Here is a 227,326-nt window from a genome sequence, read left to right as displayed (position 1 = left end):
CTGTCGAAGTAAGTTCACCTGCCAGCCCGCTTCACTTCAACTTGAGGCGGGCATTAGGCTCCCAAAGAATTCCGATGTCATCTTCTATCACAGCAACTTTCCCTCAGGGCAGGGCAGTCTCGGCTTTACTCGCCGGTTCGGTTTTGTGGGGCCTATTCTGGTGGCCGCTCAAGGCGTTCGAGATGGCAGGGATTCATGTCAGCTTTGTGCAGATATTTGCCTATGGCTCTGCCACTCTGGTATTGCTGCCCTTCGCGTGGCGGAGCTTGCCACAATGGCGCAGTCAATTCGGGCTGCTATTGCTCATCTGTCTGTTGGGGGGCTGGGCGAATGCTTCGTTCGCTACCGCGTTGGCCGAAGGCAATGTGGTGCGAGTGCTGCTGCTGTTCTATTTGGCACCTGTGTGGACGATTTTGGCGGCGCGAGTTTTTCTGGCAGAGCCGTTCACTCCATTACGGCTGGGTGCGCTGGCTTTAGCATTGGTAGGCTTGGTTTCGACATTGGGCGGTGCTGCGCTATTTGCTACGCCCTTATCGTTGATCGATTTGCTGGCGCTCTCGTCGGGCCTTGCCTTCGCCTTGAATAATATCGCGATTCGAGTCGGGCATAAGCTACCAGAGCTGACCCGCGCAGCCGCCGTCTTTATGGGGTGTGCCGTGATCTCCCTCGGATGGGGGCTCTGGAGTGGGCGTTCGTTGCCCGCGCTTGAATCGATGCACATCTTGGCATTGTTAGGTTTGGGCTTGCTTTGGGTGATTCCTGGCACGCTTGCGACTTTTTATGGAGTGGCACGGCTGGATGCAGGTAAAGCAGCTATCTTGTTGCTGGCTGAGTTGGTCGTGGGGGTGTTTTCCGCAGTGCTGATCGGCAATGAGCACTTGTCGATGCAAGAGATTATCGGTGGCGCACTCATTCTATCCGCTGCATTGATTGAAGCGGTAACCGAGCAAAGGGGTGATCAAGCCTGATCGGGTTTCCCTAGGCTTGGCTCAAAGTTCGGCGTGGTATCATCCGCCCTATGAAAACCTCTTCTGACTCCCTTCAGCGTTTCCTGTTCGATGCCGCGCCGATACGCGGCGAGTTTGTTCATCTCGATGAGAGCTGGCGCAGCGTGCTGGCGCGACATGACTATCCGCTGCCTTTGCGCAATCTGCTGGGCGAGCTGATGGCGTCGGCGGTGTTGTTGGCGGCGATGCTCAAGCTGCAACAGGGTTCACTGATCTTGCAAATCCAGGGGCAAGGGCCGGTGAGTTTGTTGGTAGTGGAGTGCTCCGGTGATTTACAGGTGCGCGCCACGGCTAAGTGGGAGGGAGAGTTGGTGTCCAGCAAAGTGGCTGAGCTGATTGGTGATGGCCGCTTTGTCATTACGCTCGACCAGAAGAACGGCGGGCAGATGTATCAGGGCATCGTCGCGCTGGAAGGCGAGACGGTCGCTGAAATCTTGCAGAACTACATGTTGCGCTCCGAGCAGCTGGAAACTCGCTTGTGGCTGGCCGCCGACGGTCAGCAGGCAGCAGGCATGCTGTTACAGAAACTGCCCGAGCAACCGGATGGCGACACAGATGCATGGAATCGCGCTGTCGTATTGGCTGAGACCGTTAGGCACGATGAGTTGCTCTCGCTATCGGTGCCGGAATTGCTGCATCGTCTGTACCACGAAGAGGATATTCGGCTGTTCGACGCGCAGCCAGTAGTGTTCGGCTGCTCCTGTTCAAGGGAAAACGTGGTCGAGATGCTGAAGATGATCGGCGTCGACGAGGTGGATTCGGTGCTGGAAGAGCAAGGCTCGATCCAAGTGTGCTGCGAGTTTTGCAATCAATGTTATGTTTTTGAGGAAGAGGACATCGACGAGGTCTTCGCTTTGCCGACCTCTGAATTCGCTATGGAAATTCAACACTGACAGCCTACCCGCGCCGCACCTGCGGCGTGATAAAATGCGCGCCTTTCTCTTTACAGTCTTTGGAAGGTTGCCATGTTCTCTCGCAAAAACACCCTCGCCGTCGTTGATCCCGATCTGTGGGCTGCCATGCAGCAGGAAGTTACCCGTCAGGAAGATCACATCGAACTGATCGCCTCGGAAAACTACACCAGCCCAGCGGTGATGGAAGCTCAGGGCAGCCAGCTCACCAATAAGTATGCTGAAGGCTATCCCGCCAAGCGCTACTACGGTGGTTGCGAGTATGTGGACATTGCCGAGCAACTGGCGATCGATCGTGCGAAATCGCTATTCGGCGCGGAATACGCCAACGTGCAGCCGCATTCCGGCTCGCAAGCCAACCAAGCTGTGTACGTTTCTGTGCTGAAGCCGGGCGACACGATTCTGGGCATGAGCTTGGCGCACGGCGGCCACTTGACCCACGGCGCATCGGTGAATATTAGCGGCAAGCTGTACAACGCCATCCAGTACGGACTGAACGATAAGGAAGAGATCGACTACGACGAAGTGCAGCGTTTGGCTACTGAGCACAAGCCTAAGATGATCGTGGCTGGGGCCTCCGCCTATGCGTTGGTCATTGACTGGAAGCGTTTCCGTGCTATCGCTGACAGCGTCGGAGCATACCTCTTCGTGGACATGGCGCACTATGCTGGCCTGATCGCGGCAGGCTACTATCCGAGCCCAGTTGGCATCGCTGACTTTGTCACCACCACCACTCACAAAACCTTGCGCGGCCCGCGCGGCGGCTTGATCTTGGCTAAGGCGGAGCACGAGAAGGCGCTGAACTCGGCCATCTTCCCGCAGTTGCAAGGCGGCCCGCTGATGCATGTGATCGCGGCCAAGGCAGTGGCATTCAAGGAGGCGGCTGGCAAGGAATTCAAGGAATATCAGAAGCAGGTGATCGACAACGCGCGCGTGATGGCCAAGGTATTGACCGAGCGCGGTGTGCGCATCGTCTCCGGCCGTACCGATAGCCACGTGTTCTTAGTCGATCTGCAAGCCAAGCATCTGACCGGCAAGGACGCCGAAGCTGCACTGGGCAAGGCGCACATCACTGTGAACAAGAACGCTATCCCCAATGACCCGCAGAAACCTTTCGTCACCTCCGGCATCCGCATCGGCTCGCCCGCGATGACCACCCGTGGCTTCAAGGAGATCGAAGCCGAGAAGCTGGCTCACTTGATCGCCGACGTGCTGGATGCCCCGAACGATGACGCAGTCATCGCCCGCGTCGCGGGTGAAGTGAAGAAACTGACTACGGCGTTCCCGGTGTACGGCGCTTAACAGCATGGGCAGGGGGAGGGGTAAAGAGGGAAGGGTGATTGCGGAGTTCCGTAGCCCCAGTTTTTTCCTTCACTCTTCTTCCTTCCCCTATCCTCGATGAAATGTCCCTTCTGCAAACACTCTGATACTCAGGTTATCGACTCCCGCGAGAGCGAGGAGGGCGATAGCATCCGCCGTCGTCGCCGCTGTTTGTCGTGTGAAAAGCGCTTTACCACTTATGAAACGGTGGAGTTGCGTATGCCGCAGGTGGTGAAGCAGAACGGCAATCGTGCCGAGTTCGACCCCGATAAGCTGCGTAAGAGTTTTCGTTTGGCGCTGCACAAACGCCCTGTGGCTACCGAGCAGGTAGAGGCTGCGATCGACCAAGTGACTCAGCAAGTGTTCGCACAGGGCGAGCGCGAGATCGAGTCGAGTGAGATCGGCGGGATGGTGATGGAGGAGTTGCGCAAGCTGGATAAGGTGGCCTTCATTCGTTTCGCCTCAGTCTATGAAGGCTTCGAAGATGTCGGTGATTTCGCAGACGCTATCAAAGCATTAAGTAAGTCGCCGCGCCGCAATCGTCCAGTTGCCCACTGATGGCTAGCGCTGCCGACAGCCATTGGATGGCGCATGCGTTGCGGTTGGCGGAGCGCGGCCTTAACACCACTAGCCCCAACCCTCGTGTTGGCTGCGTGTTGGTGAAGGATGGTATCGTCATCGGCGAAGGTTGGCACGAGCGTGCTGGCGAGTTGCATGCCGAACCTATCGCCTTACATGCAGCGGGTGAGCGCGCACGCGGTGCTACGGCATACGTCACTCTGGAGCCGTGCAGCCATTTCGGTCGCACGCCACCTTGCGCCGACGCGCTCATCGCGGCGGGTGTGGCTCGTGTGGTGATCGCTATGCAAGACCCTAATCCGTTAGTGTCTGGCAGGGGCGTTGCCAAGTTGCGCGACTCTGGAATTGTGGTTGAAACTGGACTAATGGAAGCGTCGGCGCGCGAACTCAATCTTGGCTTTGTTTCGCGTATGACGCGTGGCATGCCTTGGGTGCGCAGCAAGATCGCCGCCAGTCTGGATGGGCGTACCGCGCTCGCCAATGGTGTCAGCCAGTGGATCACCGGCCCAGCAGCGCGGCAGGACGTGCAACGTTTGCGCGCTCGTTCTTGCGCTGTGCTCACGGGAATCGGAACAGTGCTAGCCGATGATCCGCAGCTCAATGTGCGAGACTCGGAAGTTGTGCGTCAGCCACTGCGTGTGGTGTTGGACAGTCATCTGCAAATATCAAGCTCATCTCGCATCCTGCAAGGTGGTCCCGTGCTGATCTACGCCGCGATTCCTGACTCGGCCAAAATCACTCTACTCGAACAACTCGGCGCCCAGGTCGTGGTTTTGCCCAATCCCGATGAGCAGGTGGATTTGCCCGCCATGTTGGGCGATCTGGCGCGGCGCGGTATCAACGAGGTGTTGGTCGAGGCGGGGGCGAAGCTCAATGGAGGGTTGCTACAAGCTGGGCTGGTGGATGAGTTGCTGCTTTATTTGGCGCCTCAACTGTTGGGTGATGAGGCGCGTGGGATGGCTGCATTGGGTAATCTGATGGCGCTAGATCAGCGGATCGAGTTGCAATGGCAGGATGTGCGTCACGTAGGCAGTGATCTGCGCCTCACTGCGCGCATCAATCGTCCGTAGTAATCGAGACTTTGCATTTACGCTCCCCTTTGCCGCTGTTAGAATGCGCGCCGGAAAATTGTTCAAGTGCGGCCTTGCCGCACTTTGTTTTTAAGGAAGAATATGCCAGTCATTACCCTGCCGGACGGTTCACAGCGTAGTTTCGATCAGGCGATCACCGTTGCCGGAGTTGCAGCCAGTATCGGCGCAGGTTTGGCTCGCGCAGCGCTGGCGGGCAAGGTGGATGGAACGCTGGTCGATACTTCGCACTTGATCGAGAGTGATGTGCAACTCGCCATCGTCACCGATAAGGATGCGGACGGGCTGGAGCTGATCCGTCACTCCACCGCGCACTTGTTGGCCTATGCGGTGAAGGAATTGTTCCCTGAGGCGCAAGTGACTATCGGTCCGGTGATCGAGAACGGCTTCTACTACGATTTCTCGTTTGCGCGCCCGTTCACCCCGGAAGATCTGGCTGCGATCGAAAAGCGCATGACTGAGATAGCCAAGCTCGACTTGCCGATCACGCGCCGCGTGTTGCCACGTGACGAAGCGGTAGCTTATTTCAAGCACATCGGCGAGCACTACAAGGCCGAGATCATTGCTTCGATCCCCGCAGATCAGGATGTTTCGCTGTATGCCGAAGGCGAGTTCACCGACCTGTGTCGCGGTCCCCACGTGCCGTCCACTGGCAAGATGAAGGCCTTTAAGCTGATGAAGGTGGCAGGAGCCTACTGGCGTGGAGACTCTAAGAACGAGATGCTGCAACGCATCTATGGAACGGCATGGGCGAAGAAGGAGGATCTCGACGCTTATCTACATAGGCTGGAAGAAGCGGAGAAGCGCGACCACCGTCGCCTAGCCAAGCAGCTCGACCTGTTCCACATGCAGGACGAAGCCCCGGGCATGGTGTTTTGGCACCCGAACGGCTGGACGATCTGGCAGGAAGTTGAGCAGTACATGCGCCGCAAGTTCGTCGAGTACGGCTATCAGGAAGTGCGCACGCCGACCATGATGGATCGCGCGCTGTGGGAGAAATCCGGCCACTGGGAAAACTACCGCGACAACATGTTCACCACCTCGTCGGAGAATCGCGACTACGCGGTGAAGCCGATGAATTGCCCTGGTCATGTACAAATCTTCAATAGTGCGTTGCACAGTTACCGTGACCTACCACTGCGTCTGGCGGAGTTTGGTTCCTGTCACCGCAACGAGCCTTCAGGCTCCTTGCACGGCCTGATGCGCGTGCGCGGTTTCACACAGGACGATGCGCATATCTTCTGTATGGAAGAGCAGGTCGAGGCGGAAGTTGCTGACTTCATTGTCATGTTGCAAAAGGTGTACGCCGATTTCGGTTTTAGCGATGTGCTGGTCAAGTTGTCCACTCGCCCCGTTAAGCGCGTGGGGTCGGATGAGACGTGGGATAAGGCTGAAGCGGCTTTGGCAGCGGCGCTTAAGCAGAACAATCTGGAGTTCGACTTGCAGCCGGGCGAAGGCGCGTTCTATGGCCCGAAGATTGAATTTACGTTGAAAGATAGCATTGGCCGTCTGTGGCAGTGTGGCACCATCCAGCTCGATTTCAATCTGCCGGTGCGCCTAGGGGCGGAATTCGTCGCAGAAGATAATACTCGCAAAGCCCCAGTGATGCTGCATCGTGCCATCGTTGGCTCAATGGAGCGTTTTATCGGTATTTTGATCGAGCACTACGCCGGTTCCTTCCCGCTGTGGTTGGCTCCAGTGCAGATGGTGGTGATGAATATTTCGCAGGCTCAAGAGGAATATGCGTCAAAACTGACCGAAACTCTGAAGGCATCGGGCATGCGTGTGCGATCAGATTTGCGTAATGAGAAGATTACCTATAAAATCCGAGAACATAGCTTACAGAGGCTGCCTTATCAGCTTATTGTGGGTGATAAGGAAGTGGCCGCTGGCCTTGTTGCCGTGCGATCCCGTACAGGTGAAGACCTGGGGCAGATGACTGTGGATGCGTTGTTACAGCGCTTGAAACAGGAGCTGACGGGAAGCGCGGTTTAATTTTTGTTGGAGAACTGCAATAGCTCAGGATAAGTCACAACGCCTCAATGAACAGATTAATGCACCCCGTGTGCGTTTAGTGGGAGTAGAAGGCGAGCAACTTGGTATCGTGTCATCAGCAGAAGCCTTGCGTATCGCCGATGAAGCGGAATTAGATTTGGTAGAGATCGCGCCGATGGCCGAGCCGCCGGTGTGTCGCATCATGGATTACGGCAAATTCAAATATGCCGAGAGCAAGAAGCAGCACGAAGCCAAGCTCAAGCAGAAGCAGATTCAAATCAAGGAAATCAAGTTCCGTCCGGGTACGGATGAGGGTGATTACCAGATTAAGCTGCGTAATCTGATTAAATTCCTGAATGAAGGCGACAAAACTAAGATCACATTGCGTTTCCGTGGACGCGAGATTGCACACCAGCAGATCGGGATGCAGTTGCTGGAACGAGTCAAGGCGGATCTGGCAGAGCATGGCAACGTGGAGCAGTTCCCTAAGATGGAAGGTCGCCAGATGATTATGGTGCTGGCACCAAAGCAGAAGAAGTAATCACCGATTTACACTGGCGCGCTCGACAGGCGGGGCGCGTTGGTCAAGTAGCACACAGCCTATATAAGTGGCGAGCGGGTTATCAAGTGTTCCTGTCAGGAATCACCTGGCGTCATAACTTAAGGAGTAGTTATGCCTAAGATGAAGACCAAAAGCGGTGCGAAGAAGCGTTTTATCGTTCGCGCCGGTGGCAGCATCAAGCGCTCACAAGCGTTCAAGCGCCACATTCTTACCAAGAAGACCACCAAAAATAAGCGTCAGTTGCGCGGTACTACTGGGGTTCACGCAACCAACACGGCGTCCGTACGCGCCATGATGCCCTACGCATAAGGAGTTAGAACATGGCAAGAGTTAAACGTGGTGTAACGGCGCGCGCGCGTCATAAGAAGGTTCTGGATCTGGCCAAGGGTTACCGTGGCCGTCGCAAGAACGTATATCGCATCGCCAAAGAAGCGGTGATGAAGGCGGGTCAATATGCTTATCGCGACCGTCGTCAGCGTAAGCGTCAGTTCCGCACTCTGTGGATCGCTCGTATCAATGCGGCTGCTCGTGAGCAGGGCATGGCATACAGCGTGTTCATGAATGGTCTGAAAAAGGCAATGATCGACATCGACCGCAAGGTTCTGTCCGATCTGGCGATCTTCGACAAGGCTGCGTTCGCGCAACTGGTCGCACAAGCCAAGGCCAGCCTCGCAGCGTAAGTTTGCTGTGATGTGAAAAAGGAGGCTGAACGCCTCCTTTTTTCGTTTCAACCTCCCGGTTGCCCATCCTCGGCGACAAGCTGGAGCAGAAGATGCAAGAACTACAAACTATTCTCGACGACGCGCTTGCGGTATTCGCGGCGACGAACGATGCAACTATGCTGGAGCAGGCCAAGGCCCGCTATCTCGGTAAAGAAGGCAGCCTCACCGCTCTGCTAAAGGGCTTGGGTAAATTGTCTGCAGAAGAGCGTCCCGCTGCGGGCGCGCGCATCAATGTCATCAAACAGCAGATCGAAGCTGCGCTGAATGCGCGCCGTGACGGCATTCAGCAACAGGCGCTGCAACTCAAGCTGGCTGCCGAATCGCTGGATGTGACCCTGCCAGGACGCGGCCTTGCCGCTGGCGGTCTGCATCCGGTGACGCGCACGCTGGAACGCATCGAGACGCTGTTCCAATCCATCGGCTTCGACGTGGCTGACGGCCCCGAGATCGAGACTGACTTCTACAACTTCACTGCGCTGAACATCCCGGAGAACCACCCGGCACGCGCAATGCACGATACCTTCTATATCGACGCTAAGCACGTGCTTCGTACTCACACTTCGCCGATCCAGGTGCGCTACATGCAAGCGCATATGGAAAAGTTCGGCGCTGACGCGACGATGCCGGACATACGCATCATCGCGCCGGGGCGCGTGTATCGAGTGGATTCCGATGCAACGCACTCGCCGATGTTCCATCAGGTCGAGGGTCTGTGGATCGGCGAGCAGGTCAGTTTTGCCAACCTCAAGGGCGTTGTGCAGGATTTCCTGCAGCGCTACTTCGAGCGCGACGACCTTACTGTACGTTTTCGCCCGTCCTTCTTTCCGTTCACTGAGCCGTCCGCTGAGATGGATATGAGTTGGGGCGACGGCTGGCTGGAGATCGGTGGTTGCGGCATGGTGCATCCCAATGTGCTGAAGCACGTGAACATCGACAGCGAGAAGTACCTCGGCTTCGCCTTCGGGCTGGGTGTCGAGCGGCTGGCGATGCTGCGCTACGGCGTGAACGACCTACGCCAGTTCTACGAGGGAGACCTGCGCTTCCTCAAGCAATTCAACTGAGTACACGAATATGAAATTCTCTGAGAACTGGCTGCGTAGCTGGGTCAACCCAGCTCTCGACACCGATGGTCTGGGGCATCAGCTCACCATGGCTGGATTGGAAGTCGAGGCGCAGGTAGCGGCCGCGCCCGCCTTCAATAACGTGGTGGTGGCCGAGGTGCTGGAAGTGGTCAAGCATCCCAATGCCGACCGCCTCAACGTGTGTCAAGTCAATGTCGGCGAAGCTGCGCCCATCACCATCGTGTGTGGCGCGTCCAACGTCGCCGTTGGCGTGAAAGTTCCGTGTGCGCGCATCGGCGCGGTGTTGCCGGGTGACTTCAAGATCAAGCAGGCCAAGGTGCGCAACGTAGAATCCTTTGGCATGTTGTGTTCGGCCAAAGAACTGGGGCTGGCCGAGGAAAGCAATGGCCTGTGGCTGCTGCCTGCCGACGCGCCGGTCGGCACGACCATCCGCGACTATCTCGATCTCGACGACACCCTATTCACCCTCAAGCTGACACCCAACCGCAGCGACTGTCTCGGCATCGCCGGACTAGCGCGTGAAGTGGCGGCTATCACCGGCTGCGCGATCACGCCGATGGTCGTTGCGCCAGTGGCCGACAGCATCCCTGATACGCTGCCGGTGACGATCAGCGCCGACACTTGCGGCCTGTATTGCGGGCGGGTGGTGCGCGGCGTGAATGCCGCTGCTGCCACGCCGGATTGGATGGTGCGCCGTCTGGAGCGCTCTGGTATCCGCAGCATCAATGCGGTTGTTGACATTACCAACTACGTGCTGCTCGAACTCGGTCAGCCCATGCACGCCTTCGACTTGGCGCAGCTTACTGGTGGTATCTCGGTGCGTCCGGCGGCTACGGGCGAGAAGCTGGCGTTGCTCAATGGCCAGGCTGTGGAGTTGAATCCCGACTACCTGCTGATCGCTGACGACAGCCGCGCGCTGGCGCTGGCGGGCATCATGGGCGGTGCGGGCAGTGGCGTGGAAACCACGACTACGGACGTGTTCCTCGAAGCTGCTTGGTTCGCTCCCGACGCCATCGCGGGCAAGGCGCGCAACTTCGGCCTCAACACCGACTCCTCGTTCCGCTTTGAGCGCGGTGTAGATTTCTTCGCCACCCGCGCGGCGATGGAGCGTGCCACGCAATTGTTGCTGGACATCTGCGGTGGCAAGGCTGGCCCTGTTAGTGAAGTGCGAGGCGAACTGCCGCAGCGCGCACCCATCCTGCTGCGTACCAGCCGTGTTCGTCGTGTGTTGGGCATCGCGCTGTCGGCACAACAAATCGAAGCCATCCTGGATCGCCTGCGCTTCAGGTTCGTCGCGCAGGGAGAAGACTTTCAGGTTACGCCGCCCAGCTATCGTTTTGACCTTGGAATTGAAGCTGATTTGATCGAAGAATTGGCTCGTATTCACGGCTACGACAACATTCCGGCACTACCGCCGCAAGGCCAGCTGTCGATGTTGCCCGCAAGCGAAGGCTTGCGTCCGCTACGTCGTTTGCGCCAGTTGCTGGTGTCGCGCGACTACCAAGAGACGGTCAGTTACGCCTTCCTTGAAGCCGAGGTCGAGCGTGATCTGTGCGGTAATAACGCCCCAGTCAGCTTGCAGAATCCGATCGCCAGCCAATACTCGGTGATGCGTAGCAGTTTGCTGGGCGGCCTGATCGGTGCGTTGCGCGTCAATCTGTCGCGTCGTCAGTCGCGCGTGCGCTTGTTCGAGGCAGGTGCATGCTTCGCTGCGGTTAATGGGGGTTATACGCAAACCGAGAGACTGGCCGGACTGTGCTACGGCAGTGTTCAGCCAGAGCAATGGGGTGCGCCCGCGCGCAGTGTGGACTTTTACGATGCTAAGGGCGATGTCGAAGCGCTGTTTGCGCCGCGCAGTCTGAGTTTTGTCGCAGCGACTCACCCGGCTTCGCACCCAGGGCGTTCGGCGCAAATCTTCCTCGGCGAGCAAGCCATCGGTTGGATCGGCGAACTTCATCCGCAGTGGCAGCAACAGTACGACTTGCCGCAAGCGACAGTATGGTTCGAGGTGGATAGCGCGGTGTTGCAGGCCAGTGCTGCGCCCGAAGCCTGTGATGTATCACGCTTCCCGCCAGTGCGTCGTGATTTGGCGGTTGTCGTGGACGAGGGGGTGTCGGCAGCTACTTTGCTGAGTGCCTTACAGGCAACGGTTGCAGAGCATGTTATTGAGGTTGGATTGTTCGATGTGTATCGTGGAAAAGGCTTAGAGGAAGGCAAAAAAAGCCTTGCATTCCGAGTGTTGTTACAAGATACTCAAAAAACTCTGACTGAGTCGGAGATTGAGCAAAATATGATGCAGTTGGTTGCGGCACTACAAAGATGCGGCGCACAGTTGCGAGGATAGGGGGAGCAATGACGACGTTGACCAAGGCGGAACTCGCCGATCTGTTGTTTGAACAAGTAGGGCTGAATAAGCGCGAAGCCAAGGAGATGGTGGAAACCTTCTTTGAGGAAATTCGTTTGCAACTGGAACAAGGCGAAACAGTGAAACTGTCAGGTTTTGGTAACTTCCAATTACGAGATAAACCTCAACGTCCTGGGCGTAATCCCAAGACTGGTGAAGAAATTCCTATCGAGGCACGCCGCGTCGTGACTTTCCACCCCAGCCAAAAGCTGAAGAGCATGGTCGAGCAGAATTACAGTGGAACAACTCCAGCCTAGTTCAGAATTGCCGCCGATCCCGGCTAAACGCTACTTCACTATTGGTGAAGTGAGCGAGCTGTGCGGCGTGAAGGCGCACGTGCTGCGCTATTGGGAACAGGAGTTCTCCCAACTCAAGCCCGTTAAGCGGCGCGGCAATCGTCGATATTATCAGCATCATGAGGTGCTGCTGATTCGTCGTATCCGTGAGTTGCTGTACGAGGAAGGCTTTACCATCAGCGGTGCTCGCAGTAAGTTGGAGCGCGGCGAGGTTGAGGTGATTGAGCCGGCAAGGGGAGGGGCTACTTTGATCGCAGAGCCTGCCGATCAGGTTGAAATATTGGCTCTTGATGTGGTTCGGTTGCGTAATGAAATCAAGAGTATTCTGGCTGATCTTCGAGCTTAAGGTCACTCAGACCGAGCTCCATCCACTAATCCACAACTGTCCTTGATTGCTGGCGGGTCTTTATTTTAGCTAGATCCGTTCCTTCAATTTGAACTAGGAGACGCTATGTTTAGCGGAATCATCGCTGATGTTGGCATCATTAAGCGAGCACAAGACCGTAACGGCGGCCTGCGCCTGTCGGTATCCACTCTAGAGTTGGGTATGGATGACGTGAAATTGGGCGATAGCATCGCGGTCAATGGTATCTGTTTAACAGTGGTTGAGAGGCTTGGTTACGATTTCACTGTTGATGTCTCGCGCGAGACGCTCAACTGTACGGTTGGGCTGGACAGGCAGGGTGCGCGAGTGAATCTGGAGAAAGCGTTGCGCTTGTCCGATCGCATTGGTGGTCATTTGGTAAGTGGTCACGTCGATGGTGTGGGCGAGGTGGTTCAATTCAACGATCTCGGTGAAAGCTGGTTGTTAGCAGTGCGCGCACCGCACGCATTGGCCAAATACATCGCGGTCAAAGGCTCGATAACGATTAACGGTGTTAGTCTCACAGTCAATCATGTTGCGGGTTGCGAGTTTGCCGTCAATCTCATTCCTCATACCTTGGCGGTCACTACGCTCAATGAGTTAAAGGTCGGCGCCATGCTAAATCTGGAGATTGACCTTATCGCCCGCTACGTGGAACGTATGCAAACCTCGATTTGATTTTTGTCTAGTTCTGCTCAGTCTCTTAAATCCGATGTAAATGGTCGGATACTTGATATTCTTTACCTCTATACTAAGCGCCTGCTGTCTTTGAGGAAAAAAGATGATCGGACGCATTTTCGGGATGGGGGTACTGAACCTTGCGTTGTTCGCTACTACACCTGCTTACGCAGCATTGCCCGACGAGATCCAAGTCTATGACGACGAGATCGGTTTGGCGGGTGAACGTACACTCGAATTTCACGCTAACACCACTCTCTCAGGTAGCACTACTCCTTCTTACCCTGGTGAGCGTGTCGCTGCCCATGCACTCAGGCTGACACCTGAATTTGCTTGGGGATTGGGTAATGATCTGGAGGCTGGCATATATGTGCCAACGGTATGGGATTCTCATCATCTTGCAGACCTGGCCGGGCTGCGTGGGCGACTGAAATGGATACCGGTTCACGCGCGAGACGGTGGTACTGGCGGATACGCTGGCTTGAATGTCGAACTCTCGCGCGTGGCTTATCGCTACGAATCGGTACGCGCATTTTCTGAAGTCCGTCTGATTTCTGGTTGGCGTGGCGAGCGCTGGATCGTGGCGATCAATCCTGTGTTCGGCTGGGGATTTACTCATGGCAATGGTGGCGCTCCCGATCTTGGTTTAGCGCTGAAAGCTATGCACGATATTGCTGGGTCGCTTAGGGCAGGGGTTGAGTACTATGCAGATTATGGGCGAATTGGCCAATTCCTACCTTTTTCTGAGCGTTCGCGTACTGGCTATGCCGTCGCAGAATTCGAGCTGCCGCAGGGGGCGTCACTCAGTTTGGGTGTGGGGCGTGGTTGGGGCGTGGCGGATCGCTGGACGGTAAAATCGTTATTGAGCACAACCTTCTGAATCTCCCCGCTTTGGTCGAGTGGAGAGCATTCATGCTGCAACTCCCCATTCTTTATAGGATATTCGTGGTAAATTTGCCACTAGGCGACGCGTACAGAAAATCATAATCAAGAGGGCGCCTATTTAAGGGAGTCTTGCCATGAATACTATAATCTCCAAGCTGATGACGGCTAATGTAGTTTCCGTCACTCCATCAACAACACTGGATCAATGCGCAGCTCTTATGGATGAGCGGCGAATCAGTTCTTTAGTAGTAACAGACCAAGGTCTTCCGATTGGTATTCTGACGGAGCGGGACATGCTAAGCGCACTCAGTTGCCAGCTCAGTCGCTCTACTGCCGTGGAGCGGGTAATGGGGAAGCCGCTGGTTACGGTGCGAGATGATGTGAGCTACCGTGAAGCAGTACGTTTATTCGGAAAACACAGTATCCGTCATCTGGTGGTGGTCGATCTGGACGGCAAGCTCATTGGTATCATCAGTGAGACTGATCTATGCCGAAAAGGTGGCATCGCCGAGATGCTTGGGCAGCGCAGCATCGCTAGTGCTATGGACCAGAATCCGGTGTTGCTGCCGCATGATACCGACATTTCTGCCGCCGCGATGTGGATGGGACGTGGGCGACAAAGTAGTGTGTTTGTCGTGACTGGGGCTCGTCCAGTCGGCATCCTTACCGAGCGGGACATGGTAAAACAATACCGCCAAGGCGGCGTGCACGATGGATTGGCTGAGGGAATCATGTCTTCCCCAGTCGCTACGATCAGTTCAGAACAAACACTCATTGAAGCAGCTCAGCAGATGACGTCCATGAGTATCCGGCATCTCGCTGTCGTGGATGGCAAGGGTGACATCATTGGTCAGCTTTCAGAGAATGACCTTCTTAAAGGTGTCGATGTCGTTTAGTCCCAGATAGCAAGACGGCGTGCAAATTGCACGCCGTCTTGGTTATGCGTCAGCCAGAAACTAGCGTCCCATTTCCAGCATCAACTGATTCACCCGCTTGACGAAGCCAGCGGGGTCGTCGAGTTGACCGCCTTCGGCGAGCAAGGCTTGGTCGAACAACACTGCCGCCCAGTCGTCGAATTTCACGGTTTCATCCTTCAGGCGTTGTACCACCGGATGGCGCGGGTTGATCTCCAGAATCGGTTGCGAGGTCGGCGCTTTTTGACCGGCGGCTTTCAAGATGCGGGCGAGGTTGCCGCCGATATCGTGTTCGTCGGCCACTAGGCAAGCAGGCGAGTCGGTCAGGCGATGGGTGACGCGCACTTCCTTGACTCGGTCCGTCAGGCTGCCTGCGATTTTGTCTGTCAACTCCTTCAGATCGCCTGCTTCCTTTTCCTGCTCTTGCTTCTCAGCTTCATCTTCCAGCTTGCCTAAGTCCAGCCCGCCCTTGGCGACCGAGACCAATTGCTTGCCGTCGAATTCGGTCAAGCTGCCGACTACCCATTCGTCCACGCGTTCGGTGAGCAATAGCACTTCGATGCCCTTTTTGCGGAACACTTCCAGATGCGGGCTGTTCTTGGCGGCATTGAATGTTTCGGCGGTGACGTAGTAGATCTTCTCTTGGCCTTCCTTCATGCGGCTGAGGTAATCCTTCAGCGACACGATCTCGTCGGTGGTATCGGCCTGTGTCGAGGCGAAGCGCAGCAATCCGGCGATCTTGTCCTTGTTGGCAAAGTCTTCGCCTACGCCTTCCTTCAGCACGCGCCCGAATTCGCCCCAGAACTTGGCGTACTTCTCCGGCTCATTCGTCGCCAAGTCTTCCAGCAAGCCCAGCACTTTCTTCGAGCAACCAGCGCGGATAGCATCGATATCCTTGGATTCTTGCAAGATTTCGCGCGAGACGTTGAGCGGCAGGTCGTTGGAATCGACCACCCCGCGCACAAAGCGCAGGTATTGCGGCATCAGTTGCTCGGCATCGTCCATGATGAACACGCGGCGCACGTACAGCTTTACGCCGTGTCGCGAGCTGCGGTCGTATAGATCGAACGGCGCGCGTGCTGGGATGTACAGCAACTGTGTGTATTCCTGACGGCCTTCGACGCGGGCGTGTGTCCAAGCCAGCGGGGCATCGTAATCATGGCCGACGTGCTTGTAGAATTCCTTGTACTCGTCCTCGGTGATTTCGTTCTTGCTGCGCGCCCACAGCGCCGAGGCCTGATTCACTGTCTCGTCTTCGTCGCTGATGACGTTGCTGCCGTCCTTCCACTCTTCCTTTTTCATTACGATGGGCTGGACGATGTGGTTGGAATATTTGCGGATGATGCCGCGTAGGCGGAAGCCTTCCAGCAGGTCGTCCTGACCTTCGCGCAGATGCAGCGTGATCTCGGTGCCGCGCGTGGTCTTGTCCACCATCTCGATGGAGAACTCGCCACCGCCATCGGACTCCCAACGCACGCCTTGGTCGGTGTTCTCGCCAGCGCGACGGGTTAGTACCGACACTTTGTCGGCGACAATGAAGGCGGAATAGAAGCCCACGCCGAACTGGCCGATCAGGCTGGCATCCTTCTGCTGGTCACCAGACAGGCGTGAGAAGAACTCGCGCGTGCCGGACTTGGCAATGGTACCCAAGTTGTTGATGACTTCGTCGCGGCTCATGCCGATGCCGTTGTCGGCGATGGTCAGCGTGCGAGCTTCTTTGTTGAAGCTGATGCGAATGGCCAGATCAGAATCGTTCTCGAACAGCGCCGCATTGTGCAGCCCCTCGAAACGCAGCTTGTCACAGGCGTCGGAAGCGTTGGAAACCAGTTCGCGCAGGAAAATCTCGCGGTTGGAATACAGCGAATGGATCATCAGTTGCAGCAGTTGCTTGACTTCGGTCTGAAAGCCTAGCGTTTCGCGGCTGGTGGTGCTTGTGTTGGTCATGCTTGATCTCCGTTATTGAAACAAAAGGACGGGCGCTAATTGAGGGCGGGGTGTCAGATTTCAAGAGCAGAGTGCAGTTTCACCGTAAAATACGCGCATGCTCGCTTACCTCATCCGCCGTCTGCTTTACGCCTTGCCGATTCTGATCGGAGTGAATCTGCTCACCTTTGCGCTGTTCTTTGTGGTCAACACGCCGGACGATATGGCGCGGATGCAGCTCGGCATTAAGCGCGTCACGCCGGAGGCGATTGAGAAGTGGAAGGTGCAGCATGGATATGATAAACCGCTGCTGTTCAATGCCAAGGCGGCGGGCGCAGATCAATTCACTGAAACTATCTTCGTCCAAAAATCCGTTCGCATGTTCGCCTTCGATTTCGGCTATTCCGACGACGGGCGCAGTATCAGCCGCGAGATCGGTACGCGCATGTGGCCGAGTTTGGCCATCGCCTTGCCCAATTTCTTCGTGGGGCTGGCGCTTTACATCACCTTTGCGCTACTGATGACTTTGTTCCGGGGCACGGTGCTTGATGTGGTAGGTGTGGCGATGTGTGTGGTATTTATGTCCATTTCCAGCTTGTTCTACATCATCGGCGGGCAGTTCTTGGTGAGCAAGCTGTGGCACTGGGTACCGATCTCGGGCTATGCACCGGGGCTGGATGGCTTCAAGTTTTTGGTGCTGCCGGTCATCATCGGCGTGATCGGCGGCATTGGCGGCAACGCGCGCTGGTATCGAACTATATTTCTTGAAGAGATCAACAAGGACTACGTGCGTACCGCCCGCGCCAAAGGTTTGTCTGAGATCAAAGTGCTGTTCCGCCACGTCCTCAAGAATGCGATGATTCCCATTCTTACCGGCGTGGTGGTGGTCATCCCGCTGCTGTTTATGGGCAGTCTGTTGACGGAATCGTTCTTCGGTGTCCCCGGACTCGGTAGTTACACCATCGATGCCATCAATATGCAGGATTTCAGTATCGTGCGTGCGATGGTGTTTCTCGGTTCGGTGCTGTACATCGTCGGCCTGATTTTGACCGATATTTCATACACATTGGTCGATCCTAGAGTTCGCTTGCAATGATTGCGACGTTTACCATCCGGCCTCTCTTGCGTATAATGCGCGCTTTGCCGAGAAAGTAAGCTATGCGTATCACCCAAAAGGCGCTGACCTTTGACGACGTTCTCCTAGTTCCGGCCTATTCAAATGTGTTGCCGCGCGATGTCACGCTGCGCACTCAGTTGACCCGCAACATCACCCTGAACATTCCCGTGCTGTCCGCCGCGATGGATACTGTGACCGAATCCCGTCTGGCCATTGCGCTGGCGCAGGAAGGCGGCATCGGCATCATCCACAAGAATATGTCGTCGCAACTGCAAGCTGCCGAAGTGGCGCGCGTCAAGCGTTTCGAGAGTGGTGTGGTGAAAGATCCAATCACTATCGCGCCCAACATGACCGTTCGCGACGTGTTGGGCATCACTCGCCAGCATCGCATCTCCGGCTTGCCGGTGGTCGATGGTAATCAGGTGGTCGGCATCGTGACTAATCGCGATCTGCGTTTCGAGACCAATCTCGATCAGCCTATCGGAAACATCATGACGCCGAAGGAACGGCTCATCACCGTGCGTGAAAATTCGACACTGGATGAGGCGCGGGTGCTGATGCACCGTCATCGCATTGAGCGCGTGCTGGTAGTGAACGATACCTTCGAGCTGCGCGGCCTGATGACGGTGAAAGATATCCTGAAGTCCACCGAACATCCGCTGGCCTGTAAGGATAGTCAAGGTCGCTTGCGCGCCGGTGCTGCGGTGGGCGTGGGTGAAGGTACCGAAGAGCGCGTCGAGCTGCTGGCCGAGGCTGGCGTGGACGTGATCGTGGTGGACACCGCGCACGGCCATTCGCAAGGCGTGCTGTCGCGTGTGCAGTGGGTGAAGAAAAACTTCCCGCAGATCGAAGTGATCGGCGGCAACATCGCCACGGCTGCAGCTGCGCGTGCGCTGGTCGATCATGGCGCGGACGGCGTTAAGGTCGGTATCGGCCCCGGCTCTATTTGTACTACCCGTATCGTGGCTGGCGTGGGCGTGCCGCAGATATCTGCGATCAATAACGTGGCGGAAGCGCTGCAAGGCAGCGGCGTACCGCTAGTTGCAGATGGCGGTATTCGTTTTTCTGGCGACATCTCCAAGGCTATTGCCGCAGGTGCAAATACGGTGATGTTGGGCGGACTGTTCGCCGGTACCGAAGAGGCGCCGGGCGAGATCGAGCTGTTCCAAGGTCGCTCTTACAAGAGCTATCGTGGCATGGGTAGCTTGGGTGCGATGCAGCAAGGCTCCAAGGATAGATACTTCCAAGACAACGAAGGCAACAACGATAAGCTGGTGCCGGAAGGCGTGGAAGGTCGCGTGCCTTACAAGGGCAGCGTGCTCGCCGTGATCCATCAGCTGCTCGGTGGCCTGCGTGCGAGTATGGGTTACCTCGGCTGCGCTGATATCGCTACCATGCATGCCAATGCAGAATTCGTCCAGATCACCGCTGCCGGTATACGCGAGTCGCACGTGCATGATGTGCAGATCACCAAGGAAGCGCCGAACTACCACGTTGATTAAAAACTGCGGAGAGGGAGATGGGGAGGAGGGAAGGGTAAATCCGACGCTTTTCCTCTTGAGCGCCGCAGGCGCGTTCCCTTCTCCCTTCACCCTTCCTAGGCTTTAACCATGCACAAGAAAATCCTCATCCTCGACTTTGGTTCCCAGTTCACTCAGCTCATCGCGCGTCGCGTGCGTGAGGCTAATGTCTATTGCGAGTTGCATGCATGGGACATGAGCGAGGCCGACATCCGCGCGTTCGCGCCGGCGGGCATCATTTTGTCCGGCGGGCCTAACTCGGTGTATGAGGACGAGACACCGAAAGCGCCGCAAGTGGTGTTCGATCTGGGCGTGCCGGTGTTCGGCATCTGTTACGGGATGCAGACCATGGCTGCGCAACTGGGCGGGGCGGTCGAGTCGGGCAAGGTACGCGAGTTCGGTTATGCCGAGATCCGCGCCCACGGCCATTCCAAACTGTTCGACGGCATTCAGGACAAGACCAACGCGGCAGGCCATGGCTTGCTTGACGTGTGGATGAGCCACGGCGACAAGGTCACGGCGCTGCCAGCTGGATTTAGCGCCATCGCGTCCAATGAGGCTACGCCGTTCGCCGCGATGGCGGACGAAATGCGCCGTTTCTACGCCGTGCAGTTTCACCCCGAAGTCACTCACACCCATCAGGGCCGCGCCATCATCGCGCGTTTCGTGCATGATATCTGCGGCTGCGGCAAGGATTGGAATATGCCGGACTACATCACTGAGGCGGTGGAAAAAATCCGCGCGCAAGTGGGTGATGAGGAGGTTATCCTCGGGCTTTCCGGCGGGGTGGATTCCTCGGTGGCGGCGGCGCTGATCCATCGCGCCATCGGCGATCAGCTCATCTGCGTGTTCGTGGACAACGGCTTGTTGCGCTTGAACGAAGGTGCGCAGGTGATGGAGACGTTCGGCCAGAATATGCGCATGAAGATCGTGCATGTGGATGCTGGCGACGAGTTCTTGAAGCATCTGACTGGCGTCTCCGATCCCGAGCAGAAGCGCAAGATCATCGGGCGCGAATTCGTCGAAGTGTTTCAGCGTGAATCGGCTAAGTTGAAGAGTGCCAAATGGCTGGCGCAGGGCACTATCTACCCGGACGTGATCGAGTCCGCAGGGGCTAAGACCAAGAAGGCGCACACCATCAAGTCGCACCACAACGTCGGCGGCCTGCCGGATACCATGCACCTCAAGCTACTGGAGCCGCTGCGCGAGCTGTTCAAGGACGAAGTCCGCGAACTCGGCGTGGCGCTCGGCCTACCGTCCGACATGGTTTATCGCCATCCCTTCCCCGGCCCCGGCTTAGGCGTGCGCATCTTGGGTGAGGTGAAGAGGGAATATGCCGAGCTGCTGCGCCGTGCCGATGCCATCTTTATCGAAGAGCTACGCAATACCCGTGATGTCAGCGGCAAGACTTGGTACGAGCTGACTTCGCAGGCCTTTACCGTGTTTCTGCCAGTCAAGAGTGTTGGTGTGATGGGCGATGGTCGCACCTACGAGTGGGTGGTGTCGCTGCGAGCGGTGGTGACCAGTGATTTTATGACCGCACACTGGGCGCATCTGCCCTATGAGTTGCTAGGCAAGGTTTCCAATCGCATCATTAACGAAGTGCGCGGAATCAATCGCGTGGTTTATGACATCTCCGGTAAGCCGCCTGCCACCATAGAGTGGGAGTGATTTAAGCCTTTTGGCGGTGCATCAAAGGCTTCAGCGATATATGTGACATGTAGTATCGACGAGCATTTGTTAATTTTGAGATGATTCGGAAAAATAGAGTTGACAAGAAGTTTTGAGTCCCTATAATGCGCACCTCTTCGCTGCTGAGGCAGTGGATGCGAAGCGAAAGCGGAGCAGGAAAGTTCCTTAAAAGATAGAAGAAACAACTGATGAGTGTAGGTGCTTGGGTTGAGTGGTGTTGATAGTTTAGGCTATTGGCACATACTATAAAAAAACTGAAGTACCTCGCTTATATATGAAAAGACGCAAGTCGATTTATTTTGAGTGAGACCGATTGGCGAAAGCTGATCAAAAGTAGGATTGAACTGAAGAGTTTGATCCTGGCTCAGATTGAACGCTGGCGGCATGCTTTACACATGCAAGTCGAACGGATTTTGGAGCTTGCTCCAGAGTTAGTGGCGAACGGGTGAGTAATATATCGGAACGTACCCGGCAATGGGGGATAACGTAGCGAAAGTTACGCTAATACCGCATATGCCCTGAGGGGGAAAGCAGGGGACCAGTAATGGCCTTGCGTTGTCGGAGCGGCCGATATCGGATTAGCTAGTTGGTGAGGTAAAGGCTCACCAAGGCGACGATCCGTAGCAGGTCTGAGAGGATGATCTGCCACACTGGGACTGAGACACGGCCCAGACTCCTACGGGAGGCAGCAGTGGGGAATTTTGGACAATGGGCGAAAGCCTGATCCAGCCATGCCGCGTGAGTGAAGAAGGCCTTCGGGTTGTAAAGCTCTTTCAGGTGGAAAGAAAAGGTTACGGATAATACCTGTGACTGATGACGGTACCATCAGAAGAAGCACCGGCTAACTACGTGCCAGCAGCCGCGGTAATACGTAGGGTGCGAGCGTTAATCGGAATTACTGGGCGTAAAGCGTGCGCAGGCGGTTTTGTAAGACAGACGTGAAAGCCCCGGGCTTAACCTGGGAACGGCGTTTGTGACTGCAAGACTAGAGTATGGCAGAGGGGGGTAGAATTCCACGTGTAGCAGTGAAATGCGTAGAGATGTGGAGGAATACCGATGGCGAAGGCAGCCCCCTGGGTCAATACTGACGCTCATGCACGAAAGCGTGGGGAGCAAACAGGATTAGATACCCTGGTAGTCCACGCCCTAAACGATGTCAACTAGGTGTTGGGGGAGGAGACTTCCTTAGTACCGCAGCTAACGCGTGAAGTTGACCGCCTGGGGAGTACGGCCGCAAGGTTAAAACTCAAAGGAATTGACGGGGACCCGCACAAGCGGTGGATTATGTGGATTAATTCGATGCAACGCGAAAAACCTTACCTACCCTTGACATGCCAAGAAGATTCCAGAGATGGGATTGTGCTCGAAAGAGAACTTGGACACAGGTGCTGCATGGCTGTCGTCAGCTCGTGTCGTGAGATGTTGGGTTAAGTCCCGCAACGAGCGCAACCCTTGTCATTAATTGCCATCATTTAGTTGGGCACTTTAATGAGACTGCCGGTGATAAACCGGAGGAAGGTGGGGATGACGTCAAGTCCTCATGGCCCTTATGGGTAGGGCTTCACACGTAATACAATGGTCGGTACAGAGGGTTGCCAAGCCGCGAGGTGGAGCCAATCCCAGAAAGCCGATCGTAGTCCGGATTGGAGTCTGCAACTCGACTCCATGAAGTCGGAATCGCTAGTAATCGCGGATCAGCATGTCGCGGTGAATACGTTCCCGGGTCTTGTACACACCGCCCGTCACACCATGGGAGTGGAATCTGGCAGAAGTAGGTAGCCTAACCGTAAGGAGGGCGCTTACCACGCTGGGTTTCATGACTGGGGTGAAGTCGTAACAAGGTAGCCGTATCGGAAGGTGCGGCTGGATCACCTCCTTTCTAGAGTATCTTGATCCGAGTGCCTACACTCATCGGTTGTTTAAGAAGTTGTTAGTTATGAGTCGTTAGCCGTTAGTTAAAACAGTGAATGCTTTAACTGACAGCGAATGAGTTGTTGCTAACGGCTGCGTTTGGGTCTGTAGCTCAGCTGGTTAGAGCACCGTGTTGATAACGCGGGGGTCGTTGGTTCGAGTCCAACTAGACCCACCAAGTAAAGAGGGGGTTTAGCTCAGCTGGGAGAGCACCTGCTTTGCAAGCAGGGGGTCGTCGGTTCGATCCCGTCAACCTCCACCATTACCTGGTACGAGTCACAAGACATAAATGATTATCGAGATGATGATTTATGTCTTGAGTCTTAATGGCGCAAGTAGTTCTTTAAAAATCTGGAAGAAGTAAAGAAAGTGATTCTCACTGACGTGGGTGCGGGAAACCGTGCGCATGTGAGTGGAAAAACTAAATGGGTTTTGATTGTATCAAGCCGTATTGATGCTAGTCGTATCGATGCGGTCACAAACGCGAGACAAACAACACTTGTAATGTTGACCTCTTCGGAGGGCTTAACGTTATAGGGTCAAGCGAATAAGTGCATATGATGGATGCCTTGGCGATTACAGGCGATGAAAGACGTGTAAGCCTGCGAAAAGCTACGGGGAGCTGGCAATAAAGCTTTGATCCGTAGATATCTGAATGGGGAAACCCGGCCCTTTGGGTCATTCCTGACTGAATACATAGGTCAGGTAAAGCGAACTCAGCGAACTGAAACATCTAAGTAGCTGAAGGAAAAGAAATCAACCGAGATTCCGTAAGTAGTGGCGAGCGAACGCGGAGCAGCCTGCAACCTTTAGCCATTCAATTAAGAGAACAGCTTGGAAAAGCTGGCCATAGTGGGTGATAGCCCCGTATTTGAAAATTCAGTGGTGGAAATAGGGTTGGAACAAGTAGGGCGGGACACGAGAAATCCTGTCTGAACATGGGGGGACCATCCTCCAAGGCTAAATACTCGTAATCGACCGATAGTGAACCAGTACCGTGAGGGAAAGGCGAAAAGAACCCCGGAAGGGGAGTGAAATAGATCCTGAAATCGTATGCATACAAACAGTGGGAGCGGACTTGTTCCGTGACTGCGTACCTTTTGTATAATGGGTCAGCGACTTACATTCAGTAGCGAGCTTAACCGAATAGGGGAGGCGTAGGGAAACCGAGTCTGATAAGGGCGATAGTTGCTGGGTGTAGACCCGAAACCAAGTGATCTATCCATGGCCAGGATGAAGGTTGGGTAAAACCAACTGGAGGTCCGAACCCACTAACGTTGAAAAGTTAGGGGATGAGCTGTGGATAGGGGTGAAAGGCTAAACAAACTTGGAAATAGCTGGTTCTCTCCGAAAACTATTTAGGTAGTGCCTCACGTATCACTCTCGGGGGTAGAGCACTGTTATGGCTAGGGGTCTATTGCTGATTACCAAACCATTGCAAACTCCGAATACCGAGAAGTGCGAGCGTGGGAGACAGACATCGGGTGCTAACGTCCGGTGTCGAAAGGGAAACAACCCAGACCGCCGATTAAGGTCCCCAAGACATAGTTAAGTGGAAAACGAAGTGGGAAGGCTAAAACAGTCAGGATGTTGGCTTAGAAGCAGCCATCATTTAAAGAAAGCGTAATAGCTCACTGATCGAGTCGTCCTGCGCGGAAGATGTAACGGGGCTCAAACTATGCACCGAAATCGCGGATATGTACTTGTACATATGGTAGGAGAGCGTTCTGTAGGCCTGCGAAGGTGTTCTGTGAAGAATGCTGGAGGTATCAGAAGTGCGAATGCTGACATGAGTAGCGATAAAGGGAGTGAAAGGCTCCCTCGCCGAAAACCCAAGGTTTCCTGTTCAACGTTCATCGGAGCAGGGTGAGTCGGCCCCTAAGGCGAGGCTGAAAAGCGTAGTCGATGGGAAACAGGTTAATATTCCTGTACCTCAATGTAATGCGATGTGGGGACGGAGAAGGTTAAGCAAGCTGTCTGTTGGAATAGGCAGTTTAAGCGTGTAGGGAGATTTCTTAGGCAAATCCGGGAGATCAATTCTGAGGCGTGATGACGATGCACTTAGGTGCAGAAGTTGCTGATACCAAGCTTCCAAGAAAAGCCACTAAGCTTCAGTTATATTGAGACCGTACCGCAAACCGACACAGGTGGGTAGGATGAGAATTCTAAGGCGCTTGAGAGAACTCGGGTGAAGGAACTCGGCAAATTAGCACCGTAACTTCGGGATAAGGTGCGCCCCGGTAGATTGTAGAGACTTGCTCTCGAAGGTCGATGGGGTTGCAGTGAAATGGTGGCTGCGACTGTTTAATAAAAACACAGCACTCTGCAAACACGAAAGTGGACGTATAGAGTGTGACGCCTGCCCGGTGCTGGAAGGTTAAGTGATGGGGTGCAAGCTCTTGATCGAAGCCCCAGTAAACGGCGGCCGTAACTATAACGGTCCTAAGGTAGCGAAATTCCTTGTCGGGTAAGTTCCGACCTGCACGAATGGCGTAACGATGGCCACACTGTCTCCACCCGGGACTCAGCGAAGTTGAAATGTTTGTGAAGATGCAATCTCCCCGCGGCTAGACGGAAAGACCCCATGAACCTTTACTGTAGCTTTGCATTGGACTTTGAACAGATCTGTGTAGGATAGGTGGGAGGCATTGAAGTAGGGACGCCAGTCCTTATGGAGCCATCCTTGAAATACCACCCTGATGTGTTTGAGGTTCTAACCTAGGTCCGTAATCCGGATCGGGGACCGTGCATGGTAGGCAGTTTGACTGGGGCGGTCTCCTCCCAAATTGTAACGGAGGAGTACGAAGGTTCTCTAGGTACGGTCGGACATCGTACTGATAGTGCAATGGCAAAAGAGAGCTTAACTGCGAGACTGACAAGTCGAGCAGGTGCGAAAGCAGGTCATAGTGATCCGGTGGTTCTGTATGGAAGGGCCATCGCTCAACGGATAAAAGGTACTCTGGGGATAACAGGCTGATTCCTCCCAAGAGTTCATATCGACGGGGGAGTTTGGCACCTCGATGTCGGCTCATCACATCCTGGGGCTGTAGCCGGTCCCAAGGGTATGGCTGTTCGCCATTTAAAGTGGTACGTGAGCTGGGTTTAAAACGTCGTGAGACAGTTTGGTCCCTATCTGCCGTGGGCGTTGGAAGTTTGAGGGGACCTGCTCCTAGTACGAGAGGACCGGAGTGGACGAATCTCTGGTGTACCGGTTGTCATGCCAATGGCATTGCCGGGTAGCTAAATTCGGAAGAGATAACCGCTGAAAGCATCTAAGCGGGAAACTCGCCTCAAGATGAGACTTCCCTGGGCACTAGATGCCCCTAAAGAGTCGTTCGAGACCAGGACGTTGATAGGTCAGGTGTGGAAGCGCAGTAATGCGTTAAGCTAACTGATACTAATTGCTCGTGAGGCTTGATCCTATAACATTAAGTAACAAAACAGGTGTTGCTCGCAACAATCAAAACCTCTTTACTTCATCCAGAATATGGCCGACTGGCCTCTCAACTGAGACACCAGTCAGCCGACAGTTATGTCTGACGACCATAGCAAGTTGGTCCCACTCCTTCCCATCCCGAACAGGACAGTGAAACGACTTCGCGCCAATGATAGTGTGGATTGCCCATGTGAAAGTAGGTCATCGTCAGACTCCTTACAAACAAAAAGCCCAGTTCATTCTGGGCTTTTTGCTTTTATGGCTACCAATCGAAAATGTTCGTAGCTATCTGATAGTTAAGACCAAAAATATAGTTGTGGAATCTGGGTTGGTTTGTTAGAATCGCGCCCTCAATTTTTTACCCAATCAAAGGTAGTTTGTTCATGACAACAGTACGTGTTAAGGAAAACGAGCCGTTTGAAGTCGCAATGCGTCGCTTCAAGCGTTCTGTGGAAAAGACTGGTCTGCTGACCGAACTGCGCGCACGCGAGTTCTACGAGAAGCCAACCACCGAGCGCAAGCGCAAGCTCGCCGCTGCTGTCAAGCGCCACTACAAGCGTCTGCGTAGTCAGATGTTGCCGCCTAAGCTGTACTAAGACGGTACGCGCCACCGCAAGGTGGCGTGATTCATTTATGAGCATGAAAATACAAATCAGCGACGATATGAAGTCGGCCATGCGCGCCAAGGATATGGCCCGCTTGGGAACCATTCGTCTCTTGCTTGCTGCCATTAAGCAACGCGAAGTGGACGAGCGTATTGAGCTGGATGATGTCGCTGTGGTTGCTGTTATTGAGAAGATGCTCAAGCAGCGCCGCGATTCTATTTCCCAATACCAGGCAGCGAGTCGCCAAGATCTAGTCGATATCGAGCAAGCTGAAGTGTTGGTATTGCAAGCCTATATGCCGCAGCAACTTGGTGAGTCTGAGATTGCCGGTGTTGTGGCTGAATGTATCGCTGCCGTTGGCGCTGCAGGCCCACAAGATATGGGCAAGGTCATGGCTGTGCTCAAGCCTAAGTTGGCAGGTCGTGCTGACATGGGCAAGGTGTCGGTTCTACTTAAGGCGCAACTCGCCAAATAACCACGTTAATGTACGCCCGTCAGTATCGGCAGGCGTATGTCCAGGAGCTGATTTGAGATGATTCCCCAGAGTTTCATTCAAGAGCTGCTGAATCGGCTGGACATTGTGGACGTGGTCGAGCGTTATGTGCCCCTCAAAAAGGCGGGGGCAAACTACGTCGCCTGCTGCCCCTTCCATAACGAAAAATCCCCTTCCTTCTCGGTTAGTCCGACCAAGCAGTTCTATCACTGTTTTGGATGTGGTGCGCATGGCACGGCGGTTGGCTTTGTCATGGAACATGTCGGTATGGGCTTCGTGGAAGCGGTAGAGGATCTCGCTAAGAGTATCGGTCTCGAAGTGCCCCGCGAGGAGCGGGCGGATACGGCGCAACGCCCAAAGGCGGCATCTGATCTGTTCGAGGTGATGCAGGCGGCCACTCGCTACTATATTGACCAGCTCAAGCAAACGCCACGCGCGGTCGAATACCTCAAGCGACGCGGCATGTCCGGTGAGATCGCCAAGCGCTTCGGCGTTGGGTACGCACCGGATGGCTGGCAAAATCTGGCGGCTGTGTTTCCTGACTACCCGAATAAGTCCTTGGCTGAAGTCGGCCTGATCATCGAGTCGGACGGTGGCAAGAAGTATGACCGCTTCCGTGATCGAATCATGTTTCCCATCATTGGCGGACGAGGTCAAGTCATCGGTTTTGGTGGGCGTGTGCTGGACAAAGGTGAGCCGAAATACCTGAATTCGCCCGAGACACCATTGTTTGAAAAGGGGCGTGAGCTATATGGCTTGTTTCAGGCGCAGAAAGCTATACGCGCCGAAGGCATGGCTTTGGTGGTGGAAGGCTACATGGACGTGGTGGCGCTGGCTCAGCATGGTGTTGAGTATGCGGTAGCTACACTGGGTACGGCGACTACGCCGTACCACATCCAGAAGCTGTTGCGCATGACCGATCAAGTGGTGTTTTGTTTCGATGGCGATGCGGCAGGGCGGCGCGCCGCTTGGCGAGCGCTGGAGAACGCGCTGCCGCATTTGCAGGATGGCAAGCAGTTGCGTTTCCTGTTCCTGCCTCCTGAACATGATCCTGATAGTTATGTGCGCGAACATGGCAAAGAAGCATTCGAGCATCTGTTGGGGGATGAATCGCTGCCGCTGTCGGGCTATCTACTACGCGAGTTGTCATCTCAAGTGGATATGGCTACGCAGGAAGGACGCAGTGCTTTGTTGGAGCACGCCAAGCCCTTGCTGCTAGCGATTGCTGCGCCAACCACGGCTTTGTTGTTGCGCAAGGAGGTGGCGGCGCTGGCGGGTATCGCTCAGAGTGAGCTGGAGGCGTTGTATGGTGTCAAGTCGTTAGGTGCACCTAAACGTCCAGCTCAACAGAAGGCGGCTAGAAAAGCTCCGTCTGGCGGCTTGCGCGCCTTGTTGCGCTGCTTGCTCTCCAAGCCGGAGTTGGCGCTAGAGCTGCCTGAAAGCTGGGAAGTCGATGGAGAAGGTGCGGATGCAATCATGGCGCTGGTGGCATGTCAGGGTGAGCACGACTTCCAGATGGGAACGGCGGCGTTGATCCAGTACTTTCAGGGCACGCCTCATGAAGCGGCTTTGACTTCGGCCGAAGCGGACATCCTCAACTGGGGTGAAGGTTTTGATGTGGAGGCGGAGTTTCACGGTGTGCTGGAAAAATTGCGTCAGGATGCACGCAAGCAACAACTAAATGACTTTCATGCGCGGATGCAGCAGACCGGACCGGTGGGCTTGACCGACGCTGAGCGCAGACTGTATCTGCAACTGCTGCAGCGAGGATAGGCTGTGGCGAATTCTGCTATAATTCGCCGCTTTTTACGCGGCACTCTTACCACGGAACTCGGATATGGCGGCTAAACAAGACAAGAAACAGGCGGTCAGCGCCAAACAAGCAGCAGCACTTGCCAAGCAGCAAGCGCTTCAGGCTGGCGCAGGCGGCACGGATGCTGTGCAGAATGTCGAAGAGCGGCGCACCCGCCTCAAAGCGCTAATTGCGCTGGGTAAGGAGCGCGGTTATCTGACATATGCCGAGATCAATGACCACTTGCCAGAGATGCTCGAGGCTGAGCAGATCGAAGGTGTGGTCAGCATGATCAATGATATGGGCATCACCGTGTGCGATGAAGCACCGGATGCCGAAGCGCTGATCATGTCTGAAGCTACGGCTCCCGTGGCCGATGAAGATGCAGTGGAAGAGGCTGAAGCAGCACTGTCTTCGACCGTCGATTCTGAGTTCGGTCGCACCACCGACCCCGTGCGTATGTACATGCGTGAGATGGGCACGGTCGAGTTACTGACCCGCGAAGACGAAATCGAGATTGCACGTCGTATTGAAGATGGCTTGAAGCACATGATTCAAGCCATTTCAGCCTGTCCTGCCACGATCATTGAAATTTTGGCGCTGGTTGAGAAGGTTACAAAGGATGAGTTGCGCATTGACGAGGTAATCGATGGTTTTATCGACACTGACGTCGAAGAGGAAGTGGTCGCAGAAGTAGAGCCTGAAGAGGCCGAAGATGAAGCTGACGATCTGGAAGAGGAAGAAGAGGATGGTGAGGCGGTCTCCGCTGCCAATCTCGCACAGCTCAAGGTTGATGCACTAGAGCGTTTTGCCATCATTTCTGACCTGTTCGCAAAGCTCAACAAAGCTACCGAAAAGCACGGTTACCGTAGTAAGCAATACAATCAGTTCCAAGAGCAGATTTCTACCGAACTGATGCAGTTCCGTTTCTCTGCCAAGCAAGTGGATGCGCTGTGCGACACCATGCGCAACCTCGTGGACGAGGTGCGCGGCCATGAGCGAGGCATTCAGGATTATTGCGTGACTAAGTCGAAGATGCCGCGCCCGCACTTTATCAAGCTGTTTGTTGGCAATGAAGATAATCTGGAATGGATCCCGAGTGAAATCGCTGCGAACAAGGCCTATAGCTCGACGCTGGATCGTTTCAAGTACGACATCATGGAGCGCCAGCAGAAACTGCTGGACTTGCAAAAGCGCATTGGCCTGCCGATCAAAGATTTGAAAGAGATCAACAAGCAGATGACCAACGGCGAAGCCAAAGCACGCCGTGCCAAACGCGACATGATTGAGGCCAATCTGCGTCTGGTCATCTCCATCGCCAAGAAATACACCAACCGTGGCCTGCAATTTCTCGACCTCATCCAGGAAGGCAACATTGGCCTGATGAAGGCCGTAGACAAATTCGAATACCGTCGCGGTTACAAATTCTCGACTTACGCCACGTGGTGGATCCGTCAGGCCATCACTCGCTCCATCGCCGACCAAGCGCGCACCATCCGCATCCCAGTGCACATGATCGAGACCATCAACAAGATGAACCGCATCTCGCGCCAGATCCTGCAAGAGACCGGTGGCGAGCCGGATGCGGCGACTTTGGCCGAAAAGATGGAGATGCCGGAAGACAAGATTCGCAAGATCCTCAAGATCGCTAAAGAACCGATTTCGATGGAAACTCCGGTAGGTGACGACGACGACTCTCATCTGGGTGACTTCATCGAAGATCACAACACTACCGTGCCGGTAGATGCTGCCGTATATGAAAGTCTGCGCACCGTTACCAAGGACATTCTCGATTCACTGACACCGCGCGAAGCCAAAGTACTGCGCATGCGTTTCGGTATCGAAATGAATACCGACCACACGTTGGAAGAGGTCGGAAAGCAGTTCGACGTGACCCGCGAGCGTATCCGTCAGATCGAAGCCAAAGCGCTGCGTAAGCTGCGTCACCCATCCCGTTCCGAGAAGCTGAAGAGCTTCCTCGACGGCGAAGGCTAAAGCGTTTGGGCCGTTAGCTCAGTTGGTTAGAGCAGAGGACTCATAATCCTTTGGTCGCTGGTTCAAGTCCAGCACGGCCCACCAACTCAAGGACTTAGAATATCTCTAAGTCCTTTTTCATTTGCTTGTGCCATATTTGTGCCATTGAGCAGGTTGGCAGTCCTTTTCAATCATAGATCGATTGAGTCGCTCCGCCACATAGACCGGACTATGGCCGCTGCCTGAGTGAAGTACTGCGAATCCATCAAAGCATAGCGCTCTGGGCTTCATGTCTTGCTGGGTGGCACGTAGAACGGGTGGCTTGCCGTCTGCAAAGAACTGCGGGCACTGATCGAAGCTGGTGGAACCGGCATGGACACTTACAGACGACAGCAGATTCAGATCTTACCCACTAGCAGAGTCACTCTTGCCGTAAGGCCGTCTGAGTATTTCTTTCTGCGAGTTTGCCTCCCATCCAATTCCAAAGACTTGCTGAACTTTTTTCCTTGAAGCTATCTATAATGTACATATTAGCTAGTTAAGAGGGAGTCATTATGCGCACTATCACATCTGTCGAAGCCCAAAATAAGTTTGGAGCATTGCTGGATAACGCTCAGCGAGAGCCGGTTACCATTACCCGTCGTGGTCGCCCTGTGGCATTCTTATTGTCGCCTGCTGACATGCAGGAACTGATGAATGTACGACAGTCTCGGGAAAAAATGCTCGCCGATTTCCAAGCGCTCTTTGCCGCTTCGGACAAGCGCCTTGATCCTGCTGCGAATGAATTAACTGATGCTGACGTGACGCGCTTGGTTGATGAACTTCGGTAAGCGTATTGTGCTGGACACCAGCACACTGATTGGTGCAGTACTTCGACAGCATTCGATTTCACGGCAGGTGGTAATAAAGGCGCTTTCCGAGGGAGATACTATGCGCATCTCCATCTACGATTGCGGAACTTGTAGAGGTGATCCGTAGAGACAAGTTTGATCGTTACCTCGATTTATCAGTCCGTCTTGAATTTGTTGCGATGTATCGTGACAGGATTAGGATGTTCCAAGTGTCACTTGATGATGAGGTAGCCCTTGATCCGCCTTGTCGTGATCCGCGTGACAATAAGTTTTTGGCATTGGCTATAGTGAGCAATGCCGACGTGATTGTTTCGAGCGATGATGATTTGTTGTCGCTCAATCCCTACGGCAATATTTTAGTGCTCACACCGAATGCGTATTTGGTAAGCGGAAGTGGCGGGCAATAATCCAGAGGACTCTCTTGTCCGATGTGTACCCAGAGTGGTATTCCCCACTCGCATGGAGATAAACCGCTTAGTCATCGGTACGACTGTCAGTTCGGTTTCTCGATTGGAGTCTTCGCTCATCAATCAGAAGCACTCTCCAAGTTTCGCTACTTTGAAGACGTACGCACATGCCTGTGGTAACCCAACCGATATCTAGCTCTAATTCCTTTTGCATATTTGACTGGTGAGCGTACGTTCTCTAGCGTGTCATCGACGTTCATTCGTTACGTTGCCCACTCAAGGGGCTTTTCATTTACCCAACGATTAGGAATTGGAATGGCAAACAAGCACTGAATTTATATGTTCCGGCAGGGTTATGGCGAGCCATTATATAGAGCATGTACATATCTGAGATCCAGGGGGGCGATGCTGCCAAATTTTTGTAGTAAACATTTTCTCATGGAGAATGATGATTGTATAAACAATGTTGACACATCGTTAGCAACTTCCTAAACTATGAACTATTGCAACTTTGGGAGAAGCCATTATGGAAGTCATCGTAAAGAAGTGGGGTAACAGCGCTGCGGTTCGCATACCGGCGGCTATCATGCTGGCAGCACATGTTGACTTAGATCAGTCGGTCGATGTCCGTGAAGAGCAGGGGCGTATCGTCATCGAGCCAGTGCGACGCAAAGTATTCAAATTGGAGGAGCTGCTGGGTGGCATTACAGAGAAAAACCTTCATCACCTAGTTGATGCGGGAGTTCCAGTGGGCAAGGAGGTCTGGTAATGGTCTCTAGGTTTGTGCCAGAAGCTGGCGACATAGTCTGGCTTGAGTTCTCGCCACAGGCAGGGCACGAGCAGGCTGGACATCGCCCCGCATTGGTATTGAGTTCTGCATCCTATAACGGAAAAACCGGCACCATGTTGTGCTGTCCAATGACTACTCAGATCAAAGGCTACCCGTTTGAGGTTATCATTCATGCAAAGGGTGTCAGCGGCGCGGTGCTGTCTGACCAAGTGAAGAATCTTGACTGGCGTGCACGTAAAGCAACACCGAAAGGAAAAGCCACTGTCGAAGAGTTAGACGAGGTACGCGCGAAAATCTCTGCGCTGCTCGGTTTATAACTGCTGGTAAGGTAATTCCAGTGTCACCGATTTGTCACGTAGCAGTATATTTCCAAGGCTAATCAAGGCATCTGACGCTAGTTATCGATGTTGTTGGCATCGTAAGTGGCTGATTAATAAAGATAGATAGTTTGTATCCCATCCTGCGAACCAAGGGGTAAGGAGTTCGAATCTCTTCCGGCTCGCGTAACCAAGCATCTAGACTGGCTGCAAAGATTACTTCCGTTCAGTTGGACTAGGGGCTGTTTTTTGCCACCAGCTCGCTTATCAGCATAGATTCGCTGGTACACCGTTTCCGGGCTGATGGCGGCATGGCCGCTGATTTGCTCAGGACCCCATTGCTCAAGCAATCGCTCTTGAGCAAACGTCCCCGTTGCCTCATCAATCCTGCGTGCGTTCAGCGCCCATCTGGCCTCGGATAATGTCTGCGCCTGTTTGGGTCGATAGCTGCGCTTACTGTCAGTTCGGTTTCTCGATTGGAGTCTTCGCTCATCAATCAGAAGCACTCTCCAAGTTTCGCTACTTTGAAGAAGTATGCACATGCCTGTGGTAACCCTACCGATACCCAGCTCTAATTCCTCTTGCATACTTGACTGGCGAACGTACGTTCTCTAGTATGCCGTCGACGTTAATTCGTTACGTTGGCCATGAATCCTCTGACTCAGTTTCCCTCTATCCAGCTTCCCGCACTCGGTGTGCCACCGATCTTCGCGCCCTTGTTCAGCCATAAAGTTCCGGCTGGATTTCCATCGCCAGCCGATGACTATGTGGAAGGGCGCTTGAGCTTGGATCAGCATCTGGTGCCGCATAAGGACTCCACCTTCTTTGTACGCGCCAAGGGCAGCAGCATGATTGATGCAGGGATCTTCGATGGTGACCTGCTGGTGGTGGACAAGTCCATCGAGCCAGTCAGCGGCCATATCGTCATTGCCGTGATTGATAGCGAACTGACCGTGAAGCGTTTGCACCGTCAAGGTGATCAGGTCACGCTCAAGCCCGAGAATCCTCGATTCAAAGACATCATCCTCAAAGAAGGCCAAGAGCTACAGGTCTGGGGTGTCGTCACCTCCACCGTCAAGAAATTCATCTGAGGCGGCCATGCCCATCGCCTTGGTCGATTGCAACAACTTCTACGTTTCTTGTGAGCGGGCATTCAATCCCAAGCTCGAAGGCAAGCCCGTGGTCGTGCTCTCCAACAACGATGGCTGTGCCGTGGCGCGTTCCAATGAGGTGAAGGCGCTCGGCATCAAGATGGGCGAACCGTGGTTCAAGATGGAGAAGTTCGCCAAGCAGCACGGCATCATCGCACTGTCCAGCAACTACGCTCTGTATGGCGATATGTCTGCACGAGTCATGTCCATCCTATCCAACTTCTCACCCCGGCAGGAGATGTACTCCATCGATGAATGTTTCCTTGACCTAGCGGGCTTCCCAGAAGAGAGCCTGATTGCCTACGGACTGACCATTCGGCAAACCATCAAACGTCATACCGGCTTGCCCGTGTGTGTCGGCATTGCCTCCACCAAGACCTTGGCCAAGCTGGCCAACCACTGTGCCAAAAAGGGACTGGCAGGCGAGGAGGGCGTATGTGACTTCGGGAGACTGAGTGACGATGAGCTCGGCACTGTGTTCTCTAGCCTACCCGTCAATGAGGTATGGGGCGTGGGTCGGCGCATCACCGAAAAGTTACAAAGCATGGGCATCCATACCGTTCAGGCATTGCGCACCAGCAGCCCTGAACTCATCCGACAACGCTTCTCCATCGTGCTTGAGCGCACCGTCCTCGAACTTAACGGCGTGTCATGTATCGAGCTGGATCAGGTGGGAGTCCCACAGCAACAGATACTGGTATCACGTTCATTCGGCCAGACCGTCACCGCACTGGATGACCTGATGGAGTCCATCTCCTTCTTCACTACCCGTGCAGCAGAGAAACTGCGCCGGGATGGTTCAGTAGCAGGTAATGTTTGCGTCTATGTCCGTACCAACCCGTTCAAAGAATCCGACCCTCAGTACGACCGCTCCATCGTCGTACCCATCATCGCTACCGATGACACCTCCAAGCTGACCCATGCTGCCATGACCGGACTGAAGGCGATCTACCGGATTGGTTATCAGTACAAAAAGTCAGGCGTGATGCTGATGGCGCTTGAACCCAAAGGCCAGCAGCAAGGAAGTCTGTTCGATGATGTCGCTGAGGATGGCCGAGCAGACCAACGCATGAAAGTGATGGATGCGATCAATCAGCGCATGGGGAAGGGGAGTATCACGCTTGCCTCATCTGGCATCAAGCAGCGATGGGCGATGCGTCGAGAAAACAAGTCGCCGAACTATACGACGGAGTGGGGGGAGTTGCCGGTGGTGATGTAGAAGTAGGTTGGCGAAAGTTGCTTGGTGGTAGAAACTACTTGCGTGGCATCTGGCGGTTGATTCACAACAAATCACGCGCTATTATCGCAGCATGAGTCACGTTTGTTGGCTCATTCAAGGCCAGTCCGATTGTGTCGGCTGGTACCCGTGATGGTCATGTGGCAGCCGGGGTTCATTGTTAACAACAAGGAGCCATTATGCCTACCACAAGACTGACCAAAAATCGAAACTCTGCATTTGTACGCCAATCAGGCCTTTGTCACTATTGTAATTTTCCAATGTGGCAAGGAGACAGTTCCAAGCAATATGCACAGGCTTACGGACTTAGTTTAACAGCGGCACAAAAATTCCAGTGTACTGCCGAACATCTGCTTGCTCGCCAAGATGGTGGGACTGACTATGCAGATAACATCGTTGCAGCCTGTCGATACTGTAATCAAAAAAGACATAAGAGGAAGATGCCAGCGGAGCCGAGTAGCTTCCGGCAGTTAGTACAAAACAGAGTACGTAGAGGAAAATGGTTTTGTGGTTATGTGCTAGATCAATTTCGCAGAAACGGCCTGCTTAGTCATGCGTGAGTGACAGTATCCCGAGGCGAGTCAAACTGCACCCGCCCCGGAATCCGTCACTACTATGCTGCTTGCTGCACCTCGATCATTTCCTGCGCAGTGGACTCTATCGCCGGAGCTTCAACTGCCAGAACAGGCTTGGCCCGCATGATCCTGAGACTGGCGGAGTTGGCTGCATCCTGTAGCGTCTTGCTACTCAGGTGTGCGTAGCGTTCCGTTACGATGCTCTGTGAATGACCGAGTATCTGTTGGACCTCGTACAGCGTCCGGCCACTGTTCACAAGGAACGAAGCGAAGCTATGTCTAAGATCGTGGACTCGAAGGTGTGGCAGTCCTGCCTTGTTGCGCAGCCTTTCCCAAACCTTCTTGATCGACACATAGGGCTTGCCGGTCTGGTGGTTGATGAACAGGTAGTCGTAACCCTGCGTATCCTCCATCTGCTTCAGGATAATGTCGATGGAGGCATCATTCAGCGGCACCGACCGGACACGCTTGCTCTTGCTGGTGCTTGCGGCAATCTTCAGCACACGGTTCTGGATGTCGATGTCTGACTTCTTGGCCGACAGGATTTCGTTCAGACGGCAGCCAGTACCCAGCAGGAGGATGGCTATGTTGCAGACAGTTCGATTTGCATCCGCCCGCAGCACTTCCATGAGCCGGACTAGCTGCTCATCGGTCAGGTAGTTCTCAACTTTGTTGTCGTGGTTGAACAGCTTGAACCGTGACATCGGGTTGGAGTCGATCAACTCGTACTCCATAGCCATCGAGAGCATACGGCGCAAGAGCTTCGGGTGATGATCAGCGCTGGCGGCTGACAGGCCTTCCTCGCTCATCAGCCCGGCATGAAATACCGCCACCTTTTGCTTCTGCACTTGATCCAGTCTTAGTTGACCGAATTCCTTGTCGATGCGCACGAACAGCTGAACATCGCGCTGCCAGCTCCGCTTGTGTACCTTGGCGTAAGGCAAATAGGTTTCGTGGAAAAACGCATTCAGCGTCGGAATGGCCCGCTTGGATTTAATTTCACCGCGCGGGTCAGCCCCAAGTGCGATCTCGGCCTTGAGTGCCTTGGCCTGTTTCCGGGCCTCGACAAGCGGCATGTCGGCAGTGCGACCGATACGCTGATGGCAGGTTTTGTTGGTGCTGTCCTTATAGCGAACATAGTAAGAGCCCTGGCCGTTGCTGGTTGATCGCACCTCTATATACATGCCGCGCACTTCTTCATCGCACAGCTCGACTCTTGACTTGCCCGGTGGAGTGAACAGCCCCTTGTTTATGATTTGTTGGGTCAGCTTGTTGAATTGCACCCAAAACTGACCCACCTAGCGCAGTAAATTGCATCCAAATTTGACCCACGTATAGATACTGTCCTGCTCAATATTTGAGCGGGAACAAACAGGAGTGATCAACGTGGCGATATTAAGCAGCATCAGGCGCTGGCATTTGCGCGACAACATGCCCATCAGAGAGATCGTTCGAAGGACCGGACTCTCCCGCAACACCATCAGGAAGTATTTGACCAACAAAGTCGTTGAGCCCAAGTACCCCAAGCGTAAGACCCCCAGCAAGCTCGACGACTATGCCGTCAAGCTAACTGCATGGCTAAAGACCGAAGCTGGCAAAGGACGCAAACAGAAGCGTAGTCTCAAGCAACTGCACAGCGACTTGGTGCAGCTAGGCTTCACAGGCTCCTACGACCGAGTGGTTGCCTTCGCTAAACGATGGCGACAGCAACAACAAGAACAGGCGCAGACGGCGGGACGCGGCACCTTCATTCCGCTCATCTTTGCACCTGGTGAAGCCTTCCAGTTCGATTGGAGCGAAGACTGGGCCGTCATCGCGGGAGAACGCACCAAACTTCAGATTGCTCACTTCAAACTCAGTCACAGTCGAGCCTTCTATCTGCGTGCCTATCCGTTGCAGACACACGAGATGCTGTTCGACGCACACAACCATGCCTTCGCTGTCTTCGACGGCGTGCCTGCGCGTGGCATCTACGACAACATGCGCACCGCAGTAGACAAGGTCCGACGCGGCAAACAACGCGACGTCAATATCCGCTTCTCTGCCATGGTGAGCCACTACCTGTTCGATGCTGAATTCTGCAATCCAGCTTCCGGTTGGGAGAAAGGACAGATTGAGAAAAACGTACAAGATGCAAGGCATCGCATCTGGAACAAACTCCCCGCGTTTGGGAGTCTGCATGAACTCAATGACTGGCTACATCAACGCTGCCTGTCGCTCTGGAAAGAACTCCCTCATCCCCTACAATCGGAACGTCGTATCGCAGATGTCTATGCGGACGAACATCCTTGCCTGATGGCGCTGTCCTGCCCATTTGATGGATTTGTTGAACACGTCAAACGCGTGTCGCCGACTTGCTTGGTCATGTTCGAGCGTAACCGCTACAGTGTTCCGGCCTCCTATGCCAACCGCCCCATCAGCCTGAGGGTGTATGCCGACAAGCTGTTGTTCGTAGCTGAATCTCAAATCATTGCCGAGCATGTGCGGATGATTTCGAATAAGCATGCTCATGGTCAGACGATCTACGACTGGCGTCATTACCTGAGCGTGCTTCAACGCAAGCCAGGTGCATTGCGCAACGGTGCACCGTTCGCTGAACTACCCGAAGGCTTCAAGCATTTGCAGAACATCTTGCTCAAGCGACTGGGTGGAGATCGGGAGATGGTAGAAATCTTAGCCCTCGTCTTACAGCACGATGAAGCTGCCGTGCTCACAGCAGTCGAGTTGGCCCTAGAGAGCGGTGTGCCATCCAAGCAGCATGTGCTCAATCTGCTGACGCGACTGATTGAGCCTGCACCACCAGCCCCTGTTGATACGCCGGCCCATCTGACGCTCGTGGTCGAGCCGCAGTCTAACGTTAGCCGCTATGACCAATTGAGGGAGGTGCGCCATGCAGCATGAAGCCATGATCACCACGCTCAAGAGCATCAAGTTATACGGCATGGCGCAGGCGGTGGATGAACTGGCTAGCCAAGGTTCACCTGCCTATCAGAGTGCACAAGTGATGTTGAGTACCTTGCTCAAGGCCGAGATGGCGGAACGCGAGGTACGCTCTATCGCCTACCAGATGAAGGCATCCCGTTTCCCAGTCTACCGTGACTTGGCGAGTTTCGACTTCAGCCAGAGCGTGGTGAACGAGGCACTCATCCGGCAGTTGCATCGATGCGAGTTCTTGGATCAGGCACACAATGTGGTGCTGGTCGGAGGCCCTGGCACGGGCAAGACGCATCTGGCGACGGCACTCGGTGTGCAGGCGGTGCAACATCAGCATCGTCGAGTCAGGTTCTTCTCGACCATTGAGTTGGTGAATGCGTTGGAGTTGGAGAAGGCTGCGGGCAAACAGGGGCAGATTGCTAACCGGATGATGTATGCCGATCTGGTGATTCTGGATGAGTTGGGCTATCTGCCGTTCAGCCAAGCGGGAGGTGCATTACTGTTCCACTTCATTGGCAAACTCTATGAGCGCACGAGTCTTGTGATCACGACCAACTTAAGCTTCGCTGAATGGGGCTGTGTGTTCGGGGATGCAAAGATGACAACGGCGTTGCTCGACAGGTTGACGCACCACTGCCACATCGTGGAGTCCGGCAACGACAGTTACCGCTTCAGAAACAGTTCAACTCAATCGGGAAAGGAGGGCAAAAACAGAAAACTATCCACAACTTGAAACGTTCAGAGATAATTCAAGGGTGGGTCAAAGTTCAATGCAATTGGTGGGTCAGTTTTACACGCAATTCAACACTGTGGACACAGAAAGTCCACCCCGAAGCCCTTGGGGTGAGCCTTGAGCGCGAAGTACAGCGCCCAAGAGTGATCGTTGTCGGGGTGCTGATGTCGTTTGCACCAGCCTAGGAAGTCCTTGCGCGTGAGTACCTTTTCCAGCTCCTCCACGCGCAGCCAGGAATCAATGAACACAGGAAAACCAAGGATCTGCCGCACCTGTTCCATTCCTGCTGCTGAGACATAGATGCCCGCCAGTTGGGAAGCGTCAGGAGTGTTATTTATCCCAAGACGTTGGCCGGTACTGGAACGAGTCACTTCTTCCAGCGTGAAATGCGGAGTGATATTCATCACGCGCATCCTTTCCATAGGTTGATGCGACAAATGACGCGCGCGGCCAGATACTGCGATGCAGACTGATGGCGACAGAGGCCGTAGCCTTCCATGCGCGTATCAGAAGACGCAGTCCAGTCGGCGCAAGTGCCGCAGGTTTTTAGGGGTGTTTTCGGTGAATGCATGCGCGCAGGTTACGCGCGCGCGGGAGGGGAATTAAGGCGGAAGGGGTTCCGCTGAGCAGTCGTGTTAGGCTAGGCGAATGGGATTGCTAATGAAAGAATGGCCCCGAAGGGAGTGCTCCGGAATAATATAACAGCATCCAAGTCGTCACTGTCAGAGCAATTGCAACTAAAGCATCAACAGTGGTGATCAATCCTTTTTGGTGATTGTGTCTATCATTGATGTCTTTATATATGCCAGAGAATCGATTTGCGACAGCGCTATATTTGCTCGTTATTTGCTGACGCTGCTGATCAATTTCCTGTTTGACTGCATTTAGCGTATGTAGTTGGTTACGAATTAATAAATCCATCAGGATTGCGAAAATTAAAGCACCTAACCAGATTAGTATGTTTTTTCCGGTCCATGAAGCTTTGTCTTCCATTTGCCCGCCGACTAGCACCAGCGCAACTGGAACTGCTAACAGCTGACTTTGCACATCAGAAAACACCTTGTTTAGCTTGATCATGGCATCAAGCTTCTCTTTCTCTACCTCAGCCTTCACCTTCTGAAAGGAGAACTCTGCAACATACAACTGATAGCTAGACTGCACTTTATCGAAGATCTCATCAAATCTTGCCAGAACGTCAGAAAACGCTATTTTTCCAGTCCCTTGAAAGAGTTCAAACAGCGCAGTCTTGATAATGGTTCGTTTTTGCTCTTGGTGAGTGTCGCTATTTATGTATTCTGACTCAAACTCAGAAAGGTGACTTATATCTCGCAAATCTTTATCGAAGTATTTCGAGGAGATTTCAACTTTTGTCTTTTGCAAAAAGACCAACGACTTATCTCCCGCAATACCGCCAATGTGATCAGCAGATTTTTCTAGGGATGAAAATAACTGAATGGCAGCAATATATTGACGCACAATTTGTGGTGCAGAGTTCCTGTCACCCGAATATTGATAGTCTATGTCCTTCAGATAAAATCGCTCCGGATAGGAGAGTCTCCGTAAAGGCGCTTTTAGTATATCTTCCATTGAACAGAAGAAATTACTTGGCAAACGCATTTCGATATCGCGACTGTGAGTATTGTGAGTAACATCAAGACGCACTTTTTCAAGAGCATTGGCGACATCATCAATGCTCAGTGATGTATCAAGAGTCCCATATAAATGGCCATCTTCAATCCTGCTATTCCGCAGATGCTTGAATATCAGGATAGCAAGATCGAGATCGTCATGCGGTAGTTGTTGCATCACTGGACTTATGTTTATTGATTTCGTCTATCAATTCACTTGGCAAATCTCTGATTACCAAACATCTGTTGTCGGGGTCGTACGCAACCTTGCCGTTATCAATGTCCTGCACTTCAAAGCTGACCTTGACTGACCCAAACGATTTTGAAATTCTATTAAGCTTGGAAAAGGTCGCCCGATCAGGCTTAAATGTATCATTGACCTGATAGTCATTATCTCGCACAAATTCAGAGAATGATGTCGGATTTTGATCGTCCAGTATCGCAGACAAAGCTGCGAGATTGACCGGCTCTCCAGATTTATCCTTGGCATCGCAATGTTCATAGAACTGCTGGCGACCCGTGCGTTTCTTTTCACTGCTCCACGAATTTGCTTCGCAATAATCCTCAAAAGCTTTTTTTATCTGGATAGTCTGATGCTTTGAGTCAGTATATTCCGTGCATCCCAACGCCTCACGGAAGTATTTTGAAACCTCCGAGGTTGTTTGACGTTTCTTGACAAATGACAAGTAGGGTTGAGTATTTGACTGCCATTTTGCTAGATCAACTCTCGCAGCCTCATGCAAATGATCAATATCGAAGCTCAATGTGTCACTTAGATCCATCGTCTGTTCATTAATTCCAGTTCCATGCTTCAGCTTAAGCATGGCTACCATCAGCCAATCCTGCCCTAGATTTGTATAACGAAGAATTAGTACATATCCGCCAGTTGAGAAAGCCTCACCGGCCATTTTTAATGAAATCAGATCGGTCGTATCTATAGTGAATTGAATGAAATCAGTAGACTGTAGAACGTAGTCTTTAAGCTTTACTGGAAATTGATATAAGGTCTGATTGGCGTTGAATGTCCCATAGCCATTCGTTGACTTCCCATATATTTTGAGTATTTCCTCGGTCATTTTTTCAAGACGACCATCAATGGGAAGTTGACTGGTTCGGGTAACTGGAATCGCGGAACCAGTTCCACTGGTGTTCTTCTCTTTTTCAATTCGATGCAGAATTGCCTGTTGAATTTGCATATCAGTACCTAACTTTCAGATTAAGATTTCTGGCGATTAGAACACATGATTAGGCATCAAAATATATGCCATTCAGCCTATATCCTTTTTCTCAAGACATAGGCCATTTATTACTTTGCCTCAGTTAAATCATATCCAAGACTGAAGCATGTCCGCTGCAATAAGCCAGGCATCTCTGGATCTTCAAGGTCAAGAAGCACATCAGGGCCTATTTCCATCCTAACGTAACAGCAAACACCACGAACTCGCTGACCGCGATCATGTCGCGGATGCCTCATTGACACCCATCAAGCCGGTATCTATAGCAGGACTGGTTCGGAGCAGGGTAATCTTGGCTTCTATTGGTGGAGTATGCCTATACCTTTGAGTATGAAATGAAAAGCCCTGCTAAGCAGGGCTTTTCAAATGTCATTTAACCGCACGGAGATGAAACCGAGATCGCGGAACCGGAGCCCCTATCTCGGGTTTATCAGTACTCAAAGGTTCATCCTCAGTTGTTGGTGATGGGCTCGGCAGTTTGTGCTGGCTTAGAATGGTAGAGATTTTTCCCATTAGCAACTGTGATTTTGCAATAGTCTCATCCATTTTGACCTTATCAAAGGTTATATCAATATCGTAGTCTGCATCCGTCCTAAGCGTCTTAAGTTGCCGTGTTGCGAAGATTCCCACTTGCCTAATTTCTGTCTGCATGCTTGAGTGTCTAGGCTTACACTCTTCAAGTGAGCGGAAGAGCTTGGCATGAACCCCACCAGCACCCTGCGAATCCGGAAGATTAACTAAATTCTTTATATTTTTTGCATTGTGGTATACAGAATAATAGGCTCTATTCGCCGCTGTTCGCATACCAATTTCGTTTGTGGCGCTTACCTGCATCTCGCAGGCAAGGGTAAGGAAATCTTGAGCGCAATTAGCCATGAGCGTTTGCACTCGTAAAGCCAATATTGAACGAAGAGTATGGAACCTCAGGATACTGTTCCATTACCTTGCCAATACACTCCCACTCCATTTCTGCGATTTCGCTCGCAGAAAGTGAAACTGGCAAACTGATAGAAAGATACCGTTCTATGGAATTAGTATGAATGTACAAATCATGCGCAAGGAAAGTATTCCTGCTACGTAGTACATCACCGGCAATATCAAGCATCGACAGCGCCTGTGAATCACTTATCCCAAGGTCAGAGAGGATTTCTCGCATCTCCAAAATTCGATCAACATCATACGAAAACCTATCTCGAACCCTGTCATCTGACAGTACATCCCTGTCCAAGGATATTGTATCCTGAAGAATCGAGGTAATTCGCACACCATCATCTTCCGTTAAACTAAGCGAAGCAAGGTCGTACTCACTCACTTTATCCAAAGTAGCTCTAGCCTTTGAAAAATAACCGGAAATAGATAGTGTTACAGATTGGTTATAAACGAGATAAGGATCTTGGGTCATATTCAGCGCCTTTTCCCCTAGCGTGACTACCTGTCCGAAATCGGCAGTTAAACAACGTAGCGAAGCGAGAATGACATAGTAGGATGCAACCTCCTGCGACGAGGCGGGCTGACAGTTCTTGCCCGCCTTAATAGCTTCAATTGACCTCTCGTATTTAGAGATTACAGATTGATCGGTCAAGAGTCGCCCCTCAATTCGAAACCTGTTGAGGTCATAAAACAATGAAGCAGTGTCTAGTTGGGGAGCAGGCATTAACTATGATTATTCTATGAGCGTGAATTTACAGTTTCACTGACTTTTTCGCAGTTTACATCAGCATGAGTGGCCTAGAATACTAGCCGTGCAAAAATAACACAGCACATCCTCATACCTTCAGCCGCCTAAGGCTACAGCGTAGGCGGCCACCAAGACGACCAACACCTCGACATAATCACACAACAGCAATCTATGCTCAATATGCCATTCGGCCTATATCCATTTCTCTTCGGCTAAGCTATTGGCCATATTGACTCATTGTGATGTTTAAGCCTAGAGTGGGCTGGGGTTAGATAAGCTTGTCACATGCACTCATTTAGAAAGGATTCTATGCCCTCTTCAGCGCTTAGCAAATTTGAAAACTCGATGCTTGATGATGTTGATCGAATCATCGAAAGTCACAATGCTCTTAACCACGATGGGCTTGGGCGTAGAGGTCTGGGTCATATTACTCGAAGTGGTGTGGTAATGCTGTGCGCAGCATGGGAGCTGTATGTTGAGGAACTGCTTGTTGAAACTGCTAGAGTCCTTTGCACAAGAGCTACAAGCCCTGATCAACTGCCTGAGCATGTCCAACGGGAAATTTCAAAAGTTGTACGAGAGTCCAAACATGAACTAAAGCCACTTGAACTTGCTGGGGACGGATGGAAAATGGTGTATGAAAACCACTGCATCCAAACAACACAGTCTATCAATACCCCCAAGAGCACTATTTTAGTCCCATTATTCAAACGGCTATCTGGAGTTGAAGACATCTCCGAATCATGGACTCTGGGGGCGACTGCTTTGAATGAGTTCGTGACTGTCAGGGGGGATATAGCTCATCGAGGAAGAGATGCAGGCTATATTCAAATCAATACGCTCACTACCTATCGTGATCAGATTCTCAGGTTTGTTATCGACACAGATAATGGGATGGCTGACTTCATTCAAGGAAACTCCACTGGGAACAGTCCTTGGAGAAGAAGGACGATTTAGAACAACCCAATCTGCCTATCTTCCACTATATCCTTCTCTATATCTCTCACTCGGCGCACGGTTAGGCCAAACTGACCGGCCACGTCTGACTGTGAGGCCTCGCGGCGTTTTTCGCGGATGAGCTGATTGCGCAGGGCTTGAGCGGCACGGTCGCACTTGGCGACATCGAGGCGCTCTCCGCCGTATTCCGTCACCAGTGCTGCAAAGGCCTGTGCCCCGATCAGGTGACACAAGGGGTGATCCTGGCTGACGTGCTTGGGGACATAGACAAACCTCCCACCATGCGCCTTGGCCAACTTGATCGTGGCGGGCAGGCCGATGACCCGTGCTACCCATTGCATATTGGGCGGGAGCAAGTGCAGATCGGCGTGCGTAAGGCCGGTCATTGTGCGGCCTTGGTTTGACGCGATTTAATGGTGCGCTCTAGGGCGCTGGCTACCTTGCCGAGCTGCTCGGCAGTTAAAAACTCAAACCGCGCAACGTCAGGAAACTGCCGTTTAGACACGGCGTAGGCATACGGCCAGCCTGCGTCCAGCGCCTTGAGCTGCGCGCCGATCTTGCGTTCGATGGCGGCTTTGTCGGCGGCGAGTGACTTGTGGGTTTGGCCGGGCTGCTGGGCGCGCTGTACCTTGAAACCGCAACTCAAGAAGTGGTCGAGCACCAGTTTGCGACCACGCCAATCCAGATCGGCACTGGAATTCACCCGCGCCACACTCCACAACAGCGCCCGGTATTCATCATCAGACAGACAAAGATCACGCTTGGCCAAATGAATCAAGGCCAGCTCACGGTTGCGAAGATCAGTTGCTTTTGGATAGTGTCGTCCCATGATGTCCTCTATTAAATCCCTTGGTTTGCCGCACCTAGCCTTGCTGCGCGATGCCTGGCCATGCATGGCCGCGCAATGCCTCATTGACGATTGACTGCTCATCAGTGCGGAGCCGTCACACTCCGCAGACCCGGCTTGCGCCGGGTTTCGCTACCCTTGGTTTGCTTTTCCTTGCAAGGCTATACCGCACCTCGCATTGCATTGCGACACTTCGCATCGCTTTGCTGTTTTGGCGCTCGGGTGCTCTAGACACTCAGGCGCTCAACTCTTAAATCTTTTTCCAAGAATCCACCCGGAACCGTCCGAATGGCCCGCGCCGAGCCGGGCGGAAGTCACCCAGCCCGATGCGCTGTCCGGCTAAGTCCACCAGTTGACGGGCAACACCTTCGTCAAACATGTCGGTATCGACATCTAGCGTGAGCGAGAGGCGCCATTCATCGAAGCGCGGGCGGTGCGCCATCACGCGCCCACCCGTGGCGGGAATGACCACGGAGCGGCTATCCACCTCCCACTTGCTCGGCGTAATGGGTAGCTCTGGCTCCACAATGGAGATGCCTGCCGGAACCAGACTAGTGCGCTGGGTGGAAAGTTTTGATTTGCCCGATTTGATGAACGTGCCCGCGTCAACGATGGCGCGCATCAGGTTCGGGCTGGGAATGCAGGGTTTGCTGTTCGCATCCAGATACAGCTTGGGTTCGGCCTGCTCGCGCGGCATGCCTTGCGCACCGCGAATGGCTACCGTAGTTCCGGCAGAAACCTTCTGTTGAGCGGCCTCGGTGAATCGGTTGCAGATCAGTGGAGAAACGCCACTCAGGGTGATTTTGATTAGCATGGTTGATCTCCTTGAATTGAATGTTCGATGTCGAAATGCAGACGACTTACCGCCTCGACGGCGATCTCGCGGTTTTCAGTGAGGATGAGGCCGAAGAACTCAAACACGGCGGAAGCCTGCGAGCGCAGCGCCATGTTGAGCTGCTCGTCGGCGCGGGTGTGCTCGGGTTCTAGCAAACTGCCCAGACCGGAAAGCGCACTGGCGGCCAGTCGAATTCGATTTAACGCTTCGTCGATGTCATCAAAAGCGCCGTGTTTATGTAGGGGTGGAATGCCCGGTTTTGTGGGCGTGATGGTGTACAGAATCATGGCGAATCTCCTATGTCGGTTAATAGATTCCGACTCGCCACTGCGAAATGGGGAGGCGGAACTGTGCGGGTTCGCAGACCGGGACATAGGAACCGGCAGGGCTTGCGCCCTCCCACACAGCCCGCCAAAACTTGAACGTGCTGAGGTGACGAACGTAAAAATACCGCCGTGGTGGCGGTTCGTCCGCCTACGTCTCCGAGCTGCGACACTCGGCTGCCCATGTGGGGCAGCGGGAGCAGAATAATCCCGGACAATGGCGCATGTCAAATTCATTGCGCATTCACCTCGAATGGCACGATGAAGAAATCCTCGACACCAGTCACAACGGCGATGCCCGCCACACCTTTGACGGCCTCTTGCTCGTTGAGGATGAGGTCTTTCGCCACTTCGTTTTTGACGCGCACGAAGCGCCCCAGCCTTAGCCGAAACAGCGTTTCGATGACGGCCTCCGCCCCGGTGATGCGTACACTGGGCGGGCGTTGCCGCCAGCCGACCTCGCCGGTAATGAAGTTGCTGCTTTTGCCTTTTCCACACAGCTCTTCGCGGTGCGCTTCGCAGTAGGCTTGCACACCCTTTTGCAGATCCTCGATCTGCTTGCCAGCCTCTTCCAGCCTGGGCTGGTATTGCTTGGTGATCTCGGCGATGGCATCGTTCATCGCGGTGGTCTCACGCAGCATCTGGCGCTGGAGGTCGCCGATCTGCTTGATGTCGGTAGCGGCTTCGGCGGTGGTTTGTGGCACGTCGATTTGTGCTTTAGCTTTCAGTCGAGTTTTTGGGGGCATGTCATTTCTCCTTTCGTTGGTGATGCCAAAATTCCTTAAAGGCCAAGTAGCCCGCTGTGGCCTTGGCGGTGGGAAGTTCGGGCGTGGTCGGTGGCAGTGCTTGGCGCGCCCGCGCCTCGGCCTCGGCGCGCGTCAGCCCGCCGTAAAATTCCATGATGGCCGCGCGTTCCTCGAACATTTCTTGCTCGGCATCTGATCTCATTCATCACGGCTCTCCGCAAACACAACCTTGCTGCCTTGGCACTGGGCGGCCTTGATCTTCAGCGTCTGGTTTTCCGTCTCCAGTTCGGCGACGTAGTCCATCTTGGCGAAGAAGGCCAGCACAGCAACAAAGGCCACGATTCCCAGTAAAGTTTTGAAGTTCTCACTCATGACTCACTCCTTTGTTTGAACAGTTCTGACATGCCATCCAGTGTTCTTCCATCGCGCTTCCACTTTGATGGGGGCGTGGCCGTGCGGCGCGTCGGGCGCAGTCGTCCGCCATGATTTCAATCTCTAGATACGGGCACATCCGGCTGCTCATATGGCGACGCAACTCCAGCTCGATGCCCTTGGGGTCAGCGGGATACTTGTCGCTCAGATAGAGCGACAGGGAGGTGCGCTTGTAGCCCACCAGATCCGCAAGCTTCTGGATGCTGTGCTGGTCGGCGTAGCGCTTGGCCCAAGCCAAAACCTCTGCATCAGCCATTGCGCACCTCCGTATCCATCGGGTAGAGAGTTTGGGTATCAGGCGCATACACCGCGTTTTGGCTGACGCGATATACCGGCGCTGAGCTGCCACAGTCGATTTGAAGCAGGTAGCGAATATGGCCGTTGCTGGTGGGATCGTTTCCAGGCACACGTTTGGCCGCACGGCTGACGATGCCCGCGCGCTCCAGTGCCCGTAGGTATTTACCCAGATTGCTGGTGGCATCTTTCTCTTGGCCATCGGCCAGCGTACTGAGCAACTGCGGCAGGGTGGTCTCCTTGCGATTGCGCAGGATCCACCAGGCACGTTGGCGCAGGCCAGCGGTTACCGTCCGTGGGGCAGTTTGTCCCTTGGTCATTTACGCACCTCAGTCTGCTTCATTACGTCTTGGCACAGCTTCACGCCCTTCACATCCGCCCCGCTCAAGGCCGACTTTCCTTTCTGCGCGGCGATGGCTTCCAGACTCTTGATGGCGTTGTTAATGAGGCGGTAGCGCCCTTCGCTCTGCGCTCTAACCTGCTCGGCGATGACGTCATCCACTGACACTTCGCACAAGTCCTGCAGGTAGTGCGCCACGTCGGCCGCATTGGCCAGTTGAAACTTCGGCTGCGAGGTGATGCGGGTATTGATGTGCGCCATGCGGTTGTCGTTGAACAGGTGGCGCTCGGAGGTATGGCACACCAGCACCAGCAGCACGTTGGCTTGTTCGGCCACGCGGCGCAGGTATTCCAGTGGCTTGGCCTTGCCGATGGCGGCGTGCTGCGCCTCATCCAGAATGATCGGCGACTGCGATTCGTGCAGGCTCTTGATGATCGCGTTATATTTTGCGAAAGCACGCGCTTCTTTTACGCACAGCCTGTCGGCCAGATAATCGGTGGTGAAGCTCACCGTCATGTCCGGCATCCCTTGCAGATACACGCCGTTGCGATCCGAGCCAAAGCGATCCACCGCGCGAGATTTACCCGTGCCCGGCTCACCGTGCAGCAGGATGATCGAGGCTTCTTTCGATCCCCGGTTATCCAGCGTGGTCACGGCGGTGGCGAAGGTCTGCCAATTGCTGTTTTTTACAAATTGCGTCTTCATGCTAAACTCCCTTTGCGTTTCATAGTTGCACTCAGGCCGTTCGATAGTTGGCGCTATCGGGCGGCCACTTTATTTGGGGTGTCATCCCCAGATTCTTCAGGCGGTGGGGTTCCCCACAGCATCTTGCAGGTGTCGTCCCAGCTCATTTCACGCACTGGCTCGATAGGCGCGAACTCCACCGGAATCAGCTCGGGCTCGCGCTCAATCTCGGGGAACTGCACAGGTTTCAGGTCTTGATGCTCGATGACCTTCACCCCAGCACGCTCCAGCACCTGGTCACGCTTTTTATCCAGGCGACGCAGGGTGGCCAACATGCGTTTTTCCTCACCCATGTTCTTGGCGGTGTCAGTTCGGTAGCCGGTGGATTCGACGAACTTGGCCTCGCAGATCAGCGTGCCGTCCATGCCCTTGACCCACACTTGGCTGTAGTCCGCGATGTCGTAAGCGACGATCACCTGCTTTCCGTTCCAGTGCCCAAGCACCTCAGTATTGCGATAGCGCATCCCGCCGTAGGGAGAAACGGTTTCGCGGGTGACCTTCACGATCACATGCGGCCTGAAGGCATCAATCAGCTCAGCCTCGCTCAGTTCAATGGGAGACCATCCATTGGCGCGGTGCTCATTGAGTGATTCGCGCGGGGTCTGGTGGCGCATCTTTCCGGTGCCGGTATCACGTACACGAGGCAGGGCGCGGTGGGGGCGGTCGTTGTATTCATCGTGGATCAGCAGGATCCAGTCCACGGCTTGGTCATAGCTCTCAAACACCAGCCCTTTACCCATGCGGGTGGCTTCTTTTTTCTTGGCCAGCCACAGGGCTGAATCACCTTCTTTCGCGGCCTTCACCATTTCGCCGGTGAGCTTCTTCACGCGCTTGAAGGTCAAGTCGTCCATGCTGTTTTTGTTCTGATAGGTCGCCAGCTCGCGGCTGCGCTTGTCCAGATACGAGGTGTTGAAGTTTTCCGGGATACCGTTGGCTTGAGAGTTACCCACCTCTTGTGGGTGTACCCAGGTGAAACCCAGCCGCTCTTCCAGCGAATTCATCGCCTTGGTGAATCGCTCCGATCCGCGTACCACCTTGGTAGAGTCGGTTTGCAGATGCACCGGAATTCCTAGCTCGCGGATGACGTTTTCCAACCCTTTGGCAATGACTTCAGCGTTCTCGGTCAGGCCAATGCCCGGCGTGGTGACATAGCGCGTGGCTACATCATGGAAGTGCCATATTTCGTAAGTGACAAACTCCCCGGTGACAGGGTGTGGGGCAGTAAAGTGACTGTTCCATCCGTCCGCATGTACCTCATCCGCTGGGGCAAGTCCTTCAGCCGTCCGGTGCTGATAAAACAGGTGTGAGCGCAACTTGCTGCCGGTGTAGCGGCCTTTTAATTGGTCTTTTTGGCTGAATTTCTCAGTCAGAAAGCGGCGCAGTGCATCGTAGCTGGGCGCGTTTTCGCCAAACTGCTCATTGAGCTGCGCGCTGATCCAGCTCAACTGGCTACCCTGTGGGCGCTGGCGCAAGACGATGGCTGCTGCGTGCCACGGCTTGATGCTGAAGTCTTTTTCTCGCTGCATCGGTGCGTAATGGCCACGCACTTTGAAGTTGGCCAACCACTTGTGATAGGTGCTGCGCGTCAACGAGCTGCCTGGGCGCGGCTTAAACCAGCAGTGCTCATAAGACCAGCGCAAGCCAGCGCTGAGCGTGCCCAAGGCATACCCAGTATTAAGCGTGGCGATGGCCGCATCCAGTGAGCCGCAATATTCATTCACGAATCGCACGATCTGGTCGATTGCGCCGTGCACATCACGCTGCTTTTGCGTCAGCTCGGCTAAGCGATCTGGGCGAACTTCAGCCACTTCGGTGCTAGCAATCGGCGCAGGCGCAGCCACCACCGCAGCGTGTACCACTGTGCCGATCTTGAATCGCTGCACCACCTCGCGCACCTTCACCACCTTGCCCTTGATCGTCAACGTTGCGGGCAGCTCGGCAATCGCCCAGCGCTTCTCGCCGCCGCGACCGGTGCGCGCTTGGGCGGCGGGCCATTCGGGGCGGGTGGTGAAGCGCTGGAACTGCTGCGCGCTCCAGCCCAGCGCGGCGCGCAGCTCGCTGGAGGTGACGGTGGCGAGGGTTTGCATGGTTCAGCCTTGCTGCGAGACGGACAGCAGCACTTCTTCGGCCGTGTGCTCGGTGCAGTCGTTGGTCAGGCCGTGTGTGGCGCTATAGGCGGCAGGATACGCAGCTAGAATGGGGTCGGTCATGAAGTCAAAATGAAGGCCGGTGCCGCTGCGCCACGTGTATTCGGCACGTTGTGCCGCCTCACATATCGCGTTTAGTGCCTTTAAGCTGGGGTCGCACTGAGCGGAAAGTTCAACCCAGTTCATGAATGCTTTGAGCGGAGCTTCGAGTGCGCACTCATCGAGATCGTCGATGTATTGATACTCAAGTCCGGCGATCACCTCGCACATCAAGGTGGCGGCGCAGCCGTCAATTGATTCAAGCAGACCGGTTTTATCCCACTCGTTTTCTGCCAGTGCCCACGATTTGAAAGTCTTGAAATATTCCTTGAGTGTCCCATCGGTGTAGTGATGAAGACTGCTCAGAATTTTTACATAGTCCTCATAACGGGTGATGTGGTCATGGTTATCTTCGAGTGCACGCAGTGCCATTACCACCGCGACCGAGCGGCAATAGGCGGCTGGATTAGGCACCAAGGCGAAGCGCACCAAGCTCAGCACAGCCTTGATATGGGTATGACACACGAGCTCATACACGCTCATCTGGTTGTGTCCGTTAAAGCTTTGCATATCGAGAGTTTCTTTAAGGCTGGCATCAGCATTCTCAGCGGCGTAATTCCGGGCGGCGTTGAGGTCGATTTGAACGTATGTCGGGTTTTTCATGATTAAGCTCCCTGATGGTTGGCTGTATTGGCCGCACGGCGCGGCGGGGTGGGCAGATCGACGATCTCGCCTTCTTTCATGCCGAGCAGGACAGCGGCTTTGTGGCCATCTCCGCGCAACATCTGGTGGTGGCCGCGCAATACATCGCGCACAGCCCAAATTTTTAATCCATGCGCCCGCGCCCACACGGTGATGGCAATGCCTTTGCGCTTTAGGTCGGCGTTCGCTTCGGCAGCAGTCTTGAGCTGCGCTGTGCTATGCTTTTCCATGTTGGTTTTCCTTTTGGTTGTGATTTGATGGTTGGATTATGAGATATAAGATTCTCATGGTCAAGGGGGTTATATGAAAAATTTATCTCTTGTTTCGGCCAGGATTAAAACAGAGCGTACTAGGCTTGGCTTATCTCAGCAGGCGGTTGCTGATATATGCTTAGTTAGTAGAGAAGTTTGGGGTAAGTACGAGCTTGGAAAAGTAGAACCTGGTGCGTTTGTTATAGAGAGATTTATTTCTCATGGCGCAGATCCGCTCTACCTATATAAAGGTCGCCGAGAGGATTCCGGAGGCCTCACGCCGGAGCTGATTTCCGTGGTGGTGGCGGAGTTGCAACGCTGGCAGATCGCACAGAAAAAAACGTTGCCACCCGAGGCGGCGGCCAAGGCCGTGCTAGCCCTGCTCGACCTGGTGGAAGGGGATGCGGAGCGCGTCAAAATCGTCGCCCCGACGGTGCTGAAACTGGTGGCTTAACGGCACCGGCAACCGATAAAGTTTAATTTTTCCGAACTTTATCGGTTGTGTCGTTTTTATGTTTTAATTCATTCGGTTGATTAACTTCATCGGTTGAATTTTGCGATTTCGCCAACCGATAAAGTTTCGCGCCGAACTTTATCGGTTCATCGACGCTGAAATTGGTAGCTTGAAGGGGTATGCAACTGCAAAAGTTCGATTTTTCCGAACTTTTGCAGTTGTGCGTTTTATTTATTTAGATTTAGTTAGTTATGAAACTCTTGCAGTTGCTTTTTGCAGTTACCTCAAGTGCAAAAGTTTAATGTCGAACTTTTGCACTTCATCGGTGCTGAAACTGGTGGCTTGAAGGGGTTTCAACCGCCAAAGTTTAATTTTTCCGAACTTTGGCGGTTGCTTCGTTTTTGTGTATTAATTCAGTCTGTTGCTTAACTTTGGCGGTTGTGTTTTGCGGATGCACCAACCGCCAAAGTTCGGAATTAAACTTTGGCGCTTCGTTTACTCAAAAAAAAGGAGAGATTTGATGTCTGATCGTGATGAAAAGATTGTCCGCCTACAAGCCGCCCTGAATGAAGCTACGTCCGCTGAAATCGCTGCCCCAGTCAAACCGAAGCGCGCGCCACGCAAGAAGCCCGCCCCACCTACGGGCAATGTGATCTACGTCAACGGCGACGGCGTGGCCGCAGGTCAAATCGCTGGCGGCGACATCCATAACCATCAATACACGCAGCCACCACGCAGCCCGCGCGTGACCGTTACGCCCGGCGATGGGGTGATTTCAAATGAGCAGAAGATCGCGCTGACTGCGCTGCGTGACGAGTGGATAACGCTCCATAATTCCATTAAAAAGCAGCCTCTTGGCTTTGGTGCAGCATGGTCTAGGATCAACAAGGCCGCAGGTGTTACGTCATATCATTTGATTCAGGCGGATAGGTATGATGCTGCGGTGGCCTATGTTCGCAAGCAGATTGCCATTCTGCGCGGCAAGGCTTCAGCGCCTGCGAAAGATAAGCAGTGGCGGTCTGCGCGTATTGGGGCAATTAAAGCACGCTGCAATAACCAGCTTGGTGACCCTGAGGCGTATAAAGCCTACATCCGCAAGAATTTCAGCGCTGAATCGCTTGCCGATCTGGCAACTGATGAGCTACAGCGCACCTATGCGTATATCATGGCTAAGAAGCCCGGCCAGTAGATTTTATCCCGTTCAAATTTGGCCAGTTTAATGTTTAGACTGTTCCAAATCAAATGCAAAAAAGCGCGGATTACGCGCTTTTCTGTTTAATTTGTTCCAAATCCGCTTTGCTCGTGAATTTTCCCTGAACCTAGTGTTTATGCGGCTTTCCGGGCTTTTTTTGTTTTTCCTTGGTATTCCAAATCAATCACTCCCCCACACAATGCCCCCACCCACGGATTATTTAATGCCGACCCTCGGACTTTTCGGCATTGGATCACTCGGAATGAAAAAAAGCACCTAGTCATTTCTGACTAAGTGCTTGATTTGTTTGGCTCCCCGACCTGGACTCGAACCAGGGACCTGCGGATTAACAGTCGGGAGTCCGTTCTGGGCTGAATTCCGCGCCATATCTACGTTTCAGCATCGAACCTGTCTAAGATAAATCGCCGTTTTATGGTAAGTTCGGGCTCGTTTTTATTGGGTTTTTGGTCGATCTTAGACAGATTTATCAGGCCATCATCACCCGATTGGGCTGAGCCGTTTCACGCCATCGTTGCTTGATGTACTTCTCGGTGGTGGTCTTGTCTTCGTGGCCGCACAGGAGCTGGATCTCTTCGATGGGTATGCCGGAGATCCACATGTCGGTCGCGCCTTTTCCCTTGAGGTCGCGGAAACCAAAAGGCGGCATCTGGTGTTGGCCGTTCTTCACTCGCTCAGCGTTGACCTTGGCGATCGCGCGCTTGAGCATGGAGCTGATGCCATCGTAGGTGTAGCGCTGGCCAGCGTACTTTCCGCGACTTCCGCAGATCAGCGGCTTTCCGATGCGCGGGATGTCGCCGACCAGTTTTTGCAGCAACGCATGTAGGTCTTCGGGCAGGGCGATGTCAACGATCTTGCCTGTCTTGCCTTGGTTGACACGCAGGATGCGCTTGCCGTCTTTCATAGTTAGGTTGGCCACGGTCCAGTCGAGGATGTCGCTCTCGGGTCGCTGTAGCGTGCGGTAGGTCAATTCCATCATAGCCTGCACTTGAGGCGGTGCGGCGGCATAGACATCGCGGTATTCGTCGTTGGTGACGTAGCGCTCGCGCTTCTTTTCGGCGTTGCGCTTGATGCCGCTGGAGCGCATGCAGGGGTTGACGATTAGGCCGTCCACCTTGCCGGTTCGGATCAGCCAGCTGATGCAGGATGATAGGCAGGCTTTCTCACGATTGGCGCGTACCGGTCGGCCTGATGTCGCGCCTATCTCCAGATAGTTCTGGATGTGGTTTGGTTCGATATCGGTCGGTAGCATCGGCGCGGCGAAGTAGATCTTGAGCGGCTCGATGTCGGCTCGGTAATCTTGCAGCGTGCGCTGGGCTAGGCTTTTTGATTTGACGCGAACCTCGCAATCGACGATGAACATGTCGAGCCAGTAGGCCATGGTGCCGTACTCGCCCTGGCTGTCGTTGTAGAGTCTGGCGCGCTTATTGGCCTGCTCAATGTCAGTGCCGAGACGTTCCCACCGATTGTCTCGGTGGACGTAATAAAACGCCCCACGCTTTGGATAGACGCGAGGCTCAAGACCGAGGGGATTATTTTTTCGGCGACCGACCATGCGAACCATACTACCCCTTCGCGTAGGCTAGGCGCAATCCAGCGCTGTTAGGCTGGCATTTGGTGTGTTTTGATTTCTTCGCCGGAGTCATTACCTCCTCGAAGTGGGCGCGCATCAGCAATGGAGCACCGTTTGGCTTGGTGCGCACCGTTAGCCCCAGCCCGCGAATGAAGCGCAGCTGAGCCGCGTACTGCGTCAGCGGAGCACATAGATCGTCAATTTCTGCCTGTGATAGCCAGGGCGGCATAGGATCCACTCAATGCACCACCGCGAATCTGACCCCGCTGGAATGCACCAGGCGCAGCACCGATTCCCGTCCCATCACCATCGGAGAGATGTGATCCATGTCGCAGTCCGCTGGGTCAATGCCCACCTGAGCCAACATCTGCACCCGCTTGAACAACTCGCCGCGCACCTCGCCCATTTGTGGACGCACTGGATACTCCAGCACCGCATACACCTCTTCCCACGGCACCGGGCAGCCATCTACAACGGTGTCGATGCGTCCAGACACAAGGTGCATCGGTACCAGCAACAGCGCCCCCATGCGCGCCACGATCAACGAGTGGAACGCGCGATACACCTGACCATCTGCGCTGAACTGGCGCAGGTGGTCGATGTGGATGGATAGGGGTCTCATTTCCCGACCCCTAGATAAATCTCGCCGCCCAGATCCTCGCGGCTGCGGTAGCTGACCATCATGCTGACGTAGAGGGCATTGGCCGCCACCACGAACCAGCCGCCGTAGTAGCTGAGCGGCTGGTGCAGCGAGGGGTAGTAGTAGAGGTTCCACAGCCCCCACAGGGTGAAGAACAGCACGCTGGCCAGCGACACGCCGCGCGCTTGCTTGTGGGCGTGCAGTACCCGGCAGTGGTTGAGCACGAAGAAGCCGGCTAGCAGCTCGAAGCCGCCGTTGATGAAGTCCGGCGTGATGGACGACAGCAGTATGGACAGTGTGACGTGCAGTGAGGTGATGGAGTCGAGGGGGATCATGCTGACACCTCTGAAGCTTTCATCTTGTCGTACTGCTGGATGCCCCATGCCAGCGCATAGCAACACCAGAGGAAGTGGTGGGTGTACTTTGTGAAGTCGTGATCCCAAAGGTCATCAAAACAAAAGTTGTGGCCACCTACCCACTCGCTGAAGGAGTATGCCGAACGCAGCATTTCTTCGGCGTTATCGCTGGCAAGCACGTGGCTTTCTACATCCTCCCACAACCAGCGACGATTATCCTTGTCTAGCTTATGGCGGTAGCTCCGCACCCAACTCAGTCGGTATTCATTGATGACTTGCCTGATGCGATCTTCGTCCAACTCAGTAACACCGGCATTTGAACGGTTTCCATCCACGGCGCGTAGCTTCTCGCTCCAGTATCCGAGGTTGATGCTCAGGCCGTTGGAGTTGTAGTTAAAGTCACACCGGTCAGTGCGGAAGAACTGGAACATATCGTCCAGCCGAGAAAAGACGTAACAGCCCATATCGCCCGAGTACACCAGATAGCCAGGGTAAGTGATTAGGTCGAAGTGGTAGCAGCCTGTGTCTGGTTGCTTGAACCGGATGTGCCGGTACACACCGTTATCCATCAGGACGTGCATCTGGTGATCGGCAACGTCCTTGAGAAAGGATTGCTCAGTAAGTTGGTAGCTCATGGTTTCCCTCCTTTACCATCCGCACGCTCACTCATTGCCTCTTCGTATCCGCGCTCGCGATATTCTTTTGCGCTGTGATTCATTATCGAAATAATGTGCTCCCGCTCAAGCGAGTTTTCTATGTGCTTTGTGGCATCCAGCAGCCAATCAGTGTTTTCCTTTATCAGACGCTCATAAACGTGCGGAAATAAGTTTGTGCTCATGCTGCACCTCCTGTCTTGGCGATGGTGGCGCGGGCTTTTTCAACCAGATGTGGCGGCAGGTAGGAATCTGCGCTGAATGGTTTATTCGGGCCATCGATCTCTCCGACGATGGATTTCAGCACCTCCAGCAGCTCGTCGCGCTGCTGGCGCTTTGGATGGTGATCAATGCTGTCGGATTCTGGGTCAACCAGCTCATTGGTCGGATCGAGCATCACAGCACAGCCGAATGTGACGCGCAGCAGTGAAGCCTTGTCAGCAAGGTCAAGGAGGTATCCAAGCACGCGCTGGCACTGCTCCGCATCATCGCGGTCGAAATGTTCACTTTCTTCAAGATCGCCGACCTGTTCGATGGCTAGTGGGACGATTGGCCACCATCCGGTAAGCACATCAAGGGAGCTGGTCAGCTCCATCGCCATTTCCAAGTCGGCTTGGTTTGCTTTGGCCATCTTCACAGCACACCTCCCAACTCTTCATAGCGCTCCATGAACCGGACGAAGGCGACCTGCGGGATCCACGGGTCGATGGAGTCGGGGAGCGGTTCGATGCCTCTCAGGCATTCCCATGCTTCGTCGTGCTCGGGCATCAGGTCGCGGCGCTCGGTGGCGAGCAGGCGCAGGTCGGCATGTTTGACGGCGGCGGGCAGCGGGTAGAGCATGCCAAAGACGGGGAAGATGGCTTGCTCGACGCGCTGTTCGATCTGCTGGTAATCCGGCAGCAGACGTTTGAGCGGCGCGGGGATGTCGCCGATGAAGGCCTCGGCGGCATCGTGCAGCAAGCCGGACAGGCATAATCCTCTTCTAGTTACCCCCCCTGTATCCTCGAATGTATTTTTCTCAAGTGACATTTGATACAGATGCTTGCTGACCAGCACGCTGTGCTGCGCCACGCTGTAGAACTTGCGCGTGTGGCCACCGAAGCGGCAAGTGTGCGCCAGCGCGTGGGCGATGTCCTCGATCTCGATGTCGCAGCGACGCGGGTTGATCAGGTCGAAGTAGTTGCCTGACTGGAGCAGCAGGGAGAGTTCGGTATTGGGGGTCATGCTGCACCTCCTTCTTGATGCTCACAGTGACCTAATGGAAGCGAGCATTCTTTGAGCCCGACAATGACGCGGCCACAGACCATTCCACTTCCCGGAATACCATTCACGGCGCAGGATGGCCGTCTGGGTGATGGCTGCGCGCATTTCTCCTGTGGCAGCAGGTCTTTGAGACGGGTGTTGCCGTAGTAGCCAAACGGTACACATTCGCCATCCCAGTCAGGATCGAGCGTGGCGAACTGATCCAGGCTCTCGACCAACACCACGCGATCGATGTTCGCGTCGGAAGTCATCATGATTTCATTGGTCAAGGACTCCGCCTCAACAACAGCCGAGAATCTGTCTTCGGCCATCACTACAGCTGTTATCTTCATCTCGACGAAATACGCTTTCAGATTTGTGTTCATGCTTTATCTCCCTGACTCTTCCCGCAGTACGGGCAGAACGAATGCACCATCGGGAAGGTCTCTTTCTTCTTCTGCCCCTCCAACTCAACCTCTACCTGAGAGCATGTCCTGGTGACGAACTTGTTATCTTGTAAAAGCATGGTTATCCCCGAGAGCTCCAATCTCTTCACGGGCTTCTTGAAATATTTTGGACGAGTAACATACTCAAGCAGCTTCGCTTTTATTTCGGTTAGGCAATCGCAGTTCATGCTGTCGCTCCTTCATGGTGGTTGATGCCGTTGTCCGCTGGCATGGTTTTGAACTTCTGTAACGAGGTGTAGAGGTCCATCACGTTCATCTTGGGCAGGTGCTCTTCGGCTTTGTGGATGCCGGCGAGGACGGTGGCTTGTTCCAGCTCGCGCATCTGCCACACGCCGGTGGAATCGCCTCGGCGACCGACATCGTTCATGGCGCGCATGGCGGATTCGATGACGCGCATCACGGAGTCATCCTTGGGCGGGCGCAGGTAGAGCGCGCCCCACAGGGTGTTGAACGCCTGGGCGATGATATGTCGGACAGCCCGCCCGGCTGCGCTGATGATGGTGATGGTGTAGCGTCTCATGGTGGTCTCCTTTGGTGGGTGGTTCATTTCTTGGGGCTCGGGTTCTCAAAGACCCAGCACTTGACGGTGGCTGGCTTCTCATCACCGCCTTCGTTGCGTCGGCGTGCATTCCAGGCGGAATTGATGGCGCTGTTCACCGTCTTGATGCCGACGAACTTGTGCGTGCGGCTGGTCTTAAGCATCTTTTTCAGCTCGCCAAGCTCTGGTATTTGCTGACGAAAATCGGAGGCTACAGCGACGAAATGATTGAGGTTGATTGCGATTTGCAGCTCTTCTTTTCGAGCATGGTTTAGGCGCGGTGTTTCGTCGTTCCCATTGAGGAATTCGTAGGTCTCCCAGAATTCCTGGACAATACGGTGATCTTCTTCCAGCGCCTGCTGACGCTCAACGGCTATGTATTCGATGAATGAATGAGTTTCCTCAAGCTCGCGCTTCCCGATCGGTAGGATGCAGGCCAAGCAGTCGACAAATGCGCTGAGTTGCGAGTGATTCAGGATCACGCGGCCATTACGTACACCCTTGAGAGAGCGGATATGCTGGTAGTAATGCTTTTGGCGCTCGATGTAGGTTTCCATGATGCTCTTCTCTGCCATGGTCGCCTTGAGAACGAACCCAGAAACATCATCCATTGAGACATCGCGCAGTGCATCGGCCAGATCCTTGGTTTCATTCGTATGCGACGATTTGTCGAACTCGATATGGACGATGCGCTCCATCATTGCCGGAGACGCCTTCACCTCTGCGTTCTGACTGATAATCAGCGCGCCGTCGAACGTCGGCTCATAGGTTTCATTTCCGCTGTTCTTGATGCCACGGCTGTACACGCTTCGTCCATCGAATAATGGCTTGAGCTCATCCCAGTCGAATCCTCTCTGCTTGAAGCGATCTTCCTCGGTGCGGTCACCCTCCATCAGCACAATGGGAAGATTGGACACCTGCGAGAAGTTGCGCGCCCGCGCCGCGTTCGAAGATTTCACGGGGTCGAATCCCTCGTAGTCAGAGCGCCCGCACAGACTCCACAGGAACTCGATCAGCGTCGACTTTCCGGAACCCGGCTCGCCGACGCACTCCAGGAAAGGGAAAGACTTGTGCTTCTTGCGGATCTGTTTTGCGAATAGGCTTCCAAGCCAGAATGCCAATACTGCAATTCCCTTATAGCGATAGCACTGCCACAACAGTTCTATCCAGTCTCGAGATAATTGATTCAGATCCGAGTTGATATTCAATTCCACCGCTCTTGCCTTGAGCTTGATAGACATCTTCCCTATCTCGAAGTACTCCTCTTCATTTAGCGTGTATAACTTCCCGTTCTTAACGGCTAGATCACCAAATACATAGCACTGCGTGGTGCTGCTGTATCCGACTGAGTCGAGCACCTCAACCACCTTGATGCCTTCCGTCCAGCGCTTCATCATGAAGTCGTGCTGAGTTGCGTTCGCCGTGTAGTACGCACCTGGCGCGCAGAAAATATTGGATTTGAACTCAACCGACTTTGATGCCTGCTGTGGAGTGAGCGCTTTCTTGACCGATTCCCCGCTGTGTGGGAAGTCAACTCTGAAGAAGTACCACTGCTCATCTGTTAGCTTATTTTCCTGAAAGTACAGTGCAGTCGGCAGGAAGTTCGCGATCTCACGCAGGGTGTGCGACTCCATCATTGCGCGCTCGCGCCGCTCGTCGTCTGTCAGATCTTTGAACGAATCGACCAGTACTTCCATAGCCTTGCCGTATTTTTCTAGGTTTACCTCAAACCAGTACAACCTGCTCTCGAAGCCGAAATAAATTGTGTTCCAGGCTGTTTTGTTGAACATCAGCAGGGCTTTTTCGTGAGCGCTTATGGCGGTGAGCAGGGAGCCACGATAGAGCGATTCCTCGATCATTTTGCTATCGAGCTTATTGCGCTGGTGTAGCTCGTTCCAATCAAGCTTCAGCTTGCCGGTTGGCGGCTGGGCGGCAACGGATTCCCAGCCATCTTCGCGGCTGCGGCTGACGAATTTGCGGGTGTAGTCTTCACCGGCCTTGCCGGTATCCATCGCCCACACGAGTTTGGGTAGCTTGCGTCCGAGCGCCTGTCTCGCTTGAGCCAGTGCGAGCAGTGACTTTGCTGGGTAGTTGTTGCAGGTCAGCGCGCTCACGCTGGTGATGCCGTGGTGGAGCAGGGCGATGCAGTCGAAGATGCCTTCGACGATCCATAGCTCGGTGACATCGTCGGCTTCCAGATCGAGGCCGGGGGCTGACCACCAGCATCCCTTGTAGTCGCCACGGAAGGTGGCCTTGCGTTTGCCGAAGCGCTCGGGCTTGTCGATGATGCGTTCCCAGTAGCCGATGCCGGGCAGTGGAAAGCGCACGGTGGCCGACCCCAGCTTCAGCTCGGGGCTGTAGTAGCTCTCCTGCGTGTACCAGCCGCTGACCTTAGCCAAATCGAATCCGCGCCCATCGCGCATATAGGCATCGGCGGCGGCATGTGGCTCTTCGGTGGTTACCGGATGGCGCTCGCTCCAGTTGGTGAAAATCTCAGGGTAGAGCTCTTTAACGTGATACTCGGCACCGCACTTGTTCAACCGACCGCAGCGGATCACCCACGGCTCGTCAGCGCTGGTGTACATCTCGCGCTTATGGCATGAGGGGCACTCGCCTTTGCGGAGGTATTCGCCATCGGGCTTGAATCCGTAGTCGTTTTCAAGCCTGTGGGTGATGTCGTTGAGCAGCCTTGGGTTCATGGTTTTGTGTTTTTTGGCAAAAAAAATCCCAGCACACCGATTTATGGTGTGACTTGCAGGGTGTATTTGGTTAAGCGCCCCCGATCAGGGGGGAGGGTGAGTGGATAACTCGATGTGGATCTGCATCATGGCTCCTAACCGTTATTCAGCAGATCTAGCTGCCCATCATGGTTGAGCGGATATTTGCGAGGACTGAGTGGCACGAAGACCCGTGGATTCGGGTTCATGCTGCTTTGCAGCACGCGCAGGTGGCTCTGAATCACCACGGCACAATATAGGCACTCAGGGTTCTCGCACTGCATGGTGATCTCGCGAGATAGCTCGGAAAGCTGGCGGCTAAGGCGAGTCTTTAATGGATTGCCACAGTGCGGGCAGGGGCTATAGGGGGCGTGGTACGTCTTCTTAGCCATGACAGGCCTCACCCAGAATAAAAAAGCGACCGACAGCCGAGTGCTGGCAGAGGAGAGAGAGTGGCGTGACGCATCGTGGGAAGCGATGCGCGCCGGTCGCAAAAAACAGTGAGGACTTCATGGGGCTGTCCTCAGCATGATAGGTGAGCGGTGGACGACGTCGGCGACGGCTTGCAGTGACTGGATCGCTTCGGCGATCTGAGCCTGGCACTCGGCACGTTCGGCCTCAGTGAGCTTGCCATCGGAGATCGCAGACATCACCGAGCGGGCGACATCACCATGCTCAACATCGGAATGCAGCACCGCATCGACGATGCCACGCGCACCGGGGAAGCGATTCGGCTGAACGGTGCAATCAAGCTCACGCGCTAGGCATTCGAGGATGCGGGTATCGTGAGTGAGTAGCATCATCGCCAATGCCTCACGCAGGTTGAGCTTGTGGGTGTCGGAGGTGGGGCAGACCTTGTTGCGTAATACCTGCTCACCCACGCCCATCTGCCGCGCCAGTGCCGGCAGGCCACCGTTGGCCTCATGCGCGGTGCCGTGTATCGCTAGATCCAGTGCGTCCATAGTTGTTCCCCTCAAATTCAAACGTAGTGACTTGATGTCTGGAAGGTTAGGATGGTTCTACCAGATCAGCCTGAAAGGGGATTCCGATGTGTTTAGCCAGTACACCTTGCATCGACTCAATGCTTTTCCGATCAACCAATGACGCGGTGCGGTGCTTCGCAGCGATTAGGCGGAGTGATGTGTTGATTCGAGCCAACTCAAGCTGGGCAGAACTGTGATTGTTCTTTTTGACGGCAATTCCAAGCTCTTCATAATCGTGCAGGGCATCGGCCCACTCGTTGAGCTTGGCTTCCAGATAGTTCGCGCCGGACTCATTTCCATTCGCCCGAACGCGCTCAGGGCTGATAGTCATCAAATAGGCCGCGACACGGGAGACAAGAATGCAAGTTTGCTCACGATTCTGCCCATCTGCGCCCCCCATAAGGGGGGTACAGATACCAAAATATTTAGAGAAAAATTGGTTGTGAGTCACCTTTACTCGCTGGTTTTCCCACTTCAAACCGAACAGATCGCTGATTGGTTTGAGGGGGGTGACATCCTCACCCGTGTCGTTCTTGGTCACCAGCAGCGACAGGCCGGCGTATTGAATGACTACACTCACTTTACTCATGTTGGTCTCCTAGATGATTTCAGGCTGGTGGCCGTGGTCAGCCCACGGGTTAAAAGCGGCATTAGCCATTTCTGCGCAATACACGATATAGCTGGCTGGGACGATGCAAGCATCAGCCAAAGCCAGTGCCTCCGCCCGGCGCGCATCCTCTGCCCCATCTGTCGAGAACGCTTCGATGAATTGCTTCTTGCGTGGGTAGCTTTCAAGATCAGCCAAGCTGATGAGCCTATTACAGAACAGAAGCCGGATTTCTTCGTCAGCTTGGTTCCCGTTGGTGAATATCGAAAGTGCATCTGCACTTTGAAAATATCTATCACTCATGGCTGTCTCCTGAATCGGTTGATGGAATGTCTGACTTCATTCCACGCAAAATGAACATGCGCGCCATGGAGGAGAAGGTGCGCTGCTCTAGCGCTGCTTGACGGATCAGCGCTTCACGTTCTTCTGGTTTCAGCGAGATCAAGATGCGCGCATTGCTTCCACCGTAGTTTGGTACGCGGCTGAGCGTGGCTGAGGAGGTGCGCTGTTTTTTCATGTTAGGATGTGAATCACAGTGAGAGTGTGGGCATTATGGTATTCGTTTGAATACCTGTCAATAGGAATTTATATCAATTGAATACCATTGGCGAACGACTGCGCCTAGAGCGCGAGAGAGTTGGAAAAAATCAAACTGAATTTGGTGCGATAGGTGGCGTGCTTAAGGGCGCGCAGATTAATTATGAGCAGGATAAACGACAACCAGATGCGGCTTACCTATCGGCCATTGCTGAATCAGGTGCTGATGTTCTGTACATACTCACAGGGGTTAGAAGCACTTCGGTCGTGTCGGATCTGAGTTACGACGAGCAAGCCTTGGTCGGCACCTATCGGATGATGGCGGAGGAAACGCGCGCTACCTATAAGACGATTGGGTCTGCGCTTGCTCAATCGCGCAGCGATGAAAAAGTAGGGTAAGGATTACCAAACATGAAATTTATAACCGTTTTACTTGTTGCTGTCGGTCAGTTCATCACCTTGTCAAGCGCTGTAGCATCACCCAGCATGGATAAACTTATCGAGAAGTTCGATGACCCAGATATTGAATTCCAGTATCTGATGTCGCCCAAGAATTACGGTGCCGCACCCTATGTCTGCGAGGGCGCGCGCTTTGCTATTTTGTCGCTAGGAGACGATGCTGGTGGGAGGATTTTTTTTTGCAAAAAGATGGCGGATAGAAATCGTCTAGCAAACTATTACCGAGAACTTGGAAAATCCAGCGCGCTATTCTTTTCATGGGTTTTCGTCAAAGGCAATGTGGTGCTTCAACTAAATGGCGACCTTAGCGAACAAAGGGCAAAAGATCTGGCATCCAGCATTCCTGATGCTCGGGATATTGAGTCTAAATAGTCATGGCATCAACCATCAGCAATAGCGGAACTGTATTGCTTTTAGCATCAGTCCTTTTAATACCGCCATTTGCATGGTGGGTAGTCAGTCAAAAAATTAGATACGGTGCGGGCAAGCATTGGGTTATCGCTCATGCTGCTGGATTTGTTTCTGGTCTTATAGCGATAATTTTTGCATTTGTCCCCGCTGCTATTTATGAAGCATCGCCAATTGTGGGTATCGGGGTATTAGTTGCCATCGGTTATTGGATGGTCAAGCTGTACCGATCAGTTTGCGATCTCCGAGTAAAGAGTGAACCGCCGCAAGAGCCGAGTACTCCCAATGAGAAAATCCCATCACCGCATAAACAAAAAGCAGACCTTGAGAGCGAGATCAATAGCCTCAGGCGAATAGCCAGCAGCAAGACACACTGCCTCGCCAATATCGAATTCGATTACCTCGATGGCAAAGGAAACCACAGCCACCGCAGGGTTGAAGTGCAGTCTATCGATGATGAATATTTCGAGGGCTTTTGCCATAAGGCGAAGGACGAGCGCACGTTTGTGATTGGGCGGGTGCGCGGGGACATACTGGATTGTGAAACGGGCGAGCTGCTATCGCCAAGGCAATGGGCTAGGGCCGCGAGAAAGAATCCACAAAACGGCGGCGTAGTGATTAACCGTGGGTGGAAGTCATCAGATGATGAGATCGAGGACAAGCCTGAGAGCATTGAGATTCTGTTTACAGGGTTTAGCAAGGAACGCCGCGCGGAGCTAGAGGAGCAGGCTGAACTGTTCGATATGGTTGTGCGAAAAAACGTCACAAAAAACCTGACTCATTTATGCGCAGGTACAAATGCTGGCCCCGCAAAAGTAGCTCAAGCGCAGGCGAATGGCGTGACGATCATTGATGAGAGTGAGTTTGTGAAGCTGCTGGGAAAGTAGGGAAGTAATGATACAAGCACAACCAAAAACTAACGATCTGTTGGAGCAGATGAATGCCATTCGTAAACGCGGGATGGTTGTTCCTCTTGATTTCAGCATGATGCGGATCAAGAGAGAGATCGAATCCATCAAACATGCGGATGAGGTTGATTACCATCAGTTGATGTCGGCGTTTTATGCGCTCACTGGCAAGCATGATGAGATGAATCGGTTTTGCCTGATTTGTATGAATAAATATCAGGATGAGGAGTCAATTTTATTTGCGGCTGCCTCGTATAGTACAGCGGGTTTTTATACTGAGGCCGTGCAGGCGTTATCTAGACTCGATTTCAAATGTCCAAGTTCGGTTGATAGTAAGTCTGAGTTAGCTGAGGGGCTATTTCAGGTTAAAATGTTCGAGATGTTTACCCATACTTTATCCGTGGCCAATGTATTAACAGAGCATATCAATAGAACATTTGCTGTTTTTCATACGGCAGGTGAGATTTTATCCAGAAGAAATATCTCCCAAGCATCTGTTGATGCCATGCTTGATTTGGCTTGGAAAGTGATGCGTGATCATCATATTCTGGTAGTTAGGAACACCTCTGTTTTGCCTGCTGAATCCGATGATACATTGACGATCATGATCCCTATTGCGCTACCCGCAGCGACCGTGGCAAAGATGGATTGGGAATATACCGAGCGCTTGTTTGCTGAGTTGCCAGATGCTCCTACACAGAGCGTATTTATCGGATTTATGACCAATGATCCAGCCCACTGATTTTCTTAATGCGGCTGATTCGATTCGGCAACAAGGTAGCACTGAGATGGACTTCAGGACTGGGGTGAATCGCGCTTATTACGCGGCCTATCACGCTGCGCTTGATGCTGTGACGAGGTTGGGATTACCTGCTGCCAGAGAGGGAATTAAGGGAAGCCATGAGCAGGTTTACTCTCGTCTCATCGATTGCACACAAAGTTTCGCCGGAACACCTGATCGTATGCGCAAGGCGCAGTCCATTGGCTATGTTGCTAGAAAAGTGCTCAAGCCGAATCGTGTGCATGCCGACTACAACTTGAATGATCCAGTGGAAAAAACCGTGCTGGAAGATACCTACGCGAAGGCTGCGCTGATTGTAGGTAACGCCAAAGCGTTGTAAGCATCATGATAACTATCACACTCATTTCGCTTATTGCTGCTGTAGTTGTAGTGGTGGCGTATTTCAGATACCGGGAGAAAAAGATCGCGCTGGATCAAAGGTTGGCGATGTCAGTCCAGGAAACGGAAAGATTGAAAGTTCTGGTAGGACACTTCAGCCGATAAACAGTACAAATTCAAAGCAGCCCGCCATCGTTATGATGCGCGGGCTTTTTTGTGACTTTTGCACAGAGTTACCACGCGATTCTGTGGATAACATCAAGCGACCAGCTCGGTCGCTTTGATCTCTAGTTCGAGGGCGGTGGTTAGCCCGCTGTTGCTGAGGTTGTGGGTGGCCTTGATGACGATCCAGTCGGTATTGTCGATCTGGGGTTTGTAGCCCTGCACGGTGGCGGGGGTCTCGGGGATGATCTCCGGGCGACCGAGCGCTAGGGTGATGTTGAACGATGCCATGCCGCGCTTGAGTTTGCTCCAGTTGGCGCGGGCAGCGCGTTTGGCTGACTTCTGCGATTCGTACACATGGCGCAGGGTCTTGAGGCTGTCTGCACTCGGTTCGATGGCGACGCTGGGCTCAGTTGTTTGGGTCTGTTCGGTCAGTTTGGCTTGGTCTTTTTGCGATAGTTTGAGCGCTTTGTTTTGGGCTTGCTCGACATCGGCTTTGCCATAGCTGACCGTACCGCTGGCCTTGAGGTGGCGGTCGTCATACTTGGCATGGACGCCGACGTAGCGGCTGCGCGTGGGCTCTTTAGCCGAGAGCGCAGTCCATTCCTTGCGGGCGGCGGTTAGGGCGCGATCACGGGTTTTATAGGTCGTGCTCAGGTTCTTCCATTCGCCCACGGGGACGGGTGGCGGCGCAGGTGGGCGCTTGCCGTTCTCAATGTCCTCTTCCTCTTGACTCCAGGTCACTTCTCCAGTGGTTCCGGTACCGTAATCGTGCCAGGTGGCGCGGACGTGGGTGTAGTTGCCGCGTTCGGCCAGGCTGAAGTGGTGACGGTCGCCCACCTTTCGCTCGATGTTGACGGCTGGTAGCGGCTTGCCGCTGGCGGTGACCCCGCCACCAGCCACGATGAAGAGCAGTGCGCCTTGCTTGACGGTAGCGACGGCATCGAACTGGTTGGCCAGACGGGTGAGCAGGTTGGCGGATGATTCGCTGGTCTGGTCTAGGTGCTCGATGAGCTGGCTGCTGAGTGACGCGCTGACCTTGGGCTTGAGGTCATTCTCGGCGGCGATGGTGGCGACGATCTCGCCGAGGGTCTTGCCGTGAAACGAGCGGGTTTGGGCGGTGGTGAGTCCGCTGCGCAGATCCGCGCTGCGGGCGCGTAGGGTGATCTGATCGGGTGTGCCTTCGTGGCTGACTTCGTCCACGGTGTAGCTGCCTTTATCCACCAGCCCGTCACCCTGCCAGCCGAGCTTGAGTGCGATGGAGGCACCCAGCGGTGGGATGGCGAGCTGGCCGTCGCTATCATCCAGCGTGATGTCGAGCTGGTCGGCTTCGAAGCCACGGTTATCGGTGAGCGTGAGCGATACCAGCCGACCTTGCAGCTTGCCGGTGATGTCCGTGCCATCGGCGCTCAGGGTGTAGGCCGGTGCTGGATGCTTCATGGCTGGAAGATGAACGATTTAAGCGTTTCGGTGAGTGTGCCGAGACGGTGTAGGTCGTCATCACCGACACGGATCAGCGAGAGGGTGAAGTCGTAGCGCCGCGCGGAACCGTCCGCAAAGAATAGCTCTTTATTGATCTCCAGCCCTTCGATGGCGTAGTAGCCATAGACCTGCCCCGTGCCCTCGATGAGCGGCCACGCTTCGCCTTGGTCAGCCATGTAGCGCATCATGTCGAGCGATAGACGGCCACCGGTCAGCTCAGGTAGGAGCACGCCGGAGAGGGTGATGGTCTCATCCTCGGGGCCGGTGTACTGATGCGCCGGCCGCATGCCGACCCGTGCCGTGGCTGGATGCCGCCAGCCCAGCTTTTGCTTGAACGATTGATAGGGCAGGGTTTCCATCTGAAACACGAAGAAGCCGAGGGCGAGCATCATGGCGGCATCACTCCGTGTCGCTCAGGCGGCTGCGGGTGCGGGCGGCCTGTTGGCGCTGGAGTTTTTCCAGTTCACGCGCCACCGCTTGTGCGAGCTGTTGCTCGTTCATGCCGGGGGTAGCATAGACCTGAATCACTGGTGCAAAGGTTTGCTGCACCGAGCTGCCCGATGCGGATGCGCTGAGCGGTGGGCGGGTATCCCACGTGATCGGCTGCGCGGCGGCTGCGCCACTGAGACCGATGCCTAAGCCTATTCCGGCGAGTTCCTTGGATACTTTAGCAACAGCACCGAGGGGGCCATCCTTCCCGCCCATGATGCCTTGCTCAAGGCCAAGCATGGTGAAGTTGCCCAGCTCAGCGAAGACACGGGATGGGGAGTGGATGCGGAGCTTATTTTTAAAGGCGCTGGGAAGTAAATCGGCAACACGCGATATGATTCCCTCGACCCACCCGAAGGCGCTTAGTATGCCGTTTCCAATACCGTGCATGATCGCCGCACCTATCTCCAAACACTTTGTTGGAATGGCAATTAAATTAGCCAGAATGTTGCCGATCACCATTCCGAAAGACTCCCCCATATTCCTCGCAGCGTTCTCTGTATCGCTAATGGGTTGAATTAGTTTTATTAGCCATCCGAATAGCACTGAAATAAGGTTAATCACGAAATTGAAGATCGGACGGACAAATACAAACAGCCCCTCCATTGAGGCGATAAATCCTTTGAATGCGGCCCACCATTGTTTTAATGCTGGGCCAACAGCACTTGAAAATCCATCCCAGAAACCAGCGAAAAATGCCTTGATCGGCTCCCAGTATTTATAAATAAGCAGTGCAGATGTAGCCAGTGCAGCAATTCCGGCTAGCAGCCAGCCTATTGGTGTAAACATGATGGCCGCGCCGAGAGTCCACACGGCTGAGCTGACCATTGGCAAAATCGTAAGAGCGATCCTTGAGAGCATTGCGGTCAGCCCAAATCCGTTGAGGCTCAGAACAGACATGGATAATTTAAGCAGAGCGAGCGGCCCCAGCACGGCGGCGGCGGCCAGAGTGAGCGCGCCCAAGACGGTGACGATGGTGGCGATGATCGCAGCACCTTTGATTAGATTCGCGGTCAGCGCTGGGTGTTCTTTGGTCCAGGCGCGCACACTACTCAGCACATCGGCGATGCTCTGCATGATGTCCACTAGCGCTGGCTTGAGTGACTCACCCAACGCGGAGCTGACGTTGAAAATGGTGCTCTTCAGCATTTCATAGCGGGCAGACAATGCCTGATTGCGCGAGTCGGCCTCGCGCTGCATGGAGCCTTTAGCCTGTGCTGCGTTGGTTAGCTCAAGCTGGCGGCGGTACTCGCCTAGATTGGCGGCCAGCTTGGCAGCATCGTCGCCGAACTCTTTGCCGAATAGTCGGGTGGTGGCTTCGAGTTGTTTGGCCTGCGGTAGCTTCTTGATTGCGTCCATCACTTTGAGAATCGTTCCGGTCGCATCCTTGCTCATGTCTTGCTGCACACCCTTGCCACTCATGCCGATCATGCCTAGGCCTTCTTGAAAGCGCTTGGGTTGCATGGTGGCGATCGAGAGGTTGGTCATGATCGCATTGGAGGCCGTTGCGGATACCTCGGACGTGGCGCCTAGGCTGAGGAAGGTGCTGGCCAGCGCGGCGGCATCTTTGTATTTCATGCCTACTGTGTCGGCAGTACCGGCGATTCGCTTCATGACATCGATGATGTCACCGCTCTTAGAGCGCGCATTGTCATCCAGCCAGTTGATGGTGTCGCCCAACTCGCTAATGCTCTTGATTGGAATCTTGTACAGTCCGGCGATCTTTCCAACATCTTCACCAATCTGATCGACGGGGAGATCGAATGCGGAGGCCATGATGGCGGTCGTTTCGGCGTAGGTGAGCAGGTTGTCCTTGCCCTGAATTCCAGCACGTGCACCGGCCTCGACGATGGCTGCAATCTCGGTGGTAGCGAGCGGGATGCGCTCGGACATGGCTTTGATCGCATCACCCATCTCGTAGTAGGTCTGGGTGTAGCGACCATTAGCATCTTTGGCACCGTCCACCTGACGCGCTACGCCCAGCATGGCATCTTCAAAGCTGGCGTAATCCTTCACGACTTTGACAATGGGAAGCCCCATCGCTACTCCCGCAGCGGAGGTTGTCGCGCCTGCTCCGGCGATCTTGTCGCGGAATTGGGTTGATTTCTCGTAGGCATACTTGGTGGCACGGATGCGATTCATCTTCTCGTTGAGTTGATCCAGTGCCTTCTTCTGCTTATCGACTTCTGCCGTGGATGAAGATAGTTGAGTCTTTAATTCTCGCTGATAGCTGGCGAGCTTATGGGTATCTGCACCTGAGGCAGACAGTTCACGGCGCAGCAACTCTTGCTTCTCGGTCAGCCGAGTGATATTGCCCTTGAGGTGGTTGGCTTCGGTGGTGGCCTCTTTGAAGGCTTGCTGCATTGCCTTCGTTGGGTATTGAGCAGCCTCCATCGCTTGCTTGATGGTGCGTATTCTTTCCTCTGCCTTGGTGAGTTCCTGCCGATGAATGGCAATGCCCTTGGCAGCAGAGCGGAATCCGTCGATGTTCTTCTGCTGGTCGTTCAGTTCTTTGAGCTTATCCTTGGCGGCTTTGAGTGCCTTGGCGGTCTCGTTGCTGCCGCCCTGAATAGCCTTCAGTGGCTTGAGTATCTTTTCAACCAGGCCGAGTTGAACGGTGAGTTGTAGGCGGTCAAGCATCGTCTCCTCCATTGCGCTGACGTGCTTGTTTGCGCCAGTCCATCAGTTCGCTTAGGCTCATCGGGTACATGTCGGCGGGTGTCCAGTGGAAGACGATGGCGAGGTCGGCCATCGCGCTCTCTACACGGGCTGGGATACCGTTTGCAGCACGGCTTTCGGCAGCAAAAAACCAGCCACCACGGATCCGCATTGCATCAGGTCGGCAGGGTCCATCTGGGCGACGTCGTGCTCGGTGAGTGCCGGGCTGGTGATGCGCGGCAGGACGCGTTGCAGGGCAGCCACATCCATCTGGAGTAGGTCGGTGAGGTTGAGGCCGCGCAGTTCGCCAGCGTTGGGTTTGCGCAAGTCGAGGGTGGTGATCGGGGTGTCGCCGCGTGCGATGGGTTGTTCTAGGATGATGGTTTTCATGTCAGTCTCCGGTGGTGATGGTTTCTACCCTTTCTCTAGCCCTCTCCCTGCACGGGAGAGGGGATGTTGAGGGTGGAGTAGTTACAGGCCGATGGCTTTGCGCTGGGCGGCGAGGATGTCCACGCCGTTGACGATCTCGACGAAGTTGATGAGGTCGATCTCGATCAGCACGGTGCCGTTGATGCTGAGCTTGTAGTAGCTCAGGCCAGACTTGACCTTGAGTTCGGTGTTGTCGCCGCCCTTGGCTTTGCCTGCATCGATCTCTTGATGACGTCCACGCACGACCACTTCAACAGCATCGACTGCGCCGGTGTCATCGCGTTGGTAGGCACCGTTGAATCGGAGCATCACGCCGTCCACTTTGGTGACACCGAACTGTTCGAACACCTGACGCATGAAGCCGCCGCAGGTCATTTCGGATTCCAGCTTCTCGATGCCTAGATCGACGGGCACGGGGCCATTCATGCCGCCGCCGCGCCAGTCCTCGAACTTGCGGGAGAGTTTCGGCAGGGCGAATTCGGCCACCTGACCCATGTAGCTGTTGCCAGCGTTGAAGACGTTGAAGTTTTTCAGTTTGTTGGGCAGTGCCATGATGCTCTCCTATCAAGCGCCGATGCGGGCGGCGAAGTCGGCCAAGTAACGGTCGGTGATGCGCTGGCGGAACATGAGGTTTTCCAGCGGCGGTACCGGGGTGTAGTCGTAGTCGATGTACAGCTTGCCCGCCTTGAGGGTGACTTGATCGTTGACCGATTCGTCGTACCAGGCGCTGCCGTCGATGATGTAGCCGAGCCCCTTGAGTTCGCGGAACTTGGCGTTGATGCCTTCGATGATGTCGCGGGCCAGCGAGGGATTCATCGGCAGATCGACTGCCCACAGGTGCGCTTCGGCGATGGTGTCGGCCAGCACTTGGGCGGTGCGGACGTAGTTCTCGAAGGCGAACAGCGGGTCGGTGGAGCAGGTGCGCGAGCCCCAGAAGCGGAAGCCTTCTTTGTGAATCAGGCAGGTGACGTTCGCCTCGTTGAGGTAGCCCGCGTCGGTCGCTGGATCTTGCAGATCCCAGAAGATGTCTTTGGTCAGGCCGGATACGCCGTTGACGGGGATGTTGGAGAGGGTTTTGTGCCAGCCGATGTCGTTGTCCAGCTTGGCACGTAGTCCACAGGCACGGGCGGTGGCATAGGTCGCAGCGGCGGCATTGAGTGTGGTATCCCAGGTGACGAAGTCAGGCCAGATCACCATCACTTCGCGCTGGCCAAAGTTGTTTTGGTAGGCGACGGCTTCTTCCTTGGTGGCGCAACCGTGAGCGGCGATGTAAGCGAAGGCGCGCAGCTTCTGGGCAATGCCGACCAGTTCGGTGGCCACGGCGAGGGTGTCGTGACCCGGTACCGCGAGGATGCGCGGCTTGACGCCGACCTTGGCCTGAGCACCGAGTAGCGCTTTCATGCCGGTGTACTGGCCATCGACGGTGGTGGTGCCGATGATGTTGCTGTTGGTCTCGGCTTCGTTCGCGCCTTCAGCCACGCGCACCACGACGGTGATGGCATTGGTTTGGTCAGCGATGGCATCGAGGGACTTGGCCAGCGTGCCCGCGACGCCCGCTTTGCCAATGGCAGTTTGCACATTGGTGAGCAGCACTGGGGTGTTGAGCGGGAAGGCGGTGGCATCCGCATCAGCGGCGGTGCAGACGAGGCCGATGATGGCCGTCGCTACGGTACGGATCGGGCGTGCGCCATCGTTGAGTTCAACGACTCGGGCACCGTGGTGGTAATCGGCTGGCATCTTGATTCTCCTGAGTGGGTGGCAGTGACGTTAGCTTGCCTGCGCGCGCGTGAGTTGGCTTGCGGTGCTTGCTGTGAGCGCGCTACTCACAGCAAGAGCATGATTTACAGCGTTGGATAGGTGACGTTTTGTGGGAATCCTGGCTGCGCAGGCACATCGCGGAGCGCCTGTCGGTAGGCGCGTAGAGCAGAGGTATCGCTACCGGCATCCTCGGCCTTTAGGATGGCAATGTCAGCTTCAGCCAGCAAGCGGTTGCGCTCCTGACGCACCACATGTGCTGGCCAGCCTGGAGGATATTGCTCGCCAATCACGTCGGCCAGATCTTCCTCAGATTGGATCCGCGTCGGCGGAATACCGCTATTCAGCCACTGCTTATACAATTCATCATCGGCAGGCACATATTTCGCCCGAGCAGACGAGTACAGCCTCGATTCGTCTCCACCCACAATCCAGTAATGATTTGATGCGTTGTACATTCGGTATCTCCTTAAACGTATTGACCGCCAGTAGCCACAGTGCCAGGAATTGATCCGGGGAACAGGTTTGCACCGCTGCCATTTGTATTTATTACCCCGTTCATCGTTGCGTAATACCTCTGTCCGGTCGTTCCAGCAACGCCAGCGCCGGTTGCAGACCATCCGGCAGCTAGTACCTCGCCTTGCCCGTTATGACTCGCTACGAAATAAGTGAATGCTCTTGCCGCAGCAATGGTCGCCGTGGCAGATGTCATCTGAATGGTTCCTCCGTATTGCGCAATGACATGGTATGTTGCATTCCCAGTGATGGCGTAAGCGATAGGTAGGGTGATATACCCACCTAGGGACGCCGTAATGTGCGCAACGGTACAAGCCCCGAAATCCATTGCGGAAGTGTAAATAACTCCAAAAGTGGTAGCTATGATTCCGTATGAATTAGCACCAGAAGTAGATACCTTAAATCCGCTAATGGTTAAGGTTGCACCATTTGTAGCCATGAAACAGCTGGTGGTTGTAGAAACAATTGAGCAACTAGCTGGTGTGGCCACGTTACCTGTGACGGATACACTCTGTGCTCCAAAAACCGGCCTAGTAGCGATAATTCCGGCGGCGTAGGTGCCGTTTGCCACGCTGATTATTGGCACAAACCCATTTGCATCAATATTGTTCGAAATCCAGTCATAGGCATGCTGCATAGTGGCCCACGGCGATCCAAAAGATCCATTTCCAGTCGCGTCGTTTCCAGTTGTCGCCACGTACCACGTGGTGTTGGCAGTGAGCCGTTTCCGAATTCCTCCAGACGATGTGATGGCTACATATTTCACTCCACCCGTATTTACTACCAGCAGTTGATCACCAGGTTCACAGGTATAGCTGATTCCACCAGGCAGATTGCAGTTCACAGCATGGTGAGTCAGTCTCCATGCTGCCGACGCTATCAGGCGCATCGCTTGGCCATCATTCATGGTGAAAGCAGACGTTTCTACGGTTCCAGTGACCTTTGCCATCGGGGCTACCACGGTGGATAGGTCTATCATGGCGGCCGAGGCTATGTCATTTGCTGATGACTCGATTTTATTTTTCAGCCAAATCGTGCGGTTTGCCAGCGCTTTTCCCTGTACGTTATCGATTCCGTCTGGACCGCCTTCGAGTAAGTCCGTGGTCTCCAACTGATAGACCGGATCCCATTGTGATACTTCGACTAAATTAGCCATTCTTTTCTCCTAAGCAATCAATCCGCGATGGTGTGTGCCATCACGATGGGCAATGCCATTGCGGCGAAGTCCGCCGATGTTTCCGTTGAGGCCGACGACATGGACGCACAGCCGCTTGGCATGCTGGATGCGGCGCAGTAGTTGTTCGGCGAGATCGAGGGTCATGCGCTGGTGCAGGACGATGCGCACCGTGGCCCACTGGCTCAATCCACCACGTCGGCGGAGTCCGTTTCTGTTCGCTGATCCGTCTCGGCGCACACAGTCAGCGCGCTCGATGATCTCGGCATCGGTATGTCCGTAGAAATCGAGCGTCTTGCGGATTGCCAGAACAGTGCCTTGGATGCGATGAAAGTCTAGCGAGGTGGCGATGGCTTCGCGCTTCATGGCTTCTGGCCACGTGTCATCCCATTCATCGACGCTCAGGGCGGCGGCGATCCAGGGCAGTAGCGCCAGTGGGCAGGTGGCGGCGTTCCAAAGGCTGGCATGGAGGATGGGCAGGCCGGTGATGCGATCACCCAGTTGGCTCAAGTTGCGTTCCAGCTTGCTGGCGTTATGGGCGAGCAGGTTCACAGTTTCACCCCGCCATAGGTGATGGTGATGCCGGTGCAGTAGGCTGCCTCGCCGACTCCACAGAGCACATCGGCGGCGGGCTGCGTGAGCACCACGTCAGAGATTCCGGCTACTTTGAGCGCGGCCTTGATGCCTGCCAGATAGACACCGTGGCGAATGCGATGGGTGGTGTCGGCATAGGCCTGCGCTTGTTGCTGAGCGGTGGCGAGCGCGAGCTCGATGCCGACGCCTTCGTAGCTGGTGAGGGTGGCCACGATGGTGTAGTCGAGGATGCTGGCTGGCTTGACGGTGACCTCTTCGCACAGGGGGCGCACGCTGGTGGTATTGAGCGCAGCCGTTACGGCATCGAGCACGGATTGTGCGGGTGCGCCATTGCCCGTCCTCGACAGGATATAGACATCGACCGAGCCGGGTATCGGTGAGACCGGATCGGCATGTTTGACTAGGCCTGAGGCGGACATCGCGTGGTACTCATAGGCACCGGATGGACCCGCCACCGAGTATCCGCTCGGGGCGAGGGTGCAGCGGTACCGGTAGTCGCTATCCGACTCCCAGACATCGGGTACCGGTGGGATAGCAGTCGGATCGCCGGGGGCTACGAGCAGGCGCTGAGTGCGGTGGTAGGTCGTGCCTAGGTGATCGAGATCGGCAGCGGTGGCGAAGGTGAGCATGAGCGCACGGGCGGATTCGTTGATGCGCTGGCGCAGCAGTAGCTCGCGGTAGGCCAGCACACGCAGTTGTTTGGTCAGCGGCTCAGATTCCAGCGCCAGCATGGCCGCGCATTCCGGTAGCAGCGCGATCAGGTCGGCCTTTTGCTGGGCGAAGAGGGTGTCGTAGTCCAGTGGCTCGATGATATTCGGCGCAGGCAGCAGTGACAGGTCGAGATCCACGCTCATCGCAGTCCTCCGATTGGGATGTTGAGTGAGAGCGCTTGACCTCTGGCGGCGCCTTCTCGGCGAGTGCCTTCGAGATCAATGGTCAATGCGCCGGGGGTGGAACCCAGCGTGATGGAGACCTTGCGGATGCTGAGGCGAGGTTCCCAGCGGCCAAGTGCCATGACGGTGGCACTCATCAGGCGTAACAGGTTGCCGCCGTGGCCGGGGTGATCGATCAGTTCGGGCAGAAGGGAGCCGTACTCGCGGTTCATCACACTGCTGCCGACCGAGGTGGTGAGGATGTCCTGAATGCTCTGGCGCAGATGCGCGAGTCCATCCAGACGGCGGCCATCCGTGCGACTCATGCCGGTGGCGATCATTGCGGTGCTCCTGTGGATCCGGCACCCGGCATCACGGCTCCGTGGGTGTGGTTGATCAGGCTGATACCGGAGGCGACCACGTCGCCATCACAGACGATGTTGCCGGTGTAGTGAGTCAGCGGGCAATCTACGGTGACCTGCGTGTCGGCCTGCACAGTGGCGGTCTGGATGCCGGTGGCACTCAGCGCGCCGGTGACGTGGTTGTATCGGATGACTGCGCCATCTGGGTAGGTAGTCTCATCTACGTCTGGGCTATGCGTGGCTGGTGCAATGGCGTTGGAATAAAGACCCAGCGGGATGACCACGCCCGCTTCGGCGGTGCCGGATGGGGAGAGGATGACGACCTGTTCGCCCACGGTGAGTGGTTCCCAGCGGCGGGTGGTGCCGGCGCGCTTCATCGACATCTGCATCCAGCCAGTGAGTGCGCCATCGACCAACACGCGGCAGCGCGGGCGAGGGGCGAGCGAAACCTCATCCACGGTGCCGATGCGGATGAGGTTTTTCAGTCGGCGGGCGAGTTCGGTATCCATGAGGGGATTTGAGCGTATCCCCGCGCGCGCGGGTAGCGGTTCTCGCTGTGAGCGCGCTACTTACAGCATCATCTGGCGAGATGAGCCAGCACTAGGTCGCCGACCAGCTCGACCTCTCGGTCGGCGATACCGAGCAGGCGGCGTTGTGGGTACTGGACTTCGAGGTTGCTGCGCCGGCGGTTGACCTTGTCGCGCAAGCCGTAGTGGTGGACGCGGGCGATGGCCTGTACGCGGCTGACGAAGCCGACCACGGCGCTGTCTGGGCTGGATTCCGCCTTGAGATTACGGGCAAGGCGCAGCTTGCTGAACATGGTGCGGCGCAGTGCGCCTTTCTGACCACGCAGGCGCTGCTGAGGTTTGCGCGGGGTGAATGGCGTGCCGTCTGGGTCGAGCTGGGCAGCGATGCGCTTGGCCTGCACCTCGCGCAGGCGCTTGGCGATCTCGCGGGCGAGTTGGCGGCGCTGGGTGGCGGTGAGGTTTTGGATCAGGCCGGACAGGGCTGCATCCAGTGGGGCGAGGTCGCTCATGCTGGGGCGACCAGCTCACCGTTGAGGTAGAGCTGCCACGGGTTGGGGCCGGTGAGGTTATCCAGCGGCGGTTCGTCCAGATGGGTGAGGGTCACCCTTCCATCGATGCCAAGCTCGACGCGGACACGCTCGGACAGGTCGAGCTCGATACGAATGTCGGAGGTGTCGTGGTTGAGAATCTCAGACTCGAATCTGATGCCGTCCTGCTTGGAGGGGTCGGCGAGTAGGTCGTACTGGTGTTCGCGCACCCAGACCAGCAGCGGCAACATGAGATGGTCGGCATCACCCGTGAAGTCGGTCAGCACTAGAGCAAGCTGGTAGCGATACTCGAAAGAGTTCGAGGATGCGAGGGTGCTGACCAGCGACCCCTTCTCGATGAAGACCAACAGCTTGTCTGGATCGCGCGCCAGCTGCGGGAGCTGGGCGGTGAGGAAGTCGCGCAGGAGTTTTGGTTTCAGCATGTCACCACCTATATTCTGCGCCCACGCCGACGAAGGCATCGGTGCGGGATGGGCCGGAGATCGACTGGTTGAGGTCGGCGACCAGACCGACATGCACGGCCTTGATGCTGATGATGCCTTGACGGGCATTGATCCGCACGGTCTGCTGGCCATTGCGCAGGCCGGCTTGGATGCCGATCGCACCGTGATCGTCCCAGGCTAACCAGGGCAGCGGGTCGGTACGCATAAAGGTATGGCTTTCGCCGGTCTGGCTATTCACCACGGTGGTGACGGTATGCGGGCCATCCCCATCTACCGTGCTGCTGGCGATGACGTGCTGGCGGTCATCGTTGACCACCTCAGCAGGGAGCGCGATCTTCTGCTTGAGCTTGGCTCCCCCCTGATAGACCTTGAGCGGCGCTTGGATCTGCACGGCTACTTGGGGGACGTTCTTCACTTCCTCTGACGCTGTGGCCAGTACGGTGGTGGGTGGTGCTGGCTGGCGCAGGTGCATCACCCAAGCGGTGACGAAGATGGCTAGTAGCGCGAGGCCGAGCCAGCGCCAATTCTCACGAAGCCAGCTCATGATAGTGCTCCCGAGTGATGTGTCAGTAGCGCCCAGATCAGGCGAATGAGGCTCGATGCGAAGATCATGGCTCCGACGATCAACAGAACGACGCCCTTGAATACACTACGACCCTCAGGATCGAGGCATAAAAAGAAACCTAGGGCAGCCATCAGCCCGCCGATGATGAGGAATAAGAGGGGGTAGTTCATGCGGCGGCTCCTTCGGTGGTGGCGTAACGGTCATAGGCACGGGCGAGCTTCACGTCGTAGAGGTTGTCCTTGTAGGCTGGGCCGTTGTAGAGGCGGGCGAAGTCGGCCCACTTGCGGGCACGCAGCGCCTTGAGCAGGGGTGGCTCGGACAGGATGAAGCGCACGAAGGCATCGAGATGGCCGGATTCGCTCAAACGCATGGCGGTGGTGAATTCGTCCAGAGTGGCGTACCCAAGCGCCTGCCAGTGGTAACCCATGATCTGGAACAGTCCCCACGAGCAGGATTCCAGTGCGCAGTCGCGGTCGATCTGGCTGGCTGCGGCCAGACGCATGTGTTCTGCGGAGCCTCCCATATAGCCGCCGCGCGCGGTGTGGATCAGATTTGGGAAGCGTCTGGAGATGGGTTCGACCTCTATGCCCTTGGCGGCCAAGCGCTGGTACATCACATGGCGCTCGAACAGGATGACCGGGCGGCCATCATCGAGGAATCCGTGGCCACGGCTCTCGACTTCATTCACCGCGCAGATGGAGGCGACGGGCACGGCGAGTCTGGCGGCGGCACGCTCAAGATCGAAGTGGCTGATAAATCCGGGATCCGCTTTGCCGGATAGCAGGGCGAGAGTCTTGGGGCCAGCGATGCCATCGACCACGATGCTCTTGCGGCGCTGGAAGTCCTTGACGGCTTCCTCGGTTGATTCGCCATACCAGCCATCGACGACCAGCGGGAAGCCGTAGCCCGTGCTCAGGAGTTGTTGCTGAAGGACGCGGACAGCGTCTCCGGTGTCGCCTTGTTTCATGATCCACTCCGTTTCATCCAGCGGTAAAAGGTGTGCTGCCACACGAAGAATGCCAGCGCGCTGGCCAGCACTAGGTGCATCCAGTCGATCTCATCGAGGTGAGTGAGTAGCAGCAGGCCGATGACACCGGTGAGAAAGTATTTGGTGATGCGCGAGATGCGTTGTGCGGCATCGAGCAGGGCGGCAGCGGCAAATGACTCAATCAGCAGGTAGGCTCCGATCACGAAGCCCAGCAGGGTATTCATTTGTTGATCCATGATTTCACCTTCTCGATGAGCCATTCGCGGCTGGGTTGATGACATGCAAAGAAGCCAAGAATGGCGGCGGCAGGGCGCTGCGGTAGCTCGCCGAGGAATACCAGGGCGAACGGGGTGAGGTAGCCTGAGCTGACTGTTCCGCCAATGATCCACGAGGCGGCGCGGCTCACGGTCATGGATTCTGAGATCGCTACGCCCATCCAGCTTCCGGCGAAGGCTGCGATGAGGACAGCGACATCGATGTCGAACACATAGGAGACGACCCCGGCAATGGCGGGGCCGATGGCGGTTTTTAATCCGATGCTTTCGTTGAGCATGATCCTAGTCCCAGAGGTTTAAATGAGTGTTGTTGGTATGGGTCTGCACTTGGTCGGGCAGGGTGACGGTGAGCCCCATGGGCAGGATGGGGCCATGGGCAGCCAGACCGGGGTTGAGTTCCAGCGCCTGTTCGGTGACGCCTGCGGTAGTACCCAAGTGCCGCCAGCACAGGGCATCGAGCGTGTCCCCTTGGAGTGCGATGACCTGCATCAGATCAGCTCCACCGTGCTGCGACCGATGCAGAGGATGTCGCTGATCGCCCAGCGAGCATCCCGGCGCAGATCATCAATCGTTGGATCCAGCACGTCGGCCTTCTTGTTGCCGGCAGCCGTGGTGTCTAAGTCGCGGTAGCGCTCAGTCAGCATGGCTTTGGCAAGACAGCCTACTGCGCGCTGGTAGCGGTGGACTAGAACGGAGGTGTCATCCACCTGTTTAGCGGGTACTTCGTCCAGCGTGCTGTATCCAGCGAGCATTTTGGCGCTACGCCAGGCTTCGAGTTCATCATTGACGGTGGCGATGGCTTCGATGGCCACGGTGCGTAGACGTGGATCGGTGACGGTGCCATCAATACGATGATCTGTACGGAGGGTGGCGAGCTCTATCTCTGGCCAGAAATCTCCGTTTGAGATCACCTGAGTATCAGCTGGAGTAGGTTGTTGTCCTGGAAAGATCATTTCGGCGCTCCTAACCAGCCAATTACCGCAATTAAAAAAATGATTGTCGCCACGTAATGCCACGTCCTGACACGCTCGTCGGAACCCATCAGAATCAATACCGACAAAATCACACCTGCGCAGAAGAACCCAAACAGCCAAATAATGTCGTTGTGCCACCACGCGCTACCTAGACCCCCGGCAACAAATGCCGAGAGTAGGCACAGGATGTAAGCCAAGCGGCTCACGGCGCAGCCACCGGATCAGGAGCCAGCACATCCACCACTGGCGCGGACACGGTCTGCTGCGCAGCCTCCAGCGCCCGTTGCTCGGCCAGTGCTACCACGTCGATGCGCGCCTGAGCAGCCTCTGCGCGGACGGCCTCAACGAATGCGTTGTACTCAGCGAATCGTGCCTGTGCATCAGCGTCGTTCGGGTAGGCCAGCGCCATGCGCAGTACCTTCATCTCCTGCGACTCGGAATACTTGGAGCGGATCGCGTCGATCACGCGCTGGCTGATGGCCACGTCATCGGGCAGGTCGTCGATCTTGATTACCATAGCTTGTTCTCCCTCACGCACATCACTTGCACCCAATCGTTGAGCGCAGCAGCAGCCACCAGATTCACCGTCCAGCAGAATCCGTCGAATGACAATATATAACTAGTAGTAGCTCTTAGACTTGTGCCGTTCTTCATCACCTCACCGATGGGCTTTATACCCATAGGCAACTTGAATGCGGTCTGACCTGCGGTAGCGGTGAAATCGACGGGCTGTGGCTTGAGTCCGAGGATGGCTGCTTGCTCGGCTGCGCGTTGTAGTTCGTCTCGCACTTGCTTGGCTGGCACCGACACCTTAGAGCCAGTTGCACCTGCTTGGATTAGTTGGTTGTCGTACACGGAGTAGGATTTGGCAGCGCCATTGGTCGTGGCTTCAGACTCGACTCGCACCAAATCCTTGAAGGTGCTGCGACCCCAAGAAGTACCGACATGCAGCAGGCCAGTCACCTCGTCGGCAGCCACGGCGGTGACACCACTGGATGTGCCATCAATCAGGCACTGAGCGCCGGGTTCAAACAGTTTGCGCTCCGTTTCGTAGCGGAACTGGCCTTGCTCAGTGCTGGCTGGAGTTGCCGAGGAGCGAAGCAGCGCCAGAGACCCTTGGAATGGGTTGGCATGAGTATAGTCAACACCAACGGTGAATGCTGCTGTGGTATTGGTGTAGTTGTTGGTATCTTCAATCGTAGTAGCCTGCTGAACGCCATTCACGCGCAGTTGCATCACGCCAGACACACGAGCCAGATTCATCAGCGTCCACTGGCCGACAGGTAGCGTGTAGCCGAAGGTGGTGTTGGTGAACGCTGCACCCGCCAACGAGCGGCCAAGCTGCACTACGCCATTGACTAGATTGAGAGCGAAGGCATTGCCAGAAAGAGCCGCTGGGCTGCGCGTAAGGATAGTGGCATTCTGACTCGCTACGCTAGGATTGACCCAGAATGACACGCAGAAATCACCCGTGCCGAAATCCAGGTTGGCTGAATATGGCTGCTCAAGATAGTTGGCTGAGTTAAATCCGCTCCACGCCATCAACTGACTGCCAGTGGCTACGGCGGATTTGGTCAGGCTGCCGACGATGTTTAGACCGTTGTTTTTTACCGAACGGTCTGCGGCAACTTCTTTGACGGAGATGTTGTCAATAGTGAATGTATCACCGATGCCACAACTTGCGCTAAATTGCAGGCATAGTACTGCGGTAGTAGCCACGAATTTCACAGTATATCCGCTACCTAAAGAGGTAAAGTTCACCGAACCATACTGCGATTGCGCCAACCCATTGGTGCTACCTAGATAGGCAGTTAATGCGCTAACACCTGCCGACTTAGCAATCGCATCAAAGGTGAGATTGTAAGTTTTACCTACTACTGTAGGGATGCTGTATTGAACCGCATACGGGTTTGTGCCCGTAGAGGTGACAACCAACTGCCCAGCTACCGACGCAATCGAGGATTGAAAAGGTGCAGCCCAACCCGTAGTGTCAACCGTAAACGTCCCATTCGTCACCAACTCAGGCGCACTCACCGTCTCAGCCACAGTATCCGCCAGCCAAGCGCCACGGGAGTCCCCTACCTGCCAGCCTGAGTTGTAGGCGTTGGTGATGGCGGCGACCATGCCTTTCCTCATATCTGCTTGGTTGCAGCGATAGGGCATTAGACCGTTGTTGCTACCTATAAACGATACACCGATACCATTCTTGGAAAACTTAGTTGCCTTCATAAAAGCATCCGCCCCAATCATCAGGGAGGGTGCTGCACCGCTGCTAACCGACCCCAGATTTGAAATGAATCTCTCATAGGAATACGGAGTTGAAACGTTCACTGTTCCAGCGCTAAACGGTGCATCCTTGAAAAACACTTGCCTACGAATGCTTGTGCTTGCGTCCATTTGGAAAACGAGTCTGGCGCCTACAAACAGCACATCTGTGACAGTTTGATACGCACTTCCAGCGCCAGCCACTTCGGTAATATTCACCACCGTCCCATCGTGCTTAATCACACTCACGCCACCCGCAGTGCCCACGGCAATCGTCGGTATCGGCAGACCTGTCGCCATGTCAGTCGGCGCGTCAGGAAGGACGGTCATGGCGACGGAGTTGACGGAAGCGTTGACTATTGCTGCAGACCAGTAGCCAGTTTTCGGAGTTGATGTGACTCCATTGCGATTAACTAGGCCAGATACGTAATAGCCAATCGTGTCGTTTCTATGCCCAACTGCGTAATCTGCAATAAAATTTAGATGCTGGTAGCCAACTGTGGAAGATTGACCTGTAACAACATTACCGTTCAGAGCCGCAACTGACGTAATCGTCGCTCCTCCCCAATAGATGGCTGCTGTGGCAGCAAACACCATCCACATCGGCACAGTCGGATCGGTCATGTCATAGATTACGACCTTGCTAGTCTCAGCCACGATAGCTACGACCTCTGGGAACTCTCGGCGGTTACCTCGGAAGGTTTCGATGACTGCTGGAGAAGCTGCGCCCAGCGTATAGAACTTGCCGTCCGTGGTATTGTGGAAATACGCCCCTGTCACCGCACCAGCCAATGCCCAAGCAGCGGCAGCGGTCGCAGCTTCACCAAGCCACTTACCGCTGATCGCCTCCTTGTACCAGCTCGTGTGCTGGCAGCGTTTGCGCCACTGTCCACCGTCCGAATCCTGTCGGGTGTCATAGACGATCTGCTGCACGATGGATGTGGAGGTGTGGAAGGTCTTGGAGATGGCAGGCAGCGTCTCGGCGGGCTGCATGGCCGATACCCAAGCGGCTAGGGCGGCATCCTTGGCAACAATGGCTTGGTCTCGGGCAGAGACAGATTCGGCGGCTTTGGTGGTGGCTGTGGCGGCATTACCTGCTACGGCCACGGCGGTGCCGTCAACCGACGCTTTGTCTAATCCGGTCTGCACGCGGTCGGCAGCGGTCGCAGCCTTATCCAATCCTGTCTGGGCGCGGTCGGCACCCGTGGCAACACGATCAGCAGATGTGGCCAGTGCGTCGGCAGCGGTCGCAGCCTTATCCAATCCAGTCTGAGTGCGGTCAGCACCTGTGGCAGCACGATCAGCAGATGTGGCCAGTGCGTCGGCAGCGGTCGCAGCCTTATCCAATCCAGTCTGAGTGCGGTCAGCACCTGTGGCAGCACGATCAGCAGATGTGGCCAGTGCGTCGGCAGCGGTCGCAGTCTTATCCAGTCCAGTCTGGGCGCGGTCGGCACCCGTGGCAGCACGATCAGCAGATGTGGCCAGCTCAGAGTTGTGGGCTTCTATTGCACTATTTGCTGCTGCTGCCGCTGAGATTCCAGACTGGCCAGCGGCTGCGATCGCTGCCTCGATGGCGAGTTGTCCATCTGGCTTGCCTGGATAGGTGGGCATTGACAGGCAGATAGCCAGATCACAGTCCGCGTTAGGGATGACTGCTGTGTAGCGGTGTTTTTTACCCTTATGGGTAATCTGGATGCTGTAGTTGCTGGATTGAGACCCGATCTGATTGGGGAACAGGTCGAGTACTGCCAGTCCGGTAGAGTCTGTCGTCTCAGTGACCTTAGTGCTGATGATGAGACCGTTGTAGATCTCGTCACGATTGAGCTGAGCAGTAATAGTGGCTCCGACCAGAGGGGCTCCAGCATGATCTGTCAGTACGATGGATGCTTTTACGGTCGGTGTGCTCATGGTTCACCTTCATGGTGGCGGTGGGGGGAGCATCCAGCGGGAGGAGACCAGTCCTTGCTCTTTGCTCCCCGCCGCCAGGTCGCGGGGTACGCTCGTTAGGACGCGGCTGCGACTGCGTCCGTGTTCTTGATCTCGCGCTCTAGGCGCTCGATGTCTTTCTTGACGCCGACTTTGTCGTGCAGCTGGATAGCCCGATTGAGATAGGTCAATGCGGCGGGTTTGTCCAAGCTGCGCATGGCGTAGCCGATGGCCTTTTGCAGCTTGGCACGCACTTCGTCCGGCATATCCTCTGCGGCGGTCATTTCTTCCAACAAGATGAGCTGAGCAGCCAGCAGGTTGGCGTCCACCACGAGCGTGCCCGCTTCGGAAGCTGCCAGATCGCGCAGGGCGATGTCGGAGACTTCTTCGGCGATGAGGCAGGCCGTGGTGCGCTTGTACTGATCGGGCAGGGCGAGCTTGTGCTCGATGGCATACCGCGCGATCAGCAATGCGCCTGACAGATCGCCGGCATCAATGCGCCAGATCATGACGGTCATCAGCACATCGTCTTGCACACCCTGCTGGCCAGCCAGCACGCCTTCCACCCACGGCTGATACTCGGGGAGCAGCTCACGCTTGACCTCGGCCTTGCGCTCCATGGACTGGATGTCTTTTAGACGGCGCTTGTCCTCGGCCAGCTTGAGCAGCATGAGCTCGTAGCCAGTGGCATCACGGCTGTTGGCGGGAGCCTCGGCCGCCTGAGACTTGGCGGCCGTGGCACGTTCAAAGTGTCGGCGGGCGGGGCTGCTCATGATTACCAGCTCAGCGCGATGTTCTCGACGTAGCAGGCGGCGCGGTAGTCTTCCACCACGTAGGCCTCGTTCGAGGACTCGTAGTTCTCGATCTGGTCGCGCTTGGCGTTGTCGAGGATGGTGCGGCGACGGGCACCGATCTGCCAGTACAGGCTCAGGTTCTCCAGCGGGGTGATCATGAAGGCGTTAGCTGGGAAGAAGGGCACTTGTACGCCGGGCAGGCCGCCGATGCGCTTCTGGCTGATCAGCATGTCCATGACCAGTTGGTCTTCTGGGCGCTGGTTCTGATTGATGATGGGGAAGTACTTGTCCGCCATCAGCCCCTTGCCGCAGATCACGACCAGACGCGGGTCTTCTTGATAGGTGATGTGGATCAGGTTGTTGGCAGCATCGAACACCAGCGCGTCGAGGTTTTCGTAATCCTTGCCAGCGGCTGCGCCGACTTTGATCTTGTTGGATGCGGCTACGACTTCGCTCATGACGCGCTCGGCGGCGTTCTCGCGGATGTGTTTGACCCAGCCCTTGTTGACATCTTGCAGCAGCGGGTTGGCGGTGCGATCAGTATCGGCGGCGGCGGAGGTGCCGTTGAAGCCGATCATGATGCGATCCAGCGCCTGGCGCTTGACGATGACGTCGCGAAGCATGGTTTGGAAGTTGGGGAACTTAGCCCAGGCATCCAGCTTGGCGTACTTGATGGCGGTGTCGAAGTTAGTCTGCACGCATTCATAGCCGTTGGCGTCCAAGGCGGAGATGTCGCTGGGTACGCGGTCAGCGTTGGCGGTGTTGGTGCGGCCAGCGATGGTGTTGGCGGCGTCCATGCCTAGCTTTTCACCCTTTTGTTCATCTACGCCCACGATGTTGATGCGTTTCAGAAATTCGCTGGATTGCTGGATGCGTTCTTCCAGTTTCTGTTGGATAGTAGGCGCAATAACGAATTTTTCGGCGACGGATTCGATGCCGTTCAGTGAGGCAATGTTCTGTTTGTAGTCATTGAAGCTTTTACGTGTTTCGGTGCGCATCATGTTCTCCTGTGGATGAATGGGGTCAGCAGTCGGTTTTGTTCAGGCCATCGCCACCGCTGGCGGCTGGGCGGTTGCCGGTGCCGTTGGGTGTGATGTCCAGCTTTTCCTTGAATGCGGTGAATTCCGCGCGGTCTTTTTCGACCTGTTGCTGGAGGGCGGTGATGGTCTCGTTTGCGGTGGCCAGCTCGGCGCTTAAACCGGCCAGCTCGGTGTATTTGTCGAGCAGATCGCGCTGCGAGGTGGCGATGGCTTCAACGGCGGCACCGACATCGGCGAAGCGGTCTTCATCTTTCTTGCTCTTGAAGTTCAGCAGCTCCTTGACCTTGGCTAACAGGGATTCGCCCAGGATGGGTGCGGTGGCGTCGGCTTCGAATTCGATGTTGATCTCGTTGCTGAAGGAGTAGATGTTTTCCGGCTTGGCGCTGAACTTCATGCTCTCGGTGCCGATGCTGGCTGGGTTGTCGGTAAAGGCGAGCCCGGTCAGGTAGGCCATGCCTTTGTTGAGGAAGTTGTTGGCGATCTCGACCGAAGCGAACAGCTTCTTGCCCGCCTTTTGCAAGGAGACTACGTATTCGCTCGCATCCACCACAGCCATCAGCTGGAGCTTCTTTTCTCCCATCAGCTCGGTTTCCTGCGTGGACAGGGAGACGACTTTTCCATGGGCGCTGAAAACGCTGTCCGGCATCATCGATAGGTAGTGCTCAAGATTGGCGACGGCAGTGTAGGACTTGGGGTCGTAGTTCTTGGCCATCTGGCTGATCCAATCGCGGCTGATGTTGCGACCGTCAACGGTGGGACCTTCGGTGGCGATGGCAAATGGCTTGGAAATAGGCATGGCGTTTTCCTCATAGGGTTGGAGGTCAATCTGTGGGGTGCATGGTTGCCGAGCGGTGGCTATCTAATCAATGAGTGCTGGCACTAAGCGCGCAATACACAGCAAGCCGCCTTATTTCGCGCGCGTGCGGGGCGGTAATCTGAAGGCATGACTACCGACACCGACATCGATCCACGCCGCCAAGCCCGTGACCTGTACTGGTTCCACGGGTATCGCGTTTCACGCATCGCGGAGATGCTGGACGTGCCCGCTGCGACGATCCATAGCTGGAAACGGCGTGATGGCTGGGATCAGACTGAGCCGGTGGAGCGGGTGGATGCGGCGATCGAGGCGCGGCTGATGACGCTGGTGATGAAGGACGAGAAGGACGGGCGCGACTTCAAGGAGATCGATCTGCTCGGGCGGCAGATGGAGCGCACGGCGCGGGTGAGGAAGTTCTCTCGCGGTGGGAATGAGGCCGATCTGAATCCTAAGGTGGCGAACCGGAACAAGGGGCCGAAGAAAGCGGCGACGCGCAACGACTACAGCGAGGAGCAGCAGGAGAAGCTGCACGAGGCGTTCATCGACAGCCTGTTCACCTATCAGAAGCACTGGTACCGCGAGGGGTTCAAGAGCCGGACGCGGAACATCCTGAAGAGCCGTCAGATCGGGGCGACCTGGTATTTCGCGCGGGAGGCGCTGGACGATGCGATGGAGACGGGGAGGAATCAGATCTTCCTTTCGGCATCGAAGGCGCAGGCGCATGTGTTCAAGGGCTACATCAAGCAGTTCGCCAAGGATGCGGCAGACATCGAGTTGCAGGGCGACCCGATCGTGCTGCCGAACGGCGCGGAGTTGTACTTTCTCGGCACCAATGCGAACACGGCGCAGAGCTATCACGGCAATACTTACACCGACGAGTACTTCTGGATCCCCAAGTTCGAGAATTTCCGCAAGGTCACTTCCGGCATGTCGATGCACAAGCATTGGCGGAAGACGTATTTCTCGACGCCTTCCAGCCTGAGCCATGAGGCGTATCCGTTCTGGTCTGGCTCGTGGGCGAACAAGGGCAAGGCGAAGGCCGACCAGGTGATGATCGATATCAGCCACGAGGCGCTGAAGGGCGGTCGGGCGTGCGAGGACGGTCAGTGGCGGCAGGTGGTGACGGTGCTGGATGCGGTGGCGGGCGGTTGCGATCTGTTCGACGTGGATGAGCTGCGCCGTGAGTACAGCCCAGAAGAATTCCTGAATCTGCTGATGTGCCAGTTCATTGACGATGGACAGAGCGTGTTCCCGCTGGCGGTGATGCAGCGCTGCATGGTGGATTCGTGGGTGGTGTGGGAGGACTTCAAACCGTTCGCGCTGCGCCCGCTGGGAAATCGTGAGGTGTGGATCGGCTATGACCCGTCAAACAGCGGAGACAGCGCAGCGCTGGTGGTGATCGCGCCGCCGCTAGTGCAGGGCGGAAAGTTTCGCATCATCGACCGGGTTCAGTTCAAAGGCATGGACTACGAGGAGCAGGCTCGCCGGATCCATAAAGTGACCGAGTGCTACAACGTGACCTACATCGGCATCGACACTACCGGCATCGGCAGTGCCGTCTATCAACTGGTGATTCAGTGGTATCCCGGTGCACGCGCGTTCAATTACAGCCCGGAGGTGAAAGTTCGTCTGGTGCTGAAGGCGCTGGATGTGGTGAACAAGGGAAGGCTGGAGTTCGATGCCGGCTGGACAGATGTAGCGGCCAGCTTCATGGCGATCAAAAAAACGACGACGGCGAGCGGCAGGCAAGTGACCTTTGAGGCGGGACGCTCGAAGGACATCAGCCACGCCGATCTGGCTTGGGCGGCGATGCACGCCCTTTCTAATGAGCCGCTGGAAGGCGGTACACCTACTAATTCTTCAATTATGGAGATCAGCTGATGGATACAACTAAAACAACGACTGCCGAGGTGTTTACCTTCGGAGATACCGAGGCGGTGCTGGATAAGCGCGACCTGATGGATTATCTGGAGTGCGGCCGGGCAGGGAAGTGGTGGGAGCCGCCGATCTCGATGGAGGGGCTGGCGAAGTCGTCTCGATCATCGGTGCACCATGCGAGTGCGCTTCAGGTGAAGCGCAACATTTTAACGGCGTGCTTCGTGCCGCATCGCTTTCTGTCGCGGTCGGATTTCTCGCGGTACGCGATGGAGTACATCATCTTCGGCAATGCCTATCTGGAGCGCCGGGAGTCGATGACCAGCCGGGTGTTGAAACTGCAACCGTCGCTGGCGAAGTACACGCGGCGCGGGGTGGATGATCTGGATCAGTATTACTTCGTGAATGCTTGGCATGCCGAGCATGAGTTCGCGAAGGGGACGGTGTTCCACTTGATGGAGCCGGACATCAATCAGGAGATCTACGGGGTTCCTGAATATATTCCGGCGCTGAATTCGGCGTGGTTGAACGAGGCGGCGACATTGTTCAGGCGGAGGTATTACAAGAATGGCAGTCATGCCGGGTTCATCTTGTACATGACCGATGCGGCGCAGAAACAAGAGGATGTGGACGCGCTGCGCAAAGCGTTGAAGGAGGCGAAGGGGCCGGGCAATTTCCGCAATCTGTTCATGTATGCGCCCAACGGGAAGAAGGACGGCATTCAGCTGATTCCGGTGGCTGAGGTGGCCGCGAAGGATGAGTTCATCAACATCAAGAACGTGACGCGCGACGACCAGCTGGCCGCGCACCGCGTTCCGCCGCAGCTGATGGGGATCATCCCAGGGAATACGGGCGGGTTCGGCGATGCGGAGAAGGCGGCGGCGGTGTTCTCGGCCAATGAGATCGCGCCGCTGATGGCGCGTCTGGCTGAGCTGAATGACTGGATCGGCGAAGAGGTGATCCGGTTCAATCCTTACGAGTTGGCGAAAGGTAAGTGATGCGAGTTGATGATGTGTTGGCGGTGCTGAGTCGCGCAGAAACCAACGGTCATGCACTGGTGCTGACCGGACAACTTGACCGCAGGATGTATGAGCGGACGAATAAGGTGTTGGAGGCGGCAGGCGGGAAGTGGAACCGGAAGGCGAAGGCGCACCTGTTTGATAACGAGGCAGCGACGCGGGTTGATCAGATCATCCTGTCCGGCGAGGTTGACGTGCCAAAGGATGAATTCAATTTCTTCCCGTCTCCGCCCGCTGTGGTTGAGCGACTGATGGAGTTGGCCGACGTGAGTCATGGAATGCGTGTGCTGGAGCCGAGCGCCGGCAAGGGGGCGATTGCATTTGCCTGCGCCGATGCCGGGGCGAGGGTTGATTGCTATGAGTTGATGGAAGAAAACTTCGTGGCGCTGGCTGGCGACGTGCGGCTTGGTTCGGTGCGCCACATGGATTTCTTGGCTCAAGTGCCCGAGGCTAGCTATGACCGTGTGGTGATGAACCCACCGTTCGCTAAGCAAGCCGACATTCGGCATGTGCTTCACGCGCTGCGGTTCCTGAAGCTAGGAGGACTGCTGGTGTCGGTGATGGCAGCGAGCGTGGCATTTCGTGACAACAAACTGACTGCCGACTTCCGCGAGCTGATTCGTCAGCGCGGCGGAGACATCGAAGCGCTACCCGAAGGAGCGTTCAAGGCCTCAGGGACAATGGTGCGATCGGTGATCGTCACGATACCCAATGATGAGTAGCTGATATTCGAGGAGATCGCCAGAGGCTCTGCTCTGGCAAGAGGTCATCCCATTCAATGAGCCGCCAGCCGAGATCCGGTCTGGCGGTTTTTTTGTTCATCTCACCCTTCAGCGCGCGCTCGTGACCCCGCCACGCCTGCCCGCTTTAGAGGCCAAAAAATGTGCAGGTGCATGGCTCGGCGGAATTAGCCAGCACGGGCAATCGGCGGCAGATATAGGGAGCGAATATTTCGTGCATTTTGTTGCACACCACATGCACAACAGTTCAAGCGCATGCAAATAACTAGATTCAGTTTCGACCTTCGGAAAAAGGTAACCTTGGTAATTGGTGATTATTATATTGATTAACTGATTGATTAATATAGATGAATTCAGTTACCAATGAAAGGTAATTATTGGTAACTGAAAAGGTAATATTTTCACAACTAACTGAATAATATAGATAAATAAATTATAAAAAGTAACTGTTATCCATAGTAACTAGATTACCTTTAAATTACTCAGATGTTACCTTTTCAAAAACACATAAGAATGGCTTTGGATAGCCGTTCTATTGGTGTTTTTTATTTTATGTTACCAATGTTACCTTTTTCCGAAGGCCACAAATTTATTGTGCTTATTAATCGCTATGACGTACATGGATGCGCGTATATAGACCGATAATTGCATTGGTAATGCTTATTGTTTTGGTATTGATCTGATGTTGATCTTAGACGCGTCTAAGATCGTGTCTAATTTAGGCAAGAAAAAAGGAGCCAGATTTTCATCTAGCTCCTTGATTTGTTTGGCTCCCCGACCTGGACTCGAACCAGGGACCTGCGGATTAACAGTCCGTCGCTCTACCGACTGAGCTATCAGGGAATTGAAAGCGGGCGAATCATAGCAAAATCACGTAACATTCGTCAAACACTCTTGGTGATATTTGTTGATGAAGTTTTTGAAATATGTCCTTATTTGCCTGATTGCATTGCTATTTATTTTTTTGGCGGTGACGTATTTTATTCCGTTTGAGCGCTATATTCCCGAGGTTGAGCGGGTGATTAGCGCATTGGTTGAACGTCCAGTTAGGATTGAGCGCCTAAAAATTGAGCTGCTTCCTGCACCTCATTTGCATATCGAGGGAGTTACAGTCGGGCGTGTGGGGGAAGTCAAGCTAGGGACATTGGAGGTGGGGTTTGATGCCAACTCATTGTTTCATAGTCAATGTGTCGTAAGCTTGGTCGCCATAGAGCGCGGCGAGTTGGATGAAGGGGCTGTGACTGAGTTGTTCGAGTGGCTGATGAGTCCCGTGCCCACAGTTCAAGAGCCAGTCTATTGTCGAGTCGAGCGGCTGGACTTTAAGGGTTTTCGTTTGGAGGTGTCAGATATGCCGCTGGATGGGGTTGCAGGGACGGTACTCTTCACGGCGAATAATGACCCTGACTTAATTTCTCTGCATGTTCCCTTGTTTGATTTGACAGCGGAGGTGAAGCCCCGGCCGGATGGTACGTTTCATGTCGTGGCGACCACTCCTGGTTGGGCTGTGCCGGATATTCCTGATATGCAGTTGGAGGGAATTAAGGCGATAGGTGATATTTCTGACACGGATTTTGATATACAAGAGCTTAGTGGAAAGTTGATGGGCGTCACCTTGCGCGGTAAGGCTCGCTTGCACTGGGAGCCGGAGTGGGAGTTGAGTGGTGCGGTGAATATAGCTGGCTCGAATGTGAGTCACGCGATTAAGGCACTAGATGAGCGTGTCATTGGGTTTGGCAGTCTGCAAGGGCATGGGGTGTTTCACTCGCATGGTGCTACGCCCGATGCACTGGTTGAGCATTTGGTTATGGATGCGGATGTGAAATCTACGGACTTCTCTTTGCAGATCGAGCCGCGAGCCAAGCAGCCGCTCAAACTTGAGCAATTAAATACGCATATTGCCTACACTCCAGATGCTATTCGCTTGCAGCAGATGGATGCCAAGCTGGCAGGAGGGACGCTGAAGGGGGCGATGACCTTGCTTCCGGCAACTTCGATTTTTCGCTTTGATTTGTCACCTAAGGGGGTTCATCCCCAGCCTATCGTGAGGGCGGTGGATGATGGATTGCTACTTTCTGGGGTGTTGGATGCGAATGTCAAAGGTTCCATCAATTTGGATCATTTGAGGGACTTCCCGCGGGAGTCACGGATTGAGGGTAAGTTTACTATCAGGCATGGCGAGTTGGGCGAAAGTAAGTTGGTAGAAGCGGTCAATAGCAACATTCCCAAGACTCAGGAAAAGAAGATTCAGTTCGATCAGATTTCTAGCGATATATTGGTTGACAACGCTGGCTTCCAATTGAGCAAGCTGAAGATTGTTGCATCTGTATTTAATGCAGAGGGGAATTTGAGCATCAGCTCGCAGGAGCAGTTGGATGGGGTATTGGGAATGGATTTGAAAGGGATGGCGGGATTGGTCAGCTTCCCACTTCGGGTGTCAGGCTCATTGGACAGTCCGGTGGTTAGGCCGACAGGGGGGGTAATGGCCGGGGCGGCGATTGGAACAGCTTTGCTGGGTCCAGTGGGAGCTGCGATCGGTATTAGGGCGGGGCCATTGATTGATCGGGTGTGGGGAAAGAAAGCTAATACTCCGGCGAGTGGGGTTGTGCCGGACGGAAAGGGTGGCGCGACGCAAGGTGTCGTGCCCCCGGCACACTGAGCAAACAAACTGGTTGCAAAGGTGCTCGCTCGTCCTTATAATGCGCGCCTTTCGTAGCAACCCAAATTCAAGGAGTAACCATGGCAAATAGCGCACAAGCCAGAAAGCGTGCACGTCAAGCAGACAAACAACGTCAGCACAACACCAGCCTGCGTTCTGAGCTGCGTACCGCCGTTAAGAAAGTCATCAAGGCAATCGAAGCAGGTGACAAGGCTGCTGCTCAAGCCGTGTTCCAAGCTTCTACCAGCGTAGTCGATTCCATCGCTGATAAGAAGATCATCCACAAGAACAAGGCAGCTCGCCATAAGAGCCGCCTGTCCGCCGCGATTAAGGCAATGGCCTAATCTGCGCAAGTGGTTGCTAAAAAAGCCGACGCTTGCGTCGGCTTTTTGTTTTTGAAGTCTCACCAGACTTGCGCAAAGGCGCTCGTTTGGTCAATATACGACCTTTCCCTTATCACACGGCGGTCAGACCGCCGTCTGCATTTATGTCGCACTTGATGAACACTTATGCGCGCCTACCCATCGCTTTCGAGCGGGGTGAAGGTGCTTGGCTTTGGGATACGGATGGCAAGCGTTATTTGGATGCACTGTCCGGCATCGCAGTGAATACGCTGGGACATGCGCACCCGCGTTTGACTACAGCGCTTTCTACCCAGCTTAACAAGCTGATGCACGTATCTAACGTGTATCAGATTCCTGAGCAGGAGCAGTTGGCTAATCGGCTAGCTGCTCTTTCTGGTATGGACGAAGTGTTCATCTGCAACTCGGGTTGCGAAGCAAATGAAGCTGCGATCAAGTTGGCGCGCATGTACGGCCATAACAAAGGAGTTGAGACGCCGCACATCATCGTGATGGAAAAGGCATTTCATGGCCGTACTTTGGCAACGCTTTCTGCCACGGGAAATCGCAAGGTGCAAGCCGGTTTCGAGCCGCTGGTGAAGGGCTTCGTGCGGGTTCCATACGACGATCTGGATGCCATTCGTCAAGTAGCGCAACACAATCCAGAGGTGGTGGCGGTACTGGTTGAGCCGATTCAGGGCGAGGGTGGCATCCGCACTTTGGATATCCATTATCTGGAGCAACTTCGGCAGATATGTGACCAGAATGGCTGGTTGTTGATGCTAGACGAAGTGCAGTGCGGCATAGGACGTACTGGAAAATGGTTCGCTTTTCAGCATACAGGCATCCTGCCGGATGTGATGACGCTGGCCAAGGGTTTGGGTTCGGGTGTGCCGATTGGAGCCTGTCTCGCGGCGGGTAAGGCGACGGGTACTTTCAAGCCAGGCAATCATGGCTCTACCTTTGGTGGAAATCCGCTGGCGACTACGGCGGCACTGGCCACGCTGGACATCGTCGAGCACGACCAACTGATGGCACATGCGACAGCCATTGGGGATTTCCTGTTGGCAGGCTTCAAACAGCGCCTCGGTGGTAATCCGGGTTTAGTGGCGTTACGTGGCCAAGGCTTGATGTTAGGCATCGAACTATCCAAACCCTGTGGCGAACTGGTGAAGTTGGCACTGGCGCGTGGCTTGCTCATTAACGTCACAGCCGACAGCGTGGTGCGTTTGTTACCCCCGCTAATTTTCACTGAGGCTGAGGCGCAGCAGTTGTTGGACACCCTGTGCCCGTTGATTACGGAGTTCATGTCATGAGCATCAAACACTTCTTGCAGTTCAAGGATCTTTCGCTGGACGAGATGAACCATGTGTTCGAGCGTACGCGCATCATCAAAGAGCGTTTCAAGGCATACCAGCCCTACCATCCACTGTCCGATCGCACGCTGGTGATGATCTTCGAGAAGAATTCAACGCGCACTCGGTTATCCTTCGAAGCAGGGATGCAGCAGTTGGGCGGTTCGGCCATTTACCTGAATACGCGCGACACTCAGCTTGGTCGCGGTGAGCCGGTGGAAGACGCGGCGCAAGTGATCTCGCGCATGAGCGACATCGTGATGATCCGCACCTTCGAGCAAGAGATCATCGAGCGCTTTGCAAAGAATTCGCGCGTGCCGGTCATTAACGGCCTGACCAACGAATACCATCCCTGCCAGATCCTCGCCGACATCTACACCTACATCGAGCATCGCGGCTCGATCAAAGGCAAGACCGTGGCCTGGATCGGCGACTCCAACAATGTCTGCAACACTTGGCTGCAAGCGGCGGAACTGTTGGATTTCAACGTCCACGTTTCCACCCCGCCGGGCTATGAGGTCGAGCCGGAGCGCGCTGGGCTATATGGCACCGACCACTACGAAGAATTCGCCGATCCGATGGATGCCGCCCGCGACGCCGATTTGATCACTACCGATGTGTGGACCTCGATGGGCTTCGAACGTGAAAACGACGCACGCCGGAAAGCGTTCGCTGACTGGATCGTGGATGCCGAAATGATGTCCGTGGCCAAGCCTGATGCGCTGTTTATGCACTGCCTGCCCGCGCATCGCGGCGAGGAGGTGGATGCAGCGGTGATTGACGGCAAACAGTCGGTCGTGTGGGATGAAGCAGAAAACAGATTGCACGTGCAAAAAGCCCTTATGGAGTATTTGCTGCTGGGCAATGTGAATAATTAACCTGTAGGGTGCGTTTGTGCCCCAACGAATTTGAATGAATGGTGCGCGAGCGCACCCTAAGATGGAGATGTAACGAAGCATGAGCGAAATCAACAAAGTCGTCCTCGCCTATTCGGGCGGTCTGGATACCTCGGTCATCCTCAAGTGGCTGCAAGACACGTATCACTGCGAAGTGGTGACCTTCACCGCTGACTTGGGGCAAGGCGAAGAGCTGGAACCAGCGCGCCAGAAAGCGCTGAAGTTCGGCATCAAGCCGGAGCATATCTTCATCGACGACGTGCGCGAAGAGTTCGTGCGTGACTTCGTGTTCCCGATGTTCCGCGCCAACACCGTGTACGAGGGCGAATACCTGCTCGGTACGTCCATCGCGCGTCCGCTGATCGCCAAGCGTTTGGTCGAGATCGCCAACGCCACCGGCGCAGATGCCGTGTCGCACGGTGCGACCGGCAAGGGCAACGACCAAGTCCGTTTCGAGCTGGGTGCGTATGCGCTCAAGCCCGGCATCAAGATCATCGCCCCGTGGCGCGAATGGGACTTGCTGTCCCGCGAGAAGCTGCTGGCTTACGCCGAGAGCAACGGCATCCCCATCGACATGAAGCACCGCAACGGCGGCAGCCCGTATTCGATGGACGCCAATCTGTTGCACATCAGTTTCGAAGGCCGCCATCTGGAAGACCCGGCGGCGGAAGCGGAAGAGAGCATGTGGCGCTGGACGGTGTCGCCGGAGAACGCACCGGATGCCGCTGAATATCTGGACATCGAATTCAAGAGCGGCGACATCGTCGCCCTGAACGGCGTGGCCATGTCGCCCGCCACCGTGCTGGCGACCCTGAACCAACTGGGCGGCAAGCACGGCATCGGTCGCCTCGATCTGGTGGAGAACCGCTACGTCGGCATGAAGTCGCGCGGCTGCTACGAGACCCCCGGCGGCACCATCATGCTGAAGGCGCACCGCGCCATCGAGTCCATCACGCTGGACCGCGAAGTCGCCCACCTCAAGGACGACCTGATGCCGCGTTACGCATCGATGATCTACAACGGCTACTGGTGGAGCCCGGAACGCCTCGCGCTGCAAACGCTGATCGACCATACCCAGCAGACCGTCAACGGCTGGGTGCGCGTGAAGTTGTACAAGGGCAACGTCATCGTGGTGGGCCGCGATTCAAAGACCGATTCGCTGTTCGATCCGACCATCGCCACCTTTGAGGACGATAAGGGTGCATACGACCAGAAGGATGCGGGCGGCTTCATCAAGCTGAACGCCCTGCGGATGCGCATCGCGGCGAATCTGAAGAATCGTAAATAACAAGGAGTCAACATGACAGATAGAATCAACAACGTCAGCGTTGGCACTAAGTCCAACGTCTTCTTTGACGGCAAGTGCGTATCGCACTCGGTGTTTTTTCCTGACGGTAGCCGCAAGACCGTCGGTGTGGTTCTGCCTAACAGCCAGCTCACCTTCAACGTCGGCGTGCCGGAGTTGATGGAGATCACCGCTGGCGAGTGCCAGGTCAAGATCGCGGGCGAAGCCGTCTTTAAGACCTACGGAGCAGGCAGCAGCTTCAACGTCGCCGCCGACAGCAGCTTCGAGATCCACACCGGCGCAGGCGCGGTGGATTACGTTTGCTCGTTTGGCTAACATTTAGCTAGTTGCAAAATATCTCTTGGCTACAAGCTTATCGAGGAAAAATAATGCCATCTTTCGACATCGTTTCCGAAGTAGAAAAGACCGAAGTCAAAAATGCGGTCGAGCAGACCAATAAGGAAGTCGGTACGCGTTTCGATTTCAAGGGCTCCGGTGCCCATGTGGAGCAGGCTGAACTGGTGCTGACCATCCATGCTGACAACGAATTCCAGCTTGATCAGGTGCAAGACATCCTTAACGGAAAGCTGACCAAGCGCGGTGTGGACATCAAGTGTCTGGATATCAGCGACAAGATCGAGAAAGTCAGTGGTAATAAGGTCAAGCGTGCATGCACCGTGAAGGTGGGCGTGGAGATCGAACTGGCGAAAAAGATCGTTAAACTAATTAAAGACAGTAAGCAAAAGGTTCAGGCCAGCATTCAGGGTGATGAAGTACGTGTCACTGGCAAGAATCGTGATGACTTGCAAGCAGCCATTGCTTTCATCAAAAAGTCCATCACCGACTTTCCCTTGCAGTATCAGAACTTTCGCGACTGAGCCATGAGAGACTCCATCGTCGCGCGCGTCGAGTTCTCCTTCCGAGGAGTGAATTACGAGTTGGAGTCGCAGCTCGATCTGGAGCAGGTATTGGACAAGTTTCTGGATCTGCCTTCCTTGCATAACGTGATGGCGGTCGAACACGACATCGATACCTACTCGTATATTTTCGAAGTGATGGAGCTAGAGCCCATCATTTTTCGGGATGCGACTGGGCGTGCGGCTGATTTCCTGCATGACGGCGAGTTCGATCTAGAGGGCTATAAGGCATTGCTTGGAGAAAGTGAAAAGATGGATACCCTGCGGGTGATCGCTTCGATCGAAATGGGTATCGAAAACCTCGACAAGCATCCACAGCTGAAATCTGCGCTGATGCGTGCCTACCAACTGGGGTTGGAAGCATGAGCCGAGTGCTGGTGCCGCTGGCGGCGGGATTTGAAGATCTGGAGGCTGTCACCGTAACTGATTTGTTGCGCCGGGCCGGATTAACCGTGGTGATCGCCGGACTGGATGGCCAGATCCAGCGCGGCAGTCGAGGTGTGATGTTGCAGCCGGACACTACGCTGGAAGCTGCGCTGACTCACGAGTTCGACATGCTGGTGCTGCCCGGTGGACAGCCCGGTACCAACAATCTGAAGGCGGATGCCCGCATCATCGGGTTGGTGAAGAAGATGGTTGCCGAGGGTAAGTACGTGACGGCGATCTGTGCCGCACCTTCGGTACTTGCTGCGGCCGGAGTGTTAGACGGCAAGCGCGCTACCAGCTTCCCCGGTGCGTTGGATGCTTATCCAGAGGTGCAGCAACAGCGTGCCGCTATCGTCGAGGATGGCAAGCTCATTACCTCACGCGGCCCTGGCACGGCGATGGATTTTGCGCTGACGTTGATCGAGCGGCTGGTCAGCAAGGCAACGCGCGATGAAGTCGAGGCTGGCTTGCAGCGATAACGTGTCTTTGCCGCGCCGTTTGCCTCCCGCCGTCATTGCCCTGCTATTACAAGGCCTCGCCTTCTTTCTAGCCATTCTGTTGGCTCGCTTCACAACGATTCCCTTTACGCCGCTCTCCTTGGCTCTAGTGGTCGGGGCATTGGCGGCAACACTCTCGCATCTCGCTGGACAAGCACGTTGGTGGGTGCCGATCCAGTTCATCTTCGCCCCCGCGCAAGTGGCGATGCTGGCAGTGGATGTGGCGCCAACGCTCTATCTGGTGATCTTCCTCATCTTGTTGGCGGTGTACTGGAGCACCTTCCGCACCCAAGTGCCGCTCTATCTTTCTAGCCACAAAGTTTGGCGTGCATTGGAAGATTTGTTGCCGCCCATGGAAGGGCGCGATAAGTCCTTTTCCTTGATGGACATCGGCTCAGGCTTGGGGGGTGTATTGGCGCACTTGTCAGCGGTGCGTCCAGACGGGCATTACTTGGGGGTGGAGATCGCGCCGCTTCCCTTTGTATGGAGCTGGTTGCGGCTGCGGCTCAAGCCGAACTGCCATGTACGCTGGGGCAGTCTGTGGGATTGTGACTTATCGCAATACGACGTGGTGTTCGCCTACCTGTCGCCAGTGCCGATGGCCGAACTGTGGGAAAAAGCCCGCCGCGAGATGAAGTCCGGCAGTCTGTTCATCAGCAATACCTTCGCCGTACCGGAGTTCCCACCTCAGCAAACAGTGCAGGTGGATGACCTGCATCATTCCTCGCTGTATATCTGGCGGATGTAGGCGCAGGTTGGTTTCTCAATGCAGTAGTTGATATTGGACGAGATAAACACCTGCACCGGCAAAGTAACCGACCAGTGCCAATCCGCTGATGTTTTTGAAGTACCAGAAAAAGTGGATCTTCTCCAGACCCATAGCCGCAACGCCAGCGGCAGAGCCTATGATCAGTATCGATCCGCCGGTTCCTGAGCAATAGGCAAGGAACTCCCACAGGAAGTGGTTCGTGGGATATTCGGCCAAGCTATACATGCCCATTGAAGCGGCAACCAGAGGTACATTGTCCACCACGGCACTAGCGATTCCGATCAGCATCACAATCAGGTCTTGCCTGCCAAGACTGTGATCTAACCACTGTGCTAGTGAAGTAAGAATGTTGGTATGTTCTAAGGTCGCCACCGACAGCAAAATCCCAATAAAGAATACCAGCGATCCCATGTCGATTTTGCTGAGGGCATGAACCAGAGTTAGGTGAGTCTTTGAGTCATTGTCCCGATTTCGGTGCACCAGATCAGCCACTAGCCACAAGATGCCTAAGCCGAACAGGATGCCCATGAAAGGGGGGAGATGCGTTACCGTCTTGAAGGCCGGTACAGCCACCAGAATGCCCAAGCCTGTGAAAAACACTAAGTTGCGCGCGAACATGGAAGCGTGTGACTGGGTTTCACCGTGGACATGTCCGGGGGCAATTACTGGTCGCCCACGCAGAAGATAGGCGGTGATGGCCAAAGGTACTATCAGGCTGGCAAGCGAGGGCAGTAGCACGCCCTTAATGATGGCGATACTGGTGATCTGGCCGCCAATCCACAACATAGTGGTAGTGACATCACCGATGGGGGACCAAGCGCCACCAGAATTCGCCGCAATAACGATAATGCCGGCAAAGAACAGTCGGTCTTCATGTTTGCCCAGCAGTTTGCGCATGAGCGAAATCATCACAATGGTTGTAGTCAGATTGTCGAGTATCGCACTAAGGGAAAATGTCACAAACCCTACCAGCCACATCAGACTGGACAGTCGGGTCGTTGCGATGCGACGAGTAATGATATCGAAGCCATTATGAGCATCGACGACCTCGACAATGGTCATCGCACCCATCAGAAAAAACACGATTTGTGCGGTCGCCATGACTGACTCGCCTAGTTGCTCGCCAACCAGATGAGCATCGCTGACCGATAAGGCATAAATCGTCCACAACAATCCAGCACCGATCAGAGCTGGAGCGGCTTTGTTGATTTTTAGTGGGTGTTCAAGTGCGATGGCTACATAAGCGATGATAAATATGACAATCAGAGAAATAAGCATGTCATTGATCCATGGGTGAGCTAGAGGTTGAAGCGGAAAGGATATGCGTGAGTGAGGCGTGGATTGTTGGGCTGGACATCACTGTATCTAAACGAAACGTTGGTCGGTATGCTAACACAGGGAATTAGTCGCTCGCAGTCTGTGCAAAGGTGAGGAGCAAATAGTGTGCCTTGCGTAGCAAAAAGGGATTGCTTATCACTTCGGATACGCGGAAATTGGGCCAGGGAGCAGTGATGGAAGTGATGTCCAACTATGCAGCAACGTTACCCCTAGGCGATATGCTGACTGAGTGTGGTTTACCCGACATGAAGGTCGGGAGTGACTTTGACTCGCAATCCGTGGTGCGGCAGACTCAGGGGGCAACCAAATCTCAAAGCTGCCAGTGGCTGTGGCTGCCGCATGGGATAGGGGATACGCTGAAAATCTCCGAGAAGCGTTTTGAACAATGGGCATATTTCTAGGGTAGTGGACGCATTCCCGACAGACTCTAGCCGAGCAGAAAGATACACAGGCCAAATTGGTTGGAGTGGTGCGACGAGCTTTTCATTCGTCGTATTCAGGGCTGGCGCAATGCTAAGTTATAGACCTTTTGGACGGTAATTGGGGGCTCAGCCTTTTAATAATTGGGTACGCATCAACTTAAATAAAATGTCATCAAAGCAATAGTAGCCATTCCCTAGCTGTGATAGTTGTTCAAGTGCAAAGGCAGCTCCCGTGCCGAATGCCTCGCGTCGGATGGAGTCATGCGTGAGGCGTACCGTCTGATGAGGGAAACCAAAAATCACTTCGTGATGCCCGACGATGCCTCCTAGTCGCAACGAGGTGATGCATTCGCCATCGACTTCTAGCGTTTCGGCAATCTTGCGTGCTGTGCCTGAGACCTCTGGCTTTTCCCTGAAATGTTGCTCTACGATCTCTACATCGGCAAATGGGGCGATCTTGTGTAGAAGTTTTGCAGCCAGAATCAGGAAATTAATGCCCAGAGTGATATTGGGTGAGCACAATACACGTGTTCGCTGACCCAGTTCCCGAGCATAGGTCAAATCGTCTTCGGAGTAGGCGGAGATAGCGCTGACCAGCATGATGCCGCGCTTGCTTATCTCATCGCCGTACTTATGAATGCTTTGTGGTGAAGAGAAGTCAACCAGAGCATCCACAGGGGCTTGCTCGAACAGCTGCGGGTATGGAGTTTGCTCAATGCCGACAATAGGTACGGCTGTTCCGGGATGATGACTTTCATGGTCCATGGTTGAGCGACGTGCGATCCAGCGCAGGTCAAATCGGGGGTCTTGGCTCAGAACGTTAGCTACTGCTTGTCCTGCTTTGCCGTAACCGATGAGACCAATGGATATTTGTGGCGGCATAATATGTTTCTCCTTAATGTCGATGCTTGTCTATCTATCCTGTCGAACTATACGGAATGGGCTGGTGTTCCCTTGCTTGTCCGTGCCAGCGTAGAGGGTGAGGTGGGGATAAGGTATTTCGATGCCATGCACGTCGAAAGCAATCTTGAGGCACTTGAGAAACTCACGACGCACGCACCATTGCTCAAGAGCAACCGTCTTGAAGCGACAACGTAGCACAATGGCCGAATCCGCCCAGTCTTGTACCCCAGCAATCTCGATATCTTCCAGAATTTTCTCGCCTATCAACGAATCAACACGTAATCGCGCTGAAACCTCACGTATAACGTCATAGACCTCTTCAATGCTTTCGCGGTAAGCAACGCTGACATCAATAACAGCGTAAGCAAAGCCGCGTGACTTGTTAGTGACTGTAGTAATCAGACCGTTTGGAATGTAGTGGACGCTACCTTCGTAATCACGCAGACTGACGTAGCGGAGCGTAATGTCCTCCACAACGCCAGTTTTTCCTCCCACCTCGACAACATCACCCTGTCGGATTTGATTCTCAATCAGGATGAAAAAACCATTGAAATAGTCCTTGATCAGGCTTTGTGCACCAAAGCCGACAGCAATACCGACGACACCTGCTGCACCCAGAATGGGGGCAATCGAGATGCCAAGTTCACTGAGCGCGAGCATGCCTGCGACCAGAGTGATGATAACGGTGATGATGTGGTGGAAAACTCGGGCTAAGGTTTCGATTCGGCGCTTGTCTTCGGCGGAGTCTGCTCGTGTGTACATGTAACTACGAAATAACTGAACCAAGCGCAATCCCACTTGCATCAGCAACCAAGCCAGGAGCAGGATGATGCCAACATGTAGTAACTCTTTAGGAGTGTGGAGAAAGTTTGAGATCATGGTATTGCTCATTTTCGGTGCATTGGGGGAATTCTAACTCATCAAGCTGCAGAATCGGGAAGGTTCGCTCCTAGCGCGCTTTGTGCTAGTTCTAGTTATCCTAAACAGATTCAATAGGATATTGCTAATTGGTAGGATGGATTTAAAGAGTGGTGTCTAATTGTTGACACCTTTCAGGCGCCAAATCCTCCTCGGAATAGGCTGAGATGATCGCTGATCAGCATGATGTCGCGTTTGCCTATCATATTGCCTTTGTGGTGAAGAAGAGTATCCAAAGGAGTTTGATCGAAAAACTGCATGTATGAGATGTGCTCGGTGCCGAGGATGTGAATGGTAGTGCCGGGGTGCGCATGCGATTTGTCACTCACCGAACGGCGCGTGATTCAGCGCAACTCTAAACGAAGGGGCCCTACGTAGGGTGTTCCAAAGGTCTGGCGCAAAATTGCTGGCATGTATAATCCGACGAAGATAGAACAGGAGAAATCATGTCCACCACTATTCTGGTCATTGGCCTGATGGTCTTCTTTGCCCATTTCCTTTCATTGCAGTTTCGTCGGACAAACATACCAGATGTGCTGGTCTTGATGCTGATTGGCATCGTGATCGGACCTCTGATGGGTGTTGTTACGCCAGCAGATTTTGGCAAGATCGGTTCCCTCATCGCGACTATCGCGCTGGTGGTGATTCTGTTTGAGAGTGGAACCTCGCTGAATTTAGGCGTGCTAGGCAAGTCTCTTGCATCCACAGGGAAATTGAGCTTGGTATGCTTCGGGTTGACGACGCTCATCGTTATACTGATCGCCTACTTTACGCTGGGCCTATCCCTGCTTCCATCTACCATGTTGGGGGTTACGCTGGGAGGTACCTCTTCGGCAGTTGTCATCCCCATGGTAGCAGCACTGAGTATAGGGGAGAGGCCCGCGATTGTGCTGGTGCTGGAGTCAGCTCTGACTGACGTACTGTGCATCGTAGGGGTGTTCGCTCTGTTGCAAATATCTACGCAAGGTGGTGTAGAGCCAGGCCGTCTGATCGGCAGTGTGCTTTCCGCACTGATTTTCGCGGCAGTCATCGGTGTGCTTGGTGGGGTAGGCTGGTTGCTAGTGTTGGGGCGAGTGCGCGATTTTTCCAACACAATCTCGTCCACGCTGGCCTATGTTTTCATCGTTTATGGGTTGACCGAATTGCTGGGTTTCTCTGGGGCGATCGCGGCGCTGGCGCTGGGCATCACGCTGAATAATTTCGAGAAGCTTGGTCTGCACCGCATTCAGCGACTAGATCGGAAGATAGAGCCATTGAACGAGATGGACATTACTTTTTACCGCGAAGCGGTGTTCCTGTTGAAGACCTATTTTTTCGTGTATCTGGGCATTTCCATTCACTTCGGTGCGGTACATCTTGCAATTACTGCGGGGCTGATGGTGTTGCTGGTGTTCGCAATGAGACTGATTCTGACTCGCTATATATTTCGTGACCCGAACTATGACCTGAGGGATGCAGCAATTATCTCGATGATGGCTCCCAAAGGATTGGCTGCTGCCGTGCTGGCATCATTGCCCTTGCAATACGGAGTGGCTGGCGGGGAAACGATACGCGATGTCACTTACATGGTCGTACTGATCAGCATTACGTTCACTGCGCTGCTGGTGATGGCCTACCCCATCTCTACTGTGCGAAACTTCTACTCGCGCGTACTAGGTAAGCCACTGGGCGAAACCATGAAGGCACCTGATTTTGTTCCGCCGCCAGAGTCATGAACTGGCGGCGGATGTAGGGTGATACCATGAACTTATTTTCTAGAAAGCAAGCATGATTACTTCACTTCTGACGATAGCGACCATTCTTTTCCTAGCGTTGCAGTTGGAGGAAAAGCTACGCGTGCCTTCTCCGTTGGGATTGATTCTGCTTTCTTTTGTCGCTCACTATGTGTTCAGTCAGATACCGGTGCTTACTGGCGATGCTGAGCAATTCGCCACCTTAGTCATCTTCCTTCTGCCGGTGTTGCTGATTTCTGACTCGCTGGAGCTCAAGGTTGCCGACCTGAAGGAGCATGCGTGGAGCCTGCTGTATTTGGCGGTTGTCTCGATCATCCTGTCGGTGCTGACCGCGCTGGCTATCTCGGACTGGCTGTTCGGCGACTATCATCTGTCGACTGCCGCAGTGATCGTGTTGTTCGCCATGGTGCTGGCGACTGACCCAGTGTCGGTGGTGAGCATCTTCTCCAAATTCGAACTGCCGCATCGCCTGAAGATCCTAGCCGAGGGCGAGAGCCTGCTGAACGATGCCACGGCGCTGATCGCTTTTGTGTTCGTCGGCCTGTATGCGCTGGGCGGCAACGAGATCACCGCCGCTTATGTGCTGGGCATTAGCGCGGAAGTGATCCTGAGCTCGGTCGCGGTCGGCATGCTAGTCGGCTTCCTCGGGCTGGTGCTGATGAAATCCACGCACAACCGCTTTGCCGAGATGATGGTGTTGATCATCGCCGGTTACGGCGCATTCGAGATTGCCGAGCATTTCTATGTGTTCCTCAATCTGCTGGGCGGGCATTCGCATCTGCACCTGTCCGGCATCCTCGCCGTGATCTTCGCCGTGATCACGGTTAACCACGTGATGATGAAGGCGGTCGACGAGGAAGAGCGCCGCATCGAGCATGATGAAGCCGCTTTGCAGCGCGAGGCCATGAGCAAGAACTCTTCCTCCAACCTGATTGGCAAGACGCTGGACCGATTGCGCGCCACCCTCGCCGAACGTGATCGCCATCTTCGCACTAAGGAAGACATCCAGTTGCTGGCCCTAGTTGCCAATACCATCCTGTTCATTGCCATGGCGGAGATGATCGATCTCAAACTGCTCTGGCAGTACAGGACGGAGATATTAGTAATGTTCCTCGCCACCACGGTGATACGGGGTGTGATGATGGGATTATTCGCCGCCATCGCAAATCGCACCGTGAAGATGGTCGACATCAACCTGCTCTGGTGGAGCGTGCTGACTTTCGCGGGCATCAAGGGGGGGCTGTCCATCGTGATGATCACCATGATCCCCGCCAACTACCCGCATCTGGAAATGTTCAAAGCGGTGGTCATCGGCGTTATCATGCTGTCTACCTTTTCCTACTCTAGCGCGCTACTGCTCATCATTGGACGAAACAAGGAAATCTTTCGCGATGAGAAGCTGGCCGAGCATGGCCACCACTAATCACAGGCCGACTCAACCATGACCGAGATACTCCATGATCTGACTGCGCATCCTATGTTCGGCAAACTGCTGGGGCTGATGCTTAGTTTGCTCTTCATCCTGCTGCTGGTGAGGTTCGTACAGATGTTCGCCAACAACAACATCAAGAACAAGGAACTGCGGTACAAGACGCGCAAGGCGCTCAGTCTTGCTGGTTATGTGCTGGGCCTGCTAGCCGCCATTGCCATCTTCAGCAATCAGCTATCCAATCTGCCTGTGCTGATTGGCCTGCTCGGTGTCGGTGTCGGTTTCGCCCTGCGCGAGCTAATTCAGAGCCTATTCGGCTGGCTGGTGGTCACCTTCGGAAATCTGTACAAGCCGGGCGACCGCATCAAGCTTGGCGGCGTGATGGGCGACGTGATGGATATCAGCCCACTCACCACCACCGTGATGGAATGCGGCGACTGGGTGAAATCCGACCTGTACAACGGCCGAGTGGTGTACCTCCCCAACAACATCGTGCTGCGCGAACAGGTGCAGAACTACAGTGTAGATTTCCCCTTTCTATGGGACGAGATCGTGGTGCCGGTACGCACCGATTGCGACCACCGTCTGGCGCGAAGCATTGTGTACGAGGTTGGTGCAAGGGTGCAGTCCGATACAATGGCTACCGCGCGTGAATTGTGGGCTTCGTTTGTGCGTCATCACCGCGCAGAGGACTCCAGTCTCGATGTTGTGGTCACGCTGAGTTTCGATGCAAACTGGATAGAGCTTACGCTGCGATATGTCGTTGACTACCGCATGCGTTTGGCTACCAAGGATAAGTTGTTTTCTGCGATTCTGGTTGAGTTTGAGCAGAGCGAGGGCCGCGTAAAAATCGCCCAGCGCTCGTTGCTGGTATCCGAGTTCCCAGCGCGGGTGTGGCCTTAGGCTATAATTCCCGCCACGATTCATCCGTCCTTGTCTCTTCCGATGTAACTTCAAAGTTACTTAGTTGCCGGCCGCTCGGTGGCCGACAACATTCTCAGTATGAATTCGCATGCTCGCCACTCATCTGCGAGCAGGGCCGTTTTTTTTTGGGAGCACCTCAATGAGCATCCGCAATTTCTCCGAAACCAAAACGAATCTCCTTAGCGGCCTCACCGTCGCGCTCGCCCTCGTGCCCGAAGCCATCGCCTTCGCGTTGGTGGCGCAGGTGCATCCGCTGGTCGGTCTGTACGCTGCCTTTATGGTGGGTCTCATCACTTCGCTGATCGGCGGCCGCCCCGGCATGATCTCGGGCGCGACCGGCGCGCTTGCGGTGGTGATGGTGGCGCTGGTGGTGACGCACGGCGTGGAATATCTGTTCGCCACCGTGGTGCTGATGGGCGTGTTGCAGATCGGCTTCGGGCTGGGCAAGCTCGGCAAGTTCATCCGCATGGTGCCGCACCCGGTGATGCTGGGCTTCGTCAACGGACTGGCCATCGTGATCTTTCTGGCGCAGTTGAGCCACTTCAAAACGCCCGACGGCGACTGGATGCAAGGCGCGCCGCTCTACACCATGCTGGGCCTGATCGCGCTGACCATGGCGATCATCTACATCCTGCCGCGTTTCACCAAAGTATTGCCGTCCACGCTGGCCGCCATCGTCGCCACCTCGGCGCTGGTGATCTTCGCCGGCATCGACACCAAGACCGTGGGCGACATGGCCTCCATCGCGGGCGGCCTGCCGCAATTCCACCTCCCCGAGGTGCCGCTGAACTGGGAGACGCTCACGATCATCTTCCCCTACAGCGTGATCCTCGCCGCCATCGGCCTGATCGAATCGCTGCTGACGCTGAACCTGATCGACACCATGACCGACACGCGCGGCAAACCCAACCGTGCCAGCATCGGCCAGGGTGTGGCCAACGTGGTCACCGGCTTCTTCGGCGGCATGGGTGGCTGCGCGATGATCGGACAGAGCATGATCAACGTCACCAACGGCGCGGTGAAAAATTTGTCCGGCATCGCTGCCGCGCTGTTCCTGCTGAGCTTCATTTTGTTCGCATCGAGCTGGATCGAGATGATCCCGCTGGCCGCGCTGATCGGCCTGATGTTCGTGGTGTCGGAGAAGACCTTCGAGTGGGGCAGCTTCAACCTGTTCGGCAAGGTGCCGCGCACCGACATCGTGGTGGGCATCACCGTCGCCGTGGTCACTGTACTGACCGATCTCGCCATCGCGGTCATCGTCGGCATCATCATTTCGGCGCTGGCCTTCGCCTGGGAACACGCCAAGAGCATGGAGGTGCACGTGACCACCGAGGAGCACGGCTGGAAGGTGTACGATTTGCACGGTTCGCTATTCTTCGCCTCGTCGCAGAATTTCCTGAACCTGTTCACGCCGAAGGATGACCCGGAAGACGTGGTGATTGATTTCAGGCACGCGCGCGTTAAAGACCATTCCGGACTGGAAGCTATTGATCAATTGGCCGAGCGCTATACTCAACAAGGCAAGAAACTTCACCTGCGCCACCTAAGTCCAGATTGTTTGGAGCTACTCGGCAAAGCCCGTGGCATGGTGGAAGTGAACGTGCTGGAAGACCCGCACTACCATCCTGCGGATAACCGCTTGGGCTGATCGCCATCATTCTCTGGGAGTATCGCCATGGAGCTGCATCAATTCTTTCTCTTTCTTGCAATCATTTTAATCGCTGCGCGCCTGCTGTCCGAGACTGTTGCGCGCTTCGGTATTCCATCGGTGATCGGAGAGCTGCTAGCTGGCTTGCTAATCGGCCCTTCGCTGCTCGGTTGGGTGGCACCCGACACCACCATGAAATTACTGGCCGAGATCGGCATCATCCTGCTTTTATTCGAAGTGGGGATGGATACCGACCTATCACGATTGGCGCGATCTGGAAGCAAGCCGGTGGTGGTGGCGCTACTCGGATTTATACTGCCGTTTGTGCTGGGGTATGGGGTAAGCGCTTTACTGTTCGGACTGCCCGAGTTGACTGCGCTGTTCATTGGTGGAACGTTGACGGCCACCAGCATCGGTATCACGGTACGCGTGCTGGATGATCTCGGTAAGCGCCAGTCAGACGAGGCGCAGATCGTGATTGGCGCGGCAGTGCTGGATGATATTCTGGGCGTGCTTGCACTTGCAATGTTGTACCAGTTTGCAGTGGAAAAGCAGGTATCGATTCAGGCGATAGGTGAGGTTGGGCTCTACATTTTGCTGTTCATGCTGCTGGCACCGTTGGTGGCGAAGCTGGCCTCGATGGTGATTGACCACTTTGATCAGCGCGCCGCTACGCCAGGGTTGTTACTGACTATGGCGCTGTCACTGATTTTGCTATTTTCTTGGTTGGCGCATGCGGTTGGTGCGCCAGAAATCATGGGAGGATTTGCGGCTGGATTGGCATTCAGTCAGCATTTTGGCTTCAGGCTGTGGATGGGCAAAGGTCAGATGATTGAATTCAAGCCCAGCCCGAAATTGGCACATCGCCTTGAGGAACAGATGCGTCCTCTAATCCATACGTTTTCACCGTTATTTTTTGTGATGGTTGGTGTGTCGCTCAACCTGAGTACGGTGGATTGGGGGGAGGCATTCATCTGGCAATTGGCTGGGCTATTGTTGATGGTTGCCTTGCTTGGAAAGTTTGCTTCAGGTTTTTTCATTCGCGAATCTCGTCAGCACCAAATTGCCATCGGACTGTCGATGATCCCGAGAGGTGAAGTTGGGTTGATTTTTGCGCAACTAGGATTCAGTCAGGCTATTTTGAGCGGTGAGCTATATGCGGCATTACTCATCGTAATTGCACTCACCACTGTTTCCCCGCCCTTTATGCTCAAATGGTTCTACGGGCGAAGCCGCAATGCTTAAATACCGGAAGAATAGTGTTGAGTATGGCGCACCTATTATGACGAACAATGATTGGCACGCTCGCTCAGCTGCCGAGACAATTGCGTCGTTGTCCTCGACACACACCGGCCTGGAGCCGGACGAGGCTACGCGTCGATTAGAGCGTTTTGGCCACAACCGCTTGCCGGTAGCCTCGCGCGATGGCTGGCTACGGCGCTTCTCTCGGCAATTCCACAATGTGCTGATCTACCTGCTACTTGGGGCCGCAACGATCACCGCCTTGCTCGACCACTGGGTCGATTGTGGGGTGATCGTCAGCGTAGTGTTCATCAATGCCCTCATCGGGGTCATTCAGGAGGGGCGTGCCGAGCGAGCACTGGACGCGATCCGCAACATGTTGTCGCTGAATGCAACGGTGCTGCGCGGCGGGCGGCGTCAGGAGGTTCCGGCGCACCAGTTGGTGACGGGCGACATCGTGTTGCTGGCTTCCGGTGACAAGGTGCCTGCCGATCTGCGCTTGGTCGAGGTGCGTCAGTTGCGGATTGAGGAGGCTACACTCACCGGTGAGTCCGAACCGGTGGAGAAGGGAGTTGCCGCTGTGGATCCGCAGACGGTGCTGGGTGAACGGGCATGCATGGCGTATTCCGGCACACTAGTAGTGTATGGCCAAGCGCGCGGTGTAGTCGTCGCCATTGGTACTGCCACCGAGATTGGTCACATCAGCAGCCTGATCGCCGGGGTGGGTGTGCTGGAAACCCCGTTATTGCGGCAGATGACGCATTTCGGCAAACAACTCACGACCACCATCTTACTGCTGGCGGGATTGACGTTTGCTTTCGGCGTTTGGGTGCATGGCTACAACTGGTCCGATATGTTCTTTGCCGCGGTCGGTCTAGCGGTGGCCGCGATCCCAGAAGGACTTCCCGCCGTGCTGACCATCACGCTTGCGCTCGGCGTGCAGCGCATGGCAAAACGCAGTGCGATCGTCAGGCGTTTACCTGCGGTGGAATCCTTGGGTGCGGTGACGACCATCTGTAGCGACAAGACCGGTACGTTGACCAAGAACGAAATGACCGTGCAGCGCGTGATCACGGCTTCAAGCATATTTGAAGTGAGCGGTATCGGTTATGCACCACATGGTGGCTTTGCTATTGATGGAAAAGAGACCGATTTCACCGAACATCCCGATACGCTGGACCTATTCCGTGCAGGACTGCTCTGCAATGATGCCGCCCTGAACGAAGGTGAAGGGCATTGGCACATCGCGGGAGATCCGACCGAAGGTGCACTCATCCCGCTGGCTTTGAAAGCCGGATTGGATGCTGCTCTCGAACATGAAGAGCTTCCGCGTACCGACCACATCCCCTTCGAGTCAGAGCACCGCTTCATGGCTACCCTGCACCACGACCATAGCGGACACGCTTTTATTTTCGTGAAGGGGGCGGTGGAGCAAGTGCTGGCGATGTGCAACCAGCAGCGCGGCAGCGGCGAAGATGTGACACTGGACTTGCCCTACTGGCATGCGCAGATGGCCGAGACCGGCGCACGCGGACAGCGCGTGCTGGCCTTGGCGATGAAATCTGTAGAAGTTGACCAGCGTGAATTGCGGTTCGCTGATGTGGAAGGGGGATTCACGTTGTTGGGCATGGTTGGCATCAGTGACCCGCCGCGCGAGGAGGCGATCTCAGCCGTGCGCGACTGCAAGGCTGCGGGTATCCGCGTGAAGATGATCACCGGCGACCATGCCGACACTGCGCGCGCCATCGCCGCCCAACTAGGCATCGGCAACGGTCTGGCATTGACCGGTGTCGAACTCGATGCGATGGACGATGAGGCGTTGCGCCAAGCCGTACGCGATGTGGATGTGTTCGCACGGTCCAGCCCCGAACACAAGTTGCGTCTGGTGACAGCTATGCAGGCTAACGGCGAAGTGGTGGCGATGACCGGCGACGGCGTGAACGATGCTCCTGCGCTCAAGCGTGCCGATGTCGGGGTGGCGATGGGTGGGAAAGGCACCGAAGCAGCCAAGGAAGCTGCCGAAATGGTGCTGGCCGACGATAATTTCGCCTCCATTGCGGCGGCCGTGGAGGAGGGGCGCACTATTTATGACAACCTTAAGAAGTCCATCGTATTCATCTTGCCCACTAGCGGCGGAGAGGCGGCGGTCATTGTCGCGGCCATTCTCATGGGGTTGACCTTGCCGATTACTCCGGTACAGATTCTGTGGGTAAACATGGTGACCGCGATTACTTTGTCGCTTGCGCTGGCCTTTGAGTCTTCAGAACGTGGTGTGATGTGCCGTGCTCCGCAGGATCCGCGTGCGCCGTTGCTTGATCACTTCTTGCTTTGGCGGATCGTACTGGTGTCTGCGCTGATGGTGTTGGGCGGCGTGGGTTTCTTTCTTTGGGAGTTGGGGCGTGGAGCCAGCCTTGAGGAGGCGCGTACCGTAGCAGTTAATGCATTGGTCATGGGCGAGATATTCTATCTGTTCAATTGCCGCCACTTGTTTGAGTCATCGTTCGGTGTGATTAGCTTTACTCAATCCAGACCGGTTGTGCTGTCTATTGTTATCGTCGTATTGTTGCAATTATTGTTCACCTACGCGCCGCTGATGCAGCATCTGTTCGGTACCGCGGCCATTGAGTCTGCCGCTTGGTGGCGCATTCTGCTGTTTGGGGGGCTGGTGTTCGGTGCGGTCGAGATGGAAAAGGCGGGGATGCGACGTTGGGATCGGCATCGCATATCTCGACGAAGTCACAACTGACATATGCCGGTGATGCGATCAGTGGTCTATCTAGTGAATCGTAGTCGTGGCTGGTACGAGGCTACGAACTCCTGATTATGATAAGGATTGAAGTAGAGCCGCGATCCCGTGGTGCCCATTCTTGCTGGCTAGCGATAAGGCGGTGCTACCGTCCTTGAGTTGGATTGTTGTGTCGGCGCCCTTGTCGAGCAGGAGCTTAACGATGTCAATGTGGCCGTTAGCTGCTGCCTTGAGTAAGGCGGTAGATCCGTCCTGACTGCTCAGGTTTACATCCGCACCACGATCCACTAGCAGAATGGCCACGCCCAGATGCCCGCGCGTGGCTGCTTGCATTAACGGTGTCCAGCCTGACAGGCTACGTGCGTTGATGTCGGCATTTTCATGTAGCAGCAGTTTCACTGTGCGTGATTGACCGTTGTACGCAGCCCAGTGCAGGGCGGTATAGCCTGACTTATCTTGTGCCGCAGGATCTGCGCCGAATTCCAGCAGCATCCGCGTGACCAAATCATGCCCATTGAACGCGGCGACTATCAATGGCGTCCAATGGCGCGAATCTGTCGAGTTCAGATTTTCTTTACCGTCTTGCAATAGATGGTGCATGACATCTAAGTCGCCGGACTCTGCGGCATCCAGCAAGGTCTGGTTTGCGAAGAGATTGCCGTTGCGTTCGACCACGGCTTTGCTGATGGGGGCAGCACTTTCCCACGGGTCGATCCTCGGTTGAGTCGGCGTGAGCTGCCTAGAGTGGATTAGGCTGAGGTGGATGATCTCCGACGCTGCCTTGGGTGGAAACCCTGCGCGGTCACCACGATCATCGATAAGTAGTTCATTGAAGTAGGCTTCTGCATCATTAGAGTCCCAAAGCTCGAGTATCTTGGCTAGGATGCGGGGGTACTCTTGTTCCAGCACGTGCGGATAATGCTCCTCGCGGCCATCCAGTAGTTGCAGAATCTTCTCGTTCATGACTTCGCCTTGGTGACGGGTGTGACGTATTTGAATATATCACGACGCATAATGCAAGATTAACTCTTAAGATTGTTCCTGTTGCTCCGATAGCTTTATGCCAACCAATGCGAACAGGAGAGGGGACATGCGAAAAGTGGCTAAACGGGGGCTGATTCAATGGCTGCTGCTTGGCGGAGTGTGTTGTACAAGCTCGGTGCAGGCGTTGACTTGGAACGATAACTATCTGGGCTACCGTTATGGCTCCGCATTCTCTGAGCCGACGCTCACCCCGGCAATTTCTAAACATATCTTCTCGTACACCCATGCCAGTGGCTACACGTATGGTAGTAACTTCCTGAGCGTGGACGTGTTGCGGTCAGACTTGAATGATCCTGCTGCGAATAGTTCACGTGGGGCGACGGAGTTCTATGGCGTTTATCGCCATAAGCTGAGTCTTTCTGCGATAAGTGGCCGGAGCTTTGCCATCGGTGCCTTGCGCGATGTCGGATTGACGCTGGGGGCAGACTGGGGCAGCAAAGATGATACTTTTGCTGCACGTCCTCACAAGCTGAGAGTCGGCCCGACACTCAGTTTCGCTGTGCCGGGTTTCCTTGATGTCGGCGTATATCTTCAACAAGAGTGGAATCACAACGGTATCATGGGCAAGGACGTGAGTTTCGCTGCTGCACCGCTCTTAGGGGCGGTTTGGAATATCAAATTCGACGAATCTGCATTGCCGCTGGAATTCAAAGGATTTCTTGATTACAGTGGCCCTAAAGGTAAAGATGGTTTCGGTAGTGATACCCGTGATGAGTTACTGATGCGAGTGTTTGTGATGGCGGATGTCAGTTCGTGGTTCGGTAGCAAGAACACGCTGTGGATCGGCCCCGGATATGAGTATTGGCACAATAAGTTTGGTAATCAGCCGGGTGTCGGTACTCGGGCATCTACTCCAATGATGAATGTCGAATTCCACCTATAGACTCAGGATGGTTTAAGCATGGTGAGACCAGAAGGTACTCGGCGATGGCTGGTTTGGTTGGCGACAGCGCTGGCCTACGTAGTGCTGGGGAAAATATGTATCGGTTTAGGTACCATTGGAGGGACTGCTTCTCCGTTCTGGTTGCCTGCCGGTCTAGTGATGGCATTATCGCTGCGACTGGGCTACGGTGCGCTACCCGGTATCTTTCTAGGTGAGTTGCTGCTTGGCTATTTCTTCATGCCGGGTGAGCTGTGGAAGCACCTGATGATTGCCAGTGGCAATGTACTGGAAGGTGCGGCCGTGTGCTATTTGGCGCCACGCTGGATGACCTCCGATGATCTGTTCAGCTCAGTACGTAACCTCTTCGCCTTTTTTGCGGCGGCGGCAGTAGGTAGTCTGCATAACGCTTTTCTAGGCGTGCTTGCTTTGTGGTTGTCTGGTCTGATCCCTTTGGACGTATTCGGTGATGTCATGCTCAACTGGAGCGTGGGTGACCTAGGGGGAACCTTAATCGTCGCTCCTTTGCTACTGAGTTGGTATCGACCGGATTGGCAACAGTGGCGCGCATCGAGATGGGTCGAGTTTACATTGCTGTTCATTTCTGCCATTGGTTTGACTTGGGCCGTTTTCAACGGTTGGTTCACCTTACCTCAATCATCTTTGACATTCTTGCTGCTGCCATTCCTATTGTGGGGGGCATTCAGATTCGGTCCCGCTAGTTGCAGTTTTCTCAATGCGGCGATGATGGCAGCGGTGATCTGGGGAACGACCCACGGCCATGGACCGTTCGCATCTTCTTCGGCTACGGAGTCGTTGGTGTTGCTCCAACTGTTCACCTCGGTGCTAGTGGTTACCTCTCTGCTTGCCCTGATTGTCAATCAAGATCGTTTCCGCATTACCGATCAACTCCGACAAGAGGCGATCTTGCTGGAGAGCAAAGTAGAGGAGCGCACCGAAGCATTGAAAGCTGCGACTCTGGCGGCGGAAGCGGCCAGCCGAGCCAAGAGCGAGTTCCTCGCCAATATGAGCCATGAGATCCGTACGCCGATGAATGCTGTCATTGGTCTGAGTCAGTTGTTGCTTGATATGGAGCTGAGCGCCAAGCAGCGCGACTACTTAGGCAAGATTCAGAGCTCATCACAAGGTTTGCTCGGCATCATCAATGACATTTTGGATTTTTCTCGCATCGAGGCGGGAAAGCTTGAAATCGAGCAAGTAATGTTTGATCTGGATGAATTGCTAGATACCACGGCGAACCTATTTGCCTTGCGCGCCGAGCAGAAGGGGATCGAGTTAGTGTTTGACGAGGCAACCGATCTGCCGACGACATACATTGGCGACTCGCTACGTTTATCGCAAGTGCTCAGCAATCTGGTGGGCAACGCCCTTAAATTCACTGAGCACGGAGAGATTCAGGTCGGCATTCGAGGTGAGCGGCAGGATGGGCAGCGGATGCGGTTACATTTTTCGGTGCGTGACACTGGTATCGGCATGAGTGAAGAGCAACTGTCTCGTTTGTTCCATGCGTTCACTCAGGCAGACAGCTCGATCACCCGGCAATACGGCGGTAGTGGGCTGGGGTTGACGATCTGCCGGCGGTTGGTTGCCCTGATGGGCGGAGAGATCAGCGTGATCAGTGCGCTGGGGCAGGGGAGTACGTTCAATTTCTCGGTGTCGGTCAGGCTTGTAGAAGCCAATCCGCGCCGCCGGATTCCAGCAGATTTCGCTGGAATGAAGGCCTTGGTGGTCGATGACTGTGATGCTGCGCTAGTTTCGCTCAGTCATATTTTGGAGTCTTGGGGGGCGCTGGTGTCGGTTGCTCATGGGGCCGAAGAAGGCTTGCGAGAGCTGGCTCATGCGGTGACGCCGTTCAATTTGCTGCTGGTGGACTGGAAGATGCCGGGGATGGATGGCCTTGAGATGATCCGGTGTGTCCAGCAGCAGGTGGCACGCGGCGACATCATTCACGCGCCCATCGTCATTATGGTGACGGCACACGATCACGAGGATATGGTTGAGATGGCATCTGAAGTGCAGACGGATGCCATTTTGGACAAGCCGGTGACTCCTTCGCGCTTGTTCGAGGCCGTGGTCGGCGCGCGAGCTCAGGCAGCTAGCCATCTCGCTCATGAGCGGCGCCAGAGTAATCTATGGCCGATAGAACAGGCCGCGCCGATTCGCGGCGCGCATGTTTTATTGGTAGAGGATAATCTAACTAATCAACTGGTTGCGCGTGGGTTTTTGGAACGGTTAGGCGTGACGCTGGATATTGCCAATAATGGTCAGGAAGCGGTCGATATGATTGCGTTAGGTGGGCATTACAGCGCGGTATTGATGGATTTGCAGATGCCATTGATGGATGGTTTTGAGGCTACGCGACAAATTCGAGCCGAAGTGAAAAATCGTGATCTGCCGATTCTGGCAATGACGGCGGCCGCGATGACGCATGATAAAGATGCCACGATTGCGGCAGGGATGAATGATCACATTGCCAAGCCTATTGATTTCGCCAAACTTGTGCACGTCCTAGTGAAGTGGATCACCCCCGAGGTTAGGGCAGTGGCCTCGGTTGAGGCACATGCGGATCTATCAGAGCGCCCGTTTGAGTTGTCACCGCTGGAGCTAGCGAGTGCGGTCGAACAAATGGGCGGTGGTTGGGCGCTCATGCGTACCGTCTTGCTCAGTTGCCACGAAGACTTTTCGGGTGCTCATACCAAGCTCGAACAGCTACTTCATGCGGAAGACTTTAGTGCGGCCATGCGGCTGATTCACACGCTCAAGGGCTTGGCCGGAACCATAGGCGCGAAGAAACTTCAGCGTATTTGTACACTGTTTGAAGCTGAGCTGGATGCGGATCAAACGGATTCGCGTGCGGAGTTTGAGCATGAACTGACAGTTGTGTCGCGCGCTATCAATGCCTTTACGCAGAGCGAGGCTAGAAACTCGGCTGGTATGCCTGCATCTCAGGCCGTGGCACTGGACATGCTGTTGCCTCAGTTGCGTGAACTGGAAAGCTTGTTGGCGCAAAATCGGGTCAAGGCGAGGCCGTTAGCTGAAACGCTGGCTGGCCAATTGGCAGGAGCGCCACAGGCTGCACCGTTGGCCGAAATTGCAGGGTTGGCGAGACAGTTGAAGTTCCGTGAAGCATCGTTCAAACTCGATGCCCTGCTAAGACAGATGGGCGGTGAGTGAGCGTGGAAAACTTGGTAACCGTGCGGGCGCGAGTGTTGGTGGTTGACGATCTGCCGCTTAACATTGAAATTCTGAGTGAGGCATTGGAGCGTGATTTCGACGTTCAGTTTGCTACCTCGGGCAGTGAAGCGCTGGCACTGATCGAAAAAATGCCTCCGGATATCATTCTGCTGGATGTGATGATGCCTGACATGAATGGTTATGAAGTGTGCCGGAGAATCAAGGAGAATCCACTCAGTAGTCACATTCCAGTGATCTTCGTCACCGCCAAGACTTCCAATCGCGATCAGGAGTTGGGGTTCCAGGTTGGCGCAGTGGACTACATCACCAAGCCGTTCAGCCTCCCCATCGTTTGCGCCCGCGTTGCGATTCACGTCAATTTGAAGCGGGCCGAGGAGCGATTGGTGAATCTGGCTAACTTCGATGTGCTCACTCACCTACCCAACCGTTCGTTGATGCTTGATCGCTTACAACAGGGCATGGCGCAGGTTAGGCGGAATGACAGTTTGTTGGCGGTCTGCTTTATGGATCTGGATGATTTTAAGCCGATCAATGATCGTTATGGCCATAACGTAGGGGATGATCTGCTGGTGGCGATGGCGGGTAGATTGGGTGAGGCGGTGCGGGCGGGTGATACGGTGGCACGCATAGGTGGCGACGAGTTCATCATTTTGCTTTCAAGTTTGCGCGACCTGAACGAGGTCGAGCCAGCAGTGGATCGTATCCTGAAGGCGGTGGCCTTACCTTTCACGGTGCAGAATCTGGAGCTGACGGTGTCGGCCAGTATCGGTCTGACCGTTTTTCCATTGGACGAGGCCGATGGTGATGCTTTGTTGCGTCACGCAGACGCGGCGATGTATGAAGCCAAACAGCGCGGTCGTAATCGCTTCCACCTTTATGACAATAAGCTGGATCATCAGATTCAGCAACGTTACCGTGAGCAGGAGCGAGTCAAAGAGGCGCTTCATAATCAGGAATTCTGTTTGTACTACCAACCCAAAGTTAGTCTGCGCAGCGGCGAAGTGATTGGTATGGAAGCACTATTGCGCTGGCAACATCCAGAGCGTGGCCTAGTCGGACCTTATGAATTCTTACCCTTGGTTGAATCGACAGATCTGATCGTCGAAGTCGGAGAGTGGGTGCTGGATCACGCTCTGGCGCAGATTAGGCAATGGCAGCTCGCTGGATTTACCATTCCAGTGAGTGTCAATGTGGCGGCCCGGCAGATGCAGCAAGCCGAGTTCGTCGAGCATATCCGCGAGATACTGGCACGCTATCCTGATGTGCCAGCGATCTCCATCGAAATGGAGATATTGGAAACCGCAGCATTGGAGATCATTCGGGGTGCTCAGATTATTCGCAACACAGTGGATAGTTTGGGCATTACGTTTGCGCTCGATGACTTTGGTACGGGTTACTCATCCTTGGCTTATCTAAAGAAACTACCGGTGAGCACGCTCAAGGTCGATCAAAGTTTTGTACGCGATATGCTGCACGATAGCGAAGACCAAGCCATCATCGGTGGCATCATACAATTGGCCAAGGTGTTTAGACGCAAGGTGGTAGCCGAAGGGGTGGAAACGGCGGAACACGCCGCCAAGCTGTTGGAACTAGGCTGTGATTTTGCTCAAGGGTTCGGCATCGCCCGACCCATGCCGGGCGAGCAGGTGTTGGACTGGATTAGGGTCTGGCAGAGCGAGCACGGCAACATTGCCTGATCTCAATTCGGTACATCAAAAAATGCCACAGCCACGGCTTCTTCTCGCGTGCGCTTGAAAGGTGGCAGGCTTTGCCAGATGCGCTTGCCGTAGTGTTTTGAGATCAAGCGCGGGTCGCAGATCATCAGTACGCCGCGATCCGTTTCGTCGCGGATCAAGCGCCCAGCACCTTGCTTGAGGTTGATCACGGTGCGCGGCAACTGGTACTCCATGAAGGCGTTGCGACCTTGCTTGTTCAGCTCCGCGATGCGCGCTGCCAATACCGGATCGTCCGGCGGCGCGAACGGCAGCTTGTCGATCACCACCAGTGACAGCGCTTCGCCGCGCACATCTACGCCCTCCCAGAACGATTGGCTGCCCAGCAGCACCGCATTGCCATGCTCGCGGAAGCGCGACAACAGCTCGTTGCGCGAGCCATCTCCTTGCATCATCAGTGGGTATTTCAGATTTTTGCGGTCAAACTCGGCGACCAAGATTTCGTAGGCGCGCTGCATGGCACGCAGGCTAGTGAATAGCAGGAATGCACGTCCCTTGCTGGCTTCGATCAAGGGCAGGGCGGCTTGTACCACCGCCTCGGTGTAGCCTTCGCTGTTCGGCTCCGGCAGGGCTGGCGGTACGTAGAGCAGCGCTTGTTCCTGATAATTGAACGGGCTGTCCCAGCACTCGGTACGCGCTTCCAGCAAACCCATCTCGGCTTGGTAATGACCGAAATCCTGCTTCACCGCCAGTGTGGCCGAGGTGAAGATCCACGCGCGCGGATGGCCATCGATCTGCTTGGCGAAGATTTCGGCGATCGAAAGCGGCGTAGTGTTGAGCTGCATGGAGTGGTGGAAGATCTCCAGCCAGCGCACCTTGTCAGGCACGTCGCCGTCTTGCCATTGCTTCAGTTGCTGCGCCAAAGCTTGTGCGCGTTGCCAGCAACTCTCCAGACCTTCGCTGCGCTCGGCTTGTTTTTCCAGCAGTCCGGCGAGATGGTTCAGTTTTTCGTTCAGTGTTTTCAGTGCGGGCGAAAAGTCCTTGAAACTTTCCGTGGCGATGGCGGCTAGACGACCTTCTTTTTTGAATACCAGTCGCAAATCGCGCGCGGCTTTGTCCAGTGCGTCGGCGGCCAGCGGCAACGGTAAAAAGTCCTTGGCTGAGGTTGCGGCTTCCAGCCGAGCATCGCGTGCCAAGTCCATCAGTTGCGAGGTTGAGATGCTTTCACCGAAGAACAGACTTGCGGTTTCCGGTAGCTGGTGCGCCTCATCGAAGATGACGGTGTTGCAGGCGGGCAGGAGTTCCGCCACGCCTTCGTCGCGTAGCATCACATCGGCAAAGAATAGGTGATGGTTGACCACCACCACGTCGGCCTTCATCGCTTCTTTGCGCGCCTTGAGCACGAAACAATCCTCATGCTGCGGGCACTCCTGACCTAGGCAGTTATCGCGCGTCGAGGTGACTTGCATCCACACTGGCGCGTTCTCCGGCACGTCGGCCAATCCGCTCTTGTCGCCGGATTGGGTGATCTTCGCATACTGTGCGATCTTACCCAGATGGCGCACGTCCTCGCGCGTAGCGAATCGGCCATCCGACTGGGCACGCGCCAGATGGTAATGGCAGACGTAGTTGGATCGCCCTTTGAGCAGCGCCACGGATACCGGCGCTTGCAGTGCATCGCGCACTGTGGGCAAGTCTTTCTGGAATAGCTGGTCTTGCAGGTTCTTGGTGCCGGTGGAAATGATGACCTTGCCGCCTGCCAATAATGCGGGGACGAGGTAGGCAAAAGTCTTGCCAGTACCCGTACCTGCCTCGGCGATGAGTTGACCGTTGCTCTGGATCGCAGACAAGATGGCTTGCGCCAATTCGAGCTGTTGCGCACGTGGGCGGAAGCCGCTGATGTGTGCTGCCAGCGCACCCTCTGGGTCGAACAAGCTAGAAAGTTTTTCAGGCGAAATCAAGGTGAGCGTCGTCGGCAGCAAAGGTTGGCGATTTTACGCGATAGCGAGGGGCTGGGTGCGCGCTCTATTACGATTGACCGCTGGAATCTTCACCTTTACACTCACTAGGAGTAATCCTGAATGATAACTTCAGGAGCCGGAGGTCAACGAGGTGAGGGGATAGCGATGCGTATTTTTGATTGGTTGAAGAAACTTGGCGGTGGCGGGAATCCAGCAAGCTCTGACATGTCGGGTGAGTTGGTGTTCGATGCTGGTAAGGAAGAGTTCGGAGGCCTGAACTTCAAGACGGCGATCGATGCTCACATGAAGTGGAAGATGCGCTTGTCAGCCGTGATTGACGGTACCAGCACCGAACAGCTAGATCCTGATGTCATCGGGCGCGACGACCAGTGCGTGTTGGGCAAGTGGATCCACGGTGAAGGCGGCCGCAACTATGAGGACAGTATGTTGTTCTTGAAATTGCGAGATGATCACGCAACCTTCCATCGCTGTGCGGCCAATGTGTTGAGAGAGGCGCTCACTGGCGATAAGGAACAGGCTCGCATTATGCTGACTACGGGCGAATATTCGCGTGCATCGATGCACGTCACCAGTGCGCTAGCGAAACTTTACGCGCGCTACATGTCCTGATTATCTCTGCGCGCCGCTGATGCTCTGAAACAACTGCAAGCGGCGCGCGTCTATCTTTCCTTGCTTGACCGCCTCGGTCAGCGCACAGCCCGGTTCCGTCTGATGACGGCAGTTATAGAAGCGGCACTGTCCACGATAGGGCGAAAACTCCACGAATCCAGCCGCGATGTCGGTTTTGTCCAAGTGATGCAGGCCGAACGCTTGTACGCCGGGACAGTCGATTAAGCTACTCTGCGCATCCAGCCGGTATAGCTTTGCGTGGGTGGTTGTGTGCTTGCCGGAATCTAGCGCTGTCGAGATCTCGCGAGTGGCGGCTTGAGCATCCGGCAGCAGGGCGTTGATAAGAGTGGATTTTCCCATGCCGGACTGACCGACTAGTACGCTTTGATGACCTTGCAGTAGCGGTAGCAGCGGTGCAGCGTTTTCGAGCGCAGTCAGTTCCACGATGCGATAGCCGATGGCGCGATACGGCTCCAGTCGGACGCGAGCGGCTGCAGCTGCTTCGGCCAGGTCACACTTGTTGAGCACGATCAGTACATTCAGGTCTTGATCTTGTGCGGCGATTAGGCAGCGCGTTAGCAGTTCGTCGCTGAATGAGGGCTCGCTGGCGACGACGATGACGATTTGCGTCACGTTGGCGGCAATCAATTTTTCACGGAAGGCATCGGAGCGATGCAGCAGACTTGTACGAGGCAAGATGCGGTCGATCACCCCTTGCGAGCCGGTGGATTGATCGGACGTGGCTGCCGCCGTGCGCTGGATCTCGACCTGATCGCCACATACGGCCTCACTTTTTTTTCCGCGCGGCACACAGGCGATCGCTTCGCCATCCGGCAGTTTGACCAGATATTGGCGACCGAAAGCGGCGACGATCTGGCCGAGGATGGGCTGACTCACTTGAAGTTGTAATAACGGTTGAGGTAAGCGCCGAGGTGCTGCTTATCGTCTGCCGACAGCGTGATGCCAGCAGCGGCAGAGCAGGCCTCCATCTGCGTCAGCATCTGCTGCGCTGTGCCGACCTTGCGATTCGGACGGGTAAAGATCGCGCTGCCATCACCGCCCAGCATGGCGACGTGGCAACTGGAGCACTTGTTCTTGTCGAACAGTTTTTTGCCGGTGTCGGCATTGCCATTGGGGAAGGGGTTGGCTATTGCTGTGCTTGCCAGAGCCATGAACATCAAAGCGGTGAGCAGTCTCATATCGATTCTCCTTGTAAGGTTTGTAGATGGGCGATGCGTGCCAGCGCGGGCGGGTGCGAATCGTAGAACGTGGAGTAGAGCGGGTCGGGGGTCAGCGTGGCTGCGTTGTCCTGATACAGTTTGACCAGTGCGCTGCTGAGGTCTCGTGCATTAGTCTGGGCAGCAGCGTAAGCATCGGCCTGGAACTCGTGGCGGCGTGAAAAAGCCGAAGACAGTGGGTGTAGCAAGAAGCTGAACATCGGCATCACCATGAAGAACAGCAGCAATGCCAGCGCCGTGGAGGCTGCCTGTCCTGAGCTTGACGAAGGGGTGACACCCAAGCCCAGATAGAACCAATCCGAGTGCATCAGTTGCGCCAATACCCACAAAAAGACGAGGCTGAGTGCGAACGTCAGCACGATACGTTGTACCACATGGCGGCGCTTGAAGTGACCGAGTTCATGTGCCAGAACGGCCTCGATCTCGGACGGCGACAGGCGTTGCAGCAAGGTGTCGAAGAACACGATGCGCTTGGTTTTTCCGAAGCCGGTGAAATAGGCGTTGCCGTGCGAGCTGCGGCGCGAGCCGTCCATCACGAATAGCCCGCTGCTGGTGAATCCACACTTGGCTAGCAGCGCCTCGATGCGTGATTTCAGCACCTCGTCCTGCATGGGCTGAAACTTGTTGAACAGTGGTGCGATGAAGCTGGGGTAGATGAACAAGATCAAAAGGTTAAAGGTCACCCACACCGTCCATACGTACAGCCACCAGTCTTCGCCCATGCGATCCATCAGCCACAATACGCCGTAGAGCAGCGGCAGGCCGAGCACAGCGCCGATCAGCGTCCCTTTGAGGGCATCGACCAAGTACAGCGCGAATGTCATTTTGTTGAAGCCGAAGTGGGATTCGATGACGAAGGTGCGATACAGACCGAACGGCATTTCCAACAGAGAGGTCAGCATCATCACGGAAACGATGATGGCCATGCCCAGTGCGATGGGCGAGTCGAATCGACTTTGCCAGAAATCAGCAATGAACTGGATGCCGCCGCCCAAGGTGAAGGCGAGCAGCACTAAACCATCGAAACTGCTGGCGAACAGGGCAAGTTGGGTCTTGGCTGCGGTGTAGTCGGCCGCCTTTTGGTGGGCGTCCAGTGTGATACGTTCCTGAAAAACAACGGGCACCGCAGCGCGGTTACGGGTGACATGCGCCAGATGACGGCGTGCTAGCCATAGTTTTGCGCCAGTCGTGAGCAGCAGGGCAATGACAAACAATAGCGAGAATTGGGAGGCAGTCATGGAATTCCGTGGTCGCGGCGGATGGGCTTATGCCACAATACGCGCCGAACATTTTTTACTCAGGGCGGCAGATTATGGCACAGAATCAGAATCATCTAATATGGCTGGATATGGAAATGACCGGTCTTTCCCCAGAAAACGACCGCATCATCGAGATCGCCATGGTGATCACTGACGGCAATCTGGAAACAGTCGCCGAAGCGCCGGTGCTGGTAGTGCATCAGTCGGACGCGGTGCTGGATGGTATGGATAACTGGAACAAGTCCACTCACGGAAAATCAGGCCTGATCGATAAGGTGAAGGCTTCCGCGTTGAGCGAGGCTGAGGTCGAAGTGCAGATGCTGGCGTTCCTTAAAGAGTATGTGCCCGCGCGGACTTCGCCGATGTGCGGCAACTCCATTTGCCAAGATCGCCGTTTCATGGCGCGTTGGATGCCTGCATTAGAAGACTATTTCCACTATCGCAATCTCGACGTCAGCACACTCAAAGAACTAGCCCGTCGCTGGAAGCCGGAAGTGGCACAAGGATTGAAAAAACACGGCAAGCACGAGGCGTTGGCCGACATTTACGAATCTATCAACGAAATGAAGCATTACCGTGAGCATTTCATCAAGCTTTAGTGGTTCTCATTCGATGTTCGGATGTCAGCTTAAGGGGTAAATATGCTGGGTCTTGCAATTAAGCGATGGAATTCTCTGGGTGTGCAGACCAAGCTGCACATTTTGATTCAGGGTACTCTGATCATTATTTTTCTGGTTTCGATGGAGTGGGTGATCGCCCGCTTTGAGGCGGAAATTGCACGAACAGCAGAAGCGCGAGCCGATGAGACCGCCGATGGGCTGATCAATGGTATGAACCTATTGATGCTGACCGGTGGGATATCGGATCCAGCGAATCGCCAGTTGTTGTTAAGCAAGATGCAGCAATCGGAGGGCATTCAAGAGCTACGCATCATTCGTGGTAAAAGTGTCGTTGAGCAATTTGGGCCGGGGTTGCCTGAAGAGCGGGCGGTCGATGAGATGGATCGTGAGGTGCTGCGAACGGGCAAAGTGCAGTTCAAACGCTTGGACGCCGATGGCGGTTTACCTCGGCTGCGCGTGGTCGTGCCCTTCATCGCACTCACCAACTTCAAGGGAACCAACTGTCTTTCTTGCCATAACACGACCGAGGGTAGCGTGAACGGTGCTGCCAGCGTTATCGTGGATTTGTCGCGGGAAGAGGCTGAGCTGGAGAATATTAAGCAGTGGTTGTGGTTAGGTCACATTGTTATCCAGATCGTGCTTTCCATCATCATCTCGTTGTTTGTGCGAGTGTTGATCGTGAAGAATATCGCTCAGCCGGTTCGAAAGTTGCAGTTGGCGATGGCGGAGATTCAGCGAGAGCAAGACCTTTCTAGGCGTGCGGATGTGGACGAGCGAAATGCAGACATCGGCGAGATGGCGCGCAGCTTTAATGCGCTGCTGGAGAGCTTGCAGCAGGCGAATGCCCGCTTGGATCTATTCGGTAGAATGTTCCACAGTAGCGGTGAGGGCATTTTGATCACCGATGAGCATCGTAGGATCGTCGCGGTCAATCCAGCGTTTACTGACATCACCGGCTATACCGCAGAAGAGGCGATCGGTAACAATCCCAAGCTGCTACGTTCGGGTACGCAGTCCGCCGCGTTTTACCGTGAGATGTGGTCAAGTATCGATACCACTGGGCAGTGGCACGGAGAAATATGGAATCGGAAGAAGAGTGGGGTGGTCTATCCCCAGTGGTTGGCAATTGGCGTGGTGAAGAATCATAAGGGTGAGGTGCTCAACTATATCGCCTTGTTCTCAGACATTACCAAACGCAAGGAAGCTGAACAGAGGATCGAGTTCCTTGCGCATTACGACTCATTGACCAAGCTACCTAATAGGGCGTTATTTGCCGATCGTTTAGGGCAAGAGTTACGTGCCGCTCAACGTAGTGGGAAACGAGCCGCTTTGATGTTCCTTGATCTAGACAAATTCAAAACTATCAACGACACCATGGGGCATCTTGCGGGCGACCAGTTACTCCAATCTGTCGCGCAGCGCTTGTTATCCTGCATCCGTCAAACGGATACCGTTTGTCGTCAAGGTGGGGATGAGTTCCTGGTCCTGCTGACGGAGGTGGAGGCTGCAGAGGATGTGGCGCGGGTGGCGCATAAAATTATTACGGCCATGTCGGAGCCTCATCTAGTCAGCGGGAGCGAACTGATCGTCACGTTCAGTATCGGCATCAGCCTCTATCCCGACCATGGGCAGGATGGCGAAGAAATGATTAAGCATGCTGATGCCGCGCTATATATGGCTAAAGAGTCTGGGCGAAACAACTATAAGTTTTACCAGTGACAGCACGCCGCTGTTTCTGACGATATGCCCCATCTTCTGGTCGATATTTCCTCACATGGTTACGGTCATGTCAGTCAGACCGCGCCGGTAGTCAACGAGCTGGCGCGGCGTATTCCCGATCTGAAAGTCACGCTGCGCACCGGCGCTCCGCCTACGTTGCTGGCGCAGCGTTTTCAGTGCGAGTTCCTGCACATCCCACTAACGCTCGATTTTGGCATGAAGATGGTCAGTGCCATCGAGGTTCAGGTCGAGGCGAGTCATGCGGCTTATAAAGCGTGGCACACCGGCTGGGATGATCGAGTGGCGCATGAGGCGCGGGCGATGCGTGAACTGAGTCCCGATTTGTTGCTCGCAAATGTTCCGTATCTGTCTTTGGCGGCGGCCAAGGTGGCAGGGGTGCGCGCCGTTGCGATGTGCTCACTGAATTGGGCTGACATCTATCGCCACTATTGTCGCGGGCTGGTGGGTAGTGACGTTATCCATCGCCAGATGCTCGATGCCTATGGTCAAGCTGAGGCGTTTTTGCGAATTCAGCCGGCGATGCCGATGAGCGATCTGCCCAATCTGCATAGCGTTGCTTGCATCGCCACGCCGGGTCGAGCTCTGCGGGCAGAGTTGGCGCAGAGACTGCAACTTGAACGGGGGGAGCGCTGCGTCCTCGTGGCAATGGGGGGCATGGAGTTTCGTCTGCCGATGGAGCGCTGGCCTAGACTGAGTGGAGTTCGCTGGCTAGTACCGGCTGCTTGGGGTGTCGAGCGTAGCGACACCATCGCGTTCGATACTTTGGAGATGTCCTTCAGTGACTTGCTGGCTTCATGCGATGCTGTGCTGACCAAGCCCGGTTACGGTACGTTCGCCGAAGCCGCTTGCGTGGGTGTTCCCGTGCTTTATGCCGCTAGACGAGATTGGCCAGAGTCGCCCTATTTGGTGGAGTGGCTGGAACGCCATGTGCCGTGTCTGGAAGTGGAGCATGCTCATTTGCAAAATGGCGCGCTGACCGATCAACTTCATACGCTGTGGTCGTCATCCCTGATTGGGGTGGCGCAGCCCACGGGCATCCATGAGGCAGCCGAGTACCTCGCCCGGCAGTTGGAAATGAGTATTAGTAAATCCTGATATACTGCGCGAGCGGCGAAATAGTGCGCCGAAGAGCTATTACCAGATCAGGAGGTCGTATGATTCATCCCGCGAATGATGCCGAAAAGAAGCTAGCGCAGGCGCCGCATAATCTCTTTATTAGTAGTGTGTTCATGTTCGATCTGCTGATGACCCCAGCGGCTATCGCTATCAACATCGGCATGTATGGATTACTACTGCCGTTGACCTTGTCTTTGTCCGTTGTCGCATATATCTACAAGCGTAGCCGAGCATCTACTCACTCAGCGTACGCCGCAGCGCATTGGCAATTGGCGTTCCGTCGCTGCCTGTGGTTGATGGCGGGCTACGCAGTGTCGGCGACCTTGATATTCCTAGCTTGGTTGGTCAGCCTGACAACGCAGGCATCGATGCAACACATCCTGTGGACAGCGCTGACACGCATCGCCATTCTGCCCACCCTGCTCGCCGTGATGGTGACTTTGGTCATGGAAGCCGGCGCAATGTCGCAAGCCTCCAAGGGTGAAGGAATCGGTAAGTAGGCTTCAAGCTGTTTGAGTGCTGAGTGCTAAGGAATCTCTGCCTGATGCATGCGTGAGAGGATGATGCCGGTCTTTTTCATCAATCCTTTTGCTTCGCGGTGCTTGTCGTAATAGCGCGGGTTCGGCACCATCGCAGCGAGCCTAGCGGCCTGTTCAGGGCCGAGTTGGGCTGCGCTACTGCGGTAGTAATGCCGCGCCGCCGCTTCCGCTCCGAACACGCCGTTGCCCCATTCGATCACGTTCAAATAGATTTCCAAGATGCGCCGCTTGCTCATCATATTTTCCAGCATCAGCGTGATCGCCGCCTCTTCCAGCTTGCGAAAGGGTGACCGTGCCCCAGACAGAAACAGGTTCTTGGCGAGTTGCTGGCTGATGGTCGAGCCGCCCGCGACGATCTTGCCCTTCTTCAGATTCTTCTCGTAGGCCTTCTCGATGCCGTCCCAGTCGAAGCCCTCGTGATCCACGAACTTGGCATCCTCGGAAACGATCAGCGCGCGCTTGAGATTGTTGGATATCTTGGCATAAGGCACCCACTGGTGTTTCAGTTCGGCGTCGGGATTCTTGTTCTGCATGATCTCCAGCCGGTCTTCCATGAAGGCGCTGGTGGACGGATTGTGGTCGCGCCACCACCAGACGTGGGCGAAGATCCACAACTGATAGACCAGCAACAGCAGGAACAGCAGCGCGAAGAGGCGCCAGACCCAGTACCAAATACGCATCTCAGCCCCGCAGCGCCGCCAGCACCGGCACAGTGTCAGGGCGCACGCCGCACCAGATGTAGAAGGCCTCGGCGGCTTGTTCGACCAGCATTCCTAGTCCGTCGGCGACCTGCGCAGCTCCTTGCTCGCGAGCGAAGCGCATGAACGGCGTCTCGCGGCCATACATCATGTCGTAGGCCAAGGCGCCGGGGGCGAAAATGCCGGGGGGCAGCGGCGGCAACTCGTCGGACAAACCGCTGGAGGTGGCGTTAATGACCACATCGAATTGCTGACCGGACAGGGCTTCATAACCGCAACCCGTGATGCGGTCAGCGTTAAACCTCGATGCCAGCTCAAAAGCTTTGTCTTCAGTGCGATTGGCAACCACAAGCTTTGCTTCTGCATTCAGTAGCGGGAGCGCAACTCCGTAAGCGGCGCCGCCTGCCCCCATCAGTAATACGCGCTTCCCACTCAGCACCACCTTGAGATTCTGCTGGATGTCCTGTACTAGTCCGATGCCATCGGTGTTGTCGCCAAAAATCTGACTATCGTCAAGAAAGGACAAGGTATTTACTGCTTTTGCCAGTTCGGCCTCGATCCTAGCTCGCTGTTGCGAGCTGACCAGACGATATGCCTCAAACTTGAACGGCACCGTGACATTGCAGCCTTTGTAACCCTCCGCACGCAGTCGTTCGATGGTCGCGGCGAAGCCGTCCAGCGGGGCTTCGATGGCTTCGTAGCTGATGTCCTGACCGGTCTGTTCGGCGAACATCTTATGGATCAACGGCGATTTGCTGTGCGAGATGGGGTGGCCGATCACGGCGTAACGGTCAGTCATGGTGCGTATCAGTCGGGTGAATGGCGCGGATTATAGCGGATTGCAGCCAGACCGCCGGTCAGCGCCATCGTCCACACGATGGTCGCGCCCGTCGGTAGGTCTTGCCAGACCGAAAGCCACAAGCCCAGCACATAGCCGATGCTGCCGATGGCGAAGGCGATCACTAGGCGGTTTCGCATCAAAGTGCGGGTTGCCAGTGCGGGGACGATCAGGCTGGCGAATACCAGATACACGCCGACCAGTTGCACCGAGGCAGTGACGGCGAGGGCGAACAGGGCGTAGAAACCGAAATGTCCCAGTCGCTCGCCAAAAGTGCGCAAGGCGGCGAGGACGACGGCAGAAAGCACAGCGACGGCGGTGAGCTGGCCGTGGTTGACCCAAAGAATCTGCCCGACCAGCAAGTCCTTGAGATGTTCGCCTGCGTGTACGTCGCGGCTCATCAGCAGGATGCCACCGCTGGCGGCGAGCACGAACAGCAGGCCGATGCCCGCCTCGCGCGCGGCCAGTGGCCAGCGTTCCAGTGCTGCTAACAGTGCAGCACCCAGCAAGGCGCTGGCGACGGCGCACAGTTGCAGCGCTAGAGGTGAATGCTCCAACTCGAACAATCCCGCCGCGATCACGCCCAGCCCAGCCATCTGGGCGATGGCGAGGTCGGCAAAGATCACGCCACGTTGCAGTACGCGCATCCCCAGCGGAATGTGCGTGGTCAGCACCAGCAGCCCGGCGAGCAGGGCGGGGTAGAGTAGGCTCCAGTCGTCGAGCGTCATTTCAGCCCCGCCAGCAAGCGCGTCAGCGTATCGTCGAACAGCCCGTACAAGTCCTTGGCCACGCCATCACCACCCACGGTGAATGGCAATTCCACCGATGGAATGTGCGCGCGTTCGGCCAGCCATTCGGACGGACGCGGGCTTTGGTAGGCGGCGCGCAGCACCATACGCACCGGCTGGGTCTGCAATTTTCCCAGTACCGTGGCGAGATGTGCGGCGCTGGGCTCCATGCCGGGCTTGGGTTCCAGAGCGACGATTTCTTTCATCCCCAGCCAGTTTTCCAGATAGGGAAAGCCTTTGTGCTGCACGGCGATGGGCTGGCCTTTCAGTGGTGCAGCCTGTTTTTCCCAGCGGGCGATAGCGGCTAACCAGTTCTGATGGAAGCTGGCGTGACGCTGTTGGTAGCTCGCTGCATTAACGGGGTCGAGCTGCGCCAGTCGTTGCGCCAACGCCTGTGCGATGGGCAGATAGTTGCGCGGGTCGAGCTGGATGTGCGGATTGCCACCGGGATGGACATCACCTTCTGAACGATCGAGTCGGGTCGGCACATCCATCATGGTGACGTAAGCCGCTGCCTCGAATGCGCCGAGTTGTCCGGGCTGGATGGCGGGATTGGCCGATTCACGCAATACCACCGGCAACCAGCCGACTTCCAGTTCCGCGCCGGTGCAGATGCGCAGGTCGGCACGCCGTGCTTTGGCGATCAGGCTAGGGCGGGCCTCGACGCGATGCGGATCTTGTGTGCCGACCGTGGCGCTGTAGATGCTGGTCTTGTCGCCCGCCAGTTCCTGCGCCAGCGCCGCCCACTCTGGTTCGCAAGCGAAGATATTGAGCGCCTGGGCAGGCAGGGCCAATGCCCACGCCAGAAGCAGTAAAGAGAGTCTTTTCATGTTGGGCTCCTAGTAGCCGTGCGCGCCGTGTGCGCCCAAGCTCATTAAATATTGCAGGAACATCTGGTTGTCCGGCAGCGCTAGTCGTGACTGGTCGCGAGCGAATTGCAGACGCAGGCGCGAGAATTCACTGGGGCTGTAGTCGAACATCACGCTGGTGCGGCGCGGGGTGTAGCCGTAACTGCTGATGACGTTGGCGGCGTTGAGCGCGCCCACCGTCGCCGTACCCGGATCGAGCTGGTCGTAGCGCACACCGACGCGCCATTCCGGCATGAACTTGTACACGCCTTGCAGATACCAGCCGCTTTGCGTCACGGCGTAGCTGTCAGTGGTGGCGAGGTTGTAACTTAGCAAGCCGCTTTGCTGGCGGCGGAAATATTCGCCTTGCAGCTTGAGGCTGGTGCTGGAACTGTTGCCGTCGGGCGCGTACTTCCATACGAAGTCCACGCCGCCAGTGCGCACGTCACCGGTGAACGCATCGGTCACGCCGCCCGGTGTGCCGAGCAGATCGGGCACGCCCGCGCTTTGCCAGTCACTCTGTTGCGTCTGGTGCAGCGACGCCCCCACGCGCCAGTTGTGACTCGCGCCCACATCGCCGCCGACATGGGCGAACAGCACGCCCGCGCCGGAGCCGTTCTTGGTTCGATCCGAGCCGGGAAAACCACGACCGCGCGCCAGTTCGGCACCCAGTTCAACAAACGTGTCGGTGGGTGCCAGCCATTTGAGCTGGATGCCATCTTCGCCTAGTTGGTTGTTCCACAGAGAGCGATAGACTAGCGGTTGATCGACGAAATCCCAAGCATGAGCGTGAACCTCATTCAAATAGCCCAAGCCGGAGAAGAAGCGGCCGAAGCGCAGCTTCACCCCGTTGCCCAGCGCCGTGGTGTCAATAAAGGCGTTCTCCACCGACACGCCACCTGCCGCGCCCAATGCCAGCGTGGCGACACCGCGAAAGCGTGGGTCGATGCTGGCGCTGAAGCCCAACTCGGACTCACCCAGATTGAATCCTTGCGAAGCAGGAGAGTGCGCAGACATGGCAAATCCGGTGGGCGGTATCGCGGGATCGAGTTGCAGATTGCCGTAGGTTCCCGCCAGAATCAGCGAAATGGCGGGGTTGTAGGCGCTGGCCGCTGGCTCGCTGCGAACCTGCGCCACAGGTGCGGCTACGGGCATTTCGGCTGCTCGCTGTTCGGCCTGTTGCAAGCGCGACTCAAGTTGCTCCAGCCGTTGCTGGTAATTTTCTTTCAGTTGTTTTAACTCATCGCGCAAGGTGCGCAGTTCTTCGTCGCTGGCGGCGACGGCATTGAGTGGCGCGCACAGGGCCAAGCCTAGCAATAGGTAATGCTTCATGATATTCCCCGAAAAAATGAAACGATGTGCCCCAGCAGGGACGCGGTTCAGATGGACATCAGGGGCGAGGCGGGCGGTGCGCGCGCAGAGGCGGCAAGTACAGAGATGGAACGGAATTCAACGTGCGGCGCGGGGGCGACTGCTTCGCGCAGCGCCAGTATCGGCGGCAGAGACGGCACGCTGATCGGTGCGCTGCCAAGTTGCGCGTAAGCCGCGCACAGCTCGCACGGTGCATCGTGCGGCAACGATTGCTGCTGCTCCGCCAGCGTATGCGCGATGCCATGCGCCAAGCCGCCTTGCTGTACGAACAGCAGGGCGAAAGCGAGCAGCAGGATCAGGCGGATACGTTTCATGGCGGAGCACCATAACAAAGTATCTAGGTTCTGGCAATGTGGCGACACCGCCCCTTGCTCTGGGCGTAGTGCTTATTTTTCCTCAGTCACGAAGCCAATGCCTCGACCGCTGGGGTGGGGCTCTTGAAGGTTTGTAATCTATCGATCAAAAAACTTAACTACTTTCGAGTCACCGTGCCACGGGATACTCGTTGAGCAACTGATCGTCCTCATCGTATATTTCCAGTTTGTAGCGCAAGCCCGCTTTTGAGAAGTGATGCGAAAGATGGATGCACACATCAGTCAGGGTGGGATACGTCTCGCTGTCAGCACGAACGAGGTATTCCGCTGCTCCAGCACGTTCAAGGGTTATGTGCGCATCAGCGTGCCATATGCGGACATACTGCCCAGTTTCGTAGTGTTGGGAGTCTCTAACTTCCGAAGCAAGCCCCTCGCGATTGAAGTGCGCCGACAACGTGGCTGGTAACCACTCAGTCAGCAGAGTGCCGTTGACGTAGAACATTCTTCACTAAACCTCTTCGGGTGGAAGTTGAAACCCTATTATGAGCGCGTGTTGGGTGTTATTTACGCTTTACCAGGCTGCGCACCTGGAAACCATTCAGTGTGCTGGTTGCCGCCGCGTCCCCAATACGTGACACGCTGGTCAACTAGAAATGCAATGTAACCTTGAACACCGGCGTTAATCGCTCGCTGGGTGAAATCGCGGAAATGCTGACCATTTTGTTGGCTGTCGAGAATCGCAGCGCGAAGTCCAACAAGATCGAACTCACTTGCTACCGAAGGCAGTCCCTCATAGTTGATCGGGGTCTTTAAAACCCCGCATGAGGCGCTGTAATAGGTCATTTGCAGCGCCACATAATCGACGTGGTAATACTCAACGCCCGTTTCTACTAACCTACGAACAACCTCTGGAAAAGGAATGCTTCCATTAAGGGTTGCGTGGGCAGCTTCAGCAACAATGTTTGATTCCATTTGTTCCAATTTTCTACGGGGATAAGTGCACCGAAAAATGAGTCTTGAGCCAATGGCGCAATGCTGTATTCATGATCGAGGCGGTATGGGCCGTTCGGTGATGCCGACGGTTGCGCGGGAGTTGAGGTTGAAAATTGCAGGTAAGTGCCACAGGCTAGTGTCCGCAAAGCGAGCATTAGCCTGTGGTCAAACCCTGCCGGTCAGCGAACGACTTCCTTCAACTGTTCGAGAATGGCCGGGTTCTCTAGCGTCGAAGTGTCCTGCGTGATCTCTTCGCCCTTGGCGATGGCACGCAGCAGGCGGCGCATGATCTTGCCGGAGCGGGTCTTGGGCAGATTCTCGCCGAAACGGATCTCGTCCGGTTTGGCGATCGGGCCGATCTCCTTGCCCACCCAGTTGCGCAGCTCTTCCGCCAGTTTCTTGACGGCAGCAGCATCAGCCGGCCGTGCACCCTTGAGCACCACGAAGGCGACCACGGCCTCGCCCTTGATGTCGTGCGGTTTGCCGACCACAGCGGCTTCAGCGACCAACGGATTGGCGACCAGCGCGGACTCGATCTCCATCGTGCCCAAGCGGTGACCAGAGACGTTCAGCACGTCGTCGATACGTCCCATGATCCAGAAATAGCCGTCGGCATCGCGGTGCGCCGAGTCGCCCGCCAGATACGCGCCCTTCATCTCTTCAGGGAAATAGCTCTTCTTGTAACGCTCGGGGTCGCCCCAAATGGTGCGGATCTGCGAGGGAAACGGCTTCTTGATGACCAAGAAACCGCCGTGTTGATCGTGTACCTCATCGCCCGCCTCGTTGACGATGGCGGCCTGGATGCCGGGCAGGGGCAGGGTGCAGGAGCCGGGCTTGATCGGGGTCGCGCCGGGCAGCGGCGAGATCATGTGGCTGCCGGTCTCGGTCTGCCACCACGTGTCCACGATGGGGCAACGGCCTTGGCCGACCACGTTGTAATACCACATCCATGCTTCTGGGTTGATCGGCTCGCCGACCGAGCCCAGCAGGCGCAGGCTGGACAGGTCGTATTGCTTGGGCAGGTCGCCGCCCAGCTTGATCAGTGAACGGATGGCGGTCGGTGCGGTGTAGAAGGTGGTGACCTTGTGGTCTTGGATCATCTTCCAGAAGCGGCCTGCGTCCGGGTAGGTCGGTACGCCTTCGAACACGACTTGGGTCGCGCCCAGCGCCAGTGGGCCGTAGGCGACATAGCTGTGTCCAGTGATCCAGCCCACGTCGGCGGTGCACCAGAACACGTCGGTCGGCTTGTAGTCGAACACCCACTGGATGGAAGTCATCGCACCCAGCAGATAGCCGCCGGAAGAATGTTGTACGCCCTTCGGTGTGCCCGTCGAGCCGGAGGTGTAGAGGATGAACAGCGGATGTTCAGCGCTGACCCATTCCGGCTCGCACACGGAGGACTGGCTGTTGAACAAGTCGTGCCACCAGATATCGCGGTCATCATCAAGCTCGATACTTGCGCCAATGCGGCGATAGACGATCACACTGTGCACGCTTTCGCATCCATCCATGGTCAGAGCCTCATCAACCGCGGGCTTTAGTGGCATGGCACGACCGCCTCGGAACTGGCCGTCAGCAGTGATGATGGCGACGGCTTGCGCATCTGTGATGCGCTCATGTAGGCTTTTCGAAGAGAAGCCGCCGAATACGACTGAGTGGATCGCGCCGATACGCGCGCAGGCTTGCATCGCCACTACTGCTTCCACGCTCATTGGCATGTAGATGATGACTCGGTCGCCCTTCTTGATGCCGCGAGATTTTAGGCCGTTGGCGAACTGGCAGACACGGCCATGCAACTCACGGTAGCTCACACGGGTCACTTTACCGTCGTCGCCCTCGAAGATGATTGCGGTCTTTTCGCTCTGAGTGGCGAGGTGGCGATCCAGACAGTTGTAGGAGACGTTCAGCAGGCCGTCTTCGAACCACTTGTAGAACGGCGCGTTGCTCTCGTCCAGCACCTTGGTGAATGGTTGCTTCCAGTCGATGTTCTTGCGCGCGAGGTCTGCCCAGTAACCGGAATAATCAGCCTCGGATGCTGCCACCATCGCCTTGTATGACTCCATGCCGGAGACATTGGCCCGCGTCGCAAATTCGGCAGAAGGCGGGAAGACGCGGGTTTCGTGCAAGACGGATTCGATGCTGTTTGACTCGGACATGTGGACTCCTCTGAAGATCGAAGGTGGTTATAGTTGTAAGGGGGTGCAGTGTAATGGCTTAGAACGGCAGATTCAACGCCGGATTGACACTTAATAGAGCGCGACGGAAGTCATTCTTAACGCGCTGTAAGGAAACAGCATTATCTGCCTCGAAACGGAGCGTGATGACCGGTGTGGTGTTGGATGAGCGCATCAATCCGAAGCCATCGTCGTACTCCACGCGCAGCCCGTCGAGAGTGATGATTTCTATCGCATCGGTGAATTTTGCGTGCTGCTTCATGTGCTCGATCAGAGCGAAATTTTCGCCTTCCCTGAGTTTGAGGTGCAGCTCCGGTGTGCTCATCGCATCAGGCAGGCTGTTCAGTGTGGCGCTCGGGTCGGCGACTTTGCTCAGGATCTCCAGCAGGCGTGCGCCGGTGTAGAGCGCGTCGTCGAAGCCGTACCAGCGCTCCTTGAAGAACACATGGCCGCTCAGTTCACCCGCCAGCAGCGCGCCGGTCTCGCGCATCTTGGCTTTCATCAGCGAATGGCCAGTCTTCCACAAGGTGGGTTGGCCGCCGTGCTGGCGTATCCAGCCTGCAAGGTGGCGGGTGGATTTCACGTCGTAGATGATCTCCGCACCGGGATTGCGATTCAGCACATCGGCGGCGAATAGCATCAACTGCCGATCCGGGTAGATGATCTTGCCGTCCTTGGTGACCACGCCGAGGCGGTCGCCGTCGCCGTCGAAAGCGAGGCCGATCTCGCTGTCGTTGCGCTTGAGTGCGGCGATCAGGTCTTGCAGATTGTGCGGTTCGGATGGGTCGGGGTGATGGTTGGGGAAGTGGCCGTCCACCTCGCAGAATAATTCAGTGACTTCACAGCCCAGTTGCCGGTACAGCTCGGCGACGAACGCCCCAGCCACGCCGTTGCCGCAATCCACGGTCACCTTCATCGGGCGCACCAGCCGGATGTCGCCGACGATGCGAGCGTAGTATTCCGCCGCGATGTCATGCCGCGCGTAGCTACCGTTGCCGTGGGTGAGGTCGCCGCGCTCTATGCGCAGGCGCAACTGCTGGATGGCCTCGCCCGACAAGGTCTCGTCCGCCAGCACCATTTTGATGCCGTTGTACTCCGGCGGATTGTGGCTGCCGGTGATCATCGCCGCGCAGTGCGTGCCGAGCTGGTAGGCGGCGAAATAGGACATGGGCGTGGCGACCTGGCCGATGTCGATCACGGCTATGCCGCTTTGCCGGATGCCGCGCGCCAGCGCTTCGGAGAACTCCGGCCCAGACAAGCGGCCATCGCGACCGATCACGATACTGTGCTGGCCGCGTGCCACGGCTTCCGAACCTAGGGCGTGACCGATCAGTTCTACGATCCCAGAAGTCAGCGTCTTGCCGACAATGCCGCGTATGTCGTAGGCCTTGAAGATCTCGCGCGGCAGGCTGATGGTCATCACTTGTCGGCCCGGATGGGCAGCAAGGGGAGGATGCGGTCAGGTGGCAGTTGTTTCATGCAGTTGAAATGTCCCAGCGGGCACTCGCGTTTGAAGCAGGGGATGCAGGGCAGGTCGAGCTGGATGACTTGGGCAGCAGCGGACAATGGCGGCGTGAACTGCGGGCTGCTGGAACCGAAGATAGCGACCATCGGGCGATCCAGCGCCGCCGCTAGGTGCATCAGCCCAGAATCGTTGCTGACCACAACATCGGCGCAGGCGAGCAGGGCGATTGCATCACTTAAGTCGGTCGCGCCACACAGGTTGCGGCAGGTGTCGCCGCTCAGTCGCACGATCTCGTTGCCCACTGGCTGATCCTTGCCGGAACCTAGCAGCCAGACGGCATAGCCGCGCTGGTGCAGCGTTTGTGCCAGTTCGCCGTAATAGGCTTCTGGCCAGCGCTTGGCTGGGCCGTATTCCGCACCGGGGCAGAAGATGGCGATGGGCTGGTCCTGCGTCAATCCCAGTTTTTGCAGTGCACGCTGGCGTTGTTCGGCGCTGATTTCCAGATGTGGATTCGGCACTGGGCGTTGAAGGGTGTCGCCGCGCGCTTTGGCTAGGTAGGCGAAGCGTTCCACCATGAACGGCAATACGGTCTTGTCCAGCTTGCGAGCATCGTTGAGCAGGCCGTAGCGGGTCTCGCCGACGAAGCCGGTGCGTAGCGGTATCTTGGCGAAGAACGGCACCAGTGCGGACTTCAACGAGTTGGGCGTGACGATGGCCTGATCATAATGCGCGGCGCGCAGGGATTTCCCAAGTGTGCGGCGCTGGGAGAGTTGCAGCGCGCCGTGCGGAAACGGATTGACAATGACATCGTTCACCTCGGGCATCAGTCGCAGCAGCTTTTCCGTCCAAGGAGGCGCGAGGATGTCGATCCGCACCTGCGGATGGCGTTGCTTGAGCCGTTGTAGCATCGGCTGCATCAACATGCAGTCGCCGACCCAGCTAGGCGCAATGACGAGGATTTTTCTCATGAGGGGCGGGTAGCTCGAGGCGGATAGTGGGTAGCAAAACCGAATTGGCTACGGGCTACTCGCAACGAGCTACCGGCTTAGTGATGTCCCTTGGGCAGTTCGCCGACGAACTTATACAGTGTGCCGCAATACGGGCAGCGTACTTCGCCAGTCTTCTCGACGGCCAGCGCGACGCGTGGATGGTTGTTCCACAAGGACACCGACGGGGTGGGGCAGGTCAGCGGCAGGTCGGCGGCGGTGACTTCAACGACGGATTGAGCGGTCATGCGTTTTCTCCTTAAACGTGTGCGAGCCAGTTGGCGTATTTATCGTTTTTCCCGCCGACGATGTCAAAGAACAGTGATTGCAGCTTTTCGGTGATCGGGCCACGGCAACCTGCGCCGATGGTGCGATTGTCCAGTTCGCGAATCGGAGTCACTTCAGCCGCTGTGCCGGTGAAGAATGCTTCTTCGGCGCAATACACTTCATCGCGGGTGATGCGCTTTTGGATCACTTCCAGACCTAGGTCGGCGGCCAGCGTCAGAATGGTGTCGCGCGTGATGCCTTCCAGACAGGAAGTCAGGTCGGGCGTGTACAGCTTGCCTTTTTTCACGATGAAGATGTTCTCGCCCGCGCCTTCGGCCACGTAGCCGTCAACGTCTAGCAGCAGCGCCTCATCGTAGCCGTCGTGAGCAACTTCCTGATGCGCAAGGATAGAGTTGGTATAGGTGCCGACCGACTTGGAACGGCACATGTTCACGTTGACGTGGTGACGGGTAAAGCTGGATGTCTTGACGCGGATGCCTTTGGCCATGCCTTCAGCACCCAGATACGCGCCCCACGGCCAAGCAGCCACGGCGACATGGGTGCTCACCTTGGTGGCAGAGATGCCCATCGCTTCCGAGCCGTAAAAGGCGATCGGGCGTAAGTAGCAGGATTCCAGATTGTTGGCGCGCACCACTTCCTTCTGCGCTTCCATCAGGGTTTCCTTGTCGTACGGCATGTTCATCTTGAAGATGTAAGCCGAATTCATCAGGCGCTGGGTGTGCTCTTCCAAGCGGAAGATGGCAGTGCCTTGCGTGGTCTTGTAGGCTCTGACGCCCTCGAATACGCCCATGCCGTAGTGCAGGGTGTGAGTCAGGACGTGGGTGGTGGCATCGCGCCAAGGTACCAGCTTGCCGTCATACCAAATAAAACCGTCGCGGTCGGCCATGGACATGGTTCTGCTTCCTTCGTGTACTTTTAGTGAGGCGCGAATTCTAGCCGTTTCCGTTAGGTTTGGGAAAGCGCTTGTCAGCTCGTCGTGCTGCGTTGTGCCGATTAAGCCGCGCGATTTACTAATCAACCCTTTCTTACAGGCGGGTTTTAATGCGAATCTGGCTGCTTCGGCAACAATATTTGCGTGTGATTTTGAGGGAAAAGGCGTTTTCCGGTATCATTACGCCCCATGACTAAATTCATCTTCATTACCGGCGGCGTTGTATCTTCCTTAGGGAAAGGCATCGCCGCCGCTTCTTTGGCTGCGATCCTTGAATCGCGCGGTCTCAAAGTCACCATGCTCAAGTTGGACCCGTACATCAATGTCGATCCCGGCACGATGAGCCCGTTCCAGCATGGCGAAGTCTTCGTTACCGAAGACGGTGCCGAGACCGATCTCGACCTTGGCCATTACGAGCGCTTTATCAGCGCCAAGATGCGCAAGGCCAACAATTTCACCACCGGCCAGATCTATGAGAGCGTGATCCGCAAGGAGCGTCGCGGCGAATATCTGGGCAAGACGGTGCAGGTCATCCCGCACATCACCAACGAGATCCAAGCGTTCGTCGAACGCGGTGCAGCCGCTTCGCATGACGGTAAGGCCGATGTGGCGATCTGCGAGATCGGCGGTACGGTGGGCGACATCGAGTCGCTGCCGTTCCTCGAAGCCGCTCGCCAGATGGGCTTGCGTCTGGGACGCAACAGCGTCGCTTATGTGCATCTGACATTGGTTCCTTACATCGCCAGCGCCGGTGAGTTGAAGACCAAGCCGACCCAGCATAGCGTGCAGAAGCTGCGCGAGATCGGTATCTCACCGACCGCCTTGCTGTGCCGCGCCGACCGTCCCATCCCGGATGACGAGCGCGCCAAGATATCGCTGTTCGCCAACGTCCACGAAGACGCGGTGATCTCGGTCTGGGATGTGGACAGCATCTACAAGATCCCGCAGATACTCAACGAGCAGGGGCTGGATCGCATCGTCTGCGAAGAGTTGCACCTGAATGCGCGTCCTGCTGATCTGGCGGTGTGGAGCAAACTGGTCTATGCGCTGGAGCATCCGACGCACGAGATCACCATCGGCATGGTCGGCAAATATGTCGAACTGACCGAATCTTACAAGTCGCTGATCGAGGCACTGCGCCATGCGGGTATCCATACCGGCACGCGCGTCAACATCGAATATCTGGATTCCGAGAACATCGAGACCGACGGTGTCGGCTGTTTGAGTAAGCTTGATGCCGTGCTGGTTCCCGGTGGATTTGGCAAGCGTGGCACGGAAGGCAAGATCGCTGCCATCCGTTACGCCCGTGAGAACAACGTGCCTTATTTGGGTATCTGTCTGGGGATGCAGTTGGCAGTGATCGAATATGCACGCGATGTCGCGGGTATGGCAGATGCCAGCAGCACCGAGTTCGATTCCGATACCACCCATCCGGTAGTGGCACTTATCACCGAGTGGCAAGACCGTGAAGGCAAGATCGAGACCCGCAGCGAGAATTCCGACTTGGGCGGCACCATGCGTCTGGGATCTCAGCGTTGCCCGATCAAAGCGGGCACTCTGGCACAGCGCATCTACGGCGACCAAGTCAACGAGCGCCATCGCCATCGCTACGAGGTCAACAACCATTACGTACCTGCGCTGGAATCATCCGGCCTCATCATCTCAGCACGCACACCGAGCGAGAACCTGCCAGAGATGATGGAGTTGCCGCAAAGCAGCCATCCTTGGTTCGTCGGCGTGCAGTTCCACCCGGAATTCACTTCAACGCCACGCGAGGGACATCCGCTGTTCAAGGCTTTTGTCGAAGCCGCTGTCTTGCAGCAGACTGCAGCATGATCATGGCATGTGAATTGCTTTGTATCGCTGGCGCATTGAGTGCTAGTGAGTATTGTAGTGAGGTACTGAACTGATGAAACTGTGTGGATTTGATGTCGGCCTAGATAAACCACTGTTCTTGATCGCAGGTCCTTGTGTGATCGAGTCTGAGCAGATGGCGTTGGATACTGCTGGGCAGTTGAAAGAAATTTGCGCGGCATTGAACCTTCCGTTCATCTACAAGTCTTCGTACGACAAGGCGAATCGCAGTTCAGGTAAGTCGTTCCGTGGTTTTGGTGTCGATGCTGGGCTTAAGATACTGTCGGAAGTAAAGAAGCAGATCGGTGTGCCCGTACTGACCGATGTGCATAGCGAAGATGAGATCGCTCCCGTGGCTTCCGTGGTGGATGTGTTGCAAACGCCGGCATTCTTGTGTCGGCAGACGGATTTCATCCACGCTGTGGCGAAATCCGGCAAGCCGGTGAATATCAAGAAAGGCCAGTTCTTATCGCCTTGGGATATGAAGAATGTGGTCGATAAGGCGCGCGATGCTAGCGGTGCGGACAACATCATGGTGTGCGAACGGGGTGCCTCGTTTGGTTACAACAACTTGGTATCGGATATGCGTTCGCTGGCAGTGATGCGCAATACTGGGTGTCCGGTGGTGTTCGATGGCACTCATTCGGTGCAGTTGCCGGGTGGTCAGGGTTCGGTTTCAGGCGGACAGCGCGAATTCGTGCCGGTGTTGGCGCGGGCAGCGGTGGCAGCGGGCATCTCTGGTCTATTCATGGAGACACACCCGAATCCGGCTCTAGCCATGTCGGATGGGCCGAATGCCTTCCCCTTGGGGCATCTGAAAGAATTGTTGGAAACACTGCTGGTGCTGGATGCGGCAGTGAAGAAGCAGGGTTTAATCGAAGAAAATGTTGATTTGAAGAATATCTGATAGAGAGAGAGCAATGAGCGCAATCGTAGATGTCGTAGCAAGAGAAATTCTGGACTCCCGTGGTAACCCGACGGTAGAGGCTGATGTGTTGTTGGAATCTGGCGTGATGGGGCGTGCAGCGGTGCCGTCTGGCGCTTCGACTGGCGCAAAAGAAGCCATCGAACTGCGTGACGGAGACAAGAGTCGTTATCTGGGTAAGGGCGTGCTGCAAGCGGTGGAATATGTGAACACCGAGATCGCCGAGGCGATCATCGGCTTGGATGCTTCCGAGCAAGCGTTCATCGACCAGACCATGATCGATCTGGATGGTACTGAGAATAAATCGCGTCTGGGCGCAAACGCCATTCTGGCCGTGTCGATGGCCGTGGCACGCGCTGCTGCTGAAGATGCTGGCCTGCCGCTGTATCGTTATCTGGGCGGTTCCGCGCGCATGGAAATGCCTGTGCCGATGATGAACATCATCAACGGCGGTGCGCATGCCAACAACAACATCGACATGCAAGAGTTCATGATCATTCCGGTGGGCGCTGAGAGCTTCCGCGAAGCGCTGCGATGTGGTGCCGAGGTGTTCCATGCCTTGAAGAAGCTGATCGACGAAAAAGGTATGCCGACCACCGTGGGTGACGAAGGCGGCTTTGCACCTAATCTGCCGAGCAACGAGTCCGCATTGCAATTGATCGTTGAAGGTATCGAAGCGGCGGGCTACGTGCCCGGCGAAGATGTCGCCATTGGCATCGACTGCGCCAGCTCCGAGTTCTATAAGGATGGCTTGTATCACATCGATTCCGAAGGTCTGAAGCTCACTTCGGCTCAATTCGTTGATTATCTGGCGAACTGGGTGGATAAATACCCCGTCATCACCATCGAAGACGGCATGAGCGAGCACGACTGGGACGGCTGGAAGCTGCTAACCGACCGTCTGGGCGACGACGTGCAACTGGTGGGCGACGACGTGTTCGTGACCAACACCAAGATCCTGCGCGAAGGTATCCGCCAAGGCTTGGCCAACTCCATCTTGATCAAGATCAACCAGATCGGCACCTTGACTGAAACCTTTGCCGCCATCGAAATGGCCAAGCGCGCGGGTTACACGGCTGTGATCTCGCACCGTTCCGGTGAGACTGAAGACAGTACCATCGCCGACATCGCTGTGGCGACCAATGCTTTGCAGATCAAGACTGGTTCTTTGTCGCGTTCTGATCGTATGGCGAAGTACAACCAACTGCTGCGTATCGAAGAAGATCTGGGCGATTGCGCCTCCTATCCCGGTCGTGAGGCGTACTACCAGCTTGGCTGATGCGTATCATCACCATCATTCTGGTCGCTCTGATCCTGCTATTGCAGTATCCGCTTTGGTTGGGCAAGGGCGGCTGGATGAAGGTACGCGAGTTCGGTCAGCAGCTTGAGGTCGAGAAACAAGCTAACCAGAAGATTCATGAGCGCAACGCTCTGATGGATGCCGAAGTGCGCGACTTAAAGCAGGGCACCGAGGCCATCGAGGAACATGCCCGCAGCAAAATGAGCATGATCAAGCAGGGCGAGGTGTTCTTCCAGTTCACCGAGAATCAGCCCGCTCCCGCTTCGGCGGTTGTCGAAACCCCGCCCGCGCTGCCCAGCCGAGACTGATCGTCGGCATCATCTATGCCGACAGCGCAGCAAACTCTTCAAGAAGTCTTTGGCTACGCCGCATTTCGCGGCGCTCAACAGAGTATCGTCGAGCATGTCGTTGCAGGGGGCGATGCCCTAGTGCTGATGCCCACCGGCGGTGGCAAATCCTTGTGTTACCAGATCCCTGCCTTGCTGCGTTCCGGGGTTGGTATCGTCGTTTCGCCGCTGATCGCCTTGATGCAGGATCAAGTGGATGCGCTCAAGCAGTTGGGCGTATCGGCGGCGTTCCTTAACTCCAGTTTGGATGCCGAAGCTGCCCGCGAGGTGTACCGACAGATACATCGCGGTGAATTGAAGCTGCTGTATGTCGCGCCGGAACGATTGATGACGGAGGGCTTCTTGAGTTTGCTGGACGAGATGTATCGAGAATCCAGCATCGCACTCTTTGCCATCGACGAAGCTCATTGCGTTTCGCAATGGGGGCACGACTTCCGCCCTGAATACCGCGCACTTACCGTATTACACGAGCACTTTCCTGATGTGCCGCGCATCGCCCTCACTGCGACTGCCGATGCGCCGACGCGGCGCGAGATCGTTGAGCGCTTATCGTTGGAGCAGGCGCAGCAGTTCGTTTCCAGTTTTGATCGACCAAACATCCGTTATCGCGTTACGCAGAAAGCCAATGCTCGTCAACAGTTGCGATCGTTTCTGGAGATGGAACATCCAGAGGATGCTGGCATCGTGTATTGCTTGTCGCGCAAGAAAGTCGAAGAGACAGCCGCTTGGTTGCAGGAGCAGGGCTGGGATGCGTTACCCTATCACGCTGGACTCGATGCGGCGACCCGCAACCAAAACCAAAGAAGGTTCCTGCGGGAAGAAGGCGTCATCATGGTCGCTACTGTTGCCTTCGGCATGGGCATCGACAAGCCCAACGTGCGCTTCGTCGCCCACCTCGACCTGCCCAAAAGCATGGAAGGTTATTACCAAGAAACGGGTCGTGCCGGCCGTGACGGTCTGCCTGCGAATGCGTGGATGGCCTATGGGTTGGGCGATGTGGTGTCCATGCGGCAGATGCTGTTGTCCGGCGACGCGCCGGAAGAGCGTAAGCGTGTCGAGTTGCAAAAGCTGGATGCGCTGCTAGGTTTCTGCGAGTCCACCGATTGCCGTCACCAGACCATCTTGCGCTATTTTGGCGAGCAACATCCTGGCGACTGCGGCCAGTGCGACAACTGCCTCTCGCCAGTGGATACTTGGGATGCTACCGAGGCGGCCCGCATGGCGTTGTCCTGCGTATATCGCACCGGACAACGCTTCGGTGTGGCTCATCTGATCGACGTCTTGCTGGGCAAAGCCACCCCCAAGGTCGAGCAGTTCAACCACCAACAACTGAGCACCTTCGGCATCGGAAACGGACTTACCCAGCAGCAATGGAGCAGCGTCTATCGCCAACTGGTCGCAGCGGGGCTCATCTCTGTGGAGATGGAGGCCTACGGTGGCTTGCGTTTGGCCGAAACCGCGCGCCCTGTATTGCGAGGAGAACAGGAAGTATGGCTGCGCCGCGATGCCGAGCCTACCAAACGGCGCAATACCAAGGCTGAGCGCGGCTCGCGTTTGCGCGAGGCTTTTGCCCATGTTCACGAAGATCCGCTGTGGCAGGCGCTAAAAACCAAACGTATGGAGCTTGCCAAAGAGCAGGGGGTGCCACCTTACGTCATTTTCCACGACAGTACCTTGCTGGAAATTCTCAACCACAAACCACAAACGATGGCCGAGATGGGGCGTATCAGCGGGGTCGGACAAGCCAAACTGGCGAAATTCGGCAACGCGTTCTTGCAGGTGGTGGCAGAGTAGGGCGCTGCAGGAGCTTGGTATAGGTTGGGTATGGTTCGGTAGTATGCAGACAAATTACCACTCAACGTGATGGGTTATTCTAGGCTATTATTTGCCCAGCCATTCAGCGTGTTCGGAATGCTAAAAAGTGATCTGTCCTAACATACGAGTTACTTGCATTTGCTGAGATGAAACCACCCCTCACAATACGCGCACAATTGTTTGCCTTGGTGGCTGCCATTGCTGTGCCTATGATCGGCATACTGGCTTATACGATCTACGACGCCGCCCAACAGCGCGTCGTCGAGGCTAAATTGACCGCCCACATGCTCGCTGCCGCAACGGCTTCTGACGTCAATCGCGTACTGGCCTCCAACCGAGATTTTCTGGTGCAGATGGCAAAACGTCCGCTCATCCGCAAGATGGACGCACGTAACTGCGACCAAGTGCTGTGGGATTTCCGCGGGTTATTTCCGAAATCTGCGAACATGACCGTGATTGATATGAAGGGTACGGCGATCTGTTCCGCAGTCCCCCAGCCGGGCGGTAAACCGGTCTCGGTCGCCAAGGCCCCGTGGTTTAAAAGGTCTCTCGTACAGGATGAGTTAGTGGTGAGCGACCCGTTCTTCGGCCCTATCACGGGTAGATGGGTGACCGTGCTGACCTACCCTATCCATGATGACCACGGCAAAAAAATCGGCTTCCTTGGGCTGCCGCTCGATCTTGCCTTGTACGAACCCAATCTCTCCAATGTGCCGATGATCCCATCCACCGCCATCGGTATCGTGACGGAAGATGGGGCATTTGTCTGGCGCAACCTTGATACCGAGAAGTGGGTGGGGAAAAAACATACAAACAACAAGACGCTCAATAATATCCTCGCCGGAAGAGATGGAGAAATGGAAGGCATTGATTCGGTGCCGAGGCTCTATCACGTCGATAGAGTAGAGGATTCCGGTTGGACGGTGTATGTCGGCATCCCAACCAGTTATGTCTATTCTCAGCTGCGTGAAGCGGTGCTAAGAAATGTGCTGCTGGGGTTGAGCAGTTTGTTGCTTATTTTTGGAGTCGCATGGTTGATCGCACGCCAGATATCGCGGCCCATTGGTGCGTTGGCGGTAGCCTCACGCGCGCTCAGGCAGGGCCACGAAGATGCTAGAGCTGAGATAGATGGGCCGCCCGAGATCAGAGAAGTGGCGCAGGAGTTCAATGAGATGCTCAATGTGCGCTTGAAGGCGACCGCCGCATTGCGAGCGAGCGAAGCGAAACTTTCGGAAGCGTTGCGAATCGCTAGGATGGGGCACTGGGAGTACGAGGTGGCCAGCGACGAATTCATCTTTAACGACCAATACTATTCGCTGCATGAAACCACTGCTGTGGCAATGGGAGGCTATCGCATGCGCTCGGCAGATTTTGCCCGGCGCTTGGTTCATCCAGATTCGACATCCCAAGTGGGTGCAACGATCCAGCTTGCGCTTAAATCTGACGATCAGAATGCGCTGATCCAAGTCGAGGCGCGCATCCTATGCCCCAGCGGCGAGATGCGCTGGGTGCAGGTGCGTCTCAGAATTGAAAAGAACGATCAGGGTGAGGTCGCTCGATTGATCGGGGTGAATCAGGACATTACTGAACACAAACATAGCGAGCAAACTCAGGTAAGGCTCAATCGTGCGCTCAAGCTGTTGAGCGATTGCAATACGGCGCTGGTACATGCCGTGGATGAATCAACGCTGTTGAAGGATATCTGCGGCCTCATCGTCGCGGAAGGCGGCTATCGCATGGCATGGGTAGGCTATGCAGAGCACGATGCAGAGAAGTCTGTGCGTCCGGTCGCACAGTGCGGAGATGAGAGCGAGTATTTGAGTGTCGTCGGGATAAGGTGGTCGGACATTGAGCAAGGACGCGGCCCGACGGGTACGGCGATCAGAACTGGGCAGACTGATATCAATCCAGATTTCCGGACCCATTCACGCATGGCTCTGTGGCGCGAAGCTGCACTAGAGAGAGGTTACCTTTCCAGCATCGCTCTGCCATTGAACAATCGGACACATATATTAGGTGCGCTCACGATCTACTCTGGCGAAGAGGATGCATTCGGTGCGGAGGAGGTGAGGCTGCTGGAAGAGCTAGCCAACGATCTGGCTTATGGCATAGAAACTTTGCGTACTCGCGTCGAACACGAAGAGGCTGAAAAGCAACTGGAGTTCCTTGCGCATCACGACATGCTCACCGGCTTGCCCAACCGCCTGTTGTTGCGTGACCGCTACGAACAGGCGATCGCGCAGGCGGATCGGATGCACTCCGGCGTGGCGGTGCTGTTCCTTGATCTGGACAACTTTAAGCAGGTTAACGATACGCTCGGGCATAACTACGGCGACCAGTTGCTGGTGCATGTGGTCGAGCGTCTGCGCGGATGTCTGCGCGATGCCGACACCATTAGTCGTCAGGGCGGCGACGAGTTCGTCATCCTGTTGACCAATCTGCGCGACCTTGCCGTGATCAGCGGCATCGCACAGCAGATCATCGAGACGTTTACGACTCCGTTCGAGATCGACACCTATTCGATCAATACCACATTTAGTATCGGGGTGAGCTTATATCCTGACGACGGCAAGGAATTCGACATGCTGCTTCGTAATGCCGATACCGCGCTGTATCAGGCGAAAGACAGTGGACGTGATACCTACCGTTTCTTCTCTGAAAAGATGAGCATTGATGCGCAGGAGCAGTTGCAACTACAAGGACAATTGCGCAGCGCGGTGAAGAATCAGGAATTCATCCTCCACTATCAGCCGCAGATCGATATCGCCAGCGGGCGTCTCATCGGCACGGAAGCGCTGGTGCGCTGGCAGCATCCCGAACTTGGATTGCTCCCGCCAGGAAAATTCATCCCGCTGGCGGAGCGCAGTGGTCTTGTCATCCCGATGGGTGACTGGGTGCTTAGTGAGGCATGCCGCCAAGCCCAAGTCTGGCGCGATAAAGGTCATGCGCTGGTGATGGCGGTGAATCTCTCCGCACTACAGTTCAAGCGCGGCAACTTGCTGGAGACGGTTTCGCATGCGCTCAAACGCTCGGGTTTGCCGGCGGAGTTGTTGGAGCTGGAACTGACCGAGTCCATCCTACTGCAAGATATTGATGTTGCGATCAAGACCCTGCGCAGTTTGAGAGACATGGGCGTGAAGCTCTCCATCGATGACTTCGGCACAGGATACTCCAGCCTTTCGTATCTGAAACGGCTGGCGGTGAACAAGCTCAAGATCGACCAGTCTTTCGTGCGTGACCTCGCTGAGGATGTAGATTCCGCTGCCATCGTGCGCGCCATCATTCAGCTCGGTCATACATTGCAACTGACCGTAATCGCCGAGGGCGTGGAGACCGACGCGCAACTTGCCTTCTTGCGCAATTACGGTTGCGACGAGGCTCAGGGGTATCTATACAGTCGTCCAGTTCCTGCGACGGAGTTCGTCAAATTGCTCAGCTAAAGGAGGCGTCATGCGCAGCAGATTCGGTGTGGCAATGTTGATGGGCCTTCTGTCTGGTGCGGTGCAGGCGAGTAACTGGCTACAACTTCAGGGTAATGAGACAGCCGATGCGCAACCCATCCGCACCTTTGGTTTCCTCCAGCCTAGCTATACCTTCATCGATGCGAAGAAAGCGTCAGGGCTTCAAGGGACTGCCGCTGTGTTCAATGGGCAATACTCCACGCTCAACCTCAACTGGCCAGAGTTACAGCAGCCGCACCAGTTTCAAGTGATACGTGCTGGGCTAGGTGCGCGCGGCAGACTCAACGACGACATCAACTATTTTGTAGCTCTCGATGCCGGGCAGAACGGCGTCAACTATTACCGCGACATCATGCTCACTGATGCCTCGCTCACCTTCAGCTATATACCCGGTGCGCGCATCCGTGCGGGTCTGTTCAAGTTGCCGACCAGCGAAGAGGCACTGCTCGCGGTGAACACCTCCTACCCCTACGTGTACAACTCCAATGCTGTGCTCTACATGCTGGTGGGCTTGCCCGTGCAGGCGAACGGTGCGGTGAATGCCAGCGGTGCGTCGAGTGCCAAACTATCCAGCGGCTTCTCCGGCTTCCGCGATTGGGGCGTGCAGGTCTACGACACCTTCGTGCAGGAGCAGTGGGAATACTCCTATGCCGCGATGGTCTCCAACGGCGCGGCCATCGAGAGCATCAACGACACCGATGCGCGCAAAGACCTCACCCTGCGTTTGCAGACCTCCTACCTGCTCGGCGGCAAAGGCCCCAACCGTGAAGACCTCAGCGCCTTCGTGTGGCGCCAGAACGGATCGCGCCTGTTCGGCACGGAATATTTCCGCATGGTGCGCGAAGGCGTGGGTATCAAATATCTGCAAGGAGACTACCGTGCTTCGGCAGAATATCTGCGCGCAGACGGCATGGTCGTGGGCGGGCAGACGCCGCCTTTCGTGGGGCAGGCATTCGCAGCGGGTGTGAGCGAAAAAGCCCGGGGCTGGTACGTCGAGGGTGGCTGGCGTTTCATGCCGCAATGGGAGGCCGACCTGCGTTACGACTACCTCGATTTTATGACGCAGACTGCCGCCAACGAGCGCGAGTTCGCCACCACCACACTGGGCTTGCAGTACTTCATCGATCCGGCGACGCGTGTGATTTTCAATTACGAGTGGCGTGCGATGAGAGTCTCTAATCTCTCCGCCATCGCAGCAGGGGCTGCCCGTTCCAACGCGCTCATCATCGCCAATGGACTGGGCGACCGCCTCAGCATGCAACTGACCTGGTCTTTTTGAACGCCATTCGAGATTGAACCCTTGCGTCACTTGAGGCAAGATGCACGCTTCAGATTTTTCGTACAACCAATACACAAGAGAGCAGACATGGGCGCACAGTGGAAAGCTAGGCACAAAGAAGTCGCAGCGAATGCAAAAGGCAAGATTTTCGGCAAGCTTGCCAAGGAAATTATGGTGGCAGCTAAAGGCGGTGCTGATCCTGATACCAATTCGCGTTTGCGTCTTGTCGTAGAGCAAGCCAAAAAGGCCTCAATGCCTAAAGAAACGCTGGATCGCGCTATCAAAAAAGGTGCTGGGTTGCTCGATGGCGGTGCGCAACTAGAGCGACTGGTCTATGAAGGCTTTGCTCCGCATCGTGTGCCTGTCATCGTCGAATGTCTCTCCGATAACATCAATCGCACCAAATCCAGCATGAACGTGCTGTTTCGCAAGGGGCAACTGGGCGCGCCAGGTTCCGTCTCATGGGACTTCAACTATGTTGGGATGATCGAAGCTACGCCGAACTCCAAAGATGCCGATGCCGAAGTCGCTGCTATCGAAGCAGGGGCGCAAGATTTTGAGCCTTCAGAGGAGGGCGCGAGTCTGTTCCTGACTGATGTCACCGATCTGGATGTTGTGTGTAAAGCATTGCCCGGACATGGCTTTACCATTGTTTCCGCTCAATTAGGGTATCGCCCGAAGAATCCCGTGACGCTCAGCAATGATGTTGAGCGCGATGAGGTTGAAGCCTTCCTCGGTGCCATTGATGAAGATGATGATGTGCAGAATGTCTATGTGGGATTAGCGGGATAGGGTTCGTTGAATTACCCGGCAGTGAGTAATGCGCACTGAGTCAAACGCAAGTTTCGCGCAATTTTTCGAAATACTTGTTGACCGTCGCCAGACTCGTTGCTATAGTCCGCCTCCTTCTGACGCGGGGTGGAGCAGCTCGGTAGCTCGTCGGGCTCATAACCCGAAGGTCGTAGGTTCAAATCCTGCCCCCGCAACCAGTCAAAAGAAAAACGGTAAGCAAAAATAGAGTTGACAAGAAGTTTTGAGTCCCTATAATGCGCACCTCTTCGCTGCTGAGGCAGTGGATGCGAAGCGAAAGCGGAGCAGGAAAGTTCCTTAAAAGATAGAAGAAACAACTGATGAGTGTAGGTGCTTGGGTTGAGTGGTGTTGATAGTTTAGGCTATTGGCACATACTATAAAAAAACTGAAGTACCTCGCTTATATATGAAAAGACGCAAGTCGATTTATTTTGAGTGAGACCGATTGGCGAAAGCTGATCAAAAGTAGGATTGAACTGAAGAGTTTGATCCTGGCTCAGATTGAACGCTGGCGGCATGCTTTACACATGCAAGTCGAACGGATTTTGGAGCTTGCTCCAGAGTTAGTGGCGAACGGGTGAGTAATATATCGGAACGTACCCGGCAATGGGGGATAACGTAGCGAAAGTTACGCTAATACCGCATATGCCCTGAGGGGGAAAGCAGGGGACCAGTAATGGCCTTGCGTTGTCGGAGCGGCCGATATCGGATTAGCTAGTTGGTGAGGTAAAGGCTCACCAAGGCGACGATCCGTAGCAGGTCTGAGAGGATGATCTGCCACACTGGGACTGAGACACGGCCCAGACTCCTACGGGAGGCAGCAGTGGGGAATTTTGGACAATGGGCGAAAGCCTGATCCAGCCATGCCGCGTGAGTGAAGAAGGCCTTCGGGTTGTAAAGCTCTTTCAGGTGGAAAGAAAAGGTTACGGATAATACCTGTGACTGATGACGGTACCATCAGAAGAAGCACCGGCTAACTACGTGCCAGCAGCCGCGGTAATACGTAGGGTGCGAGCGTTAATCGGAATTACTGGGCGTAAAGCGTGCGCAGGCGGTTTTGTAAGACAGACGTGAAAGCCCCGGGCTTAACCTGGGAACGGCGTTTGTGACTGCAAGACTAGAGTATGGCAGAGGGGGGTAGAATTCCACGTGTAGCAGTGAAATGCGTAGAGATGTGGAGGAATACCGATGGCGAAGGCAGCCCCCTGGGTCAATACTGACGCTCATGCACGAAAGCGTGGGGAGCAAACAGGATTAGATACCCTGGTAGTCCACGCCCTAAACGATGTCAACTAGGTGTTGGGGGAGGAGACTTCCTTAGTACCGCAGCTAACGCGTGAAGTTGACCGCCTGGGGAGTACGGCCGCAAGGTTAAAACTCAAAGGAATTGACGGGGACCCGCACAAGCGGTGGATTATGTGGATTAATTCGATGCAACGCGAAAAACCTTACCTACCCTTGACATGCCAAGAAGATTCCAGAGATGGGATTGTGCTCGAAAGAGAACTTGGACACAGGTGCTGCATGGCTGTCGTCAGCTCGTGTCGTGAGATGTTGGGTTAAGTCCCGCAACGAGCGCAACCCTTGTCATTAATTGCCATCATTTAGTTGGGCACTTTAATGAGACTGCCGGTGATAAACCGGAGGAAGGTGGGGATGACGTCAAGTCCTCATGGCCCTTATGGGTAGGGCTTCACACGTAATACAATGGTCGGTACAGAGGGTTGCCAAGCCGCGAGGTGGAGCCAATCCCAGAAAGCCGATCGTAGTCCGGATTGGAGTCTGCAACTCGACTCCATGAAGTCGGAATCGCTAGTAATCGCGGATCAGCATGTCGCGGTGAATACGTTCCCGGGTCTTGTACACACCGCCCGTCACACCATGGGAGTGGAATCTGGCAGAAGTAGGTAGCCTAACCGTAAGGAGGGCGCTTACCACGCTGGGTTTCATGACTGGGGTGAAGTCGTAACAAGGTAGCCGTATCGGAAGGTGCGGCTGGATCACCTCCTTTCTAGAGTATCTTGATCCGAGTGCCTACACTCATCGGTTGTTTAAGAAGTTGTTAGTTATGAGTCGTTAGCCGTTAGTTAAAACAGTGAATGCTTTAACTGACAGCGAATGAGTTGTTGCTAACGGCTGCGTTTGGGTCTGTAGCTCAGCTGGTTAGAGCACCGTGTTGATAACGCGGGGGTCGTTGGTTCGAGTCCAACTAGACCCACCAAGTAAAGAGGGGGTTTAGCTCAGCTGGGAGAGCACCTGCTTTGCAAGCAGGGGGTCGTCGGTTCGATCCCGTCAACCTCCACCATTACCTGGTACGAGTCACAAGACATAAATGATTATCGAGATGATGATTTATGTCTTGAGTCTTAATGGCGCAAGTAGTTCTTTAAAAATCTGGAAGAAGTAAAGAAAGTGATTCTCACTGACGTGGGTGCGGGAAACCGTGCGCATGTGAGTGGAAAAACTAAATGGGTTTTGATTGTATCAAGCCGTATTGATGCTAGTCGTATCGATGCGGTCACAAACGCGAGACAAACAACACTTGTAATGTTGACCTCTTCGGAGGGCTTAACGTTATAGGGTCAAGCGAATAAGTGCATATGATGGATGCCTTGGCGATTACAGGCGATGAAAGACGTGTAAGCCTGCGAAAAGCTACGGGGAGCTGGCAATAAAGCTTTGATCCGTAGATATCTGAATGGGGAAACCCGGCCCTTTGGGTCATTCCTGACTGAATACATAGGTCAGGTAAAGCGAACTCAGCGAACTGAAACATCTAAGTAGCTGAAGGAAAAGAAATCAACCGAGATTCCGTAAGTAGTGGCGAGCGAACGCGGAGCAGCCTGCAACCTTTAGCCATTCAATTAAGAGAACAGCTTGGAAAAGCTGGCCATAGTGGGTGATAGCCCCGTATTTGAAAATTCAGTGGTGGAAATAGGGTTGGAACAAGTAGGGCGGGACACGAGAAATCCTGTCTGAACATGGGGGGACCATCCTCCAAGGCTAAATACTCGTAATCGACCGATAGTGAACCAGTACCGTGAGGGAAAGGCGAAAAGAACCCCGGAAGGGGAGTGAAATAGATCCTGAAATCGTATGCATACAAACAGTGGGAGCGGACTTGTTCCGTGACTGCGTACCTTTTGTATAATGGGTCAGCGACTTACATTCAGTAGCGAGCTTAACCGAATAGGGGAGGCGTAGGGAAACCGAGTCTGATAAGGGCGATAGTTGCTGGGTGTAGACCCGAAACCAAGTGATCTATCCATGGCCAGGATGAAGGTTGGGTAAAACCAACTGGAGGTCCGAACCCACTAACGTTGAAAAGTTAGGGGATGAGCTGTGGATAGGGGTGAAAGGCTAAACAAACTTGGAAATAGCTGGTTCTCTCCGAAAACTATTTAGGTAGTGCCTCACGTATCACTCTCGGGGGTAGAGCACTGTTATGGCTAGGGGTCTATTGCTGATTACCAAACCATTGCAAACTCCGAATACCGAGAAGTGCGAGCGTGGGAGACAGACATCGGGTGCTAACGTCCGGTGTCGAAAGGGAAACAACCCAGACCGCCGATTAAGGTCCCCAAGACATAGTTAAGTGGAAAACGAAGTGGGAAGGCTAAAACAGTCAGGATGTTGGCTTAGAAGCAGCCATCATTTAAAGAAAGCGTAATAGCTCACTGATCGAGTCGTCCTGCGCGGAAGATGTAACGGGGCTCAAACTATGCACCGAAATCGCGGATATGTACTTGTACATATGGTAGGAGAGCGTTCTGTAGGCCTGCGAAGGTGTTCTGTGAAGAATGCTGGAGGTATCAGAAGTGCGAATGCTGACATGAGTAGCGATAAAGGGAGTGAAAGGCTCCCTCGCCGAAAACCCAAGGTTTCCTGTTCAACGTTCATCGGAGCAGGGTGAGTCGGCCCCTAAGGCGAGGCTGAAAAGCGTAGTCGATGGGAAACAGGTTAATATTCCTGTACCTCAATGTAATGCGATGTGGGGACGGAGAAGGTTAAGCAAGCTGTCTGTTGGAATAGGCAGTTTAAGCGTGTAGGGAGATTTCTTAGGCAAATCCGGGAGATCAATTCTGAGGCGTGATGACGATGCACTTAGGTGCAGAAGTTGCTGATACCAAGCTTCCAAGAAAAGCCACTAAGCTTCAGTTATATTGAGACCGTACCGCAAACCGACACAGGTGGGTAGGATGAGAATTCTAAGGCGCTTGAGAGAACTCGGGTGAAGGAACTCGGCAAATTAGCACCGTAACTTCGGGATAAGGTGCGCCCCGGTAGATTGTAGAGACTTGCTCTCGAAGGTCGATGGGGTTGCAGTGAAATGGTGGCTGCGACTGTTTAATAAAAACACAGCACTCTGCAAACACGAAAGTGGACGTATAGAGTGTGACGCCTGCCCGGTGCTGGAAGGTTAAGTGATGGGGTGCAAGCTCTTGATCGAAGCCCCAGTAAACGGCGGCCGTAACTATAACGGTCCTAAGGTAGCGAAATTCCTTGTCGGGTAAGTTCCGACCTGCACGAATGGCGTAACGATGGCCACACTGTCTCCACCCGGGACTCAGCGAAGTTGAAATGTTTGTGAAGATGCAATCTCCCCGCGGCTAGACGGAAAGACCCCATGAACCTTTACTGTAGCTTTGCATTGGACTTTGAACAGATCTGTGTAGGATAGGTGGGAGGCATTGAAGTAGGGACGCCAGTCCTTATGGAGCCATCCTTGAAATACCACCCTGATGTGTTTGAGGTTCTAACCTAGGTCCGTAATCCGGATCGGGGACCGTGCATGGTAGGCAGTTTGACTGGGGCGGTCTCCTCCCAAATTGTAACGGAGGAGTACGAAGGTTCTCTAGGTACGGTCGGACATCGTACTGATAGTGCAATGGCAAAAGAGAGCTTAACTGCGAGACTGACAAGTCGAGCAGGTGCGAAAGCAGGTCATAGTGATCCGGTGGTTCTGTATGGAAGGGCCATCGCTCAACGGATAAAAGGTACTCTGGGGATAACAGGCTGATTCCTCCCAAGAGTTCATATCGACGGGGGAGTTTGGCACCTCGATGTCGGCTCATCACATCCTGGGGCTGTAGCCGGTCCCAAGGGTATGGCTGTTCGCCATTTAAAGTGGTACGTGAGCTGGGTTTAAAACGTCGTGAGACAGTTTGGTCCCTATCTGCCGTGGGCGTTGGAAGTTTGAGGGGACCTGCTCCTAGTACGAGAGGACCGGAGTGGACGAATCTCTGGTGTACCGGTTGTCATGCCAATGGCATTGCCGGGTAGCTAAATTCGGAAGAGATAACCGCTGAAAGCATCTAAGCGGGAAACTCGCCTCAAGATGAGACTTCCCTGGGCACTAGATGCCCCTAAAGAGTCGTTCGAGACCAGGACGTTGATAGGTCAGGTGTGGAAGCGCAGTAATGCGTTAAGCTAACTGATACTAATTGCTCGTGAGGCTTGATCCTATAACATTAAGTAACAAAACAGGTGTTGCTCGCAACAATCAAAACCTCTTTACTTCATCCAGAATATGGCCGACTGGCCTCTCAACTGAGACACCAGTCAGCCGACAGTTATGTCTGACGACCATAGCAAGTTGGTCCCACTCCTTCCCATCCCGAACAGGACAGTGAAACGACTTCGCGCCAATGATAGTGTGGATTGCCCATGTGAAAGTAGGTCATCGTCAGACTCCTTACAAACAAAAAGCCCAGTTCATTCTGGGCTTTTTGCTTTTATGGCTACCAATCGAAAATGTTCGTAGCTATCTGATAGTTAAGACCAAAATATAGTTGTAGTTGTGGAGACTCATATCGTTTAATCGATGTGATGTCGTAGCCAAAGTATGTCATCCTTTCGATAAGCTCAGGACAAGCGTCAGACTCCTTTAAAGCCTAGACTGGGCTTCTTGCTTTTAGAGGTTCAATAGATTCGCCTGCCCATTAATGACAAAGCCCTCGATGAGAGGGCTTTGTCATTAGTCACGCTTAGTGCAGGTGTTGTCTTGGCCGACATGCGAAATTCGAGTCTGCAATAGTCATTTAGTGCTGATGTGTTTCGTGCCTTGCGAGTACGCTGTCAATGAAGTTACGCAAATAACCCTCGGTCTGAGCGCTGTGGAAGCGGTCGATTTCGATACCGTAGCTGTAAGCAATGACGGTGGGGAATCCACGTACTTTATGGCGTCCAGCGATCCTCATATTTTCGTCGGCATCGACGATGCCGAGGATGAACTTGCCGTTATATTCGAACACCAGCTTGTGAAGTAGGGGCGCGAGTACGCGGCAAGGGGAGCACCATTCAGCGCTGATATCCATGAGCACGGGTAGTTCATGGGAGCGCGCCACAACAAGCTTATCAAAGTTGTCTTCTTCTACGTTATAGGAAAAGTCACTCATCTTTGTACTCCGGTTAATTTACGCCACGCTTGGCAAAATCTTTGGGGCGGAAGCCTAGTGCGCCCAATACGGTGAAATAGACGACGATACCTGCGGTAACAAGTAAGGTGAGGTGGCCAATGCGCGTCCAGCCGCTAGTTGTTAGCCAGTGCTGTTCGCTCCCCATAACAAACCAGAGTGTCGCCCCCATCGCTAGTAGCGCAGCACCTAGTTTGGCTGAGAATGCTGCCCAACCTGGTTCAGGCTGATAGATGCCGCGCTTGAGCAAGAGGTAGAGCAGGATGGACGAGTTGACACAGGCACCAAGGCCGATGGCCAGCGCCAACCCAGCGTGATTTAGCCAGCCGATAAAGGCAAGGTTCATCAGTTGCGTGGCGGCCAAGGTGATGAGGCCGATCTTTACTGGCGTCTTGATGTCTTGCCGTGCATAAAAACCGGGCGCGAGCACCTTCACGGACAGAATACCAATCAAGCCAACGCTGTACCCAACCAGCGCATCTCGTGTCATCAGCACGTCGTGCGACTGGAAGTTGCCATGCTGAAAAAAGGTAGAGAGCAGTGGGACGGCGATCAAGCCCAGCGCCAGCGCAGAAGGCAGGGTAAGCATGCAGGTCAGGCGCAGGCCCCAGTCCAATAGCTTTGAGAACTCTTTAGGATTGCTATCTACATGCAACTTGGATAGTGAGGGAAGCAAGATGGTGCTAATGGCCACGCCGAGCACGCCGGATGGAAATTCCATCAAACGGTCGGCGTAATACAGCCAGGATACGCTGCCGGCGGCGAGGAAGGAGGCGAAGATGGTGTTGATAATGAGGCTTATCTGGCTGATGGAGACACCAAACACGGCTGGTCCCATCTGCTTAATGACGCGCCATACCCCGTCGTCGTTGAATACCAAGCGCCAGCGCGGCATCATGCCAATTTTCCTCAGGAATGGTACCTGGAACGCTAGTTGCACAATACCAGCAAGGAATACCGCCCAGCCCAGCGCCATGATAGGCGGATCGCAATATGGCGCTAACCACAGCGCAGCACCGATGAAGCAGATGTTCAGTAAAACTGGAGCGAAGGCCGGCACCCAGAACTTATTGTAGGAGTTGAGTATCCCGGCGGCCACGGCTACCAACGAGATGAAAAAGATGTAAGGCGAGGTGATGCGCAGCAACTGCACGGTGAGGTCGAACTTTTCCGGCTCTTTGACAAAGCCGGGTGCACTGATATAGACCAAGATCGGGGCGGCAATAATGCCGATGATGGTCACGACAAATAGGATGACTGCCAGCAGCGAAACGACGTGGTCAACCAGTAGTTTGGTTTCTTCTTGTCCACGCCGATTCTTGTATTCGCCGAAGATGGGGATAAAGGCCTGAGAGAATGCGCCCTCAGCGAACAAACGACGCAGCAGATTGGGAAGTTTGAAGGCGACGAAGAATGCGTCGGTCGCCATGCCCGCACCGAAGATGCGGGCAATCAGCACATCACGCGCGAAGGCTAGGATACGTGAGGCAAAAGTTAGTGCACTGATGGTAGCCAGTGCTTTTAGCAGGTTCATGCTGCTACCACTGGCCTAAGAATTTGCAGATCAATCGCTTAGCCGTTGTTGCGCATCGGGTCACGACGCTCCGCGATAACCGGAGTCGCAGTTTTGCCGCGTCCAAGACGCACCTTGAGATTGTGCTCGCCGACGAACTGAGTGATGCGATCGAACGCACCCGGATGCTTTTCCTTGATTTCGAGCTGAACTACGACAGAGCGAACATCTCCGATGATGGCAGGGCGAACGAATTCGGAATAGATGGTGCGTTTATCGATGTTAGTCGTAGAAAGCATGTCGCAGAGATGATCCACCCAGTCTTCCGGCAAGGCCCAATCTTCGGGAAGGCTGAATACTTGCCCATCAATGGTGATACCTTGCACCACGAACTCGGACGCGCCAGATAAGTTTGTGTTTCCTAGAATCATTTCTCTCCCCGATTCTTTTTAGTTATCGTGCGGTAGCCAGTTTTTATATGCTACTCGTGCACATCTTTTATGATTTTTGCGGGCGCAATGATAGCACTACTCTGGGGGAAATGACGGGAGACAATGTGTCGAGGAGGCGAGTTCGGAGCGCGCTTCCTCGACAGTATTTTGTTAATCGCGTTTGCCAAACAAAGAGATTCGGCTGAGGATGTTGTCCTTGAGGATGAGCTGGTGATACAGCGCCGCGACCACATGCAGAACAATCGTGCCAATCAGGATGAAAATCAGTGTGGCGTGAATCTCATGGATGGCGAACTCCTCGAGATCAGGCATTTTGCTGACATCGTGAGCTTGGAAAGCTGCGAGCAGGCCCGTGCTATTCAGCATAATCATGCCGCTGGCCGGAACGGCGATCAATAGTACATACAGCAAATGGTGGATGCCAACGGCGACTTTGTTTGCCAACGGACTGCCGCCTGCCACAGGGGCTGGTTTACCATCCTTGCGGACGAAGTAGGCACGTAGCAAGGTCAGCACAAGCACGGCATCACCGAGTAGGAAGTGATACGGATACAGGCTGAATTTTGCGGCGGCTTGCTCGGTCTCGTCTAACTCATGGCCGAAATAGAAGGCGGTGATGAATAGAGCCAACGTGAGCCAATGGATGATGGCCAAGCGGCGGCTATATAGGTTTTGCATACAAGTCTCCGGTATAGAAAGCGGCTGTCATGCAGCCGCTAGGATTTTAATCGAATAAGATGAATGAATTATTTCTTGATCGGTGGCAGGCGTTTGGGGTCGCAACCCTCGTGCATCCCTTCGTGCCTTCCCGAATGCGAATTTAGTGTCTTCTGCTGTTCGGGTGAGAGTTTTTCGTAGAAGGCCTTGAACTCGGTAGTCATTTCGGTGCGCTCTTGCTGTTGATGCTCCATCATCGCATTGCGGCGTTCCATACGCTGCGGAGCGGTGAGGTTCTTGTCTTGCTCCATCGCTTCCTGCATGTCCTTGTGATGTCGTTCCATGCGAGCACGATTGTGATCTTGCATGGCTTTCCAAGACGCTTCCTGCTCGGGTGTCAGCTTCAATTCATCATGCAGCTTTTGCCATGGAGAGCTCATCGGTTCCATTTTGCCGTGTTTCTTGGGGTCACAGTGGTCGGCATCGGGTGTGGGGCAGGCGTAAGCGACGCTGGTAGTCAGGCTGGCGAGCAGTGCCGTGGTGAGTAGCAGTTTCATGATATTCCTTTCAATGTCGGGTTGACGAACAGACGATATGACGGTCATCGGCGTCTGAGGTTCCGTCTGGAGCTGATTATAGCCATGTTTAGTTAAGCTGCCATACCGGCTGCATAGCCCGAAGCCCATGCCCACTGGAAGTTGTAGCCGCCCAATTGGCCAGTGACATCGACGACTTCGCCGATGAAGAACAGTCCGGGTATCTCGTTGGCCTCCATGGTCTTGGACGAAAGTGCGCGGGTATCCACACCGCCACAAGTGACCTCGGCCTTGGTGTAGCCCTGAGTCCCAGAGGGGGTGATGCGCCAGTGATGGAGTTGCTCCGCAATGGCGAGCAACTTCTTGGGTGACCACTGGTTGACGGGCAGGTTTTCGCCGAATTGCGGTAACCATGCCTCGGCAAAGCGTTTGGGCAGATATTGTCCGATGAAATTGCTCATCAGCATCTTACTGCTACGGTGTTCCTCAAATAGTGCGTTCAGGTCGCGTCCAGGCAATAGGTCGATGGATAGCGGCTGACCGTGTTCCCAGTACGAGGAGATCTGCAAGATCGCTGGCCCGCTCAATCCGCGATGCGTGAACAGTAACTCATTGCGGAAGCTCTGCTTGCCGAAGCTGACCTCCGCTGGGAACGATAGCCCAGACAACCCAGCATAAGGCTCCCATTCGTCGGGGCGGAACGTGAGCGGCACCAGTCCCGGCCTGAGTTTGACGATAGGCAGATTGAATTGCTCGGCGATCTTGTAGCCGAAGGGGGTTGCACCAGTCTTGGGGATAGATAGTCCGCCGGTGGCGATCACCAGTGAACTGACATGAAAAGTATCGCGTGATGTTTTGATTACAAAGCGTTCCTTGTTGAGTTCGCCAGCCTTGTTTTTAGTCGAAGGCGTATTGTGCAGCGGCTTGATCTCATGCACTTCGCATGAGATGTAACGGCGCACGTTCGCGGCTTCACACTCGTCTTTCAGTAGCTTGATGATGGCTTCGGAGCTGTCATCGCAGAACAACTGCCCGAGTTCCTTCTCGCTCCAACTGATGCCATTCTCGTCCAGCAATGAGATGAAGTGTTGCGGCGTGTAACGTGCCAGTGCCGAGCGGGCGAAGTGAGGATTGTCGGAAATGAAATTTTCCGGCTTGACATCGAGGTTGGTGAAATTGCAGCGCCCGCCGCCGGAAATACGGATTTTCTCAGCCAGTTTGGCGGAGTGATCCAGCAGCACGACCGAGCGTCCGCGTTGAGCGGCGGTCAGCGCGCACATCAGGCCAGCGGCGCCTGCGCCAATGATGGCGATATCGAAAGAGTGATCCATAGTTTTAACGTACCAATGCTGTAGTGACTTCGTTAGGGCATAGCCCGCTTTGCTCGAATACACGCACGTTGTCGAGCGTAGTGCGAGCGATGCTGGCCAGTGCTTCGGCGGTGAAGAATCCCTGATGGCCGGTGATGAGCACATTAGGGAAGGAAAGTAAGCGTTCGAACATGTCGTCCTGAATGACTTGGCAGGACAAATCTTGGAAAAAGAGGTCGCCTTCCTGTTCGTACACGTCCAAGCCAAGTCCGCCGATACGGCCAGACTTGAGGGCGGCGATAACGGCGGGCGTGTCGATGACGGCTCCACGACTGGTGTTGATGATCGTCACGCCGCGCTTCATCTTGCCAATTGCGGCAGCGTTGATGAGGTGGAAACTTTCCTGATTGAGCGGGCAGTGCAGGGTGATGAGATCACTTTCGCGGTACAACTCATCCAGCGTCACATAGCGTGCGCCAAGTGCTAAGCATTCAGGATTCGGGTAGGGGTCGTGTGCTAACAGACGACAGCCGAAGCCGCGCAGAATTTCAGCCGTGGCAAGACCGATCCGTCCAGTGCCGATGATGCCGATGGTGCGACCACGCAACTCAAAGCCTAGCAGTCCATCGAGTGAGAAATTGCCGTCGCGAACCCGGTTATAAGCACGGTGGGTCTTGCGGTTTAGCGTCAGGATCAGCGCCAGCGTGTGTTCGGCGATCGAATGCGGAGAGTAGGCGGGGACGCGTACTATACGTATGCCGTGACGTGCGGCGGCGGCTAGATCGACATTGTTGAAACCAGCACAGCGCAGAGCGATCAACTGGGTTCCTTGTTGCGCTAGGGCTTGCAGCACGGCCTCATTCAGCGTGTCATTGACGAAAGCGCAGATGGCGGGAAAGCCCGCCACCATCTGCCGTGTCTCTTCGTTCAGGCGTGCATCGAAGAAGCTCAGTTCGTGACCAAAGGTGGCGTTGGCTTCTTGTAAGAATTGCCGGTCATACGGGTGGGCGCTACAAACGGCAATCTTCATCCCTTAGGCCAGCGCCGCAGCGATGCGGGCGACCGCCGCTTTCAGATTATCCATCGACGTAGCGAACGACAGGCGGATACAGCCCTCGCTACCGAAAGCCGAGCCGGGAACCAGCGCCACGCCGAACTCCAGCAGACGCTCGGCCAGAGCTAGGTCGTTGGCTTCCTTCAGCTTACCTTCTGCATGCAGCTTGGTGATGGCAGCACTGGCATCGGGGAAGGCGTAGAACGCGCCGCCACTGGGCACGCACTTCAGGCCGGGGATCGCGTTGAGTGCATCCACTAGATAAGCGTGGCGTTCACGGAATGCAGTCAGCATCGGTGTGATGCAGCTTTGGTCGCCGTTCAGCGCCACTTCTGCCGCGACTTGCGAGATCGACGTTGGGTTGGACGTGCTCTGGGACTGAATGTTCTCCATCGCCGCCATGATGTCGGCGCGCCCAGCCGCATAGCCGATGCGCCAGCCGGTCATGGCGTAAGCCTTGGAAACGCCGTTCAGCACCAGCGTGCGATCGTAGAGATCAGGGCAGACATTGAGGATGTTGACGAAGGGTGTGTCGTCCATGCGGATATGTTCGTACATATCGTCGCTGGCGATCAACACGTGCGGATGCTGGCGCAGCACGACACCCAAAGCAGTCAATTCGGCAGCGGTATAGACCGCGCCCGTCGGGTTGCTCGGGCTGTTGATGACGACCATGCGGGTCTTGGGTGTGATGGCGGCAGCCAGTTGTTCGGCGCTCATCTTGAAACCTTGCTCGATACCGGCTTCGACAATCACCGGTACACCTTCGGCCAGCAACACGATGTCTGGATAGGATACCCAGAACGGTGCGGGGATGATGACCTCATCGCCTTTATTGATCGTGGCTTGGGTCAGATTGTAGAAGCTTTGTTTACCACCACAGGAAACTAGGATCTGGTTCGGCTTGTAATCTAGTCCGTTGTCGCGCTTGAATTTAGCGATGATCGCTTGTTTCAGCGAGGCGGTGCCGCCGACGGCCGTGTACTTGGTGAAACCCTTGTTGATGGCCGCGATGCCTGCATCCTTGATGTGTTGCGGAGTATCAAAATCTGGCTCGCCAACGCCAAGTCCAATAATGTCTTTGCCTTCGGCTTTCAGCTTGTTTGCTTGAGCATTGACGGCTAGGGTGGGAGAGGGCTTGATGGCTTGTACGCGGGTGGAGAGTTCCAAGATAGTTCCTTGCGGGTGGGTCATGGGCGCGGATTATACCCGCGTCGGAGCAAGAGTGAGTGTGCGGGGATGTCGAATTTAGGCTTAATTCGCACCCTACCATGAGATATAGGGTGAACCTATGTCGTTGTAGCGATTGTCTAGGTATAGAGCCATTCGGTACAATGCGCCTCTTTCGCGAACGAGATCAGTGATGACTGCAAAATCCCATAAGGGGCAAAGCTTCGAGGCGGCACTCGCCGAGCTAGAACAAGTGGTGGCCGATATGGAGTCTGGCAAGTTGTCCCTGGAGGATTCGCTGGCTGCTTATAAGCGTGGTGCGGAGTTGTTGCAACTCTGTCGTGGCAAGCTGGATTCTGTGCAGCAGCAGGTGAGCGTGCTGGAAGAGGGCGCCCTTAAACCGTTTGCAGTGGACGATGATAAATGACCTTGGCATTTCAAGATTGGGCTAGCGCCCATCAGTTGCGTTTCGAAGACGTGTTGAAGCAATGGTTGCCACCGTCTGACGTGGCTCCCCAGCGTTTGCATCAGGCGATGCGCTATTCGGTGCTGGATGGCGGTAAGCGGGTGCGCCCCTTGCTGGCTTTCGCTGCGGGTGAGCTGGTAGGTGCGGAGTTGGAGCGTGTCAATTATGCGGCGGCGGCAGTCGAGCTGATCCACGCTTATTCATTAGTGCACGATGATATGCCCTGCATGGACGACGACGTGCTGCGTCGCGGCAAGCCGACTTGCCATGTCCAATTCGACGAGGCAACGGCCTTGCTGGTGGGGGATAGCCTGCAAACCTTAGCCTTCCACTTTTTAAGTGACCCCGTGTTGAGCGATCATCCCCTGCGTCAGATAGCGATGGTGCGCCTGCTGGCACAAGCTTCAGGTTCGCGGGGCATGGCGGGCGGACAGGCTATCGATCTGGATAGCGTGGGCAAACAACTGAGTGTCACCGAACTCGAATTCATGCACATTCACAAGACAGGTGCATTGATCCGTGCCGCCGTCTTATTGGGTGCTAATTGCGGTGAAGCAAGTGAAGAGTCGTTAGCTCGCCTTGATCACTTTGCCAAGTGTGTAGGGTTGGCATTTCAAGTGGTGGATGACATCTTGGATGCTGAGGCGGATACTGCCACCTTGGGTAAGACGGCAGGTAAAGATGCTGACAACGACAAGCCGACCTACGTCACTTTGTTAGGTGTGGTTGCCGCAAAGAAAATGGCCGCCGACCTGCATCGTGAGGCGCTGAATACCTTGGCTGACCTTGGTGCACCCGCACAACGCCTGCGTGAACTGGCGGATTTCATCGTATTGCGAAAGTTCTGATGCCTACACTGCTGGAAAAGATCAACACTCCTGAAGACCTGCGTGGTTTAACACCAGAACAACTGCCGCAATTGGCTAGTGAACTGCGTGCGTTTTTGGTTGAATCGGTCAGTAAAACGGGCGGACATCTGTCGTCTAACTTGGGAACAGTCGAGTTGACGGTTGCGCTGCATTACGTATTCAACACGCCGCAAGACAAGCTAGTGTGGGATGTCGGCCACCAGACCTACGTGCATAAAATACTCACAGGCCGACGCGAGGCGATGAAGGGCTTGCGCATGGCGGGCGGCATCTCGGGCTTCCCCAAGCGCAGCGAGAGTCCGTACGACACCTTCGGCACCGGCCATTCTAGTACCTCGATCTCGGCCGCTTTAGGTATGGCGGCGGCAGCACAGTTGGCGGGTTCCGAGAGCCGTGCAGTGGCGATCATTGGCGATGGCGCGATGACGGGCGGCATGGCATTCGAGGCGCTGAATAATGCCGGAGCCATGGATGCCAATCTGTTGGTGATCCTCAACGACAACGACATGTCTATCTCCAAACCGGTGGGTGCGCTGAACAATTACCTCGCCAAGCTGATGTCGGGGCGCTTCTACGCCAAAGTGCGCAGCAAGAGCGAGAGCATCCTCAAGGGGATGCCGCAGATGCTGGAGTTCGCCAAGCGCGCCGAGGAACACGTCAAAGGCATGGTCACGCCGAGTACGCTGTTCGAAGAATTCGGTTTCAACTACATCGGACCCATCGATGGGCACGATCTGGATGTGCTGGTCACCACGCTGCAAAATATCCGCCAATTGCAAGGCCCGCAGTTCCTCCACATCGTTACGCAGAAGGGTAAGGGGTATATCCGCGCCGAGCAGGATTGCATCCTCTATCACGGCGTCGGCAAGTTCGATCCGGTCAGTGGTATCCAGCCTAAAGGGGCAGCCAAGCCGACCTACACCCATGTGTTCGGTGACTGGTTGTGCGATATGGCAGCGGCGGATGAGAAGCTGGTCGCCATTACTCCCGCGATGTGCGAAGGCTCAGGCATGGTCGAGTTTTCGGAGCGCTTCCCCGAGCGCTATTTCGATGTCGGCATCGCCGAGCAACATGCGCTGACATTCGCCGCCGGCTTGGCCTGCGACGGCTACAAGCCAGTAGTGGCGATCTACTCGACCTTCTTGCAGCGCGCATACGACCAGCTTATCCACGACATCGCCATTCAGAATCTACCGGTGCTGTTGGCGATCGACCGTGGTGGCTTGGTCGGTGCGGATGGTGCGACCCATGCCGGCAGTTTTGACCTGAGCTTCTTGCGCTGTATTCCGAATATGACGGTGATGACTCCCGCCGATGAGAACGAGTGCCGGCAGATGCTTTACACCGCGTATCGCATGGATACTCCGACAGCCGTGCGTTACCCGCGCGGTGTCGGCCCCGGCTTTAAGCCGCGAGCCGAGATGGTCGCGCTACCCGTCGGCAAAGGCGAGCTCCGCCGCAGTGGGAAGAAGATCGCTATTCTGGCGTTCGGCTCCATGCTGGCTCCGGCGCTCAGCGCTGCTGAAACGCTGGATGCGACGGTCGCCAACATGCGTTTTGTCAAACCGCTGGATACAGCATTGATTCAGCAACTAGCGCGCGAGCATGACCTGTTAGTGACGGTTGAAGAAAACGTGATCCAAGGAGGGGCGGGCAGTGCCGTGTCGGAGTGTCTAGCGCAACATGGTTTGACGAATCCGGTGATGTTGCTCGGTCTGCCAGACGCTTTCATCGAACATGGCGATCCCGCTAAGATGTTGTCCGAGTGTGGGCTGGATGCGGCGGGTATCGTCGCTTCAGTACGTCAAAAATATCCCGAGTGAATTAATCGGCTATAATCGCCGCACTCTACTTTTAGCTGTGAGATACAAGCATGAACTCAGCCTCAACTAGCGCAATTCCCGATGTACAGAACAGTGCCGACACCCGCCAACTGGCAATCAACAAGGTCGGCATCAAAGGCATCCGCCATCCAGTGGTCGTCCGTGACAAAAGTGTCGGCGTGCAACACACCGTCGCCACGTTCAACATGTACGTGCATCTGCCGCACAATTTCAAAGGCACGCACATGTCTCGCTTCGTCGAGATTCTCAATCAGCATGGCCGTGAGATTTCGGTCGAGTCGTTCGAGAGCATCCTGCGCGAGATGGTTGAAAAGCTAGAGGCTCAGTCTGGCTACATCGAGATGAGTTTCCCGTACTTCGTCAACAAGGCAGCCCCCGTTTCTGAAGTGCAAAGTCTGCTGGATTACGATGTGACGTTCATCGGCGAGATCATCGAGGGCGAGTATCGCTTCACCATGAAAGTGCTGGTCCCTGTCACCAGCTTGTGCCCCTGCTCGAAAAAGATCTCTGAGCGTGGTGCGCATAATCAGCGTTCACACGTCACGCTGACTGTGCGCACGGGCAGCCCCGTGTGGATCGAAGAGTTGGTGCGTTATGCGGAGGAGCAAGCATCCTGCGAACTGTTTGGTTTGCTCAAGCGTCCAGACGAGAAGTACGTTACTGAACGTGCGTACGACAATCCGAAGTTCGTCGAAGACATGGTGCGAGATGTGGCTGCGGTACTCAATGCAGATGATCGCATCACGGCCTATGTCGTCGAATCCGAGAACTTCGAGTCCATCCACAACCATTCCGCTTATGCGCTGATCGAGAAAGACAAGCGGGCCTAAGCCGCTTTGGTCGGCTGGATGGGGTGTGCGTAAAGCATCACCTCATCCAGAGTCCTCACTCTTTCGCCATTTCCAACTCTAGCCAGGCTTCTTCCAGTTCGGCCACTTTTGACTCTAGCTTGGCGCGGTCCGCATTAAGCTGCGTGAGTTTATCTCGGTCAGGATTCGTATAGGTAGCGGGATCAGCAAGTTGCTGGTTGACCGCAGTCAGCTCCGCCTGCGCCGCATTCAGAGCGGTTTCAAGCTTGGTTTGCTTGGCCTGCAAGGCTTTAAGATTCGGCTTAGGGGGTGTTTTCTCGCGCGGTTTCTCTGCCTTGGGCTGAGCGGCAGCTTCGCGCGGACGGCGGTTCTCTATCCAACTCTTGTAGTCTTCCAAGTCACCGTCGAACAGATGAGCCTCGCCATCTGCGACCAACCATAGCTCGTCGGCTACGGCACGGATCAGGCTGCGGTCATGCGAAACGATAACTACCGCGCCGGTGTATTCCTCTAGAGCGATAGTGAGCGCATCGCGCATATCGAGATCGAGGTGGTTGGTCGGTTCATCAAGCAGGAGGAGGTGCGGTTTCTGCCAGGCCAAGAGTGCTAATGCAAGACGGCTCTTTTCACCGCCGGAGAAGCTGGCCACCGGTCGATCCTCGCTATCACCCGCCAGCCCGAAGCGTCCCAGAAAGCTACGCAGCGATAGCGTGGTCTCCTTGGGGGCGATGCGTTCCATGTGCTGCAAGGGCGTGGCGGCGCTGTCCAAATTCTCTAGTTGGTGCTGCGCAAAGTAACCGATACGGATGTCCGGCGTGAATTCCAACTTGCCCACCGTCGCTTTCAGTTCGCCGACAAACAGCTTGATGAGCGTCGATTTACCTGCACCATTAGGGCCGAGCAGAGCGATGCGTGCACCTGCGCGCAGCATCAAGTCGATGTTGCGAAACAGCGTCTTCTCGCCATAGGCGAACCCCATCTTTTCTGCGCGCAACAGCAGATCGGGGCCGCGTTCCGGCGCTTCGATCTCCAATTCGAAATGGCCGTCGGTGGTGTGTGCAGGGGCGATACGGGTGATGCGTTCCAATGCCTTGACGCGGCTCTGCGCCTGTTTGGCCTTAGTTGCCTTGGCGCGAAAACGGCGCACGAAATCTTCTAAGTGGGCAATCTTCGCCTGTTGAGTTTGGAACGCTTGCTGCTGCTGCGCGAGGCGTTCGGCACGGGCATGCTCGAAAGCATCGTAGTCGCCACTATAGCAATCTATCGTCATATCATGCACATGCGCGATCCTGTTCACGCAAGCGTTGAGGAACTCCCGGTCATGTGAGACGAGCAAGATGCTGCCAGGATAGCGTGCCAGATATTGTTCTAGCCAAAGGATGGCTTCGAGGTCGAGGTGGTTGGTGGGCTCGTCCAGCAGCAACAGGTCGGCGCGGTGCATCAGCGCGCGAGCGAGGTTCAGGCGCATCCGCCATCCACCGGAGAAGCTGGCGACGGTGCGTTCCAGCGTGTCGTTGGCGAAGCCCAGCCCGTTCAGTAGTTGTGCGGCGCGAGCTTTGGCACCGTAGCCGTCGATGGCCTCATAGCGTTGCTGGGCGTCGAACCAAGCCGCGTCATGATTCTCCTGTGCCAATATCTTTTCTAGGTGGCGCAGCTCTACATCGCCGTCGAGCACGAACTCCAGCGCGGGCATCTCTGAGTTAGCGATCTCTTGTTCCACAAAGGCGATGGTCTTGCCTGATTGCATGGAAATCTCGCCACTATCGGGTTTGAGTTCGCCGCGTATCAGGCGGAACAAGGTAGATTTACCGCAGCCGTTGTGGCCAACTAGCCCGATGCGCTGGTTGGCGAACGCCTGTAGATTCACATTTTGGAGTAGCGGCACGCCGCCTTGAAGGAAGGACAGATTCTGGATGTTGAGCATGGCGCGATGATAACAGAGGGCAGGGCAAGCGCAGCCAGACGCAGCAGGAATACGGCTTGACGTCCTCCCCGGCATGAATGCCGGAGATTCCTACTGCGCTCAGGCGTGGCATTGAGCCACCTCCTGAGTCACTTCGGCGGGTTCCTGCTTCACGGAACGGCCTGACTGCGCCAATTCTCCACAGGCTAACAAGCGATGCCCTCGCTCTAAAACATTGATAGCGCCGACCATATCGGCGTTATTCTCATAGCCGCAATCCACACACGCAAACTTGGCTTGTGTCTGGCGATTATCTGCCGATACATGGCCGCAGGCCGGACACGTCCGACTGGTGTTGCGTGCGGGAACCGCCAGCACGTCGCCGCCCAGCCAAACCTGTTTGTATTCCAATTGCCGCCTGAACTCGAACCACCCCTGATCGAGGATGGATTTATTCAGGCCAGATTTAGCCTTCACGTTGCGCCCTGGCGAATCGCTGCTGCCTGCTGCGGACTTGGACATATTCCGTACCTGCAAGTCCTCGATGCACACAATCGCGTGGTTTTTGCTGATTGTGGTCGTGGTCTTGTGCAGGAAGTCGCGGCGAGCATTGGCGATGCGCGTGTGAATCTTCTGGACGCGGGCTTTCGCCTTCTTCCAGTTGCTACTGAACTTCGTCTTGCGAGACATGGCCCGTTGATACCGGGCAAGCCTTTGCTGGTGCTTCCTGAAGATGTTGAGCGGTTCGATGTAGCTACCATCGGACAAGGTTGCAAAACGCGCGATACCCACGTCGATGCCGACGATGCGTGCGGCCGGATGCATTGGCTGTTCAACCTCGCGCTCGGTCTGGATGCTCACAAACCACTTGCCGCCGTTGGCCGACACCGTGATGTTCTTGGCTACACCTAGAATCTCCCGACTGTTGCGATAGCGAATCCAGCCGAGTTTCGGCAGGAAGATGCGGCTGTTGACCTGGTCAATCTTGAACCCTTGCGGAAAGCGGAAGCTATCGGATTGGCCTTTCTTCTTGAATCTTGGGAAGGCTGCACGCTTTTCGAAGAAATTCTTATAGGCACGCGCCAGATCGCCCGTGACCTGCTGAAGTGTTTGAGATGGGGATTCCGTTAGGTATGAATATTCGGCTTTCCATGCTGGAAGCCAGTTATTCATCCCAAAGGCATTGGAAAACTTTTCCCCTGCGTCATGATTTTTCTGCTGCTTGTCCAGCGCAAGGTTCCAAACCTTGCGAACATTCCCGGCAAAACGACGCATAGAGCGGACTTGTTCGCCATTGGGCTGCAACTCGAATTTGAATGCTTGCAAGCGTTTCATGGCTAAATTATACTTGGTCTATGGAAAAAGACAACGAAATTAGACATGGCAGGCATTGCGTTTTCAAGATGCATGTCCACTTGGTCTTTGTGGCGAAATACCGCCGCGAGGTGTTTGACGGCGATGCCATAGACCGGATGCGCCGAATGTTCGGCAAGGTTTGCAAAGACATGGAGGCGTCCTTGGTGGAAATGGATGGAGAAGACAACCATGTGCATCTGCTGGTGGAGTATCCGCCAAAGCTGGCGGTGTCTGTGCTGGTGAACAGCCTGAAAGGTGTGTCCAGCCGATTGCTGCGCAAGGAGAGGCCAGACTTGAAAAGGAGATACTGGAAAAATGTATTGTGGTCGCCCTCATACTTTGCTTCTTCATGTGGCGGCGCTCCAATCAGCATCATCAAGCAATATATCGAACAACAGGAATCGCCAATTTAGGAAACAACTAAAAAGCAAGGATGCCTATGGCATCCGCGCCTTATTTCCCCGCCCTGAACGGCGGGGTTTTACGGCACACAGGATAATCCGCAGCCTATGGAATTCATCATCGACATACAAGAGCGGGACGGACTGCGCACGATGTGCTTCGAGTCGAAGTGCGTTCAGGGTGCGATGCGCATCGCCCAGCCGTGGGATCTGGTGCTCGAATACACGCAAGTGATGATGGCCGCGTTGCTCCTGCGTGAAGCAAAGTCACAACGCCGTATATTGCTGATCGGCTTGGGGACGGGCTCGCTGACCAAGTTCTTGTATCGACACTGCCCGCAAGCCCATTTGACCGTGGTGGAAATATCACCGCGCGTCGTGGCGGCGGCGCGTGAGCATTTTGAACTGCCGGATGATCCGACACGATTGAACATCGTCGTGGGTGACGGCGTTGACTTCGTCCAACTCGCTGGAACACCCTACGATTTGATTTTGGTGGATGGTTTCAATGAGTTCGCCCATCCTGGCGATTTGAATACCCAGCCGTTTTATCAGAATTGCCGTCTTCGCCTGAGCGACCAAGGGCTCTTGGTGGTCAATCTCATCGGCCTGAGTCACAACTACAAAGGCGGTTACGCTTACATCGAATCTGCATTCGAGGGCCGTGCGGTGAGATTTCCAAAATGCAAGAGTGGCAACACCATCGCAATCGCTGCAACAGGCGACGAGGTCAAACTAACTCTCGCAGAGCTGAAGGAGCGAGCGAAAGCGTTCGAAGCTCGCACCGGCCTTGATCTCCAGCCGATGCTGGACAAACTTGAAGTGGAACCGGCCTGCTCGGCTGGGACGCTGACCATCTAGCAGGATCGAATATGTCATCTTCCTTTGAAAACTTACAACCTCGCCCGGTCTGGGCCCACTTCGCTACGTTATGTGCGATCCCGCGTGCCTCCCTGCGTGAAGCGACGCTGCGCGATCATTTGATTCGTTGGGCACAGGAACGCGGCATCGAAACGGTCGTCGATAGCGTAGGGAACTTGATCTTGCGGAAGCCCGCGAGTCCGGGATATGAGTCTGTGCCAGGCGTTGTCTTGCAGGGCCATCTCGATATGGTGTGCCAAGCCAATCGCGGAACGGAGCATGACTTCGAGCGTGACGCCATCCATGCCGTTGTGCGCGATGGCTGGGTGATCGCAGAACAAACGACGCTGGGCGCGGACAATGGCATCGGCGTGGCGCTTGCACTGGCTGCGCTGGAAGAGCCAGATTTGCTTCATCCGCCACTTGAAGTGTTGCTCACCATCAATGAAGAATCAGGCATGGACGGCGCGCGTGGACTGGTGCCCGGCACCTTGCAAGGCACGCAGCTCATCAATCTAGACACAGAGGAGTGGGGGCATTTCTATTTGGGTTGCGCGGGTGGCGTGGACGTGGAGGTTCACCATGCATCTCCGCTGCACGATTTGCCCTCTGCCTATATCGCGGTACGGCTGGAGCTGTCTGGCTTGCGTGGCGGTCACTCAGGGATCGATATTCACCTCGGGCGCGGCAATGCCATCAAGTTATTGGCCGAGGCGCTAAGCGCTTTGTCTAAGCTTACCGATGTGCGCTTGATCGAGCTGCGGGGCGGAACCGCAAGGAATGCGATCCCGCGTGAGGCGTTTGCCGTGTGTGCTATGCCTGCCGTTGATGTGGCTAAACTGGATGAGTTTGTCCGTCAGTTGCTGGATGGCTGGCAGCCGCGTTATGCCGAGGTGGAGCCCGCGCTAGCGTTGCGTGCTGACTTGCTCGACAGCTCGAGAGAGGCAGCGCTCGATGCGCAGGAAAGTCACCGCCTGCTGAATTTCATCGAATCCGTCGCCAATGGCGTAGCGCGTCGCAGTGATGATTTCCTCGGGGTCACGGATACGTCGAGCAACCTCGGTGTGGTGACCTTGGAGCAGGGCGCGTTCGGCGCGACGTTCAAAGTCCGCTCCTTGCATGACCTTCGCGCCAGTCGATTTGCCGATGAGCTGGTCGAGCATGCCGCTCAATTTGGTTTGCAAGCACGGAAGGACGGTGCCTATCCGGGCTGGACGCCGAATCCATCTTCGGACTTGCTTGCTTTGTGCCAAAAAGTTTACTCGACAGAGTTCGGTCAGCCCGCTTCACTGCAAGTGATCCATGCTGGACTTGAATGTGGCCTGCTCGCTGCGAGCCACCCACACCTAGACATGATCTCGTTCGGCCCAGACATCCGTGGAGCGCATGCGCCAGGGGAGCGTGTCGAGATCGCTTCGGTAGCACAGTGTTGGACCTTGCTTAAGGCTGTGCTACAGGCACTTGCGAAGCCAGAGGCTAGACTATGAGCCGCTTGCGATCGATCATTTGCGTCTGCGCTTGGATGATGTTCTTGGCGGACAACGCCTTGGCAGCGGAGGCTCCACTTCAAACAACTGGCTCGGCAACTTTGGGCGAGTCGAAGCAGGAGAAGAGCCCGAGCACTTCGCCGGTCACGTCCACCGAATCGGATTCGCCCTCGGCTGTTTATCAGCGCGGCATCAGTCTCAGGAATGAGGGGAAATACGAAGAAGCAGCCGCACATTTTTTTGCCGCAGCGCAGAAGGGGAGCCACTTAGCTGAGGTCGAACTGGCTTATCTTCACTCAGAACTAGGCTCGCCGATGTGGGACGATCCTGCGGCATTCGCTTGGTTCACGCTTGCGATCAAACACGAATCCAAGCCCGAGCTGGCTAGAATCTTGGCGAGGGATCGGGAAGTCGTGCGACTGCGCATGAGTTCGGCTGAGCAAACCGAGGCCAGACGTTTGAGTGGAACGCTACTTATTAATTTAGGCGCCGTGCCCGCATTCGTTGAAGCGAACTAGCCATCTCACTAAGCCGTAAATATGCGGCAAGTGATTGCTTCTGCCAGCGTAGTGAGGGATTTTATTGAGCTTAGGTTCGGTTTGTCATTGCGAGTGCAACGCGGCAATCCAGTGGTTTTATGCAAGCTGCCAAGTGACTGGTCATCGCAATGACAGCGGAGCGATTGATGTGTTTACATTGCTGGATTGGATAACTATCATGTGGCTATAACTTATCTCGGCGGAGGTTTCTATGGAAATTAGCACGATTGCACAGGCAAAAAACCACTTGCCTAAATTGATTCATTCCGCCGAGGCTGGGGAGGATGTTCGAATTTCTCGGCATGGGAAAGTGGTGGCGATTCTGGTTTCTGTCGAGCGCTATCAGCAGCATTTTCAGGCTGGCAAGGGTGTGTTCTCAGCCATGATGAGGTGGCGAGAGTCGAATACAAGTCTAGATTTGACGAGTGATGAAGTTGACAGTTTGCGTGATCGTTCGCCTGCGCGAGATTTTGTTTGGGAATGAAGTTTTTGTTGGACACTAATATTTTTTCCGAACCTGCAAAAGCGGAACCTAATCAAAATGTACTGGAAAAGTTGAGCCAACATAGTGGTCAGTTTTGTACTGCGGTGACGGTTTGGCATGAGCTCCATTTTGGGTTTGCGCGCATGGCTGACTCAAAGCGCAAGACAAATTTATCTGGGTATTTAAATTCTCTTGAAGTGGCTGGTTTGGATATTTTGCCATATGAGAAAAATGCAGCGGAATGGTTGGCGCAAGAGCGAGGCAGGTTGTCAAAACAGGGCGTTGCGATTCCCTTTGCGGATGGCGAAATAGCGTCGATTGCATTTGCTAGTCAGTTGACTTTGGTTGCGCGCAATGTAAATGACTTCGCTCACTTTGAAAACCTACGGGTGCAAAACTGGTTCGTCGAGTAATTCATCAATGCGGAGTCGATATCCTTGCAAGTGCTGAACGCGCCCATTGATGCCATCTCATGGGATGGCGCGTTAGCTCACTGATGGCTCCGAAGTAAGCGGTATCTGCACACGTCAGCACTCAGTTTTTTCGCCCATTCGAGACGCATCTCTGGACGCCAGTCCCTCTGTGTTGAGATCTGCTCCACGACGATATTTTCTACTTGCCCAATCGGCTGGTTCGTCTCTGTGACCAGACTCGGTTCAACCAACTGCTCGCATCGAATGACAACGCCTTGACGAGCCAGTTGCTCATTCGCCGCGCATCAAGGATGCGGTCATTGGCCGACACCGCAATCAGCCGTTTCATGCACGTGTTGATCGACGTCTGATCCAGAAACAGGCGGCTGTCGCTCACCTGGAACATATCCAAAAAACTCATCCATCAACTAGCAGATGCAGAGGCTTTGTTTCTCGAGGTGCCTATCGACTTCAACTAAGGTCACAAGAAATGAGTTTCAAAAAAATTGCAGCTCGAATAAATTAATACGAGTTGCAATAATTGTGAGGTGTCCGTAAATGTCATCATACGATGATGGAATATTTTCTCTAAACGCTGCTCATCAAGAAGAGCAGGTGGGCGATTCTCATCAGCGGCAGAAGTTGGATACTGCGATTGAGATTATCCGAAAAAAAGAGATCGAATGGCATCTGCAAAGCGAGATCAAGCGATCAACTTTGTTGACTTACCAGAGTGCATACCGGCACTACGCAGCCGCCCGGGAATCGGCTCGACTTTCAGGAACAGAGTTTCACTACTATGTCGAAAATCAAAGCTCCCGAAACGTCGTTGTGGCTGCGATTGAACGGTACATATTATTAAGAACTAAGCGAGCAGTTCTGATCTCGGATGCAGTAGCGCTGGCTAGAATCCGCGACTCGATTGCCACCGACTTTCGGATTGTTAGTGAATTGAAATCTAGCCATAAAAAGATCGACTCCGAGAAGGAAAAGCCATTCGATTTTTGGCGAGAAAAGCTCGCTCTGCTGGAGCGTTACCACCCAAATTGGCGTGAAGAGTTGGTCAAGAAAATGTCTCGATCTAAGTATTACGATTGCGTCCTAGTTCAGTCAATTTGTGGGTGTCGAACTGAAGAATTGTTGAGTGGGGTTGTCATTACTTTGACTGAGTCAGGGGATTGCATTCTCGGAGTGAAAACCGCAAAAATGCGGGCAGGGGATGACTCAACCTCGATGAGGTATATACGCACATCTGATTCAAGACTGAGATCGCTCGCTGGCACGGTTCGGCTCTCGCTTCCTTTTACCGAGGACATGACAAATTGGGAGCGAGCCTGTGCCGAAAGAAAAGCGAAGAACAACTTTCGACAGACGATTACCAATCTGTCGGAACGCCTGTTTGGTATTGGGATAACTCCAAAGGCATTCCGATGTGGCGTGGCGTCAGATTTACGATCTTTTGGGGCATCCACCACTGAGGTTTCGGAGTTTTTGGGTCATGCATCTACCGCGTGTGCGAATAGATACAGTGCACGGCTAAACTCTCGGGGGCGAGCAAGGAGAGTTCCGGCTCAACTAGAAACGGCGCGGGTGCAAGTTTTTTCTAGGCCAATGTCAGAGCAGCTTTTAGCACGATCTCGGACGCCTGGGTTTTGTCCTTGAGATGTGTTGCAAAACGCGCAATTTCTATTGGGTGTGTTCGCTGAATGCTTGTCCGCGCATTCCCCTTGCTAGGTGAGTTCCGAACCGGCCTTGCGCCAGCAGGGGGTCAAGCGGACGGTTTTGTATTTGACTTGGCTATTGCCGCTGACTTTCTTGTGTGCTCAGCTGTACCCTGTGCTTCCACGTATGCTCGAATCGTCTCAAGCGTAGCGCCGCCAACTGAGCCGACGAAGTAGGCCCGATGCCAGAACAATGGCTTGGCATAGTAAAACTTTACCAAATGTTCGGCAAACCTGTTTCTTGTTCTGCGTGCGCTGGCCGTCTTGAGATTGTTGATTAGTACCGATATATCCAGTGCCGGATGGATATCAACCAAGAGGTGCGCATGGTCTGGCTCGCCGCCGAATTCAATCAGCTTGCAACGCCATCCATCGAGTATTTCTCCAAAGGCAGTTTTGAGGTATTCCAGCACTTCCGGCGTAAGTGTTTTACGGCGGTATTTGGTCACAAAAACGATATGTAGCTTAATGTTATAAACTGCGTGAGAACTTGATTTATTATTGTGTTCCATGCTTGCGCCCTAAGTAGTTGTGGTAGTATATCATCTATGCAAATAGGAAATAAATTTCGTTGTTATCCTACTTCTGCTCAGGAGCAAACCCTGTTGCGGTGGATCGGTTGCCAGCGGAATATCTACAATTCCAAGGTGCGCGAAGACCAGTATTTCCGCCGCTTTGCGCAGAAATCTTTGCAGCACGTCGGGCAGTATGCCCCGATAGACCAACAATACAGCCAGTTCAAAACTGACTTAACGCCATATTTGTCCGAAGTGCCTAGCGTCTTGCTGCGCAATGGCGCGGTGCTGTGGAAGCAGGCGTATGGTCGTTATTTCTCCAAGCTGGGCGGTCGTCCAGTCATACACAAGAAGCACGGTAAACAAGCTGTCTGGCTTACTTCGGAATTGTTCAAGTTTGTGCCAGTTACCGATACCGAGACTGGCAAAATCACCGGTCACCAGCTTTATCTCGGAACCAAGAAATTCCCTGTTGGGATTTTGATGTTCAAGGCGCACAAGGACTACAAACTTCCCGCCTCACTGCACATCAGTATTCATGCAGGGCGTTGGCACGTTTCGTTTAACTACGATGATGGTATTCAGGAACCAACCGACAAAGACACAACCGACTGGCTAATCCAGTTTGACGAAGCAGAATTGCGCAAGATGACTGCCGGGCTGGATCGTGGCGTTACTTTGCCGTTGGCCGGGAGCGATTACCAGCAATTCGGATTTTCAGAAGTTCAAGACAAACGCCTGCTTGCTCAAGAGCGACACAAAAAATGCTGGCAACGCCGTCAGGCGCGCCGAACCAAAGGTTCTGCGGGTTGGGTCAAGGCGAAGCGCAAGGTGGCGCGTTATCAGCGGTATGGTGCCGATGTGCGGAGGGATGTAGCTCATAAGACCAGTCATATTCTTGCTGCCGAGCCACGCTATAAACTGTTCGTGTTCGAGGCGCTCAAGGTCAAAAACATGACCGCGAAGGCCAAGCCAAAGCAGGATGAGCAAGGTCGCTGGATTAAGAATGGCGCTGCGGCCAAGTCGGGCCTCAACAAATCCATTCTGGCTTCCACATGGGGACAGACGAGGCTATATTTGCAGTACAAGGCTCGCCGTCAAGGCAAGCTGGTTATCGAAGTGCCAGCGTTTTATTCTTCGCAGGAATGTGCCGCGTGCGGCCACGTTCACCAGGACAATCGGGTATCTCAATCCGAATTCGTCTGCCTAAGCTGCGGGAACACCGACCATGCGGATCACAACGCGGCAAAGGTTATTGCCATGCGCGGTGTCCGGCAATTATTGTCTGGGAAGTGTGTTCAGAAAGAAAAGAAACGGTGCAGGATCACAAGGATCAAGGTAGGGGCGGAAGGCTCCGAACCGGTTGCGGAAACGCGACCTACGCTTGGTGAGACCTTGGTAAGTCGTGGTGGTGGTAACACTCCCACGCTCTGGTCGTTGACCCAAGAAGCCCCCCCACTACAACGCGTTTACGCGCTTAGTGGCGGGAGACTTCATTCATGGGATGCATAGGTGGCCTATATCCTTAGGCATATTGACAGCCAAGCTTGCTGACTTGAAACTGAACAGGTCACTTTCGCTGAATTGCTCACCATGCGGCTTCTTCATATTTGGCTCTCCATCTTTCTCGGCCTTGTGTTCGTACAGCACTCCAATGCCGCAAACGTAAGTGATCTAGAGGAAAGCAACCTAATTTCTTATGCAGCTCAGCAGAGCTTTATGGACGGCGATTTCGCCGAATTAGATAGGATTTCAAATATCTATCGAATGGAAAAGAGCCGAACCTCAAGCGGACTTTGGAAGCTCACAATGTTTTATTGTGGCATTCAGCAGGCCATTGACGCTGCAACAGAGGGTGGTAAAGCTGAATCGAAATTCCATCCTCTAGAAAAGAAGATCCGGAAATGGATGCGGCAATCCCCTAACTCACCGTCGGCTCATATTGCCTACGGACAAGCTCTGATCAGCCATGGATGGGCATATCGTGGCGATGGATATGCAGATACAGTTAAGCCGGAGTCATGGGCTCCCTATAAGAAATACATTGCTAAAGCACGAATCGAACTAGAGCAGCATAAGTCAGTCGCTGCGTCTGATCCCAACTGGTACGTGACGATGCTGACCGTATCGCGTGCTGAGAATTGGTCGTATAGGGAATTTGATGCTTTGCTAAACGAGGCCCTAGATAAGGAACCTCTGTTTTATCAGACATACTTCTCTGCACTTCAATATTTATTACCAAAGTGGCATGGTGGACTCCGCGAAGTCGAAAGTTTTGCTCAGAATGCGGTCAAAAGAACTCAGCAGCAAGAGGGCAGCGGCATGTACGCGAGAATCTATTGGTACGCTTCGCAGGTTCAGTTTAGCAATGAGATATTCGTCAAATCACTAGCGACGTGGCCACAAATGAGGCGTGGCTTCGATGACATTGTTAGAAAATATCCAGACCCTTGGAACCTTAATCACTACGCCAAGTTTGCCTGCCTAGCTAAAGACAAATCCAAAGCCAGACAGCTTCTAAAGCAGATAGAGCCAATATATCTGCGCGACGCATGGTCACCTCCACAGCTAAGAACCCACTGCATGATTTGGGCCAATAGGGCATAACTCAGCACCGGAGCACCATATCGGTTCCTTGGCGAAGAATTTTCCCCGTATAGGTGCGCATCACGCAGCGCGACACCGAACGGCTAACTGTTGCGTTGAGATTTTAAGTAGGCCATCTCTGGCGTCAACCCTACCTTGCTATATAGGTAGTTCTATATCCTTAGGCATATGTTTGTGCACCCCCAAATCTGATAAATTCGGTGCGGCATGGTTTGTGCTCATCCCCGTTGCCAAGTTCTCATCTCATCGTGGTTCAGTGCTCTCACGTCGCTTGAGCGAACGTTGCGGTCGTGGCTGAGATCTTGCGTGTCGTAGGCCTCATGATATTTACGCTTGGTGAGTATCGTGGGCTTGTTTTAGTTGGGTTTTTGACTAGGCATTTTGTCTGAATACGTATTGGAGTTTGTAGATGCTTTTCCCCGTAGTGCTTTCAGGTGGTTCTGGAACTCGCCTGTGGCCGATGTCCCGCGCGGCGTTGCCCAAACAGTTTTTGCCATTAGTGACCAGTTTTACGATGTTTCAGGAGACTGTGCTTCGCCTCTCGGGGTTGCCTGATCTGGCATCTCCCATCGTAGTGTGCAACGCCGACCATCGCTTCCTCGCTTCTGAGCAACTGCGCAAAATTGACGTTGTGCCCAGTTCCCTGTTGTTAGAGCCGATGGGGAAGAATACGGCACCGGCTGTCGCCATCGCTGCATTCTCGGCCCTGGCTAAGGATGCCGATGCGATGCTGTTAGTGTTACCTGCGGATCATCTAGTGGAAAATGTCCCAGCGTTCCATCAGGCTATCGAGCAAGCGGTACGCTTGGCTGAGCGCGGTGGTTTGGTGACCTTCGGGATTCAGCCCGATGCGCCTGCCACAGGATTCGGATATATCGAAAAAGGAACACCCGTTGCAGGAGAAGAGGGGAGCTATGCCGTCGCGCGCTTCGTTGAAAAACCGAGCGCAGAAATCGCTGAGAGCTTCCTCGCAACTGGCAATTACTGTTGGAATAGCGGCATGTTCGTGTTCAAGGCGGCCGTCTATTTGGAGGAGCTGAAGCGTCATCGGCCCGAGATGCACCTCGCGTGCGAGCAAGCCGTTAAGCAAGCGAGTAGTGACTTGGATTTCTGTCGCATCGATGAAGTCGCGTTTGCAGCGTGCCCGTCGGATTCGATCGACTATGCCGTCATGGAGCACACCAAGCAGGCGTTGATGGTGTCAGTGGACATCGGTTGGTCCGACGTGGGCTCATGGGAAGCGCTGGCTGATGCCGTCGAATCTGGAGAAGATGGCAACGTCAAGCGCGGTGACGTGTTCGCACCTGAGACGAAAAACACCTACATTCGAGCCGAAAGTCGCATGGTCGTAGCGATGGGCTTAGAAGACATGGTCATCGTCGAAACAGCCGATGCCGTCTTGGTCGCCCACAAAGATCACTCACAAAACGTAAAGCAGGCGGTCGAGTATCTAAAGCAGGCTGAGCGCACCGAGCACTTAGTGCATCGCAAAGTTTATCGTCCTTGGGGATATTACGAAGGCATCGATCAAGGGCGGCATTATCAAGTCAAGCGCATCGTTGTGAACGTAGGACAAAAATTGTCATTGCAGCTCCATCAATATCGTGCCGAGCACTGGGTCTTGGTTGAAGGCTTAGCCAACGTGACGGTCGGGCGCTCCAAGCGACTGTTGGCGGCCAATGAGTCGATCTATATCCCCGTCGGGGTCAAGCATCGTCTTGAAAACGTCGGAGACATTCCCTTGTCGCTGATCGAGATTCAAACAGGCGCCTACTTGGGGGAGGATGACATCATGCGATTTGAAGATATTTATAAGCGTAGTTGATGGGATAGGCATTATTGGACTGGATAGAATGGATCGATCTAGCTCCAGAAATCTAGGTCGATTAAGTGGTTTGCGTTACTATCCACGGATAGTGATGAAAGGTTTGCGCAGGGGGAGGGGCGGTTGTGCTACTCCATGTGTTGGAGCTTTCTGAAATGAACAAGCATCAAGTCGTTGTATTAGCGGCTTGAGTGCGACCCAGAATTGAATTTAAATCGATTGGAAATGAAGATGAGTAAAGTAGCGTTAATCACCGGCGTGACCGGTCAGGACGGCGCCTATCTGGCGGAACTGTTGTTGGGTAAAGGTTACATCGTGCACGGCATCAAACGCCGTAGCTCCTTGTTCAACACTGACCGCATCGACCACCTATACCAAGATCCGCACGAGAAGAACCGTCGTTTCGTGCTGCACCACGGCGACCTGACCGACTCCAGCAGCTTGATCCGCATCATCCAGCAAGTCCAGCCGGACGAGATCTACAACCTTGCCGCTCAGAGCCACGTAGCCGTCTCCTTCGAAGAACCCGAATACACCGCCAACTCCGATGCCTTGGGTGCCCTGCGCATTCTCGAAGCCATCCGCATCCTTGGCTTGGAAAAGAAAACCCGTTTCTATCAGGCCTCTACCTCCGAACTGTACGGCCTAGTCCAAGAAATCCCACAGAAAGAGACCACCCCGTTCTACCCGCGCAGCCCGTATGCGGTGGCCAAGCTCTACGCCTACTGGATCACTGTCAACTACCGCGAAGCCTACGGCATCTACGCCTGTAATGGCATCCTGTTCAACCACGAATCCCCGCTGCGTGGCGAAACCTTCGTCACCCGCAAGATCACCCGCGCGTTAGCCCGCATCAAGCTTGGCCTGCAAGACTGCCTATTCCTCGGCAACTTGGATTCTAAGCGCGACTGGGGCCATGCCAAAGACTACGTCGAAATGCAATGGCTGATGCTGCAACAAGAGCAAGCCGAAGACTTTGTCATTGCCACCGGCGTGCAATACAGCGTGCGTGAATTTGTCACCGCAGCGGCCGAAGAACTGGGCATCCACGTACGCTGGGAAGGCACCGGCGTAGAAGAGAAGGGCTATGACGCCAACGGCAAATGCATCGTCGCCGTTGATCCACGCTACTTCCGTCCCGCCGAAGTCGAGACCCTGCTAGGCGATGCCACCAAAGCCAAAGAAAAGCTCGGCTGGGTACCGCAAGTCAGCTTCAAAGAACTGGTCACCGAAATGGTGCGCGAAGACCTCAAGGCTGCCGAGCGCGACGAGTTGGTCAAGCATCATGGCTACAAGACCATGGATTATCACGAGTAATTGAGTGAGGGGCTAGATTTAAGGGGCAAGGAGCAAGTGGGAGTGGCCATGGCTAGGTTTGAAGAGCTGGAAGTATGGAAACGATCGGTACGATTAAGTATTGCCCTTTACCAAGCACTTGCCCCACTGAAAGATTATGGATTTCGAGACCAGATAACACGAGCCGGACTCTCCATTCCATCCAACATTGCAGAAGGCTACGAACGCAATTCCGATAAGGAATTGAATAATTTCCTGAACTATGCAAAAGGATCGGCAGGAGAGCTCAGAACGCAGATATACATTGGCATTGAAATTGGCTATATCGAACCGACAACAGGCAGACAGTGGCTGACCACATGCGAGGAAATATCGAAAATGTTGTATGGACTGATGCAAAGCATAAGAAATCGTCCCCATGAACCATGAGCTTTGCCCCTTGCCCCTTGCCCCTTGCCCCTTGAACCTTGAACCTTGAACCTTGAACCTTGAACCTTGAACCTTGAACCTTGAACCTTGAACCTTGAGTCCTAAATCTTGAACCTGAACTCTAAAATCTACATCGCCGGCCATCGCGGCCTCGTCGGGTCTGCTTTAGTGCGGCGCTTACAAGCCAAGGGTTACCATAACCTGGTGGTGCGTACCCATGCCGAACTGGAGCTGCGTGACCAAGCTGCTGTTGCGCGCTTCTTCGCCGAAGAGAAGCCCGACTACGTCCTGCTGGCCGCTGCTCGCGTAGGTGGCATCTACGCCAACAACACCTACCCAGCGGAATTCATCCACGACAACCTCGTCATCCAATCCAACATCATCCACAGCGCCTGGCAGAACCACGTCCAGCGCCTGCTGTTTTTGGGTTCCTCCTGCATCTATCCCAAGGATGCCCCGCAGCCGATGAACGAAGATTGCCTGCTGACCGGCCCGCTGGAACAAACCAATCGCCCGTACGCCTTGGCTAAGATCGCCGGTATCGAAATGTGCCACAGCTACAACCGTCAATACGGCACCAAGTACATGGCCGCGATGCCGACCAACCTGTACGGCCCCAACGACAACTACGACCTCAACAACTCCCACGTCCTGCCCGCGTTGATCCGCAAGATGCACGAAGCCAAGATCAGCGGCGCGAAGGAAGTCGTCGTTTGGGGCACCGGCACGCCCAAGCGCGAATTCCTGTACAGCGAAGACATGGCCGATGCCTGCATCTACCTGCTAGAGCAAAGTGAAGCAACCCTCAGCAGCCTATTCACCGAAGAAAAACCGCCGCTGGTCAACATCGGCTGCGGCGAAGACCTCTCAATCCGCGAACTGGCCGAGTTGGTGGCGGAGGTAGTGGGCTACCCAGGCCAACTCAGCTTTGATACCAGTAAGCCGGATGGCACCATGCGCAAGCTGATGGATGTGTCGCGCATCAACGCTCTAGGTTGGAAGCGTAAGGTCGAACTGCGTGAGGGCGTGGCGCTGTCGTATCAGGACATGCTGAGCAAACTATGAAAATCGCCATCGCCGGAACCGGCTACGTCGGCCTTTCCAACGCTATTCTGCTGTCGCAGCATCACGAAGTGGTTGCGCTGGACATCGTTCCCGAGAAGGTGGCGATGCTCAACCGCAAGCAATCGCCGATCGAAGATGTTGAGATCGAGCACTACCTTGCGCACAAGACACTTAACTTCAAGGCCACGCTGGACAAGGTCGAAGCCTACACCGGTGCCGACTACATCATCATCGCCACCCCGACGGACTACGATCCCGAGACCAACTACTTCAACACAAAATCGATTGAAGCCGTGATCAAGGACGTGATGGCCATCAACCCGCAGGCGGTGATGATCATCAAATCCACCGTCCCCGTCGGCTACACCGCCAAAACCAGAGCGCAGTTCACGCAGCACTCGGCACTTGGCACTCAGAACTCAGAACTCGGAACGTGCAATTTAATCTTCTCGCCCGAATTTCTGCGCGAAGGTCGCGCCTTGCACGACAACCTGCACCCCTCACGCATCGTCGTCGGCGAGCGTTCTGAGCGCGCCAAAGTTTTCGCAGGGTTGCTGCAACAAGGCGCAGTCAAACAAGACATCCCTGTTTTGTTCACCGACAGCACCGAAGCCGAGGCCATCAAGCTGTTCGCCAACACCTTCTTGGCTATGCGCGTCGCCTACTTCAACGAACTCGACACCTACGCCGCCACCCACGGTCTGGATACCAAACAGATCATCGAAGGCGTCTGCCTCGACCCGCGCATTGGCGACCACTACAACAACCCCTCGTTCGGCTACGGCGGCTACTGCTTGCCGAAAGACACCAAGCAACTGCTGGCCAACTACAACGACGTGCCGCAAAACATCATGCAGGCCATCGTGGACAGCAACACCACGCGCAAAGACTTCATCGCCGCTGCCGTCATTGCGAGCGCAGCGCGGCAATCCAGCCAACCCATCATCGGCATCCACCGCCTCATCATGAAAGCATGCTCCGACAACTTCAGGGCAAGCAGCATTCAAGGCATCATGAAGCGCATCAAAGCCAAAGGCATCGAAGTCATCGTCTATGAACCCGTGTTGAAAGACTCTCACTTCTTCAACTCACGCGTCGTGAACGACCTTGCCCAATTCAAGCAGGAAGCCGATGTCATCGTAGCCAACCGCATCACCGACGATATCAAAGATGTGGCAGACAAGGTGTATAGCCGTGATCTGTTTGGTAAAGACTGATTGTCAGTAATGGCGAAACCGAATGTTCACTGGATGCCTTACCAATTGCGCTGATGAAAGCAGTTCTACGAGCCTTATGCTGTGTGGCTATTTTTGTTGCGAGCCCTGCTGATGCGATTGTCATCCGGGTTAGTCCAGATGGAAACGCCAGTGCCACACTGAATGATTTGGCAAAAGACCCCAAGGTATCAGCAAGTCTCGCGCGCGCTATTGCATTGCTTAAATCACCTGAGCTTCGAGATGTGTCGGGCGCGCCCAAAGAAAGCATCACGTTGCAGCTCGTATCTGGCATTTACCGCCTAAGCGACACAATCAAACTGGACGAATCTTGCAGCGGAAGTGCGTTGAATTCCGTGATTATTCAAGGCGCACCCGACTCCGAAGTCATCATCACTGGCGGCAGAGCTGTGTCCGGCTTTGTGCCTGTCAACGATCAGCTAGTATTGAAGCGACTGACAAGCGAGGCGGCCTCTCATGTCTTACAAACCAGCTTGATAAACCAAGGGATTACAGATTTCGGCAAACAATCGCGCCACGGATTTGGCGGTGATGCAGGCAACCAAACGGCGCTCACTCTGACCTTTAATAACCAACCGATGACGCTCGCGCGCTGGCCCAATGAAGATTTTGCAAACATCGGAAGCACACCCGATGGCGAAAAAGGCGCCACGCTCACCGTGGAAAAGGCAAACTTAGCTTCTTGGGCAGACGAGCTACAATTGCTGGCGACTGGATACTGGTTTAACAATTGGGCCGATACTACGCTACCCATCCAATCAGTCGATATTGCGAATAAACGCATCACACTCACTGAGCCTAAGCCACCTTATGGCATCAAAGCAGGTCAGCGATTCTTCATTCAGAACGCAGTCGCTGAACTTGACCAGCCGGGCGAATGGTATTTGGATGTTGCCACAGGCAACCTCTACATTTGGCTTCCAGAAGCGCAAAGCACCTCACGACCGCAATCGGGTGAGTGGCAAGGGGTGACGGGAGAGGTTTCACCTGCATCCATTATTAACGCAGGTGCATCCATTGAAGCGTCGATACTGGAAAAACTGCTAGTCATTGCCAATGCGCACCACATCACCCTAAACAACCTCACCCTCCAAAGCGCACGAGGTGATGCCATCACCGTGCAAGGCGGCCATCACATTACTATCGCTCACTCGACGATCCGCAACATTGGCAACCGAGCTGCCGTCATCAGCGGGCAAGACAATGGCCTCACCGACATGCACATCGAAAATATCGGCGAAGGCGCAATTGTTTTACAAGGTGGAGATCGTCAAACACTTACCACTGCCAATCTTTATACAGAGCGCAGCTCCATTCGCCGCTTTGCACAAGTTTCGCGCACCTATCAACCTGCCGTGCTATTAACTGGTGTGGGCAACCGCGCAGTGGGAAACACCATTTCAGACAGTGCACACACCGCCATCCTATTTACAGGTAATGATCACCTGATATCTAAGAACGAGATTTTCAACGTATGTCAAGAAACGGGTGATGCAGGCGCTATCTACACGGGTAGGGATTGGACAGCACGCGGCACCGTCATCTCACAAAATCACCTATACGAAATCCCGCACAATGTTTTGTGGGGGAAAGTAAAGGGAGTGTATCTGGACGACCAAGCCAGCGGCATCGAGGTGAGTGGCAATCAGTTCGATGATTTATACGAATCCGTATTCATCGGAGGTGGACGAGATAACCTGATTGAGGGCAACACGTTCCGAAATGGCGAAATATCTATTTACCTTGATGCACGCGGAAAGAAATGGAAGCGTGCTGCTTCGGTAGAGAAAAAAGATACGATACAAAAATGGCTTGAGGCCGTGCCTTACCAGCAAAGTCCTTACACAGATCGTTACCCCCACTTATCTAGTATTTTGGAAGATGAGCCGGGTATGCCGAAGTACAACATAGCTCGAAATAATCATGTGGTCGGCAGCTCTCGCCTCAGGGTTACTAAAGATGCTGAATCAGGTTTAAGCATCGAAGCTGCAAGTCGCGGCAATATGGGAATCAAATATCAATGAGCGCTTTGAGTCGATTCGGCCGTGCCATACAAAACGCAAAGGCTAGTTTGAGTGGCATGGCTCGATCTCTTTCTATTAGCGTACTGAATCAAGTGATAAGCAGTGGTGCCAACTTCGCACTAGGGCTCTATTTAGTCAGAGTGTTGTCCCCAACGGAATTTGGTCTTTATGGAATTGGCTTTGCGATTGTTCTTTTTTACGCTGGCGTTGGTAATGCGTTGTTTCTGACTCAAATGGTTGTACATGTGCCAGAAAAAGCACCCGAAGAGAGACTTCTATATGCAGCGCGTATGTTGGCTGCATTGCTAATCTTTTGTGTATTGACTGCAATGCCAGCGCTTGCGATATTGGGCGTAGGTAAGCTGGTGTGGCCGTTGCTGAATGAGTATGTGGGCTCACTTGTGGCAGTTTTAGCATCCTGTTTAGCATACTTGCTAAAAGATTTTTTTGTTCGTCATGCTTATACAGCGAGGAAAGAGGTTTGGGCATTAATTGTGAATTCGGCCATTGCGATAGTAATGCTTGCTTCACTATTGGTTTGGCATCACGGCGCATCTGACGTATCTGCAACTGGTGCGCTTTGGATTTTTGCGATGAGTAATCTAGTTGGGGTGCTTGTTGGCCTGTTGCTTGTCAAACTGCCATTGTCTTTGGTGACCGCTAATAAGGTTATTTTGGACTGGAAGGAGGCATGGCGCGGTGGCGTATGGGCGCTAGGTGGGGGAGTTGTGATATGGAGCCAATCACAAGCATACATTTATGTAACAGCACTTATTGCGGGGCCTGCGGCTGTTGGTATGGCAAATGCAGCTAAATTATTGATCACGCCAGCATTATTTTTAGTTACAGCGGCAAATCAGATTCTAATGCCAAGACTAGCCACACTTCGCGTTACAAATATTAATAAGATGTTCAAGACAAGCGAATACGTGGCGCTGGCTTTTATTCTATTTGCAATGATGTACACATTGTTTTGTGCATTTTGGGGGGGCGAAATTCTGGCTATCATTGTTGGAAATAAATACCAAGATATTGCACCACTGATACTGGCATGGTGTCTTGTACTGATTTTTCAATTTTCCCGCGCCGGTACGAGTGTAGTGTTACAGGTAATGAAGGAGTTCAAACGCATCATGTTTGATAACCTGTGGAGTGCGGTCGTGGCCATTATTTGCACAGTGTTTTTGTTGAAGCAGTTAGGTGTTCAAGGTGCAGTATTGGGAGCTGCGATTGGAGAGCTAATCTTAAGTGTCTTGTTATACAGAGCGGTTCTTGTACATAAGCGTAAAGCCGCATTGAGTAGGACTTGATATGCAACTGATCACGAGAGTTTGGTTGAAAATATTAAAAACATGGTGGCAGATCACGGTCCCTATCCGCTTGCGTGCGCTTGGGGTAGAGCTGGGGAAAAATGTTCGTTTTTATGGAATGCCTATCGTTAGCATGGCTGAGAAGTCACGCATCTATATTGGGGATCGTGCGACATTATGTTCTGATAGTCGCTTTACTGCGTTGGGTGTTAATCACCCCGTGGTGTTGCGCACGTTACAACCCCATGCAGAAATTTTGATTGGCGAGGATACGGGAATCAGTGGTGGATCTATATGTGCTGCACTAAGTGTGAAGATGGGACGAGAGTGTTTGCTAGGCGCAAATGTAACTATCGCTGATACCGACTTTCACGCAATTAAGCCAGAGGGGAGAAGGTTTAACAACAATCAGCAAGATATAAAGAGTGCTCCAGTCATTATCGAAGATAACGTATTCATTGGGACGGGAGCGATTGTATTAAAAGGTGTCAGCATTGGTGAGGGCAGTGTGATTGGTGCCGGTGCAGTTCTGGCGACCACTTTCCCCAAGAAATCAATTGCAGCTGGCTGTCCTGCCAAACTATTAAGGTTGAATAATGAGTGCTAATAAAAACTCAGTTTTTATAAGGTGGCTATTGGCATTGGCAGGAGGGTTAATCTTCCTGATGTGGCCTTTAGTTCTTGAGGGTATTTTTCCTGATGCAATTGAGGGAACATTACCATCACCTGTGAATCTTGTTCCCGGGCTACTGGCTTGGTATGTTATCGCGCAAGTTAAATGTCCCTACTCCCGTTTGCTAGGTTATGTATGGCTTGCATGGTATTGCATTGGCACTTTGAATACGATTGCTAGCTCGCTGGTGTTGGGCGGGTATTACAGTCAGTTAGATATGCGTGTCGCTACTCAAATTTATCTATGGGCGACGGTATTTTACTTTCTGGGTTTGTATTTATTTGAGAGGCTGCTTTCAAGTAAATATGCTTCTGTTTACGGTGGAGAGAATCCATCACCAAATATTCATCCAATAGTAGCTACTATCCTGATGGTTTTTCCATTTTCATGGTTACTGTCTATGTACATTTCAATTGGCTATATCCCTATTCTGAGTGGGGGTAGCATTGTTGATGAAATGTATGAAATTGGCTACGGCCCGTTGTACCCGTATGGAGTAATTATTGCTGTTTCAATTCTTTATGCTGGTTATAAAGCGATGGTAGAGGCGGTTCTCATTAGGCGGTATGCGTATGGCTTACTGGCACTTGTGTGCATTTTAATTTCCATGGCAGATGGTAAGCGCGGCATCGCTATGATTGCGCTTGGTGGCCTTATCGGCATTTCATTTCGTGTGCTTCAGCATAAAACATGGACTAAGACTTTGCCGATATTGACTTATTCTTTAGTGACGATGTACGTCGGAACTTTGTTACTACGGGTTGGGGAAGATAGTGCAAGGTATGTAGATGCATATTCAAAAATGATGCTCATCGGCGTTGAGTTTAGAGACTTTGTTTATACAGTTAATTTTTTTGAGCCAGGTGAAATCGCTAACTACTCTTGGGCAACAAGCACAATTGCTGCAATGACGAACAATTTGATGTTGACGCTTATCGGGTTGGATAAAGGTGAGCTGACCTCACTTGATAGTGCGCACGCATGGTCTGCAATTTGGAATACCACTTTTGGAATTAGGACAGGTATTGTTTCCGAGTTGTGGTTTGCATATGGTATTTTTGCAATGCCACTGATTTTGGTGCTCGGGCTACTTTCAGGGTATGTGATAAAAAAACTGAAAACACTAAGGGGGGAGCGTGGGGTGTTATTTATGGCTACGCTCTTTGGACTCTTATCATTACTTATAACAAGTCAGTCAACTTTCACTGCAGGGGTGTTGCCCGTGTTGCTTTACCTTTATCTGGCAATGCGTCTCTTCGGCCATGTATTAGGCCGTAGGTTTGCTGAAGTCGCTATAAACCCTAGTAATTTTAAGCGTTCATAGTTGGTATGAAAGTGAAGAGAGTTGCATCATTAATTTCCTGCCATAACCGCAAAGCCAAAACACTGGCCTGCCTGAATGCACTTTTTCAAAACACGCTGTCAGAAGGTTTCTCACTTGACGTTTTCTTGGTTGATGACGGCAGCACGGATGGTACAGAGCTAGCTGTTCGTGAGCGCTATCCGCAGGTGACGGTCATCAAGGGCGATGGCAATCTTTTCTGGAATGGTGGGATGCGAGTAGCGTTTGATGCGGCTATAGACAAGGGATTTGACTATTATCTGTGGCTTAACGATGATACTTTGCTTTATCCAACTGCGCTGAAATCGTTACTTTTCACCTCAGTGCAGCTCACTACATCAGTAAATAAAGGCGTGATTGTTGTGGGCTCTACGCACGACGAGGTAAGTGGGCGGCTTTCTTATGGTGGCGTGGTTCGGCCAAGCAAATGGAGGCCAACGGCCTTTAAGTTAATTGCACCAAGTGAGACGCCAGTTCAGTGCGAAGCGATGAATGGAAATTGCGTGTTGATCCCGCATGAAGTGGCGAGCGCGATTGGCGGCATGGAACCCGCTTTCGCTCATGCTATGGGCGATTTGGATTACGGGTTACGCGCAAATTATGCGGGTTTCTCATCTTGGGTAATGCCTGGTTATGTTGGAACGTGTTCAAACAACCCAGCGACGGGTTCATTCAATGATGCGTCTCTGCCTGTGTCTATCCGCCTCAAAAAGATGCTTAGCCCAAAAGGCCTCCCGTTGAATTCATGGCGTGTATTTACGCAACGCCATGCGGGTGTTCTATGGCCGATTTATTGGGCGTGGCCCTATCTGAAGGTGATTGTTAAAGGGTTGCTAAAAAAATGAATGCATCAAATATTAATTCATTAATCGCTGATGCCTCTGCTACGAATATGCGAGTGGCACTTGAGTTGCTATTTTCACCGCATGCCAATCCTGTGTTCGGCGCTTCTAAAGCGGTGGAACATGAAGTGGCTGCCTTTAATGCTTTGAAGCAATTGGGGTATTTGACTCAATCGCCAGACGAGTTTGAGTTGGTTGAGAAGTTGCGCGTTACTAAAGCGAAAGCTAGAACATTGCTCTACCAGGCTGCTTTGCGTGAGGCTGGTGACGCAAATGCTGGAAAGCAGGAATTGCGTAACATCTTAATAAATCCACTCTTGGCCTGCGATGGAGATATCTATTTGATTGAAGTTCCTCATCCATTAACCATGGATCGTTTGCGTCATCGCATTCGCCAACTTGGACATCTCTCCGATGGGTCATTCTCGGGAAATGTTGCACGCATCAAGCGATCGGCGTTGACAGATCTAATTGAATCATTGATTCCACAGGAAGAGCGAGCAGAGGTGGTAACGAGGTTGCGTGGCAAAGGATATCAAGGCATTGACTTTCGCTCTGTCGTACAAGCATTTCTTAAAAAAGCAGGAGCTAAGGTGGCAGGTGAGGTGGGGGATGAAGTGGCAGGTAATGTGGGCGAATCAATTTCTGCGTTATTTGAGCGAACATGGGGGCGTTTGATAAATGCTTGATTCATTTTCCCCGATTGCCCTTTTTACCTTCAAACGCCCCGAACACACGAAGCGGACGTTGGAGTCGTTGGCGCAGAATGCGGAATTTTTAGAGAGCCCGTTGTTTATCTATTGCGATGGGGCGCGGCATGAAGGGGAGGCTGCGCAGGTGGAAGAGACCCGCAAACTTGTGCGTGACTGGCCGCATCCGAATAAAACAGTGATTGAGCGAGATCGGAATTGGGGATTGGCAAATTCGGTGATTGAGGGGGTAACGCAGCTTTGCGAACGTTTTGGTCGGGTTGTTGTGGTTGAAGATGACTTGGTAGTGTCGCCGGTGTTTTTGAGCTATCTGAATGCTGCGCTGGTGCGATATGCCGATGAGGCGAAGGTGATGCAGGTTTCGGGTTACATGTTTCCCATTGAAATGTGCGGCGAAAATGAAGCACAGCTATTGCCAATTACATCCACTTGGGGGTGGGCAACATGGGGTAGGGCTTGGAAGAATTTTGGTGTTTCAGAGGTCGAGATTGCCAAAATCTTTTCCGATTCAAAACGGCAGAAATCTTTCGACTTAGATGGTTCATACCCATATAGCAGAAGGTTAAGGAAGCAACTTAACGGTAAATCTGATTCATGGGGGATTCGGTGGTACTTCAGTGTCTTCTGTGCGGATGGTTTGGTCGTGTATCCGCCTGAAACATTAGTGAAAAACATTGGGCACGATGGTTCGGGTACGCACTGCAAAATTGAATGCTCCCAAGAAGACGCCGCTCCCTCATTTAATGTTGAAAAATTTGTTTACCCATCAACTATTGAATGCAGTAGGGTTAGTTACGCAAAAGTAAAAAAACAACTTAGCGGCCAGTACAGATTGGTAAATAGGGCGTGGGTTTGGTTGAGAACTGAATGTGTAAGTCGCCTACGGAAAATTACTTAGATTTATTGACATGATGAAATTGAAAGAAATTGTTCGTAATACTCTGGCGATGATTTTTAGGGTATTGCTGTCGCGGAAATTGAAAGTTTGTGAGGTGGGCGAGGGGAGTCGTGTCAATTTCTGGCGCATTCGTCCATATCATGGGGGGATTTTTAAGGTGGGTGAAAAATCCCTTATTCGTGCGGAGATGGTTTATGAAAGGGAAGGCGCTTCTATAGAGATCGGAGACAGGACTTTTGTGGGTCGAGGTTTATTTACAGTCGCCGATCGTTTGGTGATCGGCAATGATGTGATGATTTCATGGGATGTCACAATTTCTGATCACAATTCACATAGCCTTAAATTTTCAGAGCGGAGTCATGACGTTGAGATGAATGCGTTTCAGGGCATTAAGCTTTGGGACTGCGTAAAGGTTGCTCCAGTAAGAATTGGTGATAAGGCTTGGATTGGTTTTGGCTGCAGTCTGCTTAAGGGCGTAACTGTCGGTGAAGGTGCTGTTATCGGCGCAAATTCGGTAGTAACCAAAGATGTACCTCCATGGTCAGTCGTTGCTGGCAACCCGGCAAAACTGATTCGCGAAATCCCAGAGAGTGAGAGATAGCATGAGGGCTGCCTTAATTACTGGCGCACGCGGTTTTGTCGGCCAGCATCTGGCGTACTCGCTTAAACAGCAAGGTTATAAAGTGTGTGGGATGGGGCATGGTGCTTGGACAGAATTTGAGCGTGCCGCGTGGGGGGTGGATTATTGGTTGAATGGTGAGGTCTCTAAACGAAATCTAGATATTGTTCAGGCTGAAGTGGGCAAGCCTGATGTTGTTTATCACTTGGCGGGTGGTAGTTCTGTGGGGCCTTCGTTGGTAGCGCCAGAAGAGGATTTTCGTCGTTCTGTTTTGTCTGCCGCTGAGTTGTTGGAGTGGGCACGATTGGCTGCGCCAGAGGTGAGGTTGGTTATGGCTTCCAGTGCTGCGGTATATGGCGCGGGGCACACTCAATCTATCCGTGAATCTGATTCCTTGTCACCTTACTCGCCTTATGGGACGCACAAGCGTATTGCCGAGGAGTTGTTTGAGTCATACGGAAAAAACTTTGGTTTGAATGTTGCGATGGTGAGGTTGTTTTCAGTTTATGGCACGGAGTTGAAAAAACAGTTGCTATGGGACTCATGCAGACGTTTGGTGAAAGATGCTAGCCGCTTGATGCTAGGTGGCTCGGGTAATGAAGCGCGGGATTGGTTTCATATTTCGGATGCAGTGGCGCTGTTGCAAGTGGCTGCAGATCATGCGTGTGCCGAAGGTTTAATTGTGAATGGTGGTACTGGCATTTCAACTTCGGTGCGGCAAGTGGCAGTGCAGCTATGTGCGTCTTGGGGGATGGATACTCAAGTTGAGTTTAGTGGGCAGAGCCGTGCGGGTGATCCGCAGTTTTTGGTGGCAGATGTGGCACATGCAACTTCATTGGGGTTTATGCCTAAGATGGGTTGGCAGTCTGGGGTATCGGATTACGTGGAGTGGTTTAAGCGAGTGAATGGGCTGGTGAGTGTATGAGAGTTGCCTTTACTTTGATTGGCGGCTCGGGTTGGACAGGCGGCGTTAATTATTTAGAAAACCTACTGTCGGCGGTGGCGGAACAACCCGATTGCAAAGTTGAGGCGGTGTTGTTCGCTGGCGAAGATGCCAATCCCAAAGTGTTGGCACGATTAGCACCATACTTGGTGCAACCACCCATTTTGAACAAGGCTTGGAACAACGATAAAGCTATGCGTATCGCGCGCTTGGTTTGTGGCTTCGGGTTACAGCGGGATTATTTGGCAGAGCGTGAATTTAAACGCGCCAATATTGAGGTGGTCTTTCAACATGCCGCTTGGTATGGATGTCGTTTCGGTATACCCACCTTGGCATGGATCGCAGATTTTCAGCATCGCCGTTTGCCGATGATGTTTAGTAAGTTTAATTTTTATTGGCGTGATGTGGGCTATTGGGCATTGAGCCATTGTGCGACGCGCTTGATGGTGAGCAGTCTTGATGCAAAGCGCGATTGCGAAACGTTTTATCCAAAATCCATTGGGCGGGTTGATGCTGTGCCTTTTGCGGTGCGCATGGGTAAAGGCGTTGATGCAGCTAAGCTGCAAGAGATTCGTGGGCTGTACCAATTGCCTGAGAAATTTTACTTTTTACCTAATCAATTCTGGAAGCATAAGAATCACTTGAATGTGATTGAGGCACTTAATCAGCTAAATCAAGCTGGCAGTGATGTGGTGATAGTGGCGAGTGGTAATGCCAAGGATGGGCGTAATCCTGAACATCCGCAGCGCGTGCTCGATTTGGTGAAAAGTTATGGCTTAGAAAGTAAGTTTGTTTTTTTAGGTTTGATTCCGTTTCAACATATTTTGCCGTTGATGCGTCTTTCGGCGGCGGTTGTGAATCCCTCATTTTTTGAAGGATGGAGCACAACAGTGGAAGAAGCAAAAGCGGTTGGCGCCCCGATGCTGCTGTCTGATTTGCCGATACATCATGAGCAGGCGGATGGAGTGGCAGCGTTTTTTAATCCCAATGATTCAGCAGATATTGCGGCGGTGTTGATGCGCGAGTGGGCTGTGCTAGAACCTGGGCCAAGGCTAGGTGCCGAGCAAACCGCTGCGATTGCGAATCAGCAACACAGGAAGCAGTTCGCGATGGGGTTTGCGGGGGTTGTGAAAAAAACTTTGGTACAACGCTCAGATGACTAGGAACTCAACTTTAGTTCAAGGAGTCCCAATTGATGTCATCACATGGGATGGTGCGCTATCTCAACTCAACACTTGGGCTACCAATCACGAAAGTCGCTATGTGTGCATCTGCAATGTGCATTCGGTGGTGACGGCATCGCAAGACGCTGAGTTTGGTCGTGTGGTGCACGAGGCGGATATGGCGACGCCAGATGGTGCGCCGGTGGCTTGGATGATGCGAAAGTTGGGGCATGCAGATCAGCAGCGTATCAATGGGCCTGACCTGATGTGGAAGTATTGCGAATTGGTTTCAGGCCTGGATTCTGGCCTTCGCCGGAATGACGGCGGTATTTTCTTATACGGTAGTACAGAAGAGACGTTGGGGATTTTGAAGGCCAAGCTCTTGGCTGCTTTCCCCAACTTGAAGATCGCAGGGGCGATCTCGCCACCGTTCCGTAAGCTCACTGCAGAAGAGGACGATGCCATCGTGGCGCAGATCAACGCGTCTGGCGCGGGTACGGTATGGGTGAGCTTGGGGTGCCCAAAACAAGAGCTGTGGATGGCTGCTCATCGTGGCCGCATCAATGCGGTGATGGTGGGGGTAGGGGCTGCGTTCGATTACCACGCAGGCACGATCAAACGCGCCCCGAAGTGGATGCAGGATAGCGGGCTGGAATGGTTCTACCGCTTGGTGTCTGAACCAAGACGGCTGTGGAAGCGATATTTGGTGACGAATACTTTGTTTGTGATTGGGGCGGTGAGGCAGTTGCTATTTGATAAGTAGCGGGCGATAAGCTTGCTGGGCTAGTGCGCATCGCTTAGGGATGGGTGGCTCATGGTTGTTGAGTTATCGAGCAATGATTACAATGCTTGCATTGCTATCAATTATGGAGGCGATCATGGCTGCGCTTACGATTAGAAATATCGACGATGAAGTGAAAAACCGCTTGCGCATACGGGCGGCATTGCATGGCTGTTCAATGGAGCAGGAGGTTCGTGAGATTCTATTAAAGGCTGTTTCACAAAACCCGAGCAAGCAAGACTTTGCGCAACGAATTCAAAAGCATTTTTCAGCGTTGGATCTGGATGTTCTGCTTATCCCTCAGCGTCAAAATGTTAGAACTCCGCCTGAAATGGAAGGCTGATCATGCCGGGGGTATTGCTGGATACTAACGTGCTGTCTGAATTGATGCGTCCGCAACCCTCGGCGATTGTGCTTGCTTGGTTTGCTCAGCAAAAGGAAGTCGAGTTTTATACCAGTGCTATTACTCAAGCTGAGTTATTGCTGGGGGTGGCGTTATTGCCAGACGGTAAACGTAGAGATGCGTTTGCGAGTGCGGTTGAACAGATGTTTGAGCAGGACTTTGTCGGCCATTGCTTACCCTTTGATGAGTTTGCGGCACATGAGTATGCTGCATTGGTTGCCATTCGCAATAAGCTCGGCATGCCAATTTCGACTGAAGATGCACAAATTGCCGCGATTGCATTGCGCAATGGTTTGATCTTGGCTACCCGCAACATTAAAGATTTTCGCAAAATTAGTGAGCTGGTGTTGGTTGATCCTTGGCTTCCATTTTGATGGAGGCATCTGGATTGCCGCGTCGCGTTGCGACTGATGAAACGACTAGCCATCTCACTGATAGAACTACTAGACAATCGACAAAGTCAGCAAGCTGCCAAGTGATTGGTTATCGCAATGACGGGGCGAGAGGCTTCTGAGTCATTGCGAGCGTAGCGCGGCAATCCAGTGGTTTTGAAGCAACGGCATTTTGATAGAGGCGTCTGGATTGCCACGTCGCTACGCTCCTCGCAATGACTGTGCGGTGGTGGTTTGTCATTACGCGCGTAGCGTGGTAATCCAGTTTCATCGATGGTGGCGTTTACTAAGGTTGGGTGGTGACGCGGACTTTGCTCAATGGAAAAGCAGGCTGCAGTTTACATTTTGGCGAGTGAGCGTAACGGTACGCTGTATGTGGGTGTGACCTCTGATTTAGTGCGCCGAGTTTGGGAGCATAAAAACGATTTGGTTGAGGGTTTTTCAAAGCGTTACGGTGTGCATAACCTGGTGTATTTTGAGCTGGGTGAAAATATGTTTGCTGCTATTGAAAGAGAGAAGCAGCTTAAAGCAGGATCAAGGAAAAAGAAGTTGCAGTTGATCGAGGCGAAAAATCCCGATTGGCGTGATTTGTTTGATGAGATTGTGTAGTTGTTGTTCTAGTGGTTTAAAGGCAACAGCCTTTTGATAGAGGCATCTGGATTGCCGCGTCGCTGCGCTCCTGATGAAACGACTAGCCAATCGACTAAGTCAGCACGCTGACAAGTCGCTGGTTATAAGTTGGCAAGCTGCCAAGTGATTGGTTATCGCACTGACAGGGATGTTGCCCAGCTTGGTAGGTGATTCATCTTCTGATTGGCCTCCTGAGCCGATTGACTCAGTAAACCCTACCTTTTTGGTGTGGTTTACCTATATCTTTTTCTTGGGTGGTCTAGTCTGTTGGCTTATAGTTTGCTTGAGGATAGTGGCGGATAATGCGCGCCGTTGGCATTTTCCGGGCTACCTTGGTGTTGGTGAAGTTATGGAAATAAAATCTTCTGGGATGTTGCGTCCTTATTCGGCTGAGATCGCGGGGTTGCTGCGCTTGGTCGATTCTGCCGTGATATTTGCCGTGATGGGCTGGCTGGTATGGTGGGAGGGCCAGTCGATGACGGAGCCTTATCTGCTGGCGTTGACTCTGGCTATCTCTCTGTATCTGTTGCTCGGTGAGTTGCGAGGTATTTACGGGTCGTGGCGTACGCGCTCGACTTGGAGTGAGATCAAAGAAGTGTTGGTCGTGTGGAGCTTGGCGGTGGTCGGTTTGATCGTGCTGGCTTTCATGTTCAAAATATCAACCGATTACTCGCGAAAATTGGTTGGTCAGTGGTCGGTGATCGTGCCGATCATCATCGGCGGTATTCGTTGGGTTGTGCGGACGCAAGCCTATTTTGCACGCCGTCGGGGGTTGAATACGCGGACGTTGGCGTTCGTGGGGGCTGGAAATACCGCCAAAAAAATGGCGACACAGTTTGCGGCGGCTAGTTGGATGGGTATTCGAGTTGCGGGTGTCTATGATGACCGACACGTGAGTCGCTTAGCTTTGAATAAGTTATCGTTGATCGGCAGCACCACTCAGATGCTGAAAGATGCCCACGAGGGACGGCTGGATTATGTCTATATCACGCTGCCGATGTACGCTGAAAAACGCATCATCGAGTTGGTGGATGCTTTGGCCGATACGACGGCATCGGTGTACGTGGTGCCGGATTCCTTTGTGTTCGATTTGAAGAATGCTAGTTGGGCAGAAGTAGCTGGGATGCCGGTGGTTAGCATCTATGAGAGTCCGTTCTATGGCATCGATGGGACGTGGAAGCGCGCAGAGGATCTGCTGATCGGTGGGTTGATCACCTTGCTGATCTTGCCTTTGCTTACGCTCATCGCGGTAGGTGTCAAATTCACTTCGGCGGGGCCGGTGCTCTTTAAACAGCGGCGCTATGGTTTGAATGGCGAGCTGGTCGAGGTGTGGAAGTTCCGTAGTATGACGGTGTGCGATGACGGGGATACCGTGGTGCAGGCGAAGCGTGGTGATGCTCGCATTACTCCCTTTGGTGCATTCCTGCGCCGGACATCGCTGGATGAGTTGCCGCAGTTCATCAATGTGCTACAAGGTCGTATGTCTATCGTGGGGCCACGTCCGCACGCGGTGGCGCATAACGAGGAGTATCGCCGCTTGATCCACGGCTACATGCTGCGGCATAAGGTGAAGCCCGGCATCACGGGCTGGGCACAGGTGAATGGCTGGCGGGGCGAGACGGATACGCTGGATAAGATGCAAAAGCGTATCGACTACGATCTGGAGTACATCCGCAATTGGTCGATCGGGGTGGATCTCAAGATTATTTTGATGACGGTGTTCAAAGGGTTCGTGGGTAAGAATGTCTATTGAGCGGGGACAAGGTATTAGGGGCACGCCGCAAGGGGCACGCCGCAAGGGACAAGGAACTGCTGAAAAATGGCAGTTCTTTGCTTTGCTGGCGCTGTTTGTCTATATGCCTTTGCCGTTGGCGAGTAATCGGACTTGGGCGCTGGCGCTGTTGGCGTTGATGGTCAGTTTCTTGGCGATCTGGCATTTGTGGGCTACGCCCTCGATGCGTCCGCGCGAGTCGAGTCCGGTGAGCCTAGCGCGTGTTCCCTTGTGGTTGATGGCGGGCTGGTTACTGGTATTGGTGGCGCAGGTGTTGCCGCTGCCGCATGCTTGGCACAGTCTGCTTGATCGGAATCCGGCGGATGGATTTCCGGTCTTGTCTGGTGCGGCGGCTCCGTTGTCTGTCGATCCCTATTCGAGTCAGATCTATGGGGTGCGGGCGTGGGTGCTGGCGGTGTTGTTCTGGCTGGTGTTGCGCTTGGTCGATAGTCGGCAGCGGGTAGAGTGGTTGGTCAAGACGCTGATATTCTCAGGTGTGTTGCAGGCGTTGCTGGCGGTGGTGTTGTTCGCGGTCGGTGCGCATTATTCGCTGTTCTTCGTAGAGATCGAACATGGGATGCGAGCCAAGGGGACGTTCGTCTATCACAATCATTTTGCGGGCTACCTAGAGATGATCCTAGCGATCGGCATCGGTCTAATGATTGGTAAATTGGATGGTCGGCGCGTGGAAGGTTGGCGTAAGCGTGCACATGGCTGGCTGAGTCTGTTGGTGAGCGGCAAGGCGATCTTACGTTTGATGCTGATCGTGATGGTGATCGGGCTGATCGCAAGCCGTTCTCGCATGGGTAATTCGGCGTTCTTTGTGAGCTTGCTGTTAGTTGGCGGATTGGCGCTGATGTCGTTCCGCCATATCGGTGGGCGGTCGAATGTGATTCGAGCGCTGATGTTGTTCATCGCGAGTGTAGTGGTACTGGATGTCGTGATCGTGGGCGGCGTGGTCGGCATCGAGAAGGTGATGCACCGAATCGAGGCGACCAACCTGCATGTGCTCGAAAAGGAGGAGGCTGAGCAACTGCGTACCCGCGTGTCGGGCGATGTGGTCGAAGGCCGTTCGCGCATCGGCTACCGCGAAGAATCGCTGGAAGAGCGTGTCGGGCCGGGGTTGCGGGCGCTCAAGATGGTGCAAGATTTCCCCGTGCTGGGGACGGGGGGTGGGACGTTCCATCTGGCCTACTTTCCATACCGGCCGCAGGATGTAGGCGGATTTTATGACCATGCACACGATGATTTTATCGAGTTCGTGGTCGAGGTCGGAGCGCTGGGAGCGCTGTTGTTAGTACTGATGGTGGCGCACAGCGTGTATCGATCAATCCGTTTACTGCTTGATCGCAACCAGGATCAGTTTGTACAGGGTATGGCTTTTGCTTCATTGATGGCAGTGGTTGAGTTACTGATGCACAGTAGTGTGGACTTCAATTTGCAAAATCTAACGAATGCAGCGTTGTTTTTGGTGGTGCTGAGTCTGCCGTATCTGGTTGCGGGTATGGATGTCAAGTCATTGAGCCGAAATAGGCAGAGCAATCCCCATGGTGTTGGTGGCGGGGTTGGTATCAAGGTACAATCGGACGCATAAAGAATAATTTAATTATCCAAGGGTGAATCATGAATAAGTCTGTTCTTAGTTGTTTGGTGTTGGGCGCATTGTCAGCGATGAATGCTGCGCACGCGGTAGAGGTTAAGCGTAACGTGGGCGGATATGCTCCCGTGACCCACTGGGATCCAGCCGGTATCAAGGCCGAACCCTTCGTGGTCACTCCTTGGTTGGGACTGGCTTACGGTCGGGATAGCAATGTGGGCTTGTCGAATACGGCACCTGTCTCTTCCAGCTTGGTGGTAGTCAACCCTAATCTTTCTGTCGTTGCTGAAGGCGCGATGAAGCGCTATAGCGTGTATTACACCGGCAACTGGGCTCGCTATGCTTCGAGCTCTAAAGATAATTTCAATGACAACAAGGTGGGCGCTGAAGCTGAGAATGAATGGACTGGGCGTTTGAATACGCGCTTCAAGGCTGACTATGTGGCAGGTCACGATCCAAGAAATGCCTTCCGTTTGGGCGCAGCACCTGAGCATTGGCAGATGCCTTCTGCACAGGGCGCTGTGCATTACGGCGCACCTGAGGCGACCGGGCAGTTGGAATTCGAGGCGGGCATGGCTTCTAAGCGTTACACGACCAATCGTGCGTTGACCGTCGCCTACGATAGAGACATCCGCGATATGTCGGGTAAGTTCTTGTATAAGTTGGGCGCAGCTACGCATGCTAACTTTAGATTGGCCGAACGACGCAATGACTATCAGAACCCGATCTCTTTCGGACGCAACAGCACCGAGCAAAAGATACAAGCGGGTGTGAGTTGGGATGCAACCTCTAAGACCAGTGGTTCGGTGATGGTCGGTTCGATGAGCAAGAAATTTGATTCTGGCGTGGTTAGTCAGGGCCGTGGTTTTGCATGGGATGTAGATATGAAGTGGGAACCGCTCACTTATTCAACAGTTGCAGTTTCGGGGGGGCGGAATTTTACGGAAACGATGGACGTGGGTAACTACATCATCGTGCGTGATTTCGGGGCTGCTTGGAATCACAATTGGGCGCATGGTATTGAGACTGCGCTCACTTATAGCAATGCGACAGACACCTTCTCGGGTGTCAATCGCGTGGATCAACGCAACAATGTTGGCGCAAAAGTGTCGTATTCGATGCGACGCTGGTTGCGAGGCGGAGTCGAGTTGCAACGTCAGAATCGTAATTCGACCAATGCGCTTTATACCTATGGCAGGAATATTGTGATGTTCACGCTTGAGAGTTCACTATAACTTCTTGGGTGACGGGCGCCTTGCGGACAAGGTGGCATCGGTAAGTGATGTCGCTAGGTTGTTAGTCGGCAGGGCGCCTTTGTTTTGGGTTGGATGCGTTTTATGTCAGATGGATTGAGGGATTGATGGGTAGATACATGATGAAGAGCGTTTTCTTGCTTGGTCTGTTGTTCTGTTCCAACCTGAGCTGGGCGGAAGCTGATGCGGGTGTGGGGGCGTCGGCTACGGTTGCTCAGACATCGGCATTCAGTCGGCAACAAGGTGAGGTGCGAGTTGCAGTCGATGCTTGGGCGTCGGCTTGGTCTGCGCGCGATACCGTTGCATTCCTAGATAGTTATGATCGTTCCTTCGAGCCTGAGGATGGGTTGGGGCGTACGGCATGGGAAACTCGCCGCAAGGATTCATTCCGCCGTGCTAAGTCCATCAGTGTGAAACTGTCCAATCTATTTATCGTTGCTCAAAGTGGTGGTCGGATCGATGCTTACTTTTTGCAGGAGTTCCATTCCGGTGCGTTCGATTCGTTGGACCGGAAGCGATTGTCTTGGATGAACTTGAACGGGCGCTGGAAGGTGGTGTCGGAAGTCACCCTGACCGAGAAGGAGTTCGCTATGGCGAGGGCGGCGAGCCAAGAGCCTGTAGCCGTGGTGGAAAAACCGACCGTGGTGGAAAAGCCGAAGGAAGTGGTCGCGGAAGCGGTGCAGCCGATGGCTCAGCCAGCAGTGTTGGAGAAACACACCGATTTAAGCGGATATCGTCTCGGTGCTGGTGATATTTTGAACATCAGCGTGTACGGTGAAGATGATATGAGCCGAGATAAGCTGCGCATCTCGGATACCGGCATGGTTTCGTTCCCGTTCGGTGATCTGTTGGTGCGCGGGATGACCGTCGGTGAGCTGGAATTGAAGATCGCCGATGGATTGCGCGGTGCGTTCCTAGTGAATCCGCGAGTTTCCGTGACCATCGTGGAGTATCGCCCCTTCTTCATCTATGGACAGGTGGAGCGCCCAGGTAGTTATCCTTACCTGCATGGCTTGAATGTGCGTAAAGCGGTTTCTATTGCGGGTGGCTTCCGTGAGCGGGCCTCACCCAGCAAGATATTTGTGGTGCGTGAGGGCGATGCTGCCAATGCGTCGAGCAAAGTCGATTTGAACTCCTCGGTTTGGCCGGGGGATACCATTACCGTTGAAGAAAGCTTTTTCTAATGAGCGAAGTCTTGCATAGCGAAAAACATCACTCGATTCCAAGTGCGGCTCATCAGACGGATGATCAGTTGGAGTTGCTGGTTTACTGGCGTAGCGTCGTAAAGCGTAAGTGGAGCATCTTGGGTTTGGCTGCTGCGATGACGCTGTTGGCGGCGGTCGTGGTGTTTATGATGACTCCGATCTATCGTTCGACCGTCACGATCTTGATCGAACAGAACAAGACCAAGGTGGTCTCGATCGAGGATGTGTATAGCGGTATCGGGCAAGGCAAGGAATATATCCAGACCCAGTCTGAGATCATCAAGTCGCTGTCGTTGGCTAAGGTAGTGGTCGATAAGTTGAAACTGACCAAGCATCCCGAGTTCGATCCGCGTGTCAATACATCATGGTTGCATTCACTGCTAGCCACTCTTGGCGCATCAGGTAAGGAGCCTACGGAAGCTGAGATTCGTGATGCGGTGGCAGCGAGATTGGCTAATAGCTTGACAGTCGAGCCCGTGAAGATGAGTCAGTTGATCAAAGTCAGCTTTGACTCGCCCGATAGCCAATTGGCCGCTAAGGTTGCCAATGCGGTGGCAGAAGCTTTCGTGGAAAGCGATATGGAGGCTAAGTTCCAGATGACTCAACGCGCCAGTAACTGGTTGAATGAGCATTTGGCTGGTTTGAAAGTTGATCTGCAGAAGTCAGAGCAAGCGTTGCAGGAGTATCGGGATCGCGAACATATCGTTGATGCAGGAAATCTTGAGCTGAGCGGTGCCTCCAATCAGTTGCAAGGTTTGTTGGCAAGCTTGGTCAATGCGAGGATGAACCGCGCTCAAGCTGAGAGTGCCTACAAACAAGTGAAGAATGCGGGTGATTCGCTAGAGTCTTTGCCCGTGGTTCAGAAAGATCCATTGGCGGCAAAGCTGAAGGAGGTCGTGGCAGAGAAGGAGCGTAAGGTTTCGGAACTTGCCAATCGATATGGTAAAGAACACGTCAAGATGATCCAGGCTCAGGCTGATTTGGATCAGGCGCGTGATGGTTTGAGGCGTCATGTGGACGTGGTGGTTGCTGGCTTGCAGCGAGAGTATGAGGTTGCACGGGCGAACGAGGGTGCGTTGGCGGGCGCGGTGGCTGAGGCCAAAGGTACGATTCAAGGTGCGAATAAAAAGGGCTTCGAGTTGTCGTCACTGGAGCGTGATGTCGCAACCAATAAGCAGATTTATGACACATTCCTTAGTCGCTTCAAGGAAACGAGTGCGACTGGTGATTCAGGTGCTTTGGTGGGGCGTGTGATTGATCCAGCGACACCGGCAGTGTCTCCGATCAAGCCGAAAAAAGGTATGGTCATCGCGGTGGCATTCGTTTTGGGTCTATTGCTCGGTGTGGCTGTGGCGCTCTTGTTGGATCGTCTGGATAACACGGTTCGTTCGACTGAAGATGCTGAGTTGAAGTTGGGGCAACCTATCTTATCCACACTGCCGCTCTTAGAGGGTAATGACGATCAGCACATGGGGCGCTATTACTTGGATGAGCCACGTTCCGTGTTTGCTGAGAGTGTGCGGACTGCACGCACAGGTGTGTTGCTGTCGGCGATCGATTGCCCCAACAAAATTTTGGTAATTACTTCGTCTGTGCCCGGAGAAGGTAAAACGACGGTTTCGTCCAATTTGGCGCTGTCTCATGCACAAACCAAGCGTGTTCTATTGATCGATGCGGATATGCGCAGACCTTCCGTGGCCAAGGTAATGAACTTGGACATGGCGAAACAGGGCTTGTCTGCGCTGGTAACAGGCACGGCTACGCTGGAGGAGTGTACCCAAACCATCGAGGGTTCGACCTTGCATGTGGTGACGGCGGGTAGCATCCCACCCAATCCGCTCGAACTGTTGCTGTCGAATAAGTTTGAAGAGTTGCTGAAGTCGCTGTCAGAAAAGTATGACATGGTGATCATCGATTCGCCGCCCGTGCAGCTGGTTAGTGATGCAGTGGTGCTTTCCACGATGGCGACTGGTGTGGTGTTTGTGGTTAAAGCGGACTCGACGCCTCATCAAGTGGCTAGACGTTGCATCAAGACGTTGCTGGAAGCCGAGGCGACCTTGTTTGGGGTGACGCTGAATCAGCTAGATTTCAGAAAGGCTGAGTCGTACTACGGCGCTTATACAGGTTATGGTAAGTATGGCTATGATGGCTATTACACCAAGGAAACTTGATCATACATGCGCTAGGGTAGGGCGATGATCGATCTGCATTGCCACTTTCTGCCGGGTATCGATGATGGGGCTGAGAATATCGAGCAGGCATTGGAGCTTGCTCGACTCGCAGTAGCCGATGGCATTACGGTCGCCGCAATGACGCCTCATGTGCATGTAGGGCGTTACGAGAATTTTCAATCCTCGATCGTTAAGAATACTGAGGCATTCCAGAAAGTGCTTGAGCATAAGGGTATCGCGTTGAAGGTCGTTCCTGCAGGTGAGGTGCGGCTGAATGCGGATGTCATGGACTTGGTGGCGAGTGGTGAGGCTCCATTTTTGGGCGTGCTCGATGGCTATCGGATCATGCTGCTGGAATTCCCTCACTCGCAGATCCCTGTGGGGGCAGATAAGTTGGTTCAGTGGTTGTTGGCGCAGAAGATACGTCCGCTGATCGCCCATCCTGAGCGCAATAAGGATGTCATGCGTACGCATGCAAAGATCGAACCCTTCGTGAATTTGGGATGCCTGCTGCAGGTGACGGCCGGATCGCTCGTGGGGCAGTTCGGTAGTTCGGCGCAGAAAGCGGCCGAGTATTTTTTGGAGCAGAACTGGGTCAGTGTGTTGGCGACGGATGCTCACGATGCATTGAATCGGCCTCCTAATTTATCTTTGGCCAAGGACTATCTGCTTGCGCGTGGCAAGTCGGTGTTGGCGACGCGGCTATTGGAAACTACGCCTGCGCGTATCCTTGGGCTTCATTAATATCTAGAGAGTGTAACTATGTGTGGAATTGTAGGAGCTATTGCTCAGCGTAACGTTGTACCTATCTTGCTGGAAGGTCTGCGCAGGCTGGAGTATCGCGGCTATGACTCGGCGGGTGTGGCCGTGGTCAAGGATGGGAAGCTGGAGCGGGTGCGTAGCACGGGCCGTGTGGCTGAACTGTTCGAAAAGTCCGTTGATACGCAGGGCTTGCTCGGCATCGCACACACTCGCTGGGCGACGCACGGGGTGCCCAGTATTCGAAATGCACATCCGCATCTCAGCCGCGAACAGATCGCGGTGGTGCACAACGGCATCATCGAGAACTACGAAGAGTTGCGTGTCCAGCTTACCGCGCAAGGTTACGAATTCACTTCCGACACCGATACGGAAGTCATTGCGCACTTGGTTCATAGTCATTACGCCCTTGGAAATACTTTGTTGGACGCGGTACTGGCAACGCTAGGCGAGTTGGTCGGTGCGTATGCGATCGGAGTCATTGCAGCGGATGATCCAGATCACTTGATCTGCGCACGTAAAGGCAGTCCGCTTTTGCTAGGAGTAGGCGTGCAGGAGCACTTCATCGCTTCAGATATGTCAGCGCTACTGCCTGTGACGCAGCGAGTGATCTATCTGGAGGAGGGGGACGTTGCCGAGATCGGACTGATGGGCTATCGCATCTTCGATTCCAACAGAAACTTAGTCGAACGTGCTATCCATACCAGCGAGTTAAGTAATGAAAGTGTGGAACTGGGTGAGTACCGCCACTTCATGCAGAAAGAGATCTACGAGCAGCCACAGGCCGTGGCGAATACGCTGGAAGCTGTGTGCAACAGCCAGTCGTTGATTCCAGGCATCTTTGGTGCTGAGGCTGCGGCGATCTTTGCTGACATTGAAAGTGTGCTGATCTTGGCGTGTGGTACGAGTAGTCATGCGGGGATGGTGGCACGCTACTGGATCGAAGAGATCGCAGGTGTTCCGTGCTCTGTCGAGATCGCGAGTGAATACCGCTATCGTGTCAGTGTGCCGAATCCAAAGACCTTGGTGGTGACTATCTCCCAATCAGGTGAGACGGCAGATACCTTGGCGGCATTGAACTATGCCAAGTCAACCGGTATGGATAAGACATTGTCCATCTGCAATGTGCCGGAAAGTGCGTTGATCCGAAACTCCAAGTTGCGTTTCCTTACGCGCGCCGGCCCCGAGATCGGCGTGGCTTCGACCAAGGCATTCACTACACAGTTGGCTGCGCTATTTTTGCTGACACTGGTGCTGGCGAAGCAGCGTGGCAGACTGGATCACGCTGCCGAGCAGCGCCATCTGCATGAGTTGCGCCACTTGCCGAGTGCAATCCAAGCCGTGTTGCGCTTGGAGCCCGCGATCGCCAAGCTCGCCGAACGTTTTGCCGACAAACATAACGCCTTGTTCCTTGGACGTGGTCTGCACTATCCGATTGCGATGGAGGGGGCGTTGAAGCTCAAGGAGATTTCCTATATTCATGCTGAAGCCTATGCGGCGGGCGAACTCAAGCATGGCCCGTTGGCTTTGGTGGACAAGGATATGCCAGTCGTGGCAGTGGCTCCGAATGACGCGCTGTTGGAAAAGTTGAAATCCAACTTGCAGGAAGTCAAAGCGCGCGGTGGCGAGTTGTATGTGTTTGCCGATGCTGAAACGCGCTTTGAATCCACTGAAGGGATTCATGTGATGCAGATGCCCGAGCATGCTGGATACCTGAGCCCGATCTTGCACACCATACCTCTACAGCTATTGTCGTACTACGTTGCCCTACAAAAGGGCACAGATGTCGATAAACCAAGAAATCTGGCGAAATCGGTGACGGTAGAATAGTACGTATAATCAATGTGATGATTGCTTACTCGTATCTATTCTCTCTTTGGCAAGGTAGTTGCTTAGTAAGCGATGGGAAGAATTGATGGTGCTTAAGGATGAGCAGCGGAGCCCAGCCCGATTTTTGATCAAGAGTTTCTTGACGGTGGTGTTGCTGGCAGTGGCCTTCTTTATCGGTCGTGTTGGATTGGCGGACTTTTTGCGATTGGAGCCGACAACCTACATCGATCAGCTTAATCAAGGTAAGGCCAGGCTGTCGATGGAGCGACTGGCAAGGTCTAGGGAAAGATTGCTCTTGGTCAGGCATATTGATGCGAAGAATCCGATCATTCCTGAATATTTGGCTCAGGTTTCGTATATTCGGGCAGGCTATTCAGGTTTTGATAAAGAGTTGCAAAGAAATTATTTGCACGATGCATTGAGAGAATATGGGCTTGCGTTGGAGTTGAGACCGAACTCAGGCTATCTATGGGCTGGGAAGATGACGGTCATGCATCTACTTGCGACGCTGCAAGATAAGACGGTTGCTTCAGTTACCTCTGATCCGCAGTGGGAGCAGATGATGGCAGCAATGAAGCATGCGATTCAACTGGCTCCCTGGGAACGTGGAGTGTTGAGGCAAATCTTGGTGGTGGGTTCTAAGTATTACCCTGTATTGGGTGATGAAGAACGGCAGTTATTTGATTCTGCAAAAAGAAATGCAGTGTTGTTGGGCTTGGAAGTGGGTTAAATCGGTTGACTGACAGAGATCGATGAAGTAAAGTCGCCGCCAATTGTTAGTAAGTTAATTAAGAATTATTTTTGCGAGGGTGCTGGTATGAAAAACTTTAAATTCAAGGCAGTTGCGTTGGCAGTGATGTTAGGGCTGTCGTCGGTCGCTGTGGCTCAAATCACGGCATCCTCGACTACCGCTGACATGGTTGCGGAATTCACAGGTGGCATGAGTGCAGGCACAGTGGTTTCTACTGCTGCTTCGACTCAAGGTACTGCGAATCTGGCAGCTTTGGTGAGTGCTCTGATCGCAGCTGGTGCTGATGCTTCTCAGGTTGTTTCAGCAGCAATCGTGGCTGGTGGTAATGCGCAAGAAATCGTGAATGCTGCTATTTCTGCCGGTACGGACACGCAAGTGGCTGTTGCTGCAGCAATTGGCGCAGGTGCTGACCCGACAACCATCACTCAAGCTTCTGCAGCGGGTGGTAATGGTGGAAACGGTGGTTTCTCACCAACAGGTGGATTCAGCCGCTCTAGCTTGTCTATCACACCGATCCCAGCAGGCGGTGGCGGCGGTACACCAGTTAGCGGCGCTTGATCCTAGCGTCTCTCAAAAAAGCCCTGTCGAATGTCAGGGCTTTTTTTTACCCATATTTTTCGGGTGAGTCAGATCGGTGGACGAGATTGTTTGTTGGCGATGGAAAGTCCATACGAAACTGGCTACAGATATTTGGTAATGTGACGATGAGTGGAGCTGAGTCGTTTTTCTAGTGTGATATGTCGGGTCTGTTCAGAGCTTCGTTCAATTCGTTTTCCATAAGCGCCAAGCTTGTCCGTTGGCTGAGCTTCAGCCTAGCTATGGTTGTTTGCTTACCTTGGGTGTATGCCGGTGCCATCGATCTATCTCCAAGACTGTTGAGCTATGTGGCGAGTCGTTGGGGAGGCGGAGCAGAGGAGCGTTTAAAGGGTTGGAGCAACTTCGTCACTTTGCAGCAGCAGCGCCGAGAAAACCGAGCGGTCGATCCAGATAGTCGCTCATCTCCTGTGTATGCCACCAATCGACTATGGGCGGGGGTTCCCTATCTATCAGACCAATCCAACTGGGGGATGGATGATTATTGGGCGACCCCAGTCGAGGTGATGGGCATCAACCATGCCGACTGTGAAGATTATGCGATCGCAAAATATTTCACCTTGAAAGAGCTCGGCGTACCTGTTTCTAAGATGCGTATCACCTATGTTCGTGCGTTGCGGTGGAATGAGCCTCACATGGTATTGGCTTACTACCCTGAGCCCGATTCTGAGCCATATATCTTGGATAACCTGACCGATCGTATTGACGTGGCTTCTGATCGCCGTGACCTTGAGCCGATCTACAGCTTCAATGATGATGACTTATGGACGGCAGGCAGCGCGGCCAAGGCAGGGAAGTCTAGCCAGATTCGCTTATGGCGCGGATTGATCGAAAAGATGGATAAAGAACAAAGAATGTAAGGGAAGACTTAGATGACGTTATTTCGCCAGTTATTCATTGCGGTCTCCATCCTGTTTTTGATGTTGATGGTGGTCATCGAGGCAACCTACATTCATAGCTCGCGGGCTTATCTACAGGAGCAATTGACCTCCCACTCTCAGGATGTGGCTACCTCACTGGGCCTAGTTTTGCCATCGGCGCTGGATGAGCATGATGAGATCAAGACGCAGACCATTGTCGGTGCGGTATTCGATCGAGGGTTTTATCAATCTATCCGTGTCGTGTCGATCAAGGGCGACACCCTAGTGCTGAGGGAGTTATCCCCGTTGCCACCCGAGGTGCCTCGTTGGTTTGCGCAGTGGGTCAATCTGGAGGTGCCTTCGGCGGAATCGCTGATCACCAAGGGGTGGCGACAAATGGGCCGAGTGATTGTGTCGAGTCACCCAAACTTTGCGTATAAGCAGCTTTGGGCAACTACACAATCGGCCACGATCTGGCTGCTTTGCCTGTATCTCCTCAGCCTTGTGCTGTTGCACTTCTTCCTTAGGACCATTTTGAGTCCGTTGAGAGCGATCGAAGCAGTCGCTGAATCTATCAGTGAGCGCGACTTCAAGACGGTCACAAATACACCTCGCGCCAGAGAGCTTCGTAGTGTCGTACGCGCGATCAACTCACTGTCAAACAAGATCAGAGACTTCATCAGCAAGGAAGTCGAGATCGCCAAGCACTTCCGTCAAGAGGCCTATCAGGACCCCCTCACTAAGCTGAATAATCGTCGCGGGTTCGAGCAGCAGATCCATACCATCCTTGAGTCTCCTGTGGATGTCGAGTCTGGCGTGCTGTTCATGATCCATCTGCCGAATTTTGAGGAGTTCAATGTCGAACAAGGATATGTCAAAGGCGATCAGTTGCTGGTCGATCTGGCACAAGCTCTGGTCTCTGTTCCGGCTCGACAAGAGTTGATGACGGCACGTATCGGTGGTGTCACTTTTATTGTGGCCAGCTTCAATCTATCGAAGTCGCAAGCCGAGTCATTAGGCAGTGACTTGGTTGAGCATATCAAGACGGCGTACCTAACTGGGGGTGAGCACCATCGTTTTTCCTGTGGCGGGGTGTATTTCGGCAGCGAACGTATGGAGCTGGCGAAGCTCATGGCAGAGGCTGATTCGGCCATGCTCCAAGCGAGCGAAGCTCAGGAATTGATACTCACCGAACATCGTGTCGAGCAGGCTGACGTGGTGAAAGGCTCGCAGTACTGGAAACAGTTCATTTTGAGTGCCTTGAGCCAAGGGCGGACCGCGTTATTTGTTCAACCCGTGCAATCGTTGCTTAATAATGGACAGGTGCTTCAGAACGAGGTGACGGGGCGGTTGTGCGCGGAGAGCGGCGAGATCATTCCTGCAGCTCAGTTCATGATGATGGCAAGTCGCCATCAACTTGTTGCCGCGATCGATCGCAAACTTATGGAAAAACTGTTCCATTTGTTGCTGGCACGTCCTTCCTTTGAGGGACAAATCGCGATCAACTTATCGATTCGTTCGATCAGTGATCCAAACTTGGTGGATTGGTTGCTTGGTGAGCTCAAAGCGCAACCTGAATTAGCGAAGCGGCTGGTATTCGAATTTGCGGAGTTCTCGATCGTTCAGGATCTGCGAGCCGCAAGCGACTTCGTAATCAAGGTGCGTAAGCTGGGAGCGAACTTTGCGGTGGACAACTTTGGCCTTCATCATTCCGCGTTTGAGTATCTTCAATCGCTGCGTCCTGCCTATATCAAACTCAATACCTCCTATGTCAACGCGCTTGACTCCAGCCCAGAGAATCAATTCTTCATCTCATCGGTGGTCAAGATCGCTCGTCCGCTGGAGGTGATGACCATCGCCCATGGTGTGGAAACCGCTGGCCAGCTTGATCTACTGAAGCAACTGGGGGTGGATGGCTATCAGGGTTATGCGATAGGACTGCCGACTCGCCTCGATTAGACAGACCGATTGATACGTTGCGGCAGGGCAGTTTGGTCGTTGTTGGCTCGGGAGCCCCGTTCAACTTGCTCGTAGCCTACATTTGTCGCACTCCCGACAATTCATTGTGTGGCTGATTGATATTTAGACGGCCTTGGCGGGTCGTTTGGCCTATGGCACATAAGTTGCTCCATCTCGTTTTAGATTTCAATGGAGTGGGGTGGCTATGGCGGAGCGGCAGGCTGGGGCGTCGCCGTTGGTGGGCGTCGTGAGCGCGGATTGCACCTGCTGTCCGCATCGGGCGGTGCTGGCGGCGGGGCGGTGTGTGCCGGGCGATGTGTGCTTGGTGGCACAGAGCGGGCGACAGATCGACCGTTTTTTGCGCCGCAACCCTGAGTTTGCCGAGGGCTGCTTGGCAGATGGCTTCTGGGAGCGACGCGCCATTGCGGTGCGCTATGCACCGTTGCCGGTGGTGCGGCAGTTGGCGCCGGATATCGACGAGGTGGTGCGTCGCGTGGTGGCGAGCCGTTTGCCTATCGACGAACTGGACGACTATTTGCACGATACCGACCGTGAAGTGCGCATGACAGTGGCCGAGCGCATCGCGCCGGAGCGCTTGGTGGCCTTGCTGAGCGATGTGGATTATCTGGTGCGTTTGCAGGTGGCTAAACGGTTACCGCACGGTCAGTTGCGGCGCATGGTGCATGATGTTGACCGAGAGGTGCGTAAGGAGGTGGCTAGGCGCATGCCACCTTTTGCTTTGGGCATATTGGTCAAAGATGAGGATGCTGAAGTCCGTCGCATCATCGCGGCACGCATGTTGCCGGATGATGCAGGCAGGTTATTGGCGGATGAGGATTGGGTGGTGCGACTGGAAGCAGCACAGCGTGCTCCGGTGGAATTAATCGCTGAGTTAGTGGATGATGTCGAGCCCGATGTGCGCAGTGTGGTGCGCCAGCGGCTAACTCAGTATTTGCACGAGGATAGTAAATGAGTCTTTATACGATGGATGAAATCACCCTGTTCAAATTGGCGGCTGAGATCGAAGCTACTCCACCGCGCCCGCATCACAGCGTCTTGCTAGAAATCTCGCAACGCATCCGTCCGGGGTGTTCTTTCCGTTATGCGCTCAATCGGGGTGGTTGGTATCGTCCAGGTGGAGTGCTTGCCAGTGATGGTGAGCGTATTGCGAGTCATTTGGAAAGTTGGGCGAAAGCTGAACTGGAATCGTGCGGCGGCGAAATGGACGAGTTGGTGGAGCGCTATGCTGACAGTGGCTTGCTAGTGACGCGTCACTCTGGACGTACCCACTACCTTGTCGCATCGTATGGCCTAGCTCCCACCGACTTTTTGCAGCTCGAAGTGGAAGAATTGCAGGAAGTATTGGATCGCAAGTTGATCGATGTCGAGCGGCCACCTCATGATTGGCAGGAGTTGACCGAGCCATTGATGCCCGATGTGATCGAGGCCCAGCCGGTGGGCGCGCCACATTACCGCTTCCGTCGCCTGCTCGATATGCGTCAGATCCTTGCTCGCGTCGCGTCCAATGACGGGCATACCGCAGGACTGACGCGTCTGTTTGCCGAGTGGCAGTTGAGCAGTGCAGCGGCACGCGGCCACTTAAGCGATCATTGGATCGTTGCTCTGCGCGAACATCTGGATCGCTACCGTAATCCTGTGCTTACCGCCTCGCTCATCTCACGTCATGCCCGAGCACTCAAGCCTTTCCATTGGAACGTTGAACTGTCCGGTGTAGAGATGAGCGCACAGTTGCAGGCCTTCGATCGCGCAGCGGGCTATCCATCAGCTTGGTATTTTCATCTGGTTGCCGGAAGTATCACCCCAGCCAAGATCGCTTACTCGGTAGCACGTGACCTAGAGGCAGGCTTCAGCTACCTGCCGGAGACGGAAGTGGCGCTGATAAAAGCTTGGGTGGCGTCACCGTATTCGGTCTGATCTGATCTGTCCACGGACTCATACCGTGGACATGAGTGCTTTGCTACATCTATCGACTTATCATGTCATGTAGCCAAGCAGATCGAGAGAATTTGGCAAAAGTGGGGCAGAAGCTGTAACTAAACTTCCCACTGCAAATGGAAAATTCTTGGAGAATTTTCGTTGAGCACCAACTTGGGTTTTTTGGATCTCCAAATTCAAAAGTGATTGATTTACTGAGAAGCTCAAGCGCCGTGTTCTGCACATCAAGAGGTGACGGCAAATCGTCAATTTGTAATTCGTACTGAACCGAAGCCAAGTTATGCAAAGGATTTACTGCCGAATGATTAATCATCTTATGTAGGAGTTGAATCTCCGGTGGGCTGTAGGCCTTCAGATTGCTGGCAAGTGTTAGTGCTGTTGAATTGCGTGTAAAACTGACCCACCAATTGCATTGAACTTTGACCCACCCTTGAATTATCTCTGAACGTTTCAAGTTGTGGATAGTTTTCTGTTTTTGCCCTCCTTTCCCGATTGAGTTGAACTGTTTCTGAAGCGGTAACTGTCGTTGCCGGACTCCACGATGTGGCAGTGGTGCGTCAACCTGTCGAGCAACGCCGTTGTCATCTTTGCATCCCCGAACACACAGCCCCATTCAGCGAAGCTTAAGTTGGTCGTGATCACAAGACTCGTGCGCTCATAGAGTTTGCCAATGAAGTGGAACAGTAATGCACCTCCCGCTTGGCTGAACGGCAGATAGCCCAACTCATCCAGAATCACCAGATCGGCATACATCATCCGGTTAGCAATCTGCCCCTGTTTGCCCGCAGCCTTCTCCAACTCCAACGCATTCACCAACTCAATGGTCGAGAAGAACCTGACTCGACGATGCTGATGTTGCACCGCCTGCACACCGAGTGCCGTCGCCAGATGCGTCTTGCCCGTGCCAGGGCCTCCGACCAGCACCACATTGTGTGCCTGATCCAAGAACTCGCATCGATGCAACTGCCGGATGAGTGCCTCGTTCACCACGCTCTGGCTGAAGTCGAAACTCGCCAAGTCACGGTAGACTGGGAAACGGGATGCCTTCATCTGGTAGGCGATAGAGCGTACCTCGCGTTCCGCCATCTCGGCCTTGAGCAAGGTACTCAACATCACTTGTGCACTCTGATAGGCAGGTGAACCTTGGCTAGCCAGTTCATCCACCGCCTGCGCCATGCCGTATAACTTGATGCTCTTGAGCGTGGTGATCATGGCTTCATGCTGCATGGCGCACCTCCCTCAATTGGTCATAGCGGCTAACGTTAGACTGCGGCTCGACCACGAGCGTCAGATGGGCCGGCGTATCAACAGGGGCTGGTGGTGCAGGCTCAATCAGTCGCGTCAGCAGATTGAGCACATGCTGCTTGGATGGCACACCGCTCTCTAGGGCCAACTCGACTGCTGTGAGCACGGCAGCTTCATCGTGCTGTAAGACGAGGGCTAAGATTTCTACCATCTCCCGATCTCCACCCAGTCGCTTGAGCAAGATGTTCTGCAAATGCTTGAAGCCTTCGGGTAGTTCAGCGAACGGTGCACCGTTGCGCAATGCACCTGGCTTGCGTTGAAGCACGCTCAGGTAATGACGCCAGTCGTAGATCGTCTGACCATGAGCATGCTTATTCGAAATCATCCGCACATGCTCGGCAATGATTTGAGATTCAGCTACGAACAACAGCTTGTCGGCATACACCCTCAGGCTGATGGGGCGGTTGGCATAGGAGGCCGGAACACTGTAGCGGTTACGCTCGAACATGACCAAGCAAGTCGGCGACACGCGTTTGACGTGTTCAACAAATCCATCAAATGGGCAGGACAGCGCCATCAGGCAAGGATGTTCGTCCGCATAGACATCTGCGATACGACGTTCCGATTGTAGGGGATGAGGGAGTTCTTTCCAGAGCGACAGGCAGCGTTGATGTAGCCAGTCATTGAGTTCATGCAGACTCCCAAACGCGGGGAGTTTGTTCCAGATGCGATGCCTTGCATCTTGTACGTTTTTCTCAATCTGTCCTTTCTCCCAACCGGAAGCTGGATTGCAGAATTCAGCATCGAACAGGTAGTGGCTCACCATGGCAGAGAAGCGGATATTGACGTCGCGTTGTTTGCCGCGTCGGACCTTGTCTACTGCGGTGCGCATGTTGTCGTAGATGCCACGCGCAGGCACGCCGTCGAAGACAGCGAAGGCATGGTTGTGTGCGTCGAACAGCATCTCGTGTGTCTGCAACGGATAGGCACGCAGATAGAAGGCTCGACTGTGACTGAGTTTGAAGTGAGCAATCTGAAGTTTGGTGCGTTCTCCCGCGATGACGGCCCAGTCTTCGCTCCAATCGAACTGGAAGGCTTCACCAGGTGCAAAGATGAGCGGAATGAAGGTGCCGCGTCCCGCCGTCTGCGCCTGTTCTTGTTGTTGCTGTCGCCATCGTTTAGCGAAGGCAACCACTCGGTCGTAGGAGCCTGTGAAGCCTAGCTGCACCAAGTCGCTGTGCAGTTGCTTGAGACTACGCTTCTGTTTGCGTCCTTTGCCAGCTTCGGTCTTTAGCCATGCAGTTAGCTTGACGGCATAGTCGTCGAGCTTGCTGGGGGTCTTACGCTTGGGGTACTTGGGCTCAACGACTTTGTTGGTCAAATACTTCCTGATGGTGTTGCGGGAGAGTCCGGTCCTTCGAACGATCTCTCTGATGGGCATGTTGTCGCGCAAATGCCAGCGCCTGATGCTGCTTAATATCGCCACGTTGATCACTCCTGTTTGTTCCCGCTCAAATATTGAGCAGGACAGTATCTATACGTGGGTCAAATTTGGATGCAATTTACTGCGCTAGGTGGGTCAGTTTTGGGTGCAATTCAACAGCTAGTCTTATGAGATACATCCCGGCGCACATCGGCACCATACCGCTGATAACGCGCTACCTTGCGCTTCGCCTTGACCCAACCCGCAGACCCCTTGGTTCGGCGCGCCTGACGGCGTTGCCAGCATTTTTTGTGTCGCTCTTGAGCAAGCAGGCGTTTGTCTTGAACTTCTGAAAATCCGAATTGCTGGTAATCGCTCCCGGCCAACGGCAAAGTAACGCCAAGATCCAGCCCGGCAGTCATCTTGCGCAATTCTGCTTCATCAAACTGGATTAGCCAGTCGGTTGTGTCTTTGTCGGTTGGTTCCTGAATACCATCATCGTAGTTAAACGAAACGTGCCAACGCCCTGCATGAATACTGATGTGCAGTGAGGCGGGAAGTTTGTAGTCCTTGTGCGCCTTGAACATCAAAATCCCAACAGGGAATTTCTTGGTTCCGAGATAAAGCTGGTGACCGGTGATTTTGCCAGTCTCGGTATCGGTAACTGGCACAAACTTGAACAATTCCGAAGTAAGCCAGACAGCTTGTTTACCGTGCTTCTTGTGTATGACTGGACGACCGCCCAGCTTGGAGAAATAACGACCATACGCCTGCTTCCACAGCACCGCGCCATTGCGCAGCAAGACGCTAGGCACTTCGGACAAATATGGCGTTAAGTCAGTTTTGAACTGGCTGTATTGTTGGTCTATCGGGGCATACTGCCCGACGTGCTGCAAAGATTTCTGCGCAAAGCGGCGGAAATACTGGTCTTCGCGCACCTTGGAATTGTAGATATTCCGCTGGCAACCGATCCACCGCAACAGGGTTTGCTCCTGAGCAGAAGTAGGATAACAACGAAATTTATTTCCTATTTGCATAGATGATATACTACCACAACTACTTAGGGCGCAAGCATGGAACACAATAATAAATCAAGTTCTCACGCAGTTTATAACATTAAGCTACATATCGTTTTTGTGACCAAATACCGCCGTAAAACACTTACGCCGGAAGTGCTGGAATACCTCAAAACTGCCTTTGGAGAAATACTCGATGGATGGCGTTGCAAGCTGATTGAATTCGGCGGCGAGCCAGATCATGCGCACCTCTTGGTTGATATCCATCCGGCACTGGATATATCGGTACTAATCAACAATCTCAAGACCGCCAGCGCACGCAGAACAAGAAACAGGTTTGCCGAACATTTGGTAAAGTTTTACCATGCCAAGCCATTGTTCTGGCATCGGGCCTACTTCGTCGGCTCAGTTGGCGGCGCTACGCTTGAGACGATTCGAGCATACGTGGAAGCACAGGGTACAACTGAGCACACAAGAAAGTCAGCAGCAAATGCCAAGTCAAATACAAAACCGTCCGCTTGACCCCCTGCTGGTGCAAGGCCGGTTCGGTACTCACCTAGCAAGGGGAATGCGCGCACTAGTGTTCAACCGATTTCCACTTGAATATGCATGCGCATATAATGCGCGTACATATTCTGTGGCCATAAATCATGACGAAATTACAAACTAATTCTGTTCGTAAGCGCGCAGTGAATTTGACATTAAATGAGGATATCGTCGCTCAAGCTAAAGCGCTGACGCCAAACCTGTCGGCTGTGGTTGAGACACTATTGTCTAGCTATGTTGTGCAGATACAGCGTGAAAAGCAGGTCCGTCAGGAGCAAGCAAATCAAGTTGCAGGAATGTGGAACGGATTCAATGCACAGTCAGGTTCGTTCGCTGATGAGTATTCCACACTTTAAAATATGGCTCAGTTCGATATTTACCGTAACACTGGACGTCAACAGCAACATATACCGTTTGTTGTTGTGGTGCAGTCGTCGCTTTATGATAATTTCCGGCGAAGGTAATCGCATTACTGATGCGCTGGATGAATTGCTGACGCAGGCGTGGAAGTAAGATGAAAGCTCGAATTGTGTTGGGTGACTTTTTGGTCATGGCAAATGGTAGCGCTAGGTGCTATCGACAACAATCGTAACTTTTGTCGTTAGGATGGAGAAATAATTAGCTCAGGTTCGCAATGAAGATGCCTCGCCTCCAGCTCCCCACCCTGCGCCACAGATTTGTCGTCCCCGTCCGTTTTGTCTGCTTTGCTACAAATTCCCTCTCAATAAATTTCCAATAAATCAATCCGCTGTCGTCTGGCATGGCATTTGCAGATACATGGGTGTCATTACCTGTGAGTCAATGCCATGCACGCCAAAGACATCGCCGAGTTACTTAACGAACCGGCCTGCACACATAACAAGAAGGAGAAGTCCGGTTGCGCGCGCCCTAAGCCGGGCGCGACGGCGGGTGGCTGCTCTTTCGACGGGGCGCAGATCGCTTTGCTGCCCATCGCCGATGTGGCGCATATCGTTCACGGCCCCATCGCCTGCGCGGGCAGTTCGTGGGACAACCGTGGTACGCGCTCTTCCGGCCCCACGCTGTATCGCATCGGCATGACCACCGACCTCACCGAACAAGATGTGATCATGGGACGCGGCGAGAAGCGCCTGTTCCATGCCATCAAGCAAGCCGTGGACGGCTACGCGCCCAAGGCGGTCTTCGTTTACAACACTTGTGTACCCGCGCTCACCGGCGACGACATCAGCGCGGTATGCAAAGCTGCCGCCGAAAAATGCGGCGTGCCAGTGGTGCCGGTTGATTGCGCCGGTTTTTACGGCACCAAGAACCTCGGCAACCGCATTGCGGGCGAGGCCATGTTCAAGTATGTGGTGGGTACGGCGGAGCCGTTGCCGCTGCTGCCGGAGCAGCAACGTCCCGGCATCACCGTGCATGACGTGAACCTCATCGGCGAATACAACATCGCGGGTGAATTCTGGAACGTGCTGCCGCTGTTCGACGAACTCGGCTTGCGCATCCTGTGTACTTTGTCCGGCGATGCGCGCTTTCACGATGTGCAGACCATGCACCGTGCCGAAGCCGATATGGTGGTGTGTGCCAAGGCGCTGCTCAACGTGGCGCGCAAGCTGGAAACCGATTACAAGATCCCGTTCTTTGAAGGCAGTTTCTACGGCGTGACCGATACCTCGCAAGCCTTCCGTGATTTCGCGCGCCTGCTCAAAGACCCGTCACTTACCGAACGCACTGAGGCGATGATCGTGCGCGAGGAAGCCAAGATCAATGCTGAACTCGAACCTTGGCGCGACAAGTTGCGCGGCAAACGCGTGCTGCTCTACACCGGCGGCGTGAAGTCGTGGTCTATCGTTTCCGCCTTGCAGGATCTGGGGCTGGAAGTCGTTGCGACTGGCACGAATAAATCCACCGAAGAAGACAAGGCGCGCATCCGCGAGATCATGGGCGAGAAGACCAAGATGATCACCGATGGCAGCCCCAAGGCGCTGCTCGGTGTGGTGAAAGAGTATCAGGCCGATATTCTGATCGCGGGTGGCCGCAACATGTACACCGCGCTAAAAGCGAAGCTGCCATTCTTGGATATCAATCAGGAGCGCGAATTCGGCTACGAAGGCTACAGCGGTATGACTGAGCTGGCTCGGCAACTGGCACTGACGTTGCAGAGTCCCGTGTGGGCAGCGGTGAGAAAACCTGCGCCTTGGGCGAAGTCAACGGTGCCTGGCATCGAATTGGGAGCATGACATGGCTGAGATCCTGAAACGCAACAAAGCACTCGCGGTGAATCCACTCAAGGCCAGCCAGCCGGTTGGCGCTTCGCTGGCTTTCCTCGGTATCAGCAAAGCGATCCCGATGATGCACGGTTCGCAGGGGTGCACTGCCTTTGGCAAAGTGTATTTCGTGCGCCACTTCCGTGAGCCCATCCCTTTGCAGACTACCGCGATGGATCAGGTCTCGACCGTGATGAATGCGGATGAGAATGTGATCGAAGGCTTGAAGGCGGTCTGTGAGAAGAGCAAGCCTGCGCTGATCGGTCTGCCGACGACAGGTCTATCCGAGACGCAGGGAACGGACATCAAGCGGCTGGTGAAGGATTTTTATACCAAGCATCCCGAGTATGCGCACATCCCTGTGGTTCCAGTGAACACGCCGGACTTCACGGGCTGTTTGGAGAGCGGGTATGCGCTGGCGGTGAAGGCGATCTTGGAGACGGTGCTGGCGAATAAAGACCCTCTCCCCAACCCTCTCCCGCAAGCGGGCGAGGGGGCGAACGTGAAAAACAATGTCGGTCGCCGCAAGAAGCAGGTCAACGTGCTGGCAGGTTCTTTCCTCACGCCCGGCGACATCGAGCATATCAAGGAGCTGATCGAGGCGTTCGGTCTGCGTCCGCTGGTGTTGCCGGACATTGCCGATTCGCTGGACGGTCATTTGACGGAACAGGAGAGCAGTCCGCTGACGGTGGGCGGTACGCCGGTCGGCGACATCGC

Annotated in this window: 226 protein-coding genes, 7 tRNA genes, 6 rRNA genes, 1 other RNA gene and 1 pseudogene (2 of these 241 running past the window's edge); 140 read left to right on the top strand and 101 right to left on the bottom strand. The window is 54.4% G+C overall.

The window, feature by feature from the left end:
- The 18 genes and pseudogenes from OYT1_RS08320 to OYT1_RS08240 all read left to right on the top strand — a co-directional run.
- Positions 1–12 carry the final stretch of an ABC transporter substrate-binding protein gene (locus OYT1_RS08320; protein WP_062625919.1) on the top strand. Its footprint begins 966 nt before the window's first position, so the window shows 12 of its 978 coding nt (coding positions 967–978); the start codon falls outside the window, past its left edge; the stop codon is at positions 10–12.
- Positions 13–74: 62 nt separating this feature from the next.
- Positions 75–968, top strand: coding sequence for a DMT family transporter (locus tag OYT1_RS08315; protein WP_062625918.1), 894 nt, complete (start codon positions 75–77; stop codon positions 966–968).
- Between the two features lie 50 nt (positions 969–1,018).
- Positions 1,019–1,900 (top strand): Hsp33 family molecular chaperone HslO, encoded by an 882-nt coding sequence (hslO, locus tag OYT1_RS08310; RefSeq protein ID WP_062625917.1) that lies wholly within the window; start codon positions 1,019–1,021, stop codon positions 1,898–1,900.
- A gap of 72 nt (positions 1,901–1,972) precedes the next feature.
- On the top strand, positions 1,973–3,220 hold the full coding sequence (gene glyA, locus OYT1_RS08305; RefSeq protein ID WP_062625916.1) for a serine hydroxymethyltransferase: 1,248 nt from the start codon (positions 1,973–1,975) through the stop codon (positions 3,218–3,220).
- Positions 3,221–3,316: 96 nt separating this feature from the next.
- Positions 3,317–3,796, top strand: a complete 480-nt coding sequence (gene nrdR / locus OYT1_RS08300) for a transcriptional regulator NrdR (protein WP_062625915.1) — start codon at positions 3,317–3,319, stop codon at positions 3,794–3,796.
- The gene (gene ribD, locus OYT1_RS08295) at positions 3,796–4,887 is read left to right on the top strand and encodes a bifunctional diaminohydroxyphosphoribosylaminopyrimidine deaminase/5-amino-6-(5-phosphoribosylamino)uracil reductase RibD (protein ID WP_062625914.1); all 1,092 of its coding nucleotides are present in this window, start codon (positions 3,796–3,798) and stop codon (positions 4,885–4,887) included. Before nrdR ends, ribD begins: the two co-directional genes overlap by 1 nt.
- 102 nt (positions 4,888–4,989) lie before the next feature.
- Positions 4,990–6,900 (top strand): threonine--tRNA ligase, encoded by a 1,911-nt coding sequence (thrS, locus tag OYT1_RS08290; protein WP_062625913.1) that lies wholly within the window; start codon positions 4,990–4,992, stop codon positions 6,898–6,900.
- A 70-nt stretch (positions 6,901–6,970) separates the two neighbouring features.
- Positions 6,971–7,441, top strand: a complete 471-nt coding sequence (gene infC / locus OYT1_RS08285) for a translation initiation factor IF-3 (protein ID WP_062625912.1) — start codon at positions 6,971–6,973, stop codon at positions 7,439–7,441.
- A 132-nt stretch (positions 7,442–7,573) separates the two neighbouring features.
- Positions 7,574–7,771 carry a 50S ribosomal protein L35 gene (gene rpmI / locus OYT1_RS08280; RefSeq protein WP_062625911.1) on the top strand — a complete coding sequence of 66 codons (198 nt, stop codon included), beginning with the start codon at positions 7,574–7,576 and terminating at the stop codon, positions 7,769–7,771.
- 11 nt (positions 7,772–7,782) lie between these two features.
- Entirely contained in the window at positions 7,783–8,142 is a 360-nt protein-coding gene (gene rplT / locus OYT1_RS08275) for a 50S ribosomal protein L20 (protein ID WP_035384892.1), read from the top strand.
- Between the two features lie 92 nt (positions 8,143–8,234).
- Positions 8,235–9,245, top strand: a complete 1,011-nt coding sequence (pheS, locus tag OYT1_RS08270) for a phenylalanine--tRNA ligase subunit alpha (protein ID WP_062626382.1) — start codon at positions 8,235–8,237, stop codon at positions 9,243–9,245.
- Positions 9,246–9,255: 10 nt separating this feature from the next.
- On the top strand, positions 9,256–11,610 hold the full coding sequence (pheT, locus tag OYT1_RS08265; protein WP_062625910.1) for a phenylalanine--tRNA ligase subunit beta: 2,355 nt from the start codon (positions 9,256–9,258) through the stop codon (positions 11,608–11,610).
- Positions 11,611–11,618: 8 nt separating this feature from the next.
- Positions 11,619–11,927, top strand: a complete 309-nt coding sequence (locus tag OYT1_RS08260; protein ID WP_062625909.1) for an integration host factor subunit alpha — start codon at positions 11,619–11,621, stop codon at positions 11,925–11,927.
- Positions 11,908–12,312 (top strand): MerR family transcriptional regulator, encoded by a 405-nt coding sequence (locus OYT1_RS08255; protein WP_062625908.1) that lies wholly within the window; start codon positions 11,908–11,910, stop codon positions 12,310–12,312. Before OYT1_RS08260 ends, OYT1_RS08255 begins: the two co-directional genes overlap by 20 nt.
- A gap of 105 nt (positions 12,313–12,417) precedes the next feature.
- Positions 12,418–13,008 (top strand): riboflavin synthase, encoded by a 591-nt coding sequence (locus tag OYT1_RS08250; RefSeq protein ID WP_062625907.1) that lies wholly within the window; start codon positions 12,418–12,420, stop codon positions 13,006–13,008.
- Positions 13,009–13,111: 103 nt separating this feature from the next.
- Positions 13,112–13,888, top strand: a complete 777-nt coding sequence (locus tag OYT1_RS08245) for a hypothetical protein (RefSeq protein ID WP_062625906.1) — start codon at positions 13,112–13,114, stop codon at positions 13,886–13,888.
- A 139-nt stretch (positions 13,889–14,027) separates the two neighbouring features.
- Positions 14,028–14,144: pseudogene (locus OYT1_RS14090) on the top strand (CBS domain-containing protein); the annotation flags it as partial.
- A gap of 42 nt (positions 14,145–14,186) precedes the next feature.
- The gene (locus OYT1_RS08240) at positions 14,187–14,789 is read left to right on the top strand and encodes a CBS domain-containing protein (RefSeq protein WP_232013147.1); all 603 of its coding nucleotides are present in this window, start codon (positions 14,187–14,189) and stop codon (positions 14,787–14,789) included.
- A 60-nt stretch (positions 14,790–14,849) separates the two neighbouring features.
- On the opposite strand, the gene htpG is transcribed toward OYT1_RS08240, so the two are convergent.
- A complete protein-coding gene (gene htpG, locus OYT1_RS08235; RefSeq protein ID WP_062625904.1) occupies positions 14,850–16,751 on the bottom strand; it encodes a molecular chaperone HtpG in 1,902 nt (633 codons plus the stop codon).
- 97 nt (positions 16,752–16,848) lie between these two features.
- On the opposite strand from htpG, the gene OYT1_RS08230 reads away from it, so the two are divergent.
- The 20 genes from OYT1_RS08230 to OYT1_RS14085 all read left to right on the top strand — a co-directional run bounded on the left by OYT1_RS08230 (position 16,849) and on the right by OYT1_RS14085 (position 36,583).
- Positions 16,849–17,826: an ABC transporter permease gene (locus OYT1_RS08230; RefSeq protein WP_062625903.1), complete on the top strand. Its 978-nt coding sequence runs from the start codon at positions 16,849–16,851 to the stop codon at positions 17,824–17,826.
- A gap of 62 nt (positions 17,827–17,888) precedes the next feature.
- The gene (guaB, locus tag OYT1_RS08225; protein ID WP_062625902.1) at positions 17,889–19,349 is read left to right on the top strand and encodes an IMP dehydrogenase; all 1,461 of its coding nucleotides are present in this window, start codon (positions 17,889–17,891) and stop codon (positions 19,347–19,349) included.
- A 108-nt stretch (positions 19,350–19,457) separates the two neighbouring features.
- A complete protein-coding gene (gene guaA / locus OYT1_RS08220; RefSeq protein WP_062625901.1) occupies positions 19,458–21,038 on the top strand; it encodes a glutamine-hydrolyzing GMP synthase in 1,581 nt (526 codons plus the stop codon).
- Positions 21,039–21,400: 362 nt separating this feature from the next.
- Positions 21,401–22,938: ribosomal RNA gene (locus OYT1_RS08215) — 16S ribosomal RNA — on the top strand.
- A 133-nt stretch (positions 22,939–23,071) separates the two neighbouring features.
- Positions 23,072–23,148, top strand: a tRNA-Ile gene (locus OYT1_RS08210).
- An 8-nt stretch (positions 23,149–23,156) separates the two neighbouring features.
- A tRNA-Ala gene (locus tag OYT1_RS08205) sits at positions 23,157–23,232 on the top strand.
- A gap of 275 nt (positions 23,233–23,507) precedes the next feature.
- Positions 23,508–26,392: ribosomal RNA gene (locus OYT1_RS08200) — 23S ribosomal RNA — on the top strand.
- Positions 26,393–26,505: 113 nt separating this feature from the next.
- Positions 26,506–26,619 (top strand): 5S ribosomal RNA (gene rrf / locus OYT1_RS08195).
- Together the 16S, 23S and 5S rRNA genes with 2 tRNA genes alongside form the textbook arrangement of a ribosomal RNA operon.
- A gap of 170 nt (positions 26,620–26,789) precedes the next feature.
- Entirely contained in the window at positions 26,790–27,002 is a 213-nt protein-coding gene (gene rpsU, locus OYT1_RS08190) for a 30S ribosomal protein S21 (RefSeq protein WP_035384625.1), read from the top strand.
- A 37-nt stretch (positions 27,003–27,039) separates the two neighbouring features.
- The gene (locus OYT1_RS08185) at positions 27,040–27,486 is read left to right on the top strand and encodes a GatB/YqeY domain-containing protein (RefSeq protein ID WP_062627766.1); all 447 of its coding nucleotides are present in this window, start codon (positions 27,040–27,042) and stop codon (positions 27,484–27,486) included.
- Positions 27,487–27,543: 57 nt separating this feature from the next.
- Positions 27,544–29,277, top strand: coding sequence for a DNA primase (dnaG, locus tag OYT1_RS08180; RefSeq protein ID WP_062627767.1), 1,734 nt, complete (start codon positions 27,544–27,546; stop codon positions 29,275–29,277).
- Between the two features lie 64 nt (positions 29,278–29,341).
- A complete protein-coding gene (rpoD, locus tag OYT1_RS08175) occupies positions 29,342–31,291 on the top strand; it encodes an RNA polymerase sigma factor RpoD (RefSeq protein WP_062627768.1) in 1,950 nt (649 codons plus the stop codon).
- A gap of 7 nt (positions 31,292–31,298) precedes the next feature.
- Positions 31,299–31,375: transfer RNA gene (locus OYT1_RS08170), tRNA-Ile, on the top strand.
- Positions 31,376–31,824: 449 nt separating this feature from the next.
- Entirely contained in the window at positions 31,825–32,100 is a 276-nt protein-coding gene (locus tag OYT1_RS08165; protein ID WP_062627769.1) for a type II toxin-antitoxin system Phd/YefM family antitoxin, read from the top strand.
- Between the two features lie 137 nt (positions 32,101–32,237).
- A complete protein-coding gene (locus tag OYT1_RS08160; RefSeq protein ID WP_232013144.1) occupies positions 32,238–32,528 on the top strand; it encodes a putative toxin-antitoxin system toxin component, PIN family in 291 nt (96 codons plus the stop codon).
- 526 nt (positions 32,529–33,054) lie between these two features.
- The gene (locus OYT1_RS08150; protein WP_062627771.1) at positions 33,055–33,297 is read left to right on the top strand and encodes an AbrB/MazE/SpoVT family DNA-binding domain-containing protein; all 243 of its coding nucleotides are present in this window, start codon (positions 33,055–33,057) and stop codon (positions 33,295–33,297) included.
- Positions 33,297–33,635 (top strand): endoribonuclease MazF, encoded by a 339-nt coding sequence (mazF, locus tag OYT1_RS08145; protein ID WP_062627772.1) that lies wholly within the window; start codon positions 33,297–33,299, stop codon positions 33,633–33,635. The genes OYT1_RS08150 and mazF overlap by 1 nt, the downstream gene beginning before the upstream one ends.
- Before the next feature lie 647 nt (positions 33,636–34,282).
- Positions 34,283–34,726, top strand: coding sequence for a LexA family protein (locus OYT1_RS08135; RefSeq protein ID WP_062627774.1), 444 nt, complete (start codon positions 34,283–34,285; stop codon positions 34,724–34,726).
- A 7-nt stretch (positions 34,727–34,733) separates the two neighbouring features.
- On the top strand, positions 34,734–36,005 hold the full coding sequence (locus tag OYT1_RS08130; RefSeq protein WP_062627775.1) for a Y-family DNA polymerase: 1,272 nt from the start codon (positions 34,734–34,736) through the stop codon (positions 36,003–36,005).
- A gap of 197 nt (positions 36,006–36,202) precedes the next feature.
- Positions 36,203–36,583 (top strand): HNH endonuclease, encoded by a 381-nt coding sequence (locus OYT1_RS14085; RefSeq protein ID WP_084612094.1) that lies wholly within the window; start codon positions 36,203–36,205, stop codon positions 36,581–36,583.
- Positions 36,584–36,636: 53 nt separating this feature from the next.
- Here the strand turns inward: OYT1_RS14085 and OYT1_RS08120 are convergent, their stop codons facing one another.
- On the bottom strand, positions 36,637–37,881 hold the full coding sequence (locus tag OYT1_RS08120) for a site-specific integrase (protein WP_197714074.1): 1,245 nt from the start codon (positions 37,879–37,881) through the stop codon (positions 36,637–36,639).
- 94 nt (positions 37,882–37,975) lie between these two features.
- Here OYT1_RS08120 and istA (OYT1_RS08115) point away from each other — a divergent pair, with 94 nt between their 5' ends.
- Both istA (OYT1_RS08115) and istB (OYT1_RS08110) read left to right on the top strand, forming a co-directional pair.
- On the top strand, positions 37,976–39,499 hold the full coding sequence (gene istA, locus OYT1_RS08115; RefSeq protein WP_062627779.1) for an IS21 family transposase: 1,524 nt from the start codon (positions 37,976–37,978) through the stop codon (positions 39,497–39,499).
- Positions 39,489–40,265, top strand: a complete 777-nt coding sequence (gene istB / locus OYT1_RS08110) for an IS21-like element helper ATPase IstB (protein WP_062627778.1) — start codon at positions 39,489–39,491, stop codon at positions 40,263–40,265. Before istA (OYT1_RS08115) ends, istB (OYT1_RS08110) begins: the two co-directional genes overlap by 11 nt.
- Before the next feature lie 68 nt (positions 40,266–40,333).
- Here istB (OYT1_RS08110) and OYT1_RS08105 read toward each other — a convergent pair whose 3' ends face one another.
- From OYT1_RS08105 to OYT1_RS08085, 5 genes are all read right to left on the bottom strand, one after another.
- Complete coding sequence (locus tag OYT1_RS08105; RefSeq protein ID WP_172588525.1) at positions 40,334–40,669, bottom strand: D-Ala-D-Ala carboxypeptidase family metallohydrolase; 336 nt, start codon at positions 40,667–40,669, stop codon at positions 40,334–40,336.
- 253 nt (positions 40,670–40,922) lie between these two features.
- Positions 40,923–42,071 (bottom strand): hypothetical protein, encoded by a 1,149-nt coding sequence (locus OYT1_RS08100; protein WP_062627748.1) that lies wholly within the window; start codon positions 42,069–42,071, stop codon positions 40,923–40,925.
- Positions 42,052–43,089 (bottom strand): nucleoid-associated protein, encoded by a 1,038-nt coding sequence (locus tag OYT1_RS08095; RefSeq protein ID WP_062627749.1) that lies wholly within the window; start codon positions 43,087–43,089, stop codon positions 42,052–42,054. Before OYT1_RS08095 ends, OYT1_RS08100 begins: the two co-directional genes overlap by 20 nt.
- A 408-nt stretch (positions 43,090–43,497) precedes the next feature.
- Positions 43,498–44,004, bottom strand: a complete 507-nt coding sequence (locus OYT1_RS08090) for a hypothetical protein (RefSeq protein WP_062627750.1) — start codon at positions 44,002–44,004, stop codon at positions 43,498–43,500.
- Entirely contained in the window at positions 43,997–44,710 is a 714-nt protein-coding gene (locus tag OYT1_RS08085; RefSeq protein ID WP_145983692.1) for a hypothetical protein, read from the bottom strand. The genes OYT1_RS08090 and OYT1_RS08085 overlap by 8 nt, the downstream gene beginning before the upstream one ends.
- A gap of 441 nt (positions 44,711–45,151) precedes the next feature.
- Here OYT1_RS08085 and OYT1_RS08080 point away from each other — a divergent pair, with 441 nt between their 5' ends.
- Complete coding sequence (locus OYT1_RS08080; RefSeq protein WP_197714073.1) at positions 45,152–45,763, top strand: HEPN domain-containing protein; 612 nt, start codon at positions 45,152–45,154, stop codon at positions 45,761–45,763.
- Here the strand turns inward: OYT1_RS08080 and OYT1_RS08075 are convergent.
- From OYT1_RS08075 to OYT1_RS08015, 14 genes are all read right to left on the bottom strand, one after another.
- A complete protein-coding gene (locus tag OYT1_RS08075; RefSeq protein WP_062627753.1) occupies positions 45,760–46,149 on the bottom strand; it encodes an OTU domain-containing protein in 390 nt (129 codons plus the stop codon). The two genes, OYT1_RS08080 and OYT1_RS08075, sit on opposite strands and share 4 nt — an antisense overlap.
- Positions 46,146–46,592, bottom strand: a complete 447-nt coding sequence (locus OYT1_RS08070; protein ID WP_062627754.1) for a regulatory protein GemA — start codon at positions 46,590–46,592, stop codon at positions 46,146–46,148. The genes OYT1_RS08075 and OYT1_RS08070 overlap by 4 nt, the downstream gene beginning before the upstream one ends.
- Before the next feature lie 88 nt (positions 46,593–46,680).
- An RNA gene (locus OYT1_RS08065) (hammerhead ribozyme type II) lies at positions 46,681–46,745 on the bottom strand.
- A gap of 115 nt (positions 46,746–46,860) precedes the next feature.
- Positions 46,861–47,424 carry a hypothetical protein gene (locus OYT1_RS08060; protein ID WP_062627755.1) on the bottom strand — a complete coding sequence of 188 codons (564 nt, stop codon included), beginning with the start codon at positions 47,422–47,424 and terminating at the stop codon, positions 46,861–46,863.
- On the bottom strand, positions 47,418–47,732 hold the full coding sequence (locus OYT1_RS08055) for a hypothetical protein (RefSeq protein WP_062627756.1): 315 nt from the start codon (positions 47,730–47,732) through the stop codon (positions 47,418–47,420). The genes OYT1_RS08060 and OYT1_RS08055 overlap by 7 nt, the downstream gene beginning before the upstream one ends.
- A 269-nt stretch (positions 47,733–48,001) precedes the next feature.
- Positions 48,002–48,514 carry a host-nuclease inhibitor Gam family protein gene (locus tag OYT1_RS08050; RefSeq protein ID WP_062627757.1) on the bottom strand — a complete coding sequence of 171 codons (513 nt, stop codon included), beginning with the start codon at positions 48,512–48,514 and terminating at the stop codon, positions 48,002–48,004.
- A 1-nt stretch (position 48,515) separates the two neighbouring features.
- The gene (locus OYT1_RS08045) at positions 48,516–48,716 is read right to left on the bottom strand and encodes a hypothetical protein (protein ID WP_062627758.1); all 201 of its coding nucleotides are present in this window, start codon (positions 48,714–48,716) and stop codon (positions 48,516–48,518) included.
- Positions 48,713–48,886, bottom strand: a complete 174-nt coding sequence (locus OYT1_RS13665) for a hypothetical protein (protein WP_172588524.1) — start codon at positions 48,884–48,886, stop codon at positions 48,713–48,715. The genes OYT1_RS08045 and OYT1_RS13665 overlap by 4 nt, the downstream gene beginning before the upstream one ends.
- Positions 48,879–49,202 carry a hypothetical protein gene (locus OYT1_RS08040; RefSeq protein WP_062627759.1) on the bottom strand — a complete coding sequence of 108 codons (324 nt, stop codon included), beginning with the start codon at positions 49,200–49,202 and terminating at the stop codon, positions 48,879–48,881. The genes OYT1_RS13665 and OYT1_RS08040 overlap by 8 nt, the downstream gene beginning before the upstream one ends.
- On the bottom strand, positions 49,195–49,560 hold the full coding sequence (locus OYT1_RS08035; protein ID WP_062627760.1) for a hypothetical protein: 366 nt from the start codon (positions 49,558–49,560) through the stop codon (positions 49,195–49,197). The genes OYT1_RS08040 and OYT1_RS08035 overlap by 8 nt, the downstream gene beginning before the upstream one ends.
- Positions 49,557–50,285 (bottom strand): ATP-binding protein, encoded by a 729-nt coding sequence (locus tag OYT1_RS08030; protein ID WP_062627761.1) that lies wholly within the window; start codon positions 50,283–50,285, stop codon positions 49,557–49,559. Before OYT1_RS08030 ends, OYT1_RS08035 begins: the two co-directional genes overlap by 4 nt.
- A 53-nt stretch (positions 50,286–50,338) precedes the next feature.
- Positions 50,339–52,411: a Mu transposase C-terminal domain-containing protein gene (locus OYT1_RS08025; protein ID WP_062627762.1), complete on the bottom strand. Its 2,073-nt coding sequence runs from the start codon at positions 52,409–52,411 to the stop codon at positions 50,339–50,341.
- A 3-nt stretch (positions 52,412–52,414) separates the two neighbouring features.
- Entirely contained in the window at positions 52,415–53,173 is a 759-nt protein-coding gene (locus OYT1_RS08020; RefSeq protein WP_062627763.1) for a hypothetical protein, read from the bottom strand.
- Positions 53,174–53,175: 2 nt separating this feature from the next.
- A complete protein-coding gene (locus tag OYT1_RS08015; RefSeq protein WP_062627764.1) occupies positions 53,176–53,442 on the bottom strand; it encodes a helix-turn-helix domain-containing protein in 267 nt (88 codons plus the stop codon).
- A 73-nt stretch (positions 53,443–53,515) separates the two neighbouring features.
- Here OYT1_RS08015 and OYT1_RS08010 point away from each other — a divergent pair, with 73 nt between their 5' ends.
- Both OYT1_RS08010 and OYT1_RS08005 read left to right on the top strand, forming a co-directional pair.
- Entirely contained in the window at positions 53,516–53,917 is a 402-nt protein-coding gene (locus tag OYT1_RS08010; RefSeq protein ID WP_119283517.1) for a helix-turn-helix domain-containing protein, read from the top strand.
- Positions 53,918–54,437: 520 nt separating this feature from the next.
- Entirely contained in the window at positions 54,438–55,106 is a 669-nt protein-coding gene (locus OYT1_RS08005) for a hypothetical protein (RefSeq protein WP_062627765.1), read from the top strand.
- A gap of 490 nt (positions 55,107–55,596) precedes the next feature.
- Here OYT1_RS08005 and OYT1_RS08000 read toward each other — a convergent pair whose 3' ends face one another.
- From OYT1_RS08000 to OYT1_RS07920, 16 genes are all read right to left on the bottom strand, one after another.
- Positions 55,597–56,691, bottom strand: a complete 1,095-nt coding sequence (locus OYT1_RS08000; protein ID WP_232013143.1) for a tyrosine-type recombinase/integrase — start codon at positions 56,689–56,691, stop codon at positions 55,597–55,599.
- A 1-nt stretch (position 56,692) separates the two neighbouring features.
- Positions 56,693–56,929: a hypothetical protein gene (locus OYT1_RS07995; protein WP_062627576.1), complete on the bottom strand. Its 237-nt coding sequence runs from the start codon at positions 56,927–56,929 to the stop codon at positions 56,693–56,695.
- Positions 56,930–56,938: 9 nt separating this feature from the next.
- On the bottom strand, positions 56,939–57,322 hold the full coding sequence (locus OYT1_RS07990) for a hypothetical protein (protein ID WP_062627575.1): 384 nt from the start codon (positions 57,320–57,322) through the stop codon (positions 56,939–56,941).
- On the bottom strand, positions 57,319–57,723 hold the full coding sequence (locus OYT1_RS07985; protein WP_145983691.1) for a hypothetical protein: 405 nt from the start codon (positions 57,721–57,723) through the stop codon (positions 57,319–57,321). The genes OYT1_RS07990 and OYT1_RS07985 overlap by 4 nt, the downstream gene beginning before the upstream one ends.
- Complete coding sequence (locus OYT1_RS07980) at positions 57,672–58,331, bottom strand: hypothetical protein (RefSeq protein ID WP_062627573.1); 660 nt, start codon at positions 58,329–58,331, stop codon at positions 57,672–57,674. Before OYT1_RS07980 ends, OYT1_RS07985 begins: the two co-directional genes overlap by 52 nt.
- Positions 58,328–58,534, bottom strand: a complete 207-nt coding sequence (locus tag OYT1_RS07975; RefSeq protein ID WP_062627572.1) for a hypothetical protein — start codon at positions 58,532–58,534, stop codon at positions 58,328–58,330. The genes OYT1_RS07980 and OYT1_RS07975 overlap by 4 nt, the downstream gene beginning before the upstream one ends.
- On the bottom strand, positions 58,531–58,980 hold the full coding sequence (locus OYT1_RS07970) for a hypothetical protein (protein WP_062627571.1): 450 nt from the start codon (positions 58,978–58,980) through the stop codon (positions 58,531–58,533). The genes OYT1_RS07975 and OYT1_RS07970 overlap by 4 nt, the downstream gene beginning before the upstream one ends.
- Positions 58,981–58,982: 2 nt before the next feature.
- Positions 58,983–59,573 (bottom strand): YfbR-like 5'-deoxynucleotidase, encoded by a 591-nt coding sequence (locus OYT1_RS07965; protein ID WP_062627570.1) that lies wholly within the window; start codon positions 59,571–59,573, stop codon positions 58,983–58,985.
- The gene (locus tag OYT1_RS07960) at positions 59,570–59,977 is read right to left on the bottom strand and encodes a hypothetical protein (RefSeq protein WP_062627569.1); all 408 of its coding nucleotides are present in this window, start codon (positions 59,975–59,977) and stop codon (positions 59,570–59,572) included. Before OYT1_RS07960 ends, OYT1_RS07965 begins: the two co-directional genes overlap by 4 nt.
- 244 nt (positions 59,978–60,221) lie before the next feature.
- Entirely contained in the window at positions 60,222–60,578 is a 357-nt protein-coding gene (locus OYT1_RS07950) for a hypothetical protein (RefSeq protein ID WP_145983689.1), read from the bottom strand.
- Between the two features lie 23 nt (positions 60,579–60,601).
- Positions 60,602–63,295 carry a toprim domain-containing protein gene (locus tag OYT1_RS07945; RefSeq protein WP_062627566.1) on the bottom strand — a complete coding sequence of 898 codons (2,694 nt, stop codon included), beginning with the start codon at positions 63,293–63,295 and terminating at the stop codon, positions 60,602–60,604.
- Positions 63,296–63,429: 134 nt separating this feature from the next.
- Positions 63,430–63,705: an ogr/Delta-like zinc finger family protein gene (locus tag OYT1_RS07940; protein ID WP_084612074.1), complete on the bottom strand. Its 276-nt coding sequence runs from the start codon at positions 63,703–63,705 to the stop codon at positions 63,430–63,432.
- A gap of 117 nt (positions 63,706–63,822) precedes the next feature.
- Complete coding sequence (locus tag OYT1_RS07935) at positions 63,823–64,275, bottom strand: phage regulatory CII family protein (protein WP_062627565.1); 453 nt, start codon at positions 64,273–64,275, stop codon at positions 63,823–63,825.
- Between the two features lie 46 nt (positions 64,276–64,321).
- Positions 64,322–64,885, bottom strand: coding sequence for a phage antirepressor N-terminal domain-containing protein (locus OYT1_RS07930; RefSeq protein WP_062627564.1), 564 nt, complete (start codon positions 64,883–64,885; stop codon positions 64,322–64,324).
- A gap of 9 nt (positions 64,886–64,894) precedes the next feature.
- Positions 64,895–65,206 (bottom strand): hypothetical protein, encoded by a 312-nt coding sequence (locus tag OYT1_RS07925; RefSeq protein ID WP_062627563.1) that lies wholly within the window; start codon positions 65,204–65,206, stop codon positions 64,895–64,897.
- Positions 65,199–65,420 (bottom strand): hypothetical protein, encoded by a 222-nt coding sequence (locus OYT1_RS07920; RefSeq protein ID WP_062627562.1) that lies wholly within the window; start codon positions 65,418–65,420, stop codon positions 65,199–65,201. The genes OYT1_RS07925 and OYT1_RS07920 overlap by 8 nt, the downstream gene beginning before the upstream one ends.
- Positions 65,421–65,497: 77 nt before the next feature.
- On the opposite strand from OYT1_RS07920, the gene OYT1_RS07915 reads away from it, so the two are divergent.
- The 5 genes from OYT1_RS07915 to OYT1_RS13565 are packed head-to-tail and all read left to right on the top strand — an operon-like array spanning position 65,498 to position 68,336.
- The gene (locus tag OYT1_RS07915; RefSeq protein ID WP_197714072.1) at positions 65,498–65,839 is read left to right on the top strand and encodes a helix-turn-helix domain-containing protein; all 342 of its coding nucleotides are present in this window, start codon (positions 65,498–65,500) and stop codon (positions 65,837–65,839) included.
- 12 nt (positions 65,840–65,851) lie between these two features.
- On the top strand, positions 65,852–66,271 hold the full coding sequence (locus OYT1_RS07910) for a hypothetical protein (protein WP_062627560.1): 420 nt from the start codon (positions 65,852–65,854) through the stop codon (positions 66,269–66,271).
- Between the two features lie 2 nt (positions 66,272–66,273).
- The gene (locus OYT1_RS07905) at positions 66,274–67,194 is read left to right on the top strand and encodes a BRCT domain-containing protein (RefSeq protein ID WP_062627559.1); all 921 of its coding nucleotides are present in this window, start codon (positions 66,274–66,276) and stop codon (positions 67,192–67,194) included.
- A 7-nt stretch (positions 67,195–67,201) separates the two neighbouring features.
- The gene (locus OYT1_RS07900; RefSeq protein WP_062627558.1) at positions 67,202–67,957 is read left to right on the top strand and encodes a hypothetical protein; all 756 of its coding nucleotides are present in this window, start codon (positions 67,202–67,204) and stop codon (positions 67,955–67,957) included.
- Positions 67,941–68,336: a hypothetical protein gene (locus OYT1_RS13565; RefSeq protein ID WP_145983688.1), complete on the top strand. Its 396-nt coding sequence runs from the start codon at positions 67,941–67,943 to the stop codon at positions 68,334–68,336. Before OYT1_RS07900 ends, OYT1_RS13565 begins: the two co-directional genes overlap by 17 nt.
- A 257-nt stretch (positions 68,337–68,593) precedes the next feature.
- Here the strand turns inward: OYT1_RS13565 and OYT1_RS07895 are convergent, their stop codons facing one another.
- The 27 genes from OYT1_RS07895 to OYT1_RS07760 all read right to left on the bottom strand — a co-directional run bounded on the left by OYT1_RS07895 (position 68,594) and on the right by OYT1_RS07760 (position 89,969).
- Positions 68,594–69,937: a contractile injection system protein, VgrG/Pvc8 family gene (locus tag OYT1_RS07895; protein WP_062627557.1), complete on the bottom strand. Its 1,344-nt coding sequence runs from the start codon at positions 69,935–69,937 to the stop codon at positions 68,594–68,596.
- Positions 69,934–70,371, bottom strand: a complete 438-nt coding sequence (locus tag OYT1_RS07890) for a phage tail protein (protein WP_062627556.1) — start codon at positions 70,369–70,371, stop codon at positions 69,934–69,936. Before OYT1_RS07890 ends, OYT1_RS07895 begins: the two co-directional genes overlap by 4 nt.
- Before the next feature lie 7 nt (positions 70,372–70,378).
- Positions 70,379–73,108, bottom strand: coding sequence for a phage tail tape measure protein (locus OYT1_RS07885; protein ID WP_062627555.1), 2,730 nt, complete (start codon positions 73,106–73,108; stop codon positions 70,379–70,381).
- Positions 73,101–73,220 (bottom strand): GpE family phage tail protein, encoded by a 120-nt coding sequence (locus OYT1_RS07880; RefSeq protein ID WP_062627554.1) that lies wholly within the window; start codon positions 73,218–73,220, stop codon positions 73,101–73,103. Before OYT1_RS07880 ends, OYT1_RS07885 begins: the two co-directional genes overlap by 8 nt.
- Before the next feature lie 8 nt (positions 73,221–73,228).
- Positions 73,229–73,516, bottom strand: a complete 288-nt coding sequence (locus OYT1_RS07875; protein WP_062627553.1) for a phage tail assembly protein — start codon at positions 73,514–73,516, stop codon at positions 73,229–73,231.
- 81 nt (positions 73,517–73,597) lie between these two features.
- Complete coding sequence (locus OYT1_RS07870) at positions 73,598–74,107, bottom strand: phage major tail tube protein (RefSeq protein ID WP_062627552.1); 510 nt, start codon at positions 74,105–74,107, stop codon at positions 73,598–73,600.
- Positions 74,108–74,119: 12 nt separating this feature from the next.
- Positions 74,120–75,292, bottom strand: a complete 1,173-nt coding sequence (locus OYT1_RS07865) for a phage tail sheath protein (RefSeq protein WP_062627551.1) — start codon at positions 75,290–75,292, stop codon at positions 74,120–74,122.
- Between the two features lie 104 nt (positions 75,293–75,396).
- A complete protein-coding gene (locus OYT1_RS07860) occupies positions 75,397–75,768 on the bottom strand; it encodes a phage tail assembly chaperone (protein WP_084612072.1) in 372 nt (123 codons plus the stop codon).
- A gap of 11 nt (positions 75,769–75,779) precedes the next feature.
- A complete protein-coding gene (locus OYT1_RS07855; RefSeq protein ID WP_062627550.1) occupies positions 75,780–76,982 on the bottom strand; it encodes a hypothetical protein in 1,203 nt (400 codons plus the stop codon).
- 9 nt (positions 76,983–76,991) lie between these two features.
- Positions 76,992–77,552, bottom strand: a complete 561-nt coding sequence (locus OYT1_RS07850) for a phage tail protein I (protein WP_062627549.1) — start codon at positions 77,550–77,552, stop codon at positions 76,992–76,994.
- The gene (locus tag OYT1_RS07845) at positions 77,549–78,448 is read right to left on the bottom strand and encodes a baseplate assembly protein (RefSeq protein ID WP_062627548.1); all 900 of its coding nucleotides are present in this window, start codon (positions 78,446–78,448) and stop codon (positions 77,549–77,551) included. The genes OYT1_RS07850 and OYT1_RS07845 overlap by 4 nt, the downstream gene beginning before the upstream one ends.
- The gene (locus tag OYT1_RS07840; protein WP_062627547.1) at positions 78,445–78,807 is read right to left on the bottom strand and encodes a GPW/gp25 family protein; all 363 of its coding nucleotides are present in this window, start codon (positions 78,805–78,807) and stop codon (positions 78,445–78,447) included. Before OYT1_RS07840 ends, OYT1_RS07845 begins: the two co-directional genes overlap by 4 nt.
- Entirely contained in the window at positions 78,804–79,337 is a 534-nt protein-coding gene (locus tag OYT1_RS07835; RefSeq protein ID WP_062627546.1) for a phage baseplate assembly protein V, read from the bottom strand. The genes OYT1_RS07840 and OYT1_RS07835 overlap by 4 nt, the downstream gene beginning before the upstream one ends.
- A 68-nt stretch (positions 79,338–79,405) precedes the next feature.
- Positions 79,406–79,864, bottom strand: coding sequence for a phage virion morphogenesis protein (locus OYT1_RS07830; RefSeq protein ID WP_062627545.1), 459 nt, complete (start codon positions 79,862–79,864; stop codon positions 79,406–79,408).
- Positions 79,861–80,325 (bottom strand): phage tail protein, encoded by a 465-nt coding sequence (locus OYT1_RS07825; RefSeq protein WP_084612070.1) that lies wholly within the window; start codon positions 80,323–80,325, stop codon positions 79,861–79,863. The genes OYT1_RS07830 and OYT1_RS07825 overlap by 4 nt, the downstream gene beginning before the upstream one ends.
- A 1-nt stretch (position 80,326) precedes the next feature.
- Complete coding sequence (locus OYT1_RS07820; protein ID WP_062627544.1) at positions 80,327–80,890, bottom strand: hypothetical protein; 564 nt, start codon at positions 80,888–80,890, stop codon at positions 80,327–80,329.
- Entirely contained in the window at positions 80,887–81,081 is a 195-nt protein-coding gene (locus OYT1_RS07815; protein ID WP_062627543.1) for a hypothetical protein, read from the bottom strand. Before OYT1_RS07815 ends, OYT1_RS07820 begins: the two co-directional genes overlap by 4 nt.
- Complete coding sequence (locus tag OYT1_RS07810; protein ID WP_172588523.1) at positions 81,078–81,878, bottom strand: N-acetylmuramidase domain-containing protein; 801 nt, start codon at positions 81,876–81,878, stop codon at positions 81,078–81,080. The genes OYT1_RS07815 and OYT1_RS07810 overlap by 4 nt, the downstream gene beginning before the upstream one ends.
- Positions 81,875–82,123 (bottom strand): hypothetical protein, encoded by a 249-nt coding sequence (locus OYT1_RS07805; RefSeq protein WP_062627542.1) that lies wholly within the window; start codon positions 82,121–82,123, stop codon positions 81,875–81,877. Before OYT1_RS07805 ends, OYT1_RS07810 begins: the two co-directional genes overlap by 4 nt.
- Positions 82,120–82,452 carry a hypothetical protein gene (locus OYT1_RS07800; RefSeq protein ID WP_062627541.1) on the bottom strand — a complete coding sequence of 111 codons (333 nt, stop codon included), beginning with the start codon at positions 82,450–82,452 and terminating at the stop codon, positions 82,120–82,122. Before OYT1_RS07800 ends, OYT1_RS07805 begins: the two co-directional genes overlap by 4 nt.
- Before the next feature lie 4 nt (positions 82,453–82,456).
- The gene (locus tag OYT1_RS07795; RefSeq protein ID WP_062627540.1) at positions 82,457–82,663 is read right to left on the bottom strand and encodes a tail protein X; all 207 of its coding nucleotides are present in this window, start codon (positions 82,661–82,663) and stop codon (positions 82,457–82,459) included.
- Positions 82,663–83,127 (bottom strand): head completion/stabilization protein, encoded by a 465-nt coding sequence (locus OYT1_RS07790; RefSeq protein WP_062627539.1) that lies wholly within the window; start codon positions 83,125–83,127, stop codon positions 82,663–82,665. The genes OYT1_RS07795 and OYT1_RS07790 overlap by 1 nt, the downstream gene beginning before the upstream one ends.
- 223 nt (positions 83,128–83,350) lie before the next feature.
- On the bottom strand, positions 83,351–83,665 hold the full coding sequence (locus OYT1_RS07780; RefSeq protein WP_062627537.1) for a hypothetical protein: 315 nt from the start codon (positions 83,663–83,665) through the stop codon (positions 83,351–83,353).
- Positions 83,659–87,321, bottom strand: a complete 3,663-nt coding sequence (locus OYT1_RS07775) for a LamG domain-containing protein (protein WP_062627536.1) — start codon at positions 87,319–87,321, stop codon at positions 83,659–83,661. The genes OYT1_RS07780 and OYT1_RS07775 overlap by 7 nt, the downstream gene beginning before the upstream one ends.
- Before the next feature lie 95 nt (positions 87,322–87,416).
- A complete protein-coding gene (gene gpM / locus OYT1_RS07770; RefSeq protein ID WP_062627535.1) occupies positions 87,417–88,112 on the bottom strand; it encodes a phage terminase small subunit in 696 nt (231 codons plus the stop codon).
- A gap of 2 nt (positions 88,113–88,114) precedes the next feature.
- On the bottom strand, positions 88,115–89,134 hold the full coding sequence (locus tag OYT1_RS07765) for a phage major capsid protein, P2 family (protein ID WP_197714071.1): 1,020 nt from the start codon (positions 89,132–89,134) through the stop codon (positions 88,115–88,117).
- A 22-nt stretch (positions 89,135–89,156) separates the two neighbouring features.
- Positions 89,157–89,969, bottom strand: coding sequence for a GPO family capsid scaffolding protein (locus OYT1_RS07760; RefSeq protein WP_062627533.1), 813 nt, complete (start codon positions 89,967–89,969; stop codon positions 89,157–89,159).
- Between the two features lie 147 nt (positions 89,970–90,116).
- Here OYT1_RS07760 and OYT1_RS07755 point away from each other — a divergent pair, with 147 nt between their 5' ends.
- From OYT1_RS07755 to OYT1_RS07745, 3 genes are read left to right on the top strand one after another with little or no spacing between them, the layout of a single operon-like run.
- A complete protein-coding gene (locus OYT1_RS07755) occupies positions 90,117–91,871 on the top strand; it encodes a terminase ATPase subunit family protein (protein ID WP_062627532.1) in 1,755 nt (584 codons plus the stop codon).
- Positions 91,871–92,863, top strand: coding sequence for a phage portal protein (locus tag OYT1_RS07750; protein WP_062627531.1), 993 nt, complete (start codon positions 91,871–91,873; stop codon positions 92,861–92,863). The genes OYT1_RS07755 and OYT1_RS07750 overlap by 1 nt, the downstream gene beginning before the upstream one ends.
- Positions 92,863–93,606, top strand: coding sequence for a methyltransferase (locus tag OYT1_RS07745; protein ID WP_062627530.1), 744 nt, complete (start codon positions 92,863–92,865; stop codon positions 93,604–93,606). The genes OYT1_RS07750 and OYT1_RS07745 overlap by 1 nt, the downstream gene beginning before the upstream one ends.
- A gap of 785 nt (positions 93,607–94,391) precedes the next feature.
- Here the strand turns inward: OYT1_RS07745 and OYT1_RS07740 are convergent.
- A tRNA-Asn gene (locus tag OYT1_RS07740) sits at positions 94,392–94,467 on the bottom strand.
- A 67-nt stretch (positions 94,468–94,534) separates the two neighbouring features.
- On the opposite strand from OYT1_RS07740, the gene OYT1_RS07735 reads away from it, so the two are divergent.
- The 10 genes from OYT1_RS07735 to OYT1_RS07690 all read left to right on the top strand — a co-directional run bounded on the left by OYT1_RS07735 (position 94,535) and on the right by OYT1_RS07690 (position 102,745).
- On the top strand, positions 94,535–96,280 hold the full coding sequence (locus OYT1_RS07735) for an AsmA family protein (RefSeq protein ID WP_062627489.1): 1,746 nt from the start codon (positions 94,535–94,537) through the stop codon (positions 96,278–96,280).
- Between the two features lie 80 nt (positions 96,281–96,360).
- Entirely contained in the window at positions 96,361–96,624 is a 264-nt protein-coding gene (gene rpsT, locus OYT1_RS07730; protein ID WP_062627488.1) for a 30S ribosomal protein S20, read from the top strand.
- A 143-nt stretch (positions 96,625–96,767) separates the two neighbouring features.
- The gene (locus tag OYT1_RS07725) at positions 96,768–97,937 is read left to right on the top strand and encodes an acetylornithine transaminase (RefSeq protein WP_062627487.1); all 1,170 of its coding nucleotides are present in this window, start codon (positions 96,768–96,770) and stop codon (positions 97,935–97,937) included.
- Positions 97,934–98,854 (top strand): ornithine carbamoyltransferase, encoded by a 921-nt coding sequence (gene argF, locus OYT1_RS07720; RefSeq protein WP_062627486.1) that lies wholly within the window; start codon positions 97,934–97,936, stop codon positions 98,852–98,854. Before OYT1_RS07725 ends, argF begins: the two co-directional genes overlap by 4 nt.
- A gap of 79 nt (positions 98,855–98,933) precedes the next feature.
- Positions 98,934–100,160, top strand: coding sequence for an argininosuccinate synthase (locus OYT1_RS07715; RefSeq protein ID WP_062627485.1), 1,227 nt, complete (start codon positions 98,934–98,936; stop codon positions 100,158–100,160).
- A 12-nt stretch (positions 100,161–100,172) separates the two neighbouring features.
- Entirely contained in the window at positions 100,173–100,493 is a 321-nt protein-coding gene (gene ppnP, locus OYT1_RS07710) for a pyrimidine/purine nucleoside phosphorylase (protein ID WP_062627484.1), read from the top strand.
- A gap of 53 nt (positions 100,494–100,546) precedes the next feature.
- Positions 100,547–101,035 (top strand): YajQ family cyclic di-GMP-binding protein, encoded by a 489-nt coding sequence (locus OYT1_RS07705; RefSeq protein WP_062627483.1) that lies wholly within the window; start codon positions 100,547–100,549, stop codon positions 101,033–101,035.
- A 3-nt stretch (positions 101,036–101,038) separates the two neighbouring features.
- On the top strand, positions 101,039–101,440 hold the full coding sequence (locus OYT1_RS07700; protein ID WP_062627482.1) for a hypothetical protein: 402 nt from the start codon (positions 101,039–101,041) through the stop codon (positions 101,438–101,440).
- Positions 101,437–101,979: a DJ-1 family glyoxalase III gene (locus OYT1_RS07695; RefSeq protein WP_062627481.1), complete on the top strand. Its 543-nt coding sequence runs from the start codon at positions 101,437–101,439 to the stop codon at positions 101,977–101,979. The genes OYT1_RS07700 and OYT1_RS07695 overlap by 4 nt, the downstream gene beginning before the upstream one ends.
- Positions 101,951–102,745, top strand: coding sequence for a class I SAM-dependent methyltransferase (locus tag OYT1_RS07690; RefSeq protein WP_062627480.1), 795 nt, complete (start codon positions 101,951–101,953; stop codon positions 102,743–102,745). The genes OYT1_RS07695 and OYT1_RS07690 overlap by 29 nt, the downstream gene beginning before the upstream one ends.
- Before the next feature lie 15 nt (positions 102,746–102,760).
- Here OYT1_RS07690 and nhaD read toward each other — a convergent pair whose 3' ends face one another.
- Positions 102,761–104,044, bottom strand: a complete 1,284-nt coding sequence (gene nhaD, locus OYT1_RS07685) for a sodium:proton antiporter NhaD (protein WP_062627479.1) — start codon at positions 104,042–104,044, stop codon at positions 102,761–102,763.
- Positions 104,045–104,277: 233 nt separating this feature from the next.
- Between nhaD and OYT1_RS07680 the strand changes: the two genes are divergently transcribed.
- A complete protein-coding gene (locus tag OYT1_RS07680; protein WP_062627478.1) occupies positions 104,278–104,505 on the top strand; it encodes a hypothetical protein in 228 nt (75 codons plus the stop codon).
- 147 nt (positions 104,506–104,652) lie between these two features.
- Here OYT1_RS07680 and OYT1_RS07675 read toward each other — a convergent pair whose 3' ends face one another.
- Together OYT1_RS07675 and OYT1_RS07670 are read right to left on the bottom strand one after the other, a co-directional pair.
- Positions 104,653–105,408: a 4-hydroxy-tetrahydrodipicolinate reductase gene (locus OYT1_RS07675; protein WP_062627477.1), complete on the bottom strand. Its 756-nt coding sequence runs from the start codon at positions 105,406–105,408 to the stop codon at positions 104,653–104,655.
- Positions 105,409–105,438: 30 nt separating this feature from the next.
- Positions 105,439–106,320 (bottom strand): mechanosensitive ion channel family protein, encoded by an 882-nt coding sequence (locus OYT1_RS07670; RefSeq protein ID WP_062627476.1) that lies wholly within the window; start codon positions 106,318–106,320, stop codon positions 105,439–105,441.
- A gap of 473 nt (positions 106,321–106,793) precedes the next feature.
- Between OYT1_RS07670 and OYT1_RS07660 the strand changes: the two genes are divergently transcribed.
- The 6 genes from OYT1_RS07660 (at position 106,794) to OYT1_RS07635 (ending at position 116,069) form a co-directional block, all read left to right on the top strand.
- Entirely contained in the window at positions 106,794–108,062 is a 1,269-nt protein-coding gene (locus OYT1_RS07660) for a cation:proton antiporter (RefSeq protein WP_062627475.1), read from the top strand.
- 52 nt (positions 108,063–108,114) lie between these two features.
- A complete protein-coding gene (locus tag OYT1_RS07655; RefSeq protein ID WP_062627474.1) occupies positions 108,115–109,503 on the top strand; it encodes a cation:proton antiporter in 1,389 nt (462 codons plus the stop codon).
- An 18-nt stretch (positions 109,504–109,521) separates the two neighbouring features.
- On the top strand, positions 109,522–110,412 hold the full coding sequence (locus tag OYT1_RS07650) for a mechanosensitive ion channel family protein (RefSeq protein WP_062627473.1): 891 nt from the start codon (positions 109,522–109,524) through the stop codon (positions 110,410–110,412).
- 160 nt (positions 110,413–110,572) lie between these two features.
- Entirely contained in the window at positions 110,573–112,081 is a 1,509-nt protein-coding gene (locus tag OYT1_RS07645) for a SulP family inorganic anion transporter (protein ID WP_062627472.1), read from the top strand.
- A gap of 27 nt (positions 112,082–112,108) precedes the next feature.
- Positions 112,109–113,326 carry a cation:proton antiporter gene (locus OYT1_RS07640; protein ID WP_062627471.1) on the top strand — a complete coding sequence of 406 codons (1,218 nt, stop codon included), beginning with the start codon at positions 112,109–112,111 and terminating at the stop codon, positions 113,324–113,326.
- 37 nt (positions 113,327–113,363) lie between these two features.
- Positions 113,364–116,069 carry a cation-transporting P-type ATPase gene (locus OYT1_RS07635; RefSeq protein ID WP_062627470.1) on the top strand — a complete coding sequence of 902 codons (2,706 nt, stop codon included), beginning with the start codon at positions 113,364–113,366 and terminating at the stop codon, positions 116,067–116,069.
- 75 nt (positions 116,070–116,144) lie between these two features.
- On the opposite strand, the gene OYT1_RS07630 is transcribed toward OYT1_RS07635, so the two are convergent.
- The gene (locus OYT1_RS07630; protein ID WP_062627469.1) at positions 116,145–117,032 is read right to left on the bottom strand and encodes an ankyrin repeat domain-containing protein; all 888 of its coding nucleotides are present in this window, start codon (positions 117,030–117,032) and stop codon (positions 116,145–116,147) included.
- Positions 117,033–117,159: 127 nt separating this feature from the next.
- Between OYT1_RS07630 and OYT1_RS07625 the strand changes: the two genes are divergently transcribed.
- The 3 genes from OYT1_RS07625 to OYT1_RS07615 are packed head-to-tail and all read left to right on the top strand — an operon-like array spanning position 117,160 to position 122,906.
- The gene (locus tag OYT1_RS07625) at positions 117,160–117,996 is read left to right on the top strand and encodes a hypothetical protein (RefSeq protein ID WP_062627468.1); all 837 of its coding nucleotides are present in this window, start codon (positions 117,160–117,162) and stop codon (positions 117,994–117,996) included.
- 18 nt (positions 117,997–118,014) lie between these two features.
- Positions 118,015–121,188: a response regulator gene (locus OYT1_RS07620; RefSeq protein ID WP_084612065.1), complete on the top strand. Its 3,174-nt coding sequence runs from the start codon at positions 118,015–118,017 to the stop codon at positions 121,186–121,188.
- Positions 121,189–121,190: 2 nt separating this feature from the next.
- On the top strand, positions 121,191–122,906 hold the full coding sequence (locus tag OYT1_RS07615; RefSeq protein WP_062627466.1) for a two-component system response regulator: 1,716 nt from the start codon (positions 121,191–121,193) through the stop codon (positions 122,904–122,906).
- Positions 122,907–122,908: 2 nt separating this feature from the next.
- On the opposite strand, the gene OYT1_RS07610 is transcribed toward OYT1_RS07615, so the two are convergent.
- Positions 122,909–124,840 (bottom strand): ATP-dependent DNA helicase, encoded by a 1,932-nt coding sequence (locus OYT1_RS07610; RefSeq protein ID WP_062627491.1) that lies wholly within the window; start codon positions 124,838–124,840, stop codon positions 122,909–122,911.
- A gap of 168 nt (positions 124,841–125,008) precedes the next feature.
- Between OYT1_RS07610 and OYT1_RS07605 the strand changes: the two genes are divergently transcribed.
- On the top strand, positions 125,009–125,473 hold the full coding sequence (locus OYT1_RS07605) for a CZB domain-containing protein (protein ID WP_062627465.1): 465 nt from the start codon (positions 125,009–125,011) through the stop codon (positions 125,471–125,473).
- On the opposite strand, the gene rsgA is transcribed toward OYT1_RS07605, so the two are convergent.
- Genes rsgA through OYT1_RS07590 form a run of 3 tightly spaced genes read right to left on the bottom strand, consistent with a single transcriptional unit; the run spans position 125,474 to position 127,949 of the window.
- Positions 125,474–126,370 (bottom strand): ribosome small subunit-dependent GTPase A, encoded by an 897-nt coding sequence (gene rsgA, locus OYT1_RS07600; RefSeq protein ID WP_062627464.1) that lies wholly within the window; start codon positions 126,368–126,370, stop codon positions 125,474–125,476.
- Positions 126,367–126,672 (bottom strand): c-type cytochrome, encoded by a 306-nt coding sequence (locus OYT1_RS07595; protein WP_062627463.1) that lies wholly within the window; start codon positions 126,670–126,672, stop codon positions 126,367–126,369. The genes rsgA and OYT1_RS07595 overlap by 4 nt, the downstream gene beginning before the upstream one ends.
- Entirely contained in the window at positions 126,669–127,949 is a 1,281-nt protein-coding gene (locus tag OYT1_RS07590) for a M48 family metallopeptidase (RefSeq protein WP_062627462.1), read from the bottom strand. The genes OYT1_RS07595 and OYT1_RS07590 overlap by 4 nt, the downstream gene beginning before the upstream one ends.
- 74 nt (positions 127,950–128,023) lie before the next feature.
- On the opposite strand from OYT1_RS07590, the gene orn reads away from it, so the two are divergent.
- The 4 genes from orn to OYT1_RS07570 are packed head-to-tail and all read left to right on the top strand — an operon-like array spanning position 128,024 to position 131,946.
- Positions 128,024–128,569, top strand: coding sequence for an oligoribonuclease (gene orn, locus OYT1_RS07585; protein WP_062627461.1), 546 nt, complete (start codon positions 128,024–128,026; stop codon positions 128,567–128,569).
- 42 nt (positions 128,570–128,611) lie between these two features.
- Positions 128,612–130,309 (top strand): diguanylate cyclase domain-containing protein, encoded by a 1,698-nt coding sequence (locus OYT1_RS07580; protein WP_088178234.1) that lies wholly within the window; start codon positions 128,612–128,614, stop codon positions 130,307–130,309.
- A 24-nt stretch (positions 130,310–130,333) separates the two neighbouring features.
- Positions 130,334–131,425, top strand: coding sequence for a hypothetical protein (locus OYT1_RS07575; protein WP_062627460.1), 1,092 nt, complete (start codon positions 130,334–130,336; stop codon positions 131,423–131,425).
- A 59-nt stretch (positions 131,426–131,484) separates the two neighbouring features.
- Positions 131,485–131,946 (top strand): hypothetical protein, encoded by a 462-nt coding sequence (locus tag OYT1_RS07570; protein WP_062627459.1) that lies wholly within the window; start codon positions 131,485–131,487, stop codon positions 131,944–131,946.
- 26 nt (positions 131,947–131,972) lie between these two features.
- On the opposite strand, the gene mtgA is transcribed toward OYT1_RS07570, so the two are convergent.
- The 13 genes from mtgA to OYT1_RS07505 form a co-directional block, all read right to left on the bottom strand.
- The gene (mtgA, locus tag OYT1_RS07565; protein WP_062627458.1) at positions 131,973–132,665 is read right to left on the bottom strand and encodes a monofunctional biosynthetic peptidoglycan transglycosylase; all 693 of its coding nucleotides are present in this window, start codon (positions 132,663–132,665) and stop codon (positions 131,973–131,975) included.
- Position 132,666: 1 nt separating this feature from the next.
- Positions 132,667–133,482, bottom strand: coding sequence for a shikimate dehydrogenase (gene aroE, locus OYT1_RS07560; protein ID WP_062627457.1), 816 nt, complete (start codon positions 133,480–133,482; stop codon positions 132,667–132,669).
- 8 nt (positions 133,483–133,490) lie between these two features.
- Entirely contained in the window at positions 133,491–134,249 is a 759-nt protein-coding gene (locus OYT1_RS07555) for a metal ABC transporter permease (RefSeq protein ID WP_062627456.1), read from the bottom strand.
- The gene (locus tag OYT1_RS07550; protein WP_062627455.1) at positions 134,246–135,139 is read right to left on the bottom strand and encodes a metal ABC transporter substrate-binding protein; all 894 of its coding nucleotides are present in this window, start codon (positions 135,137–135,139) and stop codon (positions 134,246–134,248) included. The genes OYT1_RS07555 and OYT1_RS07550 overlap by 4 nt, the downstream gene beginning before the upstream one ends.
- Positions 135,140–135,148: 9 nt before the next feature.
- The gene (locus OYT1_RS07545; RefSeq protein ID WP_062627454.1) at positions 135,149–136,489 is read right to left on the bottom strand and encodes a carbohydrate porin; all 1,341 of its coding nucleotides are present in this window, start codon (positions 136,487–136,489) and stop codon (positions 135,149–135,151) included.
- Between the two features lie 47 nt (positions 136,490–136,536).
- On the bottom strand, positions 136,537–136,842 hold the full coding sequence (locus OYT1_RS07540) for a hypothetical protein (RefSeq protein ID WP_062627453.1): 306 nt from the start codon (positions 136,840–136,842) through the stop codon (positions 136,537–136,539).
- Between the two features lie 169 nt (positions 136,843–137,011).
- Positions 137,012–137,344 carry a hypothetical protein gene (locus OYT1_RS07535; RefSeq protein ID WP_062627452.1) on the bottom strand — a complete coding sequence of 111 codons (333 nt, stop codon included), beginning with the start codon at positions 137,342–137,344 and terminating at the stop codon, positions 137,012–137,014.
- A 62-nt stretch (positions 137,345–137,406) separates the two neighbouring features.
- Complete coding sequence (locus tag OYT1_RS07530; RefSeq protein WP_062627451.1) at positions 137,407–137,814, bottom strand: DUF1398 domain-containing protein; 408 nt, start codon at positions 137,812–137,814, stop codon at positions 137,407–137,409.
- Between the two features lie 200 nt (positions 137,815–138,014).
- A complete protein-coding gene (gene acs / locus OYT1_RS07525; RefSeq protein WP_062627450.1) occupies positions 138,015–139,991 on the bottom strand; it encodes an acetate--CoA ligase in 1,977 nt (658 codons plus the stop codon).
- Positions 139,992–140,049: 58 nt separating this feature from the next.
- On the bottom strand, positions 140,050–141,423 hold the full coding sequence (locus OYT1_RS07520) for a phosphomannomutase/phosphoglucomutase (protein ID WP_088178235.1): 1,374 nt from the start codon (positions 141,421–141,423) through the stop codon (positions 140,050–140,052).
- 5 nt (positions 141,424–141,428) lie between these two features.
- Positions 141,429–142,442, bottom strand: coding sequence for a lipopolysaccharide heptosyltransferase II (gene waaF / locus OYT1_RS07515; protein WP_062627448.1), 1,014 nt, complete (start codon positions 142,440–142,442; stop codon positions 141,429–141,431).
- 77 nt (positions 142,443–142,519) lie between these two features.
- Positions 142,520–142,708, bottom strand: coding sequence for a zinc-finger domain-containing protein (locus OYT1_RS07510; RefSeq protein WP_062627447.1), 189 nt, complete (start codon positions 142,706–142,708; stop codon positions 142,520–142,522).
- Positions 142,709–142,719: 11 nt separating this feature from the next.
- Positions 142,720–143,640 carry a branched-chain amino acid transaminase gene (locus OYT1_RS07505; RefSeq protein WP_062627446.1) on the bottom strand — a complete coding sequence of 307 codons (921 nt, stop codon included), beginning with the start codon at positions 143,638–143,640 and terminating at the stop codon, positions 142,720–142,722.
- 228 nt (positions 143,641–143,868) lie between these two features.
- Here OYT1_RS07505 and OYT1_RS07500 point away from each other — a divergent pair, with 228 nt between their 5' ends.
- The 14 genes from OYT1_RS07500 (at position 143,869) to rrf (OYT1_RS07435) (ending at position 161,162) form a co-directional block, all read left to right on the top strand.
- Positions 143,869–145,515: a CTP synthase gene (locus OYT1_RS07500; RefSeq protein ID WP_062627445.1), complete on the top strand. Its 1,647-nt coding sequence runs from the start codon at positions 143,869–143,871 to the stop codon at positions 145,513–145,515.
- A gap of 73 nt (positions 145,516–145,588) precedes the next feature.
- Positions 145,589–146,440, top strand: a complete 852-nt coding sequence (kdsA, locus tag OYT1_RS07495) for a 3-deoxy-8-phosphooctulonate synthase (protein ID WP_062627444.1) — start codon at positions 145,589–145,591, stop codon at positions 146,438–146,440.
- Between the two features lie 13 nt (positions 146,441–146,453).
- Entirely contained in the window at positions 146,454–147,737 is a 1,284-nt protein-coding gene (gene eno, locus OYT1_RS07490) for a phosphopyruvate hydratase (protein WP_062627443.1), read from the top strand.
- Positions 147,737–148,066 (top strand): cell division protein FtsB, encoded by a 330-nt coding sequence (gene ftsB, locus OYT1_RS07485; RefSeq protein WP_062627442.1) that lies wholly within the window; start codon positions 147,737–147,739, stop codon positions 148,064–148,066. The genes eno and ftsB overlap by 1 nt, the downstream gene beginning before the upstream one ends.
- Positions 148,067–148,081: 15 nt before the next feature.
- Positions 148,082–149,899: a DNA helicase RecQ gene (gene recQ / locus OYT1_RS07480; protein WP_062627441.1), complete on the top strand. Its 1,818-nt coding sequence runs from the start codon at positions 148,082–148,084 to the stop codon at positions 149,897–149,899.
- A gap of 167 nt (positions 149,900–150,066) precedes the next feature.
- On the top strand, positions 150,067–153,360 hold the full coding sequence (locus tag OYT1_RS07475; protein ID WP_084612062.1) for an EAL domain-containing protein: 3,294 nt from the start codon (positions 150,067–150,069) through the stop codon (positions 153,358–153,360).
- Positions 153,361–153,370: 10 nt separating this feature from the next.
- Positions 153,371–154,660, top strand: coding sequence for a porin (locus tag OYT1_RS07470; RefSeq protein ID WP_062627439.1), 1,290 nt, complete (start codon positions 153,371–153,373; stop codon positions 154,658–154,660).
- 87 nt (positions 154,661–154,747) lie between these two features.
- Complete coding sequence (locus tag OYT1_RS07465; protein ID WP_062627438.1) at positions 154,748–155,452, top strand: YebC/PmpR family DNA-binding transcriptional regulator; 705 nt, start codon at positions 154,748–154,750, stop codon at positions 155,450–155,452.
- Between the two features lie 120 nt (positions 155,453–155,572).
- Positions 155,573–155,649: transfer RNA gene (locus tag OYT1_RS07460), tRNA-Met, on the top strand.
- Between the two features lie 294 nt (positions 155,650–155,943).
- Positions 155,944–157,481: ribosomal RNA gene (locus OYT1_RS07455) — 16S ribosomal RNA — on the top strand.
- A 133-nt stretch (positions 157,482–157,614) separates the two neighbouring features.
- Positions 157,615–157,691 (top strand) — tRNA-Ile (locus tag OYT1_RS07450).
- Between the two features lie 8 nt (positions 157,692–157,699).
- A tRNA-Ala gene (locus OYT1_RS07445) sits at positions 157,700–157,775 on the top strand.
- Positions 157,776–158,050: 275 nt separating this feature from the next.
- Positions 158,051–160,935: ribosomal RNA gene (locus tag OYT1_RS07440) — 23S ribosomal RNA — on the top strand.
- 113 nt (positions 160,936–161,048) lie between these two features.
- A 5S ribosomal RNA gene (gene rrf, locus OYT1_RS07435) occupies positions 161,049–161,162 on the top strand.
- Between the two features lie 349 nt (positions 161,163–161,511).
- Here the strand turns inward: rrf (OYT1_RS07435) and OYT1_RS07430 are convergent.
- From OYT1_RS07430 to OYT1_RS07395, 8 genes are all read right to left on the bottom strand, one after another.
- The gene (locus OYT1_RS07430; RefSeq protein WP_062627681.1) at positions 161,512–161,868 is read right to left on the bottom strand and encodes a thioredoxin family protein; all 357 of its coding nucleotides are present in this window, start codon (positions 161,866–161,868) and stop codon (positions 161,512–161,514) included.
- Between the two features lie 13 nt (positions 161,869–161,881).
- Positions 161,882–163,420, bottom strand: coding sequence for a murein biosynthesis integral membrane protein MurJ (gene murJ / locus OYT1_RS07425; protein WP_062627682.1), 1,539 nt, complete (start codon positions 163,418–163,420; stop codon positions 161,882–161,884).
- A 38-nt stretch (positions 163,421–163,458) separates the two neighbouring features.
- The gene (locus tag OYT1_RS07420) at positions 163,459–163,830 is read right to left on the bottom strand and encodes a DUF3579 domain-containing protein (protein ID WP_062627683.1); all 372 of its coding nucleotides are present in this window, start codon (positions 163,828–163,830) and stop codon (positions 163,459–163,461) included.
- A gap of 171 nt (positions 163,831–164,001) precedes the next feature.
- A complete protein-coding gene (locus tag OYT1_RS07415) occupies positions 164,002–164,529 on the bottom strand; it encodes a cytochrome b (RefSeq protein ID WP_062627684.1) in 528 nt (175 codons plus the stop codon).
- A gap of 68 nt (positions 164,530–164,597) precedes the next feature.
- On the bottom strand, positions 164,598–165,065 hold the full coding sequence (locus OYT1_RS07410; RefSeq protein WP_062627685.1) for a Spy/CpxP family protein refolding chaperone: 468 nt from the start codon (positions 165,063–165,065) through the stop codon (positions 164,598–164,600).
- A 92-nt stretch (positions 165,066–165,157) separates the two neighbouring features.
- Positions 165,158–166,375 (bottom strand): BaiN/RdsA family NAD(P)/FAD-dependent oxidoreductase, encoded by a 1,218-nt coding sequence (locus OYT1_RS07405; RefSeq protein WP_062627686.1) that lies wholly within the window; start codon positions 166,373–166,375, stop codon positions 165,158–165,160.
- 4 nt (positions 166,376–166,379) lie between these two features.
- Positions 166,380–167,384, bottom strand: coding sequence for a 2-hydroxyacid dehydrogenase (locus OYT1_RS07400; protein ID WP_062627687.1), 1,005 nt, complete (start codon positions 167,382–167,384; stop codon positions 166,380–166,382).
- A 3-nt stretch (positions 167,385–167,387) separates the two neighbouring features.
- The gene (locus tag OYT1_RS07395) at positions 167,388–168,578 is read right to left on the bottom strand and encodes a pyridoxal phosphate-dependent aminotransferase (RefSeq protein WP_062627702.1); all 1,191 of its coding nucleotides are present in this window, start codon (positions 168,576–168,578) and stop codon (positions 167,388–167,390) included.
- 193 nt (positions 168,579–168,771) lie between these two features.
- Here OYT1_RS07395 and OYT1_RS07390 point away from each other — a divergent pair, with 193 nt between their 5' ends.
- Genes OYT1_RS07390 through folE2 form a run of 4 tightly spaced genes read left to right on the top strand, consistent with a single transcriptional unit; the run spans position 168,772 to position 172,587 of the window.
- Entirely contained in the window at positions 168,772–169,005 is a 234-nt protein-coding gene (locus OYT1_RS07390; protein WP_062627688.1) for an exodeoxyribonuclease VII small subunit, read from the top strand.
- A complete protein-coding gene (locus OYT1_RS07385; protein WP_062627689.1) occupies positions 169,002–169,892 on the top strand; it encodes a polyprenyl synthetase family protein in 891 nt (296 codons plus the stop codon). The genes OYT1_RS07390 and OYT1_RS07385 overlap by 4 nt, the downstream gene beginning before the upstream one ends.
- Positions 169,892–171,736: a 1-deoxy-D-xylulose-5-phosphate synthase gene (gene dxs / locus OYT1_RS07380; RefSeq protein WP_062627690.1), complete on the top strand. Its 1,845-nt coding sequence runs from the start codon at positions 169,892–169,894 to the stop codon at positions 171,734–171,736. Before OYT1_RS07385 ends, dxs begins: the two co-directional genes overlap by 1 nt.
- Positions 171,737–171,786: 50 nt before the next feature.
- Positions 171,787–172,587, top strand: a complete 801-nt coding sequence (gene folE2 / locus OYT1_RS07375; RefSeq protein ID WP_062627691.1) for a GTP cyclohydrolase FolE2 — start codon at positions 171,787–171,789, stop codon at positions 172,585–172,587.
- A 55-nt stretch (positions 172,588–172,642) separates the two neighbouring features.
- On the opposite strand, the gene OYT1_RS07370 is transcribed toward folE2, so the two are convergent.
- Positions 172,643–174,490, bottom strand: coding sequence for an ABC-F family ATP-binding cassette domain-containing protein (locus OYT1_RS07370; protein ID WP_062627692.1), 1,848 nt, complete (start codon positions 174,488–174,490; stop codon positions 172,643–172,645).
- A gap of 99 nt (positions 174,491–174,589) precedes the next feature.
- Positions 174,590–175,804 carry an RNA-guided endonuclease InsQ/TnpB family protein gene (locus OYT1_RS07365; RefSeq protein ID WP_062627693.1) on the bottom strand — a complete coding sequence of 405 codons (1,215 nt, stop codon included), beginning with the start codon at positions 175,802–175,804 and terminating at the stop codon, positions 174,590–174,592.
- Between the two features lie 20 nt (positions 175,805–175,824).
- Between OYT1_RS07365 and tnpA (OYT1_RS07360) the strand changes: the two genes are divergently transcribed.
- The 6 genes from tnpA (OYT1_RS07360) (at position 175,825) to OYT1_RS07335 (ending at position 180,010) form a co-directional block, all read left to right on the top strand.
- Complete coding sequence (tnpA, locus tag OYT1_RS07360; protein WP_084612086.1) at positions 175,825–176,238, top strand: IS200/IS605 family transposase; 414 nt, start codon at positions 175,825–175,827, stop codon at positions 176,236–176,238.
- 96 nt (positions 176,239–176,334) lie between these two features.
- On the top strand, positions 176,335–177,087 hold the full coding sequence (locus tag OYT1_RS07355; RefSeq protein WP_062627695.1) for a fused MFS/spermidine synthase: 753 nt from the start codon (positions 176,335–176,337) through the stop codon (positions 177,085–177,087).
- A gap of 11 nt (positions 177,088–177,098) precedes the next feature.
- Positions 177,099–178,574 (top strand): aminoacyl-histidine dipeptidase, encoded by a 1,476-nt coding sequence (locus tag OYT1_RS07350; RefSeq protein ID WP_062627696.1) that lies wholly within the window; start codon positions 177,099–177,101, stop codon positions 178,572–178,574.
- Positions 178,571–179,092 carry a hypothetical protein gene (locus OYT1_RS07345; RefSeq protein ID WP_145983686.1) on the top strand — a complete coding sequence of 174 codons (522 nt, stop codon included), beginning with the start codon at positions 178,571–178,573 and terminating at the stop codon, positions 179,090–179,092. Before OYT1_RS07350 ends, OYT1_RS07345 begins: the two co-directional genes overlap by 4 nt.
- A 232-nt stretch (positions 179,093–179,324) precedes the next feature.
- The gene (locus tag OYT1_RS07340; protein WP_062627698.1) at positions 179,325–179,597 is read left to right on the top strand and encodes a type II toxin-antitoxin system Phd/YefM family antitoxin; all 273 of its coding nucleotides are present in this window, start codon (positions 179,325–179,327) and stop codon (positions 179,595–179,597) included.
- Entirely contained in the window at positions 179,594–180,010 is a 417-nt protein-coding gene (locus OYT1_RS07335) for a type II toxin-antitoxin system VapC family toxin (RefSeq protein ID WP_232013142.1), read from the top strand. The genes OYT1_RS07340 and OYT1_RS07335 overlap by 4 nt, the downstream gene beginning before the upstream one ends.
- Positions 180,011–180,209: 199 nt before the next feature.
- Here OYT1_RS07335 and OYT1_RS07330 read toward each other — a convergent pair whose 3' ends face one another.
- Positions 180,210–180,431 carry a hypothetical protein gene (locus OYT1_RS07330; RefSeq protein WP_062627700.1) on the bottom strand — a complete coding sequence of 74 codons (222 nt, stop codon included), beginning with the start codon at positions 180,429–180,431 and terminating at the stop codon, positions 180,210–180,212.
- Between the two features lie 137 nt (positions 180,432–180,568).
- On the opposite strand from OYT1_RS07330, the gene OYT1_RS07325 reads away from it, so the two are divergent.
- On the top strand, positions 180,569–181,672 hold the full coding sequence (locus OYT1_RS07325; protein ID WP_062627701.1) for a site-specific integrase: 1,104 nt from the start codon (positions 180,569–180,571) through the stop codon (positions 181,670–181,672).
- Between the two features lie 106 nt (positions 181,673–181,778).
- Here the strand turns inward: OYT1_RS07325 and tnpA (OYT1_RS07320) are convergent, their stop codons facing one another.
- On the bottom strand, positions 181,779–182,243 hold the full coding sequence (gene tnpA, locus OYT1_RS07320) for an IS200/IS605 family transposase (RefSeq protein ID WP_119283506.1): 465 nt from the start codon (positions 182,241–182,243) through the stop codon (positions 181,779–181,781).
- A gap of 36 nt (positions 182,244–182,279) precedes the next feature.
- Here tnpA (OYT1_RS07320) and OYT1_RS07315 point away from each other — a divergent pair, with 36 nt between their 5' ends.
- The 34 genes from OYT1_RS07315 (at position 182,280) to OYT1_RS07150 (ending at position 220,118) form a co-directional block, all read left to right on the top strand.
- Positions 182,280–183,758 carry an RNA-guided endonuclease InsQ/TnpB family protein gene (locus tag OYT1_RS07315; protein WP_119283504.1) on the top strand — a complete coding sequence of 493 codons (1,479 nt, stop codon included), beginning with the start codon at positions 182,280–182,282 and terminating at the stop codon, positions 183,756–183,758.
- Between the two features lie 81 nt (positions 183,759–183,839).
- Positions 183,840–184,853: a DUF4034 domain-containing protein gene (locus OYT1_RS07310; protein WP_062627606.1), complete on the top strand. Its 1,014-nt coding sequence runs from the start codon at positions 183,840–183,842 to the stop codon at positions 184,851–184,853.
- Between the two features lie 409 nt (positions 184,854–185,262).
- The gene (locus tag OYT1_RS07305) at positions 185,263–186,678 is read left to right on the top strand and encodes a mannose-1-phosphate guanylyltransferase/mannose-6-phosphate isomerase (RefSeq protein WP_062627605.1); all 1,416 of its coding nucleotides are present in this window, start codon (positions 185,263–185,265) and stop codon (positions 186,676–186,678) included.
- A gap of 231 nt (positions 186,679–186,909) precedes the next feature.
- Positions 186,910–187,995: a GDP-mannose 4,6-dehydratase gene (gmd, locus tag OYT1_RS07300; RefSeq protein ID WP_062627604.1), complete on the top strand. Its 1,086-nt coding sequence runs from the start codon at positions 186,910–186,912 to the stop codon at positions 187,993–187,995.
- 48 nt (positions 187,996–188,043) lie between these two features.
- Entirely contained in the window at positions 188,044–188,403 is a 360-nt protein-coding gene (locus OYT1_RS07295) for a four helix bundle protein (RefSeq protein WP_062627613.1), read from the top strand.
- A 108-nt stretch (positions 188,404–188,511) separates the two neighbouring features.
- The gene (locus OYT1_RS07290) at positions 188,512–189,468 is read left to right on the top strand and encodes a GDP-L-fucose synthase family protein (RefSeq protein WP_062627603.1); all 957 of its coding nucleotides are present in this window, start codon (positions 188,512–188,514) and stop codon (positions 189,466–189,468) included.
- Positions 189,465–190,685 carry a nucleotide sugar dehydrogenase gene (locus tag OYT1_RS07285; protein WP_062627602.1) on the top strand — a complete coding sequence of 407 codons (1,221 nt, stop codon included), beginning with the start codon at positions 189,465–189,467 and terminating at the stop codon, positions 190,683–190,685. The genes OYT1_RS07290 and OYT1_RS07285 overlap by 4 nt, the downstream gene beginning before the upstream one ends.
- Positions 190,686–190,768: 83 nt before the next feature.
- Entirely contained in the window at positions 190,769–192,727 is a 1,959-nt protein-coding gene (locus tag OYT1_RS07280) for a right-handed parallel beta-helix repeat-containing protein (RefSeq protein ID WP_172588522.1), read from the top strand.
- A gap of 56 nt (positions 192,728–192,783) precedes the next feature.
- The gene (locus OYT1_RS07275; RefSeq protein ID WP_172588521.1) at positions 192,784–194,037 is read left to right on the top strand and encodes a lipopolysaccharide biosynthesis protein; all 1,254 of its coding nucleotides are present in this window, start codon (positions 192,784–192,786) and stop codon (positions 194,035–194,037) included.
- A gap of 1 nt (position 194,038) precedes the next feature.
- Complete coding sequence (locus OYT1_RS07270; RefSeq protein WP_062627599.1) at positions 194,039–194,644, top strand: acyltransferase; 606 nt, start codon at positions 194,039–194,041, stop codon at positions 194,642–194,644.
- Entirely contained in the window at positions 194,634–196,034 is a 1,401-nt protein-coding gene (locus OYT1_RS07265; RefSeq protein WP_062627598.1) for a hypothetical protein, read from the top strand. Before OYT1_RS07270 ends, OYT1_RS07265 begins: the two co-directional genes overlap by 11 nt.
- Before the next feature lie 5 nt (positions 196,035–196,039).
- On the top strand, positions 196,040–196,897 hold the full coding sequence (locus OYT1_RS07260) for a glycosyltransferase family 2 protein (RefSeq protein WP_062627597.1): 858 nt from the start codon (positions 196,040–196,042) through the stop codon (positions 196,895–196,897).
- Positions 196,894–197,583 (top strand): hypothetical protein, encoded by a 690-nt coding sequence (locus OYT1_RS07255; protein WP_062627596.1) that lies wholly within the window; start codon positions 196,894–196,896, stop codon positions 197,581–197,583. Before OYT1_RS07260 ends, OYT1_RS07255 begins: the two co-directional genes overlap by 4 nt.
- Entirely contained in the window at positions 197,576–198,502 is a 927-nt protein-coding gene (locus OYT1_RS07250) for a hypothetical protein (protein WP_062627595.1), read from the top strand. The genes OYT1_RS07255 and OYT1_RS07250 overlap by 8 nt, the downstream gene beginning before the upstream one ends.
- Before the next feature lie 10 nt (positions 198,503–198,512).
- Positions 198,513–199,103, top strand: coding sequence for an acyltransferase (locus OYT1_RS07245; protein ID WP_232013141.1), 591 nt, complete (start codon positions 198,513–198,515; stop codon positions 199,101–199,103).
- 1 nt (position 199,104) lies between these two features.
- Entirely contained in the window at positions 199,105–200,046 is a 942-nt protein-coding gene (locus OYT1_RS07240; RefSeq protein ID WP_062627594.1) for an NAD-dependent epimerase/dehydratase family protein, read from the top strand.
- Positions 200,043–201,227 carry a glycosyltransferase family 4 protein gene (locus OYT1_RS07235; protein WP_062627593.1) on the top strand — a complete coding sequence of 395 codons (1,185 nt, stop codon included), beginning with the start codon at positions 200,043–200,045 and terminating at the stop codon, positions 201,225–201,227. The genes OYT1_RS07240 and OYT1_RS07235 overlap by 4 nt, the downstream gene beginning before the upstream one ends.
- Positions 201,220–201,990 carry a WecB/TagA/CpsF family glycosyltransferase gene (locus OYT1_RS07230; RefSeq protein ID WP_062627592.1) on the top strand — a complete coding sequence of 257 codons (771 nt, stop codon included), beginning with the start codon at positions 201,220–201,222 and terminating at the stop codon, positions 201,988–201,990. The genes OYT1_RS07235 and OYT1_RS07230 overlap by 8 nt, the downstream gene beginning before the upstream one ends.
- 115 nt (positions 201,991–202,105) lie before the next feature.
- Positions 202,106–202,351, top strand: a complete 246-nt coding sequence (locus OYT1_RS07225) for a FitA-like ribbon-helix-helix domain-containing protein (RefSeq protein WP_062627611.1) — start codon at positions 202,106–202,108, stop codon at positions 202,349–202,351.
- A 29-nt stretch (positions 202,352–202,380) separates the two neighbouring features.
- Positions 202,381–202,785 carry a type II toxin-antitoxin system VapC family toxin gene (locus tag OYT1_RS07220; RefSeq protein ID WP_232013140.1) on the top strand — a complete coding sequence of 135 codons (405 nt, stop codon included), beginning with the start codon at positions 202,381–202,383 and terminating at the stop codon, positions 202,783–202,785.
- A 336-nt stretch (positions 202,786–203,121) separates the two neighbouring features.
- Positions 203,122–203,412: a GIY-YIG nuclease family protein gene (locus OYT1_RS07215; protein WP_062627590.1), complete on the top strand. Its 291-nt coding sequence runs from the start codon at positions 203,122–203,124 to the stop codon at positions 203,410–203,412.
- Between the two features lie 370 nt (positions 203,413–203,782).
- Positions 203,783–205,186 (top strand): undecaprenyl-phosphate glucose phosphotransferase, encoded by a 1,404-nt coding sequence (locus OYT1_RS07210; RefSeq protein ID WP_062627610.1) that lies wholly within the window; start codon positions 203,783–203,785, stop codon positions 205,184–205,186.
- On the top strand, positions 205,176–206,798 hold the full coding sequence (locus tag OYT1_RS07205; RefSeq protein WP_062627589.1) for an O-antigen ligase family protein: 1,623 nt from the start codon (positions 205,176–205,178) through the stop codon (positions 206,796–206,798). Before OYT1_RS07210 ends, OYT1_RS07205 begins: the two co-directional genes overlap by 11 nt.
- Positions 206,799–206,827: 29 nt before the next feature.
- Positions 206,828–208,036 carry an outer membrane beta-barrel protein gene (locus OYT1_RS07200; RefSeq protein WP_084612076.1) on the top strand — a complete coding sequence of 403 codons (1,209 nt, stop codon included), beginning with the start codon at positions 206,828–206,830 and terminating at the stop codon, positions 208,034–208,036.
- A gap of 137 nt (positions 208,037–208,173) precedes the next feature.
- Positions 208,174–209,238, top strand: coding sequence for a polysaccharide biosynthesis/export family protein (locus OYT1_RS13755; protein WP_197714070.1), 1,065 nt, complete (start codon positions 208,174–208,176; stop codon positions 209,236–209,238).
- A complete protein-coding gene (locus OYT1_RS07190) occupies positions 209,238–211,430 on the top strand; it encodes a GumC family protein (protein WP_062627587.1) in 2,193 nt (730 codons plus the stop codon). The genes OYT1_RS13755 and OYT1_RS07190 overlap by 1 nt, the downstream gene beginning before the upstream one ends.
- Positions 211,431–211,454: 24 nt before the next feature.
- On the top strand, positions 211,455–212,174 hold the full coding sequence (locus tag OYT1_RS07185) for a tyrosine-protein phosphatase (protein ID WP_062627586.1): 720 nt from the start codon (positions 211,455–211,457) through the stop codon (positions 212,172–212,174).
- Between the two features lie 18 nt (positions 212,175–212,192).
- The gene (gene glmS, locus OYT1_RS07180; RefSeq protein ID WP_062627585.1) at positions 212,193–214,019 is read left to right on the top strand and encodes a glutamine--fructose-6-phosphate transaminase (isomerizing); all 1,827 of its coding nucleotides are present in this window, start codon (positions 212,193–212,195) and stop codon (positions 214,017–214,019) included.
- An 85-nt stretch (positions 214,020–214,104) separates the two neighbouring features.
- The gene (locus OYT1_RS07175; protein ID WP_062627584.1) at positions 214,105–214,749 is read left to right on the top strand and encodes a hypothetical protein; all 645 of its coding nucleotides are present in this window, start codon (positions 214,105–214,107) and stop codon (positions 214,747–214,749) included.
- Positions 214,750–214,836: 87 nt separating this feature from the next.
- Positions 214,837–215,328: a hypothetical protein gene (locus OYT1_RS07170; RefSeq protein WP_062627583.1), complete on the top strand. Its 492-nt coding sequence runs from the start codon at positions 214,837–214,839 to the stop codon at positions 215,326–215,328.
- A 260-nt stretch (positions 215,329–215,588) separates the two neighbouring features.
- Positions 215,589–216,224 carry a transglutaminase-like cysteine peptidase gene (locus OYT1_RS07165; protein WP_062627608.1) on the top strand — a complete coding sequence of 212 codons (636 nt, stop codon included), beginning with the start codon at positions 215,589–215,591 and terminating at the stop codon, positions 216,222–216,224.
- A gap of 12 nt (positions 216,225–216,236) precedes the next feature.
- The gene (locus OYT1_RS07160; protein WP_062627582.1) at positions 216,237–218,183 is read left to right on the top strand and encodes a bifunctional diguanylate cyclase/phosphodiesterase; all 1,947 of its coding nucleotides are present in this window, start codon (positions 216,237–216,239) and stop codon (positions 218,181–218,183) included.
- A gap of 205 nt (positions 218,184–218,388) precedes the next feature.
- A complete protein-coding gene (locus OYT1_RS07155; protein ID WP_062627581.1) occupies positions 218,389–219,156 on the top strand; it encodes a 4Fe4S-binding leucine-rich repeat protein in 768 nt (255 codons plus the stop codon).
- Entirely contained in the window at positions 219,153–220,118 is a 966-nt protein-coding gene (locus tag OYT1_RS07150; RefSeq protein ID WP_145983685.1) for a hypothetical protein, read from the top strand. Before OYT1_RS07155 ends, OYT1_RS07150 begins: the two co-directional genes overlap by 4 nt.
- Before the next feature lie 471 nt (positions 220,119–220,589).
- Here OYT1_RS07150 and istB (OYT1_RS07145) read toward each other — a convergent pair whose 3' ends face one another.
- From istB (OYT1_RS07145) to OYT1_RS07135, 3 genes are all read right to left on the bottom strand, one after another.
- Positions 220,590–221,366: an IS21-like element helper ATPase IstB gene (istB, locus tag OYT1_RS07145; RefSeq protein ID WP_062627778.1), complete on the bottom strand. Its 777-nt coding sequence runs from the start codon at positions 221,364–221,366 to the stop codon at positions 220,590–220,592.
- Positions 221,356–222,879, bottom strand: coding sequence for an IS21 family transposase (istA, locus tag OYT1_RS07140; RefSeq protein WP_062627779.1), 1,524 nt, complete (start codon positions 222,877–222,879; stop codon positions 221,356–221,358). Before istA (OYT1_RS07140) ends, istB (OYT1_RS07145) begins: the two co-directional genes overlap by 11 nt.
- Positions 222,880–222,980: 101 nt before the next feature.
- On the bottom strand, positions 222,981–223,844 hold the full coding sequence (locus OYT1_RS07135) for an RNA-guided endonuclease InsQ/TnpB family protein (RefSeq protein ID WP_119283502.1): 864 nt from the start codon (positions 223,842–223,844) through the stop codon (positions 222,981–222,983).
- A gap of 36 nt (positions 223,845–223,880) precedes the next feature.
- Here OYT1_RS07135 and tnpA (OYT1_RS07130) point away from each other — a divergent pair, with 36 nt between their 5' ends.
- The 5 genes from tnpA (OYT1_RS07130) to nifN all read left to right on the top strand — a co-directional run.
- Positions 223,881–224,345: an IS200/IS605 family transposase gene (tnpA, locus tag OYT1_RS07130; protein ID WP_119283500.1), complete on the top strand. Its 465-nt coding sequence runs from the start codon at positions 223,881–223,883 to the stop codon at positions 224,343–224,345.
- 128 nt (positions 224,346–224,473) lie between these two features.
- A complete protein-coding gene (locus OYT1_RS07125; protein WP_084612087.1) occupies positions 224,474–224,725 on the top strand; it encodes a type II toxin-antitoxin system CcdA family antitoxin in 252 nt (83 codons plus the stop codon).
- Positions 224,726–224,728: 3 nt separating this feature from the next.
- Complete coding sequence (locus OYT1_RS14080; RefSeq protein WP_110818392.1) at positions 224,729–224,833, top strand: CcdB family protein; 105 nt, start codon at positions 224,729–224,731, stop codon at positions 224,831–224,833.
- A gap of 342 nt (positions 224,834–225,175) precedes the next feature.
- Positions 225,176–226,582, top strand: a complete 1,407-nt coding sequence (nifE, locus tag OYT1_RS07115; protein ID WP_062627704.1) for a nitrogenase iron-molybdenum cofactor biosynthesis protein NifE — start codon at positions 225,176–225,178, stop codon at positions 226,580–226,582.
- A gap of 1 nt (position 226,583) precedes the next feature.
- A protein-coding gene (gene nifN, locus OYT1_RS07110; protein ID WP_062627705.1) for a nitrogenase iron-molybdenum cofactor biosynthesis protein NifN crosses the window boundary here: on the top strand, positions 226,584–227,326 show its 5' portion. Its footprint extends 697 nt past the window's final position; the window shows 743 of its 1,440 coding nt (coding positions 1–743); it begins with the start codon at positions 226,584–226,586; its stop codon lies beyond the right edge, outside the window.

This window comes from Ferriphaselus amnicola, from assembly GCF_000974685.2.
Lineage (GTDB): Bacteria > Pseudomonadota > Gammaproteobacteria > Burkholderiales > Gallionellaceae > Ferriphaselus > Ferriphaselus amnicola.
This window is presented reverse-complemented; position numbering and strand designations above follow the sequence as displayed.

Excerpts from the sequence above, each read along its gene's own strand:
- OYT1_RS08100 (WP_062627748.1), bottom strand. The coding sequence starts at position 42,071 with ATGCAACAACTACCGCATGACGATCTCGATCTTGCTATCCTGATATTC.
- pheT (WP_062625910.1), top strand. The coding sequence starts at position 9,256 with ATGAAATTCTCTGAGAACTGGCTGCGTAGCTGGGTCAACCCAGCTCTC.
- recQ (WP_062627441.1), top strand. The coding sequence starts at position 148,082 with ATGCCGACAGCGCAGCAAACTCTTCAAGAAGTCTTTGGCTACGCCGCA.
- htpG (WP_062625904.1), bottom strand. The coding sequence starts at position 16,751 with ATGACCAACACAAGCACCACCAGCCGCGAAACGCTAGGCTTTCAGACC.
- OYT1_RS08040 (WP_062627759.1), bottom strand. The coding sequence starts at position 49,202 with ATGGCTGATGCAGAGGTTTTGGCTTGGGCCAAGCGCTACGCCGACCAG.
- OYT1_RS07175 (WP_062627584.1), top strand. The coding sequence starts at position 214,105 with ATGGTGCTTAAGGATGAGCAGCGGAGCCCAGCCCGATTTTTGATCAAG.
- OYT1_RS08050 (WP_062627757.1), bottom strand. The coding sequence starts at position 48,514 with ATGCCCCCAAAAACTCGACTGAAAGCTAAAGCACAAATCGACGTGCCA.
- OYT1_RS08020 (WP_062627763.1), bottom strand. The coding sequence starts at position 53,173 with ATGAAAAACCCGACATACGTTCAAATCGACCTCAACGCCGCCCGGAAT.
- OYT1_RS07895 (WP_062627557.1), bottom strand. The coding sequence starts at position 69,937 with ATGAAGCATCCAGCACCGGCCTACACCCTGAGCGCCGATGGCACGGAC.
- OYT1_RS07350 (WP_062627696.1), top strand. The coding sequence starts at position 177,099 with ATGTCATCTTCCTTTGAAAACTTACAACCTCGCCCGGTCTGGGCCCAC.
- OYT1_RS07970 (WP_062627571.1), bottom strand. The coding sequence starts at position 58,980 with ATGGCCAAAGCAAACCAAGCCGACTTGGAAATGGCGATGGAGCTGACC.
- OYT1_RS07995 (WP_062627576.1), bottom strand. The coding sequence starts at position 56,929 with ATGCCGCCCTGGCTATCACAGGCAGAAATTGACGATCTATGTGCTCCG.
- OYT1_RS07985 (WP_145983691.1), bottom strand. The coding sequence starts at position 57,723 with ATGGGGCATCCAGCAGTACGACAAGATGAAAGCTTCAGAGGTGTCAGC.
- OYT1_RS07800 (WP_062627541.1), bottom strand. The coding sequence starts at position 82,452 with ATGCTCAACGAAAGCATCGGATTAAAAACCGCCATCGGCCCCGCCATT.
- OYT1_RS07410 (WP_062627685.1), bottom strand. The coding sequence starts at position 165,065 with ATGAAACTGCTACTCACCACGGCACTGCTCGCCAGCCTGACTACCAGC.
- OYT1_RS08150 (WP_062627771.1), top strand. The coding sequence starts at position 33,055 with ATGGAAGTCATCGTAAAGAAGTGGGGTAACAGCGCTGCGGTTCGCATA.
- kdsA (WP_062627444.1), top strand. The coding sequence starts at position 145,589 with ATGAAACTGTGTGGATTTGATGTCGGCCTAGATAAACCACTGTTCTTG.
- OYT1_RS07400 (WP_062627687.1), bottom strand. The coding sequence starts at position 167,384 with ATGAAGATTGCCGTTTGTAGCGCCCACCCGTATGACCGGCAATTCTTA.
- OYT1_RS07310 (WP_062627606.1), top strand. The coding sequence starts at position 183,840 with ATGCGGCTTCTTCATATTTGGCTCTCCATCTTTCTCGGCCTTGTGTTC.
- OYT1_RS07205 (WP_062627589.1), top strand. The coding sequence starts at position 205,176 with ATGTCTATTGAGCGGGGACAAGGTATTAGGGGCACGCCGCAAGGGGCA.
- OYT1_RS07960 (WP_062627569.1), bottom strand. The coding sequence starts at position 59,977 with ATGAACACAAATCTGAAAGCGTATTTCGTCGAGATGAAGATAACAGCT.
- OYT1_RS07820 (WP_062627544.1), bottom strand. The coding sequence starts at position 80,890 with ATGAGCTGGCTTCGTGAGAATTGGCGCTGGCTCGGCCTCGCGCTACTA.
- OYT1_RS07980 (WP_062627573.1), bottom strand. The coding sequence starts at position 58,331 with ATGAGCTACCAACTTACTGAGCAATCCTTTCTCAAGGACGTTGCCGAT.
- OYT1_RS07885 (WP_062627555.1), bottom strand. The coding sequence starts at position 73,108 with ATGCTTGACCGCCTACAACTCACCGTTCAACTCGGCCTGGTTGAAAAG.
- OYT1_RS07355 (WP_062627695.1), top strand. The coding sequence starts at position 176,335 with ATGGAATTCATCATCGACATACAAGAGCGGGACGGACTGCGCACGATG.
- OYT1_RS07215 (WP_062627590.1), top strand. The coding sequence starts at position 203,122 with ATGGAAAAGCAGGCTGCAGTTTACATTTTGGCGAGTGAGCGTAACGGT.
- OYT1_RS08000 (WP_232013143.1), bottom strand. The coding sequence starts at position 56,691 with ATGGTTCGCATGGTCGGTCGCCGAAAAAATAATCCCCTCGGTCTTGAG.
- OYT1_RS07830 (WP_062627545.1), bottom strand. The coding sequence starts at position 79,864 with ATGAGCGACCTCGCCCCACTGGATGCAGCCCTGTCCGGCCTGATCCAA.
- OYT1_RS07150 (WP_145983685.1), top strand. The coding sequence starts at position 219,153 with ATGAGTCTTTATACGATGGATGAAATCACCCTGTTCAAATTGGCGGCT.
- OYT1_RS08070 (WP_062627754.1), bottom strand. The coding sequence starts at position 46,592 with ATGGGACGACACTATCCAAAAGCAACTGATCTTCGCAACCGTGAGCTG.
- OYT1_RS07790 (WP_062627539.1), bottom strand. The coding sequence starts at position 83,127 with ATGATCTTTCCAGGACAACAACCTACTCCAGCTGATACTCAGGTGATC.
- OYT1_RS07340 (WP_062627698.1), top strand. The coding sequence starts at position 179,325 with ATGGAAATTAGCACGATTGCACAGGCAAAAAACCACTTGCCTAAATTG.
- OYT1_RS07675 (WP_062627477.1), bottom strand. The coding sequence starts at position 105,408 with ATGCCGCCACAAATATCCATTGGTCTCATCGGTTACGGCAAAGCAGGA.
- thrS (WP_062625913.1), top strand. The coding sequence starts at position 4,990 with ATGCCAGTCATTACCCTGCCGGACGGTTCACAGCGTAGTTTCGATCAG.
- OYT1_RS07865 (WP_062627551.1), bottom strand. The coding sequence starts at position 75,292 with ATGCCAGCCGATTACCACCACGGTGCCCGAGTCGTTGAACTCAACGAT.
- OYT1_RS07235 (WP_062627593.1), top strand. The coding sequence starts at position 200,043 with ATGAGAGTTGCCTTTACTTTGATTGGCGGCTCGGGTTGGACAGGCGGC.
- OYT1_RS07620 (WP_084612065.1), top strand. The coding sequence starts at position 118,015 with ATGGTGAGACCAGAAGGTACTCGGCGATGGCTGGTTTGGTTGGCGACA.
- OYT1_RS07690 (WP_062627480.1), top strand. The coding sequence starts at position 101,951 with ATGAAGTCGAGGCTGGCTTGCAGCGATAACGTGTCTTTGCCGCGCCGT.
- rpmI (WP_062625911.1), top strand. The coding sequence starts at position 7,574 with ATGCCTAAGATGAAGACCAAAAGCGGTGCGAAGAAGCGTTTTATCGTT.
- OYT1_RS08090 (WP_062627750.1), bottom strand. The coding sequence starts at position 44,004 with ATGGCTAATTGCGCTCAAGATTTCCTTACCCTTGCCTGCGAGATGCAG.
- OYT1_RS07415 (WP_062627684.1), bottom strand. The coding sequence starts at position 164,529 with ATGCAAAACCTATATAGCCGCCGCTTGGCCATCATCCATTGGCTCACG.
- OYT1_RS07860 (WP_084612072.1), bottom strand. The coding sequence starts at position 75,768 with ATGTACAACGCATCAAATCATTACTGGATTGTGGGTGGAGACGAATCG.
- OYT1_RS07345 (WP_145983686.1), top strand. The coding sequence starts at position 178,571 with ATGAGCCGCTTGCGATCGATCATTTGCGTCTGCGCTTGGATGATGTTC.
- OYT1_RS07265 (WP_062627598.1), top strand. The coding sequence starts at position 194,634 with ATGAGTGCTAATAAAAACTCAGTTTTTATAAGGTGGCTATTGGCATTG.
- OYT1_RS08080 (WP_197714073.1), top strand. The coding sequence starts at position 45,152 with ATGCTTGATGATGTTGATCGAATCATCGAAAGTCACAATGCTCTTAAC.
- OYT1_RS08010 (WP_119283517.1), top strand. The coding sequence starts at position 53,516 with ATGAAAAATTTATCTCTTGTTTCGGCCAGGATTAAAACAGAGCGTACT.
- guaB (WP_062625902.1), top strand. The coding sequence starts at position 17,889 with ATGCGTATCACCCAAAAGGCGCTGACCTTTGACGACGTTCTCCTAGTT.
- OYT1_RS07190 (WP_062627587.1), top strand. The coding sequence starts at position 209,238 with ATGAGCGAAGTCTTGCATAGCGAAAAACATCACTCGATTCCAAGTGCG.
- OYT1_RS07935 (WP_062627565.1), bottom strand. The coding sequence starts at position 64,275 with ATGGACGCACTGGATCTAGCGATACACGGCACCGCGCATGAGGCCAAC.
- OYT1_RS07470 (WP_062627439.1), top strand. The coding sequence starts at position 153,371 with ATGCGCAGCAGATTCGGTGTGGCAATGTTGATGGGCCTTCTGTCTGGT.
- aroE (WP_062627457.1), bottom strand. The coding sequence starts at position 133,482 with ATGACTGACCGTTACGCCGTGATCGGCCACCCCATCTCGCACAGCAAA.
- OYT1_RS07905 (WP_062627559.1), top strand. The coding sequence starts at position 66,274 with ATGGCATCAACCATCAGCAATAGCGGAACTGTATTGCTTTTAGCATCA.
- tnpA (WP_119283500.1), top strand. The coding sequence starts at position 223,881 with ATGGAACACAATAATAAATCAAGTTCTCACGCAGTTTATAACATTAAG.
- OYT1_RS07505 (WP_062627446.1), bottom strand. The coding sequence starts at position 143,640 with ATGTCCATGGCCGACCGCGACGGTTTTATTTGGTATGACGGCAAGCTG.
- OYT1_RS07575 (WP_062627460.1), top strand. The coding sequence starts at position 130,334 with ATGCCCCATCTTCTGGTCGATATTTCCTCACATGGTTACGGTCATGTC.
- OYT1_RS07725 (WP_062627487.1), top strand. The coding sequence starts at position 96,768 with ATGTCGCACTTGATGAACACTTATGCGCGCCTACCCATCGCTTTCGAG.
- rpoD (WP_062627768.1), top strand. The coding sequence starts at position 29,342 with ATGGCGGCTAAACAAGACAAGAAACAGGCGGTCAGCGCCAAACAAGCA.
- OYT1_RS07420 (WP_062627683.1), bottom strand. The coding sequence starts at position 163,830 with ATGATTCTAGGAAACACAAACTTATCTGGCGCGTCCGAGTTCGTGGTG.
- ribD (WP_062625914.1), top strand. The coding sequence starts at position 3,796 with ATGGCTAGCGCTGCCGACAGCCATTGGATGGCGCATGCGTTGCGGTTG.
- OYT1_RS07510 (WP_062627447.1), bottom strand. The coding sequence starts at position 142,708 with ATGACCGCTCAATCCGTCGTTGAAGTCACCGCCGCCGACCTGCCGCTG.
- glmS (WP_062627585.1), top strand. The coding sequence starts at position 212,193 with ATGTGTGGAATTGTAGGAGCTATTGCTCAGCGTAACGTTGTACCTATC.
- OYT1_RS07580 (WP_088178234.1), top strand. The coding sequence starts at position 128,612 with ATGCTGGGTCTTGCAATTAAGCGATGGAATTCTCTGGGTGTGCAGACC.
- OYT1_RS07325 (WP_062627701.1), top strand. The coding sequence starts at position 180,569 with ATGTCATCATACGATGATGGAATATTTTCTCTAAACGCTGCTCATCAA.
- OYT1_RS07605 (WP_062627465.1), top strand. The coding sequence starts at position 125,009 with ATGCGTATTTTTGATTGGTTGAAGAAACTTGGCGGTGGCGGGAATCCA.
- OYT1_RS07840 (WP_062627547.1), bottom strand. The coding sequence starts at position 78,807 with ATGATCGCCACCGGCATGAGTCGCACGGATGGCCGCCGTCTGGATGGA.
- OYT1_RS07810 (WP_172588523.1), bottom strand. The coding sequence starts at position 81,878 with ATGAAACAAGGCGACACCGGAGACGCTGTCCGCGTCCTTCAGCAACAA.
- OYT1_RS08045 (WP_062627758.1), bottom strand. The coding sequence starts at position 48,716 with ATGAGATCAGATGCCGAGCAAGAAATGTTCGAGGAACGCGCGGCCATC.
- OYT1_RS07870 (WP_062627552.1), bottom strand. The coding sequence starts at position 74,107 with ATGGCACTGCCCAACAAACTGAAAAACTTCAACGTCTTCAACGCTGGC.
- OYT1_RS07405 (WP_062627686.1), bottom strand. The coding sequence starts at position 166,375 with ATGGATCACTCTTTCGATATCGCCATCATTGGCGCAGGCGCCGCTGGC.
- OYT1_RS07640 (WP_062627471.1), top strand. The coding sequence starts at position 112,109 with ATGGAGCTGCATCAATTCTTTCTCTTTCTTGCAATCATTTTAATCGCT.
- dxs (WP_062627690.1), top strand. The coding sequence starts at position 169,892 with ATGCCTACACTGCTGGAAAAGATCAACACTCCTGAAGACCTGCGTGGT.
- rplT (WP_035384892.1), top strand. The coding sequence starts at position 7,783 with ATGGCAAGAGTTAAACGTGGTGTAACGGCGCGCGCGCGTCATAAGAAG.
- OYT1_RS07700 (WP_062627482.1), top strand. The coding sequence starts at position 101,039 with ATGAGAGACTCCATCGTCGCGCGCGTCGAGTTCTCCTTCCGAGGAGTG.
- OYT1_RS07305 (WP_062627605.1), top strand. The coding sequence starts at position 185,263 with ATGCTTTTCCCCGTAGTGCTTTCAGGTGGTTCTGGAACTCGCCTGTGG.
- OYT1_RS07625 (WP_062627468.1), top strand. The coding sequence starts at position 117,160 with ATGCGAAAAGTGGCTAAACGGGGGCTGATTCAATGGCTGCTGCTTGGC.
- eno (WP_062627443.1), top strand. The coding sequence starts at position 146,454 with ATGAGCGCAATCGTAGATGTCGTAGCAAGAGAAATTCTGGACTCCCGT.
- OYT1_RS07750 (WP_062627531.1), top strand. The coding sequence starts at position 91,871 with ATGGATACAACTAAAACAACGACTGCCGAGGTGTTTACCTTCGGAGAT.
- OYT1_RS08055 (WP_062627756.1), bottom strand. The coding sequence starts at position 47,732 with ATGATTCTGTACACCATCACGCCCACAAAACCGGGCATTCCACCCCTA.
- OYT1_RS07555 (WP_062627456.1), bottom strand. The coding sequence starts at position 134,249 with ATGACGCTCGACGACTGGAGCCTACTCTACCCCGCCCTGCTCGCCGGG.
- ftsB (WP_062627442.1), top strand. The coding sequence starts at position 147,737 with ATGCGTATCATCACCATCATTCTGGTCGCTCTGATCCTGCTATTGCAG.
- OYT1_RS07590 (WP_062627462.1), bottom strand. The coding sequence starts at position 127,949 with ATGACTGCCTCCCAATTCTCGCTATTGTTTGTCATTGCCCTGCTGCTC.
- OYT1_RS13755 (WP_197714070.1), top strand. The coding sequence starts at position 208,174 with ATGATGAAGAGCGTTTTCTTGCTTGGTCTGTTGTTCTGTTCCAACCTG.
- OYT1_RS08075 (WP_062627753.1), bottom strand. The coding sequence starts at position 46,149 with ATGACCGGCCTTACGCACGCCGATCTGCACTTGCTCCCGCCCAATATG.
- nifE (WP_062627704.1), top strand. The coding sequence starts at position 225,176 with ATGCACGCCAAAGACATCGCCGAGTTACTTAACGAACCGGCCTGCACA.
- OYT1_RS07370 (WP_062627692.1), bottom strand. The coding sequence starts at position 174,490 with ATGCTCAACATCCAGAATCTGTCCTTCCTTCAAGGCGGCGTGCCGCTA.
- OYT1_RS07570 (WP_062627459.1), top strand. The coding sequence starts at position 131,485 with ATGATTCATCCCGCGAATGATGCCGAAAAGAAGCTAGCGCAGGCGCCG.
- OYT1_RS07125 (WP_084612087.1), top strand. The coding sequence starts at position 224,474 with ATGACGAAATTACAAACTAATTCTGTTCGTAAGCGCGCAGTGAATTTG.
- OYT1_RS07660 (WP_062627475.1), top strand. The coding sequence starts at position 106,794 with ATGTCCACCACTATTCTGGTCATTGGCCTGATGGTCTTCTTTGCCCAT.
- OYT1_RS07680 (WP_062627478.1), top strand. The coding sequence starts at position 104,278 with ATGGAAGTGATGTCCAACTATGCAGCAACGTTACCCCTAGGCGATATG.
- dnaG (WP_062627767.1), top strand. The coding sequence starts at position 27,544 with ATGATTCCCCAGAGTTTCATTCAAGAGCTGCTGAATCGGCTGGACATT.
- OYT1_RS07760 (WP_062627533.1), bottom strand. The coding sequence starts at position 89,969 with ATGCCTATTTCCAAGCCATTTGCCATCGCCACCGAAGGTCCCACCGTT.
- mtgA (WP_062627458.1), bottom strand. The coding sequence starts at position 132,665 with ATGCGTATTTGGTACTGGGTCTGGCGCCTCTTCGCGCTGCTGTTCCTG.
- nrdR (WP_062625915.1), top strand. The coding sequence starts at position 3,317 with ATGAAATGTCCCTTCTGCAAACACTCTGATACTCAGGTTATCGACTCC.
- pheS (WP_062626382.1), top strand. The coding sequence starts at position 8,235 with ATGCAAGAACTACAAACTATTCTCGACGACGCGCTTGCGGTATTCGCG.
- OYT1_RS07315 (WP_119283504.1), top strand. The coding sequence starts at position 182,280 with ATGCAAATAGGAAATAAATTTCGTTGTTATCCTACTTCTGCTCAGGAG.
- OYT1_RS07365 (WP_062627693.1), bottom strand. The coding sequence starts at position 175,804 with ATGAAACGCTTGCAAGCATTCAAATTCGAGTTGCAGCCCAATGGCGAA.
- OYT1_RS07160 (WP_062627582.1), top strand. The coding sequence starts at position 216,237 with ATGACGTTATTTCGCCAGTTATTCATTGCGGTCTCCATCCTGTTTTTG.
- argF (WP_062627486.1), top strand. The coding sequence starts at position 97,934 with ATGAGCATCAAACACTTCTTGCAGTTCAAGGATCTTTCGCTGGACGAG.
- OYT1_RS07990 (WP_062627575.1), bottom strand. The coding sequence starts at position 57,322 with ATGAGACCCCTATCCATCCACATCGACCACCTGCGCCAGTTCAGCGCA.
- OYT1_RS08005 (WP_062627765.1), top strand. The coding sequence starts at position 54,438 with ATGTCTGATCGTGATGAAAAGATTGTCCGCCTACAAGCCGCCCTGAAT.
- OYT1_RS07855 (WP_062627550.1), bottom strand. The coding sequence starts at position 76,982 with ATGGCTAATTTAGTCGAAGTATCACAATGGGATCCGGTCTATCAGTTG.
- OYT1_RS07965 (WP_062627570.1), bottom strand. The coding sequence starts at position 59,573 with ATGACCCCCAATACCGAACTCTCCCTGCTGCTCCAGTCAGGCAACTAC.
- nhaD (WP_062627479.1), bottom strand. The coding sequence starts at position 104,044 with ATGCTTATTTCTCTGATTGTCATATTTATCATCGCTTATGTAGCCATC.
- OYT1_RS07135 (WP_119283502.1), bottom strand. The coding sequence starts at position 223,844 with ATGCAAATAGGAAATAAATTTCGTTGTTATCCTACTTCTGCTCAGGAG.
- OYT1_RS07825 (WP_084612070.1), bottom strand. The coding sequence starts at position 80,325 with ATGCTGAAACCAAAACTCCTGCGCGACTTCCTCACCGCCCAGCTCCCG.
- OYT1_RS07240 (WP_062627594.1), top strand. The coding sequence starts at position 199,105 with ATGAGGGCTGCCTTAATTACTGGCGCACGCGGTTTTGTCGGCCAGCAT.
- OYT1_RS07595 (WP_062627463.1), bottom strand. The coding sequence starts at position 126,672 with ATGAGACTGCTCACCGCTTTGATGTTCATGGCTCTGGCAAGCACAGCA.
- OYT1_RS07500 (WP_062627445.1), top strand. The coding sequence starts at position 143,869 with ATGACTAAATTCATCTTCATTACCGGCGGCGTTGTATCTTCCTTAGGG.
- guaA (WP_062625901.1), top strand. The coding sequence starts at position 19,458 with ATGCACAAGAAAATCCTCATCCTCGACTTTGGTTCCCAGTTCACTCAG.
- OYT1_RS07225 (WP_062627611.1), top strand. The coding sequence starts at position 202,106 with ATGGCTGCGCTTACGATTAGAAATATCGACGATGAAGTGAAAAACCGC.
- istB (WP_062627778.1), top strand. The coding sequence starts at position 39,489 with ATGCAGCATGAAGCCATGATCACCACGCTCAAGAGCATCAAGTTATAC.
- OYT1_RS07285 (WP_062627602.1), top strand. The coding sequence starts at position 189,465 with ATGAAAATCGCCATCGCCGGAACCGGCTACGTCGGCCTTTCCAACGCT.
- OYT1_RS07775 (WP_062627536.1), bottom strand. The coding sequence starts at position 87,321 with ATGAGCACACCGACCGTAAAAGCATCCATCGTACTGACAGATCATGCT.
- OYT1_RS07335 (WP_232013142.1), top strand. The coding sequence starts at position 179,594 with ATGAAGTTTTTGTTGGACACTAATATTTTTTCCGAACCTGCAAAAGCG.
- glyA (WP_062625916.1), top strand. The coding sequence starts at position 1,973 with ATGTTCTCTCGCAAAAACACCCTCGCCGTCGTTGATCCCGATCTGTGG.
- OYT1_RS07950 (WP_145983689.1), bottom strand. The coding sequence starts at position 60,578 with ATGAGACGCTACACCATCACCATCATCAGCGCAGCCGGGCGGGCTGTC.
- OYT1_RS07165 (WP_062627608.1), top strand. The coding sequence starts at position 215,589 with ATGGTTGTTTGCTTACCTTGGGTGTATGCCGGTGCCATCGATCTATCT.
- OYT1_RS07780 (WP_062627537.1), bottom strand. The coding sequence starts at position 83,665 with ATGGTAATCAAGATCGACGACCTGCCCGATGACGTGGCCATCAGCCAG.
- folE2 (WP_062627691.1), top strand. The coding sequence starts at position 171,787 with ATGAACTCAGCCTCAACTAGCGCAATTCCCGATGTACAGAACAGTGCC.
- OYT1_RS08185 (WP_062627766.1), top strand. The coding sequence starts at position 27,040 with ATGAGCATGAAAATACAAATCAGCGACGATATGAAGTCGGCCATGCGC.
- tnpA (WP_119283506.1), bottom strand. The coding sequence starts at position 182,243 with ATGGAACACAATAATAAATCAAGTTCTCACGCAGTTTATAACATTAAG.
- OYT1_RS07875 (WP_062627553.1), bottom strand. The coding sequence starts at position 73,516 with ATGAAAACCATCATCCTAGAACAACCCATCGCACGCGGCGACACCCCG.
- OYT1_RS07670 (WP_062627476.1), bottom strand. The coding sequence starts at position 106,320 with ATGAGCAATACCATGATCTCAAACTTTCTCCACACTCCTAAAGAGTTA.
- OYT1_RS07880 (WP_062627554.1), bottom strand. The coding sequence starts at position 73,220 with ATGGCCGACCTCGCCATCGTCTTCCACTGGACACCCGCCGACATGTAC.
- ppnP (WP_062627484.1), top strand. The coding sequence starts at position 100,173 with ATGACAGATAGAATCAACAACGTCAGCGTTGGCACTAAGTCCAACGTC.
- mazF (WP_062627772.1), top strand. The coding sequence starts at position 33,297 with ATGGTCTCTAGGTTTGTGCCAGAAGCTGGCGACATAGTCTGGCTTGAG.
- OYT1_RS07925 (WP_062627563.1), bottom strand. The coding sequence starts at position 65,206 with ATGAGTGATAGATATTTTCAAAGTGCAGATGCACTTTCGATATTCACC.
- OYT1_RS07275 (WP_172588521.1), top strand. The coding sequence starts at position 192,784 with ATGGCTCGATCTCTTTCTATTAGCGTACTGAATCAAGTGATAAGCAGT.
- OYT1_RS07920 (WP_062627562.1), bottom strand. The coding sequence starts at position 65,420 with ATGAAAAAACAGCGCACCTCCTCAGCCACGCTCAGCCGCGTACCAAAC.
- OYT1_RS07815 (WP_062627543.1), bottom strand. The coding sequence starts at position 81,081 with ATGAACTACCCCCTCTTATTCCTCATCATCGGCGGGCTGATGGCTGCC.
- OYT1_RS07835 (WP_062627546.1), bottom strand. The coding sequence starts at position 79,337 with ATGGATACCGAACTCGCCCGCCGACTGAAAAACCTCATCCGCATCGGC.
- OYT1_RS07890 (WP_062627556.1), bottom strand. The coding sequence starts at position 70,371 with ATGATGCTCGCCCTCGGCTTCTTCGTGTTTCAGATGGAAACCCTGCCC.
- OYT1_RS08230 (WP_062625903.1), top strand. The coding sequence starts at position 16,849 with ATGCTCGCTTACCTCATCCGCCGTCTGCTTTACGCCTTGCCGATTCTG.
- OYT1_RS08260 (WP_062625909.1), top strand. The coding sequence starts at position 11,619 with ATGACGACGTTGACCAAGGCGGAACTCGCCGATCTGTTGTTTGAACAA.
- OYT1_RS07330 (WP_062627700.1), bottom strand. The coding sequence starts at position 180,431 with ATGAGTTTTTTGGATATGTTCCAGGTGAGCGACAGCCGCCTGTTTCTG.
- gmd (WP_062627604.1), top strand. The coding sequence starts at position 186,910 with ATGAGTAAAGTAGCGTTAATCACCGGCGTGACCGGTCAGGACGGCGCC.
- OYT1_RS08130 (WP_062627775.1), top strand. The coding sequence starts at position 34,734 with ATGCCCATCGCCTTGGTCGATTGCAACAACTTCTACGTTTCTTGTGAG.
- OYT1_RS07910 (WP_062627560.1), top strand. The coding sequence starts at position 65,852 with ATGAAATTTATAACCGTTTTACTTGTTGCTGTCGGTCAGTTCATCACC.
- OYT1_RS07900 (WP_062627558.1), top strand. The coding sequence starts at position 67,202 with ATGATACAAGCACAACCAAAAACTAACGATCTGTTGGAGCAGATGAAT.
- OYT1_RS07260 (WP_062627597.1), top strand. The coding sequence starts at position 196,040 with ATGAAAGTGAAGAGAGTTGCATCATTAATTTCCTGCCATAACCGCAAA.
- OYT1_RS07430 (WP_062627681.1), bottom strand. The coding sequence starts at position 161,868 with ATGAGTGACTTTTCCTATAACGTAGAAGAAGACAACTTTGATAAGCTT.
- rpsT (WP_062627488.1), top strand. The coding sequence starts at position 96,361 with ATGGCAAATAGCGCACAAGCCAGAAAGCGTGCACGTCAAGCAGACAAA.
- waaF (WP_062627448.1), bottom strand. The coding sequence starts at position 142,442 with ATGAGAAAAATCCTCGTCATTGCGCCTAGCTGGGTCGGCGACTGCATG.
- tnpA (WP_084612086.1), top strand. The coding sequence starts at position 175,825 with ATGGAAAAAGACAACGAAATTAGACATGGCAGGCATTGCGTTTTCAAG.
- OYT1_RS13565 (WP_145983688.1), top strand. The coding sequence starts at position 67,941 with ATGATCCAGCCCACTGATTTTCTTAATGCGGCTGATTCGATTCGGCAA.
- OYT1_RS08030 (WP_062627761.1), bottom strand. The coding sequence starts at position 50,285 with ATGAAGACGCAATTTGTAAAAAACAGCAATTGGCAGACCTTCGCCACC.
- OYT1_RS08095 (WP_062627749.1), bottom strand. The coding sequence starts at position 43,089 with ATGCAAATTCAACAGGCAATTCTGCATCGAATTGAAAAAGAGAAGAAC.
- OYT1_RS07550 (WP_062627455.1), bottom strand. The coding sequence starts at position 135,139 with ATGAAAAGACTCTCTTTACTGCTTCTGGCGTGGGCATTGGCCCTGCCT.
- OYT1_RS07540 (WP_062627453.1), bottom strand. The coding sequence starts at position 136,842 with ATGAAACGTATCCGCCTGATCCTGCTGCTCGCTTTCGCCCTGCTGTTC.
- OYT1_RS07805 (WP_062627542.1), bottom strand. The coding sequence starts at position 82,123 with ATGAATACCCTGCTGGGCTTCGTGATCGGAGCCTACCTGCTGATTGAG.
- OYT1_RS08315 (WP_062625918.1), top strand. The coding sequence starts at position 75 with ATGTCATCTTCTATCACAGCAACTTTCCCTCAGGGCAGGGCAGTCTCG.
- OYT1_RS07245 (WP_232013141.1), top strand. The coding sequence starts at position 198,513 with ATGATGAAATTGAAAGAAATTGTTCGTAATACTCTGGCGATGATTTTT.
- OYT1_RS07845 (WP_062627548.1), bottom strand. The coding sequence starts at position 78,448 with ATGAGCGTGGATCTCGACCTGTCACTGCTGCCTGCGCCGAATATCATC.
- OYT1_RS08240 (WP_232013147.1), top strand. The coding sequence starts at position 14,187 with ATGCTAAGCGCACTCAGTTGCCAGCTCAGTCGCTCTACTGCCGTGGAG.
- OYT1_RS07745 (WP_062627530.1), top strand. The coding sequence starts at position 92,863 with ATGCGAGTTGATGATGTGTTGGCGGTGCTGAGTCGCGCAGAAACCAAC.
- OYT1_RS07715 (WP_062627485.1), top strand. The coding sequence starts at position 98,934 with ATGAGCGAAATCAACAAAGTCGTCCTCGCCTATTCGGGCGGTCTGGAT.
- OYT1_RS07635 (WP_062627470.1), top strand. The coding sequence starts at position 113,364 with ATGACGAACAATGATTGGCACGCTCGCTCAGCTGCCGAGACAATTGCG.
- OYT1_RS07170 (WP_062627583.1), top strand. The coding sequence starts at position 214,837 with ATGAAAAACTTTAAATTCAAGGCAGTTGCGTTGGCAGTGATGTTAGGG.
- OYT1_RS07940 (WP_084612074.1), bottom strand. The coding sequence starts at position 63,705 with ATGGCTAAGAAGACGTACCACGCCCCCTATAGCCCCTGCCCGCACTGT.
- OYT1_RS07695 (WP_062627481.1), top strand. The coding sequence starts at position 101,437 with ATGAGCCGAGTGCTGGTGCCGCTGGCGGCGGGATTTGAAGATCTGGAG.
- OYT1_RS07650 (WP_062627473.1), top strand. The coding sequence starts at position 109,522 with ATGACCGAGATACTCCATGATCTGACTGCGCATCCTATGTTCGGCAAA.
- OYT1_RS08025 (WP_062627762.1), bottom strand. The coding sequence starts at position 52,411 with ATGCAAACCCTCGCCACCGTCACCTCCAGCGAGCTGCGCGCCGCGCTG.
- OYT1_RS07705 (WP_062627483.1), top strand. The coding sequence starts at position 100,547 with ATGCCATCTTTCGACATCGTTTCCGAAGTAGAAAAGACCGAAGTCAAA.
- rpsU (WP_035384625.1), top strand. The coding sequence starts at position 26,790 with ATGACAACAGTACGTGTTAAGGAAAACGAGCCGTTTGAAGTCGCAATG.
- OYT1_RS14085 (WP_084612094.1), top strand. The coding sequence starts at position 36,203 with ATGCCTACCACAAGACTGACCAAAAATCGAAACTCTGCATTTGTACGC.
- OYT1_RS07795 (WP_062627540.1), bottom strand. The coding sequence starts at position 82,663 with ATGCAGGTCATCGCACTCCAAGGGGACACGCTCGATGCCCTGTGCTGG.
- OYT1_RS07535 (WP_062627452.1), bottom strand. The coding sequence starts at position 137,344 with ATGTTCTACGTCAACGGCACTCTGCTGACTGAGTGGTTACCAGCCACG.
- OYT1_RS07545 (WP_062627454.1), bottom strand. The coding sequence starts at position 136,489 with ATGAAGCATTACCTATTGCTAGGCTTGGCCCTGTGCGCGCCACTCAAT.
- OYT1_RS07270 (WP_062627599.1), top strand. The coding sequence starts at position 194,039 with ATGCAACTGATCACGAGAGTTTGGTTGAAAATATTAAAAACATGGTGG.
- OYT1_RS08245 (WP_062625906.1), top strand. The coding sequence starts at position 13,112 with ATGATCGGACGCATTTTCGGGATGGGGGTACTGAACCTTGCGTTGTTC.
- murJ (WP_062627682.1), bottom strand. The coding sequence starts at position 163,420 with ATGAACCTGCTAAAAGCACTGGCTACCATCAGTGCACTAACTTTTGCC.
- OYT1_RS08165 (WP_062627769.1), top strand. The coding sequence starts at position 31,825 with ATGCGCACTATCACATCTGTCGAAGCCCAAAATAAGTTTGGAGCATTG.
- orn (WP_062627461.1), top strand. The coding sequence starts at position 128,024 with ATGGCACAGAATCAGAATCATCTAATATGGCTGGATATGGAAATGACC.
- OYT1_RS08015 (WP_062627764.1), bottom strand. The coding sequence starts at position 53,442 with ATGGAAAAGCATAGCACAGCGCAGCTCAAGACTGCTGCCGAAGCGAAC.
- gpM (WP_062627535.1), bottom strand. The coding sequence starts at position 88,112 with ATGAGCAGCCCCGCCCGCCGACACTTTGAACGTGCCACGGCCGCCAAG.
- OYT1_RS07255 (WP_062627596.1), top strand. The coding sequence starts at position 196,894 with ATGAATGCATCAAATATTAATTCATTAATCGCTGATGCCTCTGCTACG.
- istB (WP_062627778.1), bottom strand. The coding sequence starts at position 221,366 with ATGCAGCATGAAGCCATGATCACCACGCTCAAGAGCATCAAGTTATAC.
- OYT1_RS07630 (WP_062627469.1), bottom strand. The coding sequence starts at position 117,032 with ATGAACGAGAAGATTCTGCAACTACTGGATGGCCGCGAGGAGCATTAT.
- OYT1_RS08250 (WP_062625907.1), top strand. The coding sequence starts at position 12,418 with ATGTTTAGCGGAATCATCGCTGATGTTGGCATCATTAAGCGAGCACAA.
- OYT1_RS13665 (WP_172588524.1), bottom strand. The coding sequence starts at position 48,886 with ATGAGTGAGAACTTCAAAACTTTACTGGGAATCGTGGCCTTTGTTGCT.
- OYT1_RS08105 (WP_172588525.1), bottom strand. The coding sequence starts at position 40,669 with ATGAATATCACTCCGCATTTCACGCTGGAAGAAGTGACTCGTTCCAGT.
- OYT1_RS14080 (WP_110818392.1), top strand. The coding sequence starts at position 224,729 with ATGGCTCAGTTCGATATTTACCGTAACACTGGACGTCAACAGCAACAT.
- OYT1_RS07250 (WP_062627595.1), top strand. The coding sequence starts at position 197,576 with ATGCTTGATTCATTTTCCCCGATTGCCCTTTTTACCTTCAAACGCCCC.
- OYT1_RS07765 (WP_197714071.1), bottom strand. The coding sequence starts at position 89,134 with ATGATGCGCACCGAAACACGTAAAAGCTTCAATGACTACAAACAGAAC.
- OYT1_RS08060 (WP_062627755.1), bottom strand. The coding sequence starts at position 47,424 with ATGCTAATCAAAATCACCCTGAGTGGCGTTTCTCCACTGATCTGCAAC.
- OYT1_RS08135 (WP_062627774.1), top strand. The coding sequence starts at position 34,283 with ATGAATCCTCTGACTCAGTTTCCCTCTATCCAGCTTCCCGCACTCGGT.
- OYT1_RS07390 (WP_062627688.1), top strand. The coding sequence starts at position 168,772 with ATGACTGCAAAATCCCATAAGGGGCAAAGCTTCGAGGCGGCACTCGCC.
- OYT1_RS07475 (WP_084612062.1), top strand. The coding sequence starts at position 150,067 with ATGAAACCACCCCTCACAATACGCGCACAATTGTTTGCCTTGGTGGCT.
- OYT1_RS07210 (WP_062627610.1), top strand. The coding sequence starts at position 203,783 with ATGGAAATAAAATCTTCTGGGATGTTGCGTCCTTATTCGGCTGAGATC.
- OYT1_RS07755 (WP_062627532.1), top strand. The coding sequence starts at position 90,117 with ATGACTACCGACACCGACATCGATCCACGCCGCCAAGCCCGTGACCTG.
- OYT1_RS07155 (WP_062627581.1), top strand. The coding sequence starts at position 218,389 with ATGGCGGAGCGGCAGGCTGGGGCGTCGCCGTTGGTGGGCGTCGTGAGC.
- OYT1_RS07975 (WP_062627572.1), bottom strand. The coding sequence starts at position 58,534 with ATGAGCACAAACTTATTTCCGCACGTTTATGAGCGTCTGATAAAGGAA.
- OYT1_RS07185 (WP_062627586.1), top strand. The coding sequence starts at position 211,455 with ATGATCGATCTGCATTGCCACTTTCTGCCGGGTATCGATGATGGGGCT.
- hslO (WP_062625917.1), top strand. The coding sequence starts at position 1,019 with ATGAAAACCTCTTCTGACTCCCTTCAGCGTTTCCTGTTCGATGCCGCG.
- OYT1_RS07230 (WP_062627592.1), top strand. The coding sequence starts at position 201,220 with ATGACTAGGAACTCAACTTTAGTTCAAGGAGTCCCAATTGATGTCATC.
- OYT1_RS07385 (WP_062627689.1), top strand. The coding sequence starts at position 169,002 with ATGACCTTGGCATTTCAAGATTGGGCTAGCGCCCATCAGTTGCGTTTC.
- OYT1_RS07735 (WP_062627489.1), top strand. The coding sequence starts at position 94,535 with ATGAAGTTTTTGAAATATGTCCTTATTTGCCTGATTGCATTGCTATTT.
- OYT1_RS08035 (WP_062627760.1), bottom strand. The coding sequence starts at position 49,560 with ATGACCAAGGGACAAACTGCCCCACGGACGGTAACCGCTGGCCTGCGC.
- OYT1_RS07200 (WP_084612076.1), top strand. The coding sequence starts at position 206,828 with ATGAATAAGTCTGTTCTTAGTTGTTTGGTGTTGGGCGCATTGTCAGCG.
- OYT1_RS07655 (WP_062627474.1), top strand. The coding sequence starts at position 108,115 with ATGATTACTTCACTTCTGACGATAGCGACCATTCTTTTCCTAGCGTTG.
- OYT1_RS07530 (WP_062627451.1), bottom strand. The coding sequence starts at position 137,814 with ATGGAATCAAACATTGTTGCTGAAGCTGCCCACGCAACCCTTAATGGA.
- OYT1_RS07930 (WP_062627564.1), bottom strand. The coding sequence starts at position 64,885 with ATGAGTAAAGTGAGTGTAGTCATTCAATACGCCGGCCTGTCGCTGCTG.
- OYT1_RS07645 (WP_062627472.1), top strand. The coding sequence starts at position 110,573 with ATGAGCATCCGCAATTTCTCCGAAACCAAAACGAATCTCCTTAGCGGC.
- acs (WP_062627450.1), bottom strand. The coding sequence starts at position 139,991 with ATGTCCGAGTCAAACAGCATCGAATCCGTCTTGCACGAAACCCGCGTC.
- OYT1_RS07945 (WP_062627566.1), bottom strand. The coding sequence starts at position 63,295 with ATGAACCCAAGGCTGCTCAACGACATCACCCACAGGCTTGAAAACGAC.
- OYT1_RS07295 (WP_062627613.1), top strand. The coding sequence starts at position 188,044 with ATGGCTAGGTTTGAAGAGCTGGAAGTATGGAAACGATCGGTACGATTA.
- OYT1_RS07465 (WP_062627438.1), top strand. The coding sequence starts at position 154,748 with ATGGGCGCACAGTGGAAAGCTAGGCACAAAGAAGTCGCAGCGAATGCA.